Below are 230686 nucleotides of genomic sequence, written 5' to 3' on the forward strand. Positions count from 1 at the left end.
ACGGGCCACCGGTTGGGGCGGGACCGACACCGGCTCGAACTGGGGCACCTGTGTCGACCTGTTCGCACCCGGCGAGAGCATCCGGTCGGCGCACAACGCGACCGACCTGGCGTCGCGGGTGCTACGCGGCACGTCGATGGCCGCACCGCACGTGGCCGGGGCCGCCGCGCTGGTGTTGTCGGTGTATCCCACCGCGACGCCGGCCCAGGTGGCGAGCATCCTGGTCGGCCGGGCCACCCCGGATGCCCTGCGGGCGGACACCCTGCGCGGTTCGCCGAACAGGCTGCTCTACGCCCCGGAGGTCATCGATCCACCGGCTCTTGTATGACCGACCGTGACACGGTCAGCCGGCGGGCGTTCCTCGCTGCTGCCGGTGCGGTCGGGCTGACCGGAGCCACCGCCTGTGGTGGCTCCGGCACCGATGGCTCCGCCGCCGGGAAACCATCGGTCACGGCCAGCCCGACCGAACCGGTACGACCTGCGCAGGTGGCGCGGGTCGCCAGGCAGGAGGCGGTCGAGGCCCCGGCACCCGGGGCGACGCTGCTGGTGGCGTACGACGTGGAGGCCACGGACCGGGCCGGGCTGACGGCGGCGCTGCGGGCGGTGAGCGCCCGGGTGGCGGGTGCCGCCGCGACGGTCGCGGTGGGTGCGTCGCTCTTCGACCAGCGGTACGGGTTGCGCGCACCGCGTCTGCTCACGCCGATGCCGGCGTTCCGTGCCGACGTGCTCGATCCGGACTGGTGCCACGGTGACCTGCTGGTGCAGATCTCGGCCGACGATCCGGAGGCGCTGGCGGTGCGGCTTGGCCGGCCGATACCCGGGCTGCGGCAGCGCTGGCACATCGAGGGCTTCCACCCGCCCGGCGGTTCTGGTGTCCGGAACCTGTTCGGGTTTCGGGAGGGCGTGGGCAATCCCGACCCGACGGACCGTGAGCTGCTGGACCGGCTGGTCTGGGTGCAGCCCGGCGACGACGAACCGGCTTGGTGCGTCGGGGGCACCTACCAGGTGGTACGGCTGATCCGGCTGGCGATGCCGACCTGGGACGCGGAGCCGGCAGCGGTGCACGAGCGGGTGTTCGGCCGGAGCAAGGAGACCGGGGCACCGCTCGGCCGGTCACACGAGACGGACGAGCCCGACTTCGCGGCCGATCCGGACGGGCGGGTGATTCCGCTGGACGCGCACATCCGCCGGGCGAACCCGCGTACCCCGGAGAGTGAGCGGCATCGGATTCTGCGTCGGGGCTACTCCTACCGTCGTACTCCCACGGTGGCCGGTACACAGGACGTGGGGCACATCTTCATCTGCTTCCAGCGGGACGTGGAGCGCGGCTTCGCGACGATCCAGCGCCGACTCTCGGGCGAGGCGTTGGAGCGTTACACCCTGCCGTTCGGCGGCGGCTACTACTTCGTCCTGCCAGCCAGCACGGGCGCGGACGACTACCTGGGCCGTACGATGCTGCACTCGTGATAGGAGCAGCCCGAAAAGCGAGGAACATCTGGAGTTGGACTGGCGGGACGGCGATTAGATGAGGACCTTGTGGGATCGGGAGATGCAACCCGAGTGCGAGCTTCTCGGAGCGATGTTGCCTGCCGTTCGGCTTGAGCTGGTCAGGCGGGTGGTCAATTGGACGGTGGATGCACTTCCGGCGGAATGTCGAGAGCTGTTGGATTCGGACGGTGGCGAGTGGGTGGGTCATGCAGTCCGCATGATCGATGCGGCTGCGGATGGTCGGACTGCGCACGACGAAGATGTCGGTCCGGTGGTTGATGAGCTGCTGGAACTCGCCGACGATGTGGATTTCGTGCCGCTCTGGCAGTTATTCAACGCACTGGTGTACGGAGTTGGGGTTTCTGCGGCGGAAATGAGCGGACAAACGACGACCGAGATCCTTTCCGCATGTTACGACACGGTGCGAGATTGTGCGGATCTGCCCGATGTTGCTCTGTCGGAGCCGGCAGAGGTGGTTCTCGGGAGAGAGTGGGCGAACGACGCGTGCCGGGCGGCCATAGTGCGGCAGAAGGAGTTGGTGCGCGAAGTCGCGCAGTTCCACCATCGGGTCTCCCAGCACGGTATCGCCGTTCCACGCGTAGAGGTACGCGGTGCCGGTGCGGTTGGCCTTGACGGTGATCAGGATGCCACCGCTCACCCGCTGTGCCGTGCTGACGGTGAAGGTGTTGTTAGGTAGCTGGGCAGCGTGCCCGGCGCGGTCTCGGACTCCGGGCGCGAAGTGTGGAAACTGGATTCCAGACCACCAGCCGGGTCTCATCATTCGTGCCAGACGGAACCACGCAACGCTTGTTCCCGCATTGCCAGCAATGCTCAAACCTGCAGATGCGAGCAACGAGAGTCTGGAAACAACGAGGCTGGAACCCGTACGGATCCTGACAATCGAGTAGCATCTGAATATGCCCATGCTTGGACAGCTCAGCGCCCTCATCGGTGGAGGTGTGCTCTTCATCGGTGACAACGAAAGTCAAGCGGACGAGGATCTCGGTGAGGCTGGGCCCCATCCCGTGCTGGACGTGGGGCCCAGTCAGGTCATAGTCCGGGTCCAGAACGGCGCTGCGGATGGCGCTACCACCGTCCGCGTTGCCTCCATCGTTATCGACGATCCAGTGGGGCCAATTGTCTTCGACGGCACGCTACGTATTTCTAGTGGAGTTTTACGGGTGGGTGACGGGCTGGATCTCGCGGTGCTCCGGTTTCAGGTTCCTATCGGCGACCTGCCGGTACGAGTTTATGTAGACGCCGATCAACCTGATTTCTATTCGCCGGAGTTCGTCGACATCGTTTTGCCGAAAATTGGACATCTCGTCGTGAGGGAAATGGTTTGATTCACTGGTTGAAACCGATCAAATATCGGGGCCGCGAAAGCCGCCATGCGAGGGTCGGAACCAATCTTCGCGTCCGTCCGACCTGCGGATCTGCGCCGTGACGATCGTGGATGAGCTCCGCCAGCGGTTGGCCCCCATGGGCTGGGCGCTGGCGGAGTTGGACGAGGACGACTTTGCGGGCTTCACCCGGCGGTATGACGCGGAGCTCTCCTTCGAACTGGGCGTGAGCCTCCCACCCCAGGACCGGGGCCTGTCGCTCAACCCGACGGTGGGGGTCAAGCACGCCGAGGTCGCCCGGCTCAGCGCCCAGTTTCTGGAGGTCTCGACCGGTGCATGCATGGTGGGCACGACGATCGACACGCTGATGCGGAAGGCGGAACCACCCGCCGACAGCAATGGGCGCTGGACGGTGCGCCATGCGGGGGACGCGCTGGAGGAAGCGGTCGCCGCCGAACGGGTGGTCGAGGACCTGTTCACCTACGGTGAGCCGTTCCTGGCAGCGCGGTCGAGTCTCGGGGACCTCATCGCCGAGGTGACCGCAGGTCCGAGAAACCAGATGGATGAGGCAAACCTCGCGATTGCCCATGCCCTGCGCAGTGACATGGCCGAGGCCGAGCGGGCATTGGCGGCGGTCGAGCGCCCGGCGACGCCGTTGCTGGCCGGGGGAGTGGCCGAGAGATTTGTCGAGGCTTTCCGTCGCCATTTCCACCTGACCTAGCTATTTCCACCTGACCTGACGTGAGTGGTGCCGGAGCATCGGGGAGGACGTGATGGGCATGATCATGAGTCGGTGGCGGCTGATGTCGGGCGGGTTGGCCGTCGCGGTCGTGGTGACGCTCGAGGTTGGAGCGGGCGGTGTGCAGGCCTGAGGAACCGGTGCATGTCTCGGCGGGGGCGGCGGTGGTCGAGGGTCGGTACATCGTGTCGTTGAAGGGTACGGCGGGGCCGTCTGTCCAGTCAGCCGCAGGGGCGGTTGCCTCCCGGTACGGCGGTCGGGTGGAGCGGACGTACCAGCGGGCTTTGAACGGGTTCGTGTTGACCGCGACGGAGGCGCAGGCCCGGCGGCTCGCGGCCGACCCGCAGGTGGAGCGGGTGGAGGCCGACTCGGTTGTTTCGGGCGCGGAAACGCGCTACTACCCGCTGTGGAATCTGGACCGGGTCGATCAGCGTTCGTCGGTGCTGGATGATGAGTTTCGCTATCCGGATCAGGCCGGGGCTGGGGTGACCGCGTACATCATGGACACCGGTATCCGGACCAGCCACAGCCAGTTTGGCGGGCGTGCCACGGTGGGGTTCGACGCGATCGATGACGGCTGGAATGGGCAGGACTGCAACGAGCAGGGGCACGGCACCCACGTGGCCGGCACCGTGGGTGGGGCCACCTACGGCATGGCGAACCAGGTCAACCTGGTCTCGGTGCGGGTGCTCGCCTGTAACAACCTCGGCCTGACCAGCCAGATCATCGCCGGTGTCGACTGGATAACGCAGAACGCGCAGCGTCCGGCCGTGGTGAACATGAGCCTCGGCGGTGGGGAGTCGCCGACGATGGAGATTGCGGTGGCAAACTCGATCGCCTCGGGCATCACCTATGTGGTGGCAGCGGGAAACAAGGAGCAGGACGCCTGCAACTTCAGCCCGGCCGGGGTACCGGCGGCGATCACGGTCGGAGCGAGCAACCCGATGGCGGAACGGGCCACCGGTTGGGGCGGGACCGACACCGGCTCGAACTGGGGCACCTGTGTCGACCTGTTCGCACCTGGCGAAATTCGTGATTCTCGACTTCGTCTGTGTCATCGCTAATCGGTACGGCGTCGAGAGCCGTGCCTGGGCTTGATGCGCGGCTCCGACCTGGCGAACAGGGTGGGCCCCGGCCCTGCCGCGGCGGCGACGGACCGGGGTCCTGACTGATCGGTTCGCATCTTCTCCACCGTCTCCGTCACCGGCCGGACCGGGACCGCCCGGTCCGGCCGGTGACGGCGTCCCGTGGTGGAAAGCGCGGCGGGTTGCCGTTGAACCTCCAATTTTTTCGGAGAAAGAACTAACGCCTGGGGCGATTGATATTGTTTGCCCGAAAATCTGCGATATCTCCCTTGTCTCCCGCTGACGCCCTCGTTAACCCTCCTTGACCTGTAGCTGCTGCTGGTCCCAGGGGTCGAGACACGATCGTGACTTGACGCTAATAGTTCGTTCGGCATAGGAAGAAAGTGTGAGCAACGTGGCCATCCCACCGACCAGCCCGGTAAGCCGAGAGCGGTCGATGCAGATCAAGCGGCAGTCGGTGATCAGCGCCGCCCGCCAGGTCCGGCTGCTCTCGCGTGCCGAGCTGACCAAGCTGACCGGCCTGAGCCCGGCCACCCTCACCCCGCTCGTCCGCGACCTGATCGCGGAGGGATACCTCATCGAGCGCGGCCCCGGCACCTCCCGGGCCGGTCGGCCGCGCGCCATGCTGGAGTTCAACCCGCGCGCCGAACTGGTCGCCGCCGTCTCGCTGGAGCCCGGCCGGATCAGCTGTGAGATCGCGGACAGTGACGGAGCGGTGATTGCCCACCGCACCGCCCGATTGGGCGGAGACATCGAGGACACGGTCTGCCGGTTCATCCCGGAATTGGTCGGCGAGTCCCTACCCGCGCTCCGGGGCGTAGCCATCGCCGCCCCGGGTGTCTCCTCCGGGGGCGCGGTACGGTTGGCCCCCTCGGTCGGACTGGTCGAGGGGCGGCCGATCGGGGAGTCCGTCCAGCGCCGGCTCGGTATTCCGGTGGTGGTGGACAACGACGTCAACCTGATGGCCGCCGGGGAGCACGCCGCCGGGGCCGGTACGGACGTCGCCGACCTGCTCCTGTTGCACGTTGCCGACGGCATCGGTGCCGGACTGGTCCTCGACGGTCGGGTCCGTCGGGGAGCCGCCGGGGCCGCTGGCGAGGTGGGTTTCCTCCCGCTGGACCCTGCCGACCGGGGGCGCGACGGGGTGGGCGCCTTCGAGGCCCGCTGGTCGGAGAACGCCATAGCCGAGCGGATGGTGGCGCTGCGACCCGGCCGCCGTCCGGAAGCGCCGGTACGGTCACTGATCGAGTTGGCACACACCGACCAGGACGCGGCGGGTTACCTCGACGAGGTGCTCACCGCGTGGGCCCGGCTGATCGTCTCGTGCGTGTGCGTGATCGACCCCGGACGAGTCCTGCTCAGCGGGGCGGCGGCCCAGCTCGACGACGCCGCCGTCGACCGCGTACAGGCGCTCGTCACCGAGATCGCGCCGGCGACGACCGAGGTACGTCGAGCGGTGCTCGGCGACCGGGCGGTGCTGCACGGCGCGGTCAGCTACGCCCTCTCCGCCGCCGCCGGTGGCCTACCGAACCTGGTCCCGCTGCCCTGATCCACCGAAGCCCGGACGGCAACCCCGGACCACAAGACCCTGAACCGTTCCTCATCCGAATTCGCAAGATTCTCTTCCCCCGGAGGTATACCCAATGAAGCGTCGCCTCGCTCTTGCCGGAGCACTCGCGGCGGTGCTCGCCGCCACCACGGCATGTGGTGGTGGCGGGAGTGACAACGCCGCCTCGGATACCGAGAAGCTGGTCATCTACACCGCACGTGACAAGAAGGTCGCCGACTACACCGTCGAGCAGTTCACCGCCAAGTACCCCGAGTACAAGGGCAAGGTCGAGGTGCTGAACCTCGGTGCCCAGGAGATCCTGGAGCGGGTCCGGGCGGAGAAGGCCAACCCGCAGGCCGACGTCTGGTGGGGCGGCACCCAGCAGGCGCTCAGCTCCGGCGCCTCGGAGGATCTGCTCGCCGCCTGGCAGCCGACCTTCGCCGGCAAGATGGACGCCCAGTACAAGGACGCCGAGGGCCGCTGGTACGGAGAGATCCTGCTGCCCGAGGTGATCATGTACAACAACAAGGCGCTCACCGCCGACGAGGCGCCGAAGGACTGGGACGACCTGCTCGACCCGAAGTGGAAAGACAAGGTCATCATCCGCGACGTGGCGGCCTCCGGCACCATGCGGTCGATCTACGCCTCGATGATCCAGCGTCAGTCCGCTGACGGCAGCAACCCGCAGCCCGGCTACGACTGGCTCAAGAAGCTCGACGCCAACACCGGCACCTACGCGGCCAACCCGACCGACCTCTACCTGAAGATGTCGCGTCAGCAGGGGCTGCTCAGCGCCTGGAACCTCCAGGACATCCTGCTCCAGGCCAACCAGTCGAAGATGCCGTTCGACTACGTGATGCCGGCCTCGGGCGCCCCGGTGCTGGTCGACGGGCTCGCCGCGGTCAAGGGCGGCAACACCGAAGGCGCGCAGAAGTTCATCGAGTTCCTCTTCGACGACAAGCTCCGTGCCGACCTGGCCCGGGACTACTTCCAGATCCCGGCCGTGGACATCGCCGAGAAGCCGGAGTGGCTGACCAAGCTCAACCTCAAGCCGATGAACGTCGACTGGAACGTCATCGCCAAGCACGAGACCGAGTGGATCAACCACTGGAACTCCCAGATCAAGAACAAGGGCTGACGTCAACGACCTGGGTCGCCGGTCGGTAGTCGACGGGTCGACCGGTCACGGCACCGGACCGGGCCCCGCACCAGGGCCCGGTCCGGATCCGGATGGAGGAAGGAACCTCATGATCGATGTCACGCTGGAGTCGGTGAGCAAGCGCTTCGCGCGCACCGGCGACACCGCAGCGGTCGACGATGTCGACATCAACATCGCCGCCGGCGAGTTCTTCACCCTGCTCGGCCCGAGCGGCTGCGGCAAGACCACCACCCTGCGCATGGTGGCCGGGTTCTACTTCCCCACCTCGGGTCGGATCCGGTTCGGCGACGAAGACGTCACCCGCAAACCGCCGAACAAGCGCGACACCGGCATGGTGTTCCAGAACTACGCCCTGTTCCCCCACATGTCGGTGGCGCAGAACGTGGCGTACGGGCTGAAGATCCGCAAGGTCGGTCGGGCGGACGCCCAGCGGCGGATCGCCGAGGCGCTCGACCAGGTGCACCTCGGCGGCTACGGCACCCGCCGGATCGACGAACTCTCCGGCGGTCAGCAGCAGCGGGTCGCCCTGGCCCGGGCCCTGGTGATTCGGCCGCGCACCCTGCTGCTCGACGAGCCGCTGTCCAACCTCGACGCCAAGCTGCGCGAGGAGACCCGAGTGGAGATCCGGCGCATCCAGCGCGAGGCCGGGATCACCTCCATCTACGTCACCCACGACCAGTCCGAGGCGATGGCGATGTCGGACCGGATCGCGGTGATGGAGTCCGGCCGGGTGCAGCAGATCGGCTCGCCGCAGGAGATCTACCACCGGCCGGCGAACACCTTCGTCGCCCGGTTCATCGGGCGCAGCAACGTACTCTCCCTGCCGGTGGTCGCGGCCACCGCGACCACGGTCGACGTACGGCTGCCCGGCGGCGGTAGCCAGATCACCGTGGCCGGACCGCAGGGGCACGGCCTGACCGAGGGGTCCACCGCCCTGGTCTCGGTCCGACCGGAGCACATCGGGCTCTGCGCGGCGACCGAGGAAGGGGCGTTGACCGCCCGGGTCACCGAGCTGGAGTTCACCGGCATGGCCACCAACCTGATCGTCGAGGTCGAAGGCGAGTCCGAGGGCGTGATGGTCGCGGCTGTCGAGGTGCCCGCCGGACTCGGCGTGGGCGACCAGATCGGCCTGCGGCTCAACCCCGCCCGGATGTGGGTGGTCCGCCCGTGACCGCCACCCCGACGACGTCGACCTCCCCGGGCACCGGCCTGACCGGTGCCCCCGGCCCGGCGCGCTCCCGTCGGGACGAGGGTCGGTCCCGGTTCACCGACCGGTTCCGGGGCGGTACGAGTTCCAACTGGTTCCCGTACGTGCTGGTGCTCCCACTGGCCCTGGTGCTCTGGGGGTACGTGGTCCAGCCGATGCTGGCCACCTTCCTGGAGAGCGTCAACACCGACGGGGCCGACAACTACACCAGCTTCCTCTCCGGCGACGGCGTCGCCCGCTCCTCGCTGGTCACCTCGCTGGTCATCTCGGCGGCCAGCGTCCTGCTCTGCGGCATCGTCGGCGTGGCGATGGCGTTCCTGCTCAAGCGCTTCTCCTTCCCCGGCCGCAAGCTGATCGAGGCGATCATCCTGGTGCCGGCGGCGCTGCCCCCGCTGATCGGCGCGATCTCGTTCCAGCTGCTCTACAGCGAGACCGGCATCCTGCCCCGGGGCCTCCAGCAACTGTTCGGTACGGAGAGCCCGGTGCTGCCGTTCAGCGGCATCGCCGGGGTGCTGATCGTGCACACCTTCACCATGTACCCGTTCTTCTACCTCTCCGCCTCGGCCGCGCTGGCCGGGATGGACCCGTCGGTGGAGGAGGCGGCGTACAACCTGGGTGCCGGTCGGGTCCGGGTCTGGCGCACCGTCCTGCTGCCGATGCTCACCCCGGCGCTGGTCTCCGCCTCGCTGCTGGTCTTCATGACGTCGCTGGCGTCGTACACCGCCCCGCTGCTGTTCGGGGTGGACCAGACGATGACCATGCAGATCTACATCAACCGCACCAACGGTGACCTGCCGATGGCCTCCACCTACGCCTCGGTGCTCGGCGTGGTGTCGGTGCTGTTCCTGCTCGGCATGCGCTGGTACGAGGGACGGCGCAGCTACCGCTCGCAGTCCAAGGGGGTCGCCGCGCACCGTCGCGAGGTGACCAACCCGTTCGGTCGCTGGCTGGCGCTGGCCGGTTCGCTGCTGGCCACCGTGGTGCTGCTCGCCCCGGTGGCGACCATCGCGCTGGTGGCCTTCTCGGCCGACGGCTCGTGGACCACCGAGGTGGTGCCGAGCGCGTACACCACCGAGAACTTCAAGACGATCTTCACCGAGCCGAAGGCGTTCGAGCCGATCCTCAACTCGTTGCAGATGAGCCTGCTCGCCACCGTCGCCTGCGTCGTCTTCGGTGTGCTCATCGCGTACGCCGTGCGGCGACTGCGGTTCTTCGGCCGCGGCCTGCTCGACGTGGCGGTCATGCTGGCCTGGGCGCTGCCCGGCACCGTCGTCGCGATCAACCTGATCTCGGCGTTCAGCACCGGCAACGCGTTCAGCTTCGGACAGGTGCTGGTCGGCACCTTCTGGATCATGCCGCTGGCGTACTTCGTCCGGTTCCTGCCGCTGGTCTTCCGATCCAGCAACGCGGCGCTGGCCCAGCTCGATCCGTCGCTGGAGGAGGCCGCCCGTAACCTCGGTGCCTCCTGGTGGCGGGCGTTCCGTACGGTCACCCTGCGGCTGATGCTGCCGGGCGTGCTCGCCGGTGCGCTGCTCGCCTTCGTCAACGGCGTCGGTGAGTTCGTCGCCTCGGTGCTGATCTACACCTCCTCCACCGCGCCGATCTCCGTCGAGATCAACAACCGGATGTACTCCTTCGAGATCGGCACCGCAGCCGCGTACGGCATGCTCCAGGTAGTGCTGATCTTCGTGGTGATGGTGGTATCCGGCCGGCTGGAGGGCGGTAACCGGTCGGCGAAGGAGGCGGCCAAGTGGACGAACTGAACAGCGAGGCCGGTCGGATCGACGGCGGCCAGGCCGCCGGCCGGATCGACGGCGGCCCAGCCGTGGACCCGAATGGCCGGATCGGGGGCGGCCTGGCTGTCGACCTGGCGGCCTGGCGGGCCGGCGGTGGGCTCTTCCCGATCACCCGGGTGCCCGGATGCGAGCTGCCGGCGGTGGCCGAGGCGGCCGACTTCGCCGTCCTGCCGGTCGGGGCCGTCGAATGGCACGGCCCGCACCTGCCGCTGGGCAGCGACCTGATCCTCGCCGAGGGATTCGCCGGGGAGAGCGCGGTCACGGGCGGTCCGCGCGGGGTGCTCTTCCCGGCCGTGCCGTACGCTGCCTGCCCCGGGCAGACCCGGCCCTGGCCGGGGACCGTGTCCATCCGGCCCGAGGTCGCGGTCGGTTACCTCAGCGACGTGATCGAGGGCATCGTCGCCGCCGGGTTCACCCGACTGCTCGTGGTCAACGGGCACGACGCCAACATGTCCACCGTCCGTGCGGCGATGGAATGGGTCTCCGGCCGGCGACTCGCCAGCCTGCTGCTGGTCAACTGGTTCCAACTGGTCACCCCGGCGGAGACCACCGAGATCTACGGCGAACCGCCGGCGAGGGGGCACGGCGGCGCGTACGAGACCTCGGGAGTGCTCGGCTTCGACCCCGGCGCGGTACGCCTCGACGCCACCACCGACCTGCCACCGAAGCCCAAACTGCCGGTCGCCCACCCGTACGTGCTGATCGAGTCCCGGCCCAACCCGTGGGAGGGCTGGTCCGGACACGTCTCGCTGGCCAGCGAGACGGCCGGTCGGCGGGTACGGGAATTGGCCGGGACACGGCTACGCGAGACCGTCGACGCCTGGGTGGCCGCCCCGCTACCTGGCCCACCCGAGGGGGCGGCATGACCGCCGACCACGGGCTGGACGTCGTCGACTTCCACCTGCACTTCCAGATCGGCGTGGACGAGACCATCCGGGCCGGGGAACACGCCGCCGGCATGCACCCCGGCGACGAGCACGACCGGGCGGTACGCGCCGCCGCCGTCGCCCCGTACGCGAAGCGGTGGCGGCGGGACTGGGGCTTCCCGGACCCGGCGCCGGCCGCCCCGCGTTGGCAGGACGAGGCCGACCGGTGGATCGGGGAGTTGGACGCCAACGGCATCCGGCAGGCAGTCTTCGTCACCGCCGGGGGCAACGACAGGATGGCCCAACTGGTCGCCCGCCATCCGGACCGGTTCCTCGGCTTCGCCCACCACGACCCGTTCGCGCCGGACGCGGCCGGTGAGCTGGAGCGGGCGGTGACCGAACTCGGGCTGCGTGGCTGGAAGCTCTTCGCACCGCTGCTGCGCGGGCCACTGGACGACCCGACCCTTGATCCGGTCTGGGCGACCGCCCAGCGGCTGGGCGTCCCAGTCCTGGTCCACGTCGGACACTACGGCAGCGCTGGCGGGCTCTCGTCCAGCCCGTACGACAGCCCCCACCACCTGGCCCGGGTCGCCCGACGCTTCCCGGAACTGCCCTTCGTGGTGCCGCACTTCGGCGTCCAGCACGTGCAGGAACTGCTCTTTTCCGCCTGGGGCTGCCCCAACATCCACATCGACACGTCCGGCTCCAACCAGTGGGTGCGCTGGATGCCGTACCGGCTGACACTGACCGATCTGTTCCAGCGCTGCTACGAGACGATCGGCCCCGAGCGGATCATCTTCGGCAGCGACTCGTCCTGGTTCCCGCGCGGCTACGTCCGCCCCTACCTGGACGAACAGCTACGCATCTGCCGGGAACTGCGGATACCGGACGCCGACCTACGCGCGATCTTCTCCGGAAACGCCGAACGGCTGCTGAGGCTCACCGGCTGAGCCCCACCGGCGCAGCCGGCTGAGTCGCGCCAGCCGAGGCCGGGTGGCCACCACACCGCTCGGCGCAACGAGGGAAACGAGGATTAGCCATGAAGACACCGTCGCTGACCACGTACCAACGGCACCACCTGCGCCCGACGTACGACCACCACGTGTCGTACCTCTTCGGACCGATGGTGCGGGCCAGCCAGGCCCACGTGGTGATGCTGACCGAACAGGGGCTGATCCCGGCCGAGCGGGGGGCCCGGCTGCTCGGCGGGCTCCGCGAGCTGGCCGCCGACACCGGCACCCCGCCGGAGTACGACGGCAGCTTTGAGGACGTCTACTACCTGGTGGAGAAGCGGCTCGCCGAGGCGTGTGGCATCCCCACCTCGCAGCTCGACGTACAGCTTGCCCGCAGCCGTAACGACCTGGACGCGGGTGTGTTCCGGATGGTGCTGCGCGAGCAGCTGCTCCGGGTCGTCGACCGGGTGCTGGCCACCGGCGCGACCGCGCTGGAGCGCGCCGACCGGTACGCCGACGTGGTCATCACCGGCTACACCCACCGCCGGCCCGCCCAGCCCACCACCATCGGGCACGCCCTGGCCGGGTACGCCGAGGCGCTGGCCGGTGAGGCCGTCGCCTACGCCGACCTGCTCGACCAGCTCAACCAGTCGCCGCTGGGCTCGTGTGCCTTCGCCGGAACCGACCTGGACATCAACCCGGCCCGGATCGCCGAACTACTCGGCTTCGCCGGCCTGGTGACCAACTCCTACGAGGCGGTGGCAGGGGCCGACCACCTGGTCCGGGTCGCCACACTCAACGCCCAGGCGCTGGCCACCGGGGCCCGGTTGGCCCGGACCCTGATGGACTGGCTGACCTGGCGCTGGGTGGTCACCCCGGGTGACTTCACCCAGGGCAGCAGCATCATGCCGCAGAAGCGCAACCCGGTGGTGCTGGAACACCTGGTCTCGATGGCGGGTGCCGAGGCGGCCGACGCCGCGTCGGTGCTCAACAACGTCGGGGCGGCCTGGTGGGAGGACTCCAACAACGCCACCACCGACGTGCAGGTCCGGCTCTGGGACAGCGACGACCGGGCCGAACGCTTCTTCGCCCTGCTCGGTGGCTTCCTCGCCGAGCTGGAGCCGCTGGAGCCGCCGACCAACGCGGAGATCGTCCGGTCCGGGGCCACCACGACCGCCGCCGCCGACGCGCTGACCCGACACGGTGTACCGTTCCGGGCCGCGCACTCGGTGGTCGGTCGGCTGGTGCGCGGTGGCGCACCCGACGAGTGGACCCCGGCCGACGTCCGGGCCGCCGCCGAGGCGGTCGGGATCACCGAGTCGCTCGACGACGCGGCGATCACCGACCTCATCGCCGCCGCGGTACGCCCGGAACTCGTGCTCGACCGGGCCCAGGCCGACGGTCCGGGGGCGACGGCAGTCCGGGCGCAGGTGGCTGTCGTACGTGGCACCTTCGACACGGTGGCCGAGCGGGTCGCCGCCCTGCGGGAGCGGATGGCCGGCGCAGACCGGAAGCTGGACCAGCTGGTCGCCGGGCGGGCCGTGACCGATCGGGCCGGCCAGTGAACCTGCGTTCGGTGGCCGGTAGTCCGCCCGGCCAGCGCCTGCCGGACGGAGAGTCGGACCAGCGGCTGCTCGGCATCGACTTCGGCGGCACCAAGATGGCGGTCGGGGTGGCCGACCTGCACGGTCGGCGGCTGTACTCCGAGCGGGTGCCGACGTACGCCGAGCGGGGTGCGGAACAGGCGCTGGAGCGGGCGCTGGACCTCGCCGCCACGCTGGTCCTGCGGGCCGGTGGGCGGCTGGTCGCGGCCGGAATCGCCTCGCCCGGCGTGATCCGCGACGACGGGATCGACCTCGCGCCGAACGTGCCCGGGTGGGAGCGGCTGCGCCTGGCCGACGCGGTCCGGGACCGGTTCGGTGTGTCCCGGGTGGCGGTCGCCAACGACCTGAACGCGGCGGCCCTGGCCGAACTGCGCCTCGGCGCGTTGCGGGACGCCGACCCGGGGCTTGTCGTCGGGCTCGGCACCGGGGTCGCGGCGGCGGTCACCGTACGGGGTGAGGTGGTGGCTGGGTTCCGGGGCGCGGCCGGCGAGATCGCGTACGCGGTCGCCGGGCCGACCTGGCCGGAGCCGGCGGATTCGTCCGGCCCGGTGGAGCCGGCGGCGATGCTGGAGGCGGCCTTCGCCGGACGTGCGCTGGACCAGCTCGCCGAGCGACTGGGCATCGCCGGGGGAGCGGCAGGGCTCTGCGCCGCCGCCGAACTACCCGGTACGGCCCGGGACGCGCTGCTCGCCCGGGTTGACGAGTTGGCCCGACACCTGGCCACCTGTCATCTGCTGCTCGACCCGCAGCGGGTGGTCCTGGTTGGCGGGGTGGCCCGCAGCGACCTGATCCGTAGCCTGCTGACCGACCGCCTCCGGCAGGTGCTGCCGCATCCGCCGGAGATCGTGCTCTCCAGTTTCGCCGACGACGCCGCGCTGCTGGGCGCCGTGGCCATGGCCCGCGAGGCGCTACCGGTCGGCTGATAGATCCGGCCTATGCCGTGCTATCGGTCGACCGGTCACCCGGTGAGGTCGACGCTCTGCTTCGCCAGCAGGTACGCCGGAAGCATCTCCTCGAACTCCTGGGTGTCCAGCGCGGCAGTGGTGGTGGGTGCGTCTTGTTGCCCTGTCGTACTTGGCTGATTGGTTCGACGGTTCGACGGGTGATGGCGGCGGCGGCTTTCAGGTGGTCAAGCGAGGTTTCCAGTACGGCAGCGAGCAGACCCAGCCAGAAGCTGCCTGGGATGCGTTGTTGACGTTCCCATCGGGAGATTTCGTTTCTGGTGACGGTGGGCAGGCCGGCCGCGATACAGAGCTGTTCGGCCAGTTCGGGTTGACTCCAGCCGTGGGCTCGCCGTAGCTGGGTGAGGGTGGGGCCGAGGGGGGTCGAGTGGGTAGAGCGGTTCGGTGACAGCATCGAACTTCTTCAGATGGACGTTGCTGGACAGCGGGTGGTGGGCACCCGTACCAGCACGTTTGTTCGCGGGAAGGTGTTGGCACGGGTGCCCGGGGCCTGCCGGCCGGGCAGGTGGAGCGTGTCCTGGGCCTGATAGCCATGACGGATAAACGCTGCGGGTCGGGGACCAGCCAGGTTGCCACCGGGAGTTGCTCGACGGCAGCGGTGACCAGTTCGGTGATGGGGTCGATCTCCCGGTACCGGGCGCGGCGTACCGGTCTCTGGCCGTTCACAACTGGGTTTCCGTGCGGGTGGGCCGGTCGATGGCTGTGGGGCGCATCCACGTCTGACCGTAGGCATCCTGGACCAGACGACGCGGGTTGGTGAGTGAAACAAGGGCCATAGGTTTACCCTCGTCATCGTCGAGAAGCGTAGGAGCAGCACGAACTGGTCAGCAGCCCAGCAAGGGGCAAGCATCAGTGCGACATGCGGTCCAAAGGTCGGGTATCTGCCTACCGACAAGGAGGCAACGTGAGCAGGACATCGCCGGATCGAATCCGAGAGCTACGCCTGCTTGCTGGACTGTCGCAACGCGACCTCGCAGAGCGCGTGAACGAGCTGGCCCGGCAGCAGGGGCTACGTACGACTGCGGCGAGTGCCGATACAGTCGTCGCCGAACGAGTGCCGTTCACCGCAGACGCGATCAGCGAGCTATTGACAGGTGGGCGGCTCGCCCCGGCAGGCGCTGGCTGCGTCGAGCTGGCATGGCGTCATAGGGAGCAGCTGCTGAGCTGATAGCAGCAACAAGTTCGGTTGGCCGACGACCTGTTGCTCGATCCGCAGCGGGTGGTCCAGGTGGGCGGGTGGCCAGCGGGTCACGGGGTCAGGGTGACGCTCTCCTTCGCCAGCAGGTACGCCGGGAGCATCTCCTCGAACTCCTCGGTGTCCATGCCACCGAGGCTGATCAGGAGCGTGCCGGATCGGCCGGTCGCTATGGAGATTGCCCGCCCGCGTCGCTCCTCGCCGGTCAGTTTGCTCTTCTGGAGGTAGGTCGCCTCGAACGAGTCGAGCCCTCCGGCTTTCGTTCGGCGGTACTGCACGTCGGTGGCCTCACTGCTGCCGGCGACGAACTTCTCCAACGCCGCCTGGGCTCCGACACCGCCCTTGTCGACCGTCCACACCCGAATGAAGCCGATGTTCCCGGCGGGCTTCGCGTCGATCTCGCAGCGTGCCGTGGCACCGCCCTGCTGCGCCAGGCTGGCGAACTCGCCGGACGCCTCGACCGGCTTGACCTTCCACTTGGCCGGCACCGAGAAGGTGATCGCCAGCTTGCACGGGCTGGCGGCGGCACCGACCTTCGTGGCGGCGGCACCGGCCTGGACGCCGTCGTACCAGGGCGGGCCGGCCGCAACTGGTGTGGTGGTCGGGCTCGGTGCGGTCGATCCGCCCTGCGCGGACTTCTCCGGTTCGGCGGACTTCTCCGGTTCGGTGGTGCAACCACCGAGCACCCCGATGGCGAGTACGGCCAGCAGGGCCGTACCAAGTCGTCTTCCTCGTTCCACTGTCGACTCTCCGTTGTTGGCTGCTGAAATGACCAGGGTGGTCACCGAGGCATGAGCGGTTCGCACATTGTCCTGTGCAGAGTGAAACACGGTGACTAACGGCTTCGTGATCTGCGTCTCGCCAACTGTGGATCGCCCACCCCGCCCTGACGCCCACCCCGCCCTGATGCCCACCCGCCCGGGCCGCACGTGCCACGGCCGAACTCCTTCTCGACCACACGCCGCAGCCCTGATCCACCCACGCCCCGATACCGCCGCGACGAGCCGACGGCCCAGCCCGAGCCAGCACGATCGACCCGTCCGGACCACGGGGGATCAGTGCGGCGGCAGTAGCACCGAGAGCACCCGGGTGAGCGGCCGGAAACCGGCGTTGTCGTACATCCGGCGGGCCGGGTTCCCGTCGGCCACAGACAGCCCCAACGCGGGAAGCCCGGCCTGGTGAGTGCCCCACAAGGCGTGGGTGAGCAGGGCCCGGCCGCACCCGCGGCCCTGGGCGCGAGGAGCCACCGCGAGATTGAGGATCCAGGCACAGACATCCTCGGTCCACGGCACCGGACCGGCGCACAGGACATGACCCGCGCTGCGACCGTCGGGATCCAACAATCGGGCCGACGCCCCCACCAGGGGCGGGACCGGGTCCGCCGTATCGAACATCGCGCGAATCTGTTCCGTGTCACTGGGCTGCCACGCGCCATCCGGATGCGCCGGCCCGTACGCCGCCGCCAACCCCTCGGCCAGTTCGTCGTCCCAGCCCGGGGCACCCAACGACCAACCGTCGGCCAACGTTACCGGTGCCGGTATCTCGGTCAGGTCGTGACGCATGTCGGTCGCGGCCCGGCGGAGTTCGAGGCCACCGTCCACCAGTGCCTCCGCCAGCCCGTCGTCCGGGGTCTCCAGCCGCAGGCCGGCGAGGTCGTGTCGGGCCTGCCCGGCGACCAGACCCAGCGAAACCCCAGGCAGCGGCCGGACCTGGCCCGCGACACGTATCCCGTCGTCTTCACGGATGCGGAACCGCGCGAGCGGGGTGCCGTCGTCGGCACACAGCAGCGAGTCGATGGGTGATGCGGAGTCTGGACGGATGGGCACCGGGGCACCCTAGTGCCTCGGAGTGGGTCGACTCCACCGAGAATCCCGTTCCATGACCGGCACACCCGGTGGGAAGGAGGGCTGACGGTTCAGCACTCCGATGAGCTGCCAGTACCGCGCGCCCGCCGATCGGTGAAGGTCGTGAGTTGGTCGACCAACCACCTGGCCAGCGGCGAGGGCCCCCTGCTATCGCTTTCCGCCTAGCAGGGGGCCCTCGCCGACACCTCAGACGCGGGTGAAGACCAGGGTGACGTTGTGGCCGCCGAACCCGAAGGCGTTGTTCATCGCCGCCGGGATGTCCATGTGGCGAGCCTTGAGCGCGGCGACGTCGAGGCTGAGCTCGTCATCCGGGTCATCCAGGTTGATCGTCGGCGGTACGACGCTGTCCCGGATGGCGAGGATGGTCGCGATCGACTCCAGCGCACCAGCCGCGCCGAGCAGGTGCCCGGACATCGACTTGGTGGCGGTCAGCACCGGGTGGTCACCGAGCGTTGCCCGTAGCGCGCCGACCTCCTGCATGTCGCCGACCGGCGTGGAGGTGGCGTGCGCGTTGACGTGTACGACGTCGGTGCGGGCCACCCCGGAGTCGGCGAGCGCCATGGTGATGGCCCGACCCTGTCCCTCCGGATGCGGCTGCACCATGTCGTACGCGTCCGAGGTGATCCCGGCCCCGGCGAGCCGGGCGTACACCCGGGCACCCCGGGCGGCGGCATGGTCGGCCCGTTCGAGTACGACCACCCCGGAGCCCTCACCGAGGACGAAGCCGTCCCGAGCCTTGTCCCACGGACGGGAAGCCCGCTGCGGATCGTCGTTGCGGGTCGACATGGCCCGCATCGCGGCGAACCCGGCGATCGGCAGCGGGTGGATGACGGCCTCCGTGCCGCCGGCCACGACCACGTCGGCCCGACCTGCGCGGATCAGATCCAGCCCCAGCGCGATCGCCTCCGCACCGGTCGCGCAGGCGCTGGACATCGACCGTACGCCGCCCTTGGCGCCGAGTTCCAGCCCGACCCAGGCGGCCGGTCCGTTCGGCATCAGCATCGGCACTGTGTGCGGGGATACCCGCCGTGGCCCCGAGGCTTCGAGGATGTCGTCCTGGGCGAGCAGGGTCTGCGCGCCACCGATGCCCGAGCCGATGCTGACCGCGAGCCGCTCGGGGTCCAGGCCGGAGTCGGCCAGTCCGGCGTCGTCCCACGCCTGGCGCCCCGCGATGAGCGCGATCGCCTCGGAGCGGTCGAGCCGGCGCAGCTTGACCCGGTCGAGCACCTCGGCCGGGTCGACCGCGAGTTGGGCGGCGATCCGGACCGGCAGTTGGCCGGCCCACTCCTGGGTGAGCGGACTCACCCCGGAGCGGCCGGCGAGCATGGCGTCCCAGGTCGACGCGACGTCCCCGCCGAGCGGGGTCGTCGCGCCGAGCCCGGTGACGACGACGTCTGGTCGCGTCATGATCAGGACTGCGCCTCAATGTAGGCGATGGCGTCGCCCACCGTCTTGAGGTTCTGCACCTCGTTGTCGGGGATCTTCACGCCGAACTTCTCCTCGGCGGCCACGACGACCTCCACCATGGAGAGCGAGTCGACGTCGAGGTCGTCGGTGAACGACTTCTCCTCGGCGACGTCGTCCGGGTTCACGCCGGCAACCTCTTCGAGGATTTCGGCGAGGCCGGCGGTGATCTCGTCACGGGTCATGGTGCTGGTTCTCCTTTTGGTGGATGGGTGTACGCCGTGCGAGCGTTGCCGCTCGTACGGGTGGTGCGGTCGTGGCCGTCCGTATCGGTGGTGCCGGCGCGGCCGGATGGCCCGTTACGGGCAGCGGACAACCTGCCCAGCGTAGGTGAGGCCACCGCCGAAGCCGAAGAGCAGGATCGGGGCCCCCGGCGGGATCTCCCGCCGCTCGACCAGCTTGGACAGGGCCAGCGGCACGCTGGCTGCGGAGGTGTTGCCGGACTCGACGATGTCCTTGGCGATGATCGCGTTGGTGGCACCGAGCCGCTTGGCGATGCCGTCGATGATCCGGGTGTTGGCCTGGTGCGGTACGAACGCGGCGAGTTCCTCCGGTGCCACGCCGGCCCGCTCACAGGCCTGGCGGGCCAGCGGGGCCAGGGCGGTGGTCGCCCAGCGGAAGACGGTCTGGCCCTCCTGCTGGATGTACGGGCGCCAGCCCTCGATGCGTACCGCGTCGCTCTTCTCGGGCACCGAGCCCCAGACGACGGGTCCGATTCCGGCGGGCTCGTCCTCGGCGGTGGCGGAGAGGACGGCGGCACCGGCACCGTCGGCGAAGATGATGCAGGTGGACCGGTCGGTCCAGTCGGTGAAGTCGGAGAGCTTCTCCGCTCCGATGACGATGGCGTGCCGGGCCGCTCCGGCACGGATGGCGTGGTCGGCGGTGGCCAGCGCGTAGGAGAACCCGGAGCAGGCGGTGTTGACGTCGAAGGCCCCGGGCGCGTTGATGCCGAGCTTCGCGGCGACCCGGCAGGCCACGTTCGGGCTGCGGTCGATCGAGGTGCAGGTGGCGACCACGACGAGGTCGATGTCGGCGGCGGTGAGCCCGGAGTTGGCCAGCGCCTTGGCGGCGGCGGCGGTGGCCATGTCGCTCACCGTCTCGCCGTCGGCGATCCGCCGGGTGACGATGCCGACCCGGTCCCGGATCCACTCGTCGTTGGTGTCGACCAGTTGGGCGATCTCGTCGTTGGTGACCACCCGGGAGGGCTGGTAGTGCCCGAGCGAGACGATCCGGCTGCCCATCAGTTGTCTCCTCCGATGCGGGCGAGGGGTTGGCCCGGTGCGTCCGGGTCGTTGCGGGAAGGCGTGCCGTGTCGGGCGATCAGGTCACGGGCGGCGGGTAGGTCGTCCGGCGTGTTCAGGGTGACGATCTCCGGTACGCCGGTGGCCTTGAGTTCCCGCTTGACCAGGCCGGCGAGGGTGCCGGCCGGGGGCAACTCGATGATTCCGGTGACCCCGAGGTCGGCCAGCGCCCGCATGCACAGGTCCCATCGGACCGGGGCGGTCACCTGGCTGACCAGGCGGTGCAGCATCTCCTGGCCGTGGCCGACCACCGTACCGTCCAGGTTGGACAGCAGGAGGCGGGTCGGGTCGGCGGTGGGGACGCCGGGTGCGATGGCGGCGAGCGCCCGCTCGGCGGGGGCCATGTGCGGGGTGTGGAACGCCCCGGCGACCTTCAGTACGGTGACCCGGGCCCGGGTCGGGGGCTCGGTGGCCAGCTTCTCCAGCCGGTCCCCGGGGCCGGCGGCGACCACCTGGCCGGCACCGTTGCGGTTGGCCGCGTGCAGACCGTGCGCCTCGATCGCGGCCAGTACCTCCTCGGGGTCCCCGCCGAGCACCGCGGCCATCCCGGTTGGCTCGATGGCGCAGGCGGCGGCCATCTCCCGGCCCCGTACGCCGGCGAGGGTGATCGCCGACTCGGCGGACAGTACGCCGGCCAGGGCGGTCGCGCTCAGTTCGCCGACGCTGTGTCCGACGGTGAGGCCGACATCGTGCATGGGTAGCTGCTCGGCCGCGAGTAGTGCGGCGGCGACCAGCAGCGGCTGGGTGCGGGCGGTGTCCTTGATCTCGTCGGCGTCGGCCCGGGTGCCCAGGTGCACCAGGTCGACCCCGGCCAGCGCGGACCACCAGCGCAGCCGGGCCTCGGCACCAGGTAGGTCGAGCCATGGAGTGAGGAAGCCGGGCTTCTGGGACCCCTGACCGGGGGACAGTACGGCGAGCACGGATACGACTTTGCTTGATACCGACGGGTCATGTGGGTGCCGGCAGGCACCAATCCGTACTAGAGACTTTGTTGAAGACATACAAAGATCGGTGATGGTCAGCGGAGTTATGTCAGCTTCGCGGCCTGTTGGCGGTTATGTGTGTGGTGAGGCTGGTGGGGCTGCCGGGTCGAGCCGGCCGATGGTCAGCGCCACCCGGAGGGCGAACGCGTCCCGGGGAGCCAACGGCGACAGGCCGGTCACGTCGGCGATCCGGCGTAGTCGGTAACGCACCGTGTTGGGGTGTACGAAGAGTGCGCGGGCGGCGCTCTCCAGCACCCCGCCCGCGGCGAAGAACGCGTCCAACGTCTCCAGCAGCTCGCCGCCGGCCCGGACCAGCGCCGCGTAGCCGTCGTGGCGCAAGCTCCGACGTGCCTCGGAGTCACCCGCCAACGCCCGCTCGGGCAACAGGTCGGCTGCGGCGACCGGCCGAGGCGCGGCCGGCCAGGCGGGGGCCGCCCGGAACCCGGCCAGCGCCGCCCGAGCCGAGTCGGTGGCCTCGTCCAGACTCGGCACCGCCGGCCCCACCACCACCGGGCCGCTACCGAACCCGGCCAGCAGTTTCTCGGTGGCGGCCAGCGGATCGGCCGCCCCGCCGAGCACGACCACCAGGCGATCCCCGTGTACCCCGCCGATGATCTCCACGCCGATCCGGCGGGCCGCCCGGTAGACGGTGTGCAGGACGGCGGCCACCTCACCACCCGGGGAGCGTCCGACCGCGACCGCCACCGGCGGTGCGTCCGCCCAACCCAGCGCCGCCGCCCGGCTGGCCAGCACATCCGGGGAGTCGCCACGCAGCAACGCGTCCACCAGCAGGGCCTGGAGCCGGGCATCCCAGGCACCTCGGGACTCGGCGGCCCGCGCGTACGCCCGGGCGGCCGAGAAGGCGATCTCCCGGGAGAACTGGAGCACCACCTCACGGAGCAGTTGCTCCTCGCCCGGTGCGGCCAGGCTCGGGACCTGCTCCTCCACCACGTCGATGGTCACCTTGATCAAGGCTACGGTCTGTTGCAGGCTGATCGATCTGGCCAGGGCCCGGGGTGCTGCCGCGAAGACCTCGTCGGACAACTCCTGCGGGCTGTCCGCCTTGCCCCCCTGGTGCAGCCACGTCACCAGGGACCGCACGCCGGCCTGCGCCACCAGCATGACCCAGGAGCGCTGGTCGGCCGGCAGGCCACGGAACCAGGGCAGTGACTCGTCCATCCGCGCCATGCTCGCGGTCGCCAGCGAACCGGCCGCGCGTTCGATCCGGCGTAGCGTCGCCGCGAGGTCGCCGTCGTCCGGGTCGGTCATCGGTCCAGCGTGCCATGCCCCGCCCCGGGCAGCACCGCCCGGCCCGCCCCGGGCCGCGTCGCCCGAGGTGCTCCGCCGGATGAGCGGGGAACGGACGCGCGGGCGCGTCGACCGTGTCATCATCCACCGATGATTGCCCGCCCACCGCTGGTCGTGCCACTGTTCGCACTCGGGGGCTTCGTGATCCTGCTCGGCCTGGTGCTGGCGGGCGGGACCCCGCTGGTCGACTTCGATACCTCGGTCAGCCATGCCTTTCGTGAGTACGGCCACCGCAATCCGGACCTGATTGCGGTGCTCCGGGTCGCCACCGATGTCGCCGCCACGCTGCCGTTCCTGCTTGGTGGAGTGGCGGCGACCCTGGCCCTGCTCGGCCGGGGCCAGCGTCGAGCCGGCATCTTCTGCCTGGTGGTTACCGGCGTGATCCCGGCGCTGTGGGGCCTCCAGCACTGGCTGCTGCACCGGCCGCGACCACTGGACGGATTCGTCACGGCGACCAGCAACGGTTTTCCGAGTGGGCACACCTCCAACGCGGCGGCGATCGCGCTGGTGGTCGTACTCCTGCTGTGGCCCCGGCAGGCACGGACCGCGCGGGTCGTCACGGTGGTCCTGGCCGTGGGGTTCGCGCTCTTCATCGCTTTCACCCGGCTGGCCCTGCTGGCGCACTGGCCGGCCGACGTGCTCGGCGGATGGCTACTGGCCCTGGTCGTGGTATCGCTCGCCGCCCGTACGGCGACGGCCCGCATAGCGACGGCCCGTACGGCGACAGTCGGGGAGACCACGACGGCCCAGGAGGAGGTATCGGATCCGGCCGAGCGGTGACCGGTACCCGGTTCAGCGAGGGCCAGACAGGTTCAACTCCTGGGCCAGGATGGCAGCCTGGACCCGGCTGCGCAGACCGAGCTTGGTGAGGATCCGACTGACGTGGGTCTTCGTGGTGCTCTCCGCCATCACCAGGCGCTCGGCGATCTGCTGGTTGGACATCCCGAGGCCGAGGCAGGCCAGTACGTCCTGTTCACGCGGGGTGAGGTCCCGCACTGCGGCCACGGTCGCCGAGGAGGGCGTCGGGGCGCTGCGGGCGAAGGCGTGGATCAGTCGGCGGGTCACCCCGGGGGCGATGATGCCCTCGCCCCGGGCCACCGTCCGGACCGCCTCGACCAGGCCCTCGGCGTCGGTGTCCTTCAGCAGGAACCCGCACGCCCCGGCCCGCAACGCACCGAAGACGTACTCGTCGAGGTCGAAGGTGGTCAGCACCAGCACGTCGGCGAGTCCGTCGGCCACGATCTCCCGCGTCGCGGAGATGCCATCCAATCGGGGCATCCGCACGTCGAGCACGGCGACGTCGGGCCGCAACGACCGGCAGAGGGCCACCGCCTCCTCCCCGTCGGAGGCCTGCCCGACCACCTCGATCCCGGGTGTTCCGGCAAGGATCAGCGCCAGCCCCGCCCGAACCGCGTCCTGGTCGTCGGCGAGCACTACCCGGACCACGTCTTCGGTCGTACCTGCGGCTGCGCTCGCGCCCGGGTCCAGCGTCATACCTGTGCCTCCGTCGTCGGCAACTCGGCGTGCACCCGCCACTGGGACTCCCGGGGACCGGCGTCGAACCGACCATGCAACAGGGCGGCCCGCTCTCGCATCCCGATCAGGCCGGCTCCCGCGCCAGCCAGGGCACCATCCCGGGTACGGTCCGACAGCGGATTCTCGACGGTGACGCTGACCAGGTCGGGCTGGTAGTCGACGACCAGGGAAGCCTGTCCGGACCCGTGTTTGAGAGCGTTGGTCAACGACTCCTGCACGATCCGGTAGGCGGCGAGATCCACGCTGACCGGCAGCATTCGGGCCCGGCCGGTCGTCTCCACCCGCACCGCCAGGCCGGCGACCCGGGCCCGGTCGACCAGCCGGTCCACCTCGGCCAACCGGACCCGGGTCGCCTCCTCGGCCGTCTCGGAGGTACCGGCTGCGGTCGCGTTGGTCGCCGTGCCGTCCGGCGTTGCGCCGCCTGGTCCGCTGCCGATTCCGCCTGGTCCGCCCGGGTCGCGGAGCAGGCCGATCATCTGCCGCATCTCAGCCAGCCCCTGCACGCTGTTCTCCCGGATCACCTGTAGCACCTGGTCCAGCTGCGCCCGATCCAGCCCGCGTACGGACAGTGCCGCCGTGGCGTGGATCGCCACCGCACTCAGATGGTTGGCGATGACGTCGTGCAGTTCCCGGGCCATCCGGTTGCGCTCGGCGGTGACCGCCTGCCGCCGGTCGAGTTCGACCAGCCGGGCGGTCTGTTCCGCCCGGGCCCGCTCGGCGGCGGCGCGGGCCCGTTCCGCGGCCGCCTGGTCCCGGTACTGCCGGATGCTGATCCCGGTGACCACCGGCAGGACGCCGATCAGCATCACGAACACGCCGAGGACGAGGCCCTGCCAGGACCTGAGCAGTAACACCCCGGCTACCGAAGCGATGCCGGTGAGGGCCACCTGGATTCGGAGCAGCCAGCGCCACAGCCGGGGTGGGCCGTAGACGCAGGCGTCGCCGAGCACCTGACCGTAGACCAGGATGGTGCCCAGGGATGCGCCCAACACCAGGTCGACGACGATGGCCACGCTGCCCACCGCCAGGCTGGTCCGGGGCGCTACCCGGCGTATCGCCACCGCCGCGCAGGCGGTGACGAGGGTGCCCAGGAACACGATCAGGGGCGGCTCGAGACCGGTCCGGAAGTTCGGATAGACGTCGAGGCCGATCAGCACCAGGCCACCGGCCAGGTAGGCGGCGGCCAACGCCAGGTCACGTCGTAGCGTGCCCTGCCGTAGCCCCAGCCGTTCCAGCATTGCCCGATCCCATCACACCGTCGCGGCGGTGAACTCGCCCGTGGGGACGACCATGGCCGTCCCGGGTCCGTCGAAGGATGTACCCGTCCATCCTTTGGCGGACCCGGATCTCACCATCGGCGGCGACGTCGCGACCCCGACCGTACGGGAGGCTGAAGGCGACGGAACAGGAGGTCGCAATGGTACTGGCCGTGATCGTCGCCTGCGAGATCGGATTCTGGGTTCTGCTCGGTGCGGGACTGGTCGCTCGCTACCTGCTGCGGATGCGGCGGTTGAGCACCCTGCTGCTGATCTCCGTACCGTTGGTCGATCTGGTGCTGCTCGCCGCCACCGTGGTCGACCTGCGGCGGGGAGCCACAGCCAACTTCACCCACGGGCTCGCCGCCGCCTATCTCGGGTTCTCGATCGCCTTCGGACACTCCATGATCCGCTGGGCCGACCAGCGGTTCGCCCACCGCTTCGCCGGAGGGCCGCCGCCGTGGAAGCCGCCGAAGGGTGGTTGGGCCCGGGCCCGCTACGAGTGGCGGGAGTGGGGCAAGGGCATCCTGGGCTGGGCGGTCGCCTGCGTACTCCTCGGTGCGGGGATCCTGATGGTCGGCGACGCCAGCCGAACCGCCGAACTGCTTGCCTGGATCACCCGACTGAGTGCGGCGATGGCGATCTGGTTCGTTGCCTTCCCGCTCTGGGCGACGATCTTTCCCGGTCGATCCCAGAGCTGAGCCAGATGTCGATCCGATCAACCTGACCGGCACTGGTGACCTTGTCGGAGCGAGACAGTACGGTGACAGAGCCCAGTACGGATCGCCGCCCGCCGGGACACGGTCACGAGGTCCGGGGCACGACGATGCTCGTGCGGCCGGGCGACTGCCCATCCGGGCGACGGCGAGTGTGAGGAGATCGGCGAATGACGCAGGGGGAGGCCGAATCCGGCCCCGCCGATGGTGAACAGCACTGCCTCTTGGGCGATCAGGCGGCATCAGCTGGTTTCGCTGCCAGACAACTCCGCTGGTCGTCCGGGACCGATGCGAATCCGGTCGGGGAGCAGCCCCACCCCGCGCCTACCGATGTCGAGGCGTACCCGGCCCACCCCGAGCCGGTCACGGACGAGGATCGGATCGACCGGGTGCCGCGGCAGCGGACGGGCGGTCACGATCGCGAGGGTGTCGTCGTGCTACCCGAGCCGACCGGACCCGACCACGCGGTGACGATGGGCGCTCCACCGACGATGGGCACCCCGCCGACCTGCCGGACCGATCGTCCGGGCTGGGCCGGGGCCCACCGACACGGGGCGGTCCGACCCCGGCAGCGCATCAACCGACGGGAACGGCCACCGCGCCGGTGGTGCTGACCGGACACGGTGCGCGCTCCTGTCCCCGGTTGTCGGGTGCCTCTCCCGTCCCGGTTATCGGGTGCGGCGACGCACCAGCAGCGCGATCCCGGCCAGGGCGAGGGTGATGAGGACGAGCACGCCGACGTTGAGCAGGAGCATTTCCCGCAGATCACCGACGACCTGGCCGAAATCCTTGGTCGGAGCCTGCTCCTTGTCGGTGGTCGCCCGCTCGACCCCGCCGCCGCCACCGCCGACCTGATTCTGCTGTTCGCTGAGCGGTGCCCCGGCGGCCCGTAGCGTCTCGGACATGTCGAGCCGACCGAAGAACCAGGCGGCGGAGGTCTTGCGCCGGTCCGGCTGCTCAGCTGGCCGGAACGCCCGAGGTCCCCCCTCGGCCAGCGGGTAAAGGTCGTACGTCTGCTTGGCGACGTCGCCCTCCAGCACCACGACCGTGTACTTCGGCCCGAGGCCGTCCGACTTCGGAGCGGAGGTGGTCTGGGTGCTCTTGGTCATCCAGCCGACCTGTTCCATCACCGCGTCGAAGAGAATCACGTCGGCTGCGGCTCGTACGTGCAGCGGTTCGGTGATGCCGGGTCCGGTGATGGTGACCGCCGCCGGCGACTCGGGCGACCCGACATGTCCATGCGCTACGGCCCCGGCCGGCGGGATGCCGGTGTGGGGCGTCCGGGCCAGCACCGTGGCGGTGGTGGTGCCGGCCAGCGGAGAGGTAGGCGCGGGAAGGGCATACGCCGGGGTGATTGCGGCAAACGACAGGCCGAGCCCGGCCAGAAGTCCTGCGGCCCCTGCCAGTCGACGACTCACCCGGTGGACCACGGTCGATCTCCTCGCCCCGTACGGAATGGCCTTGCTCGGCACAGGTCATGCGCGGGTTGCCGGTAAAGTACGCGGATCCTGCCGGAGCAGGAGTAATACGCACTTACCTGTTTAGACTCCGGACAACAGCACTCGGTTGCACCTGGCCGAGTGGCATTTTGGAACTATCTGCGATCTCAGGTCGACCAATGACGAACTGTAGATCCGAGTAAAGATCGTATCTGTCGGGAGGTGTTCATGGGGAACCGGGGGACCCGGACAGCAGGGTCGCTGCTGGGGGCGATCGTGGGGCTGCTCTGTGTACTGTTGCCCGCCGGGCCGGCGGCTGCCCACAACTCCCTCACCGGCAGTGATCCGAAGGATGGGGCGCAACTGCGTACCGCACCGGATCGGGTCGAACTGACGTTCCTGTCCCGACTCGACCCGGCGACCACCAAGGTCACGGTCACCGGACCGGAGAGCGTGTCGGCCCAGGGTGGGGAGCCGGTCTTCGCCGGGTCCAAGGTGGCGGTGCCGTTCCGGCCCGGACCCGCCGGGACCTACCTGATCCGGTACGAGGTCGCCTCCGGCGACGGGCACCCGGTCAAGGGAACGGTCACCTTCAACCTGACCGTCGGTGCGACCCCCATCCTGTCACCATCCCCGGCACCGACCACCACCCCCACCGCCACGCCGACCTCAAGCGCCTCACCCGCGTTCGTACCAGCGTCACCGGGTACCGAGCCCGAGGAACCGTCGTACTGGTGGGTGGGGATTGTCGGTGCGGCGGTGCTGGTGGGAGTCGTCGCCATACTGGCGCTCCGGCGCCGCCGCCGTGGCTGACGGCAGCGCCGGACAGTAGGGCCGACGGCAGCCCGCTCGATCAGGCCGCCCTGCGGCAGGTCAGGGGAGTCGCACCCGGGCGGCGCGCAGTCGGGTCAGGGTGCGCTCACGACCGAGCACCTCCAGCGACTCGAACAACGGCAGTCCGACGGTACGGCCGGTGACCGCGACCCGTACCGGTGCCTGGGTCTTGCCGAGCTTGAGGCCGCGTGCCGCGCCGACCTCCTCCAGGGTGGCCTTGAGGGTCTCGGCGTCCCAGGTGGGCAGCGCGTCGAAGGCGGCGATCGCCTCGTCGAGCAGTTCGGCGGACCCCTCCTTCATGGTCTTGGTCCAGGCCCCCTCGTCGATCAGCGGTGACTCCAGGAAGAGGAAGTCGACATTGGGCACGATCTCACTGAGTACGGCGATCCGGGTCTGCGCCAGCGGTGCCACGGCGGCGAACGCGGCCGGATCGTACTCCTCGGGCTGCCACGGCGGCGGTGCGATCGTGTCGGTGCCGGTGAGCCACGGCTGACAGGCGGCGATGAACTCGTCGACCGGCAGCGCCCGGATGTATTCGCCGTTGAACGCGCGTAGCTTCTTCTCGTCGAAGAAGGCCGGTGACGGATTGACCTCGGACAACCGGAACTCGTCCTCGATGACCGACCAGGGGACGATCTCCCGGTCGCCGGAGGGAGCCCAGCCGAGCAACATCAGGTAATTGCGCATTGCCGAGGCGAGATAGCCCTCATCCTTGTACGCCTCCAGCGCGACCTTGTCACGTCGCTTGGAGAGTTTCTGGCGCTTCTCGTTGACCACGACCGGCACGTGTGCCCACACCGGGGGCGTCACCCCGAGCGCTTCCCAGAGCAACTGCTGCTTCGGAGTGTTGGGCAGGTGTTCCTCGGCCCGGATCACGTGGGTGATCCCCATGGTCATGTCGTCGACCACGTTTGCCAACAGGAAGACCGGGGACCCGTCGCCCCGGGCGATCACGAAGTCCTCGATCAACTTGTTCTCGAAGGTCGGCTCGCCCCGAATCAGGTCGACCACCACGGTCGCGCCCTCGTCCGGCGTACGGAAGCGCAGCGCCCGGCCCTCGCCCGGGTCGAGACCCCGGTCGCGGCAGAAGCCGTCGTAACCCTGGTACTGCGAACCGGTACGGGCCTGGACCGCCTCCCGGGTGCAGTCGCAGTAGTACGCCCGACCGGCGGTGTGCAGCTTCGCGGCGGCGTCCCGGTGCTGCTGGGCGTTCTGCGACTGGAAGTAGGGCCCCTCGTAGGTGCCGCGCTCGATGCCGATCCAGTCCAGCGCCGACAGGATGCCCTCGGTCCATTCGGGGCGGTTCCGGGCCGCGTCGGTGTCCTCGACGCGGAGCACGAAGACACCGCCCTGCTGCTTGGCGAAGATCCAGTTCTGTAGGGCCGAGCGGGCACCCCCGACGTGGAACATGCCAGTGGGGGAAGGGGCAAATCGTACGCGTACCGTCACAGGTCAAGGGTACGGCTGCCGGTGGAGAGCCGTTAGGAAGGGCCCCTTCCCAAGGCGGAAAGCGGCAAGAAGGAGCCCTTCCCTGCTCCCGAATCAGGGGACGGTGCGGATCTTCACCACCAGGATGCTGCCGAGCAGGGTCACGGCGGCGGTCGCCGTGTAGAGGGCGGGGTATCCGCCGAGATGCACGACGATCGGTGCGGAGAGCGCCGGACCCAGCACCTGCGGCGCGGAGTTGGCGATGTTGATGACGCCGAGGTCCTTGGCCCGGTTCGTCGCCTGGGGCAGCACCTGAGTGATCAACGCCGCGTCGACCGCGACGTAGACGCCGTAACCGGCACCGAGCAGGAGTGCAGCGACCAGGGCGGTCGGCCAGATCGGCCAGGCGGCGAGCAGCAACGCCGCCACCGCCATGATCACCCCGGCCCAGATCACGAAGATCTTGCGCTTGCCGGTCCGGTCGGAGAGTCGGCCGGCGACGACGGCGGTGGCCATGAGTCCGGTGGTGTAGAGCAGGATCAGGATGAGCAACCCGCTCTCCGGATCGTGATGACGGACCTGGTCGGTGAGGAAGTAGAGCAGGTAGAGGGTGCCCAGCGCGTTGCCCACCTGGACCAGGAAGCGGGTGCCCCAGGCCCAGGCGAAGTCCGGGTACCGCCGAGGGTCGACCCACATCCCGGCGAGCAGTTCCCGCCAGCGCAGCGGGGGTCGGTGCGTACGGGGTAGTGGGTCGTCGGCGGTGAGCAGGGTGAACGGCACGGCGAGCAGCAGCACGGCCACCGCCACCGCCGCGTACCCGGCCGCGTTTCCGGTGACGACGGCGGTGACCAGCACTGCCCCCACCACCAGGCCGAGCGCCTGTGGGATGCCGATCCAGCCGGAGACACCACCGCGTTGGGCCACCGGCACCCGGTCCGGTACGGCGGCGGTGAGGGTGGCCAGCATCGCGTTGAAGCACAGTTGCGCGGCGATCCAGGCGATCGTCACGCCGAGGATGGTGCGCTGCTGGGCGAGCAGTAACAGGGACGCCGCCCCGAGCACCGCGCCGCCCAGGGTCCAGACGTGTCGTCGGCCGAATTCGCGGCCACCGAGCCGTAGGCAGGTCCGGTCGGAGAGCGCCCCGGCGAGCGGGTTGGCGATGACCGCGGCCAGCGCACCGAGCCCGGTGACGATGGCGAGCATCGTCTCCTTGTCGGTCGGTGTGATCAGCTCCACCTGCTGGGGGAGCAGCACCTGGATGGGGGTGAAGAACGCCATCCAGACGCCGAGGTTGGCGCTGAAGATCAACGCGATCCAGCCTCGGCGTACCGGGACGGTTGGCTCGGCGAGGGCGGTGGGCAGCGTCGCCGCCCTCGCCGGGTCGAGCAGGGATGACTCCGGCTCGAGCAGGGATGACTCCGGCTCGGGCCGGGATGACTTCGGGTCGGGCCGGGATGACTCCGGCTCGGGCCGCGACGCGGCCGGGTCCACGGCGGTCATGGTCGGCGCGCGATCAGGTCGCGGTACCAGGCGTACGAGGACTTGGGGGTGCGCGCCTGCGTGTCGAAGTCGACGTGGACCAGTCCGAAACGCTTGGTGAACCCTTCGGCCCATTCGAGGTTGTCCAGCAGGGACCAGACGAAGTACCCGCGCACGTCGACCCCCTCGTCCAGCGCCTTCCGTACCGCGCCCAGGTGTCCGGCCAGGTAGGCGATCCGGTCCGGGTCGTCGCACCGGCCGTCGGGGGTGAGTACGTCGTCGTACGCGCAGCCGTTCTCGGTGACGTGGATCGGGGGCAACTTCGTGCCGTAGCGCTGCCGGAGCGAGGTGAGCAGGCCGTGCAGCCCGTCCGGGGCGACCGGCCAGTCGAAGCTGGTGGTCGGGTAGCCGTCCAGCGGCACCAGGTCGAATGGCAGTGGGCTGTCCTCTTCCGGGGCCCGTACGCCGGTGGGGTTGTAGTAGTTGACGCCGAGGTAGTCGATGGGCGTGGCGATCACGTCGAGGTCGCCGTCGCGTACCACCGGCCCGTCGAGCCCGTCGAGCCCGTCGAGCCCGTCGAGCCCGTCGAGCCCGTCGAGCCCGGCCGACTGGGCCGCCCCCGTGGCCGTGGTCATCGGCAGTTCCGCCGGGTAGCCCCGGCCGAGGAGCGGGTCGGTGAAGAGGCGGTTGTGCAGTGCGTCGTACGCCGTGCCGGCGGCCCGGTCGGCGTCGGTGTCGCCGCGCAGCCACACCGGTGAGTAGTTGTTGGCGATGGCGATCGGGCTGGTGCTGCGGGCGCGGATCGCCGCGACGGCCAGCCCGTGGCCGAGCAGTTGGTGGTGGGCGACCGGGAATGCGTCGAAGAGCAGCATCCGGCCGGGGGCGTGTACGCCCATGCCGTAGCCGTGGGTCATGTGCACGAACGGTTCGTTGAGGGTGATCCAGAGTTTGACGCGGTCGCCGAGCCGGTCGGCGACCAGCCCGGCGTAGTCGGCGAACCGGTGGGCGGTGTCCCGGTTCAGCCAGCCGCCCCGGTCCTCCAGTGCCTGCGGCAGGTCCCAGTGGAAGAGCGTGGCGACCGGGTCGATGCCGGTTTCGAGCAGGCTGTCCACCAGCCGGTCGTAGAAGGCGAGGCCGAGGGGGTTGGCCGGGCCGGTGCCGTCGGGCTGGATCCGGGGCCAGGCGATGGAGAACCGGTACGCGGTGACGCCCAGCCCGGCCATGAGCGCGACGTCCTCGGGATAGCGGTGGTAGTGGTCGCAGGCGACGTCGCCGGTCGTACCGTCGACCACCCGACCTGGCTCGTGGGTGAAGGTGTCCCAGATGGACGTGCCGCGACCGTCCTCGGTGGTGGCACCCTCGATCTGGTACGCCGCCGTGGACACGCCCCAGGTGAATCCGGCCGGAAAGTGCAGTGGCGTCGCCTCGGTCATCGACCCTCCTCGTAACGTGAAATGTGTTCGGACTCTATTCGTCCGGCGTGTCGATGGGAACCCTTCCCGTTCTGTCCGAAATTGCGCATAGAGTGCCGATATTGAGAAATGTCCTTCATGGAGGCAGCGAAGATGATTCTCGTTGAGCGCAGCGGGCGCGTCGGGGTGCCGATCGAATCGGTCTGGGAGGTGGTCCAGCAGGCCGAACAGCTGCCGTCCTGGCTGGCCGGGGTACGCCAGGCCGAGGTGCTCTCCGGCGAGGGTTACGGCCGACGGCAGCGGGTCCAGGCCCGCCGGGGTGCGTCCGGCGAGGCCGAGGTGATCGCGTACCAGGAGCCGACCCTGATCGGCTGGCGGGAGCGGGCCAAGGGTGCCGGAGCGCGGGCCGAGGCCCGCACCGAGGTGTACGTCCAACTGGCGGCCGACGGCGACGAAACCGGCGTACGCCTGATCGTGGTGCGCTGGCCCGCCGGCCCGGTCAGCAAGGCGTTGCTACGCCTGGGAGTGCGCCGGGTCGGTGCCGGGCTGGAGGGCTCCCTGGCCCGGCTGACCGAACTGCTCATGCCGGCCGAGGTCGGTGCCCGACCGGCCGGCGACCCGGGCGTTCTGGTTGGCGCGACCGTTGGCGGCCCGAGCATGGCCGGCGCGGACCTGGGTGACCAGTCGGCCATCGAGGAGCGGCGGGCTCCGGTTGGGGAGACCCGGCTCGACGACCTGCTCCGCGGCCCGGCCGACGAATCGGCCGACGAAGAAGCTGGGGTCGGTGGTCACCGGGCGGCGGCCAGAGTTGTGGCCAGTGCGAAGGCGAAGTGCTGAACCAGACCCGGGGGGCGCGAGACCTGGGGGCGGCAAAGGTCAGGGGCGGGCGATGACGGAAACTACCGTCACCACCCGCCCCTTACCGACGGAACCGAGTCCGCCTACGAGTCGCCGCCGGTCTCGCCGACCGGGGCCGCCGTCACGTCGTCGATCGCGTACTTCTTGGCCGCCTCGGCCGGCACGTTCGCCGGCACCGTCCCGCGCAGCGCCAGCTGACGCAGCGTCGCCACGGTGATCGACTCGGCGTCGACCCGGAAGTGCCGGCGCAGCGCGTGCCGGGTGTCCGACATGCCGAAGCCGTCGGTGCCCAGTGACGTGTAGTCACCCGGGACCCAGCGGGCGATCAGGTCCGGCACCGCCCGCATCCAGTCGCTGACCGCGACCTTCGGGCCCTCCGCGTCGGCCAGCTTGCGCTGGACGTACGGCACCCGTAGCTCGTCGCCCGGGTTCAGCAGGTTGTACTCCTCGCACTCGACCGCGTCGCGGCGCAACTCGGTCCAGGAGGTCACCGACCACACGTCCGCGGCCACGCCCCAGTCCTGGGCCAGCAACTGCTGCGCCTTGAGCGCCCACTGCATGCCCACGCCCGAGGCCAGGATGTTGGCCCGGGGCGCGGACCCGCCGCCGTCGGCCGACACCGCCGGGGCTGCCGCGTAGCGGTAGATGCCCTTGAGTACGCCCTCGACGTCGACTTCGGCCGGCTCCGCCGGCTGCACGATCGGCTCGTTGTAGATGGTCAGGTAGTAGAAGACGTTCTCCGGGTTCTCGCCGTACATCCGGTGCAGACCGTTTTCGACGATGTGCGAGATCTCGAATCCGAACGCCGGGTCGTACGCCACCACTGCCGGGTTGGTCGCTGCGATCAGGTGCGAGTGGCCGTCCTCGTGCTGTAGCCCCTCACCGTTGAGCGTGGTCCGACCGGCCGTGGCACCGAGCAGGAAGCCCCGGGCCATCTGGTCGGCGGCGGCCCACAGCCCGTCGGCGGTGCGCTGGAAGCCGAACATCGAGTAGAAGATGTACACCGGGATCATCTGCACGCCGTGCGTGGCGTACGCGGTGCCGGCGGCGGTGAACGACGCCACCGAACCGGCCTCGTTGATGCCCTCGTGCAGGATCTGCCCGGTGGTCGCCTCCTTGTACGACAGGAACAGCTCCCGGTCGACCGCGGTGTAGTTCTGCCCGTGCGGGGAGTAGATCTTCTGGGTCGGGAAGAGCGAGTCCATGCCGAAGGTGCGGGCCTCGTCCGGGATGATCGGCACCCAGTGCCGCCCGAACTCCTTGTCCTTCATCAGGTCCTTGAGCAGGCGGACGAAGGCCATGGTGGTGGCCACCTTCTGCTTGCCCGAGCCCCGCTTGAGGTCGCCGAAGCGGGCCGGGTCCGGGATCCGCAGCGGCGGCGCGGTGATCTTCCGGGACGGCAGGTAGCCGCCCAGCGCCTCGCGCCGCTCCCGCAGGTACGCCATCTCCTCGGAGTCCTCGCCCGGGTGGAAGTACGGCGGAAGGTAGGGGTTGCTCTCCAGCGCCTCGTCCGGGATGTCCAGGTAGAGCCGGTCGCGGAAGGTCTTCAGGTCCTCCAGCGTCAGCTTCTTCATCTGGTGCGTGGCGTTGCGGCCCTCGAAGCTGGACCCCAACGTCCAGCCCTTGATCGTCTTGGCCAGGATGACCGTCGGCTGGCCGGTGTGCTCGGTGGCGGCCTTGTACGCCGCGTAGAGCTTGCGGTAGTCGTGTCCACCCCGCTTGAGGTTCCAGATCTCGTCGTCGGAGAGACCCTCGACCATCTTGCGGGTACGCGGGTCGCGGCCGAAGAAGTGCTCCCGGACGTACGCCCCGGACTCCGCCTTGTAGGTCTGGTAGTCGCCGTCGGGGGTGACGTTCATCAGGTTGACCAGCGCGCCGTCGGTGTCCGCGGCGAGTAGCGGGTCCCACTCCCGGCCCCAGACCACCTTGATCACGTTCCAGCCGGCACCCCGGAAGAACGCCTCCAGCTCCTGCATCACCTTGCCGTTGCCGCGTACCGGCCCGTCGAGGCGCTGCAGGTTGCAGTTGATCACGAAGGTGAGATTGTCCAGTTCCTCCCGGGCCGCCACGCCGATCGCGCCCAGCGTCTCCGGCTCGTCCATCTCACCGTCGCCGAGGAACGCCCACACGTGCTGCTGGGAGGTGTCCTTGATGCCCCGGTTGTGCAGGTAACGGTTGAACCGCGCCTGGTAGATGGCGTTGAGCCCACCCAACCCCATCGAGACGGTCGGGAACTCCCAGAAGTCCGGCATCAGCCGCGGGTGCGGGTACGACGGCAGCGAGCCGCCCGGGTGCGACAACTCCTGCCGGAAGCCGTCGAGCTGATCCTCCGACAGCCGCCCCTCAACGAAGGCGCGGGCGTACATGCCGGGGGAGGCGTGGCCCTGGTAGAAGATCTGGTCGCCGCCGCCGGGGTGGTTCTTGCCCCGGAAGAAGTGGTTGAAGCCCACCTCGTAGAGCGAGGCCGAGCTGGCGAAGGTGGAGATGTGCCCACCCACGCCGATCTCCGGCCGTTGCGCCCGGTGCACCAGCATCGCGGCATTCCACCGGATGTAGGCCCGGATCCGCCGCTCGATGTGCTCGTCCCCCGGGAACCAGGGTTCCTGCTCCGGCGGGATGGTGTTTATGTAGTCGGTGGTGGTCAGGGGCGGCACCCCGACCTGGCGTTCGCGGGCCCGCTCCAGCAGGCGCAGCATGACGTAGCGGGCGCGTTTGGCACCCCGCTCGTCGATTACACCGTCAAGCGACTCGACCCATTCAGCGGTTTCTTCGGGGTCGATGTCCGGAAGCTGGCTCGGTAGGCCGTCGCTGATTACCGGGCGCTTGCGTTCCGTGGCCACAGGCGTTCCCTCGGTTGTGTGTGTGGGATAGGTCTCTGCCGCCATCCTGCCCCCTGATACCTGGTTAAGTCACCTCTAGTGGCCCCAGACGCGATGCGCGACACAGGTACTCGTCGGTAACTACCGGCAAGGAAGGACCTCTTCCTCTTGCTTTCTGTTGTACACGGGCCCCTTCCTGACCGCTCAGGCAGACTATGGCCCATGCGCAGCGAAGTGATCACGGTCCGGACCGGCAGCCGTCCGGTGGTGCGGGACATCACGCAACAGGCGGAGCAGTTCCTCGCCGGGGCGGGCGACGGCCTCCTGCACGTCTTCGTCCCGCACGCGACGGCCGGGCTGGCGATCGTCGAGACCGGGGCGGGCTCGGACGATGACGTACTGACCGCGCTGGACGACCTGCTCCCCGCCGATGAGCGCTGGCGGCACCGACACGGGTCACCGGGGCACGGTCGGGACCACGTGATGCCCGCCTTCGTGGCCCCGTACGCGACCCTGCCCGTGCTCGGCGGCCGGCTCGCGTTGGGCACCTGGCAGTCGATCTGCCTGGTCGACCTGAACGGCGACAACGACACCCGCGAGGTCCGGTTCTCGTTCCTGCCCGGCTGACCGCCTTGTCCGGCTGACCGCCTTGTCCGGCTGACTGGCTGACCGCGTGCCCAGCCGAGACCGCCTGCCCGGCTGGCCGCTCTTGCGCCCGGCGGGGCTGGCGGGACGCGATTAGCCTCGCCGCTGTGACGCCTACCTCAGACCAGATCGATGCGCCCATCGTCGCCGTGACCGTCTATCCCGATCGGGCCCGGGTGACCCGACGCGGCACCGTCGCCCTGCCCGCCGGGCAGCACCGGGTACGCATCGGCCCGCTCCCCCTGGACCTGCATCGGGACTCGATCCGGGTCGGCGGGACCGGACCGGCCACCGTACTCGGGGTCGACGTGGTGACCCACCACCACGACCGCAGCCCCGATTCGGCCGTGGCCGAGCTGGAGGAGCAGCGGTGGACGGTGACAGTGGAGCTGACCGAGCTGGCCGACGCCGACGCCGTCGAGCGCCAGCGGGCCGAGTTCCTGGCCACGCTGGCGCAGCGGTCGGGTGGCACCTACGCCCGGGCGCTCGCCGCCGGGGACGCCACCCCGGCCGACGTCGGCGCGTTCGCCGACTCGGTGGCCGACCAGCTCGCCGAGTCGCGCGCCCGCCAGCGGGAGCTGACCCACCGCCGGAGACTGGCCGAGGAGCGGCTGGCGGCGATCGAGCGGCAGCTGGCGACGTTGACCGGCCGGCAGCGCCCGGACCGGCTGGCCGCCGAGGTCACTCTGGCGGTCGGTGCCGCCGACGCCGACGCCGCCGAGGTCCAGCTCGAACTGTCGTACGTGGTGAACGGTGCCGGCTGGCGCTCGTCGTACGACCTGCGCCTGGTCGAGGAGACGTTGACGCTCACCTGGTTCGGCCTGATCACCCAGCGCACCGGGGAGGACTGGCCGGAGTGTGAGCTGCAGTTGTCGACCGCGCGCCCGTCGGCGGCGGCGAACGTACCCGAGTTGGACCCGTGGTATCTCGACCGGTTCCGGCCGACCCCGCCCCCGCCGCCCCGGCAGTCCTTCGGGGCCATGCAGCCGCTGGCCATGCCGGTGGAGCCCGGCGGGGCTCCCGCCCCGGCTCCCGCGCCCGCCGCCGCGGCCCCTGCGCGTGCCCGGATGAAGGAGAGCGTCGCGACCGTCGAGCAGGGGGTGGCGGCGGCCACCTACCGGCCGGCGCGGCCGGTGGCCGTACCGGCGGACGGCAGTGCCCACCGGGCCACCGTCGCGGTGCTGGAGATGCCCACCAAGCTGGACTACCTGACCGCGCCGGTACGCGCCGAGGAGGCACACCTGCGGGCGACCGTGGTGAACGGCTCGACACACACGTTGCCGGCGGGGCCGGCGTCGGTGTTCCACGGCGGCGACTTCGTGGCCGCCACCAAGCTGCCGAGGTGGGCGCCGGGCGAGGAGGTCGAGCTGGCGCTGGGCCTGGACGACCGGGTACGCGTGGAGCGGGTGCTGGCCCGGCGCAGCGACACGAAGGCGACGCTGGGCTCGACCCGTCGCCGGGAGGTCGAGTACCGGATCACCGTGGCCAACCACACGCCTCGGGCGGCGGCGGTGACGGTGCTGGACCAGTTGCCGGTCTCCCGGGACGAGGGCGTGGTGGTGCGGGAACTGCGGCTGGAACCTTCGCCGACCGAGCGTGCTGACCTGGGACGGTTGAGCTGGCGGCTCCAGCTTGCGCCGGGGGAGTCCCGGGAGATCCACGTGGGACTGCGGGTGGAGCTGGCCAAGGGGGTCGAACTGGTCGGCTGGCGCGAGTGACGGACCGCCCCTCGGGGGTCGCCCAGGCCGGGCGGCACCCGAGGGGCGGATCAGCATTTCGTCGGTCGGTCAGACGGCGGCGGTGGCGAGCTGGGTTACCTTGATCTTGGCGACCAGCGCGTCGAGCAGCCCGCACAGCATGGTCTCGGTCGGCTCGTCCTGGATCGATCCGTCGGCGGTCAGCTTCTCGTGCGCGTTGGTGACGATGACCTCGGGTTTGGTCACCACGGCGGCGTCGACGCAGAGGCACAGCTGTCGCAGCTGGAGTTGGGCCCGTACGGTCCCCATGCCGGTCGGGGCGGCACCGGCGATGGCGATCGGCTTGTGTGCCAGCGGGGAGACCCACACCGAGACGGGGAAGGTGGGGCGGGAGGCCCAGTCGAGGGCGTTCTTGAGTACGCCGGGCACGCCGAAGTTGTACTCCGGGGTGGCGATGAACAGGCCGTCGGCGGCGGCGATCCGCTCCCGCAGGTCGACCACCGGGGCTGGCAGTGCGGTCTCCTGGTCCTGGTTGAACGGCGGGATCTCGGCCAGGCCGGTGTAGTGCTCGATGGTCAGCCCGGTCGGTGCCAGACGCTGGGCGGCCCGGATCAGGCCGGTGTTGAACGAGGCGTCCCGCAGGCTGCCGGAGATGGCCAGGACAGAGAAGTCGGACATGTGGATTTCCTTGCTTGGGTTGCCCGGGAAGCGTCCTCGGGTCAGTTGCGGCGAGGCGGGAAAGGTTCTCCCGACCCAATTGCGTGAGCTGGCCAATAGTAGAGCAACTAAATTATCTGGTCGCAAGTACCATGTCCCCCATGGCGCAGCACACAACTCCCACCGGCAGTTCGAGCGTGCTCGACCAGTGCACCCTCGCCGGTGACGTGGTGCACCGGATCATGCACATCGCCGGCGCGCTCCGGCACTACCAGGACACCGATCTCGCGCAGCTCGGGCTGACCCCGGCTGCCGCCCGCGCGCTGCACCAGCTCGACCCGGACCACCCGCTGCCCGCCCGCGACCTCGCCGAGCAGCTCGGCTGCGACCGCTCCAACGTCACCGCCCTGGTCGACAAGCTCGAACAGGCCGGTCTCGTGCAACGCCGTACCGACCCGGCGGACCGTCGACTCAAGACCCTGGTGGTCACCGACACCGGCCGGCGGGTTCGCGACGAGGTGCACCGCGTGCTGTCCGACTCGCGGCTGCTCAGCGGACTGACCCAGGCCGAGCTGACCACGCTGCGCGACCTGGTCTGGAAGGTCTCCGATGGTGGCTGTCCGGAGGAGTGCTGAGGCGCCCGACCGGCGCGACACGCGCCGCCCGAAACGTGTCGCACTGGTTGCCGATGGCCCGAGTGGGTAATGCTGTCCGACGTGACCACCCCTCAAGATCTCGACGAACGGTTCCGGGAGGCGGTCGGCGGTCTCCTCGTCCCGACCAACCGGCGCTCGCCGGACGGGCTGGTCCGCGACGACACCACACTCACCGGCGTCCGTGCGCTGGAACTCTTCGACGCCCAGTTGACCAGCCGGCACCTGGACCTCGCCGCGCGCTGGCTACGTAGCTTCGGTGAGGGATTCCACACCATCGGATCGTCCGGCCACGAGGGAAACGCGGCGGTGGCGGCGGCCGTACTGTCCACCGACCCGGCCCTGTTGCACTACCGCTCCGGCGGTTTCTACTGCGCTCGGGTGGCCCAGGCCGGCCCGCTCCCGGCCACCACCCCGGCTACGGCCGACGGCACCCTCCTGACCACCGCCCGGGTGAGGACCGGTGCGACCGCCGGCGACGACGATGCCGCCGCCGGAGGCGAGACGGACGCCGACCCGATCGCCACGGCCGCCCGGGACGTACTGCGGGGGGTGGTGGCCTCCGCCGTCGATCCGGCGGCCGGAGGGCGGCACAAGGTCTTCGGCAACGCCGACCTGGCCGTCATCCCCACCACCTCCACCATCGCCTCACACCTGCCCCGGGCGGTCGGCATCGGCTTCGCCATCGAACGGATGCGGCGGCAGTCCGCCATTCCGACCCAGTCCCCGGCCCGGTCGCGGCTCGGCGGACCGTCCCGGCCCGACACCGACGCGGGGTCGCCCTGGCCACCGGACGCGATCGTGGTCTGCTCGTTCGGCGACGCCTCGGTCAACCACGTCAGCGCCGTTGCCGCCTTCAACACCGCCGGTTGGTGCGACCACACCGGACTGCGGATCCCGGTGCTCTTCGTCTGCGAGGACAACGGGCTCGGCATCAGCGTCCGGTCCCCGGAAGGCTGGGTGGCCGCCACGCTCGGCGCGAAGCCGGGACTGCGGTACTTCTCCGCCGACGGCTGCGACCTGGCCCAGGCGTACGACGCGGCGAGTGAGGCCGCCTCCTGGGTGCGCCGGCATCGGCGGCCAGCCGTACTACACCTGTCGACCGTACGTCTGATGGGGCACGGCGGCGCGGACGCCGAACTGGCGTACCGGTCGGCGGGGGAGGTCGCCCAGGACCTGGAGCGGGATCCGATCATCGCCACCGCGCGGCTGTTGGTCGAGGCGGGACTGGCCACCCCGGACGAGTTGATCGCCCGCTACGACGAGGTTGGCTGGCAGGTCCGGAAGGTGGCCGAGGAGGTGCTCGGCGAACCGAAACTGGCCACCGCCGCCGACATCATGGCCCCGATCGCCCCCCGCCGCCCGGTACGGGTGTCCCGGGCCGTCACCGACGCCGGCTCCCGGGCCGCCGGTCCGGGAGCCGCCGCCCGTACCGCCGCGTTCGGAGGGAAACTGCCCGAGCAGGCGGGACCGCTCACCCTTGCGCAGACCATCAACGCGGCGCTGGCCGACGGACTGCTGGACCACCCGGAGATGACGATCTTCGGACAGGACGTCGCGGCCAAGGGCGGGCTGTACGGGGTGACCAAGGGCCTACGGCAGCGGTACGGTGCCTCCCGGGTCTTCGACACCCTGCTCGACGAGACCTCAGTGCTGGGCCTGGGGCTCGGTGCCGGACTGGCCGGCATGCTGCCGGTCCCGGAGATCCAGTACCTCGCCTATCTGCACAGCGCCGAGGACCAGCTGCGTGGGGAGGGGGCCACCCTGCGGTTCTTCTCCCGGGGAGCCTTCCGTAATCCGATGGTGGTCCGGGTGCCGGGGCTGGCCTACCAGGACGGGATCGGCGGGCACTTCCACAACGACAACTCGCTGGCCGTACTGCGGGATGTTCCCGGCCTGGTGCTCGCGGTGCCGGCGCGGGCCGAGGACGCCGCGCCGATGCTGCGCTCGTGCCTGGCCAGCGCTGCGGTGGACGGCAGCGTCTGCGTCTTCCTGGAGCCCATCGCGCTCTACCACACCCGGGATCTCTACCTGCCTGGTGACGACGAGTGGCTCTCTCCGTACGCCGGCCCGGGGGACTGGGGGAGCAGCCACGCGCCGATCGGCCGGGCCCGCAGCTACGGGGTCGGATCGGCCGAAGATGTCACGATCATCACTTTCGGTAATGGGGTGCGGATGTCGCTGCGCGCCGCCGGTGCCCTGGCCGAGGAGGGGATCGGTACCCGGGTGGTCGACCTGCGCTGGCTGGCACCACTACCCGTTGCCGACATCATCCGGGAGGCCTCCGCCACTGGTCGAGTGCTGGTAGCAGACGAGACGCGCCGGTCCGGCGGGGTGGGTGAGGGCATCGTGGCGGCGTTGGTGGATGCCGGATATGTGGGTGCTGTGCGGCGAGTTGCCTCGGTTGACTCTTTTGTCCCCCTTGGTCCTTCTGCGACCCAGGTGCTCCTCTCCGAGGATGCAATTACCCAGGGTGCCCGTACGCTGCTGGCACGGTAAATTCCGTTCCACTCGGTGTGCCACTTGCGCGCAGGGGCACAACTGTGTGGACTTTGCCCTATCGGTGTCAGACGACGCCGCTAGCAGTTGAGATGAGGAGGCACGCGACAGTGAGCGCGACCGCTGGTCAGGCCGCCGACGGAGTACGGAGCCTGGCGGACCGGTTCGGCATCGAGCCGGGGATGGTCGTCATGGAGATGGGGTACGACGACGACGTCGACCAGGATCTCCGTGACGCCCTGACCGATCGCTGTGGGGAGCTGGTCGACGAAGACACCGACGAGGTCGTCGATTCGGTGCTGGTCTGGTATCGGGACGGCGACGGTGATCTCTTCGAGCTCCTCGTGGATGCTCTCGGCCCGCTGGCCGACAACGGCGTGGTGTGGCTGCTGACGCCCAAGGCCGGGCGCGACGGGCACGTCGAGCCGAGCGAGATCAGCGAATCGGCGCCGACCGCCGGCCTTCAGCAGACGTCCACCATCAACGCCGGTAAGGACTGGAGCGGTGCCCGCCTCGTCCTGCGCCGGGGGGCGAAGACCAAGAAGTAGGGGCCACCCACAGGCACCGGGTGGGTGGGCCGGACGCCTGTGGCACCCTGGGGTGCCACCGTGACTATCCAAGGAGCTTGCATGCCGATCGAGGTTGGCGCCGAGGCGCCGGACTTCGTACTCAAGGACCAGAACAACCAGGAGGTCCGGCTCTCGGACTACCGTGGGCAGCGCACCGTGCTGCTGGTCTTCTATCCGCTGGCGTTCACCGGGATCTGCCAGGGTGAGCTGTGCGAGGTGCGGGACAACCTCAACGAGTACGTCAACGACGATGTCCAGGTGCTGACGGTCAGCGTGGACTCGGTCTACAGCCACAAGATCTGGGCCGAAAAGGAAGGCTTCCAGTTCCCGCTGCTGGCCGACTTCTGGCCGCACGGTGCCGTGGCACAGGCGTACGGCGTGTTCAACGACGTCGCCGGCATCGCCAACCGGGGCACGTTCGTCATCGACAAGGCTGGCGTGGTTCGGTTCGCCGAGATGAACATGCCGGGCGAGGCCCGCGACCAGGAAGGCTGGCGTAAGGCGCTGGCCGAGGCGGCGGCTGCCTGATCCGAGCTTTGCCGGGTCGCCGAATCGTGGCCGATCTTGGAAGTTTCTCCGTGCTTCCGGCCCGGGAAACTTCCAAGATCGTTGCCTGCGCGACGGAGATCCGGATGGCAAGGTAAGCTAACCGCCGCCGGTACGTCGCAGTGGCGTCTCCGGGCGCGTAGCTCAGTGGGAGAGCACTCGCCTTACAAGCGAGGGGTCGCAGGTTCGAAACCTGCCGCGCCCACCCATCACCACCAGTGGAAACCGCCCCAGAACGATCAGGCCCCGGGGCGGGTCAGGGTGATCTTCACATCTGAATGCCGGGCGATGGCCTGAACGACGTGCGGCGGTACGCCCGGCATGGTGGAGCACCACGCCGCGCGCATCGGCGGGTGTCACCGCCGGCGGCATCCAGCGCCGGGCGGCATCCACCACCGTCACAGTCATGCCATCCCGGCGCGATGTCACTTCAGGCGGGAACGTTGAAATCTCCCACGCTATATCAGGTCTGTCGATTGCTACGGTGGACGCCGGCCGAGGCTGACGGAGGACTCGATGCCAGGGGGTGGCATCGGCTGCGTCGTCCACCGGCAAAGTCGTGCCGGTGTCCTGTTTGCGAGGCTGGGGCGGCGTGCTCTGCCCTTCAGTCTTGGTGATCAGGACTTCATGGACGTAACCGCTCGGTTTTAGCGTCCATGGCGTCCTGATCATCTCGTCGGGGCGGAGTGAGTTCGTCGATTGCCGGGCAGCAGCGCCGGGCGCACGGTGGGCGGATGCCTCATCTCGGCGAGAGTATCGACTTTGCCGAGGCCCTGACTCGATGCCCCGGCGGGCGATGCGGGATTGGGTTCCGCGCCGGCGCAGCATGGATCGCAGGTGCGGGAAGTCGTATGCGTTGTCTGCGTTTAGCTTGTCGAGGCGGCGGAACGCATCGCCAGACACCTGTCCAGCTTGCTAGACTGCTGTTATCCATCGAACTAGACTTAACACTGTGAAGCGGGTTGACCTCATTTCCGTGATTAGCAAAGCCGCCGCCGACGCGGGATGCGAGTTCACGCTCGTCCGCGAAGGCGGCAGGCACACGGTGTACCGCTACGGTTCGCAACAGTTCACCGTGCCACGCCACAAGGAGATCAACGAGTTGACCGCGCGGGCGATCCTGCGCAGCCTCGGCATCAGGTAGAAGGGACTGCCAGCCGATGATTACGTACACCGCTGCATGTAAACGCGCCGGTAACTGGTGGGCCATAACCGTGCCTGAGATCCCAGGTGTTTTTACCCAGGCGCGCCGATTGGACCAGGTAGAGGTGATGACTCGCGATGCCATCGCCATGTTCCTTGACGTGGCACCCAAGAGCTTCGATGTAGAGGTCCGACCGGAAGTGCCTCCGATTGTCGCTACAGCACGTAAGGCGCGAGCCAAGCTGGTTGAGGTCGAGAAGTCCGCAGAGGAGGCGACCGTCGAAGCAGCAAGGGAACTGTTGGCGGAGGGTTACACGGTGCGTGACGCGGGCAAGTTGCTTGGGATCTCTGCACAGCGGGTATCCCAGTTGACGGCAACCTCAAAAAGCGAGCAGCAGACGACGTCACGACATCTTGGCAAGAAGTCAAAGCCGACTACGAGCGGCCAGCAGGCAGCAGCCTGACCGCGCACAACCAGGGGCACCGTGACCAGGTGTGCAGGCCGTTGACCTTGGCCCAGGCCAGCGCCGCAGCGAGTTCCCAAGCTGACAGGTCAAGCGGAGTACGACAGTGGCCGGGTCGATTGCGGTGGCCCGGTACAGCCAGCCCTCCCACGTGCTGACGTACGCGCAGACACCTGGGACATGATTCACGTCGCACCCCGGGTGTCTGTGTTCGCTGTTCGTGTTACTTCCCGACGGGGCTGTCCGTGCAGCCCGTGTGACACTGGGTGCACTCGCCTCGCACCTCGCCCACGGTGGCGGATCGATCTCATGCCGGCGGCGAGGATTACGGCGACGGCACGGGACAGGGGCCCGCTCCGTATCAGTTCGATGGTGCCGCCTATCCGACTGGCAGGTCCGCTTAGCGCGGAGCCAGTCGGCCGGCAGTTGCACTTATGTCAGTTCGGCGCCAACTCGCGTCAACTGGTCATGATCGGCATCATGGTTCGGTACCCGCGCCCAGCCCTTCTCCTGGTGATGGATGCCGGTGGACCTCCGTGGACAGGGCGTCATGGAACTCACAAGCGAGGGGTCGCAGGTTCGAAACCTGCCGCGCCCACCCAGCACCACCTGCGGAAACCGCCCCAGAAAGATCACATCCCGGGGCGGTGAGAGCAACCTCGCTCACCCTACGGTGAAGCCGCCGTGCCTGAAGGTCTCCCTCAGCCAGTCGAGCCAGGACACCCACAGGTCATCCCCCTCCAACTCGGCGCGCAGGCTCGGTGATGAAGCCTGGTAGAGGTTCAGCGCTTGCTCGATCTCGCTCCTACCTACCAGCCAGGGGCCGTTACTCGTCAACTTGAACTCTGGGATGCCAACCATCCCAGCGACCGTCTGGGCCGACGCCGCCCGTTCTGCCTCGTGGTAGGTGTCACGCCGACTCTGATCGGCGGATCGCCAGTCGTCGGTGTCATCGAACGGCCACTCCGGGAAGGGCTGCGGGGTTGCCTGGTAGGTCATGCCCGCGCGGCGCATGCCGCCACGGCAGAAGGCCATGCCGGCGATGTTCAGATGGAATTGATAGGCAGCCGCAAGCGAGTGGTATTTGTCCGTGCATGGTCGGCACAGATCCCCGAGTTCGAGGTGCGCTTGGTAGCACGAGCGAGCAGTCGCAGCAGGTTCGGGCAGATCAACCCACTCAAAGCTGTAACCCATGAGACCTCATTCCAGTGAGGAACGCATCCGCACAAATCAGGAGTCCATCAAACTGGGCGGTCCCCACACCCCTCGACGTACCGCGCGTGACCCTTTCCGGTGCGGTAGGTCAGGAACACCCCGACCTGGCGGTTCTCGGTTCGCCCGGCGGTTGCGGAGTGCTGACAATGCCCTCCGGCCGACCGCACGCCTTCTGGCGATCGTCAAAGAGCAGCAAGGAGGCCGGAAAGGTGGTCGTCAGTCGCCGGACCAGCCCCAGAAGTAGATCTCCTCGGGCTGGCCGGTGATGTCGTGCAGGACCGCGCACCGGCCGAACCAGCGGCGCTCGGCCAACCCGTCAATAGCCTTCACGTGCTCGCGGGTCAACACCTCGGTCCCCGCACAGCGCTGGGCCTCCTCGGCGGTCACTGGCTGCACCGTGCCGTAGTCGGGCTCCTCGCCCTCGGCGACCACGTGGAACATGTCCAGGATGGAGTGCGTGCCGGACTCCCGGACCCACTCGTCGTCGTATAGCTCGTCCAGCGTCTGCGGACGGTTGGGGTAGTCGCTCGCCGGGGTGCCAATCTCACCACGGACCCACCAGTAGTCCCCGTCCGCGAACACCCGCGCCCGCAGGTCGTCAAGGGCCTCCTGCACATCGGGCCTATAGGTGACGAAGTAGCTCCAGCCGGAGGCACCCACGCTTGCCCCTTCCACGATTGACGGCAGACGGAGGCTAACGGACCCCACCGACAGCCACCGATTCCGTCCCGAAGCCCAGTCCAGCCCCGCAACGCTGACAGCATCAGGGCCCAGACGTGGAAGCCGCGCTCACCCCCTGGCCAGCATAGGAACGGCCGCCCGGCTGGCTGCCGGCCCGCTTCGTCACAGTTTGTCGTGTGCTGCTCGGTGACTGACAGGTCCGCTCAGGGTAAAGCCATTCGGCAGGGGTGGCGCTCACGCCAGCTCGGCGCTCACTGCGCGGGCCGTGCGGCGGCCGTGCTCGGTCATGTGGGGAAAGGTGTGGCTGCGTACGGTCGATGTGGCAGGCATCAGCAGCCATTGCCGCGGCGGACGGAGGCACGGACACCGCCGCGAACCAAGCTGGTCGCCGCCGGGCGAGGGCAGGGTCATGACGGCGGGTCAGTTGGCCCCTGCGGGGGCGTACGTAGCTCCGGCAGCCAGAGTCGGCCCTGCTGCGCACGTGACTCGCCGACGACTGGTCGCTTGGCGACACCACGACGTGCGGATGTGGGGGTGGCGGTGGATCTATATCGTTGTGCGGCATGGGTGCAATCAAACCGTGGCAGCTACTGGTCACTGGCATCTGTTGCCTGTTGCCGGTGGTAGCTGCGGTCGTCGGAGGGGTGTGGGCCATCCGCCGGGAGAAGTAGTGCCAGGCGGGAACGCCGAGGCCGATTCAGTCCTTCATCTTCACCGTGACAGTAGCGGTGTCGGACTTGCCGTTGTCGGCGAGCTGGTAGACGAAGGTGTCGGCGAGCTTGTGCGCCGCGGTGCGGACGTACTTCACCTCGTACCGGGGATCGGCCGTGCTGAGGTAGCCGTACTGCGGTGGGGTGACGATGGTGAGCGTGGCGGTGGTGCTGGCCCAGTCGTTGACGCGTACCTTGATCACCTTAGGGGTGTTGCGGTAGGCGTGGGCCAAGTCGTCGTTGGTCACCGGACCGGTTACGAACCTACCGTCGCCCCCGCCGAAGTAGGTCGTCACCGTGCCGAGCCTGGTCGCCCGGATGTCGAGGTGGCCGTCCCGGTTGGCGTCGAGCGTGGTCACGGTCGGGAAGTTCGAGTTTCCGTCGAGCGTCACCCGCCGCCCGTCGGAGAGCATTACCAGCAGCCGCGATGGCGTGTCCGGGTCGCCGCAGCTGTCCAGCGTGCTGACCACGATGTCGGTCCCGCCGTCGTGGTTGAAATCGGCTAGCGCGATGTGGATGGCGACGGTGCAGGTGCCATGCGGACCGATGGCCAGGGTGCCGTCTGGCAGGTTGCGAAAGGTACGGAGTCCCCAGCCGCCGGTGACCACGATGTCAAGCAGCCCGTCGCCGTCGAGGTCGGCGAGTTCCAGGCGGGAGCTGTGGTTGTAGAACCCGCTACCCACGGTGGTGAACGGTAGGAAGCTCCGTAGTGCGAACAACTGGTAGCCGAGGAGACGAGGTGTGTTGGCCCAGCCGAGCACCAACTCGGCCTCGCCATCGCCGCCCAGGTCGACCACGATGCCAACGTCGGGACATGAGTGTTGCCAGAGGGCGGGCGGTTGGTACGAGTGGGTCACGGGCGGATGGTGGCTGCCTGCCGGGTCACCCGCCTCGACGATGATCAGGCAGTCGATGTCGCCGGCGGCGAGGCTGATCCGGTCGTTGTGGCCGTCCCCGTCAAGATCGCCGTAGAACGGCTCGCCGGGCTGTTGGTTGGCAACTCTGTTCCTGTCGGACGCCTCGCGCGTCGCCGCACCGGCTGGGAAGGCGACGCCGATGCAGATTGCCGAGGCGGTGAGGGCTGCCGCAACGGTCCGTCTGGTCCACATGATCTGCCTCCCTGCGCCGAGAAGTGCTCAAGTTCGAGCTGAGGCTAGTGGACCGGATGGAACAGCGCGCCTTGCCTGACTGTGATCTGACAGCTACTGCAAGTGTTCAATCGGTCGAGGGGAACTGTGATTGTCGTCAGCGCCGACGGCGCGCGGAGAGGATTCCGCCGAGCTTGCTCTCCGGTGAGCTGAGGGTCGTCTGCGCCTCCACCGCGAAGCCGGCCTCCTCCAGCCACGCCGCCATCTGGGCGGGCTGGCGACGATGCACGTGGACCTTCATGGGATGGCCGCCGTAGCCCTGCGTCTTCAGCTGCGAGTCGCTGCCGACGTGGAAGGCGAGCAGCAGCGGACCATCGGGCCGTAGGACCCGGTGGAAGTGCGCCAGGACTCCGGCGATTTCGTCGTCCGGGATGTGGATCAGTGAGTACCAGGCGACCAGGCCCGTCACCGAGCCGGCGGCGAGGCCGAGAGCCGTCATGGAGCCCACGGCGAACCGGAGGCCGGGGTGGTCCCGGTGCGCGATCTTGATCATCGCAGGCGACAGGTCGATTCCGAAGGCGTCCACGCCGTACTGCTGCAGGTGGGCGGTGATCCGTCCCGGGCCGCATCCGACGTCCGCGACGGGCCCGCCGCCGGCGGCGCGTACGAAGTCGGCGAACAAGGCGAGAGCTGCCCGCTCGTATGGCGTCTCGTCCAGAAGGTGGCGTACCAGCCCGGCGTAGCTCTCGGCGACGGTGTCGTAGGAGTGCCGAGTATTCGTCAGCCAGTCTGTGGATGCCATGCCCGGCGACGCTACCGCAGTGGTCGTCCGGCGCCACCGCCGGTTTGTGTGCATCGCCCACCGGGGGTTGGGCCGTGCTCTGTCCGGACCCGTCACGGGAATGCACATCCGCGAGTTTCGTGGCAACCGTTTCGTGTCAAAGTGGTCGTGGGTAGCGACCGTTGGTGCATGTCTGACGTGGCTAGGGGTAGCTGCCCCTGGTGATTGACTGGAAGAGCCTCTTCGTTCCGGACACTCCACTGCTGGAGATGGTCGTCCGCGGCAGCATCATGTACCTGGCGATCTTCTTTCTCCTGCGGGTGCTGTTGAAGCGGGAGAGCGGCACCACCGGCGTCACCGATCTTCTGGTCATCGTGTTGATCGCCGACGCTGCCCAGAACGGCATGGCGAACGACTACACCTCCATCGCCGACGGGATCGTCCTGGTCGTGGTGATCATCGGGTGGGCGTACCTGCTGGATCTTCTCGCGTACCACTGGCCGCCCGCCGCCCGACTGATCCGTCCCGGGTCGCTGATATTGGTACGGGACGGGCGCATGTTGCACCGCAACATGCGCCGGGAACTGATCACCGAGGAGGAGTTGTTCACGCAGCTTCGGGAACAGGGCATCGACGATCTGGAGACGGTCAAGGAGGTCCGGATGGAGTCGGACGGCCGGTTCAGCGTGATCACCCGCAGTGGCGACCAGCCACGCAACAACCCCGACGAACGGTCCGTGACCTGAGACGCTCGCCGCGACCGACAGTTGCGGCAGGACAGCGCACCTCGGCTGAACTCTATGATCGACTCATGGCGCTGCTGCACCGGGCGGAACTACGCCCCACAAAGCTTGAACTGCTGGCGACCTGGTTGCCCGGTCAGGACTGGTACCAGGAGTCGGCCTCCGGTGAGCCGGTCCGGGTGGCGGCGTACCGGTTCGACGACCCGGCAGGTGAGGTGGGGATCGAGACGGTGCTCGTACAGGCGGGTGACGGGCCGATCCACCAGGTGCCGATGACCTATCGCGGTGCGCCGCTGGAGGAGGCTGACGGCTGGCTGATCGGCACCACGGACCATTCGGTGCTCGGCCCTCGCTGGGTGTACGACGCATGCGGCGACCCGGTCTACGTCGCCGCGCTGGCCAGCGCACTCTTTGCTGGCACCGGTCAGGCCGATGAGTTCATCGAGATCGATGGCCAGCTCGAACGCCGCGAGCGCAGCATGACGATCACCGTCAGCGGCGTGCCTCGTGCCGACATTCCCACCGTTGGTGCGCTTCGTCGGGTCACGGCCGGCGACCCGACGCGGATCGAGACAGGTTCTGTCGAGCTGGCCGTACTCCGCCGCCTCGACGGTAGTCGCGAGCCGAATGTCGATGCCACCCTGACCGGTTCCTGGGCGGGCCAGCCAACCCCGCTGTCCCTGGTGTACGCCTCCGTGCGCTGATCGGTGTCGTCAGCAGCCCTGGGCCGTCACCTCGGTCGGCGTACGGCTGATCAGGAGTCGGTCCAGCACCACCAGCGGGACGATGCCGACGGGATACCAGACGATGTCGGTCAGGTCGAACTGCACCCCCAGCACGAGCCGGGCCAGCAGGCTGCGCTCCGACAGTGCGGCCGGGATGCCGGTCAGCTGGGAGAACTCGACCAGCCAGCAGAAGCCGACGGCGATCACCCCGGCCGGTAGCGGGGACATCCGCGGCCGCAGGAACAGCACCCCGGCGTAGACCATCGAGGCGTAGAGGGCGGTGCCGGAGTACTGCGCCAGCAGGCCGTCGCTTTCCAGGGTGCCGCTGGTCAGGGCGCGGATGCCGAGCGCGACGGCCAGGAAGAGGGCCGCCGAGGCGAGCGCAAGGAGTCGGACCGACAGCGGCTTGATCGACATTCCCGCCATGCTAGCGTCTGTCGATTCACGCCCACGCACTCCTGAGCGTGCGCGACATCGGGTTACCGATGTGTGGCAGCCGCGAGGAGGCGTCGTGTCGACTCGTCGAAGGCGACCATGCGCACTTTTTCGACGTCGGTACGCGTCGATATGATCGTGGAGATCGCGATCTTTGCTGCCTGATCGGGCGGGAACCCGTAGACGCCGGTTGCGATGGCGGGAAAGGCCACACTGCGAGCCCTCAGTTCGTCGGCGACCGCAAGGCTGCGCCGATAGCACGAGGCCAGAATCTCGGCCTCGCCGTACCCACCCCCTTCCCAAACCGGGCCGACGGTGTGAATGACGTGCCGTATCGGAGGATGGAGGTCGAAGGCCGGCGTCGCCATGGCGTTACCCGGCTCGCACGGGGCGATCGCCGCACCCGCCTCGGCCAGTCGCGGGCCGGCCGCCCGGTGGATGGCGCCGTCGACCCCGCCCCCGCCCAGCAGCGACTCGTTGGCGGCGGTGACGATGGCGTCCACGTTCTCGCTGGTGATGTCCCCAAGCACGACTTCGATCGCGGGCATGGCTCCATGATGTCAAGTCGACGTTCCTGCGGTGGGGCAGTCCGGTCGCGTTATGGACATTCATCGATTGCTCTGTCAGGCTCCGTGGCCTGACCATCCCGGCACGACGACCTGGAGGATCGATGCGTACCACCATCATTCGCGTGATCACGGCGGCGGCGCTCGGCGCGGCCGTCCTCAGCGGCACGGCGGTCCTGGCCGAGCCGCAGTCCGGTGCCAGCCACACCGCATGGCCGCCGGACTGGCACGTGTGGGGCTCCTTCGCCACGTCCGAGGAGTGTCGGGCGGCAGCGCCGGCCATCGCGGCGGAGGAGGGCTGGCAGGCGTACACCTGTAGCGGCAGGACCCTGGTCTACACCTACTAGCCGCGCTGGGGCCGCATCCGTGGATGCGACCCCCGTCCCCCAGCACCTGCCCGACCACCGGCCGGTGGTCGGGCAACCCCGATCACTCCAACGCGCCCGCGCCGAGCAGCCCCTTGATCTCGGACCGGAAGCTGATGTCCGGGCTGACACTGTGCCCGCCCAGGGACAGCATGGTGACCTTTCCGCCCCGGCTGCGCAGCCGTACGTGCAGTGGGGCGGCCCCCTCGTGGCGCTCGACGATGCTGCGCAGCTCGGCGGCCAACGCGGTGTTGACCTTCTCGGTCTGCATGGTGAGCACCACCGGCGGGTTTGCCGCCAGGTCCTGTTCGCTGATCTCCAGGACCGCCATGTCGGTGGCGGCGACGTTACGGGTGTCCTCCCGCTGGTTGATCCGGCCCTTGACCGCGACCACCGCGTCCTCGACGATCGAATCGGCCAGCAGTTCGTAGGTGGCGGGGAAGAACAGCACCTCCACCGAGCCGGCCAAATCCTCCAGGGTGGCGACCGCCCAGACCTTCCCGGCCTTGGTCATCCGCCGCTGGACGCCGGTGAGCAGGCCGGCAATCTGCACCGTCGCCCCGTCGGAGAGCTGCTCGCTGTCGGCCACCGCCGCCGTCGAGGTTTCGCTGTTCTTCGCCAGCACCCGTTCCGCCCCGGCCAGCGGATGGCTGGAGACGTACAGGCCGAGCATTTCCCGTTCGAGGGCGAGCAGTTCGCGGCGCGGCCACTCCTGGTCGCTGATGGTGAAGTCCAGCCCCACCATGCCGTCCGACTGGTCGGTGTCGAACCCGTCGCCGAAGAGGTCGAACTGGCCCTCGGTCTCCTTGCGCTTGATCGGTACGACTGCGTCGATCGCGTCGCTGTGCCGTTCGAGCAGCCCACGGCGGGTGTGGTTGAGCGAGTCGAACGCGCCCGCCTTGATCAGCGATTCCACTACCCGCTTGTTGCAGACGGTGAGTTCGCTCTTGCTGAGGAAGTCGGCGAACGACTCGTAGCGGCCCTTCGTCTTTCGGCTGGTGACGATCGATTCGACCACGTTCGCGCCGACGTTGCGGACCCCGCCCAGACCGAACCGGATGTCCTCGCCGACGGCGGCGAACCGCAAATGTGACTCGTTGACGTCCGGCGACAGCACCTTGATGCCCATCGCCCGACACTCGGCCAGATAGACCGCCGACTTGTCCTTGTTGTCGCCGACGGAGGTCAACAGGGCGGCCATGTACTCGGCCGGATAGTTGGCCTTCAGGTACGCCGTCCAGTACGACACCAGGGCGTACGCGGCGGCGTGCGACTTGTTGAACGCGTACCCGGCGAACGGCAGGATGGTGTCCCACAGCGCCCGAACGGCCTGGTCGGAGAAGCCCTGGTCCCGCATGCCGGCCTGGAAGCCCTCGAACTCCTTGGCCAGCACCTCGGGCTTCTTCTTGCCCATCGCCTTCCGGAGCACGTCTGCGCGGCCCATCGTGTAGCCGGCGACCTTCTGGGCGATGAACATGATCTGCTCTTGGTAGACGATCAGACCGTAGGTCTCGGAGAGGATGTCCCGCAGCGGTTCCTCCAGCTCCGGATGGATCGACTTGATCTCCTGCCGGCCGTTCTTCCGGTCCGCGTAGTCGTTGTGCGCGTTGACGCCCATCGGACCGGGTCGGTAGAGCGCGCCGACGGCGATGATGTCCTCGAACGTGGTGGGCCGCATCCGGCGCAGCAGTTCCCGCATCGGCCCACCGTCGAGCTGGAACACGCCGAGGGTGGCACCCCGGGCCAGTAGCTCGTAGGTCACCGGGTCGTCGGTGGTGAGCCGGTCGAGGTCGATGTCCAGGCCACGGTTGATGCGTACGTTGTCGATCGCGTCGCCCATGACGGTCAGGTTCCGCAGCCCGAGGAAGTCCATCTTCAGCAGGCCGACGGCCTCGCAGGACGGATAGTCCCAACCGGTGATGATCGACCCGTCGTCCCGGGCCCAGAGCGGAACGCTCTCCACCAGCGGTGAGCTGGACAGGATGACCGCGCAGGCGTGCACACCGGCCTGCCGGATCAGCCCCTCCAGACCTCGGGCGGTCTCGAAGACCGTGCTGATCTCGGATTCCTCCTCGATCAGCTTCCGGATCTCGGTGGCTTCCTTGTAGCGGGGATGGCCCGGGTCGACGATGCCCTTGAGCGGGATGTCGGAACCGAGGACCGCCGGCGGCATGGCCTTGGTGATCCGGTCACCCAACGCGTACGGGTAGCCGAGCACCCGGGTCGCGTCCTTGATCGCGGCCTTCGCCTTGATCGTCCCGTAGGTGATGACCTGGGCCACCCGGTCGTCGCCGTACTTCTCGGTGGCGTAGCGGACCATCTCCCCGCGCCGCCGGTCGTCGAAGTCGATGTCGATGTCGGGCATCGAGGCGCGCTCGGGGTTGAGGAACCGCTCGAACAGCAGGCCGTGCCGGATCGGGTCGATGTTGGTGATGCCCAGGACGTACGCGACCAGGCTGCCGGCGGCCGACCCGCGGCCGGGACCGACCCGGATGCCGATCTCCCGAGCGTGCCGGACCAGGTCGCCGACGACCAGGAAGTACGCCGGGAAGCCCTTGGTGGTGATGACTTCCAGCTCGTACTTCAGCCGCTCCGGGTAGCCGTCGGGGATGCCTTCCGGGAACCGGCGCCGCATGCCGGCCTCGGTTTCGAGGCGTAGCCAACTTTCCTGGGTGTGCCCCTCCGGCACGTCGAAGACCGGCATCCGGTCGACGAGGTCGAACACCTCGGCGTACGACTCGACCCGCTCGGCGATGAGCAGGGTGTTGTCGCAGGCCCCCGGCAGCACGCTGTCCCAGGTGGTCCGCATCTCCTCGGCGGCCTGGAGGTAGTAGGTGTCGCCGTCGAACTTGAACCGGTTGGGGTCGTTCATGGTCGACCCGGACTGGACGCAGAGCAGCACCTCGTGCCGGCGCGCCTCGTCCCGGGTGACGTAGTGCGAGTCGTTGGTGGCGACCGGGGGGATGTTGAGCCGTCGGCCGATTTCGAGCAGGTCCTCCCGGATCCGGCGCTCGATGTCGAGGCCGTGGTCCATGACCTCCAGGAAGAAGTTCTCCTTGCCGAAGATGTCCTGGTATGTGCTGGCGGCCTTCAGGGCCTCGTCGAACTGGCCGAGCCGAAGTCGGGTCTGCACCTCGCCCGACGGGCAACCCGTGGTGGCGATCACGCCCTCGGCGTGACTCGCGATCAGGTCGCGGTCCATCCGGGGCTTGCGGTAGTAGCCGGTGAGGCTCGCGTCGGTGGAGAGCTTGAACAGGTTTCGCAGCCCGGTCGCGTTGGCGGCCCACATGGTCATGTGGGTGTAGGCGCCACCACCGGCCAGGTCGTCGCGACGCTGCTCCGGCGTACCCCAGAAGACCGCCTTCTTGAAGGTCCGGTCGCCCGGGGCGAGGTACGCCTCGATCCCGAGGATCGGCTTCACTCCGGCGTCCTTGGCGGTGCTGTAGAAGCTGTACGCCCCGAACATGTTGCCGTGGTCGGTCATGGCCAGGGCGGTCTGCCCCAGCCGGGCCGCCTCGGCGAAGAGCGGCTTGTGCTGCGCCGCCCCGTCCAGCATTGAGTACTCAGTGTGCGTGTGTAGGTGTACGACCTGGTCAGGCACGCCCTGACTCCCCCTCGCGCCGCAAGATCGAACAGTTCTCCAGACGAGCCTATCGGGGGTACTTGGGTGGGCCTGCGGAGGCTCGCCGGGGTGTGAAACGCGTCCGATGGAGGCGGTTTCGAGGGGCTACGGTTTGCCGCCAGCTGATCGCTCTCAGTCGATCTAGCTGCTCGGGGTGAAAGGCGGCGGTCATACCTCCGGTCGCGGAGCAGCGTTGTTGGTTTCCGGACTGACCAGGCCGCTCCGGTAGGCGGCGACGACCGCCTGAACCCGGTCGCGCAGCCCGAGTTTGGCCAGGATCCGGGCGATATGGGTCTTGACCGTCGCCTCGGACAGGTGCAACGTGTCGGCGAGTTCGGCGTTGCTGAGCCCCTGGGCCAGATGACGCAGGACGTCGAGTTCGCGTGGCGTCAGATTGTTCAAGCCGCCGTACGTGGTGGTGGTCTCCGGTGTGCGGTCGACGAAGCGTTCGACGAGCCGGCGGGTGATGGCCGGGGCGAGGAGGGCGTCGCCGACGCGCACGAGCCGTACGGTCGCGGTGAGCTGTTCCGGCGTGACGTCCTTGAGGAGGAACCCGCTGGCCCCGGCGGTCAGGGCGGCGTAGACGTAGCGGTCCAGGTCGAACGTGGTGAGCATGATGATCCGCGTGGTGCGCTGCGGGTCGTCGGCAAGGATGCGGCGGGTGGCTTCCAACCCATCCATCTCCGGCATGCGGATGTCCATGAGGACCACATCCGGCCGGGTACGGCGGACGGCGTCGACCGCTTCGGTTCCGTTGGCGGCTTCGGCGACCACGTCGATGCCGTCCTCGGCGAGGATCAGGCGGAAGCCGGTACGGACCAGCGCCTGGTCGTCGGCGATGACGACCCGCAGCGGATCGGTCACGTGATCTCCAAGGGGATGCGGGCCTGCACACGGTAGCCACCGGTGGGGCGATGGGTGACGTCGAGGTGCCCGCCGTAGAGGGCGAGGCGCTCGTGTAGGCCGATGAGGCCCCGCCCGTTGCCGGTGGCAGCCGACGGGGTCGAGGTACCGCCGGTGTTGGTGACCTCGATGGACAACTCGTCGAAGGCGTAGGTGATGGTGACGGTCGCGTGGGAGCCGGCGGCGTGTTTGACGGTGTTGGTCAGTGCCTCCTGGACGACGCGGTAGGCGGTCAGGTCGACACCGGGTGGCACCGGTCGCACCTGCCCGGCCACGGTCAGCCGCACCGCTATGCCGGCGTCGCGTACCCGGGCGACGAGTTCGTCGAGCTGGTCGAGGCCCGGTTGGGGGGCCAGATCGGCGTCCTCGCCGTCCATGGTGAGCAGGCCCATGACGTGCCGCAGTTCGGTCATTGCGGCCCGGCCGCCGGACTCGACGGCCAGCAGCGCTTCGCGGGCCCGTTCGGGATTCCGGTCCATGATCTTTCGGGCGGCGCCGGCCTGGATGACCATCATGCTGACGTTGTGTGTGACGACGTCGTGTAGTTCGCGGGCGATGCGGGCGCGTTCGAGTTCGGTGGCGCGGCGGACGGCTTCGGCCTGCTCGCGTTCGAGGGCTTCGACCCGGGCACGGCCGTCGTCGGTGCGCTGTCGCCAGGTGCGCAGCCCGTTGGCGGCCACGGTGATGGGCAGCAGGACGAGCAGCGGCACGTACCGGTTGGGCACGGTCGGCAAGCCGGCCCCGGTGAGCGACCCGGCGGCCAGGACCATGACCGGCATGCTCACCAGCGTGGCGATGCGGTAGGGGCTGTACGCGGCGGCGCTGTACGCGGCGATGACGCAGGCGTAGAACGTCAGCCGCGGCGCGGCCTCCGGGGTCAGCACCGCCGCGATGATCGCCACCCAGAGCACGCCGAGTGGGTAGCGGCGACGTAGTGCCAGCGGTATCGAGGCGAACAGCACCAGGGCCACCGCGAACGTCACGTAACCGAGGTCGGGCGGGTCGGCTGGCGCCAGCAGCGTCGGGTCGGGAGGCTGGTCGGCCGGCACCGACAGTGGCGGGTCGAACGGTTCGGCAGGGCCATCGGAATGGGATCCGGAGATGTTGCCGGTGAGGGCGTAGTGGACCAGGCCGAACGTGATGAACCCGGCGAGGAGGACGTCGAAGACCCAGTTACGTAGCGAGGGGCGCGGCAGTGGGCCCGAGACGCGTCTCAGTGCCCGCGTCCACCTCCAGCGATCGAGCACTGCCATCGCATTCGTCACGTGATCATTCTGGTCGACGCCCCACCGGGGCAGCATCGCTCCTGCGCCGGGGTGAGCTACATCGTCCGGCTAGGCCAAAAGGATGAGTCGTGGTCGCCTCGCCCGGGATAGGTAGCGAAGATGCCTCGCCGGGCCGACGCGTCGGTCACCGTGATCGACCTACCGTCATGGCGCCAGGAAGCGATCATGAACGGAGCCCCCATGACAAGCCCGGTAATCGAGCTGTGCGACGTGACCCGCGCCTACGACGAGGGGCCGCCCGCGTTGTCGCAGACGTCGCTGACCGTGCGCCATGGTGAGGCGGTGGCGATCCTCGGCCCGTCGGGCAGTGGCAAGTCCACCCTGCTGAACCTGATCGCCGGACTCGACCGACCAGACTCGGGAACCGTCACGGTCAACGGAACCCGGGTCGACCAGCTCGGCGAGGCGGGCGCGGCGAAATACCGTCGCGAATCGGTCGGCATGGTCTTCCAGTTCTTCAACCTTCTCGACGATCTGACCGTCGCCGACAACGTGGTGCTGCCCGCCCAGTTGGCGGGGATGCAGCGTGCGGCGGCCCACCGGCGCGCTGCCGAACTCCTGGAAGCCCTGGGCATCGCCCGGCACGCTCGCGCCTATCCCGGACGGTTGTCAGGCGGGCAACGCCAGCGCGTCGCCGTCGCCCGGGCGTTGATGAACCGGCCGCCGCTGCTGCTGGCTGACGAACCGACCGGCGCGCTCGACCGCACCTCCGGCGAGGACGTCGCCGGGCTGCTGCGCGAACTCAATGCCGACGGGCAGACCATCGTCGTGGTCACCCACGACCTCGCCCTGGCCCAGTCGTGCACGTCCCGGACGGTTGAACTGGTCGACGGACGCATCATCGCCGACCTGGCAGTCGCCCGATGAGCGCCGTCGGGCTCGTACTACGCGCGGGCGTACGCAAGCGCCGCGTGCAAACCATCGTGATCGGGCTCGCGACGTTGATGGCGGTCACCGCATCGGTCCTCGGCGGCGCCCTGCTGGTGGTGTCGAGTGCACCCTTCGACACTGCGTTCACCCAACAGAACGGAGCGCACCTGAGCGCCACCTTCGACCCGGCGCTGGTCACCCCCGACCAGCTGACCTCCTCCCAGGCGGACGGTGTCACCGCAACGGCCGGGCCCTACCCGACGGTCACGGTCACGGTCACCCCGCAGATCGGCGGCGCCGGGAGTCTGCCGCTGAACCTGGTCGGCCGGGACACCCCGAACGCGACCGTCGACCAGCTCACCCTCGCCGAAGGCGAATGGGCGGACGCCCCCGGCGAAGTCGTACTGTCAGCCTCGGACTGGTTCGAGCCGCTGGGCATGAAGCTGGTCCTGGCCGACCTGCCGGGCAGCCCCACCCTCACCGTGGTCGGCACCACCCGGTCGGCCAGCCAGACCGCCGACGGCTGGGTCAGCAGCGCACAGGTCAGCGCCCTCACCGGGTCGGGCGGGCCAGACGGATACCAGATGCTCTACCGGCTCGCCACCCCCGACACGACCACCACGATCGACGCCGCCCGGACGGCGGTGTCCGCGGGCCTGCCCGCCAAGGCGATGGTCGGATCGCAGTCCTGGCTCGACGTCAAACGGGTCGCCGAGCAGGAAACCGCGATCTATGTTCCGTTCCTCATGGCGTTCGGCATCCTCGGCCTGGTCATGTCGGTGCTGATCGTCGGCAACGTCGTCGCCGCGGCCGTCGGCTCGGGCACCCACCGCATCGGCGTACTCAAAGCCGTCGGCTTCACCCCCGCCCAGGTCATGCGCACCTACCTTGGCCAAGTGCTGGTCCCCGCCGCCGTCGGCACCGCCGTCGGCATGCTCGCCGGGCATCTGCTCGCCATCCCCATCCTGGCCGAGACGAGCGACGCGTACGGCTCGGCGACCCTGACCGTCCCGCTGTGGATCGACGTCGTCGTCGCCGCCGGCGTCCTCGGGCTGGTAGCCGTGACCGCCTGGGCCGCGTCGTGGCGAGCCGGCCGGCTGCGCACCATCGACGCACTCGCCGTTGGCCGCACACCGCAGGCCGGGCGTGGGCAGACGATTGCCCGACTGACCGCCCGGCTGCCGCTGTCCCGGCCGATCACGCTCGGTCTGGCGCGACCCTTCGCCCGGCCGGTACGCACTCTTTCCATGATCGTCGCCGTCGTGTTCGGTGCCACCGCCGTCACCTTCGCCGTCGGGCTGGCCGCCTCACTCAACGAAGTCCTGGTCGCCCGCCGGCACAACACCGCCGACGTTACGGTGGCCGCCATCCCGCCTGCTGTCGGACCGGACGGCCGACCCGACGGCCCGCCACCGAAGCTGCCCGCCGACAGTTCGGCGATCACCGCCGCGATCCACGCACAGCCGGGTACGAAGTACAGCCTCGCCTCCGCTTCGGTGACCGTCGCCGGAATGAGCGGCATCACCAAGCTCAACGCGTTCACCGGTGACGCCAGGCGGGGCGGCTACCGCATGATCGAGGGTGAATGGTTCGACGCGCCCGGCGAAGCCGTCGCGCCCACCGGGTTCCTGACCACCACCGGCCGAAAGATCGGCGACTCGGTGACCCTGAACGTCGGAGGCCAGCACGTCACCCTGCGCCTCGTCGGCGAAGTCTTCGACATCACCAACGACGGCATGAGCATCTACACCGATGCCAACAACCTCACCACGCCGGTACCGGTCACCATCATCAAGATCTCGCTCACGCCAGGGACCGACACCACCGCCTACGCCAACGCGCTCGAACCGGCACTCCAGCCACTGGGCGCCACCACCAATGCCTCGACCGCCGTGGGTGGCGACATGATCGTCGTGCTCAACGGCCTCACCGCGATCCTCACGCTGATGCTGGTCACCGTTGCCGGCCTCGGCGTACTCAACACGGTCCTGCTCGACACCCGGGAACGAGTCCGCGACATCGGTATCCACAAGGCGATCGGCATGACACCCCGGCAGACGATCACGAGTGTCCTGTCCTCGGTCGCCGTCAACGGTCTGATCGGCGGCGCGAGCGGAGTAGCGGCCGGCATGATCATGCACCGCGCGGTCGTACCCGCGATGGGCGACGCCGCCGGCCTTCGCCTGCCGCAGATCGCCCTTGACGTGTACGCGGCACCGACCGTGGCCCTGCTCGGATTGGGCGGCCTGGTCATCGCACTCGCCGGTGCTCTGCCACCCGCCGCCTGGGCGGCCCGGATCCGCACCACCACGGCGCTTCGAGCCGAATGACGAGGTGACCGCGGCGCGACCCGGAACAGGATCGCGCCGCGCCATCCCCGGGCGACACGTGCCGGGAAACATCGCGCGGTCCGTAGTCGCCTGCCGGTCCAAGCCCAAGGTTGATGGCTGCCTAACTCCTGGCTGACATTCAGGCGGCATCCAACCGGGCCGGCAGGCATGGCGGCGTACTGAGCGGGTAGACCCGACCTTTACTCACCTCGGGGGGTGACATGGCGGGTGCCGCTGGGCCGACGATCGGGGTGCTCGGGTCGTACGGGGGACGGAACCTCGGCGACGAGGCGATCCTGACCGGGCTCCTGGCCGATCTGCGGGCCCGCCGGCCGGACGCCCAACTGCTGGTCTTCTCCCGTAACCCGGAGCACACCCGGGTCGCGCATCCCGGCGTACGGGTCGCGCCGTGGGACGGGGTGAGCCGTACCGACTCGGCGGAGGTCCTGGCCGGGCTGGACCTGCTGATCCTCGGCGGTGGCGGAATCCTCTACGACAGTGAGGCCCGCCGGTACCTCCGGCTGGTCCTGGCCGCCCAGGAGCGCGGGTTGCCGGTCCTGACGTACGCGGTGGGAGTCGGGCCGCTGACCGAGCCGGTGGACTGTTCGATGGTCCAGGCCGCGTTGACCGCCGCGATCGAGGTGACCGTCCGGGACGAGGAGTCCCGCCTGGTGCTGGAGGAGTCCGGGGTCACTCGACCGGTCACCGTCACCGCCGACCCGGCGCTGCTGCTGGAGCCGGAGGAGTTTGGCGTGTCGCTGCTGCGGGAGGAGGGCATCCCGCCGGGCAGTCGTCTGGTCGGCATCAGCGTCCGAGAGCCGGGCCGGGCGGCCGAACACCTCGACGTCGGTGGGTATCACCGGCTGCTCGCGCAGGTCGGTGACTTCCTGGTGAACCGGCTCGACGCCAGTGTGCTGTTCGTTCCGATGGAACGTGACGACATCCGGCACGCGCACGGCGTGTTGTCGCACATGACCGCAGCCGAACGGGGACGCATCCTGCACGGTGCCTATCGGCCCCGGCAACTGCTGGGGCTCATGCCGCACTTCGACATGGTGGTCGGGATGCGACTGCACTTCCTGATCTTCGCGGCGCTCTCCGGAATCCCGTTCCTGCCGTTGCCGTACGCGGGGAAGGTCTTCGACTTCGCGCAGCGGATCGGGATGCCGGCGCTGCGCGGCGTGGAGCGGGAGGTGGAGGGCCCGCTGCTGGCGGAGGTCGACCGGCTCTGGGACGAGCGGGATTCCCGGGTCTCGGACATCCGTCGCCGGGTGGTGTCGCTGCGCGAGCGGGCCGCGAACACCGGCCAGATCATCGACCCGCTGCTGCGGAACCTCACCGCCGGTGGTAGCCCCGGTTGAGTAACCCCGGTTGGCCGGGACCGACGGATCCTGACCGGGACCGGCCTGACGGATTCTGACCCGGACCGCCTGACGGATCCTGACCGGGACCGCCCGACGGATCAGACCGCCGGTCCTCGGAATTCGTACTGCCAGGGCGGGTCGCCGCCGTCCGTTGTCTCCAGTTCGTAGATCTCGCTGTCGGTGAGTCCACCGGCCCCGACGTGGTGGTGGGTGAGGGGCGGACGGCCGTTCGGGTCCAGCTCGACGGTGACCGTCTCGCCGTCGGCGGCCCCGCCGACCAGGGGAATCTCCGCGCTGGGTGCCATCACCTCATCCTGCCTCTGCGTTGGCGGCGGCGCAGGCGATCGCGCTGTGCCCACTCGTGTCGCCCGGCACTGGTAAGAAGGGCGCTGTCCAAATTTCGGCTCGTGGGGAGAAGCAATGGACTTGAGCGGCTTGGTTCCTCGGTCGTCGGGTTCGACTCCCACGACCCGGGCCGTCGGGAGACTGCTGGCTGCCGCTGGTGCCGACGACCAGCGGGCGGTCGTCGTCCGGGTGGGTCGGCCATTGGGAGCGGTGTTACGTGAGCACCCGAAGCTGCCCGTTGACCTGGTCGAGACGGTGCTGCGCGGCGACGACCGGGACCTGTTGCAGGCGCTGTACGACAACCCCGACCGGGACGGCGTCCACCGCGACCACTGGGATCGGTGGTCAGCCGCCGACCGGCCGGTGGTCGCCCGGCTCTGGTACGACCATGCCGACCTCACGCAGCGCCGTCGGATCCTGGCGGCGGCCGACCCGGGAACCCCGGGATGGACCCAGCGTTCCGGCCTGGTGGCGCAACTGCTCACGTCATCCGACATCGAACAGTTGCGGCCGGCCGTGGTGGGTCGATTTCCGGATCTGATCGAGCATGTGCTGCGGACCTGTCATGTCGGGCTGAGCCGGGCCGATCAGCTCCGTGCCGTCGGTTCGCTAGTCGACTGCGGCGTACTCGGGGTAGCGCTGAGCTGGCTGGGGACACTCGAACTGCACCCTGACGTGGTCGAGTTGGCTCGGGCGGCCGCCACTTCCACCGTAGGGGCGGACCGGTTGCGGGGTCTGGTCACCGCGACCTCGGACCTGGTCCAGGACACCGGCGACCTGGTCGAGGAGTTGCGTCAGCTCCCCGGCAAGTTGTCGCACCACGAAACCAGGAAACAGGCGGAACAGAAGGTGGGTCGACGCAACCGGTGGGACTGGGAGAGTCTGCGGGCGGCGCACGCGCTCCGACCGTTCCCGCCCGACTGCCTGGAGTTGCTGGTGACGCACCGAGACTGCCCGGCGGACCTTGCCGTGCAGTGGTGTGCCGCCCTGCCCCGGGGGCTGGACGTGCTGCTCCAGGCGAAACATCCGATCCCGTCGCCGCCGCCGTCCCCACTGCTGCGGACCCTGCTGTCCGCGACGACCCTGACCAGGCTGATCGTCGAACGACTCGGATCGGGGCTGACCGGCCCCGATCTGCTGACCGAGTGCCAACCGGCGCGCACCGTGCTCCAGGTGGCGCACGGGCGGCGGGGCCGCTACTCCGACGAGCGGAAACAGGCCGAGTGGGACGCGTTCCGGGCGGGGCTCAGGGAACTGGTGGTGACCCGGCTCGGCCACGATGTCGAGGCGTGGCGGCTGCTGCGTACCCGGCTGCCGAGATTCAACGGCACGGTCACCCGGTTGCTCGACGAGGTGGCCGCGTCGATGGCCAAGCCAGCACGTCGGCCGGACCGGGTCGCCGCCGGCCCGGCAGTCGACTGGCCGGACGCCGCCCCGCTGGAGATGTTCTTCGAGCCGCCATCGTTGCAGGTCAACCGGGCCGCGTTCGTGACCCTGCTCGACGCCGCCACCACCGACACCCAGTGGCACCTGCTGCCACACCTCGACGAGCGGACCCGGTACGACCTACTCGCCCTAGGGGAGTGGCGGGACGAGTGGGTCACCCGTGTGGTGGCCGACGGTGAGCTGCGGATCAGTGTGCCGTTGGCCCGCCGGCCGGCCCTGCCGGTCGAGGCGATCGAGGCACTGGCCGCGCTGGATGATCCCGCCACCAACTTCGGGCTGCTCTACCAGCCACAGGCGACGGCACGGCAGCGACATCGACTGGTCAACGGGATCCCGTTCGGCCCGGCCCGGACCGAACCGCTGACCGTTAACCTGGACCCAGACCTGGACAAGGTCATCGCTGAGGGGCCGGGGCGGGAATACCTGCTTCCGTTGCAGTACCACGACGACCCCGGGGTCGCGCAGGAGTGCGTGCGCAGAACCGGTCTGCCGCAGAACCGGATGCTGCGGTTGATCATCGACTGGTGGGAGTTGGACGGGCACCCGAACCGCATCCTGGAACGCCTGCCGGCCAGCATCCAGGTGGGGGTACGCAAACTGGTCACCGAGCTGGTCGACGCCCCGGACGCCGACGAGGCGCTGGACCGGCTGCGTGCTGCCGCGTACGAGGCGGAGTCACCGAAGCAGGCGGTACGCCGGATGCGTGGTGGTACCGCCCCCCGCACACTGCGAGCCGAGGGCTTCCGCTGGGACTGGGACTTCCTGGTCGAGGCGCATCGGGAAAAGCCCTTCGAGCCCTACATCCTGCACTTGCTCCGGGCGCTGCCCGGCTGCCCGGAGTTGCTGCGTGACGCGGCGTTGCGGGCCGGCTCGGATGCCACAGCACCGGTCCTGACCACGGCTGAGCAGCGCGCACACAAGGCACTGGCCGGCGGGAAGACGCCCGCCGACGTGCTCGCGAAGCGGCCGGTCGCCGCTTGGGTGGAGCACGTCGTCCAGTGCGGTGACCTTCTCCCGGTGGACGTGCTCCGGTCCGGTCACCCGGCACGGGAGGCATTGTCGATCGACCGGGTCGACGACACGTTCCGTACGGAATTGGCAGCGCTTGTCGACAAGCACCTGGCCGGTCGGCCGGATGCCTGGCAGCTCGTGTTGGCCATGTTGCCCGACTTCGCCGGTACGGTGCCGGAATTGCTCAGCACCGCCGCACTGGCCGCCGAGTGAGGACGACAGCATGGCGGAGGTAGCGACCGGTACGACGATGGCCGAGCGGCGGGCCAGCGTCGACCTCACCGACCGGCGAGCCCTGTTGGCGTGCCAGCCGGACGACCCGGCGGTGCTGGCCGAGGCGCACCGGTTGAAGGAGACGGCGCTGTTGGACTTCGGGGTCCGCGACAGTGTGGTGACCTCGTGGCTCTATGCCAAGTGCCACCACCACATCCCGACCACGGCAGTGGAGACGGCGGCGGTCGTCGCCACCGGGGACGGCGGCTGTCTGCTGCTCTACAACCCGCAGTTCTTCGTGGACATCGGGCTGGCCGGGGTGCGGTTCGTGCTGTTCCACGAGGCCCGCCACCTGATGCACCGCCACCTCTACGTGGAGCCGGAGCTGCGCGCCGATCCGGTGTTCCACCTGGCCGCCGAGGTGAGCATCAACCACGTGGCGATGGTCCGGTTGGCGTCCGGCGGGCTGCCGACCCGCGCCGTGCCGGACGGCACCGGCGGCACGGTTCGCGAGCCGGTCGGGGTGGACCCACACGAGATCCACCGACGGTACGCCGAGGACCTGAGCGGTCAGGGCCGCAAGCCACTGTCGTACCAGGATTTCGTCGACACCGACCTGGTCGTCTACCGCGAGTTGAAGCGGATGCACACCCCGCTGGTGCTGCCGATCGGGCTGTGTATCCACGCCGACCACGTCGGAGGAGACATTGGCGAACTTCCCACCGATGGCGAGACGGTGGGCCGGATCGTCGGTGAGGTGTTGGCCGAGGCGATCCGGGCCGCGCTGCGGGGCAACCGGATCGCCCGCGACGAGGTGCTGAACCTGGTCGACCGGTCCGAGGGTGGCGGTGACCGGCTGACCCGGATGTGGGGCACCCTCGGGGCCGTCGCCCTGCGGGGCGAGACGCCTCGGACCCGGCGGGTCCAGTGGTGGAAACGCTGGCTGGCGGACACCCTCGCGTCCAAGCTGCGCGAGGGGGAACGGCTGGTCTATCCGAAGAAACAGGGGGCGGTGTTGCTCGCCCTCGGTCACGACCCGATGCTGTCGCGACGCGGTCGGGAACGTACGAAGGTGGTGTTGGTCGCCCTGGACACCTCCGGTTCGATGTCGAACGAGGTGGTCGACTGGATCACCAGCCTGGTCGGCCAGACCGACGGGGTGGAGAGCCACTGGCTCAGTTTCGACGGGGTGGTGATGCCGTTCGTGCCCGGCGAACGGGTGTACGGCGGGGGCGGCACCAACTTCCAGAACGTGGTCGACTACGCCGAGGGGCGGCTGACCATCGACGGTGAGCCGTTCGAGGTGCAACCGGACGCGGTGATCATGGTTACCGATGGCTACGCGCCACGGGTCTCCCCAGCCCAGCCGGATCGGTGGATCTGGCTGATCACGGACGGCGGCGACGACTGGCCGGAGCACCACAATCCGCCGATGGCCTGCCATCGGGTAATCACCGGCGAGCGGTGACCCGGCCCGATCCGGGACAACGGCCCGGCCCGATCCAGGACAACGACCCGGCCCGATCCGAGACAACGGCCCAGCCCGATCCAGGACAACGAGCACGAGGAGAACAGCGTCAGCGTGAGCATTGCGGCACCCGTTCAGCAGAACCCGCTCGGCGACCCGCAGAAGGGCGCTCGTCGGCCCTGGCGGTCGAACGCGACATATCCGAAGCGACCGCCGGGGGCGGAGACCGGGGTACGCCTGGAGCAGTTCATCGACGCGATGATCGCGATGGGGCAGACTGGTCAGGTCTTCGGGGAGCACGGCATCGGCAAGACCTCGACGTTCCTGTCGTACATCCCGGAGCGATTCCCCGGCACCCGGGTGATCCTGGTGCCGGCGGCCAACCTGACCCCGGACGACCTGCTGGTCAACGCGCCGGTCCGGGATCCTCGTACCGGCGAGCTGGCGCTCACCCAGCTGATCATGCGACAGCTCGCTCCCGGTGAACCGTTCGTGCTGCTGATCGACGACTCGTTGCAGGCCGGCGACACCATCCAGTCGCAGCTCATGCAGGTCGCCTGCGACTGGACTCTCGGCGAACACGACCTGCGCGAACTCGGCTGCGTCGGCGTCTTCCTCACCGACAACGAGTCGCTGGTCGAGACCAGCGCCCGGCGTAGCGACCTGGCTGTCCTGGACCGGATGGTCACCGTACGGCTCACCGCCAACGACACCGGCTGGCGATTCAAGCTCGCCGAGCGCTACCGCGACTGGGACCTGACCGAGGTGTACCGGATCTGGGCTGCCCTGGTGCCGGAGTTGCGGCAGTTGCTGTCGCCCCGCACGCTGCAGCACGTACTGGACTGTGCCCGGGCCGGGCTTCCGCTGGCCTGGGGCCTGCCACTGGTCAACGGGCATCGGCTGCGCCTGGTCGAACCGGGTGACCCGGGCGACGGCGACCGCAAGAAGGAGAGCCGCAAGGACCGGGACCGCACCGACGAGACGCTGGACCGGATCGCCGCCGCGATCGGCTGCGCCAACCCGGACACCGTCCCCGACCCGGTCCGGCGCATCCTGCGTACGGCCATCCGGGAACGCTGGGCGGTGCTGCTCCAGGGCCCGCCCGGCTGCGGCAAGACGGAGATCACCAAGCAGGTGGCCCGGGAGGAGACCGGCCGTGCGCCGGTCTACTTCTCGCTTCCGGTCACCAACGTCGAGGACCTGTGTGTGCCGGTGCTCACCCCGGACGGCACCCTGGACACGCTGCTCACCCGGTCGCTGCTCGGCCCGGAGCCGAAGGTGCTGGTCTGGGACGAGTACAACCGCCCCAAGGACAAGTCGACCTTCGCCAAGCTGATGGAGGTCACCCAGGAGTGGTCGCTGGCCGGTCGGCCGATCCCCAACCTGCGGGCCCAGGTGGCGTTGCAGAACCCGCCCTACCACCTCGGGCGCAAGCTGTTGGTGTCCCGTAACAACGTGGCCCAGGCGAGCCGGTTCACGGTCAGCTACGAGGTACGCCCCGAGGACATTCCGGCCAACGAGTGGCTGATCGCGACGTACGGCGAGATCGCGGAGACGATGCTGGAGTGGTGGAAGACCGACATCGACGACGAGGGGCGGGACTGGATCACCAAGCGCACCCTGGAACGGCTCATCAAACTGCACCGGGCTGGCCAGCCGTTGCAGTCCGGGCTGATCTATCTCGGTGACGGCGAGTACGCCCCGGTGCCGTTGACCAAGCTGGAGGCGCGACTGACCGAGCAGCGGGTCATCGGGCTGCGGGAGATCGCCCGGGACGTGGACGGCTGGGTGGCGCGACTCGCCGCCGCCTCCGAGACCTCCACCGAGGGGACCGACGACACCGACGCCGTACACCAGGTGTTTTCCAACGCCGAGGTGTCCCAGCTGAAGCGGCACCTGAACGTGGTGGCCCGGCTGCTACGGCACCTGCCGCCGAAGCTGCGCGCCACCTACCTGGTCGGGCAGACCCCGGAGAAGCAGAAGTTCTGGGTCACCGCCCTGGCCCGGATGGCGGAGCTTTCCCGCGACTGACCCGCCGGTACCGGGCCGCGTCCGCCAGGCGCCGGAGCGGCCGAACGCGGCCCGCCACCGGGTCCGCCGTATCGGGGCGAGGTTTCTCCCGGTCGAATCGGGGAACCGCGCGACCGTGGAGGACCTGGTCTGCGATGCCCGCGAACACGGACTCGCCGGCGACGGGTCGACCAACGACCAGCCGGCGCTGGCGGCGTTGGTCGACCGGCTCGGTGCGGCCTACGCCGCCGACGGACGCCCACGCGTCATCCACTGCCCGGCGGGGGTCTATTCGATCCGGGACGCGGGCACGGTCTGGCGCAGCGGAGTCTCCCTGACCGGGGCCGGTCCGGGGGTGACCCGGTTCGTCCTGTCGAACCCGGGTGCTCCCACCAACCCGACCCCCCTGGCCTTCTTCACCACGGTCCAGCACGGTGCGGGGCGGGACAACCACATCGCCGACTGCACCTTCGCCGGCTTCGAAATCGACGGCTCGGGCGTGACGCTGCCCGGCTACGACGTGCTCGCCAAGGGGCTGGGCCTCCAGTACGTGCTGCGGGGCCGGTTCCGGGACCTCTACATCCACGACACCGGTGCGACCGGTCTGGGCTGCGACTTCCTCCAGGACACCGTGGTCGAGGGCGTGCTGGTGGTGCGCTGCGGCCGAATGGACAACGGGGACCAGATGGGTGGGGCCGGTATCGGCATCGGAGTGGGCGGTTGGGGTGCCACCGAACGACTCACCATCACCGCCTGCACCGCGATCGGCAACGGCACCAACGGGATCTTCCTGGAACTCCAGAAGGACTACTGGACACCGCCGGGCGGTATCCGGATCGTCGGCTGCCACGCCGAGGGCAACACGTACGGGATCTCCGACTGGGGCACGGACGGACTGATCGTTTCCGCCTGCACCATCACCGGCAACCTCGAAGCCGGGTACGACGTCTCGGCGCACGGCACCGCCGGGGTCGCCGGCCGGGGTGGCATCGTGACCGGCTGCGTCATCGACGGGAACGTCCGCGACGGCGTCAGCATCGGCAACACGCCCGGCCCTTACACCGTGCGTGGCAACCGGATCAGCCGCAACGGTCGGTACGGCTATCGCGAGCACGATCTGGCCGGGGACGGTCAGCCGGCCGGCGGCATCGTCGTGGACAGCAACGAGATCTGGGACAACGGGCTGGACGGGGTACGCGTCGACGCCACCCTCGTCGATGCCTTCATCACCGGCAACCGGATTCGTGACAACGGCCGCCGGAGCGCGCCTGCCGTTCTCGGTGCGGGCGGCGACCCGGTCAGCTACACCCGGGCAGCCCTCGTGGATCGGAGCGCGAACTGGCCACCGGACGGCCACCGGGGCAAGACGCTGACGGTCGGCGACCGGACGGTGATCGTTACCGGCAACACGCACACCGAACTCACCCTTGCCCCGACCCGCCCCGGGGCGACGACGGCGTGGCAGGGCCCACCACCGGCACCGGGAAGCACCTACCGGTTGCCGGACGCCCCGCCCGTACGGGCCGGGATCACCCTGGCCACCGCCACGACCGAACTGACGATCCGGGACAACCGGATCTGGGACGACCAGGAGGACAGGACCCAGACGTACGGACTGTGGGTCACCCGGGACGGCAGTTGCGTTTCCGGCACGGTCGAGGGCAACGACCTGCGCAACAATGCCATCTCGGCCACCCGGCTCGACGCCGCGCCGACCGGGGGGCGGTGGAACCGCAACCACGGCCTCGACGACCGGTGACGAGTCCTCACCGCAGCCGTACCCGGACCGGGCGGACCTGCCCGATCTGGGCGTCAACGGATTCGCGGTGGCCTCCCTGATACTCGGCATCATCGGCGGATTGGTACTCAGCGTCGTCTTCGGCATCGTGGCGCTGGTGCAGATCCGCCGCCGGCCGTACCGGGGCAGGGGACTGGCGATCGGTGGCCTGGCCGCCTCGGCATCCTGGGTGCTGCTCTTCGTGCTGTTCGTGGCGGCCATTGTCATGGACGATGCCGATCGGGACGCCGACGGTCAGGTCACCAACGGCGCAACGGTGAGCACCGAGCAACTTCGGCCAGGCGACTGCGTCAATGATCTGAACGAGAACGACTACATGGTTAGCGACTTGCCGGCCGTATCCTGTGCCGAGCCGCATGAGGGCGAGGTCTACGCCGTAGTCCCGTTGCCGGAGGGGGACTGGCCGGGTAAACGTGAGGTCGCCCGGCAGGCGGAACAGAGCTGCTATGTCCTGCTCACCCGCTACGCCACGGCCGTCGACCCCAATCTGCTGGACGTCTTCTACCTCGCTCCCATGGAGCGGGGCTGGATGCGAGGAGATCGCGACATCGTCTGCATCGCCATCGACCCGAGCGGAAAACGGACCGGCTCGATCGGGGGTTGACGAGGAAGCCGGCCGCACAGGTGTTAGAAAGGGACCCTTCCTCTGCAAAAAATCGATAAGAAGGGGCCCTTTCTTGCGCGTGGTGCATGGGGTGTGGCGGAGCGGTGGGCGGCTCGCGCTCTGGGGCGAGGACTCCGCGTTGCCAGCTCGGCCACCGCGTCGCCCCGGCCGACCACCCCGGGAACGCCCACACCCCTTCGCGGCCGACCACGAGGCGCTGGCCGGCCTGCTCGGTGACGCGGCCGTCAAGGCGACGACCGGCAGCGTCGTACTCACGTTGCCCACCCGCAGCGGAACCCCCGCAGACTCGCCGGAGCTGGTGCGGGCCGAGCCGTCCGGTCCGGCTCGCGGGCCGGTCACCCTGGCCGGCTGGCGGGTGCCCACCATCGAGTACGACGCCGACGACGCGCTGCCCGTCCTGCGGGCGCTCGGCGTCGACGGTCCGGTCTGCGGGGCGGGCCTGCACCAGCTTGTCGAGCTGGCCGAGTTCGCCGTCGACCTGGTGTGTCGGGGCCGGACCCTGCCCGGCGTGGCGGTGGACGGCCCGACCCGGAAACCTCGGGCGATCTGGCGGCCACTGCTGACCGCCGCCGATGCCACCTGGGCCCGCGCCCTGGCCATGGCGCTGCCGCCAGCCGTCCGGGCCGCCGTGCCGGAGTTGTCGACCGGGGCGCTGGTCGCCGACGTCCTGGACTCCCTCACCGATGCCGCTGCCCGAGCCACCCTCGACGGCGTACGTCTGGTCGACAGCCGCCGGTCCAGCGGCACGGATGCCGCCGTCCGGGCCTGGCTGCGGGCCCTGACCGGCCGGCAGCGCAGTTTCACCGCCCCGGCCGGGGCGGTGGCCGCCCTCGTCGACGAGCTGCACACCTGGCAGCGCGACGCGGCGGGCAGCCCGGTCCGGGCCTGTTTCCGGCTGGTCGAACCGATTCCGAAAGAAGTCGAGTTCGACCTGGACACGGAAGAGTCGGACACGGAAGAGTCGGACACGGAAGAGTCGGACACGGAAGAGTCGGACACGGAAGCGCCGGACATCGCAGCGGCAGATCCGGACGTAGAGCCGGATGCGGAAGTCGAGTTCGCGGCGGATCAGGGGACCGAACTGGCGACATCCGACGGTTGGCGGGTGGAGTTCGCGTTGCAGGCGGCCGACGAGCCGAGCCTGATCGTCGGGGCGGACCGGGTCTGGGAGTCGCGCGGGGCACTCCAGGCGCTGGCCCGGCACCTCGACACACCGCAGGAGACGCTACTCGCCGAGTTGGGCCGGGCCAGCCGACTCTGGCCGGAGCTGGAGACCGCGCTGCGTACCGCCACACCTGACGGGTTGGACCTGGACACCGAGGGGGCGCACCGGTTCCTGCGGGACGGCGCACCCGTGCTGCACGCGGCCGGGTTCGGGGTGTTGTTGCCGTCGTGGTGGCAGCGGCCCAACGCGCGCCTGGGTGCCCGACTACAGGCGCAGTCGCGGACCGCCCCGGGCACGGTGGCGTCGCGTAGCGCGCTCGGCCTGGACGCCCTGGTGGAATACCGGTGGGAACTGGCGCTGGGCGACCAGCCGCTGTCCGAGTCGGAACTGCGGACCCTGGCCAACCTCAAGACCCCACTGGTACGGCTGCGCGGCCGGTGGGTCGAGCTGGACGCCAAGCGTCTGGCGGCCGGGCTCAAGCTGCTGCGTACCGCCGGAGAGATGACGGTCGGGGAACTGCTGCGCCTCGGCCTGACCGCCCAGGACGATCCGGAGGCGTTGCCGGTGCTGTCGGTCAGCGCGGACGGGGCGCTCGGTGATCTGCTCACCGGCCAGGTCGACCGGCAGCTCGCCCCGGTCGATCCGCCGGCCAGCTTCCAGGGCACGCTGCGGCCGTACCAGCAGCGCGGACTGGCCTGGCTGACGTTTCTGGAGTCGCTCGGTCTCGGTGGCGTTCTCGCCGACGACATGGGGCTGGGCAAGACGGTGCAGTTACTCGCCTTGCTGGCCGGCGGCTCGGCCGGCAGCGAGCAGACCACTGGGCCGACCCTGCTGGTCTGCCCGATGTCGCTGGTCGGCAACTGGCAGCGGGAGGCGGCCCGGTTCACGCCGGAGCTGCGCGTACACGTGCATCACGGTGCCGACCGGGCCCGGGGCGAGGAGTTCACGGCGGCGGTCGACGCGGCCGACCTGGTCGTCACCACCTACTCGGTTGCGGCCCGGGACGCTGGCGCACTTGCCGAGGTCGACTGGCACCGGGTGGTGGTCGACGAGGCGCAGGCGATCAAGAACGCCGCGACCCGACAGGCCACCGCAATCCGGTCACTGCCCGCCCGGCACCGGGTGGCGGTCACCGGTACGCCGGTGGAGAACCGACTGGCCGACCTGTGGTCGATCATGGAGTTCGCCAACCCGGGGCTGCTCGGGTCGGCGGCGGCGTTCAAGAAGCGGTACGCCGAGCCGATCGAACGTCACGGCGACGACGACGCGGCGCAGCGGTTGCGTCGGTTCACCGGCCCGTTCGTGCTGCGCCGGATGAAGACCGATAAGTCGATCATCTCGGACCTGCCGGAGAAGCTGGAGATGGAGGTGCTCTGCAACCTCACCGGCGAGCAGGCATCGCTCTACCAGGCAGTGGTGGACGACATGCTCCACCGGATCGAGTCCAGCGAGGGCATCGAGCGGCGGGGACTGGTGCTGGCCACCATGACCAAGCTCAAACAGGTCTGCAACCATCCGGCCCAGTTGCTGCGGGACGGCTCGGTGCTGCCGGGGCGGTCCGGCAAGCTGGCCCGGCTGGAGGAGGTCCTCGACGAGGTACTGGCGGCGGGGGAGAAGGCCCTGATCTTCACCCAGTACGCCGAGTTCGGCAACATGCTGCGCGCCCACCTCTCCGCCCGGTTCGGCCACCAGGTGCTCAACGGGCGCGAGGTGCTCTACCTGCACGGCGGGGTCGGCAAGGCGGAACGGGATGCGATGGTGGAACGCTTCCAGCAGGGGGCCGCACCGCTGTTCGTACTGTCGCTCAAGGCCGGCGGCAGCGGGTTGACGTTGACCGCTGCCAACCATGTGGTGCACGTGGACCGGTGGTGGAATCCGGCGGTGGAGGACCAGGCCACCGACCGGGCGTTCCGGATCGGTCAGCGGCGCGCGGTGCAGGTACGCAAGTTCGTCTGTGCCGGCACGGTGGAGGAGAAGATCTCCGCGATGATCGCTGAGAAGCGCGGGCTCGCCGCGAAGATCGTCGGCACCGGTGAGCAGTGGCTCACCGAACTGTCCACCACCGAGTTGCGGCAGTTGTTCGCGCTGGAGGCCGGGGCGGTGGTGGAGTGACCGACTATTCCGAGTACGGCCGACCACGACGGGTCTCCGGCGGTGTACGGGCTCGCAGTACCCGAGGCGCGATCGGCGAGTCCTGGTGGTCCCGCCGGTTCGTGGATGTGCTGGAGTCGTTCGCGCTCGGCACCCGACTCACCCGGGGCCGCTCGTACGCGCGGGCGGGGCAGGTGCTCGCCATCGACGTCGCCCCCGGCGTGGTGACCGCCGAGGTGCAGGGGTCTCGACCGAAGCCGTACCGGGTGAAGGTCGGGCTGCGGCCGTTTCCGAAGCCGGTGTGGCGGAGGATCGAGGAGACGTTGTCCGCCCAGGCGCTCTACAGCGCCCGGTTGCTCGCCGGTGATCTGCCGCCGGAGCTGGAACAGGTCTTCGCCGAGGTGGGGGCACCACTGTTCCCGACCGGGATCGACGATCTAGATCTGACCTGCAACTGCCCTGACTTCGCCGTACCCTGCAAACACCTGGCCGCCACGTTCTATCTGCTCGCCGAGGCGTTCGACGCGGATCCGTTCCGGATCCTGCACTGGCGGGGTCGGGACCGGGCCGGATTGTTGGCCCGGTTGCGAGAACTGCGGACCGGCGGCGACGAGAACGCGGCCAAGCCGGGCGACCCGAGGGCCACCGCGACCGCGCCCCGAGGCAGACCAGTGATGACACAGGCTGACTCAGTGGCGACACAGGCTGGCTCAGCGGCGACACAGGCTGACTCAGTAGCGGCGCAGGCTGGCTCAGTGGCGGCGACCGCGCCGCAGGACCGACCAGCGACGGTTCCGACCGCCGGTGCCGGACTGGCCCTGGCCGAGTTGCCCGACGTGCCGCTGGCGGACTCGGTCGACCGGTTCTGGCTGTCGCCAGTGCCCCTGCCGGCCCGTACCCCGGCCCTTCCCGCCCGAGCGGATCTGCTGCTGAGTCAACTCGGTGCGCCCGGCGCGGTAATCGGTGGGCCCGGGTTGATCGAGCGGTTGCGCCAGGCGTACGGGCGCTTCGGAGCGGAGTGACCCCTGACGCCCGGCTATCGGTAGCGACGGCGGGCCCGCCACATCAGCCCGCCGTTGATGAGGAGCGTCACCCCGCAGATCACGCCGGCCAGCCCACCGCCGAGCACGATCAGGGCAGGTAGGGACGCCCAGAGCAGAACGGTCAACAGCAGGAGAAGCCGGCCGCGCCGACCTCGGACCCGGTCATCCATCCGGGCGAAGAAGTCCGGGTCGGTGGCTCGGAGATGGCGGGTGATCTGCTCGAACCGGCGCTGATCCTCTTTGCTGAGCATGCTGGTGGCCTTCCCCTCACGCGTCAACGGTCCGGCGGCATACCCGCTGCGGAGCGGGCTCACGCAACCACTGGAGGAGGAGCTGTCCCCAACCGATGAGAGCTGCCCTGAACCAGTGGGTCAGGACAGCTCTATTCGCTGACTGCTGTTGCCGCCGGTACCTGCCGATACCGGTGAGGCCGGAGTACCCGGTGTTGGCCCGGGGGAGGGCGGTGGCGGGAGGCGGTCTCAGGGGCAGTGGGGGCGGGGGTGGGAGGCGGTCTCAGGGGCCGGGGGAGAGCCGGGCCCGGCGGGGCAGCGGCAGCTTTCCGGTGAGTAGGGCCGCGGGCACGGCGGGGTCGACGGCGTGCAGGGCGTTGACCAGGAGCCGCTGGGTGCGGTAGGAATCGGGCAGTTGCCACCGGACCGCCTCGGGGGGTACCACCCAGCGCACCGGACCCTCCGGTAGCCGGGTCGGGGGTGCGGGGATCCACGAGCCGAGGCCGTGGCGGACCACGTCGAAACACTGGTCCAGTTCGGGCCGCAACGGGTTACCGGGGCGAACCAGGAACATCCACCGCCCGGCCGGGGTGACCGCGACCGGGCCATGACCTCGGTCGGGTCGTACACCGTAGGTGAGGCCGGGGTACGGGCGGGCGGCGTCGATCACCCGCCGGCCCAGATATGCGGGGACCTCGATGACGTCGAAGGCGCGTCCGGTGGCGAGGAGCAGGCCGTGGGGCTGGTGTCGCCACCAGGTGGCGACCCGGGTCGGGTCGCTGGTGGCGGCCTGTTCCCAGTTCTCCAGGGCAGGGTGGCAGCCGGTGGTTCGGCAGTCGGCCCGACCGCAGACGAAGCGTTGCCGGGCCAGGCAGGCGCCGGGGGTCACGTCCCAGCCGTGGGCGGCGTAGCGGACCGCGACCCGGCGCAGTCGTACCCGGTCCAACGGTGCCAGTTGGACGAATCGTGATCGGACACTGCCCCACATTCTTCGGATGACCCCCTAGATCAGCATCGGCGATGGTCTGGATGTTGACGCCGTTACCGGTGGCACCCGTGTTCGTTCTTCTGGACAGGTGGCCGGTTGCAACTTGCACGAAAAACTATGAGGTTGGTGCCCGGGGTTGACGTACATACTGTGCGACCGGGACAGACCGGAAACAACGAACTAACAGAATTAATGACACATCGCGCTCGTAATGCTCGTATCGCCCGACTTGGAGTCGCTGGCGGGGTAAGGGGAGGAACCGGACGTGGATGAGGTGCCGATAGGCCGCCGCGTGGCGTACTGGCGAGGGCGCCGCAACATGTCGCAGCAGGTCTTTGCCGATCGGCTCGGCAAGTCCAAGAGCTGGGTCGACAAGGTCGAGCGTGGGGTACGGCGCCTGGACAAGTACTCGGTGCTGCACGAGATCGCCGACGTGCTGCGGGTCGACGTCCAACTCCTGCTCGGCAAGGACCCGCAGCGTCGTACCGATGCGCTCAACTGCATCGACCAGGTCGAGGTGGAGGCGATCCGCTCGGCCCTGGAACGGTACGAGGCACTGCCGGCCTTCTTCGCACCCTTCGCGGAGGTTCCCCCGCTGGACGACGTACGCAAGTCGGTGCGGCACGCCTGGTTGACCCTCCAGTACGCCAGGTACGGCGTGCTGACCAGGGCGCTGCCGAAGCTGCTGTGCGATGCGCAAGCCGTCGATGCCGCGTACCGGGGTGGTGACGACGCCGCCCAGGAGGCGGCCCACCTGCTCGGGCAGGTCTACCAGATCGCCTCCTCGACCCTGCGCAAGCTGGGGGAACACGAACTGGCCTGGCTGGCCGCCGACCGGTCCATGGCGGTCTCGCAACGCTCCGGTGACCTGCTGTTGGCCGGCGTGGCCACCTGCCGGGTCGGCAACGCCCTGCTCGCCCTCGGCCGTCCCCGCTCGGCGCTGGAGATCAACGTCAACTTCGCCAGCCAGCTCGCGCCGAACGGCTGCCGGGCGGCCAGCCCGCAACAGCTCTCGGTGTACGGGATGCTGCTGCTCCAGGGGGCCATGGCGGCGGCCCGGATCGGCGACAGCGCCAGCGTCCGGGACCTGTTCTTCGGTGCGGAGGAGGCCGCCGGCCTGCTCGGCGCGGACCAGAACCACTACTGGACCAGTTTCGGTCCGACCAACCTACGACTGCACCAGGCTGCCGCCGCCGTCGAACTGGGTGAGGGCGGGCGGGCGGTGGAGACCGATCGGGAGATTCCCCGGGACCGCTTCAACGCGTTGCCGCCGGAACGGCGGGCCCACCACCTGCTCGACCTCGCTCGGGGGTACGCGCAGATCGGCGACATGGAACAGGCGGGGACGACCCTGCTCCGGGGTGACCAGTTGGCCCCGTCGGAGATCCGCTGTCGGCCGATCGCCCACGAATTGATGTCCGACGTCCTGCGTCGCACACGGGGTGCGCCAGCTCAGCCGATAGCGGAGTTGGCTGAGCACATGGGAGTGGGAATATGACCGGGAGACCGGCCGCATGACCGAACGACGTGAGGTTACCGGCCGGCTCGGTGACGAAGGACAGGTCGACGATGTCAGGGGTTTCCCGCGCGGCGTGCTCTACGTGATCGCGTGTGGTTCACCGCTGGCCCGGGAGGTGGGGCGGCTGGTCGCGCTCGGCCAGGCGGACGGCTGGGACGTGTGTGTGGTGACGACACCGGACGGCCGCAAGTTCGTGGACGGGCCGGCGCTGGCCCGACAGACCGGCCATCCGGTCCGGACGACCTACAAGAACCCCGGCGATCCGGACGTGCTGCCGCCCCCGGACGCGATCATCGTCGGTCCGGCAACGGTGAACACCGTCAACAAGTGGGCCGCCGGGATTACCGACACGCTCGCCCTCGGACTGCTGGTCGAGAGTCAGGGCAAGGGGCTGCCGATCGTCGCGATGCCCTTCACCAACGCCGCGATGGCCGGACACCCGGCCTTCCAGGCCGGACTGGCCCGGCTGCGTGCCTGGGACGTGACGGTGCTCTTCGGGGACGACATCCTGCCTCCGCACGCACCGGGGACGGGCGAGGCTCTGCTTTCCCGGTTTCCGTGGCACCTCGCCCTGGATGCTCTGCGGATCCGGGTACCCGTCACCAGCGGTCCGGGCTGATCAGTGGCCTCTGCCGCGGTGGTCGCCGAACCGGTGGGCTGGTCCGGCGACCACCCGGCCTGCTTCATCCACCCGGCCTGCTTCATCCACCCGGCCTGCTTCATCCACCCGGCCTGCTTCATCCACCCGGCCTGCTTCATCCACCCGGCCTGCTTCATCCACCCGGTCTGCGGCGCCCACCCGGCCTGCTTCATCCACCCGGCCTGCTTCATCCACCCGGCCTGCGGCGACCAGCGATGGCGGGTACGGGCCGGATTGTCGAACCGGCGGGACCGACACCGGTGTCCCGCCGGTAAGCTGGGCCGTCGTGAGCACAACTGGATCCCGTACGGTGCGCGTGGCCGATGTCGTGACACTGCTCGATCGTCGCTATCCGCCCGCCTGGGCCGAACACTGGGACCGGGTGGGGCTGGTGCTCGGCGAACCGTCCGCTCCGGTGCGTCGGGTGGCCTGTGTCGTGGACTGCGTACCGGAGACGGTATCCGAGGCGCTCGCCGCCGGGGCTGACATGATCGTGGCCCACCATCCGTTGCTGCTGCGGGGCGTGTCGTCGGTGGCGCCGACCACGTACAAGGGCCGGATCATCCACCAACTGATCAAGAACGACGTGGCGCTCTACGTCGCCCACACCAACGCCGACGTGGCCAATCCCGGGGTCTCCGACGCGCTCGCCGTACGGCTCGGCCTGACCGACCTGCGTCCGCTGCACCCGTCTGCTCCCGGCAGCCCGTCCGAGGGGCAGGGGCGGGGCCTGGGGCGGATCGGCCGGCTACCGCAGCCGATGACCCTGGCCGAGTTCACCCAGCACACCGGCCAGGCATTGCCCGCCACCAGCTGGGGGGTACGCGCGGCCGGTGACTCGAACCGGATGGTCAGCACGGTCGCGGTCAGCGGCGGGGCGGGCGAATCGTTCCTGTCCGACGCCATCAGCGCCGGGGTGGACGTCTACCTCACCGCCGACCTGCGGCACCACATCGCCAGCGAGCACATCGCCGACGGCGGCCCGGCCCTGCTGGACGCCGCCCACTGGGCGACCGAACGGCCGTGGCTTGACGAACTCTCCGCCCACCTGCGGGACAGCCTGGGCGTGCCGACACTGGTGTCCGACCTGGACACCGACCCGTGGACGGTGCATGTCGCACCGCTCGCATCCCCCGAGGACACCATGAACAAGGAGCCCCGCCTGTGAAGGCCGACCCCAAGGACCAGCGCCGTCTACTCGACCTGCAGGCGGTGGACACCGCCCTGGCCCAGCTCGCCCACCGTCGCCGTACGCTGCCCGAACACGCGGAACTACACGCGCTGGCCCGGGAGCTGTCCGCGCTGGAGGACGAGCGGGTTCGCGCCCAGGTGGCCGTGGACGACCTGGACCGGGACATCAGTCGGCTGGAGAAGGACATCGAGCAGGTGCGGGTCCGCAAGGACCGGGACCAGGCGCGGCTGACGATGGGCACCGGCCCGGCCCGGGAACTGGAGGCGTTGCAGCACGAAATGGTCTCGCTCAACCGGCGGCAGACCGAGCTGGAGGATGCCGAGCTGGAGCTGATGGAGCAGCGGGAGACCGCCCAGGGCGTACTGGACGGGGTCGAGGCCCGGCTGAACGATGCTCGGAAGCGGCGTACGGCGGTCGAGGAGCGTCGGGACCAGACGCTGGCCGAGATCGCCAAGGAGGAGCAGTTCAAGACCAGTGCCCGGCAGCCGCTCGCGGATGACCTGCCGGCCGACCTGGTGGCGCTCTACGACAAGATCCGGGAATCCTCGGGTGGGCTCGCCGCGGCGCTGCTCACCGCCGGTCGGTGCGGCGGTTGCCGGCTGGAGTTCTCGGGCATGGACCGGGCCCGGATCAAGGCGACCGCCCCGGACGAGGTGGTGCGCTGCGAGGAGTGCCGGCGCATCATGGTCCGGACCAACGAGTCGGGACTGTGAGCCGACTCCGGGTAGTCATCGAGGCGGACGGCGGCGCGCGGGGCAACCCCGGGCCCGCCGGCTACGGTGCGGTGGTCCGGGACGCGGATACCGGCGAGGTGCTGGCCGAACGCTCCGAGTCGATCGGGACCGCCACCAACAACGTGGCGGAATACCGTGGGCTGATCGCCGGCCTGGAGGCCGCGCACGAGGTGGGCGCGACCGAGGTGGACGCCCGGATGGACTCCAAGCTGGTCGTCGAGCAGATGTCCGGCCGTTGGCAGATCAAGAATGCCGGGCTACGGCCACTCGCGGCGCAGGCGGCCGGTCTGGTCCACCGGTTCGAGTCGGTGACCTTCGGTTGGATTCCACGCGAACGCAACCGGCACGCCGACGCGCTGGCCAATGCCGCAATGGACCTGGCAGCGGGGAAGCCACCGAAGCCCACCCCGGCTGCGCCCACGCCGACCCCGGCTGCGGAACCTACGCCTACGGCCGTCGAGCCGGAGCCGGCGTTGGCGTTGGCCGGACCGGATGCCACCGCCCGGGCCCGGGAGCACGAGGTCGCCGCCCAGGCGTCGACGGCGCGTACCTCCTGGGAACCGCGACCGGCCGCGACCGCGACCCGGCTGGTGCTGGTCCGGCACGGTGCGACGGAACGGACCGTGCAGAAGCGCTACTCCGGTCGGGGTGACGTGCCGCTGTCGGACCGGGGGACGGCCCAGGCGCGGGCGACGGCCGGGCGCGTGCTTGCCCTGGCCCCATCGGTCGCGGCCGTGGTCAGCTCACCCCTGTCCCGGTGTACGACCACCGCCGAGGAGGTCGCCCGTGCGCTCGGGGGTGCCCCGGTGGTCACCGAGGCGGACCTCGTGGAGTGCGACTTCGGCGCGTGGGAGGGGCACACCTTCGCCGAGGTGCGGGACCGCTGGCCCGAGGAGATGGACGCCTGGCTGGCCTCGCCGACCGTCGCGCCGCCCGGCGGGGAGTCGTTCGTCCAGGTCACCACCCGGGTACGCCGGGCCGTGGCGGCGCTGCTGGCGACGTACCCGGGGGAGACCGTGGTGGTGGTCTCGCACGTCTCCCCGCTGAAGATCATGCTGCGGGACGCGCTCGCGGCGGGCGACGCGTTCCTGCACCGGCTCTACCTCGACCCGGCCGGGGTGTCCGTCCTGGACGTCTGGCCGGACGGCGGGATCGCCGTCCGGACCATCAACGACACCGCGCACCTGAGCGGTATCTGACCCACACCTGTCCGACGTCTGAACGGCTTCCTCGCCAGTGCGCCGCTCAGGCGAGGAAGCCGTGTACGGCGTGGGTGAAGGCGGCAGGGTCGTCCAGCCAGGGGAAATGGCCGCCGCCCGGCAGCACCGTTACCTCGGCCGCCGGGAACAGATCGGCGAGCAGTTGTGCGGCGGCCGGCGTCGGTGACGTGTCGAGTTCCCCGGCGACGATCAGGACCGGTGCGTCGAGTTTGGCCAGCCCGGCCCGGACGGCGGCCACGTCCGGCTCGAAGTCGGCGTAGAAGCCGTCGGCGGCAGCATCCGAACGCTGGCTCGGCTCGTTTTCGCTGTGCGTGCGGGCCCGCTCGTCCCACCGGCCGTACGAGAACGGTGCGGTGGCCGCCCGTAGTGGGGCGATCTCCTCCGCTCCGGCACCCCGGGCCGCCGCGTTCCGCCAGTCGTTGAACGCCGTGCTCGCCGCCTCGAACCACCACTCGCCGGAGCGGGCGTTGGCTGCCTCCAGGAAACCGACCGCGTCGACGCCGACGGACCTCAGTCCCGGGGTGACCAGCACGAGCTTGGCCAGTCGTTCGGGAAACCGGGCGGCGTAGAGTTCCGCGACGTTGCCCCCGGCCGAGTGCCCCAGCAGTTCCATACGGTCCAGGCCCAGGTGGACACGGAGCGCCTCCACGTCGTCGACGATCCGGTCGCAGCGGTAGGTCGCCGGATCGTCCGGCACCGCCGAGCCGCCGGTGCCCCGGTTGTCCAACACGATCAGGGTTCGGTACGCGCTCAGCCCACCCAGGTCCTCCAGGTAGGCGCCGGCTCGCCCCGGTCCGCCCGGTACGCAGACCAGCGCCGGCCCGGAGCCGAGCACCCGGTACGTGAGTTCGGTGCCGTCGTACGACGAGAAGCTTGGCATCGGACCAGGATCGCAGCCGGCAGCGTGACGATCAATGGGCATCTCGGGACCGGCAATGCGATCGATGCCGGTCCCGAGGCGGTGTATCACGATCAATGCCTGCCGCTCGGCGCAGATCGTTCGCCGTTCGGCGCACCATCACTCGCAGTCAGCGTGACCTGGGTCACCAAATCGATAGCGTTCCGCCGTCGCCTGCCCGCTACGTCCCCGGAGGTGTGACAGATGGCTGCCCCGGAACCGGAAGCCCCGCCACCCGTGGTCTATCGGGCCAAGGACAAGAGCCCATGGAACTGGCTGCTCTTCCTGCCGATCGTGGTGCCGCTGATCCCGCTGCTGTTCAACCTGGACGCCCCCCGCCTGTTCGGCTTTCCGGCGTTCTACTGGCTGCAACTGGCCTTCATCCTGCTCGGGGTCAGCACGACCACGGTCGTCTACCAGTTGACGAAGAAGCGGCGGTGATCCCGGATGTGGCGGGACCATCTCACTGAGATCATCATCTTTTCGTTGCTCTTTCTGCTGGTCAGCGGGATGGGGTTCGTAGCGGCCCGGTGGCGGGCACCGCAGGACATGGCCCACCTCGACGAATGGGGGCTGGGCGGCCGCAGCTTCGGCGGCTGGGTCACCTGGTTCCTGGTCGGCGGCGACCTCTACACGGCGTACACCTTCGTGGCCGTACCGGCGCTGCTCTTCGGGGCAGGGGCGGCCGGGTTCTTCGCCGTGCCGTACACGATCATCGTCTATCCGTTGGTGTTCCTGGTGCTGGTCCGGCTCTGGTCGGTGTCGCACCGGCACGGGTTCGTCACCCCGGCCGACTTCGTCCGTACCCGGTTCGGCTCGCCGACCCTGGCGCTGCTGGTCGCGATCACCGGCATCGTGGCCACCATGCCGTACATCGCGCTGCAACTGGTCGGCATCGAGGCGGTGCTCAAGACCATGGGCATGACCGGGGAAAGCGCGCTCGCCCGGCACCTGCCGATCATCGTGGCGTTCGCCATCCTGGCCGCCTACACCTACCAGTCCGGGCTTCGGGCACCGGCGCTGATCGCCTTCGTCAAGGACACCCTGATCTACATCGTGATCCTAGTGGCGGTCCTCTACCTGCCGTACAAGCTGGGCGGCTGGGGGAGCATCTTCGACGCGGCGGAGGCCAAGTTCGCCGCCACACCCAACCCGAACGACGGCATCCTGCTCAACGGCAACAACCAGTTGCAGTACATGACCCTGGCGCTTGGCTCGGCGCTGGCGCTCTTCCTCTACCCGCACAGCCTGACCGGGGTGCTGGCCAGCCGCAGCCGGGACGTCATCAAACGGAACATGTCCGCGCTGCCCGCGTACAGCCTGCTGCTCGGGCTGATCGCGCTGCTCGGCTACATGGCGATCGCCGCCGGGGTGAAGCCGCTGCCCGGTGCGACCCCCGGCACGGTGGACAACAACACGGTCGTACCGCTGCTGTTCGAGCAGCGCTTCCCGAGCTGGTTCGCCGGGATCGCGTTCGCCGCAATCGGCATCGGGGCCCTGGTGCCGGCGGCCATCATGTCGATCGCCGCGGCCAACCTCTTCACCCGCAACATCTACAAGGAGTACCTGCGTAGGGATGCCTCCCCGGCACAGGAGGCGAACGTCTCGAAGATCACCTCGTTGGTGGTGAAGGTCGGCGCGGTCGCCTGCATCGTCTTCCTGGACCCACAGTTCTCCATCGACCTGCAACTCATCGGCGGCGTGATCATCCTCCAGACCCTGCCGGCGGTGGCGCTGGGCCTCTACACCCGGTGGTTCCACCGAGGCGCGCTGATCGCCGGCTGGGCCGCCGGCATGGGCCTGGGCATGTGGATGCTCTACGAGATCCCCAACGCGGCGACCAAACGAGCCCACTTCGGCGGATCTGCGTTCCCACTGGAACGCTTCGGGTTCGACACCCCGAAGACCGTCTACGTCGGCCTGGTAGCCGTCGGCGTCAACCTGCTCGTCGCCGTACTCAGCACCCTGATCCTGCGCGCCGCCCGCGTCGCCGAAGGCCCGGACGGCACGACCCACGACGACTACTTCGCCGACGCTGACACCGACGCTGACGCCGACGCCGACACCGACGTGAAAGACATCCCAGGAGCTTGAATGTCAAGCAGCGGCCTTGGTGAGGTGATGCGACCAGGCGGTCGCCTCGTCGTAGAGGCTGCCGGTTTTGAGGCATCCGTGCAGGATGCCGACGAGCCGGTTGGCGAGTTGCCGCAGCGCGGCGTTGTAGCTAGATGATTGAGTCCTAAATCCCTGCTGGTCAATGGTCGTATGCGATGAGTGATCTTGGGTTGGGTGCGCCGATGTTGGTGTTGTGCCAGATCACGGCAGCCAGGGCGAGTAGGCGTTGACCGACGCGGGCGAACAGGCCGTCGTGTCGGCGGGCTCCGTGTCGTTCCAGGGAGAGTTGGCCTTTCAGGCTCTGGAAGATCGACTCGATCCATTGGCGGGCGCGGAGCAGGGCTTTCTCGGCCGGGGTGCGTGGGGCGTCGGCCTTGGCGTTGGCGCGTTTCGGGCGGACCAGGTGGATGCTCCGCAGGTCGCAGAACTGGTCGAACTCCGGGCTGGCGAAGCCACGGTCGGCCAGGATGACCTGCCCGTCGGCGATTAGGTGGTGGTCGGCCTCGATGAGGGCGGCCATCACCTCCCGTTCGTCGAGTTTCGGGTTGGCCAGGCACCACAGCACGGGCATGCCCTCGGCTGTGGCCAGTAGATACAGGCGCATGCCCCAGAAGTAGCGGGAGTGTGAGGCGCTGTAGCCGTAGCCGGCGTCCCCGGCCAGGTCCGAACGTTTCGTGGTCTCCCGCGAGGTGCCGCACGGTACCGGGGTGGAGTCGATCAACCTGAGGATCGGGGCACTGGTCGGGGTGACATGGGCCAGGGCCCGGAGCACGGTGGCGATGAGCTGACCGCTGCCGCGGACCCGTTTGCCGTAGCCGGACGCGGTCGGCAGGTACGGGAACATGTCGCGCAGGTGGGTGCCGGCCCAGCGGATCCAGTGCCGTTCACGAGGGAAGTCGAACAGGACCTGGGTGATCATCAGGCAGACCAGTTCGGCGTCGGACAACCGCTGGGGCCGGCCGGGACGGCGGCGACGCGGTACCAGGTGATCGTCTACGAACACGTACAGTGCGGTCAGAAGGGTGTTGATGTCAGCTGTCACGAGCAGACAACGACACCCTTCCCTGTACCAGTACGCCGGCACCTCCCACCAGCAAAGATTTAGGACTCAATCATCTAGTGCCGCGGGCGCGTTGCCGGTCGTAGTAGGCGCGGGCACCCGGCGAGGTCGTCAGTGCGGTGAACGCCTGGGTCATCAGCGCGTCGATGAGCCGGTCGTTGTGGACAAACCGGGCAGCGACGGTCTTCTTCTTGCCGGACGCACGGGTGATCGGGCTGGTCGCGGCGTAGTTCTTGCGGGCCTTGGCCGAGGCGTACCGGTCGTGGTCGTCACCGAACTCAGCGAGCACCCGGGCGCCGAGGACGACACCGAGTCCGGGCTGGGACAGGATGATCTCAGCATCCGGGTGCTGGCCAAAATGGGCCTCGACCTGCCCTTGCAGGGTCTTGACCTGCTCGTTGAGGGTGGCCAGCAGCGCGACCAGGGCACGCACCGACACGGCGTACGCGGCGGTGACCAGGGCCGGCTGGCCGAGGTGCTCGGCGCGCAGGACGGCCTGGATCGCGGCAGCCTTCGTCGGGATGTCACGGCGGCGGGCGCGTTTGAGGGCCGCGCTGATCTGGCTGATACTCAGCCTCGCGGCGCTCGCCGGGTCGGGTGCCTTCGCAAGCAGTTCCAGGGTGTCGGCGGCGTCGAGGTCCTCGAACGCTGCGAGGGCGGCGGGGAAGTACTCCCGCAACGCGTGCCGCAGCCGCTGCCCGGCCCGGGTGCGTTCCCAGATCAGCGTCTTGTGTGTCCGGGTAACGACCTTGACCGCCTCGGCCTCGGCGCTGTCCCCGGCGACCGGGCGCAGTTGGTGCGAGTCGGTGCGCACCATGTCGGCCAGCATGTGCGCGTCGGCCGTGTCGCTCTTGGCACCGGACACGCCGAGCCGTTCCCGATAGCGGGCCGCCTGCAACGGATTGACCGCGTACACCGTGTATCCGGCGGCGACCAGCGCCTGGACCCACGGCCCCCGGTCGGTCTCGATACCGATCTTCACCCGCGCGGCAATGTCGGCGGTGTCGGCGGGGTCGTCGCCGAACCATTGGCCGATCATCGCGTGCAGCCGGGTGATCCCCGTGACGCCCTCGGGCAGCCGAGCCTTGGCCAACCGGCGGCCGGAAGCATCCATCAGCTCGACGTCGTGGTGGTCCTCCGCCCAGTCATCTCCCACGAACAGCAACACGTCTCCCACCTGTCGAATCGATCACCTCCGGTAGCCAGGAGGAGAACCATCAGCGACCTAATGAAGCAGTGCTCACGCCGCAACCGGACGGGCACGACATCCCATCAGCGATCAACTCTCCACACCGACCAGCCAGGGCACGATCTTTCATCAGGACTCGATGTCCAGGAACGACGAGTGCTCACCAACTGGCGGCTACCTACCCACCAGGAGTTTGCCGGATGGCTCACTCCCAGAACTCATTAGGAACGGCCCCGTCTTATCGCCTTCTGCCTAGGAAGGGCCCCTTCCTAACACGTCAGCGGAAGCCGGATGTCGATCAGTCGCCGAAGGCGCGGTAGAGCAGGAGCAGGCCGATCGCCGTACCGAAGATCACGATCACGGTCCTGAGCACGGCGGGCGGCAGGCGACGGACCAGCCGGGCACCGAGATAGCCGCCGGTGATGGTGGCTGGCGCGACCACCGCGACGGTCGCCCAGTTGACCGGGCCGAAGAGGGCGAAGACGGTCACCGTGGTCAGCCCGACCACCGCCGACAGCAGGTTCTTGAGCGCGCTGACCCGGACCAGCGTCTCGTCCAGTACCAACGAGAGCCCGGCGACCAGCATCACGCCGAGCGCCGCGCCGAAGTAGCCGCCGTACACCGCGCCGAGCGCGACCATGGCCTGCAGGGCCACGGTCCGCCGGCGCGGGCCCAGGTCGCGGGGGTGGCCGACCAGACGGCGCAGCCGGCTCTGAAACGCCAGTACGGCCGTCGCGCCCAGCACCAGAAACGGTACGACCAGCTCGAACGCCCGGGCCGGGGTGACCAGCAGCAGCGCGCAACCGGCGCCGGCGCCGAGGATCGTGGTGGGCAGCAGTCTGGCCACGCTGCGGTGGTCCGGCAGGTCGACGTAACTGCCGGCGACGCTTGACAGGTAACCCGGACAGACCGCGACAGAATTACTCACATTCGCCGGTACGGGCGGCAGCCCGATCGCGATCAGCGCGGGGAACGTGATGAGCGACCCGCCACCGGCAACCGCGTTGATGGTGCCCGCGGCGAGCCCGGCGGCGAGCAGCAACGCTGCCTCGGTGAGTTGCACGTTTTTCGAGGCTAGTGCCTGGATGGGGTGCTCGCAGTAGGGAAGATCATGCCCATGGTCGGGCGTTGTTGACAGTGCGTAGAATCATCGGCGCGACGGACGAGTCGACCGGGCGGTCGCGTCGGTGGGCCAGCGGGCCCGCCGCCGAGGAACGTCCGGACTCCATAGGGCAGGGTGGTTGCTAACGGCAACCCGGGGCGACCCGCGGGACAGTGCCACAGAAAACAAACCGCCACGCTGGGTGTTTCGTGTCGAAAGACGCGGATCTGGCGCGGTAAGGGTGAAACGGTGGGGTAAGAGCCCACCAGCATCCCGGGTGACCGGGATGGCTAGGTAAACCCCACCCGGAGCAAGGTCAAGACAGGGCCATCACCGCGAGGTGACGGTTCGCGCAGGCGATTGAGGGCGGCCCGCCCGATGCCTGCGGGTAGACCGCTGGAGCCTGCCGGCAACGGTAGGCCGAGATGGATGGCCGCCACCGGCAGCACCGGCAACGGTGCCGTCGGGACAAAATCCGGCGTACAGGTCGACTCGTCCGTCGCCCAACAGCTCAGAGCCACGATCAAGGCTCTGAGCTGCTTGTTTATGTAGGTGCCTTTGGTTGACCTTGGTCAGCGTTGGGCGGCTTCTGACGGCCCGGTGACGGCCCAGAGACGGCCCAGGAAATCTGACTCCCTGATCAGTTGACCCTTGCCGGTGGCGCGGTCGTCTGTCCGTCTCGGCGGCCTGGTGTTCGCGGCTGGCGGGTAGGGGGGCGGATACGGGCTCGGCGGTGGAGGTGCTGCCGCAACCCGGTGACCCGGTGGTAAGCCAGTCCCGGCGCGGCAGCCGGAAGCCCCAACCACGACGGCGGTCAGCCACGTCGGCTTCCTTCCAGACCTTCAGCCCTTCCGCGTCGAACGCCTGAGCCAGTGCCGCCCGTACTTCGTTGACGGGGTGCCTTGCATGGGCCGACTGCACCTTCGCCCGGGCTCGCTCGAACTTCTCCACATATGCCTGAACCGCTGGCATGTCCCGCTCGTATCCGGTCGGCTCGTATCCGGTCGGCTCGGACAGCGCGTCGTCCTGGTTCACGAGCGCCAGTTTGCCGGATCGGCGTCCTGGGACGGCAGCTCCTGTCGCGCCGCGCGGTGGATCTTTGGCGCGGTGCCTTGACGCGGGGGAGAGCATCAAGGCACTCGCCTCGTACCTCGGCCATGCCGACCCCGGTTTCACCCTCCGGGTCTGCCAGACCCCACCGCGCCGCGCCCAAGTCAACGGCTCCAATCGGCCCACGACAACGACTTGTGCGTCAACGTTGCTATGTAGCCCTCGCCACCAACATCAGGTGCACGGGATTCGGCATGAGAGGACCTTGCGACGGCGGCCAGCCTGTCGTCCTTACCTTGCTGGATCTGCCGCGCATCTGTTGTCGGATCACAGGTGTTGTCCGACAACAGATCCGCGACACTCGTCCGCCAGTTGAGGCGCGACAAATCAGCGACCTAGAGGCGCAGGTTGATCGTCAGTCTGGGACCGCCGAGCGCACGACGAGTCGGGGAGCCGGCTGCGGTGGTTCCCCGTCAGTCGTCGCTGCGGGCTCGTCCTGGGCCTGCCCGGTGGTTTTGGCGGCCGGCTGGGTATCGGCACCGTTGGTAGTCTCTGGTACGCCTACGTGCGCTGGTATCAGCAACAGTGCCACCAGATCCTGCCAGACGTGCACCATGATGGCTAGCAGTAGGCTGCCCGAGACCAGATAGATGATGGTGAACAGGGCGCCGAGGGCGGCGATGCCGACCATCCCTTTGCGACCCTGGTACGCGTGGGCCGCCACGAACAGTGCCAGGCTGGCCATCGCGACCAACGGTAGGGGCAGGTCGTATATTTGCGTGCCGGCTGCGATAAGAAGACCGCGGTAGACCGCCTCCTCCGTGATGCCGGCGGTAACCGCCAGCGCCACCGCCAGCCGGCGCTCGTGCGGGGTCCGCGGGACTATCACGGCGATTCGGGCCCGGGCGGGGATCATCTCTCCCCGGCGCATCCGGTGCCGTGCGCGCAGACCACCGACCAAGGTCATCACCAGCATGTACGCCGCCAGCAGGTAGTCGAGGCCGTCGCCACTGGGCCAGGCCCAACCGAGGTCAGCAATGGACAGATCGGCGCTCTCGAACGCGATGAGCGGGACGAAGGCCGCCAAGACCCATGCCCCAACGATCGAGTCGCGATAGAACCGGGGCCGCTGTCCCGGGTCGTCGGTGAGCTGTCGGCTGAAGCGGTGACGGTGCTTCATTCCCAGACCTGTTCCGGCCAGGATGATGGTCAGCAGCGCCGCAATTAGAATATGCGTGGTCAGTTCCGGAGCCCCGTTCACGAGTGACAATCCTGGTCACCCGGTGAGACGGTGACAATCCTTCAATCGGCGCGAGCTTGTGCGTGACACCCAGGCCAGGAGAATCCGCACATGGTGCGCTTCGTGTGCTACGTAGCATTACGCCGAGTTGGCCTGGATACCGTCTGGACGTCCCTGACGGCAGCGCGTCCGAGTGAGCAATTGCGACAACGCTGAGGTCGGGAACGCCCCGCTCGACCGGGGTGATGATGCTGCCCGTACTTCTCGTCGTCAATTTGCTGAAGGCACGACGGGGCGGTCCGTGCCGACCTCCACGACGTACGCGGTGAAATCAGTCATGTCATGGAGTCGGGATGCCTGGTTGTCGTACTCGGGCTGTCCGCCTTCGCGCAGGCGCAGCGCCTCGCGAAGGACCTGATGCCAGCGCTCGTCGTAGTAGGAGAGACCCCAGCGGCCGGCACCCGACTTGGTGGTCATCTCTCCGGTGACGATCAGGTGGTGCAGGCGGGCGACCCCGAGAACGCAGAGTTGAGTGCGATGTCCACCCTGCAGCCACCCCGTCGGCGCGGCCGCCTGGTTCGGCCTCGCTATTCCTCAGGTGTCCTGGCCGTCTTCACTCGGTTCACGGCGCAGCGCCTCCGGTCGGTGTGCGACATCTCTACCGGAGTCGTCGTTGCGGATCCGGTACTGCGGGTGCTCCAGTGACGCGTTGACTGGGTGCCCCCGGACCTTCACGCGTTCGGTTATTTCCTCCTTGACGGTCCCGTACGCCCGACCAGAGTGGCTGGCCCATGAGACGTGGTCACCCTTGCGGAATTTGTCGCCCTCAGCCATGTTGCTGGGGTACCCGCGGCCCGCACCTCGAAACGACCGGTGGATGGGTTGGCCCACGATCTCCGGCTGGGCATCCGTCCGGTCTGGCTGCTGCTCGGGCCGGCCCTCGCCGCGTCGTTGGGTGCCTTTCTGCTGGCCGTCACCGTCGGGCCGGTATGGGGTGCAATCCAGCAGACCTTGGATCTGTCGACCTTGACGATGGGCTGGACCTTCGTCACCTACCTGCTGTCGGCGGTAGTGGCGGTTCCAGTCGGCGCTCTGGTCGGCCGACGGTGGCCTACTGCCGTCACGTTGCCCGCAATCGTGCTGCTGGTCTTCGGATCGCTGCTGCTCGCGTTCGCCCCCGGAATCGGAGGGTGAGCCACCGTAGGCGGGCATGCTCGCTGGCAGATCCGGATTCGGGATCAGAGGCCGAACGAGGCTCGGCAGCCATCGTCCAGCCCGTCGACCGTCACGGTTGGTCGCTGGTGCTGTTGCCACCTCTCCCGCGTCAGACGCAGGCGGTCGGAGACGACGGCCGCACCGTCCCGGGCGTCGACGGAGATCCCGTCGTGCTCGTAGCCGAGTTTGCGGGACACCCCTTGCGAGGAGTGGTTGTCCTGGAACACCTCGGTCAGCGCGGCGGTCGCACCGAGATGTTCGAAGGCAAGGGTGAGCAGCCCGATCCTCGCTTCCGTTCCATAGCCTCTGCCCTGATGATCCAGGCCCAGCCAGGCCGAGGTCGTCACCTGTCGTACCACCGGGAAGTCTCGCGCCCGAAGCGTAACCACGCCGATCGGCTGGCCTGCCCGGAAGACGCCCAGCCCGAGCCGCCACGCTGCCACGTCCCAGGAGGCCAGCTGGCTCCAGTGGCTCCGTAGGACGAACCGCGCCCGGTCCGTGTGGGTGCCGTCGGTCCATGGGGTCAGAAACGGCCGCTCGCCGGGATGATGCACACCCTTGCCGGCGAGGTCGGCAAGCTCAGCGAGCTCGTCTTCGCGCGGGAGGCGCAGTTGCAGGTGCGGTGTGACGATGGTGAGGCGGTACAACGGCCACAGGTCGGCGAGCATGCTCGGTATCCTTCAGGCCAAGATCTGCCTGGTCAAACGATATGTTCACCGATCTCGGCGCTTCTCGGTCCCGGTCAGGGAGTCGGTTCGGTGATGCGGGTACGGAGTTGTTGCTCAGCCGCGTCCAACTCGGTCCAGAGGTCGAACCAGACCCGGCTACGGGCCTGGTTACCGCGATCGAGACCGACGACCGCGATGCTGTGGACGCCCCACAGGATGTCGTAGTCGTCGGGTGGTGAGTCGACCCCGATCGCGAACGACGCGGCCAGAGCGGCCCGGGTGACGATCAGCTTGTCCGGGGCGTCGGGATCGCGGCGGCCGGCGGTGAGGAAACGCGGATCGTCGGTGATCTTCATCCAGCGCACTGTCGCGCCCGGCACCTGCTGGTCGAGGATGTCGGCGACCGACTCTCGCACCGTCTTGGCCGGATCGTCGCCCAGCCAGTGCAGGAAGTGGTCGCTCTCGACGAGCTTGGTGAAGTCGTCCCGGGGCGGCCCGTACGTTGGGTTGGGCTCGAACTCGCCGGTGAGCTGACCGGCGTCGTCGACCTTCCAGGTGCCCCGGATGGCCTCCGCCGGGATGTAGCCGTCCGGGTCACCGATGAGTGTGCGGTCCACCTCGGCGACCGAGCCGCCCGGGTTCCGCGCCGCCTCCGCAACGAGCGCGGACGGCAACTCTTCCCGTCGCTGGTGGTCGTCGTCTGCACCCGATGCCGTGGCCATGACCGCCAACCTACGTGCCGCCGGGCAACGGATCGCCTGGGCCTACCCCTCCGACCGTACGATCTCCCGCGCCGCACAGGGTCTGCTCCTCCAGCATGTGGCCGGTCTCGTTCGCGTTGATCGTCGATGACGGGGCAATCGGTGCCACGCTCGTTCAAGGTCCGGTCGCCGGGCTCGGACCGACCGATGGGGGTGTCGTCTCGGACGAGGAGCCCGGGTCGTCGGTGAGCGCGGACCGGGAAGGAGCAGTACGGCCGATGTGGATGTAGAGCTTCTTGCGGTCGCGCGGGTCGACGGTGTGCAGTTCGGGTTCCGGGAGCTGGTATCGGGCGGGCCGCTGATGCTCTGCGCACAGCCGTTCGGCGTTGTAGACGCGGGTGAATCTCCAGAGCATCCTGGCGAAGTTGGTCTGCCCGTGGGCGAGATGACGCGCGACGATACCGGCGGTACGGGCGAGCGCGACGACGCCGAGGTGCTTACGGTTGATCACCGCCTGGGTGCGGACCAACTCCTGGTAGAACTCCGGCAGCGGCAGTCGGGTGGGCAGCACCGCGTGCTGGATATCGAAGAGACGATAGTCGGAGGTGGTCAACTTACGAGATTCGGTGTGCCAGATCTCGGTTCCGGGATATGGGGTCATCACCGAGAGATGGACGATTTCCGGCACGCTCATTGCCCATTCACGGACCACGCGGAACTGTTCCCTGTCCCACTGCGGGTCCACGATGAGGTTGATGGCGACCGCGAGGCCGAGCTTCCTGGCCTGCTCCAGCGCCATCATGTTCTCGTCCGGGCTGATGCGCTTACGGTAGAGGTCCAGCCCTTCGGCGTCCAGCGCCTCCATGCCGAGGAATATGTAGTTCAGTCCGAGGCGTCTCCACCGGGCGAACACTTCTGTGTTGCGTAGCAGTACGTCGGCTCGGGTCTCAAGGTAGTACTGCTTACGAATTCGGCGGCGCTCCAATTCGGCGGCTATCGCGTCACCGTGTTCGGGACGGATGAAGGCCACGTCGTCGACGATGAAGATGCCTGGCTCCTTGACCCGGGCTATCTCGTCGGCGGCCACTCCCGGGGAGAGCTTGCGATAGCTGCGCCCGTAGAAGGTCCATGCCGAGCAGAACGAGCAGTCCCAGGGGCAACCCCGGGTGAATTCGACGGAGGCCGCCGGGTCCAGGACCCCGATGAAGTAGCGGTTGCGACGTCGAATCAGCTCTCGGGCCGGGCGTGGGGTGTCGATCGATTCCAGAAGTCGCGGTTGTGGCCCGGTGCCCTGCAGGGTGACGGCGCCGGGTGCCTCGTGGGCAGCTCCGTCGCGGGCAGCGGCGAGCAGCGCAACGGTGCCGGTCTCTCCCTCGCCCCGTACGATGGCGTCGATGGCACCTTCCGCCTGCTGTAGGACATGGTCGGCGATGAACGAGACCGAGTGTCCACCAACGAAGACGTAGGGTGGCCGTTGTCGGTTCTTCAACCAACGGGCGAGGTCTATGACCTCGGGAACGTTGGCCAGATAGTTGAGCCCGAAACCCACCGCATCCGGTTCGAACTCCAGGAACTCCTTCGCCATCTCGGCTTTGCTATGGGTCTGGAGGTCGACGATGCGTACCTGATGACCTGCTTCCTGTAGCGCGGCGGCGACGCACTCGATGCCCAATGGCTCCAATCGAAGGAACAGCTCGGAATACATTAGGACGCTGGGATGTATCAGCAGGACTTTCATGTTATCCACCCCGCCTGCTCATGGCCAAGGCACGCAATCTGATCCTCGCACATGAAGGGAGACAGGGGTGGCAAATGGGAAGCGCGTTTCCTTTTGCGTGCGTAGGGATCAGCGGAACACCGGCGAGAAATCCTCCCATATCACAGGTATGCCATTCGGGTTCCTTTGTCAATGATGGTGCGGCGGATTGTCACGCCGGCTCGGCACGTCAGCGCTACCCGCGCCGTATGGAACAACTCCCGGCGTACGGCGGGTCGCGTCCAGCCGCCGTCCCAGCCGGTGCAGCTGTTGGGCGCGGACCAGAACGCGGCGGATGGGCTGCGCGGGACCTACCCCCGCAGCGGGGACGTGAACGTGACGCATGGAGAAATGTCCTGTCAAGGACTTTCAATGTGTCGCGCGATGTCGAAGGATCTGGTCATGAAGCGGTTGCTGGCGCTCGTGATGTGCCTCGTGCTCCTACCGGTGTCCCCGGCCCAGGCCGGCTCCACCATCCGCAACCCGCTCAACGGCAGCGCCGACCCCACGCTGACCTACTTCAACGGCAACTACTACCTGGCCACCACCCTGGGCAACCGGATCGGCATGTGGCGGTCGCCCACTCTCGCGGGCCTCGCCACCGCACCCGAGACGACGGTGTTCCGTGATGCCGACGTCAGCCGCAACAAGCAGGTCTGGGCCCCGGGTCTCTACCGGTTCGACGGACGCTGGTACATCTACTACACGGCCAGCGACGGCGTCGACGCCAACCACCGGATGTACGTCATCGAGTCCGCCGGCGACGACCCGATGGGGCCGTACCACTTCAAGGCCCGCATCGCCGACCACGGCGAGTACGCCATCGACGGTGAGCCTTTCGTACACAACGGCCGCCGCTACTTCACGTGGAGCGGCCCCGGACGCGGCAGGAGTGGACCGGCACAGATCTATCTACAGGCGATGGACACCCCGTGGTCGACCACCGGTGCCCGGGTCGCACTGCCCGCCAGCGGCGGCTGCGACGAGGTACGTGAGGGTGCGGTGAGTCTGCGCGGAGCGGGCCGTACGTTTCTGGTGTATTCGACCTGCGACACGAGCAAGCCCGACTACCAGTTGTGGATGAAGTCCATCACCGACGGTCAGGACCCGCTGGTACCCGACAACTGGATTCAGCATGCCGGTCCGGTTTTCTGGCGCAACGACGCCGCCGGCGTTTTCGGTCCGGGGCACAACGGCTTCTTCAAGTCACCCGACGGCACCGAGGACTGGATCGTCTACCACGGCAAGACCACGTCGGAGTACACCTCCGCTGGCCGGACCACGCGGGCACAGAAGTTCACCTGGAACGCCGACGGAACGCCGAACTTCGGCCGGCCGCTCGCCCTGGCGGACACGGTCGTGCCGCCGTCCGGCGACCCGTGGGCCAGCCAGGACCCGGGGGCGGCCCGCGGCTACGTCGTGGGGGAGGAGAAGCAGTACTTCGACCGTACGCCGGAGGATGCCCTCGGCCACTGGTGGCAGCAGCCCAACGGGACGCTGCGCCACGACACCTGGGGCGGAAGCCTCATCGCCGGCCGGCCCAGCGGCTTCCGGCACGGCACCGAGCAACATGCCTTCGCCCGCACGCCGGACGGTCGGCTCCGGCACCTCTGGTGGACGCCGGGCGTCGGCGTACGCTCCGAGGACTGGGGTACGGGGCTGGCCGGTGACCCGACCGGCATGGTCAGCGTCAACGGCCAGAAGCACGTCTTCGGTCGTGCCCCCAACGGCACCCTCGCTCACTGGTGGCAGGAGCCCGACGGCACGGTACGCCGCGACAACTGGGGTGGCAGTCTGGTCGGCACCCCCACCGCCTACGCCTTCGGCGACGAGCAGCACGTCTTCGCGCGCGGTACGGACAACTCGCTACGGCACTACTACTGGTATCCGAAGATTCCCGACAACCTGCCCGCGGTGGACGACTGGGGTGCGGTCGGCACGGTGCACTCCGATCCGACCGGCTTCGCGTTCGGCCGGCAGCAGCACGTCTTCTATCGCACCGCCAACGGCACCGTGGAGCACCGGTTCTTCGACCACAGTGAGTGGAAGGTCTACACCGAGAACTGGGGCGGCAACCTGGTCGGTACGCCCTTCGCCTTCCGGCACGGGCCGACGCAGCACGTGTACGGCCGGGGCGTCGACGGCGCGCTCTGGCACCTCTGGCGGCAGCCGGGTACGTCCGTACAGGCACAGAACCTCGGCGGTACGCTCACCGGCGATCCGGTCGGTATCGCCTTCCGGGGCGAGCAGCACGTGTTCAGCCGTTCCGCCGACGGCAGCCTGCAAACCCACCTTGGCACCACGGTGACGCCCTGGCCGGGCGGCCAGATCGCACCGTGACCGAGACGACGCTGGTCTGCGACACTCCGTCGATGCTGACGATGCCTGACCCGCCGTGTGCGCTGGTATTGCGGACCGACTTCTCCAATGATGCGACCTGGGCGGCGGTGTGCGCGGCGAGTAGCGCACTCTCGGTCGAGGGGTTCGGGGCAACCCTGTCCTTCGTCAGCGACCGGGCGTTCGCCGACCTGAGCGTTGAGCAGGTGGTGGCGCTACCGAGGGTGGCCGACCGCGGTTTCTTGTTCCTCGTCGACCACGTCACGATCACCAACCCGGAGATGCCACTGGTCGTGCTCGACCTGAACGTCGAGCCGGGACGCTGGTTCCGGGTCGTGCCGGCCGAAATGTGGGGCGTCGAGAACAACCTGACCCTCGCCAACCTGGATTTCCGCGATTTTGCCGACCGCGTGGACCCGGACGGCGTCTTCCGGGGCTTCGCCGGCTAGCGGTGCGACCGGGCCGTCGCTGCTTCATCTCGGCCTCGTCCAGGCCAGCGGGGCGGGGCATGCGGTCTGGTTCAAGCTGCTGCTGCCGTCGCCCACCTGGCTGACCGGTGTACCCAGCCAACCGGTGTACCCAGCCAAGGTGGTCGTACAACCCGGTGGGTCACCGGCGCAGGTTGAATCCGCCGTCACTGGTGATGACCTGACCGACGATCCGCGTCCCGCCTCGGAGGCGAGCCAGCCGATCAACCGGGCGGGATCGGTCGGCTCACCGAACCGCCCGAACGGCGTTGCTCGGATCGTCGCGCTAGTGGGCCCAACTGATGGTGCGGCGGGTCCGCTCGTAGTCCCTGACCAACTCCGCGTCGACCTGTTCGCTCCGGGTCTCGGTGAGCACCACGGTTGCCGTACGCCACTGGCGGGCCTCGATCATCCGGGCCCGCAGCCCGGCCGGTGGGTGGGAGGAGAACAGGGACACGTCGTCACGGACCGACAGTTGCCGTAGTCGGGGCAGGTCCGTGACGCTGGTGCGTGCCTCGTCAGCGGCCACCCGCCAGTGGGCCGGACCACGACCGGCCCTGGCCTCGCGGTGAACCAGCATCGTCACGACGTCCGCCGTCAGGAATGTGTCCAGCAACCGTACGGCGGCGGTCGAGCCGGCCGCCCGGGCCGCCAGTTCGTCGGCGAGATACTCGGCGCGTTGGGCGTCACGCAGGCCGACCCACACCAGCAGCAGGTGGGCGCCGAATAGCAGACGGGAGAGCATCGACTGCAGCATGTTGGCCAGCATCTCGCCGATGACCCCGACGAATCCCACGCCGTCCCCTCCGCCGACGGTGTCGACCGGTCGGACCAGGTCGGCGGCTGAGCCGAGCATGGTGAACGCCGGTTGGGTGAGTAGACCCCGGCGGATGTCACCGTTGACGAAGTGCCCCAACTCATGACCGAGCAGCGCAACCCGTTCCTGCGGACCCAACGAGCCCCACAGCGGTAGTCCGAGGCAGAGCACTCGGCGTCGCCGCAGCCCCACCGAGGTGGCGTACGCGTTGAACGTGTGGTCTACCGCCACCACGTCCGGTCGGGGCGCGCCCACCGCCGCCGCCACCTCGTCGATGAGTTGGTGTAGTGCCGGAGCCTTATCCCGGGGCAGCACGTCGACCAGCGGATCGAGCTTGCCGAGGCGGGGTCGTAGCGCGATGGCCAAGCCGAGTGCGGCGACCCCGAGTACGGTCGCCAACGAGGGGAACCGGTAGGTCGCCAGCCAGCCGCCGCCGACCGCGAGTGCCACGACACCCGCGAGTAACAGCAGCGAGAATGTCACCGTCGTGATCCGGGCCAGGTTCAGCCGGGGACGGTCGAGGCTCCGCTCGGCCAGTTCGGTGAACTGCCGACGGGTCAGCCGGTAGGCGAGTTGGTGGGTTCGCCGGTCGATCCAGCGCCAGCCGAACTCGGGGGAGCGGCGGTTCGGGTCGTACCGGTCGAGGTTCCACTCGCATCGGGGACACCAGGGGATGGCCTCGTGGATGGAGACGGTGGCCGAGGAGCAACGCGCACAGGTTGAGGTGTCGTTCGGTATGGCTGTCACAGGTGGGTGCACGGTGGCAGATGCTGCCGTACCTTCTCCTCCGGGCGACACCACCCGTTAGTGCGATTTCGGCTGCCGGATCGGAAGGACCGGTCGTCGCAACCGTGGACCGGTGGTGCTGCCGGAAAATTGTCTTCGCAGGTCCGACCATCGGTCGACGTCCGAAGCCGGTGACGATTACGCAGATAAATCCGTTGCTGTACAACAGGATTCCGACAAGCGACGCAGTTCGCGGAAACCCCGCTGGTCAGGGTAGGAGCGGGTCTACTGTGGAAGCGGCGCGGACTATTTGCGCGAATCGGTAGCGCGCCGTCGATTTGCGGTGCACAGTGATCCCATGAGCGACAGCGGAAGTGGTGCGCGGTACTTCTGGTGCCTACGACACCACCAGGTCGAGACGGACGCCAACGTGTGTCCCGCGAAGTACGTCTTCGGCCCGTACGCCTCAGCTACCGATGCCGAGAACGCGCTGCAACTGGTGCAGGAGCGTAACGAGGCGTGGGAAGCCGAGGACAGCCGCTGGGCCGGGGAGGAGAGGTAATCCGACGTGGCGAGGGTCCGCGTCGAGGAACTCCGTGGTCTCCGTCGGGGAGACGACCGAGAGCATGTCCCGCAAGGAGGGAACCCAGATGGCCGAAGCAACTAAGGCCACCACCCGGCCGGCTGCCAGACCCACCGGCGCCCGGAAGACCACCGGGGCCAAGAAGGCACCGATGAAGCGGTCCACGGCGGCGAAGAAGGCCGCCACCGTGACCAAGCGGGCCACCGGGGCGACCGCCGCCAAGACCCCCGCCCGCAAGAAGGCGACGACGGCCCGTACCGCCAGCAAGACGGCACCGACCACGGTCCGGAAGACCGCCAAGACGGCACCCGCGAAGAAGGCGACGACGGCGAGGTCGACGACCGCGAAGAAGACGACGACCGCAAAGTCGACGGCGGCCAAGAAGGCCACGGCGAAGCGGACCGCCGAGAAGAAGACGACGGCCGCGAAGTCGACGGCTAAGCAGGCGGCGGTCAAGAAGGCCACGGCGAAGAAGACCATCGCCAAGAAGGCAGCGCCGAAGAAGACCGTCGCGAAGAAGTCGACGGCGAAGAAGACGACGTCGACGCGTCCGGCGGCGGCGCGCAAGACCACGGCGGCGAAGAAGGCACCCGCGAAGAAGGCGACGACCGCGAAGTCGGCCTCGACCCGCAAGACGGCCGCCACGAAGGCGACCGGAACGGCGCGCACGACGGCGGCGAAGAAGACCACCGCGCGGAAGTCGACGGCCGGAACGGTGTCGGCCCGGAAACTGACCGGCCGGAAGACGCCGACCAAGCAGGTCACCGCTCGGCAGTCGCCGGCCAAGAAGGCCGCCCGGGTCGCGGCCCGCAAGACCACCGGCTGAACCCGGGGTACGTGCACCCGGCCCGACAGCGGGTACGACGCACCGTACCGGTCGACCCTACGGTCGACCGGTACGGTGTCCCACACCGCCCACCGGTCACGCCGGTTTGCGAGGATGACCGCCATGGCATACGACGCTAGTTCCCTGCCCGACGTGTCCGGGCTGACCGTGGGCATCATCGGCGGCACCGGCGACCAGGGGCGGGGCCTCGCCTACCGGTTCGTGCGTGCGGGACAGACCGTACTCGTCGGTTCCCGGACAGCCGAGCGCGCGGAGCAGGCGGCCCGAGAGATCGCCGCGCTGCCCGGGGTACCGGCCGACGCCACCGTCTCCGGCGGGGACAACATAGAGGTGGCGTCCCGGGCCGACGTGGTCATCCTCGCGGTGCCGTGGGACGGGCACGCCGTCACCCTCACCGCGTTGCGCGAGCCACTGGCCGGCAAGGTGGTCGTCGACTGCGTCAATCCGCTCGGTTTCGACGGGCAGGGCCCGTACGCGTTGCGGGTCGAGGAGGGCAGTGCGGTGCAGCAGGCCGCCGCCCTGTTGCCCGAGTCCCGCGTGTGCGCAGCGTTCAACCACGTCAGTGCCCCGCTGCTGGCCGACCCGACGATCGACCGGATCGACCTCGACGTGCTGATCTGCACCGAGGACCGGGAGTTGGTGGGGATCGTCGGCGGGCTCGCCGCACTGATTCCCGGCATGCGCGGCATCTACGCAGGCCGGCTGCGCAACGCCCACCAGATCGAGGCGTTCACCGCGAACCTGATCGCGATCAACAAGCGGTACAAGGCGCACGCCGGCATCCGGGTCACCGACCTCTGAGCGACGAATCGCCAGACCCGCCGGGGCGGGGCCGGTGAAGCCCACCGGGGTACGGGACCGAGCGCGCCCGTACCCCGGACGGAACCGGTCAGAAGGTGTGTTCGGCGGCGGGGAACTGCCCGTCGCGTACCTCGTCGGCGTAGCGGCGGGTGGCGTCGGTGAGCACCCCGGCCAGGTCGGCGTACCGCTTGACGAACCGGGGTGCCCGGCCGCCGCGTAGGCCCGCCATGTCCTGCCAGACCAGCACCTGCGCGTCGGTGTCCGGGCCGGCACCGATGCCCACCGTCGGGATCGGCACCTCGTGGGTGACCCGCTTGGCCACCTCACCCGGCACCATCTCCAGCACCACCGAGAAGGCACCCGCCTCGACCACCGCCTGCGCGTCGGCGAGTACGTCCGCAGCGGCCTCGCCCCGGCCCTGCACCCGGTAGCCGCCGATGGTGTGCTCCCGCTGCGGCGTGAACCCGATGTGCGCCATGACCGGGATGCCGGCACCGGTGATGGCCGCGATCTGTGCCGCGAAGCGCCGACCGCCCTCCAGCTTCACCGCGTGGCAGCCGCCCTCCTTCATGAACCGCACCGCCGTGCGCAGCGCCTGGGTCGGCCCCTCCTCGTACGAGCCGAACGGCAGGTCACCGACGACCAGCGTCTGCTTCGTCGCCCGGACCACCGCCCGGACCAGCGGCAGCAGGTCCTCGACGGTCACCGGCACCGTGGTCTCGTAGCCGAAGACGTTGTTGGCCGCGGAGTCGCCGACCAGCAGCACCGGGATCCCCGCCTGGTCGAAGATCGCAGCCGTGTACTGGTCGTACGAGGTGAGCATCGCCCAGCGCTCGCCGCGCTCCTTGGCGGCGAGCAGGTCGCGGGTGCGTACCCGCCGGGTTGCCGGCCCGCCGTACAGCGTCGGCACCTCGGCCGGTGCGGGGGTGACCCCTGACTCGGACATGTGGAACTCCTCTCGCCCTCGAGGCCGCGTTCGCGGTCCCCGGGTTCTGCGCCGATCGTCGCACCGCAGCGGCCGGACAGGGCAGAGTCGAGTGGAAGTTCTCACAACCCGATCGAAACGCCGACGGCCAGACCGGCGACCGGCCAGACCGGCCAGATCGGCGACGGTCAGGAGCCGTGCTCGCGCCAGCGGTTGGTGATGGGCAGTCGCCGGTCCCGACCGAATGCCTTGATCGAGGTCTTGGTGCCGGGGGCCGACTGGCGGCGCTTGTATTCGGCGAGGTCGACCATGCGCAGCACCCGGTCCACCACCGCCGGGTCGTGTCCGGTCGCGATCAGCCCGTCCCGGCCCAGGTCACCGTCGACGTAGCCGATCAGGATCGGGTCGAGTTCGGAATACTCCGGCAGGGTGTCGCTGTCGAGCTGGCCGGGGCTCAGCTCGGCGCTGGGCGGCTTGCCGATCGAGTTCTCCGGGATCGGCGGCTGCTCGCCGCGCCGGGTCGCGTCCTCGTTGCGCCACCGGGCCAGCTTCCAGACCAGCGTCTTCCATACGTCCTTGATCGGGTTGAAACCACCCACCGAGTCGCCGTAGAGGGTGGAGTAGCCGACCGCCAGCTCGCTCTTGTTGCCGGTGGTGAGGACGAGATGCCCCTCCTGGTTCGACAGCGCCATCAGCAGCACGCCGCGTACCCGGGCCTGGAGGTTCTCCACCGCCACCCCGGCCAGCGACAGGTTGGCCAGGAAGCTGTCCACCATCGGCTGGATCGGTTCCACCCGGTAGTCCAGGCCGGTGCGTTCGGCCAGGTCGGCGGCGTCGCTGCGGGAATGCTCCGACGAGTGCTGGCTCGGCATCGACACCCCGACCACCCGGTCGGGACCGAGCGCGTCCACCGCGATGGCCGCCACGACCGCCGAGTCGATGCCGCCGGAGAGACCGAGCACCACCGAGGGAAAGCCGTTCTTGTTGACGTAGTCGCGTAGGCCGACCACCAGCGCCTGCCAGATCTCGGCCTCGTCGGTGACCGGCTTCTCGATCGTGCCGATGGCCGGCGGTCCCGCCGGAGCGGGCAGTGCTCCGGTGACCGGGATCCGGGCGATCCGCATCCCGGCCGGGTCGTCGGCTGGCGGCTCCTCGGTGGCTGGGCGCGCGACGTCCGCCGCCGGCAGTTCCAGATCGTGTACGACCAGCTGCTCGATGAACCGGGGCGCCCGGGTCAGCAGCGTCCCGTCCGGCGTGACGATCATCGAGTCACCGTCGAAGACCAGCTCGTCCTGTCCGCCGACCAGGTTGACGTACGCCACGGCGGCCCCGGCCTCGGCGGCCCGGCGACGCACCAGCGGCAGTCGTACGTCGTCCTTGTTCAGCTCGTACGGCGAGCCGTTGACGCTGACGACCAGGCCGACACCGGCCCGGCGGGCGGCGGTGAACGGGCCGCCGGCCTGCCAGATGTCCTCACAGATGGTCAGCGCGACGTCCACCTCGCCGACGCGGATCACGGTCAGCGTGTCACCGGGGGTGAAGTAGCGGTCCTCGTCGAAGACGCCGTAGTTGGGCAGGTGGTGCTTGAAGTAGGTGGCCACCACCCGGCCGGTGTGCAGTACGGCCAGCGCGTTGCGCGGCCCCTTGCCCGCCACGGACCGGACGCTGTCCGCGGGCGGACCGTCAGCGTCGAGGTAGCCGACCAGCACCGGCACCTCGCCCAGCCCGTCGGCTGCCAGATCGGTGGCGAGCTGGTGCATGGCGGCCCGGGAGGCGGTCACGAAGGACTCCCGGAAGACCAGGTCCTCCACCGGGTAACCGGTCAACGTCATCTCGGGGAAGGCGACGAGTTGTGCGCCCGCGTCCGCAGCGGTACGGGTCCATCGGCGGACCAGTTCGGCGTTACCGGACAGATCACCCACGGTCGTGTTGACCTGGGCGAGAGCGAGGCGCAAGGTCGGCATCACCTCATCTTGCCGTACGTGATCCGACCCGGCAGATCGGAGCCGGCTGTGCCGGCTTCCACCCGGGCAGATCGGAGCCGGCCGTGCCGGCTTCCACCCGGGCAGATCGGAGCCGGCCGTGCCGGCTTCCACCCGGGCAGATCGGAGTCGGCTGTGCCGGCTTCCACCCGGGCAGATCGGAGTCGGCTGTGCCGGCTTCCACCCGGGCAGATCGGAGCCGGGCCCGGCGGGTCGCGCCCCCGTACAGTGGTGCCGGGTGTGGCCGGCGTAACGTCGGCGTAATCAGGGCGGTGGAGACTGGGCGGTCAAGCTGCCCGACGCCCACCCCCCCGGTCGGAGGTGAGCGCCCGGCCGGTCTGGTACGAGCAGAGTTGTCGCGAGGGGTGGAAGTGGACCGTCAGCAGGAGTTCGTGCTCCGTACGCTGGAGGAACGGGACATCCGTTTCGTTCGGCTGTGGTTCACCGACGTGCTGGGCACGCTGAAGAGCGTCTCGGTGGCGCCGGCCGAGCTGGAGGCCGCGTTCGCCGAGGGCATCGGTTTCGACGGCTCGGCCATCGAGGGCTTCGCCCGGGTCTTCGAATCCGACATGGTCGCCATGCCCGACCCGACCACCTTCCAGGTCTTCCCGTTCGAGGGTGGGGGCAGCGGCGAAAGCGCCCGGATGTTCTGCGACATCCTGCTCCCCGACGGTAGCCCCTCCTGGGCCGACCCTCGGCACGTGCTGCGTCGGGCGCTGTCCCGGGCCGCCGAGAAGGGGTTCACCTTCTACACCCACCCCGAGATCGAGTTCTTCCTCCTGGAGGACGGCCCCACCGACGGGTCGGTCCCGGTACCGGTCGACGCGGGCGGCTACTTCGAGCACACCACGCACGCCGTTGCCCGGGACTTCCGCCGGCAGGCGGTGTTGGCGCTGGAGCGGATCGGCATCTCGGTGGAATACAGCCACCACGAGGTGGCCCCCGGCCAGCAGGAGATCGACCTGCGCTACGCCGACGCGCTCACTACCGCCGACAACATCATGACCTTCCGGCACGTGGTCAAGGAGGTGGCGCTCTCGCACGGCGTACGGGCCTCGTTCATGCCCAAGCCCTTCACCGACCAGCCGGGCAGCGGCATGCACACCCACCTGTCGCTCTTCGAGGGGGAACGTAACGCGTTCCACGACGCCGGTGACCCGATGAAACTTTCCAAGGTCGGCCGGGCCTTCATCGCCGGCCTGCTCACCCACGCCCGGGAATACACGGCGGTCACCAACCAGTGGGTCAACTCCTACAAGCGGCTCTTCCCGCAGGCGCTGCCGGACCGGATCACCGAGTCCCCGGCGTACGTCTGCTGGGGGCACCTCAACCGCTCCGCGCTGGTGCGGGTGCCGGCGTACGGCAAGCCGAACTCGGCCCGGGTGGAGGTGCGCTCGCTCGACTCGGCCGCCAACCCCTACCTGGCCTTCGCCGTGATGCTCGGTGCCGGCCTCAAGGGCATCGAGGAGGGCTACGAGCTGCCGCCGGGGGCCGAGGACGACGTGTGGTCGCTGTCCAACGCCGAGCGCAAGGCGATGGGGTACGAGTCGCTGCCGGAGGACCTGGCCGAGGCGATCGACGTGATGGCCGGTTCGGAGCTGGTGGCCGAGGTGCTCGGCGAGCACGTCTTCGACTTCTTCCTGCGTAACAAGCGCTCCGAGTGGGAGCAGTACCGCCGGGTGGTCACCCCGTACGAGCGGGAGCGCTATCTGGCACTCTGAGCCGATGTTCGCTATCCCTCTCGGCGACGACGCCGTACTGCGCCCCCTCGAACCGTGGCAGGCCGAGGAGTTCGCGGCCGACCTTGACCGGGCCCGGGAGCACATCGCCCCCTGGGTCGGGCCGAGTTTCGTGGCCACCGGCGTGGCCGGGGCCCGCGAGGTCCTGCAACGCTACGCGGACAAGCAGGCCAAGGACGACGCCCGGATCTACGGGATCTGGCGGGACGGGGTGCTCGTCGGCGGCACGCTCTTCGTCTCGGTGAACGCGGCGGCCGGGGTGTGCGAGGTTGGCTGCTGGCTGGAACCGGCCGCCGAGGGGCGGGGGTTGATCACCCGCGCGGTCAGCCACATGATCGACTGGGCGGTCGAGGTGCGGGGCATCACCCGGGTCGAGTGGGTGACGAAGTCGGCCAACACCCGCAGCCGTAACGTCGCGAAGCGGTTGGGCATGAGCCTGGACGGGGTGCTGCGGCAGTCCGTGCCGGCCGACGCCAATGGCGTACGGGCCGATCAGGAAGTCTGGTCGGTGCTCGCCGACGAGTGGCGCAGCCGCTGAGGCGGTGTGCCGGCTGACGCACGAGGGATCGCACGTCAGCCGGCGCAACGGCAGTCTGTCTTCTGGTTGGCGCAGCCAGGCCGCGGCCGGCATCGGCGAGTCCGTTCCGGCCGTTGCCGAGCGCGGCGGCGGCGAGTTCCGCGAACGCGGTCATCGCCATCCCCACCTCCTCGGGGTCGTCGCTGTACATACGGCGGCAGGCTGAGATGGCCTGGTCGACCCGGTCGAGCGGCACACCGAGTACGTCGCAGACGACGGTGAGCGGGAACCGGGTGGTGAAGTCCACCATCAGGTCGACAGGTTCACCGGTGGTGGCGAGCGTGGCGAGCAGTGTGCGGGCGATCGTCGTGATCCGCTCGGAGTAGTCACCCATTCGCCGAGCGGTGAAGAGCGGAGCGTGTGCGCGGCGCAGTTGCTCGTGGGCCGGGCCGTCGAGGGTGGTGAGCGAGGGTTGCGTGGCGGCGGACGGTTCGAGAGCGGCGATCCGCGGATCCCAGTCCACCGGCGCGTACGCGGGGTCCTTCACGATGTGCGGGTGGGTGAGGACCGTCCGGGCCAACGCGTAGTCGGTGATGATCCAGACTGGGCCGCCGGCTGGGGCGTCGGCGCGGACGATCGGACCGATGGCGCGGAGCACGGCGTGGGCGGGGTGAGGTTCGCCGATGCCGCGGACGGTGACGGCGAACGGGTCGATGTCGGTGTGCGGTGCGTCGGACATCAGGCTCCTTGGCGGCTGATGGGGCGCGGCGGGGTAGCGGCTGTGGACCGGTCCGGTTCCGGTGTGGACCGATCCGGCACGGAAGGGGCGGCGTTGGTGGGGATGGCGACTGTGGCGATGAGCCCGAGCAGGAGGAGACCGGCGGCGAGGTAGCCGATGAGGGTGATTCCTTCGGTCATCGCCAGCTGGGCCGCGTCGGCGACCACGGTGGTCTGCGGATTGGCGGCGAGGGCCGCGATCGCCGACCCCGCACTGTCGGTGACGGTGTCGGTGAAGCGGTCGGACTCCGTGGTCGACATGCCGGTGGCGGTGAGGAGTTGTCCGAGCTTGGTGCCGAGGGTGCTGAAGAAAGCTGTGGTGAGTACCGCGATTCCCAGCGCGGATCCCAGTTGCCGTGCGGCGCTCTGGATACCGGATGCCTGACCGGCGCTGTGGGCGGGAACGTCGGCGAGGACGACGTTGGTGACCTGAGCGGTGGCGAACCCGACGCCGACGCCGTAGAGCAGCAGGGCCAGTGCGATCGGCCACCAGGGGCTGTCGGTGGTGGCGACGAGTGCCAGTCCGGCGAGGCCGGCGATTTCGAGGACCAGCCCGAGGCGGACCAGCCCGAGGGAGCTGAACCTGGCGGTCATCCCGAAACTGGCGCTGCTGGCGAGGAAGCTCCCGACGGCCAGGGGGACCAGGGCGAGGCCGGCCTGTAGCACGCTGTAGTCGAGGGTGAACTGTAGCCACAGCGGGAGCACCGCGATGATGCCGAACTCGCCCAGCCCGATGATCAGAGTCGCGATGTTGCCGTTGCGGAAGGAGCGGACCGAGAAGAGGCGGGTGTCGACCAGAGCCCGCGTGGTGTCGCCACTCCGGACGAGGATCGCCTGCCGTCGGGCGAATCCGAGCAGTGTCAGGACAGCCAGGACCAGGGCGACCAGAACGGGGGAAGGCCCGGCGTCCCAGGTGAAGCCGAGGATGCTCAGCGGCTCGACGCTGCCGAGCCAGCCCAGGGTGCGTCCCTCGATGAGTCCGAAGGCGAGCAGGCCAAGCCCGAGAACCGAGAGGACCGCCCCGATGACGTCGATGCGTCCACGGGTCCGGGGGGAGGGCGCGAGGAATGCCAGTGCGCCGAGGAAGATCAGTACGGTGAAGGGGACGTTGATGCCGAACGCCCAGCGCCATGAGGTGTCCTCGGCGAGCCAGCCGCCCAGCAGCGGGCCGAGCGCTGAGGCCGCGCCGATGGTCGAGCCCCAGACCGCGAACGCCTGGCCGCGTGCCTTTCCGGTAAAGGTCGCGTTCACCAGGGACAGGGAGGTCGGCACGATCATGGCTGCCCCCACTCCCTGCAGGAAGCGGGCCAGGACGAGCAGGCCGCCAGTGGGTGCCAGGCCGGCCAGCATGCTGGTGGCGCCGAAGACCACGACACCGGCGAGGAAGATCCGGCGGGCACCGAGTAGGTCCGCCAATCGGCCGACCAGCAGGAGCAGCGCCGCGACGACGATGGCGTAGGACTCCTGGATCCACTGTGCCTCGGCGGAGTCGACGGCCAGGTCCTCGATGATCGGAGGGATGATCACATTGACGATGGTGGTGTCCACCACGATCAGCGCCATGCCCAGGGAGATGACGACCAGACCGAGCCATCGGTGGGCGGGGGAAGGGGAAAGCACCTGATTGCCTCCACGGTAAAGTAACTTCATGGTGAAGCTATCTGCCGGGTCGGTAGGTTGTCAAAGCGCCCGTCGCTGGCGTACGTGGCACGAGAGGAAGGCAGCGGCCAGATGGAGGAACCGATGACTGGCGGTGTCGCGGCACAGCGCGAACGGCTGGCGGAAGGACTCAGGGCCTACGGCGCGAGCTTCACCGAGCTGGGCCGCCGGTTCGCCACCCTGTTGGGCGTACACTCCACCGACGCCTTCGCACTCTGGGAGATCGCCTCCGCCGAGGCGAGGGGGACCCCGCTGTCGCCAGCCCAGCTCAGCCGGCGCATCTCACTCTCCTCGGGGGCCATGACCGCGCTGCTGAACCGCCTTGAAAAGGCCGGGTACGTCTCCCGTACCCGGGAACACACCGACCGGCGGATCGTCACCCTGCGCAGCAGCGTGCAGGCCAGGGAGGTCGCCGACGAATTCTTCAGATCCGTCAACGAACGCCAGGACGCCATCCTGTCGCAGTACCCACCCGAGGTGCTAGAGCGGTTCCAGGAACTCCTCGACCAGCTGGGTGCCACCGTGGACGAGGCGCTCACCGAGCAGGTACGCCAGACCTGACCGGCGTAGGTAGCCCACCGGATACCACCGTGGGGATTAGCCACGCCGCCGGGTAGTACCTGGGAGCTACCCACAGGTGTGGACCGTAGCGGGACGCCGAACAGGGGTGATGATCCATAACGTCGGTACCGAAGAACACGACTGATCTTCGGTACCGAAAGGAACTCCCATGGCGTCCCGCATCCGCACCGACCGCTGGCGTCGCTTTCTGTACTCGGCGTTCGTCGCCGTGTCGGTGACGGTGCCGATGGTGGGCGCGGCCCGTCCCGGGGCGGTCCCGACACCCGCGCCGCTGGCCCTCGCGCCGTTGCGGGCCGGAGTGTGCGCAGACATCGTCGGACGGTATGCCATCAACCTCGACGGCATCCGAGCGACCGAGCAGATGGCGACCGACCATGGTGACCGGAGCCGGGCGGCGGTGCTGCGTACCATGGCGGACCCGACGCGGCAGTTCCTGTCCTTCGACGGCCGCGACGGCGGGCGCACCGTGGAGGTCTTCGGCGACCTGTGCCGGGCCGAGCGGATCGCCGTACTGGTCCCCGGCGCGGACACCAACCTGGACAGTTACCAGCGTCTTCCGGCCGACGCCGAGGCGCTACACCGGGAGTTGGGCGACCGGATCGCCGTGGTCGCCTGGCTCGGCTATCGGACACCGGCAACGATCAGCCCCCAGGTGTTGACGCCAGGGCGGGCCGCCGACGGCGCTGCGGAACTGCGTACGTTCATCCGGGAGCTGGGCGTCGCCGCGCCGGACGCGCGGGTCGCCCTGGTCTGCCACTCCTACGGGACCGTGGTCTGCGCCCAGGCCGCGCCCGGACTGCAAGTCGCGGATATCGTCCTGTACGGCAGCCCCGGCACCGGGGTCGACGATGTCGCCGGACTGCGGACCTCGGCCACTGTCTGGGCGGGCCGCAGCACCGGCGACTGGATCGACAACGTGCCGCACCTGCGGCTCCGGCTGCCCTTCGCCACCATCGGGCTCGGCGCCGACCCCGTCTCGCCACCCTTCGGTGCCCGGATCTTCGCGGCGGGCGACGGCGGCCACAGCGACTACCTGAAACCCGGGTCGGTGTCGTTGCGCAGTATCGCCCAGATCGTCGCCGGGGAAGGTCCGGCTGAGGAGCGCGGACATGCGTGACCTCGTACGGCGGATCGAGGCGGCCACCCCGCCGGACCGGGACCGCACGGTCGACGCGCTACGCGCGCTCGCCATCTGCGGGGTGGTGCTGGGCCACTGGCTGGTGACGGCCCTGGTCAGCGACAGCGGCACGCTGTACGCGACCAGCCCGTTACCGCACCTGCCCGGGTTCACTCCGGTCTCCTGGCTGCTCCAGACCCTGGCGGTCTTCTTCCTGGTGGGCGGGCAGGTGGCGGCTCGAAGCTTTGCCGGGACCAACGCCCGAGGCGGGTCGTACCGGCGTTGGCTCGGTATGCGGATGGCGCGGCTGTTCCGGCCGGTCGTCGTCGTGCTGGTGGTGTGGACCGTGGCGGCGGGAGCGCTGCTCGCGACCGGGGTGCCGCTGGCGACCGTACGGACCCTGGTCGGGCTGGTGCTGTCTCCGTTGTGGTTTCTGCTGGTCTTCGCGGCGCTGACCGTGTTGACCCCGCTGGTCGTACGGCTGCACCCGGGGTGGCCACTGGCCGTGGTGTTGGGTGTCGACGTGTCACGGCTCGTCTTCGGTGGACCGGACTGGCTCGGCTGGATCAATCTGTTGGCCGGCTGGCTGGTGCCGTACTGCCTGGGTGCGGCCTGGGCGCGGAACCGGCTGCGGAGCCGCGAGACCGGGTGGGTGTTGCTGCTCGGCGGGGTGGTCGCCACCGCCGTGCTGGTCCGCTGGGCGGGCTATCCGGCGGCGATGGTCGGGGTGCCGGGCGAGGGCTTCTCCAACCTCAACCCACCGAGCCTCGCCGCCGTCACCTTCGGCCTGGCGCAGTGCGGCGGGGCGCTGCTGCTGGTCGGCCCGCTGCGGCGGATGCTGCGGCGTCCCGCCGTCTGGGCCGGGGTGGCGTTGGTGAACCTCTCCGCGATGACGATCTTCCTGTGGCACCAGACGGCGATGACCGCGGTGACCACGCTCGGTCTGTTCGCCGGCTGGCCACTGCCCGGCCTGCACACCGTTCCCGACGGGGTGGGCTGGGTGGCCGCCCGGCTGGCCTGGCTGCCGCTGTTCGCGCTGGCCCTGCTGGTCTGTTGGGCGGCGTTCCACCGGCACGAGCGAGGCACCCGGGTTGTGGCGGTCAGCCGGTGACGACCGCGACGATTCGGGTGCCGGGGGCGAAGGCACCTCGTTCGGCCAGGTCGAAGATGCCGAACATCATTTTGGCTACGTAGATCGGGTCCAGGGACAGACCGTGCCGTTCGGTGAAGTCGTCGGCGAACTCCGTCAGCTGCGGAGTCGTCCTGGCGTAACCGCCGCCGTGGTAGCCGTACTCGACGTGCCAGTTGTCGAAGCTGGTGCCGTACGTCTGTTCCTGAAGCCGGGTGACCTCACCGGCCAGGAACTCGCCCCCCTTGAGCACCGAGAAGCCGATCGCCCGCCGAGCTGGTCCGAGCCCGGCGGAGATACCGGCCAGGGTGCCGCCGGTGCCGACCGCACAGCAGACGACGTCGAACTCCGCGTCGATCTCGCCCGGTAGTTCGGCGCAGCCGCGTACCGCCAGCGGATTGCTGCCGCCCTCGGGGAGCAGATAGAACCGGCCGAAGTCCCGCCGCAGTGTGTCGACCACCATCGGGGTGTGTTTGCTGCGGTAGGTGCTCCGGTCCAGATAGGTGAGCCGCATGCCCCGGCTGGTCGCGTACGACAGGGTCAGGTTCAGCGGCAGGTGCTCCTCGCCCCGGATCACCCCGATCGTGGCGAAGTCGAAGTAGTGTCCGGCGGCGGCGGTGGCCCGGATGTGGTTGGAGTACGCCCCACCGAAGGTCAACAACGTGTCGTGGCCCTGCTCGGCCGCTGTCGCCAGGTTGTACTTCAGCTTTCGCCACTTGTTGCCGGGCAACTCCGGGTGGATCAGGTCGTCCCGTTTGACCAACAGCTGGACCCCGGCCGCGTCGAGCCGGTCATCGGCGAGTTCGACCAGGGGAGAGGGCAGCCGGAGCGGGATCGTCGTCGGGGGCGGCTCGCCGGGGTGCACCCGTACAGCCTGCCGGAGACGGTGCCGCCCACCCACCGCAGGGGGAGTGCGGCGGGTGGGCGGCACCGGGCCGGCTTACTTGCCGGTCGTACCCTCCGGGGTTTCCACCGGACCGCCGTGGCCGCGACCGCCGGGTCCACCGGGACCGGGCAGCACGCCCGCCTCGTACGCCTTGACAATGGCGTCAGCCTGCTCCTGGGTGAGCTTGCCGTCCGCCACGGCCTGGTCCAGCCGCTCCTTGAGCTTGGCCTGCCGATCGGCCTTGTTCTCATCGGCGTTCTCGCCGGCGCGCTGCTTCCACTCGTCGCGCTTCTCCGCCACCTCGGCCTTGTGCTGCTCGCGAAGCTTGGTCAACGCGGCCTCGACCTTGTCCTGCGGCACGCCCAGCTCGTCGGCGAGCGCCTTGGCGAACTCACTCTGCCGCTCGGTTCGGTGCTGCTCGTGCTTGTCACCCTCCGTAGTGCTGCTGGACGTCGACGGCTTTGCCGTCGCGTCGCCGCCGTCCTGCGCGAACGCCAGGGTCGGCGCGGCCACACCCACGGCGAGTACGCCCGCCGTGGCCAGCCCTGCGAGGGTGTTCTTCTTCGAAAACAGCCTGGACATCAAGCCTCCATGGTTACTTACCGTGTCGGACTCGATCGACAGTGGCGCGGTGAACTGTGTCGGGGCCATGCCGCACCTGTCAGCCGCCTGAAAATCTTGCGGGTGGCGTAGCGGCGGTGGTCGGACTCATCGCACTGTCGTCAACAGCGCGGCCAGGGCGGCGGTGATGGTGGGGGTGTCGAGTGGTGTGTCGTTCAGGGCACGCAGGAGTACCCCGTCGATGAAGACCGCCGCCGCCTGGGCTGCGGCGGGGGTGGTGGTGTGAGGTTCGAGGATCTCGACCAGGCCGTCGAACCAGACCCGGGCCATCGGGCGTAGCTCGGGCCGGTGGGCGGCGGCGAGGTAGATCTCGGACTCCAGGAGCACTCGGGGACGGTCCGCCAGGTAGGCGGTGGTCAGTTCGGCCAGGGTCGCCGGTAGGTCGGCGCTGGCGTCGAGGGCTTCGGCCCAGCCGCGTAGACCTTCGACCGACAGCTCTGCGGCGTACGTGAGCGCCGCGTCGGTCAGGTCGTCGAGGGTCTTGAAGTAGTAGGTGGTGGCCCCCAGCGGCACCTCGGCGCGGGCGGCGACGAGCCGGTGGGTGACGGTGCCGATGCCAGCCTCGGCGATCAGCAGGCAGGTGGTTTCGACGATGCGGCGGCGGCGACCCTCGGGGTCGCGGACGGTGCGGCGGCGACCCTCGGGGTCGCGTCGAGCGGTCAGTGTGCACCGCCGAGGTTGAGCACGACCACACCGGCGACCACCAGGGCGATGCCGAGGACCTTCGTCAGGGTGAGCGGCTCGTTCAGGAACAGTGCCCCGATTACGACGATCAGCGTCGTGCCCAGTCCGGACCACAGGGCGTAGCCGATGCTGACCTGGAGCCCTTTCTGAATGGCCTGGGAGAGCGTGAAGAAGGCTGCGGCGTACGCGGAGAGGCAGGCCAGGGTCGGCCACAGTCGGGTGAATCCCTCGGTGCTCTTGATCAGACTTGTTCCGATGATCTCGGCCGCGATGGCGAGGCCGAGCAACACGAACGGCATGATCCCTCTCCCGTCTTGTACGTCTGTACAAGTACAAATGTACACGTGGAACTGGAGGGCCGGGCCGGGAAAGTGGGAGGCCGTGAACGGTTGTCCGCTACCGGCATGCTTGTTGCTGGATGTCCTCCGGTCGCCACCGACAGTCCTCGTCAAGGTTCCACCGGCAGTCCTTCGTCAACGGTTCCTCCGATGGGAGCAGTACGTGCCCAAGACGCTCAGTTACGCCGACGCCGCCCGACTGCTGGGTGGGCAGCAGAGCAGGATGGTCAGCGCCCTCGACACGCTGACCGGCGGGGCCATGCTCGGCATATCCGTCGCCGCCCCGGCCGTACTGAGTCTGTTCGACGCGCGGGTGGAGTTCATCCGACTCAGCCACGAACTGGTGCGCGGCCTGTCCGAGCGGCGTGCGGGCCTGTCCCGGTACCGCCGGACCGAGCGCCTGGCGGCAGCGCACCGGGTCATCGTGGTCACCGCCTTCTTCGAGGCGCTGGCCGAGGCGAAGTTGTCGTTCCGCTTCGCGGACCTGGCGCTGACCCACCAGGAACGGGTGACACTCGCCGGGGCGCGCGGGGACGACCAGCCCCTGATGTGGGCGTTCTTCGCCGGGGGTGTGCCGACTCCCCGACCGCAGCAGCCGTACGAGGAGTTCCGCTCCGCACTCGACGGCTACTACCGTTCCGTCGCCGACCGGCTGGGGACCTTCGTGACCGGACTGGCCGCCTGGGACCGGCTGGGCCACGCCGACCAGGCCAGCTTCCACGACGCCCTCGCCGAGCTTCCGCGCCGGGCGGTGGAGCGCCACCACGAACTGTTCGGGCGACTCGCCGGCGACTTTCCCGAGGTGGCGTTCTGGGCCGCGCTGCGTGAGCACGAGGGCACCCGGACCGAGGTACGTCAGCTCGCCACCTCGCTCGCCGGTCTGGAACGCCTCCTCGCCGAGATCTCCACCGGGGCGACGCCCGACACCCGGCGGGCCGGGCTGGCCCGGGCGTACGCGGCAGCCCTGGACCGGCCGATCATCGCCTCCGGCGACGTGCCGGCGGGGTTGCAGATGCCAACGCTCGGCGAGGCGTACCTGCCACCGCTGTGCCGGGTCGCCGAGGTGGGGCCGGGTGCCCGGCCCAGCGACGAGACCTGGTGGGCCGACCAGCCGGTCCGCGACGACCTGCCGGAATTCCTCGCCGGTCACCTCACCACCCCGGGCGCGACCCGCGCCCCGCTGCTGGTGCTCGGTCAGCCCGGCTCGGGCAAGTCGGTGCTCACCAAGGTGCTCGCCGCCCGCCTGCCGGCGGCCGACTTCCTGCCGATCCGGGTGGTGCTGCGCGACGTGCCGGCCGCCGCCGACCTACAGGACCAGATCGAGTACGCGGTCCGCGACGCCACCGGCGAACGACTGGACTGGCCGGCACTGGCCCGCTCGGCCGGGGACGCCCTGCCGGTGGTGCTGCTCGACGGCTTCGACGAGTTGTTGCAGGCCACCGGGGTCAGCCAGACCGACTATCTGGCCCGGGTGGCGACGTTCCAGCGACGGGAGGCCGACCAGGGGCGGCCGGTCGTGGTCGTGGTGACCAGCCGCACCAGCGTCGCCGACCGGGCCCAGCCACCGGAGGGTACGGTCGCGATCCGGTTGGAGCCGTTCGACGAGACCCGGATCGCGGGCTGGCTGGCCACCTGGAACGCCGCCAACCGGCGCTACTTCGACTCCTGCGAAGTGCAGCCGCTGGAGCTGTCGAGCGTACTGACCCATCGGGAGTTGGCCGAGCAGCCGCTACTGCTGCTGATGCTGGCGCTCTACGACGCCGACGGCAACGCGCTGCGCTCGGCCGGGACACTGCGTCAGGACGAACTCTACGAGCGGCTGCTGCGCCGGTTCGCCCGCCGGGAGGTGATCAAGCATCGGCCGGGGCTGCCCGAACGGGAGTTGGACCGGGCCGTCGAGGAGGAGTTGCGCCGGTTGTCGGTGGTGGCCTTCGCCATGTTCAACCGCACCGCCCAGTGGGTCACCGAGGCCCAGTTGGAGGCGGATCTGGCGACGCTCTTCGGCGCTCCGGCGACGGCGGCCACCGCCGCCGACCTGCGGGCACCGCTGCGCCCCGCCGAGATCGTGCTCGGCCGGTTCTTCTTCGTGCACCGGGCGCAGGCGTCACAGAACGACAGCCGACTGGAGACGTACGAGTTCCTGCACGCCACCTTCGGCGAGTTCCTGGTGGCCCGGCTGGTCTGGCAGGCGCTGGCCGACCTGATGGCCCGGGAGGCCGCCGCCACCATGTCCTTTGGAGGCAGTCCGGTCGACGACGACCTACTACACGCCCTGCTGTCGTACGCGGTGCTCAGCGGCCGGGCTCCGATCGTCGGCTTCCTGCGTGCGTTGGCCTCCGGGCTGACCGCCGAACAGCGGGCCGCCCTCACCGACCTGCTGGCCCGGCTGTTCCAGGGGGCACACCACACTCGGACCTCCCGCCGCTACGACGGCTACCAGCCCCGGCCGCTGCCGGTGCCGGCCCGACACGCCGCGTACAGCGCAAACCTGATGCTGCTGGCGGTCTGTGCCGCCGGCACACTGCGCGGCAGCACCCTCTATCCGGGCCGGAACGTGGTGCCCTGCTGGCACCGGGAGACCCTGCTCTGGCAGTCCCAGTTGACCGGCGAGGACTGGAACAGCCTGGTGGACATCCTGGTCCTCGACCGGCTCTGGATCGATGACGGCACCCGGGACATCGCACTCAGCCTCGCCACCGACCCGGACCAGTTCGATGTCCCAGCGGTCGATCCGCACTGGACGTTTGACAGAGCGAGGCGGATAGGTGTCGGTTTTGCCCACTCCGGGCATTCATGGACGAACCTGGCACGTAGGGCGCACTTTCGGTGTGGGATCGACGACGACCTGCTGGCACACACCCTGGAACCGATGGCGACCCTACGGTCGGGGATCAACCGATTCCTCGACCCACCCGATTCGTCGGCCCGGTCGGTGCTGCATGACGTGATTGCGTTGATGATGTCGCCGCTGACGGCGGGCACGGTGGTCGAGCGTGAGCGCACCTACCTGCGCTGCGCCGAAGCGTTGCACCTTTGGTGGGCTGGCACGGAGTCCGGACGGTGGGTCACCGGCCTCCTTCTCGACCGGCTCGCCGGCGACCCGGAGATATCGGCAGAGGCCGCCGCCGAAGTCATCAGAAAGACTGACCGCGTCGTGTCGAGGCATGGCGAGCTGGTCGAGCAACTGCTGCGTTGCGTGCTGGTCTTTCTCGGTCGGGACCGGGCGGTGGACAGGTTCCTTCGCCGGCTGTCGGTCCTCTTCCTGCAGAACGAATACCGCAGGATCGATGGGCGGATCGCCGCCGAGGTGGTGGTCCGGCTAACGGAACTGAGGGACCCCGTCAACGGGGATCTGGTACTGCCCGGGGAACTGGTAACCGAGATCCTGGCGGACCATCCGGAGCTGAGGGCGCGTTACGACCAGCGCGTGTGAGGGCTCGGCTGCCCCGGGGCAGACAGGCGCACCAGCTAACGGGCGGGCGGTGCAGTGCCGAGTGCCGTGAGGTCCCACATCAGCAGGTGGTTGTTGAAACAGCCGATCAGCGTACGACCATCAGGGCTGAACCGGATGTCGGGCACCTTGAACTGGACGGGGAGCGCGGAGTAGTAGTCGACGATGTCCTCCAGCGCCGGCCCGGCCGGCTCGCGGGTGGCGACGTCCCAGAGCTGGAGGGTGGTGCCGCCCAAGCTGGCCACCGTGCGTCCGTCGGGGCTGAACGCGATCGCGGTCACCCGATTGTGGTGGCTGCCGTCGAAGTCAGCGATCTTCTTGTGGCCCGCGACGTCCCAGAGGGCCACCCGGCCGTCGCCTCCACCGACGGCGAGGGTGCGACCGTCCGGGCTGAACGCGACCGGGGCACCGGGATCGTTGAGCGGAATTCCGTCGTACGTGGCTCCGCGCAGCACCCCCAGTCGCCGGCGGCTGGCGACGTCCCACAGCAGCGTGGTGCCCGCGCCGCCGTCGGTGGCCATCGTGCGGCCATCCGGGCTGAACGCGACGTACCTGATGGCGGCGACGTTGTCGCTGTCGACCCGGCCCAGGCTGCGGCGGCGGCTCGGGTCCCACAGTCGTACCGAGGAACCGGGGCCGTCGCAGACGGCGAGCAGCCCGGCGGTCGGGCCGTAGGTCAGGCAGGACGTCCAGAAGGCATCGCTGAGCGTCCCGTTGGCGATGCGATTCGACACGGTCCACACCCGTACCGCAGCGCTGGACAATCCGTCACCGGCGGTGATCAGGGTACGGCTGTCCGGGCTGAATGTTGCGTTCCAGTACGCATCACTCCGGGCGGTGACCGGTTCACCGATCTGTTGCAGGGTGGCTGCGTCGTAGAGGCGTACCGACTTCACTCGGATGGCGGCGATGGTCTTGCCGTCCGGGCTCAGCGTGACGTGCCGTACCGGATCACTGGTCCCGCCGTCGTTGGGCACCTCCACCCGGCGGGGTTCGGGCAGGACCGGTGGCCCGGTCGGCGTGGCCGACGGGGTTGGCGAGCCAGCGCCGGCACCCGTCGCGCCGACCCCGTCGCCGGTGCCGGCACCGGTGCCGCTGTTCCGCTCGCGGAGCAGTGCGTTCGCCAATAGACCGGCGATGACCAGTGCCATCACCAGGCCGGCGGCGAGCACGGCAACCCATCGGGTACGGCGACTACGACGGGCGGCGGTGGGGACAGCAGGTGCCGGCACCACCGCTATCGAGGGTGGCACGGTCGGCACTCCGGGTGCCGGTGCCGCCGGCAGTGATGGCGGTAGCAGCGGTGACTGTGGCGGTGGTGGTGACACCAGCAGTAGTGGTGGCGGCAGTGGTTGCGCGTGCAGGCTGCCCTCGGCGACGACGAGCTCCGGCTGCTCGACCACGGTAGGGACGATCCCCAGCCGCTGATGCAGCAAACTCGCCACCAGCGGCATCCGGCTTGCCCCGCCGACGAGGAACAGCCCGGCCAGGTTCGCCGGCGCGATCCCCACGCTGGCCAGCAGCGAACGGGTGATGTCGACCGTAAGGGCGAGCAGCGGGGCAGCGAGCTGCTCCAACAGTTCGCGGGGCAGGGGCGCGTCATCGTCGAAGAACGGGATGTGTACCAGCGTGGTGGCCGTACGCGACAGCAGCTCCTTGCCGGTGCGTACGTCGTCCCACAGGGCGCGGCTGGCGCGACGCTCGGCCCGGGTCACGGGCTGGACCAACCGGCCCCAGGCCGTCGAGTCGCGCTCCGCATAGGTCTGCCCGAGGCTCGCCACCATCGCGGCGTCGATGTCGAGGCCGCCCACATCCGGCAACCCATCGCTGGCCAGCACCTCGAAACCGCCCTCGGTACGGCGTACCACCGAGGCGTCGAAGGTGCCGGCGCCCAGGTCGTACACCAGGGCGTGGGAGCCGACGGGCATGCGATTACCGGCCATCGTGGCGAAGTAGCTCGCCGCCGCCACCGGCTCGGCCACCAGGACCACCGTGGGAAACACCTGCTGTGCGGCGGTGAGGAGCCGATGCCGCCGTTGCGGACCCCAGCCGACCGGGCAGGTGATCACGGCTGGCGGCGGGTGCTCGCCGGAGCGGGTCGCTTCCACCGCGACCCGGCGCAGCACCGCCGAGATCATCTGCTCGACGGGTACCGCGACGTCGCCGAGCAGCACCGAGTCATCGTCGATGCATCGCTTGGGGTACGGCTCGAAGCAATCCGGTCGAATCCGAGCGGCGTGTATGGCATCGCGCCCGACCACAAGTCCCTGGCCGGGTTCGGCGTAGACACCGGACGGCAGCACTGGTGAACCGTCGAAGAGCAGTGGCCGAAGCCGTCCGTCCGACCCGGCCAGTACGGCGGTAGTGTTCGAGGTGCCAAAGTCGATGCCCAGCCGGAACCCGCCGATGCCCACCACGCCACAATACGGCTCTGTTCAAGCGCTCGGCCCTTTTGAAACGGGCACTCGATGATCGGCGATGGCATCAATTGCGGGGGATAGGGGCCGGATGGTGATGAGCGGTGCTGATGACGTGCCGGCGTTGCTGGCCGGCGGCGGGGCGGCGGCGGAGACCGACCGGCCGCTGTTGACGTACTGCGACGACGCGACCGGTGAGCGGACGGAGCTGTCGGTTGCCGCGCTGGCCGGGTGGGCGTCGCGGACCGCCGGTCTGCTGCACGAGGGCTGCGGGCTGGGTGCGGGCAGTCGGATGGCGGTGCTGCTGCCACCACACTGGCAGACCGCCGCCGTGCTGCTGGGGGCCTGGTCGGCGGGGCTGTCGGTGTCGTTCCGCCTGGCGGCCACGGCAGGTCTACCGGCGTACGGGCCGGGCGACGACGAACCGTTGGACGCGGTCTTCGTCTCCCGGCGGCGGCTGGACGACTGGCTGGAGAACGTGCCCGACGCCCGGCACCGCTTCGTGTTGGGGCTGACACCGGGCACCACGACCATGGCCGAGGTGCCCGCCGGATACCGCGACTACCTGGCCGAGGTGGGCCGCTACAGCGACAGCCTGCCGGCGTACGCGTCGATCGGGCAGACCGATGCCGCGAGCGTGGACGGCACCACGTTCCGGGAGTGGGGGTCGGTGGCGCTGGAGACGGCCGGGATGCTCGACCTACGGCCGGGGGATCGGCTGCTGGTCGACACGGCCGAGCACGAGCACCCGTTCAAGTGGTTGTTGGCTCCGCTGGCGGTCGGCGCCTCGGTGGTGCTCTGCGCCAACCTCGACCCGACGACCGTCGCCGCCCGGGCAGCGGCCGAACAGGCCAGCCACGTCCTCGGATAGGGCAACCCCGTCCGCGAGCATCACCTGCGCGAGTCGTCGGCTGGTGATGCTGTGGTCAGATCATCCGCAACTGGTCGCGGAGCGTACGGGCGACCTGGGCCATCAGTGCTTCCGCCTCGGGCTGCAACACGGCCGGTACGCGGGACTCGGTCAGGGCGGCGACGGCGAAGGTCTGCCCGTCGGCGTGCTCGACGACCCCAACCTCGTGTCGGAGGTTGAGCAGGGTGCCGGTCTTCGACGACCAGCGGGACGCATCAGAGCTGAAGTCGGGTGCCAGCCTGTGCCGGATCATGTTGTTCCTCATCAGCTCACGGACGTGTGCTGCGGTGGCGGAATTGATCGTCGTCGGCCGCCACAATCCCTCCAGCAGATTGACGAAGGCCCGGGCGGACCCGACGTTCGCGCGACTGATGTCGAGTTGGGCCACGGGATGCCCCTGTCCCGCTGTCGCGGCACCGATGGCGAGGGAGTGGGCCAGGTGCGCCTCGGTAGGCGCGAACCGCTCGGCTGGCGTCTCGGTGAGGTCCCCCATGAGGTGGCGTACCACGATGCCGTCGTAGCCGAGCCGGCGCAGTTCCGCGGTGACTTCGGCGGGCGGGGTGATGGCGAACAGGGCGTCGGCCGCAGTGCCGTCGCTGATTGCCGTGCTGAGATAGAGAAGGTCCTCGAGCGCGACCCTGGCCGGGTGCCGGAACTTGGACATGCCGGTCGGTCCCGGCGCGGTGACCCGGCCGGGCTGCACCACGATTGCTGTTGCCAGGTCCAGTTCACCGCGCCCGGCACGTTCCAGCGTGGCGACCGCGAGTGGCACCTTGACCAGGGAGGCGATCGGATAGTCCACCTCGGCGTCGATGGCGAGTTCATCGCCGGTGTCGAGGTCACGCACGAGGATTGAGCCGCGCAGGCCGCCGTCGTGCAGGGCCTCCCGGGCATCGCGGAGAACCTTGGTCGTCACCACGGCTACGCCTCACCTGCGTCCGACTCGTCGCTGCCGTGGCTGTCGTGTTTCGGCATTCCTAGACAGCGTCCGATCGTGGCGGGTGGGAGGGCCCGGATTCGCTGGGCGTCCTCGCGCAGTCCGGCCGCGATGTCGTAACCGCGTACCAGCCGTAGCTCGCCGATCGGCCGCCAGTGCAGGCCCAGTTCGCTGGCCTGCGCGGCGGAACAGAGCAACAGGTCGGCCGAGCCGAGCACCTCGGCTCCAGCGTCGACGAGTGAGGTCGAGACGACGACCTGAGCGGGTTGGAGGCCGACCTGGTCCCGCAGGCGGATCACGTGGTCGCGAATGTGCGGCACGTCGTCCTCCGGTTGAATCCAGACATGTCGACGGTGTGTCGTGCGCCCGGCCCGGCCAGCGCGCAGGCTTTCCAGGTATATCGCCTGACCCGCCGTCTCGGCGTGGCCGGCCAGCCCCAACGGTATCCGCCAGGGCGCGCGGTCGCCGGGGACGGCCACGATCGCCGCCCGGACCTCGAGCGTCCGAGCCAGTTCTGCGCGTTCACCGGGCCCCGCCGGATGGAGGGTGAGATTCAGGTCGTAGCGACGTGCCTCGGCAACGAGGCCGGTAAGACGGCGTAGGGCGGAGACTGCCGGTAGGGCCAATCGGAACGGGCGTTGCTTGGCGCGCTCGGCATCGTGCTCCATCGCCTCGACGAGTTCGACCAGCCGCCGGGCCGAGGACAGCATGTCCCGGCCGAACGGGGTAAGGGTGACGTTTCGCGACGATCGATCGAACAGCTTGGCGCCGAAGTGCTCCTCCAGTGCGGCGATTCGCCGACTGGCAACTGACTGCGGCATACCCGCCGCGGCGGCCCCGATGGTGAAGCTGCCATGCCTGCTCACCGCCACGAACGCCTGGCAGGCCCTGACGATGTCCACGCTCGACAGCGTACAGCCATGCCGAATTGGCATTGATGTGCCCGTTCCTGTCTTGGACAGCATGTTTCCTGGATGCCAGACTGCGTTCTGACCCACCTGGGATATCTATCCATTTAGGAAATGATTTGCCAGGATTTTCACCAGAGAGGAGCAGAGCACTCGTGAGGAAGATCGCCAGTGCATTTCTGGCCTTGCTGCTCGCCACCCTGCTCGGCACTGCTGCCAATCCGAATCCTGGGTATGCCCGGGTCATCTCGGCAGGCCATGTCGAGGGCGTGCTTCCCGATGGCTCGGCCTACGTGATGGATGTGCCGACCAACTGGAACGGCACCGTCCTGCTCTACAGCCATGGCTACGTGCCCGACGGTGCGTCGAACCCGGCCCGCAACGCCCCCAGTGAAGCCGTTCGCACCGCGTTGCTGGACGCCGGGTACGCCCAGATCGGCTCCGCATATCCGGAGACCGGCTGGGTCGTGGAGGGGGCCATGCCGGCACAACTCGGCACACTGAACGAGTTCCAGGCGCGATTCGGCGTGGCCCGGCGCACGATCGCCTGGGGCACGTCCATGGGCGGCATGATCACGACCGGTTTCGCCGAGCGGCATGGCCGGTTCTTCGACGGCACCATCGCCATGTGCGGGCTCGAACAAGGTTCCGTAGCCAACTGGAACAACGCCCTCGACACGCTCTTCGCGATCCGTACCCTGCTGGCACCGGGCTCGACCGCACCGTTGGTACGCCTGCCCGACCAGGCCACGGCGATCGCGTCGGCCGCTGAACTGACCGCCGCCCTCGATGTGGCTCAGACATCCCCGCAGGGCCGGGCGCGCATCGCCCTGGCGGCAGCGCTGCGTAACACCCCGGCCTGGACCAATCCGGCGCAGCCGGAGCCGGACGCGAACGATCACGACACCGCGCAGCGCAACCAGTTCGGTGCGCTCCGCCAGTTCCTGCAGACCGGACTCACCTGGCGGCAGGAGGCCGAGGCGCACGCCAGCGGCAACATGTCCTGGAACACCGGCGTCGACTACGCCCGCATGCTGGCGAACTCCGCCATCCGAAAGCAGGTTGAGGCGCACTACCGGCAGTCGGGGCTTTCGCTGCGCGACGACCTGGCCGCGCTGGCCGCCGCGCCTCGCATTACCGCCGATCCGGCGGCGGTCGCCTACATGATCCGGAACATCTCGTTCACCGGTGGACTCACCACGCCGATGATGAGCATCCACACCACCGGCGACCCGCAGGTTCCGGTTCAGACCGAGCAGGCCTACGCCGAGGCGGTCACCGACGCCGGCCGCTCACGGCTGCTGCGTCAGGCGTACGTACACCGGGCCGGACACTGCACCTTCACCGCCGGCGAGATGCTGGCGGCCGTCCGCACCCTCGAACACCGGATCAGCACCGGACAGTGGCCCGACACCGGGCCCTTGACGCTGAATCGACTGGCGGAAGAGTGGGACCCCGCGGCCACCCACGACTACGTCACCTACTCGCCGGGGCCGTACCCCCGGCCGTTCCATCTGCACCGCTGATCCTGGCCGAGGGCGTCCGGTAGGTGGCTCACCTTGGTCGACGAGGCACCTACCGGAGGCCCCTGGTGCTGCCGGAGTGGGGATGGCCCAATCCCTGGCATCCCAGCACCCGGCCGGCGCGGCTGATCCTCGATCCGCAGCAGCGCTGGACCCGGCTGGAGATCCTCGCCACCGATCGGGGCAGCCTCTTCGACGCCACCGGCAGCGTCGAGCTCCGCGCGCACTATCGCGAGTCCGGTCAGGCTGACTCGATGTACGAGCACAGCAGCTTCGTACGCGAGAACGGCGAGTGGGTGTATCTCGGCGAATCGGCAGAGTCTTGAAGGCGTACGGCTGTGGTGCATAGCCGTACGGCTGTGGGGAGGGCCTTACCGCACGGCGGGGGAGACGACGAGCGTTCCGGCGCTCGCGTTGAGCGTCGCCGGTACGCCGATGGGCACGGTGAGTTGACCGAGGCCGTGCCCGATCGGCAGTCCGCCGAGTACCGGCACCCCGAGGTCGCCCAGCCGCTCGGTGAGCACGTCGGCGACGGTCACCGGCCAGTCGTCGGCGCAGTTGGTGAACTGCCCGACCGCCACCCCGGCGAGCTTGTCCAGCACGCCGGCGCGGCGTAGCTGGGTGAGCATCCGGTCCACCTTGTACGGCGGTTCCTCGACATCCTCGATCAGTAGGATCGCGCCGGCCAGGTCGGGCATGTCGGGGGTGCCCAGGGATGAGACGACGAGGCACAGGTTGCCGCCGATCAGCGGGCCGGTGGCTGTACCGGGCACCAGCACCGGGGCTGTCTCCTCGGTGGGCATCCGGGTCACCGTCACCGGTTCGGTGCTCATCAGCGCGGTGCGTAGCGATTCGGCCGACTTGGGTGGGGTGCGCGCGTCCAGCCAGGCAGCGCCCGGCCCGTGCACGCTGGCCAGCCGGGCACCGCGCCAGAGCGCGAACTGCAACGCGGTGATGTCGGAGAAGCCGGCGACGACCTTGGGGTTGCGCCGTACCGTCGCCATGTCGATCTGGTCGACGACCCGTTGCGCGCCGTAGCCACCTCGGGTGCAGAGAATTCCGCGTACGTCCGGATCGGCGAACGCCGTGTTGATGTCGGCGGCCCGTAGTTCGTCGCCGCCGGCCAGGTAGCCCTGCCGGGCGTAGACGTTCGGGCGGCAGCCGAGCAAGCTACCAGCATCCTTCGATAGGGCAGCCAAGCGCGCTCTGCCTGATCCGGGCGACGGCATGGTGGGCGTCCTTGGGGCCAACACGCGGCGGGCGGACCAGCTCGTCACCCGTCGCGTACCCACGGATAGATCAGGTACGTCTCCAGCGCGCAGGTGAAGTCGACGTGGGTGTCCAGGTCGAGAACAAGGTCGTGGACGCTCATCGGGCCTCGATCAGGTCGTCGCGGTACCGCAAGACTGGGCTGTTGTCGTCGAGTTGTAGCTCGATCACGCCGCCGATCGGCAACGGGATCTTGCGCGGGGTGTGCCCGAACTCGACGTTGGTGATCACCGGGAAGGTCCCGCCGACGCAGCGCAGGATCAGGTCGTCCCAGGTCTGGTCGGGCGCGTCTCCCTGGGTGGTGTCCACGGGCACGCCGACGACGAGCGCGGCGATTCGGTCGAACACGCCGGCCAGCCGTAGGTGGATGAGGGCGGTGTCGATGTCGACCCAGCTCACGAAGACCTCTTCGAGGATCAGGATGGTGCCGTCGAGGTCGGGTAGGTAGTTGGTCCCGACGAGCGCGCGGATGGTGCCGAGGTGCCCGCCGACGACCGGGCCGCGCACGGTGGTGCCCGCGCCGCGCGCGATCCGCCAGTCCTCGCCGGGGACTTCTCGACCGGCCAGGCTGCCGGTGATGGCGTCGAAGAAGGCGGTGGCGGTGTCGTCGTGTACGGGGCGTTGGAAGAAGTCGTACCCGGAGGGACCGTGCAGGGCCAGCAGGCCGGTACGGGCGTGGATGGCGTTGAGCAGGATGGAGGGGTCGGACATGCCGGTCAGGATGGTGGGGTTGGCGGCGATCGTGTCGTAGTCGAGCAGGGGCAGCAGTTGCGCTGCGCCTTTGCCGCCGGTGGCGGGCACGATGAGCCGTACGTCCGGGTCGGTGAAGGCGGCATTGAGGTCAGCGGCGCGTTGCTCGGCCGGGCCGGCGAGGTAGCCGGTAGCGGCCCGGCAGCTCGGGTAGGTGTGGACCTCGTATCCGCGACTGTGCAGGTAGCCGACGAGCCGACCGAGGTCATCACTGCTCACCGGTGATGAGGTGGCGACCACCGCCACGGTGGAGCCGGGCGGCGCGGCCGGTGGCCGAATCATGGTGGGCATCGTCCCTACCTTTCTGGTTCGTCTTCTGGGGCGGCATCGCGGACTACGCGAAAGCCCACGAGGTGCCCGCAGTGCTCGGCGGATTCCAGGGGCCGCACGGTGGTGCGCAGGAAGTAGGTGTTGGCGCGGGTGTCACCGCCCCGGTACTGCGGATGGTCGCGGTAGCTGCCGGAGCACCACTGCCACACATGGCCGGTCATGTCCTCGACTCCGAACGGCGACGCACCCCAACAATTGGCGGTAATCGTATGAAGGGCCGAGCCTCGGACCAAGCAACGTGGCGGCGCGGGCATGGCAGAGCCCCAGGGAAAGCAACGGCCGTCGGTGCCGCGAGCGGCCAACTCCCATTCATCCTCGGTGGGCAGCCGGCCGTCCCAAAGGCCATCGCCCACGGCGGGTATGTGCTCACCGGGGAGCCAGACACCTACGGTAACCCCGACGAGATGCCGGTTGTCTGTCCTGATCTGACATAGCCCGGATAGCGAACGAGGCGGCACCTGTGCGGGTGCCGCCTCTCGCGTCTTCTGGTTAACGCACGTCCACAACCACGACCGTAACGTTGTCGTGTCCGCCCTGGTCGAGAGCCAAGCCAACCAGTCGCTCCACCAACATGTCTGGGTCCTCGACCGAACCCATCGCAGCATCGATGTCCGACTCCGGCACGTACGACGACAAGCCGTCCGAGCACAGCAGGTACCGGTCCCCGGGTTGCAGGTCGCGGAGAACAACATCAGCAGATACGCCCTCGGGGCGACCGTTCAAGAACCGGGTTAGCCGACCCGCGAGGGCCGGCACCTGGGTTGTGCCGGACACCAGATGGCCGTACACGTGGTCGTCGGTGATCAGCGTTGTTTGGTGGTCTCGGTAGCAGTAGATGCGGGAGTCGCCGATGTTGGCCACCGCCACCTTTGACCCGGACCACAGCAACGCCACCAGCGTAGTGCCCATCCCAGCGAGATCCTGGTTGGCGGCGATTTGCGCCTGGAGGGCACGGTTGGCGACATCGATTGCCTCAACAGCCGTGTCAACGAGTTGCCCGGCTGGGGTCGGTTGGTCGTAGCTGCGGACGGCTTCGATGACGATGCTGGAGGCCACATCACCGGCGACGTGGCCGCCGAGTCCGTCAGCGACCATTGCCAGATGGTTGCCGACGTAGAAGGCGTCCTCGTTGCGGCGCCGAACCTGGCCGATGTGGGTCAGTCCGGCGGTGTGGATTTCGACAGTGAGAGTCATGACGTCACCCGTCTGATCCGTGGGAAAGAAGGTCGGGGTCGAGGTCGGGCCAAGGTGTTTGCGCGTCCGGCGCTCGCTGGAGCATGTGTTCGGTCTCGACGCGATCGCTGGCGATGATGTACTCGGTGACCTCGACTGGCTGCCCGTCCTGGCCGGACAAGCCTTCGCGGACGATTTCGAGGACGGGCAGGCTTGTCGGAATTTGAAGGAGCGCGGCTTCCTCCTTGCTGGGCATACGGGCGCGGTGAACTTCCCGCCAGGTTATGGGCCAATGCCCGGCCTGTTCGATGCGGTACAGCCACTCGCCAGCGGCTGGGTTGGCGTCCACCTCGGCAGCGAGGTCAGCAACGCGGGGGTGAACCCAGGAAACATTGATCTGGAACGGTGCCTCGCCGGGCGGGCCGGTGACCCGGTGTCGGCGCAGCACCTCCGTGCCGAGCGCCACTTTGAGTAGGTGGGCGATGCGCGGATCGTCGAGTCGTACCGGATTGTTGGTGGCGTCGCCATGTCTGATCCACTGCTCTTGGCCGCTGGCGGACGGGAACGAGTAGCCGAGGTTCTGGCGGTTGCGGTGGACAGTGTCGCCGCGCTTGCGCCGGGGTCGGCGGGCACCGTACCGGACGGTGATGCCGCTGCCTTGAACGGCGAGGACGTAGCCCTCGGATTCAAGGACGGTGATGGCGCGACCGATGGTGTCTCGGTTGGCACCGTACTCTCGCGCGAAGTCGTCGAGCCTGGGTAGGCGGTCGCCCGTCTTCCACTCTTCGGCTTTGATGCGGGTCTTAATACTCCAACGTCACTTGGCTTTGGCGTTGGGCGTGGCGTGGGTATGAGGACGGCCACCGCGTAGATCATCGATGGTTTGTGAGGACAATCGAAGATCGTGCGGTGGCCGTGGGCCATAGCGTAGACCCTGCCGGGTGGCGGGTCATTCTGGACGAGGCGAAGGCGCGTGTCGCGGGCCGGTTCGTGCGGGCGGAGCCACGCCAGACGGCCGGGCAGTTCGTGGAAGGGCTGCTGTCGGACGTGGAACGTAAGACCTGCTGGTCGTTGGCGGAACGGGCTGGTCACGCTGATCCGCAGGCGATGCAGCGGCTGCTGCGTACGGCGGTGTGGGACGCAGACGCCGTGCGTGATGACGTGCGGGATTGGCTGGTGGAGCATCTCGGACACCCCGATGCGGTCCTGGTCGTCGACGAGACGGGGTTCCTGAAGAAGGGCGTGTGTTCGGTCGGGGTGCAGCGGCAGTACACCGGCACCGCCGGCCGGGTGGAGAACAGCCAGGTCGGGGTGTTTCTGGCCTACGTGACGCCTGCCACGCGGGCGATGATCGACCGCAGGCTCTACCTACCCGAGACAACCTGGTGTGACCGGCCGGACCGTCTCGCCGCCGCTGGTGTCCCCGAGGGAGAGGTCTGGTTCGCTACGAAACCTACCCTGGCCCGGCAGATGATCACGGCCGCGTTGGACGCTGGTGTTCCGGCTGGCTGGGTGACCGGCGACGAGGTTTACGGCGCCGACCCCGGCCTACGCGCTGACCTGGAACACCGCGCAATCGGCTATGTCCTGGCGGTCGGCTGCGACCGACGCGTGGCGGTCAACGACGGCCGCACCCTGGTCCGCGTCGACGATCTCGCCGAACGGATCCCCACCAGCCAGTGGCAGCTACACAGTTGCGGGCCAGGGGCGAAAGGTCCCCGTGACTACCTGTGGGCGTGGATCACCACCGCCACCAACCAGGGTGAGCATCGGTGGTTACTCATCCGCCGCAACCGCACCACCGGTGAGCTGGCCTTCTACCTGTGCTGGACGCCCCACCCGGTGCCGCTACACACCCTTGTACGAGTAGCCGGCTCCCGTTGGAGCATCGAGGAACTGTTCCAGACCGGCAAAGGGCAGGTCGGCCTGGACCACTACCAGGTCCGCGGCTGGACCGGCTGGCACCGCCACATCACCCTGACCATGCTCGCCTTGGCCGTCCTGACCATCCTCGCCGCCACCGCGCAACAGTCCGACGCCAATCCGGAGCTCATCGCGTTGACCGTCCCCGAGATCCGCCGACTCCTCAACGTTTTCGTCCTCGCCGTATCGCTACCGCCAGCACACACCCTGCGCTGGTCGATCTGGCGGCGAACATCGCAAGCCCGAGCCCGACGATCCCACTACCAGCACAGACAGGCGAAGTGACGTTGGAGTATTAATCGCTTCGGCGATGTGTCGGTAGCGCGAGTGCGCGGGCACTGCACCACCTCCTCTCGATGCTTCTCGGATTGTCTTGGGATTCTCCCCAATGGTCGTTGACATCAGGAAGTGGTGCGACTAGCTTTGGGCTAGTCAAATTGTCCCAAGACAATTTGAGACTTGCAAGGGCAAGGAAAAACCCCCGCACCGACCGCGATCTTTGGCGAGTTCAGGTCCGTGCGAGGGCCCAACGGAATCCTTGAAGAAGGGAAACGTCATGCAGGAGGCTACCAAGCCCCGCGCTTCGCTCGCCGTAGGTCGCCTAGCTGTGCGGATCGGGCTGCCGAGCGGCAAGGGAGGACGTGCGTGACGGTCGTATTCGCAGCCCTGGGCGGCGTTCTACTCGGGTTTGTGGCGGGGTTGGTGTCGTATCGGGCGTCTCGGCGGTGGTGTGGGGTGTGCGGGGTGTCGTTGACCTGCCCGAACTGTTCGAGGTAGCCGGCACGTCCGGCGGGCTCGTCGGATGGCCGGCTGCGGTGATCGCTCTACTCATGTGTGCGGTTCGGAGAGGGGTTCGATGACGGCTGTTGCGTTGCGTCAGGTGTTCGACAGTGATGAGGAGGGCGGGCGGCGGGTGTTGGACTACCTGTCGACGGTCCTGGACGGGTTCACGTGTGACCGGCTGGGCAGGGCGGGGGTTGCCTGGGGCGGTCGGTGTTGGGAGGTGGGGGCTGGGAACGGGTCGGTGGCCGGCTGGCTGGGGGATCGGATCGGTCCGACCGGTGAAGTAATCGCCACCGGGCTCTGTCCGGATCTGGTCCGGTCGCATCCTCGGGTGACGGTGATCGGCCGCAACGACGAGCGTGATCCGTTGTTGGGTGGAGTGTTCGACTTGGTGCATGCCCGATTGGTGTTCGCGGGCTGGCCACAGAGGTGGGAACTCGTGCACCGGTACGCGCGGGCGCTGGCCCCGGGTAGGCCGCTGGTGATTGAGGACTGGGGTCGCTGTTCGGGGCTGGTGTTGTCGTCCCCGGTGCCGGATGCGGCTGGTGTCTACTGCCGGTTTCGATCGGCACTCGCGGAGGTGTTCACCCAGGCTGGTGGTGACCTGTATTGGGTGACGCATACGGCGGCGGCGATGGCCGATGCGGGGTTGGTGGAGGTTGACACCGCCGTGCATGCCCAGTCGTGGCGGGGTGGCACTGCCGGGTATTTGTTGCCGTTGACGGTGGCCCGTACGCTGCGCGGCCCGCTGCTGGAGGCCGGTGTCGACTCCGACGACCTGGACGCGTTGGCCGAGGTGCTGACGCACCCGGAGACCGTGCTGCTGGGCGACACGGTCTTCTCCACCATCGGCCGCCGCCAACACACCTGATCAGCCGCCGTCAACACATCTGACCTAACCCATCCAGACGGGGGCGGGGCGGACCCGGCTGCGACGACGATCCCTGCGGCAACAGGGTTATCGCGGTCCGGAAGCTCGAGTCCGCCCCGCCCCGACTCTATTCCGAAAGGGACTCTGATGAGTGCACCTGTGAAGGTCGTACGCGCGAAGTGGGGTGACATCGACGCGCTCGCAGCCCTGGCCGGGACCGCGATGCGTGACCTGCCGGTCGCCGCCTGGCTGGTCCCCGATCCGGGCTGGCGGCAGGCAGTGCTGACTGCCTATCTACGCATCCACGTCGAACACGCGCTGATGTTCGGCGAGATCGACGTGATCCGGGACGACAACGATGGGCTGGTCGGGGCGGCGGTGTGGCTGCACCGCTACCGGCCCATTCCGCCACCGGCCAACTATCCGCACCGGCTCGCCGACACCTGCGGTGAACACGCCGACCGGTTCACCCAGTTGGAAGAACTACTCGCCAAACAGCACCCGGCCGAAGCCCACCATCATCTGGCGTGGCTCGCGGTCACACCCGGAGCACAATTGCAGGGCCACGGCCATGCGTTGCTGACGCATCACCACGGCCGGCTCGACCGTACCGGGATCCACGCCTACACCGTCGCCGCCGACCAGCGAACCTACGACTGGTACGCCCGGCACGGCTACACACCCCACAACAAGACACCCGCCGGAGGCGGCCTCATCCTGCACGGCCTGTGGCGGTCATCCCCACCCACCGATGAGGAGGGGGAGGACGAGTAGCCGTGATCGAACCGCTCGTCATCGCCACCTACCGCCTGCGCGACTACCAGCAGCCCGACCGGCCCGACCGCAGACGTGACGAACTGATGGAACAGGTCATTCTCGACTCCGAGGCGGACATCATCGCCGTACAGGGCCTCCCCGGAGAACCAGCACTGTTCCGGATGGCCCGCGAAACCCGTCTGCACTGCCACACCCACCACGGCACCCCCACGATCGCGGCAGCGGGCGGTGCCGGCCTGGGCATCCTGTGGCGGCCCGACATCCGCCCCGTACCCGGCACCTGGTGGCCCGCCACCGACCAACCCTTCCGGTACGGCCTGACCTGGCTCACCCTCGACGCCTACGGCTCCCCGATCACCATCGCCAACTACCACGCACCACCAGCCGGCGAAACCCACCAGACCCGACGGGAGGCCGGACTACTCACCACCGCCCTCGGCCACCACGACCATGACGTGTTCCTCACCGGCACCTGGCCCACCCCCAACGACCGGGAGCCGGAGCGGATCCTGCACGCCGCCGGCTTCCACGACACCGCCACCACCTGCGGCGGGCACTGGCAACCCACCACCGGCCACTGGCCCGGCGACCCCCACGGCGACCAACGCCCCGACCGCATCCACCACCGCAACAACCCTGCACGCACTGGCCGGATACGCCGGCACACCGTCGAAGACACCGCCCTCGGCTGGGCCGCCTCCGACCACCTACTCGTCGCCGTCGAATACCAACCAGCCCGGTCGGCGTGATTACGGGATGTCTCGCGAGGCCAGAGGGCATCGCAGGTGTTGGCAGACCTGCCAGCTTGGTCCGGCAGAATGATCGCGTGGCGAAACGCGGAGCCCGCCGGACAACGGCGTACGACTCGACCCAGCCCTGCCCCTGCGGCTCGGCCGAGCCCTACGGCGAGTGCTGCGGTCGGCTACACCGGGGAGAGACGACCGCCGCGACGGCCGAGCAACTCATGCGGTCGCGGTTCAGCGCGTACGCCGTTGGTGATGCCGCCTACCTGCTGCGGACCTGGCACCCCACCACCCGACCGGCCCGGCTGAGTCTCGAGCCGCAGCAACGGTGGACCCGGCTGGAGATTCTCGCCACCGATCGGGGCAGCCTGTTCGACACCGTGGGCACCGTCGAGTTCCGTGCGCACTATCGCGAGTCCGGGCAGGCCGGGACGATGCACGAGCACAGCAGCTTCGTACGTGAGAACGGCGAGTGGGTCTACCTCGGCGCTCTGCCGTCGGCTGACTGAGCAACGGCCGTCCCGGAGCAACGCATCGATCTTCGCTACTATCGATCTCTTCGATGTCTTCTCGACGGGGAGTGGCATGACGATGCGTAGGATCGCGGCGACCCTGGTGGTCGCCCTCGCCGCAGTACTGCTACCCGGCTTAGCCCAGGGTGGAGCCGGAGCCGGTATACCGGGCGGGGCTGACGTACCGGACCCGATGAAGATCGTCACCACGACCCCGGCCTCGGCTGGCCCGGCCACTGACCCGGCCGCTGGGACGGTCGCCGTCGCGGCAACCGTGGGCCTCAAGGCGATCAGCCACAACATCTGCGGTGGCATGTGCATGGGGGGCAGCGTCGACAACCTGCCGACTATCACCGATCTCATCGACGATTTTCGTCCTCATTTGATCATGTTTCAGGAGGTCTGCTGGCCGCAGTACGAGTGGTTCACCAACCACGCCTTCAATTCCGGCACGTACCAGTTGGGCTTCACCACGTTGCTGACCAACTACACCGGTTGCGGGGCGACGGACTGTGCGGTGAACGAGGACGACGATCCGGCAAACGACGACCGACGCTGCTGGATTGGTCAGGTCGTCGGGGCCCGAGGGACGTTGAGTAACCGGGACGAGATTGCCCTTGGCGGCGAGCGGCACCAGATCAACGACACCCGACCGGTCAACCCGCCACGGACGTTCACCGCCCTGTGCTACGACGTGCAACTCGCCGACCTGGGTAGCCGGGTCGTCAAGGGATGCAGCGTGCACCTGCGGGCGTTCCGGGACCCGGGCAACATCAACAAGCGGGCCCGTACCGCCCAGGCCGCGCGGCTCGCCTCGGACCTTGACGGCGACATCGCTGCCGGCAAGATCGTCGTGGTGGGTGGGGACTTCAACTCACTCCCCACGGAGACCGCCATGGACGCCTTCTACCGGTCGGAGACCAAGCCGGGCGGCGGCTGGGGGCTGTTCTACGAGGCTGACCAGGACGACCACAACTTCTACGGCAACGCGGGGTGCGCCTCGACAGCGACGGCCTGCCGCAGTGGTGGGCGGACGGCCGGTACGACCGGCACCAACAAGATTGACTATCTCTTCTTCTCGGAGACCAGCGATGCCGCGTCGGTGAGCGGGCTACCGATCGAAGTTCCCCGGACCGTCTCCGACCATGCCTTCTACCGAGGGCTGGTGGAGGTAACCACCTCCTGAAACGTGCTCGACACCGTACCTGTGTGGAGTCGAGGGTCTCAACGTACGGCGGGGGAGACGGTGAGCGTTCCGGCGCTCGCGTTCAACGTCGTCGGTACGCCGATCGGGCACGGTGTCGGTAAAGTCACCGTGCCCGATCGGCCCGACCGCAGACGCGCCGAGCTGATGCCGTTGGCGACAGCGCCTATCTGCTGCGGACCGGGCACCCCACCACCCGACCGGCCCGGCTGAGTCTTGATCCGCAGCAACGGTGGACCCGGCTGGAGATCCTTGCCGCCGATCGGGGCAGCCTGTTCGACACCGTGGGCACCGTCGAGTTCCGCGCGCACTATCGCGAGTCCGGGCAGGTCGGGACGATGTACGAGCACAGCAGCTTCGTACGCGAGAACGGCGAGTGGTCTACCTCGACGCGGCGGCAGATTCTCTCTGACCTGACGCGGTTTCACGGCTGGATCAGGCCGCAGCGGGCTCTGACCGGCGGTTTGGGTTGAATACGTGTTCCATTATCATGGCGTTTCTGCGCCGGCTCATGAGTCGGCTCATGATCACGCCAAACTGGTTGAAGCGTCCGTCGATGACGGTCGGGCCTGGGTCTCGACGTTCAAGATGGGCCAAAGCGGTGGTGACCACATTTTCGGGCGTCCGCAGCTTCCCGGAGGTCAGCACGCGGGCCTCCGGTCCCATCCCCGTTGTGAATTCTGTATCGGTGGCACCGGGACAGACGGCGAAGGCGGTGAGACCCGTGCCACGCAGCTCGGTCCAGAGTGATTCGGTAAAGCTGAGCACGAATGCCTTTGTGGCACCGTAGACGGCCATTCTGGGCGAAGGGAAATAGGCGGATACGCTGGCCACGTTGATGACGAAGCCGTTGGCAGCGCTCAACATCTGCGGCATGAACGCTGCGGTGAGCTGAACCGGTGCCGTGACGTCGACGGCGATCTCGGCGGCGAGGCGTGCGGTATCCGCGTCGGCGAACGGGGCGAATGTGCCAAACGCGGCGTTGTTGATCAGGCTCGTGACCTCTACGCCTCGGTCAGCGACAGCCTTCCGGAGTTCGCTGCCCACAGCTGACTGGGAGAGATCGAAGGGGATCGCCTCGACCCGTACATCGTACGTGCGGGCAAGTTCGCCTGCCATCGATGCTAACCGCTCGGCGCGTCGAGCGACGAGTACGAGATTCGAGCCGCGCGCTGCCAAAGCTGCGGCAAAGGCGGCTCCAATCCCGGAGCTCGCCCCGGTGAGCAGAACTGTCTGTGAGCGATAGTCGACAGTCATGGAGGATAACCTTTCGAGTGCTGATCGATGGATGTCTGCGCCGGGACTGCGTGAGCGGCGGCGGGTCCAGAGTGAGGAATCATGAGCGTGGTGACTCACAATGTGACGAGTATCTTCCCGTGGACGTGACCGCCTTGCTGAAGCGTGACAGCGTCACGGATCTGCTCGATGGGAAACATCGCGGCAATCGGGACGGTCAGCTGGCTGGCCAGAATTGCATTGGTGATTCGGGTGAGGCCTCCGGGGCCGCGTCGATGGCACCCGTCGCGCGTGCCCCCCGGTAGGGGGCGGGCCCCGCGTCGATCGTGGAGATACGTTCTGGGTTGACGCCGAGTTCGAGCGCGACATCGACCGTCTCGGTGCCGACCAGTGACGTCGCCGCGCTGATGTCAGGCGCGAGCGCCCGCACGCGCGCGGCAAGTCCAGGACCATAGGTGACGGGCTCGGCACCGAGGTTGCGCAGAAAGCCATGGGTGTCCGCCGAGCCGGTGCCGACAACGCGGGCACCTGCGAGCGCGGCAAGTTGTACAGCAAAGGTGCCGACTCCACCCGCGGCCCCGCCAATCAGGATGGTGTCGCCGTTGCGCAGGCCGACCGCGTGCAGCGTGGCGTCCGCTGTCAGGCCGGCAATCGCGAGGGTGGCGGCGGTCTGATCGCTCACTCCTGCCGGAGTCCGCGTCAGGCCGAGGTCTGCCGGCGTGCCGACCACGTAGTCGGCGGCAGCGCGGGCGAGCGCACCGCCGAAGACCCGATCGCCAACGACGAAACCCTCGACCTGGTCGTCGACTTCGTCCACGACGCCGGCGAAGTCATAGCCAAAACCGGCCGGGGTCGAGACGCCGAAGGCCCGCGCCAGCCCAGGTGTCGAGGCAATCTTCCAATCCATCGGGTTCAGCCCGAACGCCGCTACATGAACCCGGACCTCGCCAACCCCCGGGTGCGGCTCTGGGACTTTTCGTAGCGCGAGAACCTCGGGACCTCCGAACGCCTCGTAGATGACTGCGCGACTCATGGGTGCCTCTCGATTGTCGATACGTGTTGGAGATCAACTAATCACCGGACGGCGGGAGTCAGAGCTGGGAGCCGCCGCCGTCGATGGTGAGTTCGGCACCGGTGGTGTAGGTGGCCTCGAACGCAAGAAACACGACCGCCCTGGCGACCTCGTCGGGCGTACCCAGTCGCAGCATCGGAATGTCGGCGGCCATCTGCGTCTTGGTCTGTTCAGCAGCCTCGGCGGGCATCGACTTCTCCAGGATCCCGGAGTCGATCGCGCCGGGGCTGACCGCATTGACGCGGATCTTGCGCGGGAGCAGCTCGCGGGCCAGGCCCCGGGTCATCGAGCGCAGCGCCGCCTTGCTGGCCGCGTAGGCGCTGAGCGCCGGCAGCGCCCTGACGTTTGCCACGGACGTGGTGAGCACCACGCCGCTGCCCTCCGCCAGCAGCGGGGCCAGCTTCTGCACCGTGAAGTACGGACCCTTGGCATTGATCGCCAGCAGGTGGTCGAACATCTGCTCGCTGGTCGACTCGAACGGCGCGAAGCCGTTGACACCGGCGTTGGCGAACAGTGCGTCGACCGTGCCGAACTCGGCCTTCACCCGGTCGGCCAGCGCCTCGATGTCGGAGAGCGATGCGGCGTCGCTGCGGACCGCGATCGCGTTCCCGCCGAGCCGGCTGCGGGCGGCGTCCAGGGCGGTCTGGTCCCGACCGGTGATCAGCACACGCGCGCCCGCACCCACGAGTAGCTGTGCTGTCGCCAGGCCAAGACCGCTGCTGCCTCCGGTGATCACTACGTTCTTGTTCTCATACTTACCCATTTCGGGGCACACTCCTCCGTAGAAGCCGTCTCCTGATGCGCCCGGGCGGTCGCGGCCACCTGAACGAGACCGAGTCAACAGCCGCCCGGAGCAGGCGTCCAAGACTCGTTTTGCACCCCGTCATGCAGGAATTGCATAACGCGCTAGGGTGCGGATATGCCCGACGAAGCCCCGCCCGCCCTGGCATCCGGTCCCGATCTGGATCTGCGGCTGGTTCGGTATTTCACGGCCGTCGCCGAGCATCTGAACTTTGCGCGTGCGGCCGATGTCCTGCGCGTCGCCCAGCCCTCCCTGAGCCGCCAGATCCAGCGGCTGGAAAACGCCCTCGGCGTACGCCTCCTGGAGCGCACCACTCAGGGCAGCAGGCTCACCGCCGCCGGTGCGGCGTTCCTTCCGCAGGCGCAGAAGCTACTACACGGTGCCCAGCAGGCAGTGCTTACCGCGCGCGCCGCAGCACCAGCGCGCACGATCACCATCGGATACGTGGACGACCTCGTCATCACGCCTGCCGTACGCGACCTGCGCTACCGCCACCCCGACGCCCATGTCCGCACCCGCCACCTCGACTCGCAGCAAGCCGGCGCCCTGCTCGACCGGCAGGTCGACGCGCTTGTCACGCGTACGCCGCTGCCGATCCTGGCCGGCGACGTCGACGTGACTGTCCTCTACGACGAACCCCGGGTCCTGCTCGTGCCTGCATCCCACCGCCTTGCCGGCAAGGAATCAGTCACCATCGACGACATTGCCGGCGAACCACTTGTCGCCTGCGCGGGCATGGGTACACAGTGGACCACCTTCTGGCGACTCGAACCCCGACCGAACGGCGATCCCGCGCCACTCGGTCCCACGCTCGTCGATACCTTCGAGGACAAACTCGAAGCCATCGCCGACGGACGCGCCATTGCCCTCGTGCCGGCCGACGACCGGCGCTTCACCCTCCGCCAGGACCTCGTCACCATTCCCGTTGAGGAAATCGAACCCTGCCAAGTGGTCATCGCCACTCGCTCCGCAGACACCAACCTTCTCGTCGCGCACTTCCTCAGATCTGCGGAAAATCTTCTGGTTCGCGATAACTGACGCAGGAAGATGTCCGGAGAGTAACCAACCCTCCGCGCTCTACTCGGCAGACGACCGGCCGTAGCGACCCCAACTCGATCAAGGCTGTGTGGACGTGACCGCGGTCGCGAGCTGGGTAGCGGTCGGCGGCTTCACAGGATCAGTCTTGTAGGTCCTCGGCAGTGAACGAGCGGTGCACCGTGAGCTGGGCCAGGTGTGTTTCCAGGGCTTCGAGCTGTTCGGATCCTGTTCGGGCTTCCCAGCGGCTGCGCACGTCGTCGAAGAGTGCGCCGCCGATGGCCATCAGCTCATGACCCCGAGGGGTCACCTGCACTCGCTTGCGGCGCGCGTCGCTTGGGTCAGGCTCGGTGAACCGGGCCGGTGCCGGCGACCAAGCACGCGAACCTTGTCGGAGACCTATTGCACGGCGGGGGAGACTACGAGCGTTCCCGCGCTCGCGTTCAACGTCGCCGGTACGCCGATCGGGACGGTGAGCTGACCGACGCCGTGTCCGATCGGCAGCCCGCCGAGCACCGGCACCCCCAGGTCGCCCAGCCGCTCGGCGATCACATCAGACACGGTCACCGCCCAGTCGTCGGCGCAGTTGGTGAACTGTCCCACCGCCACCCCGGCGAGCTTCGCCAGCACCCCGGCCCGGCGTAGCTGGGTGAGCATCCGGTCCACCTTGTACGGCGGCTCCTCGACATCCTCGATCAGCAGGATCGCGCCGGCCAGGTCCGGCATGTCCGGGGTACCCAACGACGAGACGACCAGGCACAGGTTTCCGCCGATCAGCGGGCCGGTGGCCGTACCGGGGACCAGCACCGGGGCCGTCTCCTCGGTGGGCACCCGGGTCACCGTCACCGGTTCGGTGCTCATCAGCGCGGCACGCAGCGACTCGGCCGACTCCGGCGGGGTGCGCTCGTCCAGCCAGGCCGCTCCCGGCCCGTGCACGCTGGCCAGCCGGGCCCCCCGCCAGAGCGCGAACTGCAATGCGGTGATGTCGGAGAAGCCGGCGACCACCTTCGGGTTGCGTCGGACCACCGCCATGTCGATCTGGTCGACCACGCGTTGCGCGCCGTAGCCGCCCCGGGTGCAGAGAATCCCGCGTACGTCCGGATCGGCGAACGCCGTGTCGATGTCGGCGGCCCGCAACTCGTCGCCACCGGCGAGATAGCCCTGCCGGGCGTAGACGTTCGGGGCGAGCACCGGCCGTAGGCCCCAGCCGCTGATCAACTCGATGCCCCGGGCCACCCGTTCCGGCCGGGTCGGCCCGGACGGGGACACCAGCATCACGGTGTCGCCGCGGCGCAGGGCGGGCGGTCGTACGGCCTCGGTCATAACGCCCGAGCCTAGCGGCCACACTTGTTGATCTAGCGTCACACTTGTTGATCGAGAGAATCGCGTCATGGCGCTGGTCCGTTGTGACGCAAACTTCTTGATCAACAATTGAGGGGGCCGGCGCGAGCGGGGGACCGAACGGCAGGGGATAGCCTCGACTCGTGGCAACCGCGCTGGTGATCGAGAACGACCCGACGGACGACCCCCGCCGGCTGGGGGAGTGGCTGATCGAGGGGGGCCTCGACCTGCACATCCTTCGCCCGTACGCCGGGGACGAACTGCCGGCGGACCTGGACGGCTTCGCGGCGCTGGTGGTGCTCGGAGGTCCGCAGCCGCCCTATCCGCTGCCTGACGGCAGCCCCGGGGCACCCTGGTTCCCGGCCCTCGAAGGGCTGCTGCGCAAGGCGGTCCGGTACCGGGTGGCGACGCTGGGGATCTGCCTGGGTGCACAACTGCTGGCAACCGCGCACGCCGGGCTGGTCGAGCGCAGCCCGTCCGGGCCGGAGGTCGGGCCGGCGCTGGTCGGGAAGCGGGACGCGGCCGACGACGACCCGCTGTTCAAGTGGGTGCCGCTGATCCCCGACGTGCTGCAGTGGCACGCCGACGAGATCACCGAACTACCCCGCGACGCGGTGCTGCTGGCCGCCTCGACCCGCTACCCGCACCAGGCGTTCCGGATGGGGGACCGGGCCTGGGGGTTGCAGTTCCACATCGAGCCGGACACCGCGATGATCGCCGATTGGGCGACCGACTCGCGGCTGTGCGCCGAGCTGGGTTACGACCCCGAGGCGGTAGTCGCCGCCTGCGACGCGGTGATGGCCGACATCGAGGAGGTGTGGCATCCGTTCGCGATCCGGTTCGCCGCACTGGCCCGAGGTGAGCTGGCCGGGGCGCAACCCCGGCGCGACCTGCCGCTACTCGGTCACTGAGGCTCGGCGATGACCAGACCGACGAGCACCCAGGGCCGGCTCGCCCGGTACGGCTTCGGGGTGGCCGACGGCGACGACGGCGGCCGGGCGGGTGACCTGCTCGGCCCGACCGGGCTGGGCTGGTGGAACCCGGAGACCCAGGAGCCGGTCGACCCGGTAGCTGGCGAACTGATCACCATGCTGGGTCGGGCCATCGACCCGGACCTGGCCCTGCGTCAGCTGCACCGCATCGCCGAGGCAGAGCAGCGCACCGAGCAGGCCCAACGGCAGGCCGAGCAGCGCACCGAGCAGGCCCAACGGCAGGCCGAGAAAGCCGAGCAGCGCACCGAGCAGGCCCAACGGCAGGCCGAGAAAGCCGGGCAGCGCACCGAGCAGCAGGAGGCCAGTGCACTGCTCACCGCCCTGCGTACGGATGTGGGGCTGCGGCGCCGACTGGTCGCCGTACTCGGCGCGTCGTCCGCGCTCGGTGATCACCTGGTCGCCAATCCGCACCAGTGGCGTGCCCTGGCGACCGGGGCGGACGGGCTGGCTCCCACCGCCGACGGGACGCTCACGCTGGCCTTCGACGACGAGAGGACCAGCCGGCCCGCCGCCCGCATCCCGATGCTGCGGCAGGCGTACCGGTTGGCGTTGCTGCGGATCGCGGCGGCCGACCTGACCGGCGCGCGCAGCCTGGAGCAGGTCATGGCGGCGCTGTCGGCGTTGGCCGACGCCACCCTCAGCGCCGCGTACGACCTGGCGGTCAGCGAGCTGCCAGCAGGCACACCGACGCCTCGACTGGCGGTGGTGGCCATGGGTAAGTGCGGCGGCGACGAACTCAACTACGTCTCGGACGTGGACGTCATCTTCGTGGCCGACACGGACGAGGACCTGCCCGCCGCGACCACGGTCGCCACCCGACTGATCCACATCTGTGGGCTGGTCGCCTGGCCGGTGGATGCCGCACTGCGCCCCGAGGGCAACCGTGGGCCGCTGGTGCGTACCCTCGCCAGCCACCTGGCCTACTACCGGCGGTGGGCGCGCACCTGGGAGTTCCAGGCGTTGCTCAAGGCCCGGCCGGCGGCCGGTGACCTCGCCCTGGCCCAGGAGTGGATGGAACAGCTCGCCCCGATGGTCTGGTCGGCGGCGGAGCGGCCGGAGGCGGTCCCGGACATCCGGGCCATGCGCCGCAAGATCATCGAGAACATCCCGCCCGGCGAGCAGGACCGGGAGATCAAACGCGGGCCGGGCGGCCTGCGCGACATCGAGTTCGCCGTGCAGCTCCTCCAACTGGTGCACGGTCGGGCCGACGAGACACTGCGCGCACCGGGCACCATCCCCGCTTTGAAGGCCCTGGTCAACGGCGGATACGTCGGTCGCGCCGACGGCGAGTCGCTGCTGCGTGGCTACCGTTTCCTGCGCGGCGTCGAGCACCGGCTCCAGCTGCGCGGCCTGCGCCGGACGCACACCGTACCGGCCGATCCGGTGGCGCTCCGCTGGCTGGCGCACGCACTGGGCTACGCCGCCACCCCCGGCCGGGACGCCGTCGCGGCGTTCCGCGCCGACTGGGTCACCCACGCCACCGAGGTACGTCGGCTGCACGCCAAACTGCTCTACCGGCCCCTGCTGGAGGCGGTCGCCCGGGTGCCCGCCGACGGGCTGCGGATGACACCTGCGGCGGCCCGTGCGCGGTTGGAGGTGCTCGGCTTTGCCGACCCGGCCGGGGCGCTTCGGCACATCCAGGCGCTGACCGGCGGCCTGACCCGCACCGCCGCGATCCAACGCACCCTGCTGCCCGTACTGCTACAGGACTTCGCCGATGCGCCGGAACCGGACCGGGGGCTGCTCAACTACCGCCAGGTTTCCGACAAGCTCGGCCGCACGCCGTGGTACCTGCGGCTGCTCCGCGACGAGGGGCCGGTGGCCCGCCGACTGGCCCGCGAACTGAGCCTGTCCCGGTACGTCGCCGACCTGCTGGCCCGGGACCCGGAGGCGTTACGCCTGCTGGCCGAGGATGCGGAGCTGACTCCCCGGAACAAGCAGGTGCTCTGCGACGGGTTCATCGCGGCGGCCAACCGACACCTGACCGACACCAGCGTCCCGGTCACCGGTGCCACCGTCCGCCCGTCCCGGGCGCCCGAGGCGATCCACGCGGTACGGGCCCTACGCCGCCGGGAACTCGTCCGACTGGCCAGCGCCGACGTGCTGCGCCACGCCGGCCCACTGGCCCCGGAGAAGGCCGATGGCCTCGACGTACTCGCCATCGGGGCGGGGCTCTCTGCGGTCACCGACGCCACCCTCGCCGCCGCGCTGCACACCGCTCGGGTGGCGCAACCGGTACCGCCCGGCCTGCGGTTCGCGGTCATCGGCATGGGTCGGCTCGGCGGCTACGAGATGAACTACCTCTCCGACGCCGACGTGCTCTTCGTCTACGACCCGCCGGCCGGGATGGCCGACGGCACCGCCAGCGCCGCCGCGCACGCCGTCGCCGAGGAACTACGCCGGCTGCTCGGCATGCCGGCTCCCGACCCGCCGCTGGGTGTCGACGCGGACCTACGCCCCGAGGGCCGGCAGGGACCCCTGGTACGCAGCCTTGCCGCCTACGCCCAGTACTACGCGCGCTGGTCGAAGGTGTGGGAGGCACAGGCGCTGCTACGCGCCCGGTTCGTCTGCGGTGACGCCGAGCTGGGAAACGAGTTCGAGGCGATGATCGAGCCGGTGCGCTACCCCGACCGGGGGCTGACCCGGGAACAGGTGGTCGAGATCCGGCGGATCAAGGCCCGGGTGGAAACCGAACGCCTACCCCGGGGTGCCGATCCGGCCACCCACACCAAACTCGGCCGGGGTGGGCTGGCCGACGTCGAGTGGGCGGTACAGCTGCTCCAACTGCGGTACGCCGGGCAGCATCCGCAACTGCGCGGGACGCGTACCCTCGACGCCCTGGCCGCCGCCGCGGACGCCGGCCTGCTCGACCCGGCGGACGCCGCCGCGATGGCCGCCGGCTGGACCACGGCCGCCCGGGTACGCAACGCGCTGATGCTGGTCCGGGGCCGGGCCGGGGACCAGTTGCCCCGGCACGGGGTCGAGCTTGCCGGTGTGGTGCGCCTGCTCGGCGGCGACGACCCCGGCGAGTTCCTCGACGACTACCTGCGGGCCGGGCGGCGGTCCCGCACCGCCGTGGAGCACGTCCTCGATGCCTGACCGGCACCGAACCGGCCGGATCGTCGCCACCATCGTGGGCACGGCTGTCGTGCTCGCGGTGGCGTTCCTGCTCGCCCCGCCGATGGGCACCGACCTGTCCGCGCAGGTCGCCCGTGCCGACTTCTTTGCCCGGCACGGCTATGCCCCGATCGACTTCGGCTGGTACGGCGGCGTCAACCAGTTCGGCTACAGCCTCTTCACCGCCGCTCTGGGGGCAGCCTTCGGGGTACGCCTCGTCGGCGCGGTTGCCGCGGTCGTGTCGGCCGCAGCCCTGGGCTACCTATTGCTGCGGTGGGATGCGCACCGTCCGTTGCTCGGTGGCGTGCTCGGTGCTGCGGTGCTGGTCGGAAACCTGGTCAGCGGCCGGATCACGTTTGCGGTCGGTCTGGCTTTCGCGCTGATGGCGCTCGCCGTCCTCTCTGTACGACGCCGGCTGCCGCGTGGCATCCGGCTCGGGCTGGCTGCGGTGCTGGCCGCGGTGGCGACCTGGGCCAGTCCGGTGGCGGGCCTGTACGTCGGCGTGGCAGGAGGAGCGCTCCTTCTGGCTGCCCTGTCGAGGCGCACGGATGATGGCTGGCGATTGGGGCGCCAACTGCCCGAGAGCCTGGTGTTGTGCCTGGCCCCGGCCATCGCACTCGCACCGATGGCGCTCCTGTTCGGCAACGGCGGTGTGCAACCGTTCACTGCCGAGTCCATGCGAATCAACGTGGCGTTGGCGGTCGTGGTCCTCCTGGTGCTGCCCCGTCAGCAGCGGGTGGTGCGGTTCGGAGCCGCACTCACCGCGTTGCTGCTGGTCCTGGCCTACTATCTGCCCAGTCCGATCGGCTCCAACGCGATGCGGCTGCCGATGTTGTTCGCCGTGCCGGTGCTGGCCGCCTTCGCCACGCTGGATCGTCGGTGGCTCGCCGCGCTGCTCGCCGCCACTGTCTGGTGGCAGCCCCCGGTCATGACCAGCGACCTGGGGCGGATGGGTGGAGTGGAGCCGAGCGCGGCCTTCTATCGGCCGCTGCTCGACGAGCTGCAGCGACGTGGCCCAGTTGGGCGCGTCGAGGTGGTCCCGCTTCGTGATCACTGGGAGTCCACGCACGTTGCGGCGGTCGTGCCACTAGCCCGAGGTTGGGAGCGGCAGGTCGACGTGGACCGCAACCCGCTCTTCTATCGCACCGGCCTGAGTTCGGACGACTACCACACCTGGCTGAAACGGAACGCGGTCAGCTACGTGGCACTCGCATCGGCCAGCCCGCCGGACCGGTACGCCCGCGAAGAGGCTGCCCTGGTGGTCGCAGGTACGCCGTACCTGCGGGAGGTGTGGCGGGATGCGACCTGGCGGCTCTATGCGGTTGTCGATGCCGCCCCCCTGGTCAACGCGCCAGGTCGACTTCTCGAATCGACGCAGAACGGAGTCCGTTTCCATGCGGACGGGCCCGGCGAGGTGCTGGTCAGGTTGCATTGGTCTCGCTGGTTGACGCTCGACGGCACGGGTGGTTGTCTTGCCCCTGACCCCGAGGGGTGGACCATCGTACGGAGCACCACTGCAGGCGAGCAGTCGATCTCCAGCGGGCTAAGACCGGGGCCGTTCTGCTGACCAGCCGGGACCAGGCACCTGATGCGGGCTGTGACACGATGGGCACCGTGTCCCGGTACCACCTCGTCCGATACGCCGGTCTAGCTGGAGCGATACTGCTGGCTGTCAGTGCGTACCTCGGCGGGGTGAAGCCGACCTGGCACGGCGGGGTGACTCCGCTGACCATCTGGCAGGGCGAGTACGGGCCGCTGATCGTCAGCACCTGGCTGATCGGCACCGGGCTGCTCGTCGGAGCCTGGTGGTACGCCCGGCGCGGTGTGCCGTCGACCCGGTGGGCGTACGTGACCGTCGGACTGTGGCTGCTACCGCTCGTCGTGGCTCCCCCGATGGGCAGCCGGGACGTCTACTCGTACGCATGCCAGGGCGCGGTCTACACAACTGGGGAAAACCCGTATTCGGCAGGTGTCGCAGAACTTGGCTGCCCCTGGCTGCAGTCGGTTTCACCGATGTGGTGGGATTCGCCAGCGCCCTACGGACCGGTGTTCGTGCTGCTGGCCGGGGCGGCTGCCGCACTGGGCGGGACACTGGTCGGCACGATCGTGGTGCTGCGGGTCGTCGCGGTACTGGGCGTCGTGCTGGCGGCAGGCTGCCTACCAGCCCTTGCCCGTCGCTGCGGGGCGTCCGGAGAGCGAGCACTTTGGCTCATGCTCGGCTGCCCGATCGTCGCGGTCCATCTCGTCTCTGGCGCGCACAACGATGCCCTGATGGTCGGCCTGATGGTTGCTGGTCTGTTGGTCATCGTTGCCCGACCAGGCCGAAGCTGGAGCCTGCTCGTTGGTGGTGCACTGCTCGGTCTTGCGATCGGGGTGAAGGTCACCGCCGGGGTGGTTGTCCCGTTTGCCGCGCTCATTGCTGCGCCTGGTCCATACCGGCTGCGCGCGTTGCTCCGTCATGGCGGCTGGGTTGTGGGCGGAGCTGTTCTCAGCGTCCTGGCCACGACGACCGCTTCAGGGCTCGGCTGGGGATGGGTGAACGGCCTGACCCGCAGCGGCGACTCGATTCAGTGGACATCGGCCCCAACCGCGGTTGGGCTTGCCATTGAATATGTCGGCCGGCTGTTCGGTGTGCGATTCGATGCCGTGCCACTGGTCCGCGTCGTGGCGCTCGTCGTACTTGCCCTGGTGCTTGTTGCGTTGTGGTGGCGGGCCCGGACAGGCTCACCCATGATGGGCGCGGGGATCGCACTAGCGGCCACGGTTGTGCTGGCCCCTGTCTTTCATCCCTGGTACGCGGTGTGGCCGCTGGCCGTACTGGCGGTTACCGTCGGATCCAGCCAGTGGTTTCTGCTGCCCTTTGCCCTTGCCACCTTCCTTACCCTGCCGGATGGCACGAACCTGGCCAGGTTCACCAAGTTTCCTGGCGTATGGGTGATGACCTTTCTGGTGGTCCTGGTTGTGGCGCGAGGATGCGTAGGTATCTCTGCCGTCATACGGCAGAACATCGGCACGGCACGCAGCCATCCTGGGTAGGACCGGCACCTGGATTAGGACCGGCAGCCGGTTCTGACGAAGCTGGCCACCTCCCGACAGGCGTTCGTAGCCGAGTGCTGACAAGCCGGTAGAAAGCGAGCGGGCCGACCCGCAGGTGGCGGATCGGCCCGACTCGTCGTTCGCTCGGGTGTTAGGAAGGGCCCATGCCCTAGGAAGAACGAGCGGAAGGGGCCCTTCCTAACTGCTGATCTGGGGTCAGCAGTCGAAGTACATCGCGAACTCGTGCGGGGTCGGCCGCAGGCGGACCGGGTCGACCTCATTGGCCCGCTTCCAGTCCACCCAGGTCGAGATCAGGTCCGGCGTGAAGACGCCGCCTTCGAGCAGGTAGTCGTGGTCGGCTTCCAGCGCGTCGAGCACCTCGGGCAGTGAGCCTGGCACCTGCTTGACCGTGCCCCACTCCTCCGGCGGCAGGTCGTACAGGTCCTTGTCGATCGGCTCCGGCGGCTCGATCTTGCTCTTGATACCGTCGAGACCGGCCATCAGCATCGCCGAGAAGGCGAGGTAGACGTTGGCCGACGGGTCCGGCACGCGGAACTCGACCCGCTTGGCCTTGGGGTTGCTGCCGGTGACCGGGATGCGGGTGCAGGCGGAGCGGTTGCGCTGCGAGTAGACCAGGTTGACCGGGGCCTCGAAGCCCGGCACCAGCCGGCGGTACGAGTTGACCGTCGGGTTGGTGAAGGCCAGCAGCGACGGTGCGTGGTGCAGCAGGCCACCGATGTACCAGCGGGCCATGTCGGAGAGCCCGGCGTAACCGGTCTCGTCGTAGAACAGCGGCTCACCGTTCAGCCACAGGCTCTGGTGGGTGTGCATGCCGGAGCCGTTGTCGCCGAAGAGCGGCTTGGGCATGAAGGTCGCGGTCTTGCCGGCGGCCCAGACCTCGTTCTTGACCAGGTACTTGAACAGTTGCATCTGGTCGCCGGCGTGCAGCAGCGTCGAGAACTTGTAGTTGATCTCGGCCTGACCGCCGGTGCCCACCTCGTGGTGCGAGCGCTCGACGGTGAAGCCGGTGTCGATCAGCCGGCGCACGATGCTGTCCCGCAGGTCGGCGAAGTGGTCGACCGGCGGCACCGGGAAGTAGCCACCCTTGTACGCGGTCTTGTAGCCCCGGTTGCCGCCCGGCTCCTCCCGGCCGCTGTTCCAGGCACCCTCGATCGAGTCGATGTAGTAGTACGCCTGGTGGGCCGAGGTCTCGTGCCGGATGGAGTCGAAGATGTAGAACTCCGCCTCGGCGCCGAAGTAGGCGGTGTCGGCGATGCCGCTGGCGGCGAGGTAGGTCTCGGCCTTCTTCGCCACGTTGCGCGGGTCGCGGGAGTAGGCCTCCCGCGTGAACGGGTCGTGGATGAAGAAGTTGAGCGCCAGCGTCTTCTGGGCCCGGAACGGGTCGATGAAGGCGGTGGCGACGTCGGGCAGCAGCAGCATGTCCGATTCGTGGATGGCCTGGAAGCCGCGGATCGACGATCCGTCGAAGGCGAGACCATCGGTGAAGACGCTGTCGTCGAACGACTCGACCGGCAGGTTGAAGTGCTGCATCACGCCGGGCAGGTCACAGAAACGTACGTCGACGAACTTCACGTCCTCGTTCTTGAGGTATCGCAGGAGTTCCTCGGGGTTGGCGAACACACGTCCTCCTGGCACGTCCACTGGGTGGCTAGGCTGTTGGCGACGCTATGGCGGCGGGGTTGCCCGGGCATGTCTTCAGTGTTTCTGCCGTGTTACGTCATTCGCGGAGCGTCATCCCCGCCGGTCGGGCCGCCAGCAGCCGCTCTCGGGACATACCCGCGAGTGATGCTTGATAACGCCTTGTCGGAATTCACCCTATCTGCGCTGGTCAGGTCGGCGGGCCAGGGCCGGACCGGGGGAGATGGTCTTCCCCCCGGGGTGGCCGGTGCCGGCTCTCCCAGGAATGACGGATACCCTGACTCTCCGTGGCGATACAGCAGGATGCTCACGCGATGGCCGTCCCACCCGCAGCCGACCCTGATCTTGCCCCGGCCGATCTGGGGCGCCGCTTCGGTGCGTTGATCATCGACTGGGTGCTCTGTCTGCTGGTCGCCAACTTCTTCGGTGATCCGCTGCGCGACGGCTGGCCGCCGGTCGCCGTACTCATCGGCGAGTATGCCCTGTTTGTCGGTCTCTTTGCGCAGACGCCCGGAATGTGGCTGACCCGGGTCAGGTGTGTCTCATACGCCCACGGCGGGCGGATCGGCGTCATTCGTGGGCTGGTGCGCGGAGCGCTGCTCTCCCTGGTGATCCCTACGCTGATCATGGATCACCAGCGGCGTGGTCTCCATGACCGAGCAGTCGGCTCGGTGATGGTCCCGACGGCTGCGACAAGGCCGCCGACAACCTCGTCAGCAGCCGCCAGGGATTGATCCCTGCCCGACCCTGTCCGGGTCGGATGTCCGATTTACGTTCATGATCAACAGGCTGCCGGCGGGCTGGCGCGGAATGTTGGCGGCCGGCGGGTGGTTATATCTCGCGTACGACCGAGTAGCGCTGTCTTCCTAGCCGAGCGGCGCGCGGTCATCTCTTCAGATGGCATCGGGGTCGCTGGAATGTTGGTGGCTGGCCGGTCGTTACATCTTGTCTACGCCCCCGCCCCGGGACCTCGGGGTTGGGTGTGGCGTTCTGATTCTTTCCCCCCTTCTTTCAGGTGAGCGGCATCTGTGTGTGTCTGCTCCCTGGCGTCTTCTGTCCCCCGGGAGGCGTTTCCTTTCCCCCGTATTGGAGCTTTGTCATGAACACGATTCTGCGTAAGAGTGTGCTTGCTGCTGCTGGTCTTGCTTTCACCGGTGGTGTGTTCGCGGGTCCGGCGCTGGCCGACCCGGCGGTTGCCGCTCCGGTCAAGTCGGTGGGTGTGGTGCAGGCTGACAAGCCGGCCATGGACAAGCTGATCCCGCACGGTGTGCAGGGTGAGCAGTCGCGGATCCCGTTGAACGGTGAGCAGACCGGTAACGTGAAGGCGATCGTCAAGGCTACGAAGAAGGCTGGTATGGACGAGCGGGCCGCTGTGGTGGCGATCGCGACGAGCCTGCAGGAGTCGAAGTTGGAGAACCTGGGTCATCTGGGTGACCGGAATGATCACGACTCGCAGGGTCTGTTCCAGCAGCGTCCGTCTTCGGGTTGGGGTTCGGTGGAGCAGATCACGGATCCGGAGTACTCGACGACGGCGTTCCTGAAGGGTCTGAAGCAGGTTGACGGTTGGCAGGAGATGCCGTTGACGCAGGCGGCGCAGAAGGTTCAGGTGTCGGCGTACCCGTTCCACTATGCGCAGTGGGAGACCCAGGCTGCTGACCTGGTTGCCGAGCACTGGAACAGCTGACCCGACCAGCAACTGACAGATAACCGAACCGCAACGGGCTCCCGACCGGACGACATCCGGTCGGGAGCCCGTTTTGCTCTCTGCACTCGCAGCGCCGTGTTAGGAAGGCTCCTTCCTATGCGAGACCCGATAAGAAGGGGCCCTTCCTAACCTTTCAGCGCTGGCGACCGGCACCCCGGAAGCCCGGCGGTCGCATGTTCTTGGGGATAGCGCCCTTGGGCATCTGCGGCCGGGCGGAGAGCGCCTTCAAGCGCTTGTCCAGGGCGTTGACATCCTTACCGCTGAGGTTGCGGGGGAGTCGCATCAGGGTCATCCGCAGCTTGCGGACGGGTAGCTCGTTCTCGCCCTGACCGATCATGTAATCGAAGATCGGGGCGGTGCCGATCACCTTGGCCAGCCGTCGCTTCTCCTGGCCGAGCAGCCCGCGCACCCGATGCGGGTTGCCCTCGGCGAGGAGGATCACACCGGGACGACCGATGACCAGGTGCACCATGTCCATCTGGGTGGTCGAGCTGATGGCCGGGGTCACCCGCCAGTCGCCTCGCATGCTCTCCATGATCGAAGCTGCGGCACCCGGCTGTCCCTCGGCGGCGCTCATCATCGCCGTGTTCGAGCGCAGGTTCAGCACGATCAGCAGGGCGAGCAGCGCGACCAGGATGCCGATCGGCAGCCAGAACCAACCCCAGAACATGACCGCCACCACGGCGAGCGCGAGCGGGATCAGCACCGCGGCGGCGGCCAGCGGTACGAACCACTTGTCGCGTTTCGCAGTGAACGAGAAAACCATCCCGATCTGCTTCAGCCGTTGGCCGAACGACACCTTCTCCTGGGGTTTTGCCATGGCTCGGAGTGTAGTGGCCCGCTCGGACCACGCTGACCCGCGTCCGGCACTCCGTGCCTGATACAGCGGCGCATGGTGTCGGAAGACGGTGGTCCGGCGGGTCGGAGGTAAGGACCTTACCCGGGCGGACGCTCGTCCGAAGGTTGGGTAAGGAGGCGGGTAGTCGCCGAGGATCGGGCGCGAACCCCATGTGACCAGGGGACCTTCCAGCGAAAAGTAGTGCTCGGCAGGAACCACTACTTCCTCAGGAGGAAGCCATGTCGAGCACCGATGCGCACTTCGTACTTCAACTCCATCGGTCCCGCGCCGAGGAACTACGGGCCGAGGCGAACGCAGACCGGCTCGCCCGATCCCTGACCGGCCAGCCACGACACGGTCGTTCAGGGCGCTGGAGCGGGCTATGGCACCGCACGGCTGGTCGTACCGTTCGGTGACCGTCACCTGGTCCACGCCGTGGATCGTGGGGACCGGACATGATCGCCCCCCGCTCCGGCGTGACATCCTCGATGTCGTGACTCTCCGCGCCACCAGCACCGTCCTCGTCGGTCGTCAGACCGAACTCGCCGCCCTCCGCGAGACATACCAGCGCGTACGCGGCGGTGAGCCGGCGGCGGTGCTGGTGGGCGGTGAGGCCGGGGTCGGTAAGAGCCGGCTGGTCGAGGAGTTCGGCCGGCTCGTCGTCGCCGACGGCGGCCGGTTGCTGGTCGGCCAGTGCCTCGAACTCGGCGAACAGGGACTGCCGTTCGCACCGTTCGCCGCCGCACTACGGGCCGTGCTCCGCCGCGACGGCAGCGAGGTCTTCGACGGCTACGAGCACGAGTTCGCCCGCCTGCTGCCCGAGCTGGCCCGGACGCCGGGGCGGGCCCCGCTCGGTCCGAGCAGTTCGAACGTCCCGCCGACCGGCCTTGATATCCACCAGGGCTACCTGTTCGAGCTGGTCGGCGAGCTGTTCGCCCGGCTGGCCGCCGACGCGCCGCTGGTGTTGGTGATCGAGGACCTGCACTGGGCCGACCGCTCCACCCGCGATCTGATCTCCTTCCTGATCCGCGCGGCCCGGACAGCGCGGGTCATGCTGGCCTGCACCTACCGTTCGGACGAACTGCACCGGGGACATCCGTTGCGCCCGTTCCTGGCCGAACTCGACCGGACCCGGGGTGTCGAGCGGGTGGACCTGGCCCGCCTGGACCGGGACGGCACCGCCGCGATCCTGACCGACCTGCTCGGCACCGAACCGATGACGCGGGCGATCGACAACATCCACGACCGGGCACAGGGCAACCCGTTCTTCATCGAGGAACTCGTCGCCGCCGGTGACCCGGCCGGCTGTGCGGACCTGCCCGGCACCCTGCGCGACCTGCTGCTGGCCCGAGTTGACCGGCTACCCGAATCGGCACAGCGGGTCTTGCGGATCGCCGCCGCCGGGGGAAACCGGCTCAGTCACGACCTGCTCGCCACCGTCGCCGGGGAGCCCGAGGCGGAGCTGGAGGACGCGCTGCGCACGGCGGTCGCCGCGCAACTGGTCGTCGCCGATCCGGACGGCGGATACGAGTTCCGGCACGCGCTGGTACGCGAGGCCGTCCATGACGAACTGCTCCCCGGCGAGCACAGCCGACTGCACGCCCGCTACGCGACCGCCATCGAGGAGCAGCCGCAGCTGGTTGCCGCCGGGCGTGCGCCGGCCGAGGTCGCCCACCACTGGTACGCCGCACACGACCATCCCCGGGCGCTGACCGCCGCCCTGGCCGCGGCCAAGGCGGCCGCTGCCCGGTACGCGTACGCGGAGCAGAGCCGGCTGCTGGAACGGGTGCTGGAACTGTGGGAACAGGTGCCGGACGCCGCCGAGCGGCTCGGCATGAGGCATCTCGACCTGCTGGAGGAGACCCTGTGGGCGACGTGGACCGCCGGTGACCATGGCCGGGCGGTGACCCTGACCCGGGCGGCGCTGGCAGAGGTGGACCGGGCGGCCGAACCGTTGCGGACCGCCCGGCTGCTGGAGCGACGCGGCCGGTTGCTGCGCCTGCTCGGCACCGACGACGGTGCCCACGAGACGTGGGCGGCCTACCACCTGATCGCGGAGCTGGACGACGATCCGGAACGGGTACAACTGCTGGCCGAGATAGCCAACCAACTAGGCAAGGTCGACGCGGCGGAAGCGCCGCTGATCGCCGAAGCGGTGATGGCCTCGGCGCGGGCACTAGACGATCCGGCGTCACTGTTCTCCGCCGAGCTGGCCAATCTACAGGTCAAGTGCTGGCACGTGGCCGATGAGAGCCGATTGGCCGCGCTCGCCCGAGCCGAGGACCTGGCCCGGACGATCGGTGACCAGCCGGGGCTGGTGGCCGTACTGGTCAACAGCTCGGATGCGCTCTTCGAACTGGGCCGGTACGCGGAGTCGGCGAAGGCAGCCGAGCGGGGAGTGGACTGTGCGCGGCAGGTCGGCATCAGCCGTTCCACCGGTGCGTTCCTCTTCTCCAACCAGGCCGAGGCGTTGGTGGCACTCGGTCGTTGGGACGAGGCGGAGGAACTGTGCGCCCAGGCTGCCCGGCTCGACCCGCCTGGTGCGCTGGGCCTGCACTGGTTGCAGGTACGGGCCCGGCTGTGGCTGGCCCGGGGCAATCCCGGTGCTGACGACCTCGTCGCCCGGGCGCTGGCTTTTCTCGGTCGCCGCTACCTCGACGTGATCAAACGACTGATGCTGCACGAGTTGCGGATCGAGGCGGCGTACGCCGGTGGAGATCTGTCGGCCGGGCTGGTTGCCGCGCGCGAGGCGCTCTGCGCGACCACCGACAGCGATCATCCCCGCTACCGGTGGGCTGTGCTGGCGGCGGCGACCCGGGTCGCCGCCGCCGGGGCGGACCGACCGCTGCTCGACCAGCTCTGTGCGGCGGCCGCCGTCGGTATGACCCGGCACCCGGCCGAACGGGCGTACGCCGCAGAGGTGGCCGCCGGCCTGGCCGACGAGACCGACGCACTGACTGCCTGGAAGGCTGCGGTTTCCGCCTGGCGGGTGGACGGGCAGCCGTACCCGCTGGGGCGGGCGTTGCTCGGGCTGGCCCAGGCCTCCGCCGCAGCCGGAGACCGGGCCACGGTCGCCGCCTCGATCGGTGAGGCGACCGCCATCGCCGAGAGCCTGGGCGCGGTACTGCTCCGGAAGCAGGCGGTGACCCTGGCCCGCCGGGTCGGCCTGACCGGCACCGGGCGGGCCGGGCCGGACCTGCTCACCGGCCGGGAGCGGGAGGTGCTGCGCCTGGTGGCCGAGGGACACAGCAACAGCCGGATCGCCGAGCAGCTCTTCATCTCACCGAAGACGGCCAGCGTCCACGTGTCCCGGATCATCGCCAAGCTGGACGTCACCAACCGGGTCGAGGCGGCGGCGGTCGCGCACCGCCTCGGTCTGCTCGACCCGCCAGCGGGCACCGCGGCCTGAGGCGCACCCCCTAGCGCACCTGGCGGACCACCTCAGGCACCGGGCTCACCCCCGCTCAGGCACCTGGCGGACCAGCTGATCGGTGGCGAGCGGGACGGTCAGCGTACGGCCTTTTTCGGCAGGACCGGGGCGGCCCGGCCGGTACCGTGCTCGCCGCCGCTCCGCTGCGTCGGGCGCTTCTCCTCGTGGTACTCCTCCTCGACGTTGACCTGCCAGACGTCGTGGTCGGTGCCGTCGAGGATGTTCTCCACGGTGAGCATGGCGGTGAGCATGGAGTGGTCCTGGTTGTTGTAGCGGTGCATGCCGTTCCGTCCGACCGGGTGCACGTTCGGTACCGCCTCGGCCAGCCAGTGCCGGATGGTGTCGACGGACTCCTCATAACCCTCGTCGTAGACCGGGTACGCCTTGGGCATCCGGACCACGAAGCCGGCGCTCACCGCGCCCGACGTGACCAGCTTGAGCTGCTCCAGCTCCCGGGTGCCGAGGGCGATCAGGTCCTCGTCGGTGGAGTCCCACAGGTCGTCGCCCTCGTTGACGAAGAACTCCAGCCCGAGACAGGTGTATCCGTCCTGCACGAGGTAGGGCGACCAGGAGCCGAAGTTCTGGATCCGGCCGACCCTGACCCCGGGAGTGTGTACGTAGATCCAGTTGTCGGGGAAACCGGCCTCCTGCGGGACGACCAGGGCCACGGTGAGGAAGTCGCGGTAGCGCAACTGGTCGGCTGCGGTACGGACCCGCTCCGGTGCGGGCGGATCCATGGCGTGGATGAGTTGCGACAGCGGCATGGTCGACACGACGTGGTCGGCCTCGACCCGTCGTTCCCCCTCGGCATCCGCCACGGTGACCGCCACGGCGCGGCCGTCCTCCCGGTGGACGGTCTTGGCCCAGGTGTTCATGGTGACCACGCCACCCGCCTTCCCGACGTGCTCCGCGCAGCGTTCCCACATCATGCCCGGCCCGAGCTTCGGGTATTGGAACTCCTCGATCAGACTGGTGATGTCCTTCTGGTTGCGCTTCGGCATCAGCGCGTTGATCACCGCGTTGAACAGCGAGAGGTTCTTGATCCGCTGGGCTGCCCAGGCGGCCTGCAATTCGGTCGCCGGGATGCCCCACAACTTCTCGCTGTACGTCTTGAAGAAGATCGAATAGAGCCGTTTGCCAAATCGGGCGATTACCCAGCCCTCGAAGTGGCTCTGATCCTTGGGCGGCCGGACCTGCGCCCACACGTAGGAGCCGACACAGCGGATCGCCTCGACGATCCCCAGGTTGCCCAGCGCGTTACCGGCCTTCAAAGGGTAGTCGAAGAACTTCTCGCGGTAGTGGATCCGGCTCATTCGGGGACGGAGCAGGAAGTCCTCGTCCGGCAGGATCTCGTGCCACAACGCCTCGACCTGCGCGACCTTCGTGAAGAAGCGGTGCCCGCCGATGTCGAACCGCCACCCGTCCCGTTCGACCGTGCGGCTGATCCCCCCGACCACGTCGTCGGCTTCGAAGACCTGGACGCTGGCATTGCGTTTGGTGAGCTCGTACGCCGCAGTCAGACCAGCCGGTCCAGCACCGATGATTACCGTACGGGGGGATGTCGTCATGCTCTAATTCATCACCTTCGAGGTAATGCTGGCAACCACCCTGCCGCGCCGCCAGCGTCGGACGGGCGGAATTTAGCACGGCTATCACCCTGATGGGCGATTCGCCGCTGTCAGTTCCCTGGGTGGACGTCGGTGACGGTCTCCGGAAGACAAGTGATTGACGGGGGCGGTCGCCCTATCGTGGGGTCGCCACCGCGGCCGCGTCACGTGCGTCGATCGCCTGCCGGTAGAGCCGACCCGCCCGGTACGACGAACGCACCAACGGCCCGCTCATCACGCCGACGAAACCAATCTGCTCGGCCTCCTCACGCAGCTCCACGAACTCCTCCGGCTTGACCCAGCGCTCCACCGGGTGGTGTCGAGGGGTGGGGCGCAGGTACTGCGTGATGGTGATCAACTCACAGCCGGCGTCGTGCAGGTCGCGCAGCGCCTGCGAGATCTCGCTTCGCTCCTCGCCCATGCCGAGGATCAGGTTGGACTTCGTGACCAGCCCGGCCGCGCGGGCCTGGGTGATCACGTCGAGCGAGCGCTCGTAGCGGAACCCGGGCCGGATCCGCTTGAAGATGCGGGGCACGGTCTCCACGTTGTGGGCGAGCACCTCCGGCCGGGCGGTGAACACCTCGGCCAACTGTGTCGGGTCGCCGTTGAAGTCGGGGATCAGCAGCTCCACCCCGCAGCCGGGCTGGAGCGCGTGGATCTGACGCACCGTCTCGGCGTAGAGCCAGGCACCCCCGTCCGGCAGGTCATCCCGGGCGACCCCCGTGACGGTGGCGTACCGCAGCCCCATCGTGGCGACCGACTCCCCGACCCGGCGCGGCTCGTCGGCGTCGAACTCGGCGGGCTTCCCGGTGTCGATCTGGCAGAAGTCGCACCGCCGGGTGCACTGGTCGCCGCCGATGAGGAAGGTGGCCTCTCGGTCCTCCCAACACTCGTAGATGTTGGGGCAGCCGGCCTCCTGACAGACCGTGTGCAGGCCCTCCCGGGACACCAGGCCGCGCATCTGGGTGAACTCGGGCCCCATCTTGGCCTTGACCTTGATCCACGGCGGTTTGCGCTCGATCGGCGTCTCGGCGTTACGGGTCTCAATGCGCAGCAGTCGTCGACCATCGGGAGCAATCGTCACAACGCCGAGCGTACGCCCGACGGTGCTGGTCGATGAAGATTAGGCGACACGGCTCACGACGCTGCCGGTCGTGACACCGCTCACGTCCCGTCGCGCCCGAGGCGTCGCCGTCACCGGCTGGGTTCCGGCTCCGCCCGGTTGGCCGGCATCGAATCGGACCCGTGCCAGTCCGGTGCCGGCTGCCGAGCGAGATGATCCCGCAGCACGGTCACGACCGGGTTCCACGGCCGTCCCGTCGGGCCGGTGAAGACCAGGGTCCGACGCACCACCGGCTCGAGCGGCACCATGGTGAGGTGGGGAGTGAGCAGTGGTCTGCCCAGGGACGGCAGGATCGTCACCCCGACGTGGTCGGCGACCATGCCGAGCAGCGCGCGCAACTCGCGTACCCGGTGTGCGGGTCGGAAGTTGCGGTCCGCCTCCCGGCAGATCCGCATCACGTCGCCGTAGCATCCGCCCGTCGAGACGACCACCGGGTCGTCGAGCAGGTCGTGAATGGAGATGGCGGGCTCGCCCGCGTACGGGTGGTCCTTGTGGACCACGGCCTCGTAGGCGTCCCGCATCACCACCACACCCCCGTCCGGCCATGGGTCGGGGTTGATCAGCACCGCGGCGTCCACGATGTCCTCCTCCAGCCAGGGCATCATCTCGCTGTCGTCCGCCTCGAAGACCTTCACGGTGATCTCCGGCAGGTACTCCCGCCAGCTGGCGACCCACCCGGGGACCATCGCCTGACAGGCGGTCGCCGGCGCGGCCAGCCGGACCACCTCGGTGTGGCGGTCGACATGGTTCTCGGCCACGACCGCCATCGCCTTCAGCGAGGTCAGGATGGTCCGTGCGTGCGGTAGTAGTTGGTGACCCAGCAGGGTCGGTATCACGTCGGGGTGGCGGCGGAGCACCGGAGCGCCGAGGAGGCGTTCCAGGCTGGTCACCGCGTGCGAGACAGCGGGTTGGGTGGCCCGCAGTGCCGTCGCCGCGCGACCGAATCCCCGGTAGTCGACAGCGGCGACGAAGGCCCTCAGCTGCGCCACCGTGATCTTCAGGGCGTCACCAGCCGGCCGTGCACCCTGATGCCGTTCGCTTGCCCGCCTGCTCGCCCGTGGTTCGTCCGGCATGGTTCCCCCCTCACCGTTCGGGGCACCTCGCCGGTCTCGCCTGCGAGTGGAGTTCGGGCCGATCGGCAGGCAGAGGCATCGGGACACCCGGTGGAACCGGGCGTCGCCCGCCCCTGCGAACAGCCGCATGAAGACCCGAAAAACAGCCCACGAACCTTCTTCAGCCCTGGTCATCGACGATAAAGATCGCTCATGGGTCCATGAGTCGATCTAATTTGCGGACCGGATGATTCTTCCGCGAACGTTGAAACAGGTCAATGACCGGTCGTGGGAACTCGGGTACCCACGGTGAGAAAGCCACGCTTACGGGGGAAGTAGATGTCCAAAGCCGTTGGGCTGCGTTCGGTGTCGCGCTCGAGTCTTGGTGTGCTCGCCGCCTACGTGGCGCTCTCCCTGACCTGGGGATCGAGCTTCTTTTCCATCAAGATCGCCGTCGGCGGCCTCTCCCCGCAGCAGCTGGTGCTCGGCCGGCTCCTCCTCGGTGCCCTCACCCTCAACCTCATCCTGCTGGTGACCCGCCGCCGCTGGCCCCGCGACCTCACCCTCATCCGGCACCTCGCCGTCGTGGGCTTTCTGCTCTGCGTACTGCCGCTGCTGCTCTTCGCCTGGGCGGCCCAGCACATACCCTCCGGCCTGTCCAGCATCTACAACGCGACCACCCCGCTGATGACGATGGCCATCGGGGTCGCGGTGCTGCCGGCCGAGAAGATGGGACCGCTGCGATCCGCCGGCATCCTCGTCGGTGCCCTCGGGATCCTGATCGTGCTGGCACCCTGGCAGTTGCTGCAGCAGCTGAACGAACTGTCCGGTACCGGCCTGGCCCAGTTGGCCTGCCTCGTCGGGACGGCCAGCTACGGACTCGCCTTCACCTACCTGCGCCGCTTCGTCACCGGCAAGTACGACTGCGACGCCGCGACCGTCGCCGCCGTCCAGGTGACGCTCTCAGCCGCGATGATGCTGGTCGTCTCCCCCTTCTTCATCACCACGCCGATGCGTTTCGACACCGGCATCGTGCTCAGCCTGTTGGTGCTGGGCATCCTCGCCAGCGGCATCGCCTACATCTGGAACACCCACATCGTGAACCGGTGGGGTGCCACCCCGGCCTCCACCGTCACCTACGTCTCACCCCTCGTCGGGGTCGCGCTGGGCATCGTCGCGCTCGACGAGCGCCTCTCGTGGAACCAGCCCGTCGGGGCGGTGATCGTCATCGTGGGAATCATGGTCAGCCAAGGGCTCATCGGGGGCACCACGGCGAAGAAGACCCCCGCGAAGAACCGCCCCCTCGACCGGTCCATTCGCTGACCGACCCCTCCTTCTGACGAGTGCAGTGCCGCACTCGCCATGCACCCTGCCCACATCTCAGCCGGGAGAGCTCATGACCACGCAGCCGACGGATCTCGACACCCTCGAAAAGCTCGTCATCCAGCAGATCGAAGAGGAGACAGGCCACCAGAACGTCACCCTTGCCGGAAAGCTGAACGAACTCGACATGGACTCGCTGACCTTCTCCGAGGTCCTGATGAACCTGGAGCGGCAGTTGGGCGTCGGGCTGGACCTGGTCGAGACCTTCGAGATCAACCGGGACACGAGCGTCGCCGACCTGCTACGCGCCATCTCCGCCGAACTCTGACCAGGCAGAAACGGAAGGACTTTGACCATGACCGTCGACACCAGGACCACCGCGCTGCAGGACATGTACCAGGAGTGGGAGCGGGCGGGTGTCTCGCCGTTCTTCCCCGTGATCGAATCCAATGACGGCAACCTCGTCGCCACCGACCGGTATCCCGCGCTCACCATGTTCGGCTCCTGCGACTACCTCGGTCTGTCCCAGAGTCCGGTGCTCAAGGAGGCCGCGATCGACGCCGTCCGGCGGTACGGCACCAACACGTACGGAGCGCAACTGCTCTGCGGTCACACCCGGCTGCACCACAACATCGAGGCCACACTCCGCGCGATGTCACCGCTGGACTCCGCCATCCTCTTTCCCTCCGGCATGGCGGCGAACCTGGCCGTGATCACCGCCATGGCCTCGAAGGACGACGTCATCATCAACGACCGCACCGACCACGTCTCCATCTTCATGGGCAGCCAGCTCTCCGGAGCCGAGGTGCGTACCTTCCCGCACAACAACATGGCCAAGCTGGAGAGCCTGCTGCAACGGTCGGGTGACAAACGTCGGCGCATCGTCATCGTCGACGGTCTCTACAGCGCCGACGGCGACTTCGCCCCGTTGGACCAGATCGCCGCCCTGGCCGACCGGTACGACGCGCGGATCGTCGTGGACGAGGCGCACTCCTTTGGTGTGGTCGGCCCGAACGGCCTGGGTGTCGCCGAGTACTACGGCGTGCTGGATCGGGTCGACGCGGTGGTCGCGACGATGAGCAAGGCGCTCGGCAGCACCGGCGGGTTCGTGTTGACCAACAGCGAGATCGAACGTCAACTGCGCTACATGGCCCCGTCGTACACGAGTTCGCGGGGATCGGCCCCGGCGGCGGCCGGGGCGACCCTCGCCTCGCTGCGGCTGCTCGCGGAATCCGGTGCCGACCTGCGTCGTCGCCTCGACGTCAACGTCCAGCTGGTGCTCACCGGGTTACGGGCTGCCGGCATAGACCTGATGAACACCCGCAGCCACATCGTTCCGGTGCTGGTCCGGGACGAGGACAAGACGGTGGCCGTCGCCAACTGGCTGATGGAGCGGGGAATCTTCACCGCCACCTTCGTCTACCCGCACGTGCCGCAGAACACCGGGCGACTTCGGATCGGGATCACCGCCGGCCACAGCACCGAGGAGTGTGAACGCCTCGTCGCGCTGATCGTCGAGGCCAGCCGGGAGTTCGCCTTCTAGGACGACGACCGGTCCCAGCACGACGACCGGTCCCAGCACGACGACCGGTCCCAGCACGACGAGTAGAACGGGGAGCGACATGCCTAGAGCCGCGGTCCTGTCCGGCCTCGGTGCCTGGGTGCCGCCGGGCACCCTCACGAACGAGAAGCTGGCCGCTGAACTCGACACCTCCGACGAGTGGATCAGAACCCGCACCGGTATCGGCCGGCGTCACATCATCAGCGCCGGGATGTGTACCAGCGACCTGGCCGTCGAGGCGGGCCGTCGGGCGTTGGAGAGCGCGGGTGCGGCCACCGTCGACTATCTGCTGCTGGCGACCACCACTCCGGACCGGCTCTGTCCGGCCACCGGGCCGGAGGTGGCCACCCGCTTGGGGCTCGGCACCATTCCCGCCTTCGACCTCTCCGCGGTCTGTTCCGGTTTCCTGTACGGGTTGCAGACGGGGCGGGCGCTGGTCCTGGCCGGACTGGCGGAGAGTGTGCTGGTGGTGGGGGCGGAGAGTTTCAGCACCCTGGTGGATCCGGAGGACCGGAACACCCGTCCGATCTTCGGTGACGGGGCGGGTGCCGTGGTGCTCCGGGCCGGGCACTCCGACGAGCCGGGCGCGTTGCGGGCGGTCAACGTCCACAGCGACGGGTCGCTCGCGGAGTTGATCACCGTCGCTGGTGGGGGAGCCCGCGCTCGGGCAGCCGGTGACGACCGGCCAGCCCATATCCGGATGCGGGGACGGTCGACCTTCATGGCGGCGGTGTCGCACATGGAGGCGGTGACCCGACAGACCGTGGACGAGGTGGGGTGGCAGCTGGCCGACGTGGACCGCGTGGTCGGGCACCAGGCCAACGTCCGGATCCTGCACTCGTTGGTCAAACACCTCGGCCTGCCGGAGTCGGCGGCGATCGTGCACCTGCACGCCGTGGGGAACACGGCGGCGGCCTCCATTCCCCTGGCGCTGCATCACGGCGTGACGACTGGTCGGCTGGGGGTGGGGCACCGGGTGGTGACCCCCGCCTTCGGCGCGGGTGCCACCTGGGGTGCGGCTGCGCTGGTCTGGCCGGATGTCAAGGTGCTGCCCGGCTGACCCGGTCGGTCCTGGCCGGGCAGATCCCGGACCCGACGGGCGGCGTGCCAACGGTAGGGCTGGCGTCGCGGGCGGCTGCGGTGGGGCTGGTGTCGCGGGCGGCTGCGGTGGGGCTGGTGTCGCGGAAGTCGACCCGTACCTGCCCGGCCATCGGTGTGCCGATCGTCGCCACCGAGATCACCACCTCCGTCGCTGGCCGGGTGACCACCCGGTACGACCACGAGGTGAGCGCGATCTCCGGCGAGCCGCCAGGCTGGAGGAGCGGACCGGGCCAGCTGGCTGCTGTGGGCCGGGGGAGCGGAGCGTGGCGGCTGGCTGCGGGCGGCAAGGGCATGAGTCGGCGCAGCCCGCCGTCCCGCAGCCCGCGACCGTACGCCTTGCCGGTCGCCTCCTTCTGCGTCCAGAGCAGGAGGAAGTCGTCCGGGTGGCGGGCCACCCAGGCTGCCTCCTGCGGCGTGAACCAGCGGGCGGCCAGCTCGACCGATGGCAGGTCGCGTACCTGCTCGACATCGACTCCGACGGGCCCGGCGGCCGTCACGGCGACGACCGCGACTCCGTGCGAGTGGCTGATCGACACCTCCAGCCCGGCGCCGGCGCCGGTCAGGATGGGGCGACCGCCCGGTGCGCGACCGACGCCGACCTCGGTCAGCGGGGCGTCCGCGAGGTGTGCTGCGGCTTGCCGGGCAAGGGTGTGGGCGTCCAGGGTCACACTCAACAAGACATCGATCATCATCGAAGTCCATCACGATGTCGCACCACCCCGCCACCCCCGGCGCAGCCGGTTATGAGCCTGCTCACGTCGTATCGCCAATTACCTGTCGCCGACGCCCCGAAGGCTGCTAGCCTCGCCGGCAACAGCGACGACGGAGCCGATTAGCGTCCCGACCACCGGAGTCCAGAGAACCACCGGCAGCTGGGAAGGTGGTCTCCGGCCGGGCCGTGAAGACCCTCCTGAGCTGCGGGAAGAACGGCGTTGGGTGGGGCGGCACCAGCACCCGGCGTTCAGTAGACCCCGCCGGCCGGCCCCCGTGATCGGGCGACGAATGAGGTGCCCGGCGTCAGCCAGGCACGAAGGTGCGGTGGTACCGCGAGGACCCGCTCGCCCGCACCTCCCGGGATCGCGTTGCGATTCGACGAGGAGGTACGCCCCATGCAACGCATCCTTTCCACGACCCTGCCCGACCACGTCGGCGAGACGGTGACGCTCGCCGGCTGGGTGCACCGCCGCCGGCTGCTCAAGTCGGTGGCGTTCCTGATCCTGCGGGACGCCGGCGGGCTGGCCCAGGTGGTGGTCACCGAACCGCACAGCCGGACCTGGCTCGCCACGCTGACCGAGGAGACCGTCGTCGAGGTGGTCGGCACGGTAGCCGCCAATCCCGCCGCGCCGGCCGGGGTCGAGGTGATCGAGCCCACCGTACGGTTGCTCGGTGAGGTTGCCGTGCCCCCGCCGTTCGACCTGTACCGGCCGGGGCTGACCGCGACCCTGCCGACGCAGCTCGACCACGCGCCGGTGGCACTCCGGCACCCCGCCCGCAGCGCGGCGCTGCGCATCTCGGCGGCTGCCGTGGCCGGCTTCCGATCCACCCTGGACGCGCGGGGCTTCGTCGAGATCCACACTCCGAAGGTCGTTGCGTCGGCGACCGAGAGCGGGGCGAACGTCTTCGCCATCGACTACTTCGGGACACCGGCCTACCTGGCCCAGTCACCCCAGTTCTACAAGCAGCTGATGGTCGGCGTGCACGAACGGGTCTACGAGGTCGGCCCGGTGTTCCGGGCCGAGCCACACGACACCACCCGGCACCTGGCCCAGTACACCTCACTCGACGTGGAACTCGGTTTCGTGACCGACCACCGCGACGTGATGAGCGTGCTGCGGGACGTGCTCGCCGGGATGCTCGCCGGCGTGGCCGATCGGGCTGCGGTGCCGCTGGCCACGCTCGGTGTCGAGGTGCCGGACGTACCGGCCTGGATTCCGGCGGTGCACTTCACCGAGGCGTTGGCCATCGCCGGAGCACCGCCCGACGAGCCCGACCTCGCGCCCGCCCACGAGCGGACCCTGGGGGAGTGGGCCCGGACCGAACACGGCTCCGACTTCCTGTTCGTCACCGGATACCCGATGGCGAAACGGCCGTTCTACACCCACCCCGACCCGGACCGGCCGGCGTACTCGAACGGGTTCGACCTGCTCTTCCGGGGCGTGGAACTGGTCACCGGCGGGCAACGGCTGCACCGGTACGGCGACTACCTGGCGGCGCTGGCCGCCCGAGGCGAGCCGGTCGAGCCGTACGCGTCGTATGTCGAGGCGTTTCGGCACGGAATGCCCCCGCACGGCGGCTTCGCGATCGGGCTGGAACGTTTCGTCGCCCGGCTCGTCGGTGCGGCGAACGTCCGTGAGGTGACCGCCTTTCCCCGCGACCTGCACCGCTTGACGCCGTAGCGGATCCTGCCCCCCGTGGCTAGGCCGCCGGTCGAGGACTTTCGAGTCCTCGACCGGCGGGATCAGTCGCCGTCGCTGTCGCCGTTGCCGTTGGTGAGACCGCTGTCGCCGTTGCCGTTGCCGTTGGTGAGACCGCTGTCGCTGTCACCGACACCCGCGCGCGCATCGGCCGGACCAGCGTCAGCGGTGTCGGTGTCGGTGGGAACGCTGTCGGTCAGGTGGGCTCGGCACAACCGTGGCTCGACGAAGGGGTCGAGCCGGTCGACGGTCACCGGTGCCCGAAGCTCGCTCAGCACCCCCTGCATCAGGCCGAGGTGTACGGCACAGACGACCTCCCGGCTGTGTTCGGCGATCTCCCGAAACGGGCAGTGTCGTAGCAGGATCTGTGGCTGCGATTCGACCGGACCCACCACCGGGTTGAACCCGATGTCGGTGAGGACCCCGGTCAGCCGGCCGATGGCCTCGTCCCTCGTGATCCGCTGAAACGGAGCGGGCCGCTCGGTCAGGTAGCGTCCCCAGGTCCGTCCGGCCTCGGAGGCGACCACCGATGGATTGGGCGTGGCGTGGGCCGTGACGCCGGTGAGGATCTCGGCGAGCAGCCGATAGCTGCGGGTGCCCGTGCCGGGGTCGGGGTCGGTCGGTACGGCTCGGTAGACCACCCTTGGCCGACCGGGCTGGTCGCGGCTTTCGGTCTCCCGTTCGGCCAAGCCGGCGTCGACGAGCCCGTCCAGGTGGAACCGGGCCGTGTTGAGGTGCAGCCCGGTGCCTTCGGCGATCTCCTGGACACCCAGTGGTGTCCGTGCCGCCCGAAGCAGGTCGAGGATCTGTGCGCGGCGCTCACCGAGTGGTGACCTGTCGTGTCGGTCACCCCACTGCCACCTGTCCATCAGGGCATTTTACTCCGTGTCGATTGTATAAACTATCATCGATCATTTCTGGTGGGGGCCGGACGCCTTGGCGTCCGGCCCCCACCTGGGGTGCCGCTGGAGGGGGACAGCAGGCACCTTCGGGCTGACCTCGGCCCGTACTCAACCGGCCCGCTCAGCCGGGCCGAGGTCAGCCGGGTGGGTCAGCCGGGTGGGGGCACCGGGACCCGGGCTAGCTGCTGCACCATCCGCACGAGCAGCACGCAGTGCGGAATCGCGATCCCCACCAGGACAGCCACCTCCACCGGTCGATGGTGGCGGAACAGTTCGGCCGCCAGCAGCACGACCGCGACCGCCGAGATCGACAGCGAGAGCACCCGATGGAACCGGCCCACCTCCGAGTGGGGCCAGTCCTCCCGTTCGGCCGGCTCCGGCGGGTCGGGCACCGCCCGACGGTAGCCGGCGAAGATCCGGGACGACCACGCGCTGGTCGACTGCCGCCCATACAACTCGAGCGCCCCCACCACGGCGAGCAGCACCAGGGCGTACCCGGCGGCGAAGCCCGCCTCGCCGCTCACGGCGCGGCCCGCCCGGCGGGTTGGGCCTCGTCGAGCGCGTCCGCGACGTCGGTGCCCCCGCCGTCGCGGTGGTCGCCGTCGTCCGGGCTACCGTCGTGGTCCGGTCCGCGGCCGTCGGGTCCGCTACCGTCCGGATCGGTACCGTCCGGGCTGGTACCACCGGCGAGCTGGCCGCCATCGGCCTCGTCGTCGGGCACGATCTCGGTGAACAGCAGCGTCTGCTCCTGCTCCTCCGGTGGGCGGGTCTTCTTGCTCCGATACCGGACGCCCTGCCAGGTCATCCAGAGCAGGGGCAGCACCCCGCCGCCGATGAACACCACGTCACCGGGCAGGCGCATCCACTCCAGGAACACGTTCGTGCCGCCCTGCAGGTAGCCGAGGCTTCGGGCGTCGGCATACCCGGCGTCGAGCACCTCGTACAGTTGCAGCGCCCCGGCGGGCAGCAGCGTGGCGAACGACATCCACGCCAGGCCCAGGTTGAGCGACCAGAAGGAGATCGCCGCCAGCCGGTCGGACCAGCGTTCCTCGGGGATGAAGTAGCGCAGCGCGAACATGGCGAAGCCGACGGCCAGCATGCCGTACACGCCCATCATCGCGGCGTGTGCGTGGTTGGCGGTCAGACCGGTACCCATCTCGTAGTACGAGACGATCGGCAGGTTGATCAGGAAGCCGAACACACCGGCACCGAGGAAGTTCCAGAACCCGACCGCGGCCAGGAACATCACCGCCCAGCGGTGCGGGAACGGCGTCTTCGACGGGCTGTGCCGCCGGGCACCGAGTTGCAGGAAGCCCCACGCCTCGACGGTCAGGAACAGCAGCGGCACCACCTCGAGGGCCGAGAAGACGGAACCGAGGGCGAGGTGCTCGGCCGGCTCACCCGAGAAGTACAGGTGGTGCATGGTGCCGATGACGCCGCCGGCGCCGTACAGGACGATGTCCAGGTAGATCACCGCCAGGGCGACCCGCTCGCGCACCACACCGAGCAGCACGAACAGGTAGGCGACGGTGGCCGTGGTGAACAACTCCATGAAGTCCTCGACCCACAGATGCACCACGATGAACCGCCAGAAGTCGGCGGTGACGAAGCTGGAGTCGGTGTCGGCCAGCAGCCCCACGGCATAGAACGCGGGCAGGGCGAGGGCGGCGAGGAAGAACAGCCACGGCATGTTGGCCATGTGCTCGGTGCGCAGGCGCTTGCGCAGCCCACGGAACAGGATCCCCACCCAGATGACCATGCCCAGGGTGAGTAGCACCTGCCAGAACCGGCCGAGGTCGAGGTATTCCCAGCCCTGGTTACCGAAGTACTTCCACAGCGGCCCCAGCCAACCGCGCATGCCGGCGAACTCGCCGATCAGGCTGCCGACGACGACCACGACGAGCGCGCCGAGCAGCAGCCGGGTCAGCAACGCCTGGCGGCGAGGCTCCCAGCCCCGGCTGATCAGCGGTGCCAGGAAGATCGCGATCGCGAGGAAGGAGGTGACCACCCAGAAGATCGACAGCTGGACGTGCCAGGTGCGGGTCAGGTTGTAGGGCAGCCATTCGTCGAGCGGGAAGCCGAAGAACGACTCCAGGTCCGCCCGGTAGTGCTGGGTGGCGGAACCGAGCAGGGTCTGGGCCAGGAAGAGCCCGGACATGATGAGGAAGAACCAGGCGGTGGCCCGCTGCCCCGGGGTCAGCTTCACGTCGCGAGGGGCGTGGAAGCGCAGCTGCCGCTGGTCACGACCGTGCCAGCCGAGGAAGTTCCAGCGGCCGAAGGCGGCGAAGAGCGCGCCGACACCGACCAGCAGGAAGATCAACGACAGTACGCTCCACACCACGGTGTGCCCGGTTGGCTCGTTCTTCACCAGCGGCTCGGCCGGCCAGTTGTTGGTGTAGGAGTAGCTCTCGCCGGGTCGGTCGGCTGCGGATGTCCACGCCGACCAGCCAAAGTACGCGGTCAGCTGGTGGATCTCGGTGGGATCGGTGATCGCGTTGGGCCGTAGGCCCTGCTTGCCGTCGGGTGAGCCGAGCAGTGCGGCGTAGTGGGGGATCAGCTGCCGGAACGCCACTGCCTGAGCGTCGCTCCACTGGAGTGTGCCGGTCTTCTCGTCGTACCGGTTGATCCGGTAGTCGTCGACGGTACGCGCGTGGCCGGCCTCGGCACCGCCGTACTGGTCCTGCACGATGGTGGCGGAGCGGTGCAGGTAGTCCGCGGTGAAGTCGGGGCCCAGGTACGCGCCGTGCCCGTAGATGGAGCCGTACTGCATCAGGCCGTTGCGCAGGAACACCTCCTGTCCCTGCTTGATGTCCTCGCCGGTGAACAGGACAGTTCCGTCGGCGCTGACCACCCGGTCGGGGATCGGCGGTTGCGCCTGGTAGGTGCGGATCGCCAGGTATCCGAGGACGAAGAAGCCGGCGAGGGTGACCAGGATGGCCGCCTGCACCCAGCCTCGGGCGATGAGGCGGGGTCGCTTGCCTTTGGCAGAGCCGGCCGCTGGTGTGGTGGGTTCCGGGGAACCCCCCTGTCGCGGCGCGGTATCCGATAACGCCATTCGTCCTCCTTGGCGTACGCGGGCCGCGGGTGTTGTCTGCGCGGCCCGAGTTTCAGCGGGCGGCCGTAGAGTACGATGATTTGTAGTAATAACAAACTGAGTTGTGACAACTCTCATTGTGGACGGTCGGCTCGGGTCGACCGAGGGTCGTCGTGTGCTGGCCGAGGCGCCTGGCGAGGCGGCCGGGGCGCGCGGATGACGGGGGAGGGCTCGGGATTAGGGTCACAGTGGCCCGACGGTTGTTTTCACAAACTTGTGTCGTATAAATGAGACGGGTGCCGGCTAGCGGGCCGCACCACCGGGGTCCGTCCAGGTCGACGGATCCGGACAGCAGCAAGGAGACCCGTCATGACCACCGAGGACCGACAGCTCGACGTCCGCACCGAGGCCCCCGCCCGGCGCCACGACCTGATCTTCAGCACCTACGCCGCACTGGGCGCGGGGGAGGCGTTCGTGCTCGTCAACGACCATGACCCGAAGCCGCTCCACTACCAGTTCGCGGCCGAGCACGCGGGTCAGTTCAGCTGGGACTACCTGGAGTCGGGGCCGAGCACCTGGCGGGTGCGGATCGGGCGTCCCGACTCGGTCGACGGCGATTGACATTCTCTCCGCCCTGTAGGGGGGATTCCCTCCACGCCGTGTGTGGAACACGCGGCGTCCGGGTGGGTTACCGCTTCACGGCGCGGTGCCGGGACGAGTCCCGGTCTTACCCGTGCTCCACGGTCGTTTGAGTTGTCCGCCTGCCCGGCGGCCAACACGTTGATGGCGGCGTTGACGTCCCGGTCGTGGGCTGCCCCACAAGGGCAGTCCCACGACGGGACGTTCAGGGTCAACCTGCCGGACTCGAGGTCATCAGGCAGTCCCGCGAGAATGCGAGGCGCCTAGCCAGCTCACTCCGGCTCAGGCCCCTGTCCTCGCGGGCCGCCCTGACGACCGCCACGACATCCTTCAGCTTGCGCGCGGCAAGCGCGGGCATCATCCACCTCCGCCGCCGGAACATCCCCGCACAGCAACCTGCGCGGATGTTCCACAACGTACGGACTGGGGTGTTTCCTCCCCCTCCTGGTCAGCTTGCGGCCGCGGGTTCCCGTAGCCGGGACAGGGGCGGCATCGCGGTGGCACCACCCCTGGTTTCGCAGGCGAGTGAGCCCGCGCGGATGGCGAACGCGACGACGTCGCGCCACTGCTCCTCGGTTGCGGGAAGGCCACCGGTAAGGAGGGCGAAGTTCAGCGCGGCCATGGTCGCGTCCCCAGCGCCGGTGGCGTCGATCGCGTTGACGGGCGGGGGAGTAACCGAGAACTCGGCACCGGCGACGAAACCGAGCGCGCCCCGCGCGCCGAGGGTCACCACCACGGCTCCCGCGCCGAGGCTGAGCAGGTGCTTCGCCGCGGCGGTGGCGTCGAGGCCGAAGAGCAGTCGCGCGTCCGGTTCGCTGAGCTTCACGAGGTCGGCGGTGGACGCGAACCACTCGACGGTCGCCCGCAGCGGCGTGGGGTCGTCGAGCAGGTCGGGCCGTACGTTCGGGTCAATGGTGCGCAACGGGCCCGGGGTCGCCCATGCGGCCTTCGCTGCGGCCAGGGTCGTCGGCTGCAGCAGGGCGATCGACCCGCAGTAGAGCGTCCCGGCCCCGGCGATCACGTCGAGGTCCACCGGATCGAGTAACCCGTACGAGGGCGGGTTGCCGTAGAAGGCGAACTCCGGCTCCGCCCCGTGCAGGCTCGTCACCGCGAGTGTGGTCGGCACGTCGACGCTGACGCAGCCGCTGTGATCGACGCCCTGCTCGGTGAGTAGAGCGCGGATCCGGTCGCCGAACGCGTCGGAGCCGAGCGAACCGACGAACCTGGCCTCGGCTCCGAGCCGCGCGATCCCGCAGGCCACATTGAGGGGCGCGCCGCCGACCATCGGCCGGAAGACCCGCTCGCCCGCGACCTCGACCTCGAAGAGATCGACCAGCGCCTCACCCAGAACCACCGCGTACGGCATCACCGCAAGTCTCCGATCAGTGCATTCGTGCCACCGTGCTGGAGCACAGCGTTTGCGAGCCGCTTCCTCGTCAGCCAGTCGTTCGCCTTTGGGTCTGCTCTCATCGTGACTCCGCTCTTTGCTGACGTGGCGTCTTGCCATAGGTCCGGAGGAACTGCCGGTTGAAGTTGGACAGATTTGAGTAGCCGACCGTCGTCGCAATCGTCGTGATCGGCTTGTCGGTGCTCTTCAGCAGGTGGCAGGCGTGTGTCAGACGCAACTGGCGCACCATGTCGGTGAACCTCTGGCCGCTGCGCGCCTTGAAGTACCGAGAGAACGCCGAGTCGCTCATCGTCGCGATCCTGGCGGCGTCGTGGAGTCGCACGCCGGTGGCGAGGTTCTCGAATATGTAGTCGATCGCGCGGCTCATCGGTTCGGAGGGACCTCCGTCGTCGAGCTGGGGCACCCAGGCTCGTACGACGGGCGTCGCGTCCTTGAGTGACGCCTCGGCGAGGATGCGCAGGAGGTCCAGGGCCCGGACAACCCGCTCCGCGCCCTCGGCGGCGTCTCGGATCGCGAGGAGCGCCTCCGTGGCGCGGGTGCGGGCCGTGCCGTGGAACTCGATTCCCCGACCGGAGCGCCGGAGGAGAGAGTCGAGCACCCGCAGCTCCGGCATCGCCGCCTGGCATGCCCTTATCCAGCCGTCGGTGAAGTGGAGCACGGCGTGGGCGTCCGTCAGGTGCTCGTCGGGTTCCCGGTCGGCGATCCAGGAGTGCGGCAGATTCGGCCCGATCAGCATGAGCTGACCGGGAACGTAGGACCCGATGGCGTCGCCGAGGACGAAGCGGCCCGATGACCTGAGGATCAGATGCACCTCGTACTCGGGGTGGTAGTTCCACGAGGCGAACGGGTGTGGCTCGTCGTGCACGTAGAACCGGAACGACGAGGTGCCATCCAGCGTGATCACTTCGCGGGATGCGGGACGACGGAGCTTCGCCTTGGCGATGGTTGCGGTGCTATTTTCGGACATTTGGCCTATTCCGTCCGGTGTCCTGGTCCCCTCTGGCGCGATGGCACCGATCCAGCCGTCGAGGCCCGCAAGAAAGTACCAGAACTCGGTTTGCGAGGTCATACCCTGGCCGGCTCGTCCGCTGGAGAGTAGTGCCCAGCCCGAGAAAGGAACGGGACCAGGGTCGAAAGCCCTGGTGGTGCGAGGGACAGAAGGCGGAGCGGTGGGAACGAGCGCGACGATGCGTCAGGTGCGGGTGGCGGGGCTGAACGACGTGACGGTCGTCGACTCGCCGGTCCCGGAGGCTGGACCAGACCAGGTGCGAGTGGCGGTGACCTATGCGGGCATCTGCGGCTCGGACACGCACGCCATCGCGGGTCATCACCCGTTCCTGCACCCGCCCTACCTGCCCGGGCATGAGCTGTGCGGCGTCGTCGACCGCGTCGGCGCGGGCGCTGACCCCTCCCTCGTCGGCAAGCGGGTCGTCGTCAGGCCGAACGTCGAGTGCGGCGAGTGCGTCAACTGCCGGGCTGGCCGCATCAACGCCTGTCAGCAGCTTGCCTGGATCGGGTGTGACTCCTCGGGCAAGCTCGCCGGTGGCATGGCCGCCTACGTCGTCGCCCCGGCGCGCAATATCATCCCGGTGCCCGACGAGGTCTCGGACCTCGACGCCGCGCTGGTCGAGTGCCTCGCCACGCCCGTGCACGCGGCCCGGATCGCCGGCGACCTGCGCGGCGCGAACGTCACCGTTCTCGGTGCCGGCACGGTGGGGATCCTCTGCGTCGTCGCGGCCCGGGCGGCGGGTGCCGCCACCATCGTCGTCACCGACCTCGAGCCCGCCAAGCGCGAGCGAGCACTGAAGCTCGGTGCCGACGCGGCCGTGGACGCCGCCGACCCGCAGTTCGCCATGGCGGTCCGCCGGGCGTACGACGGCGGGCACGCGGACGTGGTGTTCGACTGCGTTGCCACGGAGGTGTCGATCCGTCAGGCATTCGACGTGCTGCGACGCGCGGGGACGCTGCTCGTTGTCGGTGTGCCGCCACGTGCGGGAAGCGTGCCACTGCCGGAGGTGCAGGACTGGGAGATGCGCATCCAGGGCTGCGCCAACTACACCGCGGCGGACATGCAGACCGCGATCGCGATCGCCGCGGCCGGGGGACTTCCCAGCGAACAGATCGTCAGCACGGTCTTCGCGGTCGAGGAGGCCGCCGCGGCCTTCGTCGCCGCGGCCAACGGCAGCGTAGGCAAGATCCTCGTGACGCCACGTAGTGACCTCGGGACACACCGGGGATAGGAGTCGGCCGCCGTCACCGTGTTGGACACCGTGACGGCGGCATCCAACGGCGACAAGACGGCCCCGGGATCGATCCATAACCGGAGAGGGTAGGCCGCCTGACACCGCTGTCATGACTGGGCCCCCCAACGTGCCGGGTGCGAGTCAAGGCAATATCTCAGTTCAGCATCGGTGCTTTTGCTGCGGCATACGGTCGACTACTGTTCCGGCCGTGACACCGTTGTCAATCCAGCGCTCGGGTCCCGTCACGACGACCGGGGTTGCGCGGGCGACGAGACCCGGGGTCAGGGACGCCCGGCGGTTTCGGGATCGGTCCGGATTTCGAGGAAGAGGTGGTGAGTAGTGCTCGGCTACGTGATCCGGCGTCTGGTGCTCGCCGTCTTCGTGCTCTGGGGCGTGGCCACCGCGGTCTTCGTCATCGTCCGGCTCGTCCCGGCTGACCCGGCCCTGCTCATCGCCGGCTCTGACGCGTCCCCCGAGCAGCTCGCCACACTGCGCCAGAAAATGGGCCTCGACGAATCGATACTCGTGCAGTACGGGAAGTTCCTCGGCGGTGCCGTGACCGGCGACTTTGGTGATTCGTACCAGCAGAGGGTCCCGGCGATGGACCTGATCGGGCAGGTGCTGCCCAACACCGCCCTCTTGGCAGTCCTGGCGTGTGCCCTCGCCCTGGTGCTCAGCTTCCCCCTCGGGCTGTTGGCCTCGCTGCGGGTGAACGGTCTGGTCGACCGGACCGTGACCACCGGGTCGCTGTTCACCCAGGCGCTGCCCAACTTCTGGATCGGCGTCGTACTGCTGCTGGTCTTCTCGCGGAAGCTGAAGTGGCTGCCCAGCGTGGGCCTCGACAGCTGGAAAAACCTGATCCTGCCCACGATCGTGCTGGCGCTGCCGTTCGTCTCGGTCCTGACCCGGATGATCCGCAACGGTCTGCTCGAGGTGATGGGCGAGGGCTACATCCAGACCGCGCGGGCGAAGGGCCTCTCGGAACGGATCGTGATCTTCCCGCATGCCATCCGGAACGCGGCGATCCCCGTGGTCACGATCGTGGGTCTGCAGTTCGGCACGCTGCTCGGCGGTGCGGCCGTTACCGAGACCGTGTTCACGTTTCCGGGGATCGGCCGGCTCCTCGTGATGTCCCTCCAGGGGCGGGACTACAACGTCGCGCAGGCCTGTGTCCTCGTGATCGCAGCCGTCTTTGTGCTCATCAACCTCGTAGTGGACCTGACCTACGGGTTCCTCGACCCACGAGTGAGGCTCGCAAAGTGACCGCACCCGCACCCGCACCCGCCGTCAACGCGACGATGCGGCGCGCCCGCCGGGCCCGCCGGGGCGTCACCGTCCGCATCGTCGTGCCCTTGGTCGTCATCGGCCTGATCGTGGTCGGCGCCATTGTGGTTCCGCTCGTCTACCAGTACGACCCGCTGCAGGCGGACCTCCTGTCCCGGCTGAAGCCACCGGGGACGGTGACGTCGGAGGGCGGCACCGCGATCCTGGGTACCGACCAGATCGGCTCGGACCTCTTCGCGCAGATCATGGCCGGCGCTCGGGTCTCGCTCCTCGTCGGTGTGGCGACGCTCGTCATCTCCGGCATCGTCGGGGTGCTGCTGGGATTGCTCGCCGGACACTTTGGTGGCTGGCTCGACGCGGCGCTCATGCGCATCGCGGACATCCAGCTCGCGTTCCCCTCCATCCTGCTGGCGATCCTCGTCGCCTCGGTGCTCGGCCAGGGCGTCGGGAACATCATCATCGTCTTGTCGATCTCGAACTGGGTCGTGTTCGCCCGGGTGGCCCGTAGCCAGGTCCTCGGACTGAAGAGCCGGGAGTACGTCGAGGCGGCCCGCACCCTGGGTGCCGGCAACTGGCACCTGATGTTCCGTACGCTGCTGCCGGGCTGTATGGCGCCCGTCATCGTGGTGGCGACCACCCAGTTCGCCCAGGTCATCCTCACCGAGGCGTCGCTGTCGTTCCTCGGTGTGGGCGTGCCGCTCGGCACCCCGAGCCTGGGCAGCACCATCTACAACGGCACGCAGTACCTGTCGACCGCCTGGTGGATCTCGACCCTTCCCGGCATCGTGCTGGTCATCCTCATGCTGGCCTTCGGGATCCTCGGCGACGCCCTGCGTGACAAGTTCGATCCCCGGCTGCGGAGCGCATGATGACGAAGACACCACCGGGCACCGCCCCGTCCGCCGCGCCCACGGACGCGCCACTGCTGAGCGTGCAGGACCTGACGGTGGAGTTCTCCACCGCGGCGGGGGTGGCCCGCGCACTGCACAACGTCAGCTTCGACGTCCGGGCCGGCGAGACGCTCGCCGTCCTCGGCGAGTCCGGCTGCGGCAAGTCGACCATCGCCCAGTCGATCATGGCGCTGCTGCCGAAGCCCGCCGGCTCGATCGTCGGTGGCAAGATCCTCTACGGCGGACGCGACCTGGCTGCCGAGCGCGTCCCCGCGGTGCGCGAACTGTGCGGCACGGAGATCGCCATGATCTTCCAGGACCCGCTCAGCTCGCTGAACCCGGTGTTCCGCGTGGGCGCCCAGCTCGCGGAGCCGTTCCGGCGCCGCCGCGGAATGGGCCGCCGGGAGGCCTGGGCGAAGAGCCTGGAACTGCTCAAGCGCGTCGGCATCCCCGATGCGGAGACCCGGATCCGCGACTACCCACATCAGTTCTCCGGGGGTCAGCGGCAACGGATCATGATTGCGATGGCGATCGCGCTCGGGCCGAAGCTGCTCATCGCGGACGAGCCGACGACGGCGCTGGACGTCACCGTCCAGAAGCAGGTCCTGTCGCTCCTCGCCGACCTCCAGGCAGAGACCGGCATGGCGATGATCCTGATCAGCCACGACCTCGGAGTGGTCGCCGACGTGGCCACTCGTGCGGCCATCATGTACGCCGGTCGGATCGTGGAGACGGGCACGGTGCGGGACATGTACGACCACCCGGCGCACCCGTACACCAAGGGTCTGCTCGAGTCGATCCCGAGCCAGACGAGCATCGGGGGACGGCTGAAGCCCATCGTCGGGTCGCCGCCGAACCTCCTGGCCCTGCCGAGCGGTTGCGCCTTCAACCCACGGTGCCCGTTCGCGGCCGACCTGTGCCGGGAGCAGGTGCCGGCCCTGCGCACCCCGACGACGTGGCCAGCCGGCCACGAGGCGGCGTGCCACTTCTCCGAGGAGGTGCTGACTCATGGCTGAGACCGAATCCGCTCCGCTGCTGCGCGTCGCGCACCTGAAGGTCGCCTACCCGATCCGGTCGTCGCTGCTCCAGCGGCAGATCAGTGCGAACGTCGCCGTCAGCGACGTGACCTTCGACATCAACCCGGGCGAGACGGTCGGTCTCGTCGGCGAGTCGGGTTCCGGCAAGTCGACGGTCGCGCGCGCCGTGATCGGCCTGGTGAAGCCGGACGACGGCGTGATCGAGTTCGAAGGGCGGAACATCACTGGCTACTCCCGAAAGCAGTTGAAGCCCGTCCGACGCGACATGCAGATGGTCTTCCAGGACCCGTACGCCTCGCTGAACCCTCGGCTGACGGTCCGCGACCTGATCGCCGAGGGATGGCGGGTGCACCGCGACATCGTGCCGCACGACCAGTGGACGGCCGAGGTCAAGAAGCTGATGGATCGGGTCGGACTCAACCCCGACTACTCGGATCGCTATCCCCACCAGTTCTCCGGCGGTCAGCGACAGCGCATCGGGATTGCCCGAGCGCTCGCCCTGCGGCCCAAAGTGATCATCTGTGACGAGCCGGTCTCCGCGCTCGACGTGTCCGTCCAGGCACAGGTGCTGAACCTGCTGGACGACCTGCAGGAAGAACTCGGGCTGGCCTACCTCTTCATCTCGCACGACCTGTCCGTCATCGAACACCTCTGCGACCGCGTACTCGTCCTGCACCACGGCCACGTCGTGGAACAGGGCAATGCGCGCGAGATCTTCGAACACCCCCGACACGACTACACCAAAGCACTACTGGCCGCCGTGCCAGTCGTGCGCCCATGGCTGGAGCAGGCCGACGAAGGCCGTCACCCCACCGGTGAACCCGCAGCCTAGGTCGGGCAGAAGTAAAGGCATATTTACGAAGGAGAAGCAATGGTGCGCTCCCGTAAGGGACTGGCGGGGCTCGCTGCGGCGGCCACCGCCCTCGCCTTGGCGCTCGCCGGCTGCGGCAGCGGCGGCAGCGGCGACGGTACGTCCGGCACGCGGCTGTCGGACGATCAGCAGAACCTGACGTACGTCCTGAACTATGGATGCACAAGCCTCGACCCCACCGAGAACTTCGACAACTGCCGTATGCAGATGAGCACCAACGTGTTCGACACGCTGGTGACACTTGACAGCAAGTCACAGCCTCAGCCGAAGCTGGCGAGTTCCTGGACGTGGACGGACCCGACCACGCTGCAGTTCAAGCTCCGCACGGGGGTGACCTTCAGCGACGGCACGCCGTTCACCTCCGCCGACGTCAAGGCCACCTTCGACCGCTACATCGCCATGAAGTCGGTGCTCGCCACGCAGTTGGCGGTCGTCTCGTCCTACACCGCGGACGACCCGACGACCTTCACCATCCGCACCAGTGCTCCGACCGGCACGCTGCTGGGCGTCCTCTCGATGATCTTCATCGGCCAGGAGGCGCACGCCAGCGAGGACAGCTACTGGGCCAAGCCGATCGGCACCGGGCCGTTCGTCATCAGCGACTTCGTCGCGAACGACCACATCACGCTGACCCGGAACGACACCTACTGGGGCACCAAGGCGAACCTCAAGACGCTGACGTTCAAGGTGGTCACCGACACGAACGCCAGGATCACGGCGCTGGCCAACGGCGGGGCGCAGGTGGTCGCCGGCGTGACCAACGACCAGATCCCGACGGTACGCGAGATGTCGGACGTGACCTTCTCGCAGATCCCCAGCTACACGTACACGTTCCTGTGGTTCCAGAACAACCGTGCCCCGTTCAACGACGTCAAGGTGCGTAAGGCCCTGTGGCAGGCGCTCGACCAGGAGAAGATCGTCAAGGCGCTCCTGGGCGAGACAGCGGACACGATGACCGCGCTCTGCCCCTCCGCGGCCTTCGGCTGTGTGTCGCCCACGAACGCCCCGAAGCACGACCCGGAGGGCGCGAAGAAGCTGCTCGCCGAGGCGGGCTACCCGAACGGGTTCAGCACCACCATCGACTACAGCGTCGCGAACACGGGCTACGACCAGATCATCGCGGCGATGATCTCCGACTGGAAGGCCATCGGCGTCACCGTCGCCCCGAAGTCGGACGACCAGGCGACCTTCCTGAAGAACATCGCCAGCCCCGGCGACTTCGACATGATCGTGAACTCGAACCTGACCACCACCGGTGACGCGGACTTCACCCTGAACCGCCTGTACCCGTGCAGCGCGAAGCGCCTCGGCTACTGCAATGCGGAACTGGACGCGCTGCTGGCCAAGGCCCGCCAGACGACCGACCTGGAGCAGCGCAAGCCGCTGTACCAGCAGATCGCCAACATCCTGGCCGAGGACGTGCCCGGCATCGGGCTGTTCGAGAACAACATCAACGTGGCGGCCAAGAAGACGGTGCAGGGCCTGAACCTCACACCGACGGAGAACTACGACTGGAGCACGGTCTACCTGACCAGTTAGTCCGAGCCGGGTGGGCGTGGGGGCGAGCACACCCGCCACCGTCCCCACGCCCACATGGCCGCAGTCTCCAACTGTCCCGCAGTCAGATCCTGAACGTGGAGCCCCTCGATGCAGAAATTCCTCAGCTACGACCGCGGCCTCGAGCGCTTCAATCCGCTCGCTCGCGTCATCACATACGACGACTTCGACACCGGGTTCAACGGCTGGTTGGACCTGACACCGAACTACGTCTACGACAACTACGAGTCGTTCCCCAGCGTCGTGGACCTTTCGAGTTGGGCACCGAACCAGCTCAGCTCGGGGGCGATGCGGTTCGCCTCGTCGCATGGCTCGATGGAGGGCACCTACTCCCTCAAGCTCACGACGGCACCGACCGGACGGGCACACACCGAACCGCCGGCGCCGGGCTCGATGGGGCACGCCATCAAGCGGCTCTCGAGTTTCGGTAACCCGAGCCTGATCCAGATCGAGGCCTGGTACTCGTACACACCCGTACAGGACCGTGAGGGCAAGGGCGAGGAGGACATCCGCGCGATCGGCTTCTTCTTCGACGTGCAGGATCCCGAGTACCGGTACATGCCCGGCGTGCGTTACGTGAACTCGCTCGGCGGCCAACTCGTCAAGAAGTGGCAGTTCTACCAGGTAGGCCCGGATGTGACGCCGGAGGACTGGAACTTCGGTGTCGCCGACGGCTGGTGCGTCCCCGGGATCGACAACCAGTGGTACGGCCGGCGGTTCGCCGACGGCTCCGCCGACGGGTACCAGTGGGTGCCGGGGGGCGAGCAGGACCTGCTCTACAACGAGAGCCCCGACAAGATCAACTGGCTCTACCTGCGGTTGACGGTGGACGTCGAGAAGCGCGAGTACGTCGAACTGCAGAGCATGGACAAGGTCTTCGATCTGCGCGGAATCTCGCCCACCCTCGTGCCGGGCTACCACTCGATCGACAACCTCATCAACCCTGTCTTCTTCGTCGAGACCGACACGAACCGCTCCGTCAATCTCTACATCGACTCCGTCGTGTACTCGACCGAGTGATGCAGGGTCCGGACCGTCACCTCTGAGAGACAGGAAAAATGCAGACAACCAACACATCGGTTCTCGCCCGGCGGGTGAGGATCTCCGACGATTTCGCGACGCTCGCCTACGAGGCAGGTTGGGCGACCGAAGCGGTGTTCTTCGTGCAGACCGAGGGCGACCATCCCGACCTCACCGTCGCGGTGGAGGTTTCGCCGGACGGCGTCAACTGGATCCGTCGGGCGGGCGCGACACTCCCTGCCTCGCAGTCGCTCGTGGACGTGCCCGTGGCGTCGTTCGGCAACTGGTTGCGGGTCGTCATCACCGGTGCGACGAGCGAGCAGCCCGCGCGGGTGCTCGTGCACGTGAATCTCAAGGGCTGAGCAGGGCGCGGAACATGGCGGCGACCACGCCGCCATGTTCCGCCCCGCATCAATGGAGCGAAGAGTGTTCATCACCGAACCACCCCGGGACGTTCCGGTCGTCGGCAGCTATGACGTCGTCGTGTGTGGCGGCGGCCCCGCGGGCCTCACCGCCGCCGTGGCAGCGGCGCGCAACGGTGCCAGGACGTTGCTGATCGAGCGGTACGGCTTCATCGGCGGCATGTCGACCAGCGCGCTGGTCACTCCGATCAGCGAGTTCCGCCACAACGGCAAACAACACATCGGCGGCATCCCCTTCGAACTCCTGCGGAACGCGGCCGAGCTGGGCGGCGCCGACGTCTCACGCGACAGCGGGAACTACCCGATCAACGACGAGATCCTGAAGCTCGCGGCGCAGCGGCTCCTGCTCGACAGTGGCGTGACGCTGCTCTACCACTCCTGGGTGTCCGGCTGCATCACGAACGACGGCCGCGTCACCCACGTCATCGTGGAGAACAAGGCGGGACGGGTCGCCTACGAGGGCAAGGTGGTCGTCGACTGCACGGGTGACGCCGACATCGTGCGGGCCGCCGGCTTCGAGACCGTCAAGGGTGACGTGCTGCAGCCCGCCTCCCTGTGGTTCCAGCTCGGTGGCGTGGACACCGACGCGCTGTCCCCGCTCTTCGAGGACGCCGTCGACGGCGTCCTGCCGGTCTCCGACGTGATCCGGGGCAGACTCGCCGAGCTCAACGCACAGGGAAAGATCCCGGTCTTCGGTGGCCCGTGGATCAACGGGTTCTTCCACGACGGCATGGTCAGCATCAACCTGTTGCGGGAGGCCACCGACGCCAGCGACCCCGAGTGGTTCACCCGCACCGAATGCAGCCTGCGCGAGAACCTGCACCTGATCATCGAGGTCATGCGCGAGAACTTCCCGGAGTTCAAGGACTGCTGGCTGGCGAAGTCGGGCATCCAGACGGGCGTACGCGAGACCTATCACATCGTGGGCATGTACCAACTCACGAAGGACGACGTCCTCAATCCCAAGGCGTTCCCCGACACGATCGCCAAGGGCGCGCACGTCATCGACATCCACCAGAACGACAGCAACGACCAGAACGAGCTGGAGCTCCCCAGGCAGGAGTACAACGTCCCCCTCAGGTGTCTTGTGCCCCGGGGCAGCATCAACCTCATCACCGCTGGGCGGTGTCTCTCCGCCGACGGGCCCGGATTCGGCTCGGTGCGCGTGATGGCGACCTGCATGGCGATGGGGCAGGGGGCCGGCACCGCGGCGGCCCTCGGTGTGGAGAAGGGCTACCGCATGTCGGACGTGGACTTCGGCGTGCTCCGGCAGCGGCTCATCGACCAGGGTGCAGTCGTCGACTTCGACAACGTGAACCAGGGAGTGAGGTAGCGGTGAAACGTCTGGGGAGGTCCGTGCTGGGCCTGCTGCCGGACAACGTCGCCGTGCCGCAGTACGGCGACCAGGACGTACGGGTCGGGATCGTGCACTTCGGGGTGGGCAACTTCCACCGAGCGCACCAGGCCATGTATCTCGACCGGCTGATGAACGTCGGGCTGGCCCGGGACTGGGCGATCTGTGGGGTGGGCCTGCTGGAGGGCGATGCGCGGATGCGCGACGCCCTGCGGGGGCAGGACGGTCTCTACACCCTGACCCTGCGCCACCCCGACGGTACCGACGAGATCTCGGTCATCGGCTCGATCGCCCGCTTCCTGTACGCCCCGGAGCAGCCCGAGGCGGTGCTGGAACAGTTGGTCTGCCCCGACGTGCGCATCGTCTCGCTGACCATCACCGAAGGCGGGTACGTCGCTGACCCGATCAACGGCAGGAACCCCGAGGACGACCCGCTCGTCGCGGCGGAGGTCGCCGGCGGTCTGGCGCAGCCGCGTACCGCGTTCGGCTGGATCGTCGCGGCGCTGCGCGAACGGCGGGCCCGGGGCATCGCCCCATTCACGGTGCTGTCCTGCGACAACATCCCCGGCAACGGGCAGGTGAGCCGGCTCTCCGTGGAAGGTGTCGCGCGCCTGGTCGACCCGCAGCTGGCGGAGTGGATCGCCGCCGAGGTCGCCTTCCCCGCCACGATGGTCGACCGCATCACCCCGGTCACCGCGCCGGCCGACCTCGACCGCGTCCGGGAGACGCTCGGGGTCGAGGACGCCTGGCCGGTGGCCAGCGAACCGTTCGCCCAGTGGGTCGTCGAGGACCACTTCCCGAACGGGCGCCCGCCCCTGGAGCAGGTCGGCGTCACCCTCACCGGCGACGTCGAGCCGTACGAGGCGATCAAGCTGCGGCTGCTCAACGGCGCGCACCAGGCGATGGCCTACCTCGGGCAGCTGGCCGGCTTCACCTATGTGGACGAGGCCTGCGCCGACCCGCGGTTCGCTGGCTTCGTGCGCGCGTACATCGAGCGCGAGGGGGTGCCGACCCTCACCGTGCCTGACGGCTTCGACCTGCCCGGCTACATCGAGCAGCTCTTCGAACGTTTCGGCAACCCACAGGTGCGCGACCCGCTCGCGCGGCTCTCCGTGGACACCTCCAACCGCATCCCCAAGTTCCTGCTGCCCGTCGTGGCGGACCGGCTCGCCGCCGGTTCGTCCTGCCCGGTCGGCGCGGCCGTGATCGCGGCCTGGCGGGCCGGCTGCCGGTTGGCGGCGCAGGGACGCTTCACCCTCGACGACGCGGACGCCACGTTGCTGGTCGCCGCCGCCAGCGGCGACCAGCGCGACTTCCTCACGCAGGTTCCCACCCTCGCCCCGTTCGCCGCGAACCCGGGTTTCGTCGCCGCCTTCGAACGCGCCGCCGACCTCCTCGATCGCGGCGGCCCGGACGCGCTGATCGACGGCATCGAGTAAGGCGGTTGTCATGCACAAGGTAATCTCGTTCGAGCGCGGGCTCAGCAGGTTCAAGCCCCTGGAGAACGTCGTCGTCTACGACGACTTCGACCTCGGCTTCAACGGCTGGCTCGACCTGACGCCCAACTTCGTCGGTCCCGGGTTCCAGCAACAGTCGTCGCGGCTCGACCTCGGCTCCTGGGGTCCGGCCCAACTCAGTGCCGCACCGATGCGCTTCGCCGCCTCGCACGGCTCCATGGAGGGCACGTACTCGCTGAAGCTTCCCACCCGGGCGGCTGCCGGCCCGTACGAGCAGCCGCCGATCGCCGGCAGCATGAGCACCGCGATCAAGCGGCTGTCGCTCAACGACCCGGACGCGCGGTACGTGCAACTTGAGGCGTGGTACAGCTACACGCCGCACCAGGACCGCGAGGGCCTCGGCGAGGAGGACATCCGCGCCTTCGGGATGTGGTTCGACATCCAGGACGGGGAGCACCGCTGGCAGCCCGGGGTCCGGTACGTGAATTCCGTCAACGGCGAGCTGGTCAAGAAGTGGCAGTACTGGCAGGTCTCCGACGGCGTCACCCGGGAGCAGTGGACCGGGCTGGAGCACGGGTGGGAGCAGGTCGGGATCGATGCCCTCTGGTGCGGTCGTCGCTACGGTGACGGCTCCGCCGACGGCTTCCAGTGGATCCCGGGTGGTGCGCAGCAACTCGTCTACAACGAGAGCCCGGACAAGCTGAACTGGATGTACATGCGGCTGACCGTTGACGTCGTCGCTCGCGAGTATGTCGAGTTCCAGAGCGTCGACAAGGTCTTCGACCTGCGCGGGCTCAAGGCCACCCTGTCGCCCAAGTACGCCGGCATCACCCAGCTCATCAATCCCGTGTTCTACATCGAGGCGGGAGCGGACCGGATCGTGAACATGTACATCGACTCGGTCGTCTACTCGACCGGTGCCACTTTTCCCGCGAAGCGAGGAGCGGTCTGATGCTCACCTCCGCCACCACGCTCGTCGAGCGACGCACGGTGCTCACGGGCGACTTCGGAACGCATCCCTACGAGGCGGGGTGGGCCACCGAGGCGCTGTTCTACGTGCGGACCGAGGGGCCCCATCCCACGCTGACCATTCAAGCGCAGGTCTCACCCGACGGCGTGGAGTGGCTGGACCGCGGTGCGCGGCTGACCCTGCCAAGCGACCGCTCGCTGATCGACGTGGAACTGTACGGGTTCGGCACGTGGATCCGCCTTTTCATCACCGGGTCCACGTCCGAGCAGCCGACGACTCTGTTGGTGCATCTGGCGCTCAAGGGCTGACCGGCTCATCCGGAGCAGGGCTGAGGCGTGCGATGCGACTGACCGTCGACCGTTCAATCCGCCATGCTGGCAACGGTATCAGCGAGCCCGTGCTTGCCATGCTTGTGGCCGTGCTTGCCACGTCCGAGGCCGTACTTGCCACGTCCGAGGCCACGCTTGCCATGTCCGAGGCCGCCGCCGCTAATATGGACTGTCGCATCCGGAGATCGATGTTGCGATTCCATGAGTGAATCTATGAGGAGACAGGCATCGATGTCAAACCGACTCGAGGCGCCCCGCTACGCGACGATGCGCGAAGTCGCGGCGCTGGCGGGAGTCGGCGTGAAGACGGTGTCGCGAGTGCTCAACGGCGAGCCGAACGTTTCCGATCAACTGAGGGAGCGCGTCAATCGCGCGGCCGCCGCTCTCAACTATGAGCTCAACGTCTACGCCGGAGGCCTGCGGCGCGCAGGCGCGCGCACCAATGCGATCGGGCTGATGCTGGAGAGCGTCGACAATCCTTTCTCCGCCGCGATCCATCGAGGCGTCGAGACCGTGATGCGCCGACACTCGATCGTCGTGCTCGCGGAGAGCTTCGACGAGGACCCGGGCCGGGAGCGAACCGTCGTCAAGGATTTCCTGCGACGGCGCGTCGACGGCCTCATCCTCACCACCGTCTCCCGCGATCAGGCATACCTCTCGGCCGAGGTCGCCCGAGGCACGTCGATCGTCTTCGTCGACCGCCCCGCCGTGTCCGTCGCCTTCGACTCGGTCGTCTCCTGCAACTTCGACGGTGCGCTCATCGCGACCCGCCACATGCTGCAACACGGCCATCGGCGGCTCGCTTTCATCGGCGGCAACCAGCAGATCTGGACGCTCCGTGAACGGCGACGCGGCTTCCTCGACGAGCTCGACCGCTGGAACATCGAATGCCCACCGGCCCACGACGTCACGGGCCTACTCGGCGAGGAAGAGGCGCGGCTCGCGGCGCACGCCATGCTCGACGCCCCCGATCCGCCGACGGCGATCTTCCCGACGCAGAACCGCCTGGTCGTCGGCGTCGTGCGTGCGCTGCATGAGCGTGGCGTTCAGCACCGGGTGGCGATGGTCGGGTTCGACGATGTCGAGCTTCTCGACCTGCTCGATCCGGGCGTGACCGTCGTTGCCCAGAACCCACATCGCCTGGGCGAGCTCGCGGCCGAGCGTCTACTCGCACGAATGGCGCGCAAGCCGCTCGAACTGGAGACGCTCAGGGTCCCGACGACGCTCGTCACGCGCGGGTCGGGGGAGATTCCGGGCCCCCACGCCGCCGAGGTGGTGAACATACCTCGCCCCATGGGGAAGGCAGGTCGACCGAGCGGCGCGTGACGCGGGCACCGCAACCGTGCCGCCGGGGACGCGTGAGAGCTATCCGAATGAGGTTACGTCCGCGACTACCAGGGGCGCGACGTCCGCATCGGGCGCTGCGGTTGCCGCCCCCACGCTGCGACCGACGCGTCGTCGACCTCGCCCATGAACGGATCAGACGTCGGCCCGTACTCGGCGAGCTGGTCCTGGGCTAGCCAGCCAGTGTGGGGAGGCGGCGTTCGACGATCGGTAGCACCTCGGCCACGGTGACCGGGCGATCCAGTTCGGCGGTGAGCGAGGTGACGCCGGCGTCCCGGATCCCGCACGGGACGATCCGGTCGAAGGCAGTCAGGTCGCAGTCGCAGTTGATGGAGAAGCCGTGCTGGGTGACGCCTCGGGCGACCCGGATGCCGATCGCGGCGACCTTGCGGGCCGGTCCCCGGTCGTCCTCCGGCACCCAGACCCCGCTGCGACCCTCGACCCGTCCGGCGGCCAGGCCCAGCTCGGCGCAGACGTCGATCAGCAACTGTTCCGTCCGGCGGACGTAGGCGACGACGTCGACCGGCTGTCCGCTGTCCGCCCCGGGGAGCTTCATGATCGGGTAGCCGACCAACTGCCCCGGTCCGTGCCAGGTGATCTTGCCGCCCCGGTCGACGTCGACCACCGGGGTGCCGTCCATCGGCCGGTCCCACGGCTCGGTGCGCTTGCCCGCCGTGTAGACGCTCGGGTGCTCCAACAGCAGCACGGTGTCGGGTCGTTCCCCAGCCACCACCGCCGCGTGCAGGTTGCGCTGTTCGTCCCACGCGGCCTGATATTCGACAACCCCGAGTCGTACGGCCGCCAAGCCGGAAATCGTACTGGTCACGACGCCCAGCCTAGCCCTGTTCGCCGAGTCGGACGCCGGTGACGGCGGTCACCGGTGGCCGTGCCGCAGGTCAGCGGTCGCGTCGGCGGTCGGTGGCCTGGGTCAGGCGGGCGGCACGCGCCAGAGCCAGACGTCCTCGACCCGTTCCGGCGGGCCGAACAGCTCGGTCGCGGTCTGCCGCAGCGCCTCGGTGTGGACCGGGAACTTCGCGCCGTGCACCTGGTCGGCGAGGACGACCACCTCGACCCGCCAGTAGCGCAGGTCGGCGCGGGCCTCGGCCCGGTCGGCGTTGGTGATGGTCGGCACGATTCCGGTCTCGGCCGCGCGTAGCAGCACCGCGTCGGTGTAGCGGGGCACCGGGCCGATCCTGCCGCGGCCGTCCGGCCCGCCCGGCCCGAGGAAGAAGCCGGACGGGATGGCGAACTCACCCTGTCGATGGGAGAGGGCGTACGCCTGCCAGCGTTGCCCGTCCGGCGTCACGTCGAGGGTGAGCGGCAGTGGCGTCAGCACCCCGCCCGGGGAGACGTACTCCCGCCAGGTGCCGGAGGTGATGAACCTCGGGATCGGCTCCCGCTCGACGGTCAGCAGCGGGGTGGGCAGCAGGGGGATCAGGGCCAGCGCGAACGCCGCCGCCCAGCCGAGGCGTACCGGACGGCGCTGCGGCCGGTTGGCGACGAGCTGGTCCACCGCGTACGCCAGGAGTAGCCCGACGAGCGGTGCCACGACCAACGCGAGCCGGGAGGGGAGCGCGGCATTGACCACCGGCAGCTTCCCGAGCAGGGCGTACGGCAGTGGCACGTCGGTGTGCTCGCCGAAGATCTTCATGCGTGGTCCCCAGGACAGCACGGTGAAGGTCAGCGCGGTGACGCCCAGCGCGCGGAGCGTGGCGCGTCGGCCGGCGTCGGCGTGCCGCCACAGCAGGACGAAGCAGCCGATGGTGAGCAGCAGCAGTGGAATGCCGAGGAAGGAGTTCTCCTCGGTCGGATTGGGCGCCAGCGAAGTGTCCCACCCGAGCGCACCGGCCAGTGACCGTTGCGGGAACGCGCCGTAGGCGGCGATGTCCTCGGCGTGGATGATCGGGTCGAAGCCGGTGCCGTGGAACCGTTGCGGCCCGAAGAAGTGCAGCCACAGCGGGTACGACAGCAGCACGAAGGCGGTGGCGCCGGCGATGCCGAGGCCCCGCAGGAAGTCGGGTAGGGCGGCCCGGACCTCGGCGCGCCGGGACGGGGTGAGTGCCCAGACGCCGCAGAACACCCCGAGGGCCAGGGCGGTGAAGAAGAGCCCTTCGGCGGCGATGGAGAAGGCGACGGCGATGAGTACGCCGAGCACGAGCCCGTTGCGCAGCCAGCGCCCCGGTTGCCGCAGCCGCAGCACCCACCAGACGAGGATCGGCACCAGCCACCCGGCGGACCAGTTCAGGTGGGCGTTGGCGTGCGACACCATGCCGGGCGCGAAGCCGATGAAGAGGCCGCCGATCAGGGCGGCCAGTGGGCTGCGCAGCAGGTGCCGGGAGAGCAGCCAGTACCAGGCGAGCGCGGTGGCGGCGAGGTTGAGCGTGAGGATCACCAGGAAGGTGGCGGGCGGGCCGATCAGGTAGGTCAGCGGGGCGAACACCACGGCGTACACGGTGATCGAGGTGTTGACCGCGAGGTTGACCCCGTCCGGGACGTTCATCAGGTAGGTCAACAGCGGGTTCTCGCCGTGGGTGAGGGCGTGCGCGCCGAATGCCAGTAGCCACTCGAAGAGGGCCTGGTCGCTGGAGTTCACGGTGATCGCCCGCTGGTTCGGCGCGCCCCACAGTCCACTGGTCACCCAGACCGCGAGGGCCAACGCGGTGACCACGGCGATCAGGTCGAGCCGACGGTTCCGCCGGGGGGCGGGCGGGGCGCTCGACGATTCCGGTGACGGTTTGGCGAGCGGGGGCGGCGGGATCGGCACGGCCGGAGGTTACCAACAGTCAGGCGACACGCCCATGTCGTGCGACAACTTGACGAGCTTATTGAAAATGACTATCACTTCAGGTGGCAACCGAAAGCGCCTGGAAGGACGCGCATTGTGAAGATCTGTTTCGTCGGCAAGGGCGGTAGTGGCAAGACCACCCTGGCCGCCCTCTTCATCCGGCACCTCGCGGCCACCGCCGCCCCGCCCGAGGGTGGGCCCCCACCGCTGCTCGCCCTCGACGCCGACATCAACCAGCACCTTGCCGCCGCGCTCGGGGCTACCGATGCGGAGGCCACCGGACTGCCCGCGCTCGGCGACCACCTCGGCGAGATCAAGGACTACCTGCGCGGGGACAACCCCCGCATCACCTCGACCGCCGCGATGGTGAAGACCACACCACCCGGTCGAGGGTCACGGCTGCTCTCCGTCACCGGGATCAACCCGATCTACGACATGCTCTTCCGCGAGGTGAGCGACGTACGGTTGGCGGTGACCGGCCCGTTCGCCAGCGAGGACCTCGGGGTGGCCTGCTACCACTCCAAGGTCGGCGCGGTGGAACTGATCCTCAACCACCTGGTCGACGGACCCGGCGAGTACGTCGTCGTGGACATGACCGCCGGGGCCGACTCGTTCGCCTCCGGGCTCTTCACCCGCTTCGACGCGACCTTCCTGGTCTGTGAACCGACCCTGCGCAGCGTCGGCGTCTACCGGCAGTACGTCGGCCACGCCCGCGACTTCGGCGTCCGGGTGCACGTCGTCGGCAACAAGGTCGACGACGACACCGACGTCGAGTTCCTGCGGGCGCACGTTGGTGCCGACCTGCTCACCTGGATCGGCCGCTCGGGCTACGTCAAGGCCGCCGAGCGCGGCGCACCGCAGCCGATCGCCGCGCTGGAACCGGCCAACCGGGCCGCCCTCGAACTCATGCGCGACACCGTCGACACCGTCGACAAGGACTGGGCCACCTACACCCGGCAGGCGGTGGAGTTCCACCTGCGCAACGCCACCGCCTGGGCCAACGACCGGGTCGGCGAGGACCTCGCCGGTCAGGTCGACCCGGACTTCGTACTCGGGCCGGAACCGCTGGTCCGTTGATCCACACTGAAGGAGAGAAGATGTCCCTCGACGTATCCGCCGCTCTGTTGGAGCGGGCCGAGGCCGGTCAGGTCGACGACGCCGAGTTCGTCGACTGTGTCCGGCAGTCCCTGCCATACGCCTGGGCCGTGGTGTCCGACGTGGCGGACCGCTCACGCGGCACGATCGCCGACTTCGCCGACCACGCCGTACCGCCGCCGAGCGAGGCCGAGCGGGGCCAACTGCTGCGTGCCCTGGCCAGCGACGCGATCCGGGGCAGCCTGGAACGCCACTTCGGAGTGAAACTGGCCTTCCAGAACTGCCACCGGGTGGCCGCGTTCAGGCTCTCCGCAGTCGGTGGCGAGACCTACCAGCGGTTCATCTCACCGCTGGCCCAGGTACGTAACCAGTCACCGGAACTCCGCGACTGCTGAGGATGTACGGGCTCCTTCCTTTCCTGGAAGGAGCCCGTTCCTAATCCGAGAGCGCGGCGCGCAGCGCCCCCGCCAGATCCGGGTGCTGGAAGGTGAAGCCGGCCCGGTTCAGTACCCCCGGCAGGACCCGGGTGCTACTCAACGCCTCGACGGAGAACTCTCCCAGCAGGATCCGCAGTGCGATGCTCGGGATCGGCACGATTGCCGGCCGGTGCAGGGCGGCGGCCAGCTCCTTGGTGAACTCGGCGTTGGTGACCGGCGCCGGACCCACCACGTTGACCGGGCCGGCGATGTCCTCGCGGTCCAGCAGGAACAGCATCGCGTCGAGCCAGTCGGCCATCGACATCCACGGAATCCACTGCCGGCCACTGCCGAACCGCCCTGCGATGCCCAACCGGTACGGCAGCAGTTGCGGCTTCAACAGGCCACCGTCCCGGTGCAGGGGCAGGCCGGTGCGCAGCCGGACCACGCGTACCCCGGCGTCCTCGGCTGGCCCGGTCGCCGCCTCCCACACCCGACACAGGTCGGAGAGGAAGCCCTCGCCCGCCGGGGCGTCCTCCTCGACGGGCTGGTCGCCGGTGTCGCCATACCAGCCGACCGCCGAGGCGTTGAGCAGGGCCCGGGGCCGGTCGGCCGGGGCCAGGCCGGCGATGGTGCGGGCCAACGTGGTGGTGGTGTCGACCCGGCTCGACCGGAGCACGTTCTTGTAGTGGCTGGTCCACCGCTTGTCGCCAACGCCCGCGCCGGCCAGGTTGACCACCACGTCGACCCCGGCCAGGGCGGCTGGGTCCAGCTGCCCGGTCGACGGCTGCCACCGGACCTCGTCGGGGCGGGTCGCTGGCCGACGGACGAGCCGGACGATCTCGTGCCCGTCGGAGCGGAGACGGTCGACCAGCCGAGTGCCGAGGAAGCCGGACGCGCCGGCGGTAAGGATCCGCATGTCCGTATCTTCGCCCACGCCGTACCGCCGGCCCACGTCAGCACCGATAAACAAGCCGGGTCCGCGAGCGCGTCCTTCTCCACGGGTACGTCGGCAGAAGCCCGCAGGACGGGTGTTGTCTGTCGACGAGTCGCCCGCTCAATGATCGTCACGACGGATTCGGTGTTTTCATGTCCACAAAGCGGCTGCGGTGCGCGGGCCTGTTCGGAGTCCTCCTACTGGGTGCCGGTGGCCTGACCGTCGGCCTGCTCGGCCCTTCTCGAAGCTCGTCCGGCTCCACGTTGACAACGACATCGGTGCCGACACCGGGTGGGCCCGCCCCGTCCGCGTTCACCCCGGACGGGTCCACACCGGGCGGGTCCAACCCGGACGGGTCCACGCCGGGCGGGCCCACGCCGGGCGGGCCCGGCAATTCTCCGTCCCATCATCCGGTGCCACCACCGCCGGAGGTCAGTTACCCGCAGGTCGGCAGCGGGAAGTGGACGACCGCCACGGGACGTACCGCGATCCAGGGGCATGCCGGACGACTGATGCGATTCCAGGTAACGGTGGAGAAGGGGATCGTCGGCATCGACCCGCAGCAGTTCGCTGCGGAGGTGCTCGCCACCCTCGGCGATTCCCGTGGCTGGACGGCCGGCGGCCAGTTCCGGTTCCAGCGCGTGGGGCCGGGGGAACAGCGGGACTTCACGGTGCATCTGGCTACACCGGCAACTCGAGACGTCCTGTGTGGTGATGGGTACGACCGATACACCTCGTGTCGCAACGGTGCTCGGGTGGTACTCAACGTGGCCCGCTGGGCCAATGGCGTACCCCACTACGGTGTTGACCTCATCGCCTACCGCGCGTACCTGGTCAACCACGAGGTCGGGCACCGGCTCGGGCATGGCCACGAGTTGTGCCCGGGGAAGGGGCGGCCGGCACCGGTGATGCAGCAGCAGACGCTGGGCCTGCACGGCTGTGTCGCCAATCCCTGGGTGTATCTCGGCGGGCGCCGCCATTCGGGTCGGTCCGGCGCGTACGACGATCCGGTGCCGCAGGCGTGACCCGTTCGAATTTTCTTGGCGTACCGATAAACCGGTAGCCCTGGTCAGCATGTCTACCTTTCGGTAGCCATGGCGAAGGATGGGGATGCAGGCCAACTTCGAGGAGTTCGTGGTGGCGCGGGGCCGCGCCCTGCTCCGGTTCGCGTACCTGCTCACCGGCGACGGGTATCTCGCCGAGGACCTGGTGCAGGAGGCCCTGCTGCGATCCCACCGGAGATGGTCTGCGGTGGAGCGCACCGACAACCCCGAGCCGTACGTGCGCAAGGCGATCTTGCACCTCTATCTGTCCTGGCGTAGACGCCGGTCGAGTACCGAGCTGTCGTACGCCGAACTGCCCGACCGGCCAGGAGCCGAGCAGCCACCTGATGCCGTCGTGGAACGGGACGCGATGTGGCTGCTACTGCGGCAACTGCCGCGCACGCAACGGGCCGTTGTCGTGCTGCGCTATTACGAGGATCTTTCCGACGCCGACATCGCCGTGTTGCTCGGCTGCGCCAAGGCGACGGTACGGGTCCACGCGTTCAAGGCATTGGCGAAGCTGCGCGCCGCGCTGGCGACGCAACCGGCGGTCATGGGAGTCCGTCATGAGTGATCTCGAACAACTCCTCCAGCAGTCGCTGGCCCGGCATGCCGACGAGGCACCGTCCAGCGGTCAGCTTCTGAGCCGTCTCCAGGTACGGACTCGCCAACGGCAGCGACGGCAGATGATGGCGCTCGCCGCCGGCCTGACCATGGCGCTCTGTGTACTGGTCGTAGGCGTGCAGCGGTGGCCCGATGGGCCGGACCATGCCGTGGTGTACGAGCCGGCCGTCGCCCCCGTCGCCCCCGTCGAGTCGTCATTGTCGTCATCGGGTGTACCGTCGCCGGGCGCGTCGGTGGCGTTGGTTCTACAGCCGGGTCCGCTGATGGTCGACGCCTTCCCGTTCACCCCGACCCGTGAGTTGCCCGGGTTGCAGCCGACGGTGCAACTCGTCGAGGGCGTACCCACGATCAGATATGACGGCCCGGAGGGCGGTGTGCACTGGGCGACCGTATCGGTCGGTGCCGTCGAGCCGAGGGGGATGAAGGGCGCAGCCCAGAGCTTCAAGGTGCGGGGGCGGACGGTCAACTACGTCTCTCTGCCACCTGGCGCGGAGGGGGAGTGGACGATGTGGTGGCAGGAGGGAGCAGCCCAGTGGATCACCGTACAGGGCTCTGCCACGGTCACCATCGACGATCTGCTCGGGTACGTGGAAGGCATGACTTCCCGCCCGATGCCGGTCGTCTCGCCGTTCACCTTCGAGTACGTGTCGGCCAACCTGACGGTCGACAGTGTCGCACCGTCGATGATCACGTTCCGGCCCGCCGACGCGCCGCCGGGTGCCGGCTTCGAGTTCGAGCTGGTGGTCCTGTTCGACGAGGCGTTTCCGACGGCGGCCGGCCGTAGCGTGCGGGTGGGGCAGCAGCGGGGTGTGCTCTACCAGGAGTCCGGCCACACCATTCTCTCGGTCCAACAGCCTGACCAGCGGGCCATCACCATCCAGTTGCCGTCGAACATCACGGTTTCGGAGCCGGATCTGTTTCGGTTCGCGGCCGGGATCCGCAGCACCCCGGCCGCCGTTCCTGGCAAAGGCTAGGACTGGGGCGGGGACGGGACTGGGACTGGAGAGAAGCAGCGCAGGCTCGGCAGGGACACCCGCGAAAGCGAGGGAGGGCGCACCAGTCCGCGGACCGGTGCGCCCTCCCTCGGCTTACGGGGTGGATCAGGCCAGGCCCAACTCCGCCTCGAAGTTGCCGGCCTCCAGCCGCTCCTTGATGGCGCTCAGGAAGCGGGCCGCGTCGGCACCATCGATGAGCCGGTGGTCGTACGACAGGGCCAGGTAGACCATCGAGCGCGGCACGATGACCTCACCCAGCTCGGGGTCGGTGATCACCACTGGACGCTTGACCACCGCGCCGGTGCCGAGCATCGCCGACTGCGGCGCGGGGACGATCGGGGTGTCGAACAGGGCACCCCGGCTACCCGTGTTGGTCAGCGTGAACGTCGCACCTGCGATCTCGTCCGGGCTGATCTTGTTGGTCCGGGTCCGCTCGGCCAGGTCGGCGATCCGCCGGGCCAGCCCGGCGAGGTTGAGGTCACCCGAGTTGTGGATGACCGGCACCATCAGCCCCCGGTCGGTGTCGACCGCGATGCCCAGGTGCTCTGCCTCCGGGTAGGTGATCGTCCCGGCGTCGAGGTCCATCCGGGCGTTGACCACCGGGTACGTCTGCAACGCCTCGATCGCCGCCAGCGCGAAGAACGGCATGAACGACAGCTTCACGCCGTGCCGCTGGAGGAAGGCGTCCTTGGCCCGTGCCCGCAGCTGCGCCACCTTGGTGACGTCCACCTCGATGACGGTGGTCAGCTGTGCCGTCTCGTGCAGCGACTCCTGCATCCGCTTGGCGATGACGGCCCGGATCCGGGGCAGCTTCTCCGTACGACCCCGCATCGGGCTCGGCTGCGGCTTGGCGGCCGGCTCCTTGGCTGCCGGGGCGGCCGGTGCCGCCGGCTTGGCGGCAGCCGCCTTCGCCTGCTGCGCCGCGTCCAGCACGTCCTGCTTGCGGATCCGACCGCCAACACCGGTGCCGTTGACCGTCGACAGGTCGACACCGTGCTCACCGGCGAGCTTGCGCACCAGCGGGGTGACGTAGCCGGCAGCGTCCTCACTGGTGGCCGGGGCCACGGCGGGAGCGGCGGCCTTGGCGGGGGCTGGCTGCGCGGCCTGCTCGGTGCGGGTCGGCTGACCGGACTTCTTGGTTGCCGGGGCCGGGGTGGCGTAGGACGCGCCCGGGGTGCTCGGCTTCGCCTCCGTCTTGGCCGGAGCGGCCGGCTTCGGAGCTTCGGCCTTGGGGGCCTCCGTCTTGGGAGCTTCTGCCTTGGGAGCTTCTGCCTTCGGAGCAGACGGCTGGGCCGGCTGCTCGGCCGGAGTGGCCCCGGCGGCACCGATCACGGCCAGCGCGGCACCCACCTCGGCGGTGTCGTCCTGCGCGACCTTGATCTCCAGCAGCGTGCCCGCCGCCGGAGAGGGGATCTCGGTGTCGACCTTGTCGGTCGAGACCTCCAGCAGCGCCTCGTCCGCCTCGACGGTGTCGCCGACCTCCTTGAGCCAGCGCGTCACCGTACCCTCGGTGACGCTCTCACCCAGCGCCGGCATCTTGACGACGGTGTGCTCGCCCCCAGCGGCCTCAGCGGCCGGGGCGGCGGCCGGTGCCGGCTCCTGCTTCGGTGCCGCCGGCTCCTCGGCGGCGGGCTTCTCCTCGGCGGCGGGCGCGGCGGGCTTCTCCTCGGCGGCCGGTGCGGCCGGCTTCTCCTCGGCGGCCTCGCCCTCACCGGCGATGACGGCCAGCTCGCTGCCGACCTCGGCGGTCTCGTCCTCGCCCACCACGATCCGGCTCAGCACGCCAGCCGCCGGGGACGGGATCTCGGTGTCGACCTTGTCGGTCGAGACCTCGAGCAGCGGCTCGTCGACCTCGACCCGGTCGCCCTCCTGCTTCAGCCAGCGCGTGACGGTACCCTCGGTGACGCTCTCGCCCAGCCGGGGCATGGTGACCGATACCGGCATGTTTCAAGACTCCTTCGTGGCCTTACCCGTCGTCCGACCGGTCAGCCGGACGACGCGGATGGTTTGGGCTCAGGCGTGTGCGTGCAGCGGCTTACCGGCCAGGGCCAGGTGCGCTTCGCCAAGCGCCTCGCCCTGGGTGGGGTGGGCGTGTACGAGCTGCGCCACCTCGGCCGGGTAGGCCTCCCAGTTGTAGATGAGCTGAGCCTCGGAAACCAGCTCGCCGACGCGCGCACCCACCATGTGGATGCCGACCACGGGACCCTCCTCGACCCGGACCAGCTTGACGAAGCCGGCGGTCTTGAGGATCTGGCTCTTGCCGTTGCCACCGAGGTTGTAGTTGTAGGTCTTGATCTTGTCCGCGCCGTACTGCTCCTTGGCCTTGGCCTCGGTGAGCCCGACGGAGGCGACCTCTGGGTCGGAGTAGGTGACCCGGGGAATACCCAGCTCGTCGATGACGGTCGGGTTCAGGCCGGCGATCTCCTCGGCCACGAAGATGCCCTGCTGGAAACCGCGGTGGGCCAGCTGAAGGCCGGGCACGATGTCGCCGACGGCGAAGACGTTGGGCACATTGGTCCGCAGCCGCTCGTCGGTCAGGACGAAGCCCCGGTCCATCTTGACGCCCTGCTCCTCGTAGCCGAGGTTGGCGGTGTTCGGGCCCCGGCCGACCGCGACCAGCAGCAGCTCGGCCTCCAGGGTCTCACCCCCGGCAATGGTGACCTTGACGCCGGTCTCGGTGCGCTCGACCTTCTCGAACGGCTTGCCGGTCTTGAAACCGATCTTGCGCTTGCGGAACGCCCGCTCCAGCGCCTTGGACGACTCCTCGTCCTCGGCCGCGATCAGCCGGGGCAGCGCCTCGACGATGGTGACGTCCGCGCCGAAGGAACGCCAGACACTGGCGAACTCGACGCCGATGACCCCGCCGCCGAGCACGATCGCGGAGGCCGGCACCCGGTCGAGGGTGAGGGCGTGGTCGCTGGTGATGACCCGCTCGCCGTCGACCTCCAGGCCGGGCAGGCTACGCGAGTAGGAGCCGGTGGCCAGGACGACGTTGCGGCCGGTGTAGCGGGTGCCGTCCACCTCGACGGTGTTCGGGGCGACCAGCTTGCCGGCCCCCTCCACCAGGGTGATCTTCGCGCCCTTGATCATGCCCTGGAGGCCCTTGTAGAGCCGGGAGATCACGCCGTCCTTGTAGGAGTTGACCCCCGCCATGTCGATGCCGACGAGTTCGGCCTTGACGCCGAACTGCTCGGACTCACGGGTCTGGTCGGCGATCTCCGCGGCGTGCAGGAGCGCCTTGGTCGGGATGCAGCCGTTGTGCAGGCAGGTGCCGCCGAGTTTGCCCTTCTCGATCAGCGCGACCGACAGGCCGAGCTGCACGGCCCGCAGCGCGGTCGCGTATCCGCCGCTGCCACCGCCGAGGATTACGACGTCGAAGGTTGCGCCGTTCGGCTCGCTCACAGTTATCTCCCAGGTCGCGTCGCTGCTAACGAGGGTCATGCCGGGGTAGGGGCATACTCGCCTCGGTCATCTTGTCACTTGCGCCGCGATGCCGCGCCACGAGGTGCCCAAGGACACGTCGACGGGACGTACGCTTGCCGCAGTCACATTCATGACGAGCGGTACGGACGACGGGGAGGAGAAGATCGGGTGGCCTGGTTCCGACGACGCAAGAAGGCAGGCGCCGCAGCGGGAGATCGGCCAGCGAATCGCGCCGATCTGGACCACCTTGAGCAGTTCGTCAGGTCGCGGCGAGGGGTGGAAGCCTTCATCGAGCCGCGTACCGCCGTGACCGAGACCACAGTGATGCTGGTCGCCCACGACGGGGAGTGGACCCGGCGGCGGATCGACGGGCCGGACGCCGCCCGGCGGTTCGCCCACCGGCTCGCCATTCCGGTCTACGACGTGGGGCTGGTCGGCTATCCGCAACGCTGGCGCGACTTCAACGAGCGCCGCAAGCGCCGCCCGAGCTGAACCGAGCCGAACCGAGCCGAACTGAGCCGAACTGAGCCGGACCGAGCCGGACCGAGCCGGACCGAGCCGGACCGAGCCGGACCGAGCCGAGTTCGTCACGCCACCGGTGTCAGGAAGGCCCCTTCCAAAGGCAGAAGGCGATAGAAGGGGCCCTTCCTGACCTCAGGCGTTGGCGGCGATGTCGTCGACCAGAGCGAGCAGGGTACGCACCGGCACACCGGTGCCGCCCTTGGTCCAGTGACCGGTCGGCTCGCCGGAGTGGTAGCTGGGGCCGGCGATGTCGATGTGCGCCCAGGACACCCCCTCGGCGACGAACTCGCGCAGGAACACGCCGCCCTGGAGCATGTGCCCGGCCCGGTCCATGCCGGCGTTGACCTGGGAGATGTCGGCCACGTCCGAGTCCATGCCCTTGCGCACGTCCTCCGGCAGCGGCATCGGCCAGGTCGGCTCACCGACCGCGTCACCGGCGGTCCGGACCCGCTCGATCAGTTCCTCGGTGCCCATCACCCCGGCGATGCGCTTGCCCAGCGCCACCACCTGACCGCCGGTCAGGGTGGAGGTCTCGATCAGGTAGTCGCAGCCGTCGGCGCAGGCCCGAGCCATCGCGTCACCCAGGATCATCCGGCCCTCGGCGTCGGTGTTGAGCACCTCGACCCGCTTGCCGTTGAACATGGTGACCACGTCACCTGGCCGGTACGCAGTACCGGAGACCATGTTCTCGGCCATCGGCAGGTAGGCGTGCACGGCCACGGCCGGCTTGAGCTCGGCGATCGCCAGCATCGTCGCGGCGACGGCGGCGGCGCCGGCCATGTCGGACTTCATCTCCCACATGCCCTGCGCCGGCTTGATCGACACACCACCGGTGTCGAAGGTGATGCCCTTACCGACCAGCGCGACCCGCTTGATGTCGGCGCCGTCCTTGCCGGCAGCCTCCGGCGTCGGCTCGTACGACAGCTTCACCAGCCGGGGCGGGGCGTCCGAGCCCAACCCGACGGCGAGGATGCCGCCGTAGCCACCAGCGGCCAACGCCGCCTCGTCGAGGACCTCGACGGTCAGCCCGGCCGCGCGGGCCGTCTCCGCGACCGCGTCGGCGAACGACGGCGGCCGTAGCTCGTTGGGGGCGGTGTTGACCCAGTCCCGGGTGAGCAGCACCGCCCGGGCCACCACCTGGGCACGGGCGATCTCGGCCTGGGCCGCCTGGTCGCCAGCGTCCGGCACGTGCACCGCCACCGAACCGACCGGCGGGCGGCGGGTCGGCTGCGGCTTGGTCTTGTAACCGGCGAACCGGTAGGTGCCCAGCAGTGCGCCCTCGGCAACCGCGCGCAGCGCCGCCGGAGCGTCAGCGTCGTCCGGCACCGGCAGGGTCAGCGCCACCTGCTCGGAGCCGGCCAGGGCCCGGATCACGGCGGCGGTGGCCCGGCGCAGTGTCTCCGGTGCCGGCGCGGCACCGGTCGGCTCGGGGCCCAGACCGACGGCCGCGACCAGCGGGGCGGTGACCGTACCCAGGGTGGCGAGCTTGACCACCTCGCCGTGGGAGCCGGTCGCGCCGAGCATGGCCAGGGTCTCGGTCAGCCGGCCGTCGAAGGCGGCGGCGATGCTCTCCGCGCCGGTGGCGAGTAGCAGCGTGCCGGCGAACCCGGCGGGGCCGGCATCAGAGCCGTCCGCAGCGCCGGTCCGGCTGTGCACGCCGATCACGATCGCGTCGACGGAAAGTTCGGCTGGGTCCGTGTCGACCAGGCTGAGGGTGGTGCTGGGCGATGTCACTCGGCGTCTCCGGCGGGCCTGGCCGGCCGCGTTCTGAGCGGTCCGGCGATGATGTTCTCCGGCGCAACCTACCCGCCGGACGCTGTGCTGTCCCGCCGACTGCCGGTCGGGGGATCCCGCCGATGCTAACCAGGTGGTAGATCCCCGGTAAGTTGCCACCCATGACCGACGTGACCGCCGCCGCTCCCACCGCCGCGCCGCTCCGCTCCCCGCTGCACGAGCGGCACGCGGAACTGGGCGCGAAGTTCGCCCCCTTCGGCGGCTGGCAGATGCCCCTGGAGTACGCCGGTGGCGGAGTGCTCGCCGAACACACCGCGGTCCGCACGGCGGTCGGCGTCTTCGACGTCTCCCACCTCGGCAAGGCGCGGGTGACCGGGACCGGAGCGGCCGAGTTCGTCAACTCCTGCCTCACCAACGACCTGGACCGGATCGGGCCGGGACAGGCGCAGTACACGCTCTGCTGTGACGACGCCACCGGTGGCGTCGTCGACGACATCATCGCCTACCGGTACGCCGACGATCACGTCTTCCTCATCCCCAACGCGGCCAACACCGCCGAGGTGGTACGCCGGCTGCGCGCGGTGGCACCGCAGTCGGTCACCGTCACCAACGAGCACGAGGAGTACGCCGTACTGGCGGTGCAGGGACCGCGCTCGGCCGACGTGCTGGACGCGCTGAAGCTACCCACCGGTCACTCGTACATGAGCTTCTCCACCGCCGCGTTCGACGGCACCGAGCTGGTGGTGTGCCGCACCGGCTACACCGGCGAGCACGGCTACGAACTGGTCGTACCGGCCGCTGCCGCGACCGCTGTCTGGGACGCGCTCTTCACCGCCGGTGAGCCGTACGGCATCCGGGCCTGCGGACTCGGTGCCCGGGACACCCTGCGCACCGAGATGGGCTACCCGTTGCACGGGCAGGACCTGTCGTTGGAGATCACCCCGGTGCAGGCCCGGTCCGGCTGGGCGGTCGGCTGGGACAAGCCGGCGTTCTGGGGACGCGAGGCGCTGCTCGCCGAGAAGGCGGCCGGGGCCAAGCGCACCCTGTGGGGCCTGGTGGCGGTGGAGCGGGGCATCCCTCGCCCCGGCATGAGCGTGTACGTCGGTGACCAGGTGGTCGGACAGGTGACCAGCGGCACCTTCTCGCCGACCCGCAAGGTCGGCATCGCCCTGGCGCTGCTGGACCGGGCCGCCGAACTCGGCGTCGACTCGCCGGTCGAGGTCGACGTACGCGGCCGGCGCTATCCGATGCGGGTGGTCCGCCCGCCCTTCGTCCAGCCCTCGGTGAAGTAACCATCCCCACGGGTCAGGGGTGGTTGCCGCCGTCCAGCACGGCCTGGGTCCAGCCACCCTCCACCACTCCGGTGCCGTCGAGCAGCGCCCAGTCGACCACGTCGCAGGTGTCGATCACGACCGGTTCGCCGATCCGTATCGTCGGGTCGGCGGCGGCGTCGCTGGCACTGACTCCGTGGATCCGGTCCGTGGTCGACCAGTCGGTCACCCCGGCCCACACGAACTCGGGCCCCTCCTCGGTGGGTAGCCCGTACTTGACCACCAGTTGCGCCTCGGCCGGTAGCCCACCGTCGAGGAAACGTTCGCGGATCTTGGGCAGGCCGCTGCGGGCGGTGGCGACCGCCCGAGCCATCGCGTCCCCGGGGCGGGCGTAGCGTACGTCCGACTGTGCGGCGGCGAAGACGGTCGCGCAGACCGCGGCGAAGTATCGACCCGCTGGTCCGTCGTGACCGCTGGGCGGGCGCAGACTCAGGAACGAGTCGGCCTCCGGGTCGGTGGCCGGGTCGAGTTCCAGGCGCAGCAGGGCGGGTCCGGTCGCGTCGTGCCGCTCCGGGTTGCCGTAGGCCACCGCGATGTCGTGTCCGGTGACGGCGGTCAGGACGGGCAACTGGACGAAGGCCGGGACCTCCTCGTCGGTCAACCCGTCCACCCAGGTACGCAGCAGCCGGCGGGCTGTCCCGGTCATCACCGCGCCCCAGGCCCGGGTGAGGTGTGCGGGAACTCCCTGGGCCTGCAACTCCAGCAGCCCGAACCGGCGCAGCCCCTTGGTGGTGAACCAGAGCCCCTCCTCGTCGGAGGAGTAGGGCACCAGCACCCAGTCGACCAGCCGCATCCGGCCCTCGTCGTCGGGCAGCGAACGCAGCGCAGTGGCCGGGTCGAGGAACTGTAGGCCGAACACGTCCACCAGGTCACCGCCGACGACCTCGGCCATCGCCGCGGCGACCGTACGAGCGGCCCATTCGTGGGCGGGTGGCCACCCGGGCCGGTAGGTGGCCTGGACGACCACGAGATCGGTGGCCGCCGCCAACCGGCCGAGCTGCTCCTCGGTGGCACCGAAGGCGGTGAGCAGGTCGGGCGGAAGGTGGGGGAATTCCGACACGGGTCGGGTGTCGACCGTCATCAGTGGGCTGTCGAGCATTTGCCGGGCGAGGTCGTGGACCGGGCCGGAGAGCCGTCCGGCCAGCGCCGCGACGGCCTGGGCCGGGGTGGTCCCGGGCACGGTCGAGGTGGGCACGAGATAGGTCGCGCTCAGCGTCTCCGGGACCGGGACGGGCAGGAAGTCGTCCGTGATGAGCATGTTGTGTCCCCGAAGGAGGGTGTTGGTGTTGTCGTGGCGAACGCTACTCGCGACGCGGCGTGTGGTCAGCCGGTCAGGACGAGACCGAGGTAGACCAGCGTGGCGGTGATCTCGACAGACGCGCCCAGCACGTCCCCGGTGATCCCGCCGAGCCGCCGTACGACGTGCCGCAGGACCAGCAGTTCGACGGCGATGGCGGCGACGACGGCGAGCGGCCCCTGCCACGGGCGGCCCGGCACGGCGGGTACGGCCATGGCGGCGACGGCGGCCGTGGCCACCACCAGGGTCGGCCGGTTGACCGTTCCGGCGACCAGCGCGCCGAGCCCCTCCGGCCGGGCTGCCGGTATGCCCCGACGGCAGGCCCAGCTCACCGCGAGCCGGCCGGCGGCGGTGGCCGCGACCACGCCGGCGACGACCGCGGGCCAGGGGCGGTCGGGTAGCGCGGCCAGCGCCCCGGCCTGGATCAGCAGGACGAGCACGATCGCGGCCACCCCGAACGGTCCGACGTCCGGCTTCTTCATGATCTCCAACGCGCCCGGTCCGGAGCGGTAGGAGCCGAGCGCGTCGACCGTGTCGGCCAGCCCGTCCAGGTGTAGCCCCCGGGTGAGCAGCGCTCCGGCCGCGACGGTGAGTGCCCCGGCGACCAGTGCCGGCCCGGCGGCGGCCGTGCCGATCAGGAGCGCGGCGAGCGGTATCCCGAGCGCCGCCCCGACCATCGGGGCCAGGGCCATGGCCACCGCCGCGACTGGCCGGTCCACCCGACCGGCGCGCAGCGGCAGGATCGTGAAGGTGGTGAACGCCAGCCGGAGCCCGGCGATGAGTCGGCCGTCAGGCACCACGTGGTGCGGCAACGCTGTCGGTCGTGGGCGAGGCCGACGCGGTGGTGCTGTCGGTCGCGGGCGAGGCCGACGCGGTCGCGTGGTCGTTCGTCGGGGAGGTGGACGCGGGCGTCGCCGGATCGGACGTTGCTGGTCCCGGTCCGGCCGGCTCAGGTTCGGCGAACTCCTCGCCGCTCTCCTCGCCGGTCCCACCGTCACCCGGACCGGGCTTACCGCCGCCGTTACCCGGGCCGGTATCGGTCTCGGTGTCGGGCGATCCGTCCGGTTCGGGGTCCGTACCGCCGAGCAGCGGATGGGTGGCGAGCGCACCGGCCAGCGCGATCGCCGAGCGCAGCAGCGGTAGGGCGGCCAGCGCGGCGGCCCCCTCGCCGAGGTCGAGGCGCAGGTCGAGCAGCGGTTCCAGGCCGAGTACCTCGGCGGCGAGCCGGACCCCGGGCCGCCGGCCGTGGTCGGGCAGCAGGCACCAGTGTCGGGCCTGCCCGGCGAGGTCCCGGCTGACCAGACCGGCGGCCAGCCCGACCGGGCCGTCGAGCAGCACCGGCGTGCGCCGGGCCGTGGCACCGAGCAGCACGCCGGTGGCGATCGCGATGTCGCCCCCGCCCAGCTCGGCGAGGATCTCCTGGGCGCTTCGGCCGCTGTTGCGGATCCGGTGCAGGGCGTCGCGGACAGCGCCACAGCGGATCATCCAGGCCGCGTCGTCGACCTGCCGGCCGGGGACGACGACCCGACCGAGCACCGCCACCGGTTCCGCGCCGACGGTGGCAGCCAGGACCGCCGTGGCGGCGGACTCGCTGCCGGCACCGCAGGCGGCCAGCACGATCAGTCGTACGCCCGCGTCCACCGCCTCGTCGGCGAGCTGCCAGCCGTACCGTAGGGCCGCCTCGACGGCCTCGGCGGACAGGGCTGGCCCCTGTTCGATCGGGGCGGCCGACGGGGCATCCACGACCTGTAGGGTCGCACCGACCTCGGCTGCCTGGCGGGCCAGCGGACCGATGCCGGCCCGGGCCTGGGCAGCCTGCCGGGCCGACTCGCCGGGGATGGAGCCGGCGGCGGATCCGCCCTCGTGGTCGCCGTGCAGCAGCAGGACGCGTACCGACTGCCACGGGGTGGGCGTGGCGCTGCCCTGGGTGGCGGCGGCGAAGGCGACTACCCGTTCGAGGTCGCCCAGCCCCGCCCCGGGTACGTCGAGGGCAGCGAGCCGGTCGAGCGCCTGGGCTCGGGCGTCTTCGTCGGGCAGGGGAAGATCCATGCCGGGCTCGATCACCACGTCGGTGTCGGCCGGTGCCGGGGTGGGCAGGAGTTCCCCGGTGGGCGTCGCAGTCGCGCCGGTCGGGGTGAGTACGTCCGGCGACGGCTGGGTCGGCCGGATCCGGGTCGGGGCGGCCTGCATCGGCAGGGTCACGGATGCCGGGGCGGTGACGGTGGCCGTCGTCTCCGGCTTCAGCCGGGACGGCTGGCCGGCCATCACCAGGACTACCGTGTCACAGGCAGCGGCGACAGCCTGGTTGGTGGCGCCGAGCGCGTCGGCGAAGGCCCGGCCCACCGGGGTCGTCGGCACCAGGGAGAGCCCGACCTCGGGGCTGACCAGCACCAGCTGCGCCGCGCAGCCGCGGATCGCGGTGGCGAGTGCGTCGATCGTGGCGAGGTCGTCGGCCGGCTGTCGGGCCGGATCCAGCAGGGCGGCCACCCAACCGCCCAGGTCGTCGACGAGCAGTGTCTCGTCCATCTTCGCGGTGGCGATCACCTCGGCGAGCCGGTTCGGGTCGGCCCCGATCTCCTCGGTGGTCCAGGTCGCCGGTCGCCTGGTCCGGTGACGCTCGATCCGGGCCGCCCAGTCCGGGTCGTCGGGGCCAGCGTCGACCGACGTGGCGACGTACCGGACACTCGGCGCATCGCCGATCAGCGACTCCGCGTATTCCGACTTACCGGACCGGATCCCGCCGAGCACGAGAATGGTGTTCCACCCGTCAACGGACATGCTCGTACCTTAGAGCCAACAGCACGGGTTTTCGGCCCGAGGGTGCGCCCCGGTCGCCCTGCTGGAGCCGCACCGTGCGAGGCACCGGCAGCCGGACGGTACGGGTCGCCGGACCGCTGCGCCGACTAGGCTGGCGAGAGTTGATCGACGGGACTCCGGCGAGGGGAGACGCGACATGCCGTGGAGCTGGCGGTACGAGGGCACGGACGGCGGCCCGGTGGAGGGGCCGACCGAGACGTTCGGCAGCCAGGCCGACGCCGAGTCCTGGATCGGCCAGAGTTGGCGGCAGTTGGCGTCCACCGGCGTCGCCTCGGTCGTCCTGATCGAGGACGACCGCGAGGAATACCGGATGAGCCTGCTGCCTGCGGCCGAGTGACCGGGATGGGGATCGACCGCCCGCGCCGGGACGATCTGATCCTCGGTGTGCCCCGGCAGGCATTTCGGCCCAGCCCGATCTTCCTGGCGCTGGTCGCACTCTTCGCGACCAGCGGGGTGATGGCGTGGAACGGCTTCGGCAACGTCCGGCTCGACGTCTTCCTCTTCGTCGTCTCCGGCTGGCTGGTGTCGCTCTGCCTGCACGAGTACGCCCACGCCGTGGTGGCGTTCCGGGCCGGCGACCGGGCGGTGGCGCATCGGGGCTATCTGACGCTGAATCCGCTCAAGTACAGCCACCCGCTGCTGTCGATCGTCTTCCCCGTGGTGATCGTGCTGCTGGGCGGTATCGGCCTGCCGGGCGGGGCGGTCTGGGTCGACCGGCACCAGATTCCCGGGCGGCTACGGCACAGCCTGGTCAGCCTCGCCGGGCCGGCGACCAACGTCGTCTTCGCCCTGGTGCTGGTGGTGCCGCTGGTGCTCGCCACCGACGTGGCCGCGCACCAGGAGTTCTGGGCCGGGTTGGCGCTGCTCACCTTCCTCCAGTTGACCGCGAGCGTGCTCAACCTGCTGCCGGTGCCCGGCCTGGACGGGGGCAACATCATCCAACCGTGGCTGTCCCCGCAGTGGCGGCGTGGCTACGACCTGATGGCCCCGTACGGTTTCATCCTGCTCTTCGCCCTGCTCTGGAACCCGAGGATCGGCGGCTGGTTCTTCGACGCGGTCTTCACCGTCGGTGATCTGCTCGGGCTGCCCGCCCCGCTCTATGCCGAGGGGCTGCGACTGATCCGCTTCTGGCAGGGCTGATCCACCGTTGGACGAGCGGATGCCCTACCACCCCGCGCCGAGGACGCGACCGACCACCTGGTCGGCCGGAACCGGACCCCATTCCCGGGAGTCCCGCGCGGTCGACCGTGAGTCCCCGAGCACGTAGACCGTGGCTGTCGGAACGGTCAGCGGATCGCAGTCGGTACGGGATCCGGTCGGCAGGTACGGCTCGTCGAGGACGCTGCCGTTGCGGTGAACCCGGCCGGTTTCGCACTCGATGCGGTCCCCGGGGAGGCCGATCAGGCGGTACGGCGCGGTGAAGGTGTCGGGCGCGGTGTCACCGTCGTGATGCAGCATGAGTAGTTCGCCGTGTCGGAGGTCGAGCCAGTGGTGGCTCAGCTGATCGACCAGCACTCGATCGGTGGCCACTATGGTCGGCTCCATGCTCGCCGAGGGGATGTAGCTGACGGTCAGGACAAACTGGTTGACGATGACTCCGGCGACTACCGCGACGACCGTCGTGGCGACCAGCCGGCGGGTGACACGTAGCCGCAGTGGTTCCGACCGACGTCGAGCGGCTCGGGCTTGTCGCCGTTCGTGCCAGGTCGCCCGGACGCCGCCGGCCAGCCAGCTCAGGGCTTCCCGGCTTCCGGTGGTCGTCTCGAACTCGCCGATTATCGCCTCGCCCCAGGTGCTGCCCGTTGCGTGACGACCGCGTACGACTCGGTGGAGCAGCCAGCGACAGCAGTTGCGCAGGGCCCGGTCCGGCGTGGTCATGCCGCACCTGCCGGCCGGATCGTGGTCCCGGTCTGCGGCTGCGGCGAGGGTCGGGGAGTCGGCTGGACCTGCGTGTTGGAGTGACTACCGAGCCGTTCGTGGGCGAGGGCGGCACCATCGGAGGTCAGCCGGTAGGTGTGCCGGGCGGGCCGGCCGGGTTGGGCGGCCTCCTCCCAACGGGTCTCCAACAGTTCGCGGTCGGCCAGTCGCATGAGGATCGGATAGAGCGTGCCGCTCGCGAGTTTGGTCTCCCGACTGAGGTCATAGCCGTAGCGCCATGCCGTGGGGTCGGCGAGCAGCGCCGTGAAGACGCGCAGGGTCTGTGGGGACGTATCAGGTGTTCTCGGCATGTTCGAAGTCTACATATGTAGACTTTCAATGCCTAGGGAACCGTCGACTTCGATTTCCCCATCCGGGTCTCCCTGGATGCGGCGTCCGGCCAGGGGCGGGCGTGCTCGGCGCGCACCGCCCCTGGACTACGGATGCCGGATCAGGGACGTCCGGCCGGACTCTGCGTCTTGGCCGGGTCCCGCTCGGTGATCGGGTCGACGATCTCGTCGATCGCCTTGAGCAGCGCCGCGTCGAGCTTCACGCCGGCGGCCTTGACGTTGTCGTGGACCTGCTCGGGCCGGGTCGCGCCGATGATCGCCGAGGAGACGTTGGGGTTCTGGAGCACCCAGGCGATCGCCAACTGGGCCATGGTCAGCCCGGCCTGCTCGGCCAGCGGCTTGAGCCGCTGCACGGTGGAGAGGACCTCGTCGGTCAGCCACTGTTGGATGAAGCCGGCACCGGACTTCTCGTCGGTGGCCCGGGAACCGGCCGGCGGCGGCTGCCCCGGCAGGTACTTGCCGGTCAGCACCCCCTGGGCCATCGGCGACCAGACGATCTGCCCGAGTCCCAGTTCCTCGCTGGTCGGCACCACCTCGGCCTCGATGACCCGCCACAGCATCGAGTACTGCGGCTGGTTCGAGACGAGTTGGATCTTCAGCTGCCGGGCCAGCTCGTACGCTTCCCGGATCTGCTCGGCCCGCCACTCGGAGACGCCGATGTAGTGCGCCTTGCCGGAGTGCACGATGTCGGCGAACGCCTCCATCGTCTCCTCCAGCGGAGTGGCGTAGTCGAACCGGTGGGCCTGGTACAGATCGACGTAGTCGGTCTGTAGACGACGCAGCGAGCCGTTGATCGACTCCATGATGTGCTTACGGGACAGGCCACGGTCGTTGCGACCGGGACCGGTCGGCCAGTAGACCTTGGTGAAGATCTCCAGGCTCTCCCGCCGCTCGCCCTGCAACGCCCGGCCGAGCACCTCCTCCGCGCGGGTGTTCGCGTAGACGTCGGCGGTGTCGAAGGTGGTGATGCCAACGTCCAGGGCAGCCCGGACACAGGACAGGGCGGCATCCTCCTCGACCTGCGAACCGTGGGTGATCCAGTTGCCGTACGAGATCTCACTGACCAGCAGGCCGGAACGGCCTAGGTGACGGAATTCCATGTCCTGACCCTAACCCGGCCACCGGGCGTCACCGAGAACGGTGAACCGTCGGGGGTCGGGGCTGCCACGCAGGGCGACGAACCGCCGCGAACCGTCGCCACCGCCGGGTCAGAGCACCGGTTTGGTGTCGGCGAGGAGCCGGTCGATCTCCTCCATCACGTCGCTACGGCTGGGATGCGTCACATCGATCAACGGCTCGCCGTGTCGGTCCAGCGCCCCCCACCGGCCGTTGTTGTCGCCGACCAGGAAGGCGACCGGGTGGATCACCAGTGCCGGATGGGCGGGTGGCACGATCACCAGCCCGGTCCGGTCCACCACTGCCTTGTGCCCGCCCGCCGCCACGATGGCCAGGCCCTCGTCGGTGAAACCGTCCAGGTAGCGGCCATCGGTCAACGCGGTGTGGAAACCGGAGTAGCGGGTGGGCAGGACGACCCGTCCCGCCTTGTCGACCGCGCCCCAGCCGCCATCGCGGCGGACTGCGGCAACCCCACGGCGGAACGGGCGCACGTCGTCGTAGCCGGTCGGGACCACCACCTTGTTGGTCTTGTCGATGGCGATCCAGGTGCTTGCGCCATCGGTGGAGACCCAGGCCAGCCCGTCCGAGTAGGAGCCGACCCCGAGGTAACCGGCCGACTCGTCGATCACCGTCTCGCCGAACTCGTCGATGAGTTCCCAGGTCCGCGCCTCAGGGTGACGTACCCAGGCCACCCCGTCGTGGAACGGCTGTACGTCCGCGTAGCTCGGGGCGATCGCCGGCTCGCCGTCAGGGTGGTCGTACCCCCAGCGTTGGACCTTCTCGTTGAAGGCCGGCACCGGCGGGCGATGCGCCTGAAGGATCTCGTCCCGGTGGCGGGGATACGGACCCCAACCGTTCTTGGCGACCTTCTCGAACACGGCGTCCAGGGCGAGTTCGGTACGGGCAATCAGGTCCGGATCCTCGACCTTGCGTAGCTCCAACGCTCGTTCGAAGTGGTTGCACGCCTCGATGTAGCGGCCCTGGTCGTAGCAGGACCGACCGGCATGCTCGTGCATTGTGGCGCGCAGCCGGTCGGGCAGCTCCGAGGAGTTTGCTTCCTCGAACAACCGGTCCGCCTCGGAGAAGTCGCCTCGCCACTGGTGTACGTGTGCCAGCCGGGCCTGGGCGATGGCGATGCGGCGTAGTTCACCGGTGGCCTCGGCGTGGGCCAGGGCGAGCTTGCCGTCGGCGAGCGCCTTGCCCAGGTCGCCGAGGATCCGGGAGACGACAGCGCGCAGGCTCAGCAGCCGGGCCCGGGTCCGGTTGTCGGTCGCCGGTTCGATCTTCTCCGTCAGCCGGTCACGGATGGCCCGTAGTTCGTCCGGGTCCTCGACCAGCTCACGCAGGGTCTCGTGGTGGAACCGCCACTGGTACGACGCGAGCACCTGTTCCGGGTCGGCGGCCGGTGGTGCGGGTGTGGCCGGCGTCGCCGGGGCCGACTCGGGTTCCTCCGTCTCGTCTGGCTGGACGATGGGGGTGAGCATCGTCGGTGCACGGAGCGCGGTGGCCGCCCCGGCAGCCGGCCCATCCGGACCGGGCAGCACGGTGTCCGGGCTCGCCTCGGCGACCGGCGATCCCGGCGGGCAGACGCCGGGTGGAGCGGAGACCGGCACAGCGTCGTCGGTGTCCGGTGTGTCGGTGGGCACCGTTTCATCCGGTACGGCCGCAGCCGGTGTCGCGTCGACCCGGACCGGCTCGGGTACGGCCGAGGCTGCCAGCGATTCCTCGGCTAGCAGCTCCTCGGCCGGTAGTTCCTCGGCCAGTGCGGTGCTAGCCGGAGTGTCCGTCCCGGTCGCGTCGTCCGGGGCGACGATGTCCTCGTTCGCACTGCCCTGATCGAACCCGGAGTGACCGTCGACCGGGTCGGCGGGCCCATCCTCGTCCGCACACTTGTCCTCGGGCACCAGTTCCGGCTCGGACACTGGCTCGGGTTCCGGCTCGGCCGCTGGCACCGCCGCTTCGGGCTCGGACGCTGGCTCGGGTTCCGGCTCGGGTTCCGGCTCGGGCTCTGGCACTGGCTCGGTGGTTGCGGGGTCGACGATGTCGACTCCGGCAATGGCTGCCGCCACGGTCGTATCCGCGTTGGGCCCGTTGCCGGTCGACGTGGCTGATTCGGCGTCGACTGGATCGGCATCCGGAGTCGCACCGGCTGCCGTCGTGACCGGCAAGGCACCTTCGGTCGCAGGCAGGGGGGCGGCGGTGGTCTCGGTGGACGGCGGGTAGACGGTGGTCGAATCGCCAGATTCATCGATCCGTGCCAGGTCGATGACCGGCTCGTCGGCCGAAGAGGCTGACACCGGTGGGGCTGACACCGGCACGGCTGAGGCCGGCGGGGCTGGAATGGGTGCGGCCGGTGGCATGCCGGCGACCGGGGCGGGCAGAGCGGTCTCCGCCGGCGTTGCCGGGGTGTCTGGCCCAGCCGGTACGGCCCGCATTCCGGCGGAGGGCGGCGGTGATGCGGGCAGGAACTCCAGGCGTAGCCCGGTAACCGGTGGTGGCGGGATGGATTGACGTGGCTTCCTGCCGGATTCGTCTCCGGGTGGTGTGCGCGGCCGTTCGGTTGTCTCGGCACGAGACTCCGCCTTCGGCTGACGCGCCGGCTCCGGCTCCGGCTCGATGGCAGGCGGTCGGGTCGGCCGGACGGCCGGCGTCAACCAGCCGGCCGAGGCCGATGCCTCGTCATCGGCGGGGGGTGCGCCAAGCGGAGGACGCCCGACGGGTGGTGCCTGGTCCGGGGCCGGTCGATGTGGCGTCATCCAGCCGGACTCGGAGTCTGGTGGCCGGGTGGAACGCGACGGCGTCGAGGCGGCGTGCGGTGGTGCCGAGATGGGGCCGGGTGGTGTCGAGACCGGATGTGGCGGTGCCGAGATGGGGCCAGGTGGTGCCGAGATTGGGTGCGGCGGCACCGAGATGGGGTGCGGGGGTGCCGACACGGGGTGCGGCGGCGACTGGGCGGGGCGTGACCGTGGCGTGACCGGTGGCGAAAAGCCGTGCTCAGTCTGGCCAGGCCAGTCGTTCTGCGCACGACGGTCGGCCCGTGCCTCCGGTTCCCGGGACCGCGCCGGCTCGTCGTACCCGGGAGTGCCTCGACGCGATGGCTCGGCCCAACCGTCGGTCCAGTTCGACTCGACCGGCCGCCTCGTCTCACCCAGGTCGCGTCGGCTCGAGGGAGCCGTCCGTTCCTCGGTCGGACCCCGGTGACGGTCGTGGGGGATCGCTTCTGGTGGCGTGTCCGGCAGCCAACCGGACCGTTGGTCAACGCTCGATCCATAGGTACGCCCGGTCGAGGGGCGGTCGTGGGAGTCGGGCTGCGGCGTCCCGTGTTCCCAACGGTTCCGTTCCCGGTCCCGGTACGCGTCGTGGTCCGGTCGCGGCTCCCGCTCACGGTACGTCTCCCGATCCCGGTGGGATCCGTACGTGCGGCCGGGCTCGCGGTCCCAGGAGTCCGGCCGTCGCGCGGATTCCCGCTGCTCCCTACCCGAGTCCCTACCCGAGTCGCCAGGACGGTTGTGGGAGCCTGAGCCGGCGCGGCCACCCGCCGGCGACCACTGTCCATCCTGCGGCGGTCGACCGTCCGGTCCGGATCGGTGTGGTGGCCGAGGCGGGTACGGCCCGGCGGGGGAGGTGGGGCGGCCCTCAGGCGGGTACGGCCCGGCGGGGGAGGTGGGGCGGTTCTGCGGCGGGTGGACTTCGGCCCGGCCGGAGGCGGTCGGGGTACGTCGCCGGGGTGTCCGCTGCGGTCCGATGTCGCCCGGATAGCGCTGCCCGGGGAACTGCGCGTGCCATTCGGCGGTCGGTTGCACCACCCAGGACGGTTCGGCGGGATCGCGCCAGAGGTCGGCGTAGCGGTCGGTCATGAGCTGCCCTCGGGCCGGGGCGCGCGGTGCGGCCGGGAGAACGGCTCACGTGGCTCGCTCACGGCGGTGTCACCTCGTTGAAAAATCTCGCTGGACAGTCGGCGGCCCCGGGTAGAGTCACCCGGTTCTGTGCAGCGTGGTTGTGGAAGGAGGGTAACGGCGTGAGCTTGCCCGCCGCCACTGTGGGATTGTCCCTGAATAGAAACGTTATCGCGCAGTTTTGGACATTTGCGGCGATAACCGGATCAGGTTACCGTCGCTACTCTACCTACCGTCAAGCGACGATTGCGGGCGCCTTTACCAATACTGTCTTCGGCTTTCTCAAGTGTTACGTACTGCTCGCCGTGGCGAGTGGGGCCAGCGGTCTTGCCGCCGGCTATAGCCGAGAACAGTTGGCCACCTTCGTCTGGGTGGGGCAGGGGATGCTCGCCGTGATTCTGCTCTGGGGTTGGACCGAGCTGGCTGACAGGATCCGTACTGGCGAGGTGGTCAGTGACCTGCTGCGCCCGGTGCACCCCGTGGTCAACTATCTGGCGGCGGACCTGGGCCGGGCGGGGTACGCCCTACTGACCCGCTTCCTGCCGCCGGTCCTGGTCGGACTGCTCCTCTTCGACGTCTACCTGCCGAAGCGCTGGTACACCGGGCCGCTGTTCGTGCTCTCCCTGGCGCTGGCCCTGGTGATCTGCTTCGGCTGTCGCTACCTGGTCAACCTGACCGCCTACTGGCTGTACGACATCCGTGGTCCGATGATGTTCTGGACGTTGTCCTCGGGAGTGCTCGCCGGCCTCTACTTCCCGCTGCGCTTCCTGCCGGACTGGGTCTATGTGCCGCTGTGGTTGGCCACACCCTTCCCGAGTCTGTTGCAAACTCCGCTCGACGTGCTGGTGGAGCGGGACACCGCGAATGTCCAAGTGGGCATGGTGGGCATCCAGTTGGTCTGGGCCGGGCTGATCCTGGTCGCCTGCTGGCTGGTCCAGCGCCGGGCGGAACGACGGTTGGTGGTGCAGGGTGGCTGACCTGGTGACGCCGCGTACTCGGCCCTATCGGGCCCTGCTCCGTGCCCAGACCCGCTCGCAGGCGTCCTACCGTACGTCGTTCGTGATCGATCTGGTCAGCAACGTCGGCGTCGTCGCGTTGGACGTGCTGGCCGTACTGGTGCTGTTCCGGGTGACCGGCACTCTGGGTGGGTTCGACCTACGCGAGACGACGGTCATGGTCGGCCTGTCGGCGTTCGCCTTCGCCACCGCCGACCTGACTGTCGGCAACATCGAACGGATCCGCCAGTACGTCCGCACCGGCCTGCTGGACGCGGTACTGGTCCGGCCCCTCGGGGCGCTGCCGCAACTGCTGCTGATGGACGTGCCGCTCCGCAAGGTTTCCCGGTCGCTGTTCGGCTTGGCGGTGCTGGTCGCGGCGCTGGCCTATGCCGGAATCGAGTGGACCCCGGGGCGGGTGGCGCTGGTGGTGGTGGCCCCGCTGGCCGGGGTGGTCTTCTTCGGCTCGATCTTCGTTGCCGCCGCCACGGTGGCGTTCTGGTGGATCGAGTCCGGCGAGGTGGGCAGCGCCTTCACCTACGGGGGACGTGAGTTCACTGCGTACCCGATCACCGTCTACAGCGGATGGTTTCGAACCATCTTCGCGTACGGTCTGGGGTTTGCCTTCGTCAGCTACTACCCGGCGCTGGCGCTGCTCGGCCGGGCCGACCCGCTCGGCCTGCCGGACTGGGTGGGTTGGGTCTCGCCAGCCGCCGCCGTCGTCGCCGCCACCGTTGCCGCCATCGCTTGGCGGATCGGTATCAGGCACTACCGGAGTACGGGGTCATGAACATCATCGAGGCGCGCGGCTTGCGCAAGGACTTCACCGTACGGGTACGAGCCGGCCGGCTACGCCGGGAGAAGCGGGTGGTCTCCGCGGTCGACGGGGTCGACCTGACCGTGGCTCGGGGCGAGATGTTGGGCTACATCGGTCCGAACGGCGCCGGTAAGTCGACCACCCTGAAGATGCTGACCGGGGTGCTGATGCCCTCGGCCGGCGAGGCGCGGGTCTGCGGCCTGCGGCCGGTGGCGCAGCGGACCCGTCTGGCGCTGCGGATCGGCGTGGTCTTCGGCCAGCGGTCGCAGCTCTGGTGGGACCTGCCGCTACGGGACTCGTTCGACCTGCTCCGGCACATCTACCGGGTGCCGCCGGCTGACCACGCGGCCCGGCTGCGCCGCTGCCGGTCGCTGCTGGACCTGGACGACTTCCTGGACGTCCCGGTGCGGCAGCTCTCGCTCGGGCAGCGGATGCGCGGCGAGCTGACGGCCGCGTTGCTGCACGGTCCCGAGGTGCTCTTCCTCGACGAGCCGACGATCGGGTTGGACGTGATGAGCAAGCGGGCGGTACGCGAGTTCCTCGCCGAGCTGGGCCGCACCGGGGACACCACGCTCGTGTTGACCACGCACGACCTGGCCGACATCGAGCGGCTGTGCCGGCGGCTGGTGGTGATCGACCACGGTCGGGTGGTGCATGACGGCAGCATCGAGGCGCTGCACGCGCGGTACGGCTCGCACCGGCTGGTCGTGGTCGACCTGGACGAGCCGTTGCCGGAGCCGCCGGTGCTGTCCGGGGCGCCGCTGCACCGTACCGAGGCCGATGGCCGGCGGTTGGTCTTCGCCTGCGAGTCGGTGACGGCCGGTGAGGTGGTGGCCCGCCTGTCCGGGCTGGCCACCCTGCGGGACATCGCCATCGTCGAGCCGGACATCGAGGACGTGGTGGCCCGCCTCTACACCGCCCCGGAGCCGATCGTCGCCCCCACCCTTCCCACCCTCCCCGTTGATCATGAAGCTGTAGCGGCCCCGGACGGGGCGGGGCGATAACTTCATGATCAACAGTGCAGGTCAGGGGTGTTCCATCACCAGCACGGCGAAGGTGCCGGGGGTCAGCGCCTCGTAGCGGTGCGGCGCGTCGCCAGCGAAGGCGATGTAGTCGCCCGGCCCGAGTTCCACCGGATCCGAGGCAGGGCCGGTGCGCATCCGTCCGGCCGCCACCACCAGGTGCTCCACGCTGCCCGGGATGTGCGGCTGTGCCTCCCGCCCGACGCCCGGCTCCAGTTCGATCAGATAGATGTCCCGCCGTACGTGGGACGAGCCGGGGGAGAGCAGGGTCCCGGTGAAATCGGCCTGATCGGAGCGGAGCCGGGGACCGTCGCCAGCCCGGATCACGTGTACGGCGGGCGACGGTGGCTCGATCAGTCGGCTGAACGGTATTCCCAGCGCCACTCCGAGTGCCCACACCGTTTCCACGCTCGGGTTGCCGTTGCCCGCCTCCAACTGCGAGAGGGTCGACTTGGCGATCCCGGCGCGCCGGGCCAGTTCGGTGAGGGAGAGCCCGGCCCGATCCCGTTCCCGGCGTAGCGCGGCGGCGAGGTGGGCCACGGGCGACTGTGTGGCGGCGAGGTGGGCCACGGGCGACTGTGTGGCTGGGCCGACGGGTCCAGGCTGCTCGGGGGGCGAGGGCGTGACGGGCATGTTCGCTCCATCGGTCAATCTGTTCGCCTTGACGAACATCAGTGGATGTGTTCATTATTTTGGGCTATGCGTACGGCAGAACGAACACCTCGATTGTCGCTGGTCCGGGACGTGGCCACGATCGGCATCGCGATGCTGGCCGTCGGTGCCTCCTTCGGGGCGATCGCCGTGGCCTCTGGCCTACCGGCATGGGCCGCCATCGCGATGTCGGTGATCGTCTTCGCCGGTGGTGCGCAGTTCATGGCCGTCGGCATGATCGCGGCGGGCAGCCCGGTCGCCGCCGTCTTCGCCGGGCTGCTGCTCAACGTCCGGCATCTGCCGTTCGGACTGGCCCTGGCCGAGACGATCGCCCCGCGCTGGCGGGACCGGCTGCTCGGCAGCCACCTGATGACCGACGAGAGCACCGCCTTCGCGCTGGCGCAGCCGCCAGGCAGCGGCCGGCGACGGGCCTACTGGGTGGCCGGGAGCGGCTGGTTCCTCGCCTGGAACCTCGGCACGGTCGTCGGCGTACTGCTCGGTGCCCGGGTCGGTGATCCGCAGCGGTTCGGGCTGGACGCCGCCTTTCCCGCCGGGCTGATCGCGATGCTGATGCCGGCGCTGCGTGAGCCACGCACCCGTCGAGTGGCGTTGACCGGTGCCGCCCTCGCCGTGCTCACCACACCGATTCTGCCGCCGGGGCTGCCCGTCCTGCTCGCGTTGGCCGGTCTGGCCGTACTGCTTCTGCCCCGCCGCGCCTGGGAGTGGCCGTGGTGACCGGCCTGAGCGCCACCGCCGATACCGCATCGCCGCAGCCGGTCGTGCTGGTCGCGGTGATTCTGGCGCTCGCGGTCGGGACGTACGCCTTCCGGCTGGTCGGGGTGCTCCTACAGGACCGGTTGGACCTGCCCGGATGGTTGCGTCAACTGCTCCCGGTTGCCGCAGCCGCGCTGCTCGCCGCACTCGCCGCCACCGCGACCCTGACGGAGGGGGGTGCCTTCGCGGGTGTTGCCCGCCCGGTCGGGGTGCTGGTCGGCCTGGGGCTCGCCTGGTTTCGGGCACAGTTCGTGCTGGTGGTAGTCGCCGCAGCCGCCACGACCGCCCTGCTCCGCCTGGCCGGAGTGCCCTGATTCGTCTGCTGGTCCGAGCGCCCTGATCCGCCTGGCTGGGCTGCCCTAGATCGCGTCGCCGATCTCGACGCGGGGGACCGGCGTGCGCATCCGGCGGAACGTGATGGCCCGCATGATCGCGTAGAGGTAGAGGGAGCCCATCCGCTGGTCGGTCTTGGGGAACCGGGCGCGGACCAGCTTCTTGATCTTGCGAGAGATCAGGATCGAGTCGACCACCACGCCGAGCGCCAGGGCACCCCACAGCAGGTTGGAGACGAGCTGCACGATCGGCGGCATTCCCGGGGACGAGCCGACCAGCACGATCAGCGCACCGCCGAAGAACCAGGTGCCGACCGTACGACGGGAGTCGACCACGTTACGGGCCAGCACCCGCTCCGGAGCCTGGTCCCGGGGGCCGCCCTCGCGGCGGAACTCGGCCGCCGACTCGGCTCGCAACTCGCGCCGCCGTTCCCGCGCCTCCTGCTTGGTGAGGGGCTTGGTCGAGGTGGCCACCCGCCGATTCGCGGTGGGGCGCTTCGGAGTCTCCTGCCCAAGCTCTCGCTTGCTAGGTGTGTGACCCCGGGTACGGGCGGACGCAGCGGCCTCCTCGTCGGACGTGACCGTGGTTACGGTCTCCTCGGCGAGGTTGGCGGACTTGCGGCGAAACAGCGACGGCACGCATGAAGAGTAGCCAACGGTCGGCGACCACCGCACATCACGGTACGGCGGCCGCCGACCCCTGGCCCTGGACGCTGGTAACCTGTCCGCCCTCGGCCCGACCGGCGTGGGGCGAGGGGGTCAGGGACGTTCGATGTGCGCGCCCAAGGCGGCGAGCTTGGCCTCGAAGTCCTCGTAGCCCCGGTTGATCAGGTCCACGCCGTACACCCGTGAGGTCCCCTCGGCGGCGAGCGCGGCGATCAGGTGGCTGAACCCGGCACGCAGGTCGGGGATCACCAGGTCGGCGGCGTGCAGCTTGCTCGGCCCGGCGATGACCGCCGAGTGCTTGAAGTTGCGCCGGCCGAACCGGCACGGCGTACCGCCCAGGCAGTCTCGGTAGACCTGGATCGTGGCGCCCATCTTGTTGAGCGCGTCGGTGTAGCCCAGCCGCTGCTCGTAGACCGTCTCGTGCACGATCGACAGGCCCCGGGCCTGGGTGAGCGCGACCACCAGGGGCTGCTGCCAGTCGGTTCCGAAGCCGGGGTGCACGTCGGTCTCCAGCGCCACGGCGCGCAGTTCGCCGCCCGGGTGCCAGAACCGGATGCCGCCCTCCTGACCGGGGGAGTTGCCCCGGGGCGGGCGGGCGTCGACGACCTCGTACGCCCCGCCGACCGAGCGGAACACGTTGAGGAAGGTCATCATGTCGACCTGGTCGGCGCCGAGCACCTCGACGTCGCCCCGGGTGGCCAGTGCGGCGGCGGCCCAGCTGGCGGCCTCGATCCGGTCCGGGATGGGGCGGTGAGAATAACCACTCAGCCGTGGTACGCCCTGGATCTCGATCACCCGGTCGGTGTGCACCTTGATGATCGCGCCCATCTTCTGCAGGACGCAGATCAGGTCGATGATCTCCGGCTCCACGGCGGCGTTGCGCAGCTCGGTGACGCCCTCGGCCATGACCGCGGTGAGCAGCACCTGCTCGGTGGCCCCGACGCTCGGGTAGGGGAGGGCGAACTTGGTGCCGTGCAGGCCGTTGGGGGCGGTCAGGTGCAGGCCCTTGGGCTGCTTCTCGACCACCGCGCCGAACTCGCGCAGCGCCTGCATGTGGAAGTCGATCGGCCGGGGGCCGATGTGGCAACCACCCAGGTCGGGGATGAACGCGTGGCCGAGGCGGTGCAGCAGGGGGCCGCAGAACAGGATCGGGATCCGACTGGAACCGGCGTGCACGTTGATCTCGTCGGTCGAGGCGCTCTCGACGTTGGCCGGATCGAGGACGAGTTCGCCGTCCTCCTCGCCGTCGGTGACCTTGACCCCGTGCAGGCCGAGCAGGCCCCGGACTATCTCGACGTCACGGATGCGCGGTACGTCGTACAGCCGGCTGGGTTCGTCGCCGAGCAGGGCGGCGACCATCGCCTTGGAGACGAGATTCTTGGCGCCTCGGACCCGGATCCGTCCGTGTAGGGGGGTACCACCATGTACGACCAAAACGTCGTCAGTCAACGCAAACCTCCAGCGCGTCGGTGTCACCGGGCTTCGGCTCGGGGAGAGGGGTCAGCTCGGGCAGGCGATCCACTCCGATCGCTGCCCGGGGCGCCGCCGCGGGGCGTGCGGCTGGCTCTGTGTCGCTCGCGCAGCATAGCGCTCGGTAAGCGCGGCGACCCGGGCAGAGCGTGTAGGAGGGCGCGAATCGGCGATCACCGTAGTTATCCGTACAAGAGTAGTTACTTAACGTGATCGAACCGGTCAGGGGAGGGCGAGCATCTGATCGAGCGCCGTACGGGCGTGCCGGGCCGTCGAAGGATCGACCGCGATCTGGTTCGGCACCCGTCCGGCGACCAGTTCCTCCAGTGCCCAGACCAGGTGCGGCAGGTCGATCCGGTTCATCGTCGAGCAGTAGCAGACCGCCCGGTCCAGGAACATGATCTCCTTGTCCGGGTGGGCGAGGGCGAGCCGCCGTACGAGATTGAGTTCCGTACCGATCGCCCAGGCCGAACCGGCCGGCGCGGCCTCGATGGTCTTGATGATGTACTCGGTCGACCCGACCCGGTCGGCGGCGGTCACCACCTCGTGGCGGCACTCCGGGTGGACCAGCACGTTGACCCCGGGCACCCGCATCCGCACCTCGTTGACGCTGTCGAGGGTGAACCGTCCGTGCACCGAGCAGTGCCCACGCCAGAGGATCATCTTGGCTTCCCGCAGTTGCTGCGCGGTGAGCCCGCCACCGGGCTTGTGCGGGTCGTAGAGGACGCAGTCGTCGAGGTCGAAGCCCATCTCCAACACCGCGGTGTTCCGGCCCAGGTGCTGATCGGGCAGGAAGAGCACCCGCTGACCACGCTCGAACGCCCAGGTCAGGGCCCGCTTGGCGTTGGACGAGGTGCAGACCACCCCGCCGTTGCGCCCGACGAACCCCTTGATGTCCGCCGAGGAGTTCATGTACGTCACCGGGACGGTCATCTCCGCCACCCCGGCGTCGGTCAGCACCTCCCAGGCCGCCTCGACCTGGGACAACGCCGCCATGTCCGCCATCGAACAACCGGCGGCCAGGTCGGGCAGGACCACCTGCTGCGCGTCGGTGGTCAGGATGTCGGCGCTCTCGGCCATGAAGTGCACGCCGCAGAAGACGATGTACTCCGCGTCCGGCCGGGCGGCGGCCTCCCGGGCCAGCTTGAACGAGTCGCCGGTCACGTCGGCGAACTGGATCACCTCGTCGCGCTGGTAGTGGTGCCCCAGCACGAACACCCGCTGACCGAGCTTGGCCTTGGCGACGGCGGCCCGGGCGACCAGGTCCGGGTCACTGGGCGGGGGCAACTCCCCCGGACACTCGACACCACGCTCGGTGGCAGGGTCGGAACCCCGTCCGAGGAGCAGGAGTGCGGTAGCGGTGTCAGACGGCTCAACCCAGGTCGAAGTCACCCGTTCATGGTCCCCCACCCGGCGGTCCGGACGCAGCCTAAGGGCATGTGGGCTGTCACACTGCCGAGCATGCGGATCCTGATCTGTCCGGACAAGTTCGCCGGTACCCTCTCCGCCCCCGAGGTGGCCGAGGCGGTGGCCGCCGGCTGGCGTGACACTGCCCCGGAGGACGAGATCGTCTCCCGTCCGCTCTCCGACGGCGGGCCCGGTTTCGTGGCGGTGCTGGCCGAGGCGCTCGGCGGTCACCGGTTGCCGGTGGCCACCACCGACCCGTTGGGCCGTCCGGTCACCGGCGAGGTGCTGGTCGTCGACGATCCGGCAGCGGGCGGACGCACCGCGTACGTGGAGAGCGCCCAGGCCTGCGGGCTGCACCTGCTCTCCGACGCTGAACGTGACCCGAAGGCCACCACCTCGTACGGCCTCGGCGTGCTGGTCGCCACCGCCGTGGAGACCGGGGCCCGGCGGGTGGTGATCGGGCTGGGCGGGTCCGCCACGAACGACGGCGGTGCCGGGATGCTCACCGCGCTGGGCACCACCCCGCTGGACGAGACCGGATACGCCCTGCCGTACGGCGGTGCCGCCCTGGTCGCCGTGGCCGCGCTGGATGGCGTGCCCCGGGTACGGGGGGTGGAGCTGGTGGCCGCCACCGACGTCGACAATCCGCTCACCGGCCTGTACGGGGCAGCCAGCGTGTACGGCCCGCAGAAGGGGGCGTCCCGGGCGGACGTACTGTTGCTGGACTCCGCGCTGGAGCGCTTCGGTGCGGTGCTGGAACGGGACCTGTCGTCCTGCCCGCCGGGGCTGGCCGCCCTGCCGGGAGCCGGGGCCGCCGGTGGGCTCGGCGCGGCGATCCTCGCGCTGGGCGGCCGGTGCGAATCGGGCATCGGGCTGGTGAGTCACCTGATCGGGCTGGACGCCGCGGTCGACCGGGCCGACCTGGTGATCACCGGCGAGGGGTCGTTCGACCACCAGTCGCTGCGCGGGAAGCTGGTCGCCGGAGTGGCCGGGGCGGCCCGGGACCGAGGGCTGCCGTGCGTGGTGCTCGCCGGGCGGTGCAGCACCGGTCGGCGGGAGGCGGCCTCGGCTGGCGTGACCGAGTCGTACAGCCTGGTGGACCACTTCGGCGGCGAGGAACGCGGCGGCGTCGAGCAGGCCCTGACCCGTCCCGCCGAGGGACTCCGCGCGATCGCCGCCCGACTGGCGGGCCAGTGGAGCCGCTGAGGGTGTCAGGCAGGACCCGTTCCTGTCGTTTTTTGTGGATAAAGGGCCTTTCCTGACACCCAAGGCTCGGTCGGCCGGGTGACGTACGCCGCACCGACCTACAATCGAGGCGGCACCTGATTGGGAATCACTGGCTATGCGGTTAGCGTTGGCCAGTACGTCCAGACCGAACGCGCGCAGGGAGAATAGAAGTGACCACGCCAGCGCAGACCGAGTCGACCGAGGCCCAGGCCCCGACCAACATCGTCCTCACCGACGTCGCGGCGCAGAAGGTCAAGGCCCTGATCGAGCAGGAGGGCCGCGACGACCTGCGGCTGCGGGTCGCGGTGCAGCCGGGTGGCTGCTCCGGCCTGCGGTACCAGCTGTTCTTCGACGAGCGTTCGCTCGACGGGGACATCGTGACCGACTTCGACGGTGTCGAGGTCGTCGTCGACCGGATGAGCGGCCCGTACCTGGCCGGCGCGACCATCGACTTCGCCGACCGCATCGACGCCCAGGGCTTCACCATCGACAACCCGAACGCGCAGAACTCCTGCGCTTGCGGCGACTCCTTCCACTGAGTCGACCTCTGATTCGCCTGGCGGGGCCATCCGCAGGCGCTGACTCCCCCGGTGACCGGACCTGTCCGGTGGGCCGGGTGGATCGGCGTACTGCGGGTGGCCCCGCTGCTTTTCAACCCACGATTGAGCAACCAGATGGCATCGATCCGGTGCCCGGCCCGGTAGGCTGACCGGCGCTGAGCTGTCCGCAACCGATTTCGAGGGCCGACCGAGATGAAGATCGCCGTTACCGGTTCGATCGCCACTGACCACCTGATGCACTTTCCCGGTCGGTTTGCCGATCAGCTCATCGCCGACCAACTGCACCAGGTGTCACTCTCCTTCCTCGTGGACGACCTGGTGGTGCGCCGGGGCGGGGTGGCGGCCAACATCGCCTTCGGCATGGGCCAGCTCGGCCTGAACCCGGTGCTGCTCGGGGCGGTCGGTGCGGACTTCGCCGACTACCGGTCCTGGCTGGAGCGGCACGGTGTCGACTGCACCTCGGTGCACATCAGCGAAATCGCGCACACCGCCCGGTTCGTCTGCACCACCGACCTCGACATGTGCCAGATCGCCTCCTTCTATGCCGGGGCGATGAGCGAGGCCCGCAACATCGAGCTGGCCCCGGTCGCCGAGCGCATCGGTGGGCTCGACCTCGTCGTGGTCGGCGCCAACGACCCGGCGGCGATGCTCCGCCACTCCGAGGAGTGCCGGAGCCGGGGGTACGCCTTCGCCGCCGACCCGTCCCAGCAACTCGCCCGGATGGACGGCGAGGACGTGCTCGGGCTGATCGAGGGCGCGGAATACCTGATGACCAACGACTACGAGAAGTCGCTGCTGCTGAGCAAGGCCGGTCTCACCGACGACCAGCTCCTGGACCGGGTCAAGATCCGGGTTACCACGCTCGGCAAGCGCGGCGTGGAGATCGCCGGACGGGACTTCGAGCCGATCCACGTACCGATCGCCCGGGAGATCCAGGCGTTCGACCCGACCGGGGTGGGCGACGGCTTCCGGGCCGGCTTCCTGGCTGGCCTCTCCTGGGGGCTGGGCCTGGAGCGGGCTGCCCAGGTCGGCTCCCTGCTCGCCACGCTGATCCTGGAGACCGTCGGCACCCAGGAGTACGAGGTACGCCGCGACGTCTTCGTCAAGCGTCTGGCCGAGTCGTACGGCGACACCGCCGCCGACGAGGTGCGGCAGCATCTTCTCGGCATCGGCTGATTTTCGGCACCGGCTCCACCCCGGTTCTGGGTAGTGCGGTCGGTGGCGGGTCGGTGCAGTCGGCCCCGGGCTTCGTGTGCATCTGTGGTAGCTCCAGCTACCACAGATGCACACAGTCGCGAGTGAGTCAGCTGCCCGACGGATCAGTTGATCTGGTGGCTGGCGAACCCTGCCGACCTGATGGCGACCAGGAACGCGGACCACCGGGTCGACGTGAAGACGAGGGTTGCTTGCGCGGGGGGCCTTGCTGTCGCGTACGGCCACCTGGCCAGGCAGGTGGGCACACTCGACACAGTCGCCGTTGTTGGTGCTGCGGCTGCTCTTGAACCAGTGGGCGGTGGAGAGGCCAGGGTGGAGACGGCGGGCTGACGCCGGTCAGTGCGAGCGGCGGACAGCGTAGGCGGGGGAGCCGGCCACGCTCGTCGCGCCGATGAACTCCTGTCCCCGCATCCGGCACCAGGCCGGGATGTCGACGGCGGCGGCCGGGTCGTCGGCGAGCACCCGGACCACCGTGCCGACCGGCAGCTCGGGCAACCTGCGAGCCAACGCGATCACCGGTAACGGACAGCGCTGCCCGCGACAGTCGAGGTCTTCCAGCGGTTCGCTCACAGTCCCACCACCCCGGCCTCGGCCCGCAGGTCGGCCACCACCTGCGGCAACTCGGCGAGGAAACGGTCCACCTCGGCCTCGGTGGTCTCCCGGTGCAGCGAGATCCGTACGTTGCCGTGGGAGAGGACGCCCATCGCCTCCAACACGTGAGAGGGCCGCAGCGTCGAGGAGGTGCACGACGAACCCGACGAGACCGCGAAGCCGCGCCGGTCCAGCGCGTGCAACAGCGCCTCGCCGTCGACGTACAGACAGGAGAAGGTGACCAGGTGGGGGAGGCGGTCGATCGGGTCACCGACCACCTCCACGTCCGGCACCGTCGCCGGCACGGTCGCCCGGATCCGGTCCACCAACGCCGAGAGCCGGGTCGCCTCGGCGGTCGCGTCGGCGACCACCGCGCGCAACGATGCTGCCGCCGCGACGATCGCGGGCAGGTCGAGCACCCCCGGCGTACGACCGGCCTCCCGATCGTCGGCCGGATAGGGCGACTCCCAGCGGGTGCCCTTGCGGACCACCAGCAGCCCGACGCCGGGCGGCCCGCCCCACTTGTGGGCGCTGGCGGTCAGCACCGACCAGCCCTCGGGGACCGGTACCCGGCCCACCGACTGGGCGGCGTCGACGTAGAGCGGCACGCCAGCGTCAGCACACACCTGTGCCGCCTCGGCCACCGGTTGCGCCGTACCGACCTCGTGGCTGGCGCTGATCAGTGCCGCCAGCGCGACTCCCGGGGCGGCCACCGCCGCCGACCAGGCCGCCAGGTCGAGCCGGCCGAGGGAGTCCACCGGGATCGACACCGCCGATCCGCCACCCGAGACGTGTCGCTGTGCGGCGTGCAGCACGGCGGAGTGTTCGATCGCCGAGTGCACTAGTTCGACGCCGGTACGTCGGCGGCCAGCCAGTCCGCCCAGCACCGCCGCGTGCGCCGCAGTCGTACCGCTGGCGGTGAAGGAGAGCTCGTCGGGGCGTACCCGGAGAATCTCGGCGGTCGTGGCCCGCGCCGCGTCCAGGAGTTGGCGGGCCCGACGGGACTTGGCGTAGAGCTTGCCCGGGTCGGCCCAGCCGTCCGCCAGGGCGGCGAGCAGCGCCTGCCGGGTCACCGGATGTGGTGGCGCGGCGGTGGCCGCGTCGAGGTAGACCGGTGGGACGTTCACGATGGAAACGGTAGCGCGTCGCAGGGTGGCCAAGATCCCCGACCGGATGACCTGGCCACCCCAAGGCTGCCCAGGCTGTCATGGTCGAGTAATCTGCGACCGTCGGTGACGCCTTTGCCGCTGGTGCTGACGAAGCAGACATCGGGCGGCGCGCTAGGGAGGCAGGACCAGGTGGTCTCAAGGGGTTCGGAGGTACAGCCTTCGGCTGTACGACACAGTGCTCCCCAGAAAGCCGCTGGGCGTGGCCCACGGCGTGGTGTTGGTCGGCTTGCCGGTCTCGGTGCTGGTGGGGCGGCGCTGCTCGTCCTGCTCACCGGTTGCGATGTCGGCAAGACGTTCGACGGGTTCGGCTGGCCGCAGAATGGCATCACGCCTCAGGCGAACAAGATGTACGACCTGTGGATCGCCTCGACCATCGCCGCCCTCGCGGTCGGGATCTTCGTCTGGGGTCTGATCTTCTGGTGCGTCATCCGCTACCGCAAGCGGGGTGAAGAGCTGCCGGTGCAGACCCGGTTCAACATGCCGATGGAGTTCCTCTACACCATCGCGCCGATCCTGGTCGTCGCCGTGCTCTTCTACTACACGGCGATCGTGCAGACCAACGTCGACAAGGTCGGCAAGAACCCGGACGTCGTCGTCGAGGTCGTGGCGTTCAAGTGGAACTGGCAGTTCAACTACCGTGACGGCATCGGGGTGGACGCCAACACGGTCGCCTCCACCACGGGCACCACCGAGATCATTCCGGTGCTGGTGCTGCCGACCGACCGGACCATCCGGTTCGAGGAGACCAGCCGCGACGTCATCCACTCGTTCTGGGTGCCGCAGATGCTGTTCAAGCGGGACGTCTTCCCGGGCAAGGCGCGTAACGTCTTCGAGGTGACCAACCTCCAGACCGAGGGCGCGTGGGTCGGTCGGTGCGCCGAGCTGTGCGGCACCTACCACTCGATGATGAACTTCGAGCTGCGGGCGGTCACCCCGGAGAAGTACGACCGGTTCGTCGCGGCCAAGCGGGACGGAATGACGACCCAGGCCGCGCTGGAGTCGATCGGTGAGGCGCCGTACGCCACCACGACGCACCCGTTCGACACCAAGCGCAACGAGCAGAACTTCAACAAGACCAGCGCTGCCGGCATCGGAAACTGAGGACCAGGCATGAAGACTGAGTGGCGGATCTTCGGTATCGTTGCGAGTTTCCTGCTCGCTGTCTCGATTGTCTACGCCGTGTGGACCGACGGACAGCTCGGTCACGTGGAGTGGGCCGGCACCACGGCCCTGATCCTCTCCGCCCTGCTCTGTGCGATGTGCGGTGGCTTCTTCTGGTTCGTCTCCCGCCGGATCGACCCGCGGCCGGAGGACCGGCCGGACGCGGAGATCGCCGAAGGGGCGGGCGAGGTCGGCTTCTTCAGCCCGGGTAGCTACTGGCCCCTCGGGCTGGCGCTGGCCGCCACGATCGCCGGCGCGGGCCTGGCGTTCTGGCAGATCTGGCTGCTCCTCGCCGGTGCGGTTGCGATCATCTTCGCCGCCTGTGGCCTGCTCTTCGAGTACTACTCCGGCACCCGGCGTACCGCCGAGCACTGAGTTCGATCCTGCCGTTGCCCCGGCCAGCCGTTTGGCTGGCCGGGGCAACGTCGTTTCCGGAGAAGATAGACGCTGTCCAGCGACGACCACGCGTCATTGCTTGCCGGGATGGCGCTTCCAGCCGCCTGAGGAGGCTGCTCAGGGCTTGGACATCAGCATCTGTGTCGCAACGACTGGACGGCCGTTCATAGTCTCCACGGCGATCTCACGGGTGGCAACCAGGGTGAAGTCAGCCAGCAGGTCGTACAGCCAGTCCAGGGTGTGGTGTCGGCAGACCGCGCCGTCGCCGGTCTCGAAGACACCATAGGTGCCGTACCTCCCAGCGAATTCCTGATACCGGGTGCGGTTGCGTTGGTCTGCCTGGAGACACAGGTCGCTGATGTGGAGGAATCCGCCCGGCCGCAGGACGCGGTGCAGCTCCGTGATCAGCTCGCGCTGCCCCGCATCGGTTACTACGCACGTCAGAACCGCGAAGAGCAGGACCCCGTCGATGCTCCCGTCGGCATGGGGCAGCAGGGGCGCATGGTCGAGAACCGTGAACCGCGCGTCCGGCTGCTCCTTCCGGGCCCGGGCGACGAGCTGCGCAGCGGAATCCACGCCTTCGACGTTCTCGAAGCCCCATTCGGTGAGCAGCCCTACCAGCCGCCCGTAGCCGCAGCCATAGTCGAGGAGACGCGCGTGACGGTCGATCTGGTCCCACCACGAGGGTTCCGGCGGATGGCCGAAGGACTTCGTCGTTCCGGCGGAGTTCCAGTACGCCACTTGGTTGTGCAGGTTCGCCACGCCGGGGAGCATGCCACGCCGGACGACTGGCCACGAAACGAGAGTGGCGCCCGCCGGAATCGGCGGGCGCCACTCGTCGGTGACTGCGTTGTCGGCTACGACTTACTTGCCGCTGCTGCCGACCTCCTTCTGCTCCGGCCGAGGCTCGACCGGCGGGTGACCCGGCGAGACCGGAGCCTCGACCGGCTTCTCGATCGGGTAGAAGAAGCCCTTGATGGCCGGGCCCAGCGCGCCGAGCCGGTTCATCTTCTTCGGTACGACCCAACCGACGTAGTCCAGCTCGCCGTGACCGTGCTCGTCCGGCGCGGCGAGCGGCTGGTGCACCTCGACGAAGCGCCCGTCGGGCATCCGGCGGATGATGCCGGTCTCCACGCCGTGCGCCAGCACCTCACGGTCGTGCTGCTGGAGACCCAGGCAGATCCGGTAGGTGATGTAGTAGGCCAGCGGAGGCAGGATCAGCAGACCGATCCGGCCGACCCAGGTCATCGCGTTGAGGCTGATGAAGAACTTCTCGGCGATGACGTCGTTGGCTCCGGAGAGGGTCAGGACCAGGTAGAACGTGACCGCCATGGCGCCGATGGCCGTCCGGGTGGGGACGTCACGCGGACGCTGGAGCAGGTTGTGCCGCTCGTAGTCCTTGTTGCGTCGCGCCTCGATGAACGGGTACGCCAGCGACAGTCCGACCAGGATGCCGGGGAGTACGACCGTCGGCCAGAACAGTGGCGGAATGACGTAACCGTCGCCGATCGGGATGACGATCTCCCAGGCCGGCATGAGTCGGGTCGATCCGTCGAGGAACATGACGTACCAGTCGGGCTGGCTGGCCGCGGAGACCACCGCCGCCTCGTACGGCCCGAAGATCCAGATCGGGTTGATCTGGAAGAGGCCACCCAGCAGCGCGATCACGCCGAAGACGACCATGAAGAAGCCGCCCTGCTTGATCGCGTAGCGGGGGAACATCCGCTCGCCGACCACGTTCTTGTTGGTCCGGCCGGGGCCGGGCCACTGCGTGTGCTTCTGCTTGAACACCAGCCCCAGGTGGGCGCTGATCAGCGCGACCAGCAGGCCGGGGACCAGCAGCACGTGGGCGATGAAGAAGCGGCTGATGATGATGTCGCCGGGGAACTCGCCACCGAAGATCGACGAGGTCACCCAGGACCCGATCACCGGGATGGAGAGCATGATCGCCGAGGCGATCCGCAGACCGGTGCCGGAGAGGCCGTCGTCCGGGAGGGAGTAGCCGGTGAAACCGGCGAGGAAGCCCACCCAGAACAGCAGCGAACCGATGACCCAGTTCAGCTCACGCGGCTTGCGGAACGCGCCGGTGAAGAAGACCCGCAGCATGTGCACCACGATGGAGGCCATGAACAGCAGGGCCGACCAGTGGTGCATCTGCCGCATGATCAGGCCGCCGCGGACGTCGAACGAGATGTCCAGGCTCGACGCGTACGCCGCCGACATGTGCGTCCCGCGCAGCGGGGCGTAGCTGCCGTTGTAGGTGACCTCCTGCATCGACGGGTCGAAGAAGAAGGTCAGGAACACGCCGGTCAGCAGCAGCACGATGAACGAGAACAGCGCGATCTCGCCGAGCAGGAACGACCAGTGGTCCGGGAACACCTTGTTGAGCAGCCGCCGCAGCGGGGTGGCTACCTGGAGCCGGTCGTCGACCTGGCTGGCTGCCTTGCCTGGCAGCGCCGCCACGTCCATTTTTCGACGCTTCACCGCATCTCCTCGCTGCGCTCGTCGTCGCCACGGTCATCAGGGCTGAGCGGGCTGATCCGCTCGATGGGCTCGGTCACGGCCGCTCCCAGAAGTCGGGCCCGACGGTCTCGGTGTAGTCCGACTTCGCCACGAAGAAGCCCTCCTCGTCCACCGTGATCGGCAGCTGCGGAAGACTGCGGCTCGCGGGACCGAAGATCGGCTTGGCGTTGTCAGTGATCAGGAACTGCGACTGGTGGCACGGGCAGAGCAGACGGTTGGTCTGCTGCTCGTAGAGGCTCGCCGGGCAACCCGCGTGCGT

208 protein-coding genes, 1 tRNA gene, 1 other RNA gene and 6 pseudogenes (2 of these 216 cut by a window edge) are annotated in these 230686 nt (G+C 69.2%); 119 read left to right on the forward strand and 97 right to left on the reverse strand.

What is annotated here, in order from left to right; genetic code table 11:
• The 14 genes from FHR38_RS22765 to FHR38_RS22830 all read left to right on the forward strand — a co-directional run.
• On the forward strand, nucleotides 1–328 hold the end of the coding sequence (locus FHR38_RS22765) for a S8 family peptidase (RefSeq protein WP_184536584.1). 791 nt of this gene lie to the left of the window's left edge; 328 of the gene's 1119 nt are visible here — the last part of the coding sequence; its start codon lies beyond the left edge, outside the window; its stop codon occupies nucleotides 326–328.
• Entirely contained in the window at nucleotides 325–1467 is a 1143-nt protein-coding gene (locus FHR38_RS22770; protein WP_184536585.1) for a Dyp-type peroxidase, read from the forward strand. The genes FHR38_RS22765 and FHR38_RS22770 overlap by 4 nt, the downstream gene beginning before the upstream one ends.
• Before the next feature lie 82 nt (nucleotides 1468–1549).
• Nucleotides 1550–2185, forward strand: a complete 636-nt coding sequence (locus tag FHR38_RS22775; protein ID WP_184536586.1) for a hypothetical protein — start codon at nucleotides 1550–1552, stop codon at nucleotides 2183–2185.
• A gap of 220 nt (nucleotides 2186–2405) precedes the next feature.
• On the forward strand, nucleotides 2406–2834 hold the full coding sequence (locus tag FHR38_RS22780) for a hypothetical protein (RefSeq protein WP_184536587.1): 429 nt from the start codon (nucleotides 2406–2408) through the stop codon (nucleotides 2832–2834).
• A 136-nt stretch (nucleotides 2835–2970) separates the two neighbouring features.
• Nucleotides 2971–3552: a hypothetical protein gene (locus FHR38_RS22785; RefSeq protein WP_184536588.1), complete on the forward strand. Its 582-nt coding sequence runs from the start codon at nucleotides 2971–2973 to the stop codon at nucleotides 3550–3552.
• Between the two features lie 137 nt (nucleotides 3553–3689).
• A complete protein-coding gene (locus FHR38_RS22790) occupies nucleotides 3690–4634 on the forward strand; it encodes a S8 family peptidase (RefSeq protein ID WP_184536589.1) in 945 nt (314 codons plus the stop codon).
• A gap of 406 nt (nucleotides 4635–5040) precedes the next feature.
• Nucleotides 5041–6204, forward strand: coding sequence for an ROK family protein (locus FHR38_RS22795; RefSeq protein ID WP_184536590.1), 1164 nt, complete (start codon nucleotides 5041–5043; stop codon nucleotides 6202–6204).
• Nucleotides 6205–6298: 94 nt separating this feature from the next.
• On the forward strand, nucleotides 6299–7342 hold the full coding sequence (locus FHR38_RS22800) for an extracellular solute-binding protein (RefSeq protein WP_184536591.1): 1044 nt from the start codon (nucleotides 6299–6301) through the stop codon (nucleotides 7340–7342).
• A gap of 109 nt (nucleotides 7343–7451) precedes the next feature.
• The gene (locus tag FHR38_RS22805; RefSeq protein ID WP_184536592.1) at nucleotides 7452–8534 is read left to right on the forward strand and encodes an ABC transporter ATP-binding protein; all 1083 of its coding nucleotides are present in this window, start codon (nucleotides 7452–7454) and stop codon (nucleotides 8532–8534) included.
• The gene (locus FHR38_RS22810; protein WP_312882348.1) at nucleotides 8531–10333 is read left to right on the forward strand and encodes an ABC transporter permease; all 1803 of its coding nucleotides are present in this window, start codon (nucleotides 8531–8533) and stop codon (nucleotides 10331–10333) included. The genes FHR38_RS22805 and FHR38_RS22810 overlap by 4 nt, the downstream gene beginning before the upstream one ends.
• Complete coding sequence (locus FHR38_RS22815; RefSeq protein ID WP_312882349.1) at nucleotides 10321–11232, forward strand: creatininase family protein; 912 nt, start codon at nucleotides 10321–10323, stop codon at nucleotides 11230–11232. Before FHR38_RS22810 ends, FHR38_RS22815 begins: the two co-directional genes overlap by 13 nt.
• The gene (locus tag FHR38_RS22820; protein WP_184536593.1) at nucleotides 11229–12182 is read left to right on the forward strand and encodes an amidohydrolase family protein; all 954 of its coding nucleotides are present in this window, start codon (nucleotides 11229–11231) and stop codon (nucleotides 12180–12182) included. The genes FHR38_RS22815 and FHR38_RS22820 overlap by 4 nt, the downstream gene beginning before the upstream one ends.
• A gap of 89 nt (nucleotides 12183–12271) precedes the next feature.
• Nucleotides 12272–13750 carry an argininosuccinate lyase gene (locus FHR38_RS22825; RefSeq protein ID WP_184536594.1) on the forward strand — a complete coding sequence of 493 codons (1479 nt, stop codon included), beginning with the start codon at nucleotides 12272–12274 and terminating at the stop codon, nucleotides 13748–13750.
• A gap of 11 nt (nucleotides 13751–13761) precedes the next feature.
• Nucleotides 13762–14712, forward strand: coding sequence for an ROK family protein (locus FHR38_RS22830; protein WP_312882350.1), 951 nt, complete (start codon nucleotides 13762–13764; stop codon nucleotides 14710–14712).
• Nucleotides 14713–14722: 10 nt separating this feature from the next.
• Here the strand turns inward: FHR38_RS22830 and FHR38_RS33605 are convergent, their stop codons facing one another.
• From FHR38_RS33605 to FHR38_RS22870, 8 genes are all read right to left on the reverse strand, one after another.
• Complete coding sequence (locus FHR38_RS33605; protein ID WP_184536595.1) at nucleotides 14723–15145, reverse strand: helix-turn-helix domain-containing protein; 423 nt, start codon at nucleotides 15143–15145, stop codon at nucleotides 14723–14725.
• Nucleotides 15146–15999: 854 nt separating this feature from the next.
• Entirely contained in the window at nucleotides 16000–16686 is a 687-nt protein-coding gene (locus FHR38_RS22840) for a lipoprotein (protein WP_184536596.1), read from the reverse strand.
• A gap of 315 nt (nucleotides 16687–17001) precedes the next feature.
• The gene (locus tag FHR38_RS22845; RefSeq protein ID WP_184536597.1) at nucleotides 17002–17772 is read right to left on the reverse strand and encodes a GNAT family N-acetyltransferase; all 771 of its coding nucleotides are present in this window, start codon (nucleotides 17770–17772) and stop codon (nucleotides 17002–17004) included.
• 225 nt (nucleotides 17773–17997) lie between these two features.
• On the reverse strand, nucleotides 17998–19218 hold the full coding sequence (gene fabF / locus FHR38_RS22850) for a beta-ketoacyl-ACP synthase II (RefSeq protein WP_184536598.1): 1221 nt from the start codon (nucleotides 19216–19218) through the stop codon (nucleotides 17998–18000).
• Between the two features lie 2 nt (nucleotides 19219–19220).
• The gene (locus FHR38_RS22855; RefSeq protein WP_184536599.1) at nucleotides 19221–19460 is read right to left on the reverse strand and encodes an acyl carrier protein; all 240 of its coding nucleotides are present in this window, start codon (nucleotides 19458–19460) and stop codon (nucleotides 19221–19223) included.
• Nucleotides 19461–19574: 114 nt separating this feature from the next.
• Nucleotides 19575–20519, reverse strand: a complete 945-nt coding sequence (locus FHR38_RS22860; protein WP_184540069.1) for a beta-ketoacyl-ACP synthase III — start codon at nucleotides 20517–20519, stop codon at nucleotides 19575–19577.
• Complete coding sequence (locus FHR38_RS22865; RefSeq protein ID WP_184536600.1) at nucleotides 20516–21496, reverse strand: ACP S-malonyltransferase; 981 nt, start codon at nucleotides 21494–21496, stop codon at nucleotides 20516–20518. Before FHR38_RS22865 ends, FHR38_RS22860 begins: the two co-directional genes overlap by 4 nt.
• Before the next feature lie 135 nt (nucleotides 21497–21631).
• Nucleotides 21632–22828 (reverse strand): PucR family transcriptional regulator, encoded by a 1197-nt coding sequence (locus FHR38_RS22870; protein ID WP_184536601.1) that lies wholly within the window; start codon nucleotides 22826–22828, stop codon nucleotides 21632–21634.
• A 129-nt stretch (nucleotides 22829–22957) separates the two neighbouring features.
• On the opposite strand from FHR38_RS22870, the gene FHR38_RS22875 reads away from it, so the two are divergent.
• Complete coding sequence (locus FHR38_RS22875; protein ID WP_184536602.1) at nucleotides 22958–23647, forward strand: phosphatase PAP2 family protein; 690 nt, start codon at nucleotides 22958–22960, stop codon at nucleotides 23645–23647.
• 12 nt (nucleotides 23648–23659) lie between these two features.
• Here FHR38_RS22875 and FHR38_RS22880 read toward each other — a convergent pair whose 3' ends face one another.
• Nucleotides 23660–24361 carry a response regulator gene (locus tag FHR38_RS22880; RefSeq protein ID WP_221449132.1) on the reverse strand — a complete coding sequence of 234 codons (702 nt, stop codon included), beginning with the start codon at nucleotides 24359–24361 and terminating at the stop codon, nucleotides 23660–23662.
• Entirely contained in the window at nucleotides 24358–25641 is a 1284-nt protein-coding gene (locus FHR38_RS22885) for a sensor histidine kinase (protein ID WP_184536603.1), read from the reverse strand. Before FHR38_RS22885 ends, FHR38_RS22880 begins: the two co-directional genes overlap by 4 nt.
• A 179-nt stretch (nucleotides 25642–25820) precedes the next feature.
• Between FHR38_RS22885 and FHR38_RS22890 the strand changes: the two genes are divergently transcribed.
• Entirely contained in the window at nucleotides 25821–26360 is a 540-nt protein-coding gene (locus tag FHR38_RS22890) for a hypothetical protein (RefSeq protein WP_184536604.1), read from the forward strand.
• A gap of 257 nt (nucleotides 26361–26617) precedes the next feature.
• On the opposite strand, the gene FHR38_RS33610 is transcribed toward FHR38_RS22890, so the two are convergent.
• Together FHR38_RS33610 and FHR38_RS22900 are read right to left on the reverse strand one after the other, a co-directional pair.
• A complete protein-coding gene (locus tag FHR38_RS33610) occupies nucleotides 26618–26791 on the reverse strand; it encodes a hypothetical protein (protein ID WP_184536605.1) in 174 nt (57 codons plus the stop codon).
• A gap of 252 nt (nucleotides 26792–27043) precedes the next feature.
• On the reverse strand, nucleotides 27044–27805 hold the full coding sequence (locus tag FHR38_RS22900) for a hypothetical protein (protein ID WP_221449133.1): 762 nt from the start codon (nucleotides 27803–27805) through the stop codon (nucleotides 27044–27046).
• Nucleotides 27806–28042: 237 nt separating this feature from the next.
• Between FHR38_RS22900 and FHR38_RS22905 the strand changes: the two genes are divergently transcribed.
• Nucleotides 28043–28627: a copper resistance CopC family protein gene (locus tag FHR38_RS22905; protein ID WP_184536606.1), complete on the forward strand. Its 585-nt coding sequence runs from the start codon at nucleotides 28043–28045 to the stop codon at nucleotides 28625–28627.
• Between the two features lie 60 nt (nucleotides 28628–28687).
• Here FHR38_RS22905 and gltX read toward each other — a convergent pair whose 3' ends face one another.
• The 3 genes from gltX to FHR38_RS22920 form a co-directional block, all read right to left on the reverse strand.
• Nucleotides 28688–30097, reverse strand: a complete 1410-nt coding sequence (gene gltX / locus FHR38_RS22910; protein ID WP_184536607.1) for a glutamate--tRNA ligase — start codon at nucleotides 30095–30097, stop codon at nucleotides 28688–28690.
• Nucleotides 30098–30190: 93 nt separating this feature from the next.
• The gene (locus FHR38_RS22915; protein ID WP_184536608.1) at nucleotides 30191–31576 is read right to left on the reverse strand and encodes an MFS transporter; all 1386 of its coding nucleotides are present in this window, start codon (nucleotides 31574–31576) and stop codon (nucleotides 30191–30193) included.
• Nucleotides 31573–32988 carry a glycoside hydrolase family 1 protein gene (locus FHR38_RS22920; protein WP_184536609.1) on the reverse strand — a complete coding sequence of 472 codons (1416 nt, stop codon included), beginning with the start codon at nucleotides 32986–32988 and terminating at the stop codon, nucleotides 31573–31575. Before FHR38_RS22920 ends, FHR38_RS22915 begins: the two co-directional genes overlap by 4 nt.
• Nucleotides 32989–33120: 132 nt before the next feature.
• Between FHR38_RS22920 and FHR38_RS22925 the strand changes: the two are divergent.
• Nucleotides 33121–33546 (forward strand): annotated as a pseudogene (locus FHR38_RS22925) (SRPBCC family protein); the annotation flags it as partial.
• A gap of 362 nt (nucleotides 33547–33908) precedes the next feature.
• Here the strand turns inward: FHR38_RS22925 and aceE are convergent.
• Nucleotides 33909–36665 (reverse strand): pyruvate dehydrogenase (acetyl-transferring), homodimeric type, encoded by a 2757-nt coding sequence (aceE, locus tag FHR38_RS22930; RefSeq protein WP_184536610.1) that lies wholly within the window; start codon nucleotides 36663–36665, stop codon nucleotides 33909–33911.
• Nucleotides 36666–36866: 201 nt separating this feature from the next.
• On the opposite strand from aceE, the gene FHR38_RS22935 reads away from it, so the two are divergent.
• Both FHR38_RS22935 and FHR38_RS22940 read left to right on the forward strand, forming a co-directional pair.
• Nucleotides 36867–37271 carry a secondary thiamine-phosphate synthase enzyme YjbQ gene (locus tag FHR38_RS22935; protein WP_184536611.1) on the forward strand — a complete coding sequence of 135 codons (405 nt, stop codon included), beginning with the start codon at nucleotides 36867–36869 and terminating at the stop codon, nucleotides 37269–37271.
• Between the two features lie 125 nt (nucleotides 37272–37396).
• Nucleotides 37397–39007, forward strand: coding sequence for a mucoidy inhibitor MuiA family protein (locus tag FHR38_RS22940; RefSeq protein ID WP_312882353.1), 1611 nt, complete (start codon nucleotides 37397–37399; stop codon nucleotides 39005–39007).
• A gap of 69 nt (nucleotides 39008–39076) precedes the next feature.
• On the opposite strand, the gene FHR38_RS22945 is transcribed toward FHR38_RS22940, so the two are convergent.
• A complete protein-coding gene (locus FHR38_RS22945; RefSeq protein ID WP_184536612.1) occupies nucleotides 39077–39664 on the reverse strand; it encodes an NADPH-dependent FMN reductase in 588 nt (195 codons plus the stop codon).
• A gap of 140 nt (nucleotides 39665–39804) precedes the next feature.
• Between FHR38_RS22945 and FHR38_RS22950 the strand changes: the two genes are divergently transcribed.
• The 7 genes from FHR38_RS22950 (at nucleotide 39805) to FHR38_RS22980 (ending at nucleotide 45517) form a co-directional block, all read left to right on the forward strand.
• Nucleotides 39805–40278, forward strand: a complete 474-nt coding sequence (locus FHR38_RS22950) for a MarR family winged helix-turn-helix transcriptional regulator (protein ID WP_184536613.1) — start codon at nucleotides 39805–39807, stop codon at nucleotides 40276–40278.
• A gap of 168 nt (nucleotides 40279–40446) precedes the next feature.
• Nucleotides 40447–42795 carry a transketolase C-terminal domain-containing protein gene (locus FHR38_RS22955; RefSeq protein WP_376771493.1) on the forward strand — a complete coding sequence of 783 codons (2349 nt, stop codon included), beginning with the start codon at nucleotides 40447–40449 and terminating at the stop codon, nucleotides 42793–42795.
• 110 nt (nucleotides 42796–42905) lie between these two features.
• Nucleotides 42906–43343, forward strand: a complete 438-nt coding sequence (locus FHR38_RS22960) for a DUF3052 domain-containing protein (RefSeq protein WP_184536615.1) — start codon at nucleotides 42906–42908, stop codon at nucleotides 43341–43343.
• 81 nt (nucleotides 43344–43424) lie between these two features.
• The gene (locus FHR38_RS22965; RefSeq protein ID WP_184536616.1) at nucleotides 43425–43892 is read left to right on the forward strand and encodes a peroxiredoxin; all 468 of its coding nucleotides are present in this window, start codon (nucleotides 43425–43427) and stop codon (nucleotides 43890–43892) included.
• A 151-nt stretch (nucleotides 43893–44043) separates the two neighbouring features.
• Nucleotides 44044–44115 (forward strand) — tRNA-Val (locus FHR38_RS22970).
• A 747-nt stretch (nucleotides 44116–44862) separates the two neighbouring features.
• Nucleotides 44863–45054: a type II toxin-antitoxin system HicA family toxin gene (locus tag FHR38_RS32455; protein ID WP_184536617.1), complete on the forward strand. Its 192-nt coding sequence runs from the start codon at nucleotides 44863–44865 to the stop codon at nucleotides 45052–45054.
• A gap of 16 nt (nucleotides 45055–45070) precedes the next feature.
• Nucleotides 45071–45517, forward strand: coding sequence for an XRE family transcriptional regulator (locus FHR38_RS22980; protein WP_184536618.1), 447 nt, complete (start codon nucleotides 45071–45073; stop codon nucleotides 45515–45517).
• Between the two features lie 663 nt (nucleotides 45518–46180).
• Here the strand turns inward: FHR38_RS22980 and FHR38_RS32460 are convergent.
• From FHR38_RS32460 to FHR38_RS23000, 4 genes are all read right to left on the reverse strand, one after another.
• Entirely contained in the window at nucleotides 46181–46711 is a 531-nt protein-coding gene (locus FHR38_RS32460) for a hypothetical protein (protein WP_246446701.1), read from the reverse strand.
• A 237-nt stretch (nucleotides 46712–46948) separates the two neighbouring features.
• Nucleotides 46949–47392: a hypothetical protein gene (locus tag FHR38_RS22990; protein WP_184536619.1), complete on the reverse strand. Its 444-nt coding sequence runs from the start codon at nucleotides 47390–47392 to the stop codon at nucleotides 46949–46951.
• Nucleotides 47393–48110: 718 nt separating this feature from the next.
• Nucleotides 48111–49232 (reverse strand): FG-GAP repeat domain-containing protein, encoded by a 1122-nt coding sequence (locus FHR38_RS22995; RefSeq protein ID WP_184536620.1) that lies wholly within the window; start codon nucleotides 49230–49232, stop codon nucleotides 48111–48113.
• A 136-nt stretch (nucleotides 49233–49368) separates the two neighbouring features.
• Entirely contained in the window at nucleotides 49369–50013 is a 645-nt protein-coding gene (locus tag FHR38_RS23000) for a class I SAM-dependent methyltransferase (protein WP_184536621.1), read from the reverse strand.
• A 248-nt stretch (nucleotides 50014–50261) separates the two neighbouring features.
• Here FHR38_RS23000 and FHR38_RS23005 point away from each other — a divergent pair, with 248 nt between their 5' ends.
• The gene (locus FHR38_RS23005; RefSeq protein WP_221449969.1) at nucleotides 50262–50738 is read left to right on the forward strand and encodes a DUF421 domain-containing protein; all 477 of its coding nucleotides are present in this window, start codon (nucleotides 50262–50264) and stop codon (nucleotides 50736–50738) included.
• A 65-nt stretch (nucleotides 50739–50803) separates the two neighbouring features.
• Nucleotides 50804–51439 (forward strand): CG0192-related protein, encoded by a 636-nt coding sequence (locus FHR38_RS23010; RefSeq protein ID WP_184536623.1) that lies wholly within the window; start codon nucleotides 50804–50806, stop codon nucleotides 51437–51439.
• 9 nt (nucleotides 51440–51448) lie between these two features.
• Here FHR38_RS23010 and FHR38_RS23015 read toward each other — a convergent pair whose 3' ends face one another.
• Together FHR38_RS23015 and FHR38_RS23020 are read right to left on the reverse strand one after the other, a co-directional pair.
• A complete protein-coding gene (locus FHR38_RS23015; protein ID WP_184536624.1) occupies nucleotides 51449–51877 on the reverse strand; it encodes a ribosomal maturation YjgA family protein in 429 nt (142 codons plus the stop codon).
• Nucleotides 51878–51939: 62 nt separating this feature from the next.
• Nucleotides 51940–52443 carry an O-acetyl-ADP-ribose deacetylase gene (locus FHR38_RS23020; protein WP_184536625.1) on the reverse strand — a complete coding sequence of 168 codons (504 nt, stop codon included), beginning with the start codon at nucleotides 52441–52443 and terminating at the stop codon, nucleotides 51940–51942.
• Nucleotides 52444–52565: 122 nt separating this feature from the next.
• Here FHR38_RS23020 and FHR38_RS23025 point away from each other — a divergent pair, with 122 nt between their 5' ends.
• The gene (locus FHR38_RS23025) at nucleotides 52566–52808 is read left to right on the forward strand and encodes a hypothetical protein (protein ID WP_184536626.1); all 243 of its coding nucleotides are present in this window, start codon (nucleotides 52566–52568) and stop codon (nucleotides 52806–52808) included.
• Between the two features lie 82 nt (nucleotides 52809–52890).
• On the opposite strand, the gene dnaE is transcribed toward FHR38_RS23025, so the two are convergent.
• From dnaE to FHR38_RS23040, 3 genes are all read right to left on the reverse strand, one after another.
• On the reverse strand, nucleotides 52891–56427 hold the full coding sequence (dnaE, locus tag FHR38_RS23030) for a DNA polymerase III subunit alpha (protein WP_184536627.1): 3537 nt from the start codon (nucleotides 56425–56427) through the stop codon (nucleotides 52891–52893).
• Between the two features lie 189 nt (nucleotides 56428–56616).
• Complete coding sequence (locus FHR38_RS23035; RefSeq protein ID WP_184536628.1) at nucleotides 56617–57312, reverse strand: response regulator; 696 nt, start codon at nucleotides 57310–57312, stop codon at nucleotides 56617–56619.
• Nucleotides 57309–58616, reverse strand: coding sequence for a sensor histidine kinase (locus FHR38_RS23040; RefSeq protein WP_312882355.1), 1308 nt, complete (start codon nucleotides 58614–58616; stop codon nucleotides 57309–57311). Before FHR38_RS23040 ends, FHR38_RS23035 begins: the two co-directional genes overlap by 4 nt.
• A 201-nt stretch (nucleotides 58617–58817) precedes the next feature.
• Here FHR38_RS23040 and FHR38_RS23045 point away from each other — a divergent pair, with 201 nt between their 5' ends.
• The 3 genes from FHR38_RS23045 (at nucleotide 58818) to FHR38_RS23055 (ending at nucleotide 63198) form a co-directional block, all read left to right on the forward strand.
• Nucleotides 58818–59504 (forward strand): ABC transporter ATP-binding protein, encoded by a 687-nt coding sequence (locus FHR38_RS23045; protein ID WP_184536629.1) that lies wholly within the window; start codon nucleotides 58818–58820, stop codon nucleotides 59502–59504.
• Nucleotides 59501–61837 carry an ABC transporter permease gene (locus tag FHR38_RS23050; protein ID WP_184536630.1) on the forward strand — a complete coding sequence of 779 codons (2337 nt, stop codon included), beginning with the start codon at nucleotides 59501–59503 and terminating at the stop codon, nucleotides 61835–61837. Before FHR38_RS23045 ends, FHR38_RS23050 begins: the two co-directional genes overlap by 4 nt.
• A gap of 221 nt (nucleotides 61838–62058) precedes the next feature.
• Nucleotides 62059–63198, forward strand: a complete 1140-nt coding sequence (locus FHR38_RS23055) for a polysaccharide pyruvyl transferase family protein (protein WP_184536631.1) — start codon at nucleotides 62059–62061, stop codon at nucleotides 63196–63198.
• A 101-nt stretch (nucleotides 63199–63299) separates the two neighbouring features.
• Here the strand turns inward: FHR38_RS23055 and FHR38_RS23060 are convergent, their stop codons facing one another.
• The gene (locus FHR38_RS23060) at nucleotides 63300–63506 is read right to left on the reverse strand and encodes a DUF8847 domain-containing protein (RefSeq protein ID WP_184536632.1); all 207 of its coding nucleotides are present in this window, start codon (nucleotides 63504–63506) and stop codon (nucleotides 63300–63302) included.
• Nucleotides 63507–63621: 115 nt separating this feature from the next.
• Between FHR38_RS23060 and FHR38_RS23065 the strand changes: the two genes are divergently transcribed.
• From FHR38_RS23065 to FHR38_RS23095, 7 genes are all read left to right on the forward strand, one after another.
• Nucleotides 63622–66216, forward strand: a complete 2595-nt coding sequence (locus tag FHR38_RS23065) for a hypothetical protein (protein WP_184536633.1) — start codon at nucleotides 63622–63624, stop codon at nucleotides 66214–66216.
• 10 nt (nucleotides 66217–66226) lie between these two features.
• Nucleotides 66227–67684 (forward strand): hypothetical protein, encoded by a 1458-nt coding sequence (locus FHR38_RS23070; protein WP_221449136.1) that lies wholly within the window; start codon nucleotides 66227–66229, stop codon nucleotides 67682–67684.
• A 114-nt stretch (nucleotides 67685–67798) separates the two neighbouring features.
• On the forward strand, nucleotides 67799–69715 hold the full coding sequence (locus FHR38_RS23075; protein WP_221449137.1) for an AAA family ATPase: 1917 nt from the start codon (nucleotides 67799–67801) through the stop codon (nucleotides 69713–69715).
• 115 nt (nucleotides 69716–69830) lie between these two features.
• Entirely contained in the window at nucleotides 69831–71453 is a 1623-nt protein-coding gene (locus tag FHR38_RS23080) for a right-handed parallel beta-helix repeat-containing protein (protein WP_312882356.1), read from the forward strand.
• A gap of 67 nt (nucleotides 71454–71520) precedes the next feature.
• On the forward strand, nucleotides 71521–72096 hold the full coding sequence (locus FHR38_RS23085) for a DUF4190 domain-containing protein (RefSeq protein WP_184536634.1): 576 nt from the start codon (nucleotides 71521–71523) through the stop codon (nucleotides 72094–72096).
• 73 nt (nucleotides 72097–72169) lie between these two features.
• Nucleotides 72170–75394 (forward strand): DEAD/DEAH box helicase, encoded by a 3225-nt coding sequence (locus FHR38_RS23090; protein ID WP_184536635.1) that lies wholly within the window; start codon nucleotides 72170–72172, stop codon nucleotides 75392–75394.
• On the forward strand, nucleotides 75391–76395 hold the full coding sequence (locus FHR38_RS23095; RefSeq protein ID WP_184536636.1) for an SWIM zinc finger family protein: 1005 nt from the start codon (nucleotides 75391–75393) through the stop codon (nucleotides 76393–76395). Before FHR38_RS23090 ends, FHR38_RS23095 begins: the two co-directional genes overlap by 4 nt.
• Nucleotides 76396–76409: 14 nt before the next feature.
• Here the strand turns inward: FHR38_RS23095 and FHR38_RS23100 are convergent, their stop codons facing one another.
• Entirely contained in the window at nucleotides 76410–76667 is a 258-nt protein-coding gene (locus FHR38_RS23100) for a DUF3040 domain-containing protein (protein WP_184540087.1), read from the reverse strand.
• A 262-nt stretch (nucleotides 76668–76929) separates the two neighbouring features.
• Nucleotides 76930–77634: a bifunctional DNA primase/polymerase gene (locus FHR38_RS23105; RefSeq protein WP_184536637.1), complete on the reverse strand. Its 705-nt coding sequence runs from the start codon at nucleotides 77632–77634 to the stop codon at nucleotides 76930–76932.
• A gap of 265 nt (nucleotides 77635–77899) precedes the next feature.
• Between FHR38_RS23105 and FHR38_RS23110 the strand changes: the two genes are divergently transcribed.
• From FHR38_RS23110 to FHR38_RS23130, 5 genes are all read left to right on the forward strand, one after another.
• Entirely contained in the window at nucleotides 77900–79132 is a 1233-nt protein-coding gene (locus FHR38_RS23110) for a helix-turn-helix domain-containing protein (RefSeq protein ID WP_184536638.1), read from the forward strand.
• A 16-nt stretch (nucleotides 79133–79148) separates the two neighbouring features.
• Nucleotides 79149–79772: a flavoprotein gene (locus tag FHR38_RS23115; protein WP_184536639.1), complete on the forward strand. Its 624-nt coding sequence runs from the start codon at nucleotides 79149–79151 to the stop codon at nucleotides 79770–79772.
• A 307-nt stretch (nucleotides 79773–80079) separates the two neighbouring features.
• A complete protein-coding gene (locus FHR38_RS23120; protein ID WP_184536640.1) occupies nucleotides 80080–80961 on the forward strand; it encodes a Nif3-like dinuclear metal center hexameric protein in 882 nt (293 codons plus the stop codon).
• Nucleotides 80958–81698 (forward strand): zinc ribbon domain-containing protein, encoded by a 741-nt coding sequence (locus tag FHR38_RS23125; RefSeq protein ID WP_184536641.1) that lies wholly within the window; start codon nucleotides 80958–80960, stop codon nucleotides 81696–81698. Before FHR38_RS23120 ends, FHR38_RS23125 begins: the two co-directional genes overlap by 4 nt.
• Complete coding sequence (locus FHR38_RS23130; protein ID WP_184536642.1) at nucleotides 81695–82918, forward strand: bifunctional RNase H/acid phosphatase; 1224 nt, start codon at nucleotides 81695–81697, stop codon at nucleotides 82916–82918. The genes FHR38_RS23125 and FHR38_RS23130 overlap by 4 nt, the downstream gene beginning before the upstream one ends.
• 46 nt (nucleotides 82919–82964) lie before the next feature.
• On the opposite strand, the gene FHR38_RS23135 is transcribed toward FHR38_RS23130, so the two are convergent.
• The gene (locus FHR38_RS23135; protein ID WP_184536643.1) at nucleotides 82965–83819 is read right to left on the reverse strand and encodes an alpha/beta fold hydrolase; all 855 of its coding nucleotides are present in this window, start codon (nucleotides 83817–83819) and stop codon (nucleotides 82965–82967) included.
• Between the two features lie 24 nt (nucleotides 83820–83843).
• On the opposite strand from FHR38_RS23135, the gene FHR38_RS23140 reads away from it, so the two are divergent.
• Genes FHR38_RS23140 through mctP form a run of 3 tightly spaced genes read left to right on the forward strand, consistent with a single transcriptional unit; the run spans nucleotide 83844 to nucleotide 85931 of the window.
• Nucleotides 83844–84038, forward strand: coding sequence for a hypothetical protein (locus tag FHR38_RS23140; RefSeq protein WP_184536644.1), 195 nt, complete (start codon nucleotides 83844–83846; stop codon nucleotides 84036–84038).
• Between the two features lie 3 nt (nucleotides 84039–84041).
• Nucleotides 84042–84278, forward strand: a complete 237-nt coding sequence (locus FHR38_RS23145) for a DUF3311 domain-containing protein (RefSeq protein WP_184536645.1) — start codon at nucleotides 84042–84044, stop codon at nucleotides 84276–84278.
• A 6-nt stretch (nucleotides 84279–84284) separates the two neighbouring features.
• Nucleotides 84285–85931: a monocarboxylate uptake permease MctP gene (gene mctP, locus FHR38_RS23150; protein WP_184536646.1), complete on the forward strand. Its 1647-nt coding sequence runs from the start codon at nucleotides 84285–84287 to the stop codon at nucleotides 85929–85931.
• Nucleotides 85932–85934: 3 nt separating this feature from the next.
• On the opposite strand, the pseudogene FHR38_RS33735 reads toward mctP, so the two are convergent.
• From FHR38_RS33735 to FHR38_RS23165, 4 genes and pseudogenes are all read right to left on the reverse strand, one after another.
• A pseudogene (locus tag FHR38_RS33735) lies at nucleotides 85935–86063 on the reverse strand (IS110 family transposase); the annotation flags it as partial.
• A gap of 28 nt (nucleotides 86064–86091) precedes the next feature.
• Nucleotides 86092–86994, reverse strand: coding sequence for an IS982 family transposase (locus FHR38_RS23155; protein WP_184531708.1), 903 nt, complete (start codon nucleotides 86992–86994; stop codon nucleotides 86092–86094).
• 79 nt (nucleotides 86995–87073) lie between these two features.
• Nucleotides 87074–88177 (reverse strand): annotated as a pseudogene (locus FHR38_RS23160) (IS110 family RNA-guided transposase); the annotation flags it as partial.
• A gap of 322 nt (nucleotides 88178–88499) precedes the next feature.
• Entirely contained in the window at nucleotides 88500–89264 is a 765-nt protein-coding gene (locus tag FHR38_RS23165; RefSeq protein ID WP_184536647.1) for a sulfite exporter TauE/SafE family protein, read from the reverse strand.
• Between the two features lie 100 nt (nucleotides 89265–89364).
• On the opposite strand from FHR38_RS23165, the gene rnpB reads away from it, so the two are divergent.
• Both rnpB and FHR38_RS33785 read left to right on the forward strand, forming a co-directional pair.
• Nucleotides 89365–89802: RNase P RNA component class A (gene rnpB / locus FHR38_RS23170), an RNA gene on the forward strand.
• Between the two features lie 612 nt (nucleotides 89803–90414).
• Nucleotides 90415–90489 (forward strand): annotated as a pseudogene (locus FHR38_RS33785) (tyrosine-type recombinase/integrase); the annotation flags it as partial.
• 279 nt (nucleotides 90490–90768) lie between these two features.
• On the opposite strand, the gene FHR38_RS33305 reads toward FHR38_RS33785, so the two are convergent.
• The 3 genes from FHR38_RS33305 to FHR38_RS23185 all read right to left on the reverse strand — a co-directional run bounded on the left by FHR38_RS33305 (nucleotide 90769) and on the right by FHR38_RS23185 (nucleotide 92427).
• Nucleotides 90769–91614 carry a CPBP family intramembrane glutamic endopeptidase gene (locus FHR38_RS33305; protein ID WP_184536648.1) on the reverse strand — a complete coding sequence of 282 codons (846 nt, stop codon included), beginning with the start codon at nucleotides 91612–91614 and terminating at the stop codon, nucleotides 90769–90771.
• Nucleotides 91615–91863: 249 nt separating this feature from the next.
• The gene (locus FHR38_RS23180; protein WP_184540089.1) at nucleotides 91864–92184 is read right to left on the reverse strand and encodes an aminoglycoside adenylyltransferase domain-containing protein; all 321 of its coding nucleotides are present in this window, start codon (nucleotides 92182–92184) and stop codon (nucleotides 91864–91866) included.
• A gap of 3 nt (nucleotides 92185–92187) precedes the next feature.
• Nucleotides 92188–92427 carry a hypervirulence associated TUDOR domain-containing protein gene (locus tag FHR38_RS23185; RefSeq protein WP_184536649.1) on the reverse strand — a complete coding sequence of 80 codons (240 nt, stop codon included), beginning with the start codon at nucleotides 92425–92427 and terminating at the stop codon, nucleotides 92188–92190.
• Nucleotides 92428–92466: 39 nt separating this feature from the next.
• Between FHR38_RS23185 and FHR38_RS23190 the strand changes: the two genes are divergently transcribed.
• Entirely contained in the window at nucleotides 92467–92787 is a 321-nt protein-coding gene (locus FHR38_RS23190) for a hypothetical protein (RefSeq protein ID WP_184536650.1), read from the forward strand.
• 44 nt (nucleotides 92788–92831) lie between these two features.
• On the opposite strand, the gene FHR38_RS23195 is transcribed toward FHR38_RS23190, so the two are convergent.
• From FHR38_RS23195 to hpnR, 3 genes are all read right to left on the reverse strand, one after another.
• Nucleotides 92832–93476, reverse strand: coding sequence for a GNAT family N-acetyltransferase (locus FHR38_RS23195; RefSeq protein ID WP_184536651.1), 645 nt, complete (start codon nucleotides 93474–93476; stop codon nucleotides 92832–92834).
• A gap of 74 nt (nucleotides 93477–93550) precedes the next feature.
• Entirely contained in the window at nucleotides 93551–94198 is a 648-nt protein-coding gene (locus tag FHR38_RS23200) for a hypothetical protein (RefSeq protein ID WP_184536652.1), read from the reverse strand.
• 154 nt (nucleotides 94199–94352) lie between these two features.
• On the reverse strand, nucleotides 94353–95915 hold the full coding sequence (gene hpnR, locus FHR38_RS23205) for a hopanoid C-3 methylase HpnR (RefSeq protein ID WP_184536653.1): 1563 nt from the start codon (nucleotides 95913–95915) through the stop codon (nucleotides 94353–94355).
• 420 nt (nucleotides 95916–96335) lie between these two features.
• Here hpnR and FHR38_RS23210 point away from each other — a divergent pair, with 420 nt between their 5' ends.
• Together FHR38_RS23210 and FHR38_RS23215 are read left to right on the forward strand one after the other, a co-directional pair.
• A complete protein-coding gene (locus FHR38_RS23210; RefSeq protein WP_221449139.1) occupies nucleotides 96336–98273 on the forward strand; it encodes a family 43 glycosylhydrolase in 1938 nt (645 codons plus the stop codon).
• Nucleotides 98270–98719 (forward strand): DUF6924 domain-containing protein, encoded by a 450-nt coding sequence (locus FHR38_RS23215; RefSeq protein WP_221449140.1) that lies wholly within the window; start codon nucleotides 98270–98272, stop codon nucleotides 98717–98719. The genes FHR38_RS23210 and FHR38_RS23215 overlap by 4 nt, the downstream gene beginning before the upstream one ends.
• A 304-nt stretch (nucleotides 98720–99023) precedes the next feature.
• On the opposite strand, the gene FHR38_RS23220 is transcribed toward FHR38_RS23215, so the two are convergent.
• On the reverse strand, nucleotides 99024–100301 hold the full coding sequence (locus FHR38_RS23220) for a M48 family metalloprotease (protein WP_184536655.1): 1278 nt from the start codon (nucleotides 100299–100301) through the stop codon (nucleotides 99024–99026).
• A 337-nt stretch (nucleotides 100302–100638) separates the two neighbouring features.
• On the opposite strand from FHR38_RS23220, the gene FHR38_RS23225 reads away from it, so the two are divergent.
• The 3 genes from FHR38_RS23225 (at nucleotide 100639) to npdG (ending at nucleotide 102511) form a co-directional block, all read left to right on the forward strand.
• A complete protein-coding gene (locus FHR38_RS23225; RefSeq protein ID WP_184536656.1) occupies nucleotides 100639–100842 on the forward strand; it encodes a hypothetical protein in 204 nt (67 codons plus the stop codon).
• 88 nt (nucleotides 100843–100930) lie between these two features.
• Entirely contained in the window at nucleotides 100931–101689 is a 759-nt protein-coding gene (locus FHR38_RS23230; protein WP_184536657.1) for a histone H1, read from the forward strand.
• A gap of 123 nt (nucleotides 101690–101812) precedes the next feature.
• Entirely contained in the window at nucleotides 101813–102511 is a 699-nt protein-coding gene (gene npdG / locus FHR38_RS23235) for an NADPH-dependent F420 reductase (RefSeq protein ID WP_184536658.1), read from the forward strand.
• A gap of 88 nt (nucleotides 102512–102599) precedes the next feature.
• Here the strand turns inward: npdG and panB are convergent, their stop codons facing one another.
• Nucleotides 102600–103457: a 3-methyl-2-oxobutanoate hydroxymethyltransferase gene (gene panB / locus FHR38_RS23240; protein WP_184536659.1), complete on the reverse strand. Its 858-nt coding sequence runs from the start codon at nucleotides 103455–103457 to the stop codon at nucleotides 102600–102602.
• A gap of 167 nt (nucleotides 103458–103624) precedes the next feature.
• Complete coding sequence (locus FHR38_RS23245) at nucleotides 103625–105400, reverse strand: NAD+ synthase (RefSeq protein WP_184536660.1); 1776 nt, start codon at nucleotides 105398–105400, stop codon at nucleotides 103625–103627.
• A 389-nt stretch (nucleotides 105401–105789) separates the two neighbouring features.
• Here FHR38_RS23245 and glnA (FHR38_RS23250) point away from each other — a divergent pair, with 389 nt between their 5' ends.
• From glnA (FHR38_RS23250) to FHR38_RS23260, 3 genes are all read left to right on the forward strand, one after another.
• Nucleotides 105790–107139 (forward strand): type I glutamate--ammonia ligase, encoded by a 1350-nt coding sequence (glnA, locus tag FHR38_RS23250; protein WP_184536661.1) that lies wholly within the window; start codon nucleotides 105790–105792, stop codon nucleotides 107137–107139.
• Between the two features lie 4 nt (nucleotides 107140–107143).
• The gene (locus FHR38_RS23255; RefSeq protein WP_184536662.1) at nucleotides 107144–107695 is read left to right on the forward strand and encodes a GNAT family N-acetyltransferase; all 552 of its coding nucleotides are present in this window, start codon (nucleotides 107144–107146) and stop codon (nucleotides 107693–107695) included.
• Between the two features lie 113 nt (nucleotides 107696–107808).
• Nucleotides 107809–108060, forward strand: a complete 252-nt coding sequence (locus FHR38_RS23260; RefSeq protein ID WP_184536663.1) for a hypothetical protein — start codon at nucleotides 107809–107811, stop codon at nucleotides 108058–108060.
• 352 nt (nucleotides 108061–108412) lie between these two features.
• Here FHR38_RS23260 and FHR38_RS23265 read toward each other — a convergent pair whose 3' ends face one another.
• On the reverse strand, nucleotides 108413–110071 hold the full coding sequence (locus tag FHR38_RS23265; protein ID WP_312882359.1) for an MFS transporter: 1659 nt from the start codon (nucleotides 110069–110071) through the stop codon (nucleotides 108413–108415).
• A 123-nt stretch (nucleotides 110072–110194) separates the two neighbouring features.
• Here FHR38_RS23265 and FHR38_RS23270 point away from each other — a divergent pair, with 123 nt between their 5' ends.
• From FHR38_RS23270 to FHR38_RS23280, 3 genes are all read left to right on the forward strand, one after another.
• On the forward strand, nucleotides 110195–110671 hold the full coding sequence (locus tag FHR38_RS23270) for a MarR family winged helix-turn-helix transcriptional regulator (RefSeq protein WP_221449142.1): 477 nt from the start codon (nucleotides 110195–110197) through the stop codon (nucleotides 110669–110671).
• A gap of 169 nt (nucleotides 110672–110840) precedes the next feature.
• Nucleotides 110841–111809 carry an alpha/beta hydrolase gene (locus FHR38_RS23275; protein ID WP_184536666.1) on the forward strand — a complete coding sequence of 323 codons (969 nt, stop codon included), beginning with the start codon at nucleotides 110841–110843 and terminating at the stop codon, nucleotides 111807–111809.
• A complete protein-coding gene (locus FHR38_RS23280; RefSeq protein ID WP_184536667.1) occupies nucleotides 111802–112920 on the forward strand; it encodes an acyltransferase family protein in 1119 nt (372 codons plus the stop codon). Before FHR38_RS23275 ends, FHR38_RS23280 begins: the two co-directional genes overlap by 8 nt.
• On the opposite strand, the gene FHR38_RS23285 is transcribed toward FHR38_RS23280, so the two are convergent.
• From FHR38_RS23285 to FHR38_RS23300, 4 genes are all read right to left on the reverse strand, one after another.
• The gene (locus tag FHR38_RS23285) at nucleotides 112910–113803 is read right to left on the reverse strand and encodes a 1-aminocyclopropane-1-carboxylate deaminase/D-cysteine desulfhydrase (RefSeq protein ID WP_312882360.1); all 894 of its coding nucleotides are present in this window, start codon (nucleotides 113801–113803) and stop codon (nucleotides 112910–112912) included. The genes FHR38_RS23280 and FHR38_RS23285 overlap by 11 nt on opposite strands.
• Before the next feature lie 75 nt (nucleotides 113804–113878).
• The gene (locus tag FHR38_RS23290; RefSeq protein ID WP_184536668.1) at nucleotides 113879–114406 is read right to left on the reverse strand and encodes a hypothetical protein; all 528 of its coding nucleotides are present in this window, start codon (nucleotides 114404–114406) and stop codon (nucleotides 113879–113881) included.
• 126 nt (nucleotides 114407–114532) lie between these two features.
• Entirely contained in the window at nucleotides 114533–114958 is a 426-nt protein-coding gene (locus tag FHR38_RS23295; RefSeq protein WP_221449143.1) for a TetR/AcrR family transcriptional regulator, read from the reverse strand.
• A 146-nt stretch (nucleotides 114959–115104) separates the two neighbouring features.
• On the reverse strand, nucleotides 115105–115428 hold the full coding sequence (locus FHR38_RS23300) for a DMT family transporter (RefSeq protein WP_184536669.1): 324 nt from the start codon (nucleotides 115426–115428) through the stop codon (nucleotides 115105–115107).
• A 202-nt stretch (nucleotides 115429–115630) separates the two neighbouring features.
• Between FHR38_RS23300 and FHR38_RS23305 the strand changes: the two genes are divergently transcribed.
• Nucleotides 115631–118900 carry an NACHT domain-containing protein gene (locus tag FHR38_RS23305; protein ID WP_184536670.1) on the forward strand — a complete coding sequence of 1090 codons (3270 nt, stop codon included), beginning with the start codon at nucleotides 115631–115633 and terminating at the stop codon, nucleotides 118898–118900.
• 35 nt (nucleotides 118901–118935) lie between these two features.
• On the opposite strand, the gene FHR38_RS23310 is transcribed toward FHR38_RS23305, so the two are convergent.
• Nucleotides 118936–121332: an Hsp70 family protein gene (locus FHR38_RS23310; RefSeq protein ID WP_184536671.1), complete on the reverse strand. Its 2397-nt coding sequence runs from the start codon at nucleotides 121330–121332 to the stop codon at nucleotides 118936–118938.
• Nucleotides 121333–121432: 100 nt separating this feature from the next.
• Between FHR38_RS23310 and FHR38_RS23315 the strand changes: the two genes are divergently transcribed.
• Complete coding sequence (locus tag FHR38_RS23315; protein WP_184536672.1) at nucleotides 121433–122206, forward strand: TIGR03089 family protein; 774 nt, start codon at nucleotides 121433–121435, stop codon at nucleotides 122204–122206.
• A 55-nt stretch (nucleotides 122207–122261) separates the two neighbouring features.
• Here FHR38_RS23315 and FHR38_RS23320 read toward each other — a convergent pair whose 3' ends face one another.
• On the reverse strand, nucleotides 122262–123164 hold the full coding sequence (locus tag FHR38_RS23320; protein WP_184536673.1) for a serine hydrolase: 903 nt from the start codon (nucleotides 123162–123164) through the stop codon (nucleotides 122262–122264).
• 2 nt (nucleotides 123165–123166) lie between these two features.
• Nucleotides 123167–124084, reverse strand: a complete 918-nt coding sequence (locus FHR38_RS23325; RefSeq protein ID WP_312882362.1) for a LysR family transcriptional regulator — start codon at nucleotides 124082–124084, stop codon at nucleotides 123167–123169.
• A gap of 161 nt (nucleotides 124085–124245) precedes the next feature.
• On the opposite strand from FHR38_RS23325, the gene FHR38_RS23330 reads away from it, so the two are divergent.
• Nucleotides 124246–125616: an alpha/beta hydrolase family protein gene (locus FHR38_RS23330; protein WP_221449144.1), complete on the forward strand. Its 1371-nt coding sequence runs from the start codon at nucleotides 124246–124248 to the stop codon at nucleotides 125614–125616.
• Nucleotides 125617–125681: 65 nt separating this feature from the next.
• Nucleotides 125682–125939 (forward strand): YchJ family metal-binding protein, encoded by a 258-nt coding sequence (locus tag FHR38_RS23335; RefSeq protein ID WP_312882363.1) that lies wholly within the window; start codon nucleotides 125682–125684, stop codon nucleotides 125937–125939.
• Between the two features lie 45 nt (nucleotides 125940–125984).
• Here FHR38_RS23335 and FHR38_RS23340 read toward each other — a convergent pair whose 3' ends face one another.
• The 6 genes and pseudogenes from FHR38_RS23340 to FHR38_RS33615 all read right to left on the reverse strand — a co-directional run.
• A complete protein-coding gene (locus FHR38_RS23340; RefSeq protein ID WP_184536676.1) occupies nucleotides 125985–126842 on the reverse strand; it encodes a S66 peptidase family protein in 858 nt (285 codons plus the stop codon).
• A 139-nt stretch (nucleotides 126843–126981) separates the two neighbouring features.
• Nucleotides 126982–127923 carry a S66 peptidase family protein gene (locus FHR38_RS23345; protein ID WP_184536677.1) on the reverse strand — a complete coding sequence of 314 codons (942 nt, stop codon included), beginning with the start codon at nucleotides 127921–127923 and terminating at the stop codon, nucleotides 126982–126984.
• 5 nt (nucleotides 127924–127928) lie between these two features.
• Nucleotides 127929–128567, reverse strand: coding sequence for a formylglycine-generating enzyme family protein (locus FHR38_RS32475; protein ID WP_246446708.1), 639 nt, complete (start codon nucleotides 128565–128567; stop codon nucleotides 127929–127931).
• A complete protein-coding gene (locus tag FHR38_RS23355) occupies nucleotides 128452–129156 on the reverse strand; it encodes a PP2C family protein-serine/threonine phosphatase (protein WP_221449145.1) in 705 nt (234 codons plus the stop codon). Before FHR38_RS23355 ends, FHR38_RS32475 begins: the two co-directional genes overlap by 116 nt.
• 4 nt (nucleotides 129157–129160) lie before the next feature.
• The gene (locus FHR38_RS23360) at nucleotides 129161–129784 is read right to left on the reverse strand and encodes a UTRA domain-containing protein (RefSeq protein WP_312882588.1); all 624 of its coding nucleotides are present in this window, start codon (nucleotides 129782–129784) and stop codon (nucleotides 129161–129163) included.
• A gap of 51 nt (nucleotides 129785–129835) precedes the next feature.
• Nucleotides 129836–129943, reverse strand: a pseudogene (locus tag FHR38_RS33615) (GntR family transcriptional regulator); the annotation flags it as partial.
• 101 nt (nucleotides 129944–130044) lie between these two features.
• Between FHR38_RS33615 and FHR38_RS23365 the strand changes: the two are divergent.
• The 7 genes from FHR38_RS23365 to FHR38_RS23395 all read left to right on the forward strand — a co-directional run bounded on the left by FHR38_RS23365 (nucleotide 130045) and on the right by FHR38_RS23395 (nucleotide 136421).
• Complete coding sequence (locus tag FHR38_RS23365) at nucleotides 130045–131343, forward strand: IS701 family transposase (protein WP_446685674.1); 1299 nt, start codon at nucleotides 130045–130047, stop codon at nucleotides 131341–131343.
• 571 nt (nucleotides 131344–131914) lie between these two features.
• Nucleotides 131915–132712: a methyltransferase domain-containing protein gene (locus FHR38_RS23370; RefSeq protein WP_184536679.1), complete on the forward strand. Its 798-nt coding sequence runs from the start codon at nucleotides 131915–131917 to the stop codon at nucleotides 132710–132712.
• A gap of 147 nt (nucleotides 132713–132859) precedes the next feature.
• Nucleotides 132860–133486, forward strand: coding sequence for a GNAT family N-acetyltransferase (locus FHR38_RS23375; protein WP_184536680.1), 627 nt, complete (start codon nucleotides 132860–132862; stop codon nucleotides 133484–133486).
• A gap of 2 nt (nucleotides 133487–133488) precedes the next feature.
• Nucleotides 133489–134238 (forward strand): hypothetical protein, encoded by a 750-nt coding sequence (locus tag FHR38_RS23380; RefSeq protein WP_184536681.1) that lies wholly within the window; start codon nucleotides 133489–133491, stop codon nucleotides 134236–134238.
• A gap of 77 nt (nucleotides 134239–134315) precedes the next feature.
• Nucleotides 134316–134741: a YchJ family protein gene (locus FHR38_RS23385; RefSeq protein ID WP_184536682.1), complete on the forward strand. Its 426-nt coding sequence runs from the start codon at nucleotides 134316–134318 to the stop codon at nucleotides 134739–134741.
• 76 nt (nucleotides 134742–134817) lie between these two features.
• Nucleotides 134818–135930 carry an endonuclease/exonuclease/phosphatase family protein gene (locus FHR38_RS23390; RefSeq protein ID WP_184536683.1) on the forward strand — a complete coding sequence of 371 codons (1113 nt, stop codon included), beginning with the start codon at nucleotides 134818–134820 and terminating at the stop codon, nucleotides 135928–135930.
• A 227-nt stretch (nucleotides 135931–136157) separates the two neighbouring features.
• Nucleotides 136158–136421, forward strand: a complete 264-nt coding sequence (locus tag FHR38_RS23395; RefSeq protein WP_246447680.1) for a YchJ family metal-binding protein — start codon at nucleotides 136158–136160, stop codon at nucleotides 136419–136421.
• Here the strand turns inward: FHR38_RS23395 and FHR38_RS23400 are convergent.
• The 3 genes from FHR38_RS23400 to FHR38_RS23410 all read right to left on the reverse strand — a co-directional run bounded on the left by FHR38_RS23400 (nucleotide 136384) and on the right by FHR38_RS23410 (nucleotide 139019).
• Nucleotides 136384–137205 (reverse strand): SDR family NAD(P)-dependent oxidoreductase, encoded by an 822-nt coding sequence (locus FHR38_RS23400; protein ID WP_184536684.1) that lies wholly within the window; start codon nucleotides 137203–137205, stop codon nucleotides 136384–136386. The two genes, FHR38_RS23395 and FHR38_RS23400, sit on opposite strands and share 38 nt — an antisense overlap.
• A 196-nt stretch (nucleotides 137206–137401) precedes the next feature.
• The gene (locus tag FHR38_RS23405; protein WP_221449147.1) at nucleotides 137402–138217 is read right to left on the reverse strand and encodes an NADP-dependent oxidoreductase; all 816 of its coding nucleotides are present in this window, start codon (nucleotides 138215–138217) and stop codon (nucleotides 137402–137404) included.
• A 58-nt stretch (nucleotides 138218–138275) separates the two neighbouring features.
• Nucleotides 138276–139019: an SDR family oxidoreductase gene (locus FHR38_RS23410; protein ID WP_184536685.1), complete on the reverse strand. Its 744-nt coding sequence runs from the start codon at nucleotides 139017–139019 to the stop codon at nucleotides 138276–138278.
• 156 nt (nucleotides 139020–139175) lie between these two features.
• Here FHR38_RS23410 and FHR38_RS23415 point away from each other — a divergent pair, with 156 nt between their 5' ends.
• A complete protein-coding gene (locus FHR38_RS23415; protein ID WP_184536686.1) occupies nucleotides 139176–140096 on the forward strand; it encodes a LysR family transcriptional regulator in 921 nt (306 codons plus the stop codon).
• A 139-nt stretch (nucleotides 140097–140235) separates the two neighbouring features.
• On the opposite strand, the gene FHR38_RS23420 is transcribed toward FHR38_RS23415, so the two are convergent.
• Together FHR38_RS23420 and FHR38_RS23425 are read right to left on the reverse strand one after the other, a co-directional pair.
• Complete coding sequence (locus tag FHR38_RS23420; RefSeq protein WP_221449148.1) at nucleotides 140236–140403, reverse strand: hypothetical protein; 168 nt, start codon at nucleotides 140401–140403, stop codon at nucleotides 140236–140238.
• A gap of 89 nt (nucleotides 140404–140492) precedes the next feature.
• Complete coding sequence (locus FHR38_RS23425; protein WP_184536687.1) at nucleotides 140493–141416, reverse strand: S66 peptidase family protein; 924 nt, start codon at nucleotides 141414–141416, stop codon at nucleotides 140493–140495.
• Between the two features lie 161 nt (nucleotides 141417–141577).
• Here FHR38_RS23425 and FHR38_RS23430 point away from each other — a divergent pair, with 161 nt between their 5' ends.
• From FHR38_RS23430 to mptB, 4 genes are read left to right on the forward strand one after another with little or no spacing between them, the layout of a single operon-like run.
• The gene (locus FHR38_RS23430) at nucleotides 141578–142345 is read left to right on the forward strand and encodes a type 1 glutamine amidotransferase (RefSeq protein ID WP_184536688.1); all 768 of its coding nucleotides are present in this window, start codon (nucleotides 141578–141580) and stop codon (nucleotides 142343–142345) included.
• Nucleotides 142346–142354: 9 nt separating this feature from the next.
• Nucleotides 142355–145525 carry a bifunctional [glutamine synthetase] adenylyltransferase/[glutamine synthetase]-adenylyl-L-tyrosine phosphorylase gene (locus FHR38_RS23435; protein ID WP_184536689.1) on the forward strand — a complete coding sequence of 1057 codons (3171 nt, stop codon included), beginning with the start codon at nucleotides 142355–142357 and terminating at the stop codon, nucleotides 145523–145525.
• Entirely contained in the window at nucleotides 145518–147110 is a 1593-nt protein-coding gene (locus FHR38_RS23440) for a hypothetical protein (RefSeq protein WP_184536690.1), read from the forward strand. The genes FHR38_RS23435 and FHR38_RS23440 overlap by 8 nt, the downstream gene beginning before the upstream one ends.
• Nucleotides 147111–147148: 38 nt before the next feature.
• Nucleotides 147149–148579, forward strand: a complete 1431-nt coding sequence (gene mptB / locus FHR38_RS23445; RefSeq protein WP_184536691.1) for a polyprenol phosphomannose-dependent alpha 1,6 mannosyltransferase MptB — start codon at nucleotides 147149–147151, stop codon at nucleotides 148577–148579.
• A 216-nt stretch (nucleotides 148580–148795) separates the two neighbouring features.
• Here the strand turns inward: mptB and glnA (FHR38_RS23450) are convergent, their stop codons facing one another.
• Nucleotides 148796–150220, reverse strand: a complete 1425-nt coding sequence (gene glnA, locus FHR38_RS23450; RefSeq protein ID WP_184536692.1) for a type I glutamate--ammonia ligase — start codon at nucleotides 150218–150220, stop codon at nucleotides 148796–148798.
• 332 nt (nucleotides 150221–150552) lie between these two features.
• Here glnA (FHR38_RS23450) and FHR38_RS23455 point away from each other — a divergent pair, with 332 nt between their 5' ends.
• Both FHR38_RS23455 and FHR38_RS23460 read left to right on the forward strand, forming a co-directional pair.
• Nucleotides 150553–150972: an RDD family protein gene (locus FHR38_RS23455; protein WP_184540103.1), complete on the forward strand. Its 420-nt coding sequence runs from the start codon at nucleotides 150553–150555 to the stop codon at nucleotides 150970–150972.
• Nucleotides 150973–151337: 365 nt separating this feature from the next.
• Nucleotides 151338–151922, forward strand: coding sequence for a hypothetical protein (locus FHR38_RS23460; protein ID WP_184536693.1), 585 nt, complete (start codon nucleotides 151338–151340; stop codon nucleotides 151920–151922).
• A 154-nt stretch (nucleotides 151923–152076) separates the two neighbouring features.
• Here the strand turns inward: FHR38_RS23460 and FHR38_RS23465 are convergent, their stop codons facing one another.
• Complete coding sequence (locus tag FHR38_RS23465) at nucleotides 152077–152763, reverse strand: DUF4191 domain-containing protein (protein ID WP_184536694.1); 687 nt, start codon at nucleotides 152761–152763, stop codon at nucleotides 152077–152079.
• 511 nt (nucleotides 152764–153274) lie between these two features.
• Here FHR38_RS23465 and FHR38_RS23470 point away from each other — a divergent pair.
• A complete protein-coding gene (locus FHR38_RS23470; protein ID WP_312882365.1) occupies nucleotides 153275–156190 on the forward strand; it encodes a helix-turn-helix transcriptional regulator in 2916 nt (971 codons plus the stop codon).
• Between the two features lie 98 nt (nucleotides 156191–156288).
• Here FHR38_RS23470 and FHR38_RS23475 read toward each other — a convergent pair whose 3' ends face one another.
• The 3 genes from FHR38_RS23475 to FHR38_RS23485 all read right to left on the reverse strand — a co-directional run bounded on the left by FHR38_RS23475 (nucleotide 156289) and on the right by FHR38_RS23485 (nucleotide 160014).
• Nucleotides 156289–157779 (reverse strand): NAD(P)/FAD-dependent oxidoreductase, encoded by a 1491-nt coding sequence (locus FHR38_RS23475; RefSeq protein ID WP_184536695.1) that lies wholly within the window; start codon nucleotides 157777–157779, stop codon nucleotides 156289–156291.
• Between the two features lie 175 nt (nucleotides 157780–157954).
• Nucleotides 157955–158902, reverse strand: coding sequence for a lipoyl synthase (lipA, locus tag FHR38_RS23480; RefSeq protein ID WP_184536696.1), 948 nt, complete (start codon nucleotides 158900–158902; stop codon nucleotides 157955–157957).
• 110 nt (nucleotides 158903–159012) lie between these two features.
• Nucleotides 159013–160014, reverse strand: a complete 1002-nt coding sequence (locus tag FHR38_RS23485) for a LysR family transcriptional regulator (protein ID WP_184536697.1) — start codon at nucleotides 160012–160014, stop codon at nucleotides 159013–159015.
• Nucleotides 160015–160359: 345 nt separating this feature from the next.
• Between FHR38_RS23485 and FHR38_RS23490 the strand changes: the two genes are divergently transcribed.
• The 4 genes from FHR38_RS23490 to FHR38_RS23505 all read left to right on the forward strand — a co-directional run bounded on the left by FHR38_RS23490 (nucleotide 160360) and on the right by FHR38_RS23505 (nucleotide 163937).
• Nucleotides 160360–161316, forward strand: a complete 957-nt coding sequence (locus FHR38_RS23490) for a DMT family transporter (RefSeq protein WP_221449150.1) — start codon at nucleotides 160360–160362, stop codon at nucleotides 161314–161316.
• Nucleotides 161317–161389: 73 nt separating this feature from the next.
• The gene (locus FHR38_RS23495) at nucleotides 161390–161644 is read left to right on the forward strand and encodes a phosphopantetheine-binding protein (RefSeq protein ID WP_184536699.1); all 255 of its coding nucleotides are present in this window, start codon (nucleotides 161390–161392) and stop codon (nucleotides 161642–161644) included.
• Nucleotides 161645–161671: 27 nt separating this feature from the next.
• Entirely contained in the window at nucleotides 161672–162859 is a 1188-nt protein-coding gene (locus FHR38_RS23500) for an aminotransferase class I/II-fold pyridoxal phosphate-dependent enzyme (RefSeq protein WP_184536700.1), read from the forward strand.
• Between the two features lie 79 nt (nucleotides 162860–162938).
• Nucleotides 162939–163937, forward strand: coding sequence for a beta-ketoacyl-ACP synthase 3 (locus FHR38_RS23505; protein WP_184536701.1), 999 nt, complete (start codon nucleotides 162939–162941; stop codon nucleotides 163935–163937).
• Here the strand turns inward: FHR38_RS23505 and FHR38_RS31675 are convergent.
• Nucleotides 163918–164667, reverse strand: a complete 750-nt coding sequence (locus FHR38_RS31675; RefSeq protein ID WP_246446710.1) for a 4'-phosphopantetheinyl transferase family protein — start codon at nucleotides 164665–164667, stop codon at nucleotides 163918–163920. The two genes, FHR38_RS23505 and FHR38_RS31675, sit on opposite strands and share 20 nt — an antisense overlap.
• Nucleotides 164668–164939: 272 nt before the next feature.
• Nucleotides 164940–165089: a hypothetical protein gene (locus FHR38_RS23515; protein ID WP_184536702.1), complete on the reverse strand. Its 150-nt coding sequence runs from the start codon at nucleotides 165087–165089 to the stop codon at nucleotides 164940–164942.
• Here FHR38_RS23515 and aspS point away from each other — a divergent pair.
• Complete coding sequence (gene aspS, locus FHR38_RS23520; RefSeq protein ID WP_184536703.1) at nucleotides 165088–166374, forward strand: aspartate--tRNA(Asn) ligase; 1287 nt, start codon at nucleotides 165088–165090, stop codon at nucleotides 166372–166374. The genes FHR38_RS23515 and aspS overlap by 2 nt on opposite strands.
• Before the next feature lie 62 nt (nucleotides 166375–166436).
• On the opposite strand, the gene FHR38_RS23525 is transcribed toward aspS, so the two are convergent.
• From FHR38_RS23525 to FHR38_RS23535, 3 genes are all read right to left on the reverse strand, one after another.
• Nucleotides 166437–167261: a helix-turn-helix transcriptional regulator gene (locus FHR38_RS23525; protein WP_184536704.1), complete on the reverse strand. Its 825-nt coding sequence runs from the start codon at nucleotides 167259–167261 to the stop codon at nucleotides 166437–166439.
• 182 nt (nucleotides 167262–167443) lie between these two features.
• Nucleotides 167444–167818, reverse strand: coding sequence for a hypothetical protein (locus tag FHR38_RS23530; protein ID WP_184536705.1), 375 nt, complete (start codon nucleotides 167816–167818; stop codon nucleotides 167444–167446).
• Nucleotides 167815–170349, reverse strand: coding sequence for a nitric-oxide reductase large subunit (locus FHR38_RS23535; protein WP_184536706.1), 2535 nt, complete (start codon nucleotides 170347–170349; stop codon nucleotides 167815–167817). Before FHR38_RS23535 ends, FHR38_RS23530 begins: the two co-directional genes overlap by 4 nt.
• Nucleotides 170350–170697: 348 nt before the next feature.
• Between FHR38_RS23535 and FHR38_RS23540 the strand changes: the two genes are divergently transcribed.
• Nucleotides 170698–170949: a DUF2249 domain-containing protein gene (locus tag FHR38_RS23540; RefSeq protein ID WP_184536707.1), complete on the forward strand. Its 252-nt coding sequence runs from the start codon at nucleotides 170698–170700 to the stop codon at nucleotides 170947–170949.
• A gap of 466 nt (nucleotides 170950–171415) precedes the next feature.
• Here FHR38_RS23540 and FHR38_RS23550 read toward each other — a convergent pair whose 3' ends face one another.
• Together FHR38_RS23550 and FHR38_RS23555 are read right to left on the reverse strand one after the other, a co-directional pair.
• A complete protein-coding gene (locus tag FHR38_RS23550) occupies nucleotides 171416–172333 on the reverse strand; it encodes a carbohydrate kinase family protein (RefSeq protein WP_184536708.1) in 918 nt (305 codons plus the stop codon).
• A gap of 100 nt (nucleotides 172334–172433) precedes the next feature.
• A complete protein-coding gene (locus FHR38_RS23555; protein ID WP_184536709.1) occupies nucleotides 172434–173342 on the reverse strand; it encodes an AraC family transcriptional regulator in 909 nt (302 codons plus the stop codon).
• A gap of 202 nt (nucleotides 173343–173544) precedes the next feature.
• Between FHR38_RS23555 and FHR38_RS23560 the strand changes: the two genes are divergently transcribed.
• From FHR38_RS23560 to FHR38_RS23620, 13 genes are all read left to right on the forward strand, one after another.
• On the forward strand, nucleotides 173545–174615 hold the full coding sequence (locus FHR38_RS23560; protein WP_184536710.1) for a zinc-dependent alcohol dehydrogenase: 1071 nt from the start codon (nucleotides 173545–173547) through the stop codon (nucleotides 174613–174615).
• 342 nt (nucleotides 174616–174957) lie between these two features.
• Nucleotides 174958–175881 (forward strand): ABC transporter permease, encoded by a 924-nt coding sequence (locus FHR38_RS23565; RefSeq protein WP_184536711.1) that lies wholly within the window; start codon nucleotides 174958–174960, stop codon nucleotides 175879–175881.
• Entirely contained in the window at nucleotides 175878–176771 is an 894-nt protein-coding gene (locus tag FHR38_RS33310; RefSeq protein WP_221449153.1) for an ABC transporter permease, read from the forward strand. The genes FHR38_RS23565 and FHR38_RS33310 overlap by 4 nt, the downstream gene beginning before the upstream one ends.
• Nucleotides 176768–177808, forward strand: a complete 1041-nt coding sequence (locus FHR38_RS23575) for an ABC transporter ATP-binding protein (protein ID WP_184536712.1) — start codon at nucleotides 176768–176770, stop codon at nucleotides 177806–177808. Before FHR38_RS33310 ends, FHR38_RS23575 begins: the two co-directional genes overlap by 4 nt.
• Nucleotides 177801–178661: an ABC transporter ATP-binding protein gene (locus tag FHR38_RS23580; RefSeq protein ID WP_184536713.1), complete on the forward strand. Its 861-nt coding sequence runs from the start codon at nucleotides 177801–177803 to the stop codon at nucleotides 178659–178661. Before FHR38_RS23575 ends, FHR38_RS23580 begins: the two co-directional genes overlap by 8 nt.
• Before the next feature lie 39 nt (nucleotides 178662–178700).
• Nucleotides 178701–180239 (forward strand): ABC transporter substrate-binding protein, encoded by a 1539-nt coding sequence (locus tag FHR38_RS23585; protein WP_184536714.1) that lies wholly within the window; start codon nucleotides 178701–178703, stop codon nucleotides 180237–180239.
• Nucleotides 180240–180347: 108 nt separating this feature from the next.
• Nucleotides 180348–181277, forward strand: coding sequence for a DUF6772 family protein (locus tag FHR38_RS23590; protein ID WP_184536715.1), 930 nt, complete (start codon nucleotides 180348–180350; stop codon nucleotides 181275–181277).
• Between the two features lie 74 nt (nucleotides 181278–181351).
• On the forward strand, nucleotides 181352–181639 hold the full coding sequence (locus FHR38_RS23595; RefSeq protein WP_184536716.1) for a DUF6385 domain-containing protein: 288 nt from the start codon (nucleotides 181352–181354) through the stop codon (nucleotides 181637–181639).
• A gap of 64 nt (nucleotides 181640–181703) precedes the next feature.
• Nucleotides 181704–183032: an FAD-dependent oxidoreductase gene (locus tag FHR38_RS23600; RefSeq protein ID WP_184536717.1), complete on the forward strand. Its 1329-nt coding sequence runs from the start codon at nucleotides 181704–181706 to the stop codon at nucleotides 183030–183032.
• Nucleotides 183033–183034: 2 nt separating this feature from the next.
• On the forward strand, nucleotides 183035–184492 hold the full coding sequence (locus tag FHR38_RS23605; RefSeq protein ID WP_221449155.1) for a mannitol dehydrogenase family protein: 1458 nt from the start codon (nucleotides 183035–183037) through the stop codon (nucleotides 184490–184492).
• 10 nt (nucleotides 184493–184502) lie between these two features.
• Nucleotides 184503–185462 carry a DUF6772 family protein gene (locus FHR38_RS23610; RefSeq protein WP_184536718.1) on the forward strand — a complete coding sequence of 320 codons (960 nt, stop codon included), beginning with the start codon at nucleotides 184503–184505 and terminating at the stop codon, nucleotides 185460–185462.
• A complete protein-coding gene (locus FHR38_RS23615; protein ID WP_184536719.1) occupies nucleotides 185462–185788 on the forward strand; it encodes a DUF6385 domain-containing protein in 327 nt (108 codons plus the stop codon). Before FHR38_RS23610 ends, FHR38_RS23615 begins: the two co-directional genes overlap by 1 nt.
• Nucleotides 185789–186040: 252 nt before the next feature.
• A complete protein-coding gene (locus FHR38_RS23620) occupies nucleotides 186041–187135 on the forward strand; it encodes a LacI family DNA-binding transcriptional regulator (protein ID WP_221449156.1) in 1095 nt (364 codons plus the stop codon).
• Between the two features lie 190 nt (nucleotides 187136–187325).
• Here the strand turns inward: FHR38_RS23620 and lipB are convergent, their stop codons facing one another.
• Both lipB and FHR38_RS23630 read right to left on the reverse strand, forming a co-directional pair.
• Nucleotides 187326–187979 (reverse strand): lipoyl(octanoyl) transferase LipB, encoded by a 654-nt coding sequence (gene lipB / locus FHR38_RS23625; RefSeq protein WP_184536720.1) that lies wholly within the window; start codon nucleotides 187977–187979, stop codon nucleotides 187326–187328.
• A gap of 102 nt (nucleotides 187980–188081) precedes the next feature.
• Nucleotides 188082–189911, reverse strand: coding sequence for a DUF6311 domain-containing protein (locus FHR38_RS23630; RefSeq protein ID WP_184540111.1), 1830 nt, complete (start codon nucleotides 189909–189911; stop codon nucleotides 188082–188084).
• Nucleotides 189912–190034: 123 nt separating this feature from the next.
• Between FHR38_RS23630 and FHR38_RS23635 the strand changes: the two genes are divergently transcribed.
• Nucleotides 190035–191015 (forward strand): ATP-binding protein, encoded by a 981-nt coding sequence (locus FHR38_RS23635; RefSeq protein WP_184536721.1) that lies wholly within the window; start codon nucleotides 190035–190037, stop codon nucleotides 191013–191015.
• Between the two features lie 20 nt (nucleotides 191016–191035).
• The gene (locus FHR38_RS23640) at nucleotides 191036–191428 is read left to right on the forward strand and encodes an SCO5389 family protein (protein WP_184536722.1); all 393 of its coding nucleotides are present in this window, start codon (nucleotides 191036–191038) and stop codon (nucleotides 191426–191428) included.
• A gap of 40 nt (nucleotides 191429–191468) precedes the next feature.
• Here FHR38_RS23640 and FHR38_RS23645 read toward each other — a convergent pair whose 3' ends face one another.
• Entirely contained in the window at nucleotides 191469–192368 is a 900-nt protein-coding gene (locus FHR38_RS23645) for a TIGR01777 family oxidoreductase (protein ID WP_184536723.1), read from the reverse strand.
• Nucleotides 192369–192538: 170 nt separating this feature from the next.
• On the opposite strand from FHR38_RS23645, the gene FHR38_RS23650 reads away from it, so the two are divergent.
• The 3 genes from FHR38_RS23650 (at nucleotide 192539) to FHR38_RS23660 (ending at nucleotide 195027) form a co-directional block, all read left to right on the forward strand.
• Entirely contained in the window at nucleotides 192539–193411 is an 873-nt protein-coding gene (locus FHR38_RS23650; protein ID WP_184536724.1) for a DUF3152 domain-containing protein, read from the forward strand.
• 85 nt (nucleotides 193412–193496) lie between these two features.
• The gene (locus FHR38_RS23655; RefSeq protein ID WP_184536725.1) at nucleotides 193497–194003 is read left to right on the forward strand and encodes a SigE family RNA polymerase sigma factor; all 507 of its coding nucleotides are present in this window, start codon (nucleotides 193497–193499) and stop codon (nucleotides 194001–194003) included.
• On the forward strand, nucleotides 193996–195027 hold the full coding sequence (locus FHR38_RS23660; RefSeq protein WP_184536726.1) for a hypothetical protein: 1032 nt from the start codon (nucleotides 193996–193998) through the stop codon (nucleotides 195025–195027). Before FHR38_RS23655 ends, FHR38_RS23660 begins: the two co-directional genes overlap by 8 nt.
• Nucleotides 195028–195153: 126 nt before the next feature.
• On the opposite strand, the gene sucB is transcribed toward FHR38_RS23660, so the two are convergent.
• Together sucB and lpdA are read right to left on the reverse strand one after the other, a co-directional pair.
• Complete coding sequence (gene sucB / locus FHR38_RS23665; RefSeq protein ID WP_184536727.1) at nucleotides 195154–196992, reverse strand: 2-oxoglutarate dehydrogenase, E2 component, dihydrolipoamide succinyltransferase; 1839 nt, start codon at nucleotides 196990–196992, stop codon at nucleotides 195154–195156.
• Nucleotides 196993–197061: 69 nt separating this feature from the next.
• Nucleotides 197062–198489, reverse strand: coding sequence for a dihydrolipoyl dehydrogenase (gene lpdA / locus FHR38_RS23670; protein WP_184536728.1), 1428 nt, complete (start codon nucleotides 198487–198489; stop codon nucleotides 197062–197064).
• A 150-nt stretch (nucleotides 198490–198639) separates the two neighbouring features.
• Between lpdA and FHR38_RS23675 the strand changes: the two genes are divergently transcribed.
• Nucleotides 198640–198963, forward strand: coding sequence for a hypothetical protein (locus tag FHR38_RS23675; RefSeq protein WP_184536729.1), 324 nt, complete (start codon nucleotides 198640–198642; stop codon nucleotides 198961–198963).
• Between the two features lie 162 nt (nucleotides 198964–199125).
• Here the strand turns inward: FHR38_RS23675 and FHR38_RS23680 are convergent, their stop codons facing one another.
• Complete coding sequence (locus tag FHR38_RS23680) at nucleotides 199126–200727, reverse strand: leucyl aminopeptidase (protein ID WP_184536730.1); 1602 nt, start codon at nucleotides 200725–200727, stop codon at nucleotides 199126–199128.
• 161 nt (nucleotides 200728–200888) lie between these two features.
• Here FHR38_RS23680 and gcvT point away from each other — a divergent pair, with 161 nt between their 5' ends.
• Nucleotides 200889–202019, forward strand: coding sequence for a glycine cleavage system aminomethyltransferase GcvT (gene gcvT / locus FHR38_RS23685; protein ID WP_184536731.1), 1131 nt, complete (start codon nucleotides 200889–200891; stop codon nucleotides 202017–202019).
• Between the two features lie 13 nt (nucleotides 202020–202032).
• On the opposite strand, the gene FHR38_RS23690 is transcribed toward gcvT, so the two are convergent.
• The 3 genes from FHR38_RS23690 to FHR38_RS23700 form a co-directional block, all read right to left on the reverse strand.
• The gene (locus FHR38_RS23690) at nucleotides 202033–203316 is read right to left on the reverse strand and encodes a DUF2314 domain-containing protein (RefSeq protein ID WP_184536732.1); all 1284 of its coding nucleotides are present in this window, start codon (nucleotides 203314–203316) and stop codon (nucleotides 202033–202035) included.
• Between the two features lie 65 nt (nucleotides 203317–203381).
• Nucleotides 203382–204155, reverse strand: coding sequence for an adenosylcobinamide-GDP ribazoletransferase (locus FHR38_RS23695; protein ID WP_184536733.1), 774 nt, complete (start codon nucleotides 204153–204155; stop codon nucleotides 203382–203384).
• Nucleotides 204145–206133, reverse strand: coding sequence for a bifunctional adenosylcobinamide kinase/adenosylcobinamide-phosphate guanylyltransferase (locus FHR38_RS23700; RefSeq protein ID WP_184536734.1), 1989 nt, complete (start codon nucleotides 206131–206133; stop codon nucleotides 204145–204147). Before FHR38_RS23700 ends, FHR38_RS23695 begins: the two co-directional genes overlap by 11 nt.
• A gap of 175 nt (nucleotides 206134–206308) precedes the next feature.
• On the opposite strand from FHR38_RS23700, the gene FHR38_RS23705 reads away from it, so the two are divergent.
• A complete protein-coding gene (locus tag FHR38_RS23705) occupies nucleotides 206309–206509 on the forward strand; it encodes a hypothetical protein (RefSeq protein ID WP_184536735.1) in 201 nt (66 codons plus the stop codon).
• 5 nt (nucleotides 206510–206514) lie between these two features.
• A complete protein-coding gene (locus FHR38_RS23710) occupies nucleotides 206515–207312 on the forward strand; it encodes a site-2 protease family protein (protein ID WP_184536736.1) in 798 nt (265 codons plus the stop codon).
• 24 nt (nucleotides 207313–207336) lie between these two features.
• On the opposite strand, the gene lepB is transcribed toward FHR38_RS23710, so the two are convergent.
• The 4 genes from lepB to FHR38_RS32485 all read right to left on the reverse strand — a co-directional run bounded on the left by lepB (nucleotide 207337) and on the right by FHR38_RS32485 (nucleotide 211852).
• On the reverse strand, nucleotides 207337–208050 hold the full coding sequence (gene lepB, locus FHR38_RS23715; RefSeq protein ID WP_184536737.1) for a signal peptidase I: 714 nt from the start codon (nucleotides 208048–208050) through the stop codon (nucleotides 207337–207339).
• Nucleotides 208047–208400: a PadR family transcriptional regulator gene (locus tag FHR38_RS23720; protein WP_184536738.1), complete on the reverse strand. Its 354-nt coding sequence runs from the start codon at nucleotides 208398–208400 to the stop codon at nucleotides 208047–208049. Before FHR38_RS23720 ends, lepB begins: the two co-directional genes overlap by 4 nt.
• A 140-nt stretch (nucleotides 208401–208540) precedes the next feature.
• The gene (locus FHR38_RS23725; protein WP_184536739.1) at nucleotides 208541–209539 is read right to left on the reverse strand and encodes an aldo/keto reductase family protein; all 999 of its coding nucleotides are present in this window, start codon (nucleotides 209537–209539) and stop codon (nucleotides 208541–208543) included.
• A 108-nt stretch (nucleotides 209540–209647) separates the two neighbouring features.
• Nucleotides 209648–211852, reverse strand: a complete 2205-nt coding sequence (locus FHR38_RS32485; RefSeq protein ID WP_312882367.1) for a WG repeat-containing protein — start codon at nucleotides 211850–211852, stop codon at nucleotides 209648–209650.
• A 1904-nt stretch (nucleotides 211853–213756) separates the two neighbouring features.
• Between FHR38_RS32485 and FHR38_RS23735 the strand changes: the two genes are divergently transcribed.
• From FHR38_RS23735 to FHR38_RS23745, 3 genes are read left to right on the forward strand one after another with little or no spacing between them, the layout of a single operon-like run.
• On the forward strand, nucleotides 213757–214428 hold the full coding sequence (locus FHR38_RS23735; RefSeq protein WP_312882368.1) for an ABC transporter permease: 672 nt from the start codon (nucleotides 213757–213759) through the stop codon (nucleotides 214426–214428).
• Nucleotides 214421–215236 (forward strand): ABC transporter permease, encoded by an 816-nt coding sequence (locus FHR38_RS23740; RefSeq protein WP_312882369.1) that lies wholly within the window; start codon nucleotides 214421–214423, stop codon nucleotides 215234–215236. The genes FHR38_RS23735 and FHR38_RS23740 overlap by 8 nt, the downstream gene beginning before the upstream one ends.
• Complete coding sequence (locus FHR38_RS23745; RefSeq protein ID WP_184536741.1) at nucleotides 215233–216267, forward strand: ABC transporter ATP-binding protein; 1035 nt, start codon at nucleotides 215233–215235, stop codon at nucleotides 216265–216267. The genes FHR38_RS23740 and FHR38_RS23745 overlap by 4 nt, the downstream gene beginning before the upstream one ends.
• Nucleotides 216268–216288: 21 nt before the next feature.
• Here FHR38_RS23745 and FHR38_RS23750 read toward each other — a convergent pair whose 3' ends face one another.
• Entirely contained in the window at nucleotides 216289–216918 is a 630-nt protein-coding gene (locus tag FHR38_RS23750; protein WP_221449158.1) for a helix-turn-helix domain-containing protein, read from the reverse strand.
• A gap of 66 nt (nucleotides 216919–216984) precedes the next feature.
• On the opposite strand from FHR38_RS23750, the gene FHR38_RS23755 reads away from it, so the two are divergent.
• Together FHR38_RS23755 and FHR38_RS23760 are read left to right on the forward strand one after the other, a co-directional pair.
• Entirely contained in the window at nucleotides 216985–217671 is a 687-nt protein-coding gene (locus tag FHR38_RS23755) for an AzlC family ABC transporter permease (RefSeq protein ID WP_184536743.1), read from the forward strand.
• A complete protein-coding gene (locus FHR38_RS23760; RefSeq protein ID WP_446685676.1) occupies nucleotides 217668–218024 on the forward strand; it encodes an AzlD domain-containing protein in 357 nt (118 codons plus the stop codon). Before FHR38_RS23755 ends, FHR38_RS23760 begins: the two co-directional genes overlap by 4 nt.
• 45 nt (nucleotides 218025–218069) lie before the next feature.
• On the opposite strand, the gene FHR38_RS23765 is transcribed toward FHR38_RS23760, so the two are convergent.
• The 3 genes from FHR38_RS23765 to nadA form a co-directional block, all read right to left on the reverse strand.
• Nucleotides 218070–218681, reverse strand: a complete 612-nt coding sequence (locus FHR38_RS23765; RefSeq protein WP_184536744.1) for a DUF3043 domain-containing protein — start codon at nucleotides 218679–218681, stop codon at nucleotides 218070–218072.
• A 120-nt stretch (nucleotides 218682–218801) separates the two neighbouring features.
• Nucleotides 218802–220184: a UDP-N-acetylglucosamine 1-carboxyvinyltransferase gene (gene murA / locus FHR38_RS23770; protein WP_376771427.1), complete on the reverse strand. Its 1383-nt coding sequence runs from the start codon at nucleotides 220182–220184 to the stop codon at nucleotides 218802–218804.
• Between the two features lie 216 nt (nucleotides 220185–220400).
• The gene (gene nadA / locus FHR38_RS23775; protein WP_184536746.1) at nucleotides 220401–221570 is read right to left on the reverse strand and encodes a quinolinate synthase NadA; all 1170 of its coding nucleotides are present in this window, start codon (nucleotides 221568–221570) and stop codon (nucleotides 220401–220403) included.
• Nucleotides 221571–221615: 45 nt separating this feature from the next.
• Here nadA and FHR38_RS23780 point away from each other — a divergent pair, with 45 nt between their 5' ends.
• From FHR38_RS23780 to FHR38_RS23790, 3 genes are all read left to right on the forward strand, one after another.
• Nucleotides 221616–222791 (forward strand): glycerate kinase family protein, encoded by a 1176-nt coding sequence (locus FHR38_RS23780; protein WP_184536747.1) that lies wholly within the window; start codon nucleotides 221616–221618, stop codon nucleotides 222789–222791.
• A gap of 191 nt (nucleotides 222792–222982) precedes the next feature.
• Entirely contained in the window at nucleotides 222983–223351 is a 369-nt protein-coding gene (erpA, locus tag FHR38_RS23785) for an iron-sulfur cluster insertion protein ErpA (protein ID WP_184536748.1), read from the forward strand.
• A 213-nt stretch (nucleotides 223352–223564) separates the two neighbouring features.
• Nucleotides 223565–224548 (forward strand): carbohydrate kinase family protein, encoded by a 984-nt coding sequence (locus FHR38_RS23790; RefSeq protein ID WP_184536749.1) that lies wholly within the window; start codon nucleotides 223565–223567, stop codon nucleotides 224546–224548.
• A gap of 222 nt (nucleotides 224549–224770) precedes the next feature.
• Here the strand turns inward: FHR38_RS23790 and FHR38_RS33625 are convergent.
• The 3 genes and pseudogenes from FHR38_RS33625 to FHR38_RS23805 form a co-directional block, all read right to left on the reverse strand.
• Nucleotides 224771–224872 (reverse strand): annotated as a pseudogene (locus FHR38_RS33625) (DUF397 domain-containing protein); the annotation flags it as partial.
• 51 nt (nucleotides 224873–224923) lie between these two features.
• Complete coding sequence (locus FHR38_RS23800; protein ID WP_184536750.1) at nucleotides 224924–225157, reverse strand: sulfurtransferase TusA family protein; 234 nt, start codon at nucleotides 225155–225157, stop codon at nucleotides 224924–224926.
• Nucleotides 225154–226305 (reverse strand): cysteine desulfurase family protein, encoded by a 1152-nt coding sequence (locus tag FHR38_RS23805; protein WP_184536751.1) that lies wholly within the window; start codon nucleotides 226303–226305, stop codon nucleotides 225154–225156. The genes FHR38_RS23800 and FHR38_RS23805 overlap by 4 nt, the downstream gene beginning before the upstream one ends.
• A 171-nt stretch (nucleotides 226306–226476) precedes the next feature.
• Between FHR38_RS23805 and ctaC the strand changes: the two genes are divergently transcribed.
• Together ctaC and FHR38_RS23815 are read left to right on the forward strand one after the other, a co-directional pair.
• Complete coding sequence (ctaC, locus tag FHR38_RS23810) at nucleotides 226477–227448, forward strand: aa3-type cytochrome oxidase subunit II (RefSeq protein ID WP_184536752.1); 972 nt, start codon at nucleotides 226477–226479, stop codon at nucleotides 227446–227448.
• 9 nt (nucleotides 227449–227457) lie between these two features.
• The gene (locus tag FHR38_RS23815; RefSeq protein ID WP_184536753.1) at nucleotides 227458–227883 is read left to right on the forward strand and encodes a cytochrome c oxidase subunit 4; all 426 of its coding nucleotides are present in this window, start codon (nucleotides 227458–227460) and stop codon (nucleotides 227881–227883) included.
• 138 nt (nucleotides 227884–228021) lie between these two features.
• Here FHR38_RS23815 and FHR38_RS23820 read toward each other — a convergent pair whose 3' ends face one another.
• The 3 genes from FHR38_RS23820 to qcrA form a co-directional block, all read right to left on the reverse strand.
• The gene (locus tag FHR38_RS23820) at nucleotides 228022–228666 is read right to left on the reverse strand and encodes a class I SAM-dependent methyltransferase (RefSeq protein WP_312882372.1); all 645 of its coding nucleotides are present in this window, start codon (nucleotides 228664–228666) and stop codon (nucleotides 228022–228024) included.
• Nucleotides 228667–228768: 102 nt separating this feature from the next.
• The gene (qcrB, locus tag FHR38_RS23825) at nucleotides 228769–230388 is read right to left on the reverse strand and encodes a cytochrome bc1 complex cytochrome b subunit (RefSeq protein ID WP_184536755.1); all 1620 of its coding nucleotides are present in this window, start codon (nucleotides 230386–230388) and stop codon (nucleotides 228769–228771) included.
• A gap of 73 nt (nucleotides 230389–230461) precedes the next feature.
• Nucleotides 230462–230686: the end of a cytochrome bc1 complex Rieske iron-sulfur subunit gene (qcrA, locus tag FHR38_RS23830; protein ID WP_184536756.1), read on the reverse strand. It continues 867 nt past the right edge of the window; the window shows 225 of its 1092 coding nt (coding positions 868–1092); its start codon lies beyond the right edge, outside the window — the gene reads right to left on this strand; it ends in the stop codon at nucleotides 230462–230464.

Origin of the sequence: Micromonospora polyrhachis, from assembly GCF_014203835.1 — a bacterium.
In the GTDB taxonomy this organism is placed as follows: Bacteria; Actinomycetota; Actinomycetes; order Mycobacteriales; family Micromonosporaceae; genus Micromonospora_H; species Micromonospora_H polyrhachis.

Coding starts and splice junctions, on each gene's coding strand:
- FHR38_RS22770 (WP_184536585.1), top strand. CDS start 325: ATGACCGACCGTGACACGGTCAGCCGGCGGGCGTTCCTCGCTGCTGCC.
- FHR38_RS22775 (WP_184536586.1), top strand. CDS start 1,550: ATGCAACCCGAGTGCGAGCTTCTCGGAGCGATGTTGCCTGCCGTTCGG.
- FHR38_RS22780 (WP_184536587.1), top strand. CDS start 2,406: ATGCCCATGCTTGGACAGCTCAGCGCCCTCATCGGTGGAGGTGTGCTC.
- FHR38_RS22785 (WP_184536588.1), top strand. CDS start 2,971: ATGGGCTGGGCGCTGGCGGAGTTGGACGAGGACGACTTTGCGGGCTTC.
- FHR38_RS22800 (WP_184536591.1), top strand. CDS start 6,299: ATGAAGCGTCGCCTCGCTCTTGCCGGAGCACTCGCGGCGGTGCTCGCC.
- FHR38_RS22805 (WP_184536592.1), top strand. CDS start 7,452: ATGATCGATGTCACGCTGGAGTCGGTGAGCAAGCGCTTCGCGCGCACC.
- FHR38_RS22820 (WP_184536593.1), top strand. CDS start 11,229: ATGACCGCCGACCACGGGCTGGACGTCGTCGACTTCCACCTGCACTTC.
- FHR38_RS22825 (WP_184536594.1), top strand. CDS start 12,272: ATGAAGACACCGTCGCTGACCACGTACCAACGGCACCACCTGCGCCCG.
- FHR38_RS33605 (WP_184536595.1), bottom strand. CDS start 15,145: ATGCTGTCACCGAACCGCTCTACCCACTCGACCCCCCTCGGCCCCACC.
- fabF (WP_184536598.1), bottom strand. CDS start 19,218: ATGACGCGACCAGACGTCGTCGTCACCGGGCTCGGCGCGACGACCCCG.
- FHR38_RS22855 (WP_184536599.1), bottom strand. CDS start 19,460: ATGACCCGTGACGAGATCACCGCCGGCCTCGCCGAAATCCTCGAAGAG.
- FHR38_RS22870 (WP_184536601.1), bottom strand. CDS start 22,828: ATGACCGACCCGGACGACGGCGACCTCGCGGCGACGCTACGCCGGATC.
- FHR38_RS22875 (WP_184536602.1), top strand. CDS start 22,958: ATGATTGCCCGCCCACCGCTGGTCGTGCCACTGTTCGCACTCGGGGGC.
- FHR38_RS22880 (WP_221449132.1), bottom strand. CDS start 24,361: ATGACGCTGGACCCGGGCGCGAGCGCAGCCGCAGGTACGACCGAAGAC.
- FHR38_RS22885 (WP_184536603.1), bottom strand. CDS start 25,641: ATGCTGGAACGGCTGGGGCTACGGCAGGGCACGCTACGACGTGACCTG.
- FHR38_RS22890 (WP_184536604.1), top strand. CDS start 25,821: ATGGTACTGGCCGTGATCGTCGCCTGCGAGATCGGATTCTGGGTTCTG.
- FHR38_RS22905 (WP_184536606.1), top strand. CDS start 28,043: ATGGGGAACCGGGGGACCCGGACAGCAGGGTCGCTGCTGGGGGCGATC.
- FHR38_RS22915 (WP_184536608.1), bottom strand. CDS start 31,576: ATGACCGCCGTGGACCCGGCCGCGTCGCGGCCCGAGCCGGAGTCATCC.
- FHR38_RS22920 (WP_184536609.1), bottom strand. CDS start 32,988: ATGACCGAGGCGACGCCACTGCACTTTCCGGCCGGATTCACCTGGGGC.
- FHR38_RS22935 (WP_184536611.1), top strand. CDS start 36,867: ATGCGCAGCGAAGTGATCACGGTCCGGACCGGCAGCCGTCCGGTGGTG.
- FHR38_RS22945 (WP_184536612.1), bottom strand. CDS start 39,664: ATGTCCGACTTCTCTGTCCTGGCCATCTCCGGCAGCCTGCGGGACGCC.
- FHR38_RS22950 (WP_184536613.1), top strand. CDS start 39,805: ATGGCGCAGCACACAACTCCCACCGGCAGTTCGAGCGTGCTCGACCAG.
- FHR38_RS22965 (WP_184536616.1), top strand. CDS start 43,425: ATGCCGATCGAGGTTGGCGCCGAGGCGCCGGACTTCGTACTCAAGGAC.
- FHR38_RS22980 (WP_184536618.1), top strand. CDS start 45,071: ATGATTACGTACACCGCTGCATGTAAACGCGCCGGTAACTGGTGGGCC.
- FHR38_RS32460 (WP_246446701.1), bottom strand. CDS start 46,711: ATGGGTTACAGCTTTGAGTGGGTTGATCTGCCCGAACCTGCTGCGACT.
- FHR38_RS22995 (WP_184536620.1), bottom strand. CDS start 49,232: ATGTGGACCAGACGGACCGTTGCGGCAGCCCTCACCGCCTCGGCAATC.
- FHR38_RS23000 (WP_184536621.1), bottom strand. CDS start 50,013: ATGGCATCCACAGACTGGCTGACGAATACTCGGCACTCCTACGACACC.
- FHR38_RS23005 (WP_221449969.1), top strand. CDS start 50,262: ATGGTCGTCCGCGGCAGCATCATGTACCTGGCGATCTTCTTTCTCCTG.
- FHR38_RS23010 (WP_184536623.1), top strand. CDS start 50,804: ATGGCGCTGCTGCACCGGGCGGAACTACGCCCCACAAAGCTTGAACTG.
- FHR38_RS23015 (WP_184536624.1), bottom strand. CDS start 51,877: ATGTCGATCAAGCCGCTGTCGGTCCGACTCCTTGCGCTCGCCTCGGCG.
- FHR38_RS23020 (WP_184536625.1), bottom strand. CDS start 52,443: ATGCCCGCGATCGAAGTCGTGCTTGGGGACATCACCAGCGAGAACGTG.
- FHR38_RS23025 (WP_184536626.1), top strand. CDS start 52,566: ATGCGTACCACCATCATTCGCGTGATCACGGCGGCGGCGCTCGGCGCG.
- FHR38_RS23045 (WP_184536629.1), top strand. CDS start 58,818: ATGACAAGCCCGGTAATCGAGCTGTGCGACGTGACCCGCGCCTACGAC.
- FHR38_RS23050 (WP_184536630.1), top strand. CDS start 59,501: ATGAGCGCCGTCGGGCTCGTACTACGCGCGGGCGTACGCAAGCGCCGC.
- FHR38_RS23055 (WP_184536631.1), top strand. CDS start 62,059: ATGGCGGGTGCCGCTGGGCCGACGATCGGGGTGCTCGGGTCGTACGGG.
- FHR38_RS23060 (WP_184536632.1), bottom strand. CDS start 63,506: ATGGCACCCAGCGCGGAGATTCCCCTGGTCGGCGGGGCCGCCGACGGC.
- FHR38_RS23065 (WP_184536633.1), top strand. CDS start 63,622: ATGGACTTGAGCGGCTTGGTTCCTCGGTCGTCGGGTTCGACTCCCACG.
- FHR38_RS23070 (WP_221449136.1), top strand. CDS start 66,227: ATGGCGGAGGTAGCGACCGGTACGACGATGGCCGAGCGGCGGGCCAGC.
- FHR38_RS23100 (WP_184540087.1), bottom strand. CDS start 76,667: ATGCTCAGCAAAGAGGATCAGCGCCGGTTCGAGCAGATCACCCGCCAT.
- FHR38_RS23105 (WP_184536637.1), bottom strand. CDS start 77,634: ATGTGGGGCAGTGTCCGATCACGATTCGTCCAACTGGCACCGTTGGAC.
- FHR38_RS23115 (WP_184536639.1), top strand. CDS start 79,149: ATGACCGAACGACGTGAGGTTACCGGCCGGCTCGGTGACGAAGGACAG.
- FHR38_RS23135 (WP_184536643.1), bottom strand. CDS start 83,819: ATGCCAAGCTTCTCGTCGTACGACGGCACCGAACTCACGTACCGGGTG.
- FHR38_RS23145 (WP_184536645.1), top strand. CDS start 84,042: ATGGCTGCCCCGGAACCGGAAGCCCCGCCACCCGTGGTCTATCGGGCC.
- mctP (WP_184536646.1), top strand. CDS start 84,285: ATGTGGCGGGACCATCTCACTGAGATCATCATCTTTTCGTTGCTCTTT.
- FHR38_RS23185 (WP_184536649.1), bottom strand. CDS start 92,427: ATGGCTGAGGGCGACAAATTCCGCAAGGGTGACCACGTCTCATGGGCC.
- FHR38_RS23195 (WP_184536651.1), bottom strand. CDS start 93,476: ATGCTCGCCGACCTGTGGCCGTTGTACCGCCTCACCATCGTCACACCG.
- FHR38_RS23200 (WP_184536652.1), bottom strand. CDS start 94,198: ATGGCCACGGCATCGGGTGCAGACGACGACCACCAGCGACGGGAAGAG.
- hpnR (WP_184536653.1), bottom strand. CDS start 95,915: ATGAAAGTCCTGCTGATACATCCCAGCGTCCTAATGTATTCCGAGCTG.
- FHR38_RS23210 (WP_221449139.1), top strand. CDS start 96,336: ATGAAGCGGTTGCTGGCGCTCGTGATGTGCCTCGTGCTCCTACCGGTG.
- FHR38_RS23225 (WP_184536656.1), top strand. CDS start 100,639: ATGAGCGACAGCGGAAGTGGTGCGCGGTACTTCTGGTGCCTACGACAC.
- FHR38_RS23230 (WP_184536657.1), top strand. CDS start 100,931: ATGGCCGAAGCAACTAAGGCCACCACCCGGCCGGCTGCCAGACCCACC.
- npdG (WP_184536658.1), top strand. CDS start 101,813: ATGGCATACGACGCTAGTTCCCTGCCCGACGTGTCCGGGCTGACCGTG.
- panB (WP_184536659.1), bottom strand. CDS start 103,457: ATGTCCGAGTCAGGGGTCACCCCCGCACCGGCCGAGGTGCCGACGCTG.
- FHR38_RS23245 (WP_184536660.1), bottom strand. CDS start 105,400: ATGCCGACCTTGCGCCTCGCTCTCGCCCAGGTCAACACGACCGTGGGT.
- FHR38_RS23255 (WP_184536662.1), top strand. CDS start 107,144: ATGTTCGCTATCCCTCTCGGCGACGACGCCGTACTGCGCCCCCTCGAA.
- FHR38_RS23270 (WP_221449142.1), top strand. CDS start 110,195: ATGACTGGCGGTGTCGCGGCACAGCGCGAACGGCTGGCGGAAGGACTC.
- FHR38_RS23275 (WP_184536666.1), top strand. CDS start 110,841: ATGGCGTCCCGCATCCGCACCGACCGCTGGCGTCGCTTTCTGTACTCG.
- FHR38_RS23280 (WP_184536667.1), top strand. CDS start 111,802: ATGCGTGACCTCGTACGGCGGATCGAGGCGGCCACCCCGCCGGACCGG.
- FHR38_RS23290 (WP_184536668.1), bottom strand. CDS start 114,406: ATGTCCAGGCTGTTTTCGAAGAAGAACACCCTCGCAGGGCTGGCCACG.
- FHR38_RS23300 (WP_184536669.1), bottom strand. CDS start 115,428: ATGCCGTTCGTGTTGCTCGGCCTCGCCATCGCGGCCGAGATCATCGGA.
- FHR38_RS23315 (WP_184536672.1), top strand. CDS start 121,433: ATGAGCGGTGCTGATGACGTGCCGGCGTTGCTGGCCGGCGGCGGGGCG.
- FHR38_RS23340 (WP_184536676.1), bottom strand. CDS start 126,842: ATGCCGTCGCCCGGATCAGGCAGAGCGCGCTTGGCTGCCCTATCGAAG.
- FHR38_RS23345 (WP_184536677.1), bottom strand. CDS start 127,923: ATGCCCACCATGATTCGGCCACCGGCCGCGCCGCCCGGCTCCACCGTG.
- FHR38_RS32475 (WP_246446708.1), bottom strand. CDS start 128,567: ATGCTGCGATGGGTTCGGTCGAGGACCCAGACATGTTGGTGGAGCGAC.
- FHR38_RS23355 (WP_221449145.1), bottom strand. CDS start 129,156: ATGACTCTCACTGTCGAAATCCACACCGCCGGACTGACCCACATCGGC.
- FHR38_RS23370 (WP_184536679.1), top strand. CDS start 131,915: ATGACGGCTGTTGCGTTGCGTCAGGTGTTCGACAGTGATGAGGAGGGC.
- FHR38_RS23375 (WP_184536680.1), top strand. CDS start 132,860: ATGAGTGCACCTGTGAAGGTCGTACGCGCGAAGTGGGGTGACATCGAC.
- FHR38_RS23390 (WP_184536683.1), top strand. CDS start 134,818: ATGACGATGCGTAGGATCGCGGCGACCCTGGTGGTCGCCCTCGCCGCA.
- FHR38_RS23400 (WP_184536684.1), bottom strand. CDS start 137,205: ATGACTGTCGACTATCGCTCACAGACAGTTCTGCTCACCGGGGCGAGC.
- FHR38_RS23405 (WP_221449147.1), bottom strand. CDS start 138,217: ATGAGTCGCGCAGTCATCTACGAGGCGTTCGGAGGTCCCGAGGTTCTC.
- FHR38_RS23410 (WP_184536685.1), bottom strand. CDS start 139,019: ATGGGTAAGTATGAGAACAAGAACGTAGTGATCACCGGAGGCAGCAGC.
- FHR38_RS23415 (WP_184536686.1), top strand. CDS start 139,176: ATGCCCGACGAAGCCCCGCCCGCCCTGGCATCCGGTCCCGATCTGGAT.
- FHR38_RS23425 (WP_184536687.1), bottom strand. CDS start 141,416: ATGACCGAGGCCGTACGACCGCCCGCCCTGCGCCGCGGCGACACCGTG.
- FHR38_RS23435 (WP_184536689.1), top strand. CDS start 142,355: ATGACCAGACCGACGAGCACCCAGGGCCGGCTCGCCCGGTACGGCTTC.
- FHR38_RS23440 (WP_184536690.1), top strand. CDS start 145,518: ATGCCTGACCGGCACCGAACCGGCCGGATCGTCGCCACCATCGTGGGC.
- mptB (WP_184536691.1), top strand. CDS start 147,149: ATGGGCACCGTGTCCCGGTACCACCTCGTCCGATACGCCGGTCTAGCT.
- FHR38_RS23455 (WP_184540103.1), top strand. CDS start 150,553: ATGGCCGTCCCACCCGCAGCCGACCCTGATCTTGCCCCGGCCGATCTG.
- FHR38_RS23460 (WP_184536693.1), top strand. CDS start 151,338: ATGAACACGATTCTGCGTAAGAGTGTGCTTGCTGCTGCTGGTCTTGCT.
- FHR38_RS23465 (WP_184536694.1), bottom strand. CDS start 152,763: ATGGCAAAACCCCAGGAGAAGGTGTCGTTCGGCCAACGGCTGAAGCAG.
- FHR38_RS23475 (WP_184536695.1), bottom strand. CDS start 157,779: ATGACGACATCCCCCCGTACGGTAATCATCGGTGCTGGACCGGCTGGT.
- FHR38_RS23485 (WP_184536697.1), bottom strand. CDS start 160,014: ATGCCGGACGAACCACGGGCGAGCAGGCGGGCAAGCGAACGGCATCAG.
- FHR38_RS23495 (WP_184536699.1), top strand. CDS start 161,390: ATGACCACGCAGCCGACGGATCTCGACACCCTCGAAAAGCTCGTCATC.
- FHR38_RS23500 (WP_184536700.1), top strand. CDS start 161,672: ATGACCGTCGACACCAGGACCACCGCGCTGCAGGACATGTACCAGGAG.
- FHR38_RS23505 (WP_184536701.1), top strand. CDS start 162,939: ATGCCTAGAGCCGCGGTCCTGTCCGGCCTCGGTGCCTGGGTGCCGCCG.
- FHR38_RS31675 (WP_246446710.1), bottom strand. CDS start 164,667: ATGATCGATGTCTTGTTGAGTGTGACCCTGGACGCCCACACCCTTGCC.
- aspS (WP_184536703.1), top strand. CDS start 165,088: ATGCAACGCATCCTTTCCACGACCCTGCCCGACCACGTCGGCGAGACG.
- FHR38_RS23515 (WP_184536702.1), bottom strand. CDS start 165,089: ATGGGGCGTACCTCCTCGTCGAATCGCAACGCGATCCCGGGAGGTGCG.
- FHR38_RS23525 (WP_184536704.1), bottom strand. CDS start 167,261: ATGGACAGGTGGCAGTGGGGTGACCGACACGACAGGTCACCACTCGGT.
- FHR38_RS23535 (WP_184536706.1), bottom strand. CDS start 170,349: ATGGCGTTATCGGATACCGCGCCGCGACAGGGGGGTTCCCCGGAACCC.
- FHR38_RS23540 (WP_184536707.1), top strand. CDS start 170,698: ATGACCACCGAGGACCGACAGCTCGACGTCCGCACCGAGGCCCCCGCC.
- FHR38_RS23550 (WP_184536708.1), bottom strand. CDS start 172,333: ATGCCGTACGCGGTGGTTCTGGGTGAGGCGCTGGTCGATCTCTTCGAG.
- FHR38_RS23555 (WP_184536709.1), bottom strand. CDS start 173,342: ATGTCCGAAAATAGCACCGCAACCATCGCCAAGGCGAAGCTCCGTCGT.
- FHR38_RS23575 (WP_184536712.1), top strand. CDS start 176,768: ATGATGACGAAGACACCACCGGGCACCGCCCCGTCCGCCGCGCCCACG.
- FHR38_RS23580 (WP_184536713.1), top strand. CDS start 177,801: ATGGCTGAGACCGAATCCGCTCCGCTGCTGCGCGTCGCGCACCTGAAG.
- FHR38_RS23585 (WP_184536714.1), top strand. CDS start 178,701: ATGGTGCGCTCCCGTAAGGGACTGGCGGGGCTCGCTGCGGCGGCCACC.
- FHR38_RS23590 (WP_184536715.1), top strand. CDS start 180,348: ATGCAGAAATTCCTCAGCTACGACCGCGGCCTCGAGCGCTTCAATCCG.
- FHR38_RS23610 (WP_184536718.1), top strand. CDS start 184,503: ATGCACAAGGTAATCTCGTTCGAGCGCGGGCTCAGCAGGTTCAAGCCC.
- FHR38_RS23615 (WP_184536719.1), top strand. CDS start 185,462: ATGCTCACCTCCGCCACCACGCTCGTCGAGCGACGCACGGTGCTCACG.
- FHR38_RS23620 (WP_221449156.1), top strand. CDS start 186,041: ATGTCAAACCGACTCGAGGCGCCCCGCTACGCGACGATGCGCGAAGTC.
- FHR38_RS23640 (WP_184536722.1), top strand. CDS start 191,036: ATGTCCCTCGACGTATCCGCCGCTCTGTTGGAGCGGGCCGAGGCCGGT.
- FHR38_RS23645 (WP_184536723.1), bottom strand. CDS start 192,368: ATGCGGATCCTTACCGCCGGCGCGTCCGGCTTCCTCGGCACTCGGCTG.
- FHR38_RS23650 (WP_184536724.1), top strand. CDS start 192,539: ATGTCCACAAAGCGGCTGCGGTGCGCGGGCCTGTTCGGAGTCCTCCTA.
- FHR38_RS23655 (WP_184536725.1), top strand. CDS start 193,497: ATGCAGGCCAACTTCGAGGAGTTCGTGGTGGCGCGGGGCCGCGCCCTG.
- FHR38_RS23660 (WP_184536726.1), top strand. CDS start 193,996: ATGAGTGATCTCGAACAACTCCTCCAGCAGTCGCTGGCCCGGCATGCC.
- sucB (WP_184536727.1), bottom strand. CDS start 196,992: ATGCCGGTATCGGTCACCATGCCCCGGCTGGGCGAGAGCGTCACCGAG.
- lpdA (WP_184536728.1), bottom strand. CDS start 198,489: ATGACCCTCGTTAGCAGCGACGCGACCTGGGAGATAACTGTGAGCGAG.
- gcvT (WP_184536731.1), top strand. CDS start 200,889: ATGACCGACGTGACCGCCGCCGCTCCCACCGCCGCGCCGCTCCGCTCC.
- FHR38_RS23690 (WP_184536732.1), bottom strand. CDS start 203,316: ATGCTCATCACGGACGACTTCCTGCCCGTCCCGGTCCCGGAGACGCTG.
- FHR38_RS23700 (WP_184536734.1), bottom strand. CDS start 206,133: ATGTCCGTTGACGGGTGGAACACCATTCTCGTGCTCGGCGGGATCCGG.
- FHR38_RS23705 (WP_184536735.1), top strand. CDS start 206,309: ATGCCGTGGAGCTGGCGGTACGAGGGCACGGACGGCGGCCCGGTGGAG.
- FHR38_RS23710 (WP_184536736.1), top strand. CDS start 206,515: ATGGGGATCGACCGCCCGCGCCGGGACGATCTGATCCTCGGTGTGCCC.
- lepB (WP_184536737.1), bottom strand. CDS start 208,050: ATGACCACGCCGGACCGGGCCCTGCGCAACTGCTGTCGCTGGCTGCTC.
- FHR38_RS23720 (WP_184536738.1), bottom strand. CDS start 208,400: ATGCCGAGAACACCTGATACGTCCCCACAGACCCTGCGCGTCTTCACG.
- FHR38_RS23725 (WP_184536739.1), bottom strand. CDS start 209,539: ATGGAATTCCGTCACCTAGGCCGTTCCGGCCTGCTGGTCAGTGAGATC.
- FHR38_RS23745 (WP_184536741.1), top strand. CDS start 215,233: ATGAACATCATCGAGGCGCGCGGCTTGCGCAAGGACTTCACCGTACGG.
- FHR38_RS23750 (WP_221449158.1), bottom strand. CDS start 216,918: ATGCCCGTCACGCCCTCGCCCCCCGAGCAGCCTGGACCCGTCGGCCCA.
- FHR38_RS23755 (WP_184536743.1), top strand. CDS start 216,985: ATGCGTACGGCAGAACGAACACCTCGATTGTCGCTGGTCCGGGACGTG.
- FHR38_RS23780 (WP_184536747.1), top strand. CDS start 221,616: ATGTGGGCTGTCACACTGCCGAGCATGCGGATCCTGATCTGTCCGGAC.
- FHR38_RS23790 (WP_184536749.1), top strand. CDS start 223,565: ATGAAGATCGCCGTTACCGGTTCGATCGCCACTGACCACCTGATGCAC.
- FHR38_RS23815 (WP_184536753.1), top strand. CDS start 227,458: ATGAAGACTGAGTGGCGGATCTTCGGTATCGTTGCGAGTTTCCTGCTC.